The organism is Syntrophaceae bacterium, from assembly GCA_013177795.1.
Classification (GTDB): Bacteria; Desulfobacterota; Syntrophia; order Syntrophales; family UBA2192; genus UBA2192.
This window is the reverse complement of sequence record JABLXY010000002.1, coordinates 566406-793496: the sequence shown is the minus strand read 5'-3', so window position 1 is coordinate 793496 and position 227091 is coordinate 566406. Positions and strand designations below refer to the sequence as shown.

At 65.2% G+C, this 227091-nt stretch carries 215 protein-coding genes, 1 tRNA gene and 2 pseudogenes (1 of these 218 cut by a window edge); 94 read left to right on the top strand and 124 right to left on the bottom strand.

Annotated features, from left to right (window positions below; genetic code table 11):
- Nucleotides 1–62: 62 nt before the first annotated feature.
- The 3 genes from ychF to HPY67_08715 all read left to right on the top strand — a co-directional run bounded on the left by ychF (nucleotide 63) and on the right by HPY67_08715 (nucleotide 2665).
- Nucleotides 63–1157, top strand: coding sequence for a redox-regulated ATPase YchF (gene ychF, locus HPY67_08725; GenBank protein ID NPV04802.1), 1095 nt, complete (start codon nucleotides 63–65; stop codon nucleotides 1155–1157).
- Nucleotides 1158–1275: 118 nt separating this feature from the next.
- Entirely contained in the window at nucleotides 1276–1497 is a 222-nt protein-coding gene (locus HPY67_08720) for a hypothetical protein (GenBank protein NPV04801.1), read from the top strand.
- Between the two features lie 286 nt (nucleotides 1498–1783).
- Nucleotides 1784–2665: a patatin-like phospholipase family protein gene (locus tag HPY67_08715; GenBank protein ID NPV04800.1), complete on the top strand. Its 882-nt coding sequence runs from the start codon at nucleotides 1784–1786 to the stop codon at nucleotides 2663–2665.
- A gap of 583 nt (nucleotides 2666–3248) precedes the next feature.
- On the opposite strand, the gene HPY67_08710 is transcribed toward HPY67_08715, so the two are convergent.
- The 6 genes from HPY67_08710 to HPY67_08685 all read right to left on the bottom strand — a co-directional run bounded on the left by HPY67_08710 (nucleotide 3249) and on the right by HPY67_08685 (nucleotide 9991).
- A complete protein-coding gene (locus HPY67_08710) occupies nucleotides 3249–5402 on the bottom strand; it encodes a sigma 54-interacting transcriptional regulator (GenBank protein ID NPV04799.1) in 2154 nt (717 codons plus the stop codon).
- 281 nt (nucleotides 5403–5683) lie between these two features.
- Nucleotides 5684–7714, bottom strand: a complete 2031-nt coding sequence (fusA, locus tag HPY67_08705; GenBank protein NPV04798.1) for an elongation factor G — start codon at nucleotides 7712–7714, stop codon at nucleotides 5684–5686.
- A 63-nt stretch (nucleotides 7715–7777) separates the two neighbouring features.
- Nucleotides 7778–8395: a GerMN domain-containing protein gene (locus tag HPY67_08700; GenBank protein ID NPV04797.1), complete on the bottom strand. Its 618-nt coding sequence runs from the start codon at nucleotides 8393–8395 to the stop codon at nucleotides 7778–7780.
- 34 nt (nucleotides 8396–8429) lie between these two features.
- Nucleotides 8430–9188, bottom strand: coding sequence for a tetratricopeptide repeat protein (locus HPY67_08695; GenBank protein ID NPV04796.1), 759 nt, complete (start codon nucleotides 9186–9188; stop codon nucleotides 8430–8432).
- 16 nt (nucleotides 9189–9204) lie between these two features.
- Nucleotides 9205–9780: an HD domain-containing protein gene (locus HPY67_08690; protein ID NPV04795.1), complete on the bottom strand. Its 576-nt coding sequence runs from the start codon at nucleotides 9778–9780 to the stop codon at nucleotides 9205–9207.
- 1 nt (nucleotide 9781) lies between these two features.
- Nucleotides 9782–9991: a hypothetical protein gene (locus tag HPY67_08685; protein ID NPV04794.1), complete on the bottom strand. Its 210-nt coding sequence runs from the start codon at nucleotides 9989–9991 to the stop codon at nucleotides 9782–9784.
- A 286-nt stretch (nucleotides 9992–10277) separates the two neighbouring features.
- Between HPY67_08685 and HPY67_08680 the strand changes: the two genes are divergently transcribed.
- From HPY67_08680 to HPY67_08665, 4 genes are all read left to right on the top strand, one after another.
- Nucleotides 10278–10979 (top strand): TerC family protein, encoded by a 702-nt coding sequence (locus tag HPY67_08680; protein ID NPV04793.1) that lies wholly within the window; start codon nucleotides 10278–10280, stop codon nucleotides 10977–10979.
- A gap of 64 nt (nucleotides 10980–11043) precedes the next feature.
- Nucleotides 11044–11847 carry a cytidylate kinase-like family protein gene (locus tag HPY67_08675; GenBank protein NPV04792.1) on the top strand — a complete coding sequence of 268 codons (804 nt, stop codon included), beginning with the start codon at nucleotides 11044–11046 and terminating at the stop codon, nucleotides 11845–11847.
- 306 nt (nucleotides 11848–12153) lie between these two features.
- Nucleotides 12154–13509 carry a short-chain fatty acid transporter gene (locus HPY67_08670; GenBank protein NPV04791.1) on the top strand — a complete coding sequence of 452 codons (1356 nt, stop codon included), beginning with the start codon at nucleotides 12154–12156 and terminating at the stop codon, nucleotides 13507–13509.
- A gap of 960 nt (nucleotides 13510–14469) precedes the next feature.
- Nucleotides 14470–15654, top strand: a complete 1185-nt coding sequence (locus tag HPY67_08665) for an isovaleryl-CoA dehydrogenase (GenBank protein ID NPV04790.1) — start codon at nucleotides 14470–14472, stop codon at nucleotides 15652–15654.
- Nucleotides 15655–15729: 75 nt separating this feature from the next.
- On the opposite strand, the gene HPY67_08660 is transcribed toward HPY67_08665, so the two are convergent.
- Together HPY67_08660 and HPY67_08655 are read right to left on the bottom strand one after the other, a co-directional pair.
- The gene (locus tag HPY67_08660) at nucleotides 15730–16782 is read right to left on the bottom strand and encodes an IS256 family transposase (protein NPV04789.1); all 1053 of its coding nucleotides are present in this window, start codon (nucleotides 16780–16782) and stop codon (nucleotides 15730–15732) included.
- The gene (locus HPY67_08655; protein ID NPV04788.1) at nucleotides 16779–16919 is read right to left on the bottom strand and encodes a hypothetical protein; all 141 of its coding nucleotides are present in this window, start codon (nucleotides 16917–16919) and stop codon (nucleotides 16779–16781) included. The genes HPY67_08660 and HPY67_08655 overlap by 4 nt, the downstream gene beginning before the upstream one ends.
- Nucleotides 16920–17075: 156 nt before the next feature.
- On the opposite strand from HPY67_08655, the gene HPY67_08650 reads away from it, so the two are divergent.
- The gene (locus HPY67_08650; protein ID NPV04787.1) at nucleotides 17076–18722 is read left to right on the top strand and encodes a LysM peptidoglycan-binding domain-containing protein; all 1647 of its coding nucleotides are present in this window, start codon (nucleotides 17076–17078) and stop codon (nucleotides 18720–18722) included.
- A 116-nt stretch (nucleotides 18723–18838) separates the two neighbouring features.
- A complete protein-coding gene (locus HPY67_08645) occupies nucleotides 18839–19831 on the top strand; it encodes a tRNA 4-thiouridine(8) synthase ThiI (GenBank protein NPV04786.1) in 993 nt (330 codons plus the stop codon).
- A gap of 109 nt (nucleotides 19832–19940) precedes the next feature.
- On the opposite strand, the gene HPY67_08640 is transcribed toward HPY67_08645, so the two are convergent.
- The 10 genes from HPY67_08640 to HPY67_08595 all read right to left on the bottom strand — a co-directional run bounded on the left by HPY67_08640 (nucleotide 19941) and on the right by HPY67_08595 (nucleotide 29978).
- On the bottom strand, nucleotides 19941–21458 hold the full coding sequence (locus tag HPY67_08640; GenBank protein NPV04785.1) for a DUF4301 family protein: 1518 nt from the start codon (nucleotides 21456–21458) through the stop codon (nucleotides 19941–19943).
- Nucleotides 21459–21474: 16 nt separating this feature from the next.
- Nucleotides 21475–22626, bottom strand: a complete 1152-nt coding sequence (locus tag HPY67_08635; GenBank protein NPV04784.1) for a metallophosphoesterase — start codon at nucleotides 22624–22626, stop codon at nucleotides 21475–21477.
- Nucleotides 22627–22711: 85 nt separating this feature from the next.
- The gene (locus HPY67_08630) at nucleotides 22712–23716 is read right to left on the bottom strand and encodes a zinc dependent phospholipase C family protein (GenBank protein NPV04783.1); all 1005 of its coding nucleotides are present in this window, start codon (nucleotides 23714–23716) and stop codon (nucleotides 22712–22714) included.
- A gap of 32 nt (nucleotides 23717–23748) precedes the next feature.
- On the bottom strand, nucleotides 23749–24261 hold the full coding sequence (locus HPY67_08625; protein ID NPV04782.1) for a GNAT family N-acetyltransferase: 513 nt from the start codon (nucleotides 24259–24261) through the stop codon (nucleotides 23749–23751).
- 86 nt (nucleotides 24262–24347) lie between these two features.
- Nucleotides 24348–25379: an alcohol dehydrogenase catalytic domain-containing protein gene (locus HPY67_08620; GenBank protein NPV04781.1), complete on the bottom strand. Its 1032-nt coding sequence runs from the start codon at nucleotides 25377–25379 to the stop codon at nucleotides 24348–24350.
- 66 nt (nucleotides 25380–25445) lie between these two features.
- A complete protein-coding gene (lsrF, locus tag HPY67_08615; protein NPV04780.1) occupies nucleotides 25446–26255 on the bottom strand; it encodes a 3-hydroxy-5-phosphonooxypentane-2,4-dione thiolase in 810 nt (269 codons plus the stop codon).
- A 48-nt stretch (nucleotides 26256–26303) separates the two neighbouring features.
- Nucleotides 26304–27317, bottom strand: a complete 1014-nt coding sequence (locus HPY67_08610) for a hypothetical protein (protein NPV04779.1) — start codon at nucleotides 27315–27317, stop codon at nucleotides 26304–26306.
- Nucleotides 27295–27960, bottom strand: a complete 666-nt coding sequence (locus tag HPY67_08605) for a hypothetical protein (GenBank protein ID NPV04778.1) — start codon at nucleotides 27958–27960, stop codon at nucleotides 27295–27297. The genes HPY67_08610 and HPY67_08605 overlap by 23 nt, the downstream gene beginning before the upstream one ends.
- Nucleotides 27957–28901: a D-alanyl-D-alanine carboxypeptidase gene (locus tag HPY67_08600; GenBank protein NPV04777.1), complete on the bottom strand. Its 945-nt coding sequence runs from the start codon at nucleotides 28899–28901 to the stop codon at nucleotides 27957–27959. The genes HPY67_08605 and HPY67_08600 overlap by 4 nt, the downstream gene beginning before the upstream one ends.
- 180 nt (nucleotides 28902–29081) lie before the next feature.
- Nucleotides 29082–29978, bottom strand: coding sequence for an NAD(P)-dependent oxidoreductase (locus tag HPY67_08595; protein ID NPV04776.1), 897 nt, complete (start codon nucleotides 29976–29978; stop codon nucleotides 29082–29084).
- A 224-nt stretch (nucleotides 29979–30202) separates the two neighbouring features.
- On the opposite strand from HPY67_08595, the gene HPY67_08590 reads away from it, so the two are divergent.
- From HPY67_08590 to HPY67_08545, 10 genes are all read left to right on the top strand, one after another.
- Nucleotides 30203–30562, top strand: coding sequence for a DUF2845 domain-containing protein (locus tag HPY67_08590; protein NPV04775.1), 360 nt, complete (start codon nucleotides 30203–30205; stop codon nucleotides 30560–30562).
- Nucleotides 30563–30686: 124 nt separating this feature from the next.
- Entirely contained in the window at nucleotides 30687–32438 is a 1752-nt protein-coding gene (locus HPY67_08585) for a Na+:solute symporter (protein NPV04774.1), read from the top strand.
- Between the two features lie 25 nt (nucleotides 32439–32463).
- Nucleotides 32464–33180 (top strand): PIG-L family deacetylase, encoded by a 717-nt coding sequence (locus tag HPY67_08580; GenBank protein ID NPV04773.1) that lies wholly within the window; start codon nucleotides 32464–32466, stop codon nucleotides 33178–33180.
- A gap of 218 nt (nucleotides 33181–33398) precedes the next feature.
- Nucleotides 33399–34598, top strand: coding sequence for an alpha/beta fold hydrolase (locus HPY67_08575; GenBank protein ID NPV04772.1), 1200 nt, complete (start codon nucleotides 33399–33401; stop codon nucleotides 34596–34598).
- Complete coding sequence (locus HPY67_08570) at nucleotides 34595–35896, top strand: glycerate kinase (GenBank protein NPV04771.1); 1302 nt, start codon at nucleotides 34595–34597, stop codon at nucleotides 35894–35896. Before HPY67_08575 ends, HPY67_08570 begins: the two co-directional genes overlap by 4 nt.
- Nucleotides 35897–36091: 195 nt before the next feature.
- Nucleotides 36092–36832, top strand: a complete 741-nt coding sequence (locus HPY67_08565) for a GntR family transcriptional regulator (protein NPV04770.1) — start codon at nucleotides 36092–36094, stop codon at nucleotides 36830–36832.
- 8 nt (nucleotides 36833–36840) lie between these two features.
- The gene (locus HPY67_08560) at nucleotides 36841–37686 is read left to right on the top strand and encodes a transketolase (protein ID NPV04769.1); all 846 of its coding nucleotides are present in this window, start codon (nucleotides 36841–36843) and stop codon (nucleotides 37684–37686) included.
- Nucleotides 37683–38639, top strand: coding sequence for a transketolase family protein (locus HPY67_08555; GenBank protein NPV04768.1), 957 nt, complete (start codon nucleotides 37683–37685; stop codon nucleotides 38637–38639). Before HPY67_08560 ends, HPY67_08555 begins: the two co-directional genes overlap by 4 nt.
- A gap of 1 nt (nucleotide 38640) precedes the next feature.
- Nucleotides 38641–39606 (top strand): sugar phosphate isomerase/epimerase, encoded by a 966-nt coding sequence (locus tag HPY67_08550; GenBank protein NPV04767.1) that lies wholly within the window; start codon nucleotides 38641–38643, stop codon nucleotides 39604–39606.
- A 207-nt stretch (nucleotides 39607–39813) separates the two neighbouring features.
- A complete protein-coding gene (locus HPY67_08545) occupies nucleotides 39814–40788 on the top strand; it encodes a D-glycerate dehydrogenase (protein NPV04766.1) in 975 nt (324 codons plus the stop codon).
- A 106-nt stretch (nucleotides 40789–40894) separates the two neighbouring features.
- Here HPY67_08545 and HPY67_08540 read toward each other — a convergent pair whose 3' ends face one another.
- The 7 genes from HPY67_08540 to HPY67_08510 all read right to left on the bottom strand — a co-directional run bounded on the left by HPY67_08540 (nucleotide 40895) and on the right by HPY67_08510 (nucleotide 47528).
- Nucleotides 40895–42415: a tripartite tricarboxylate transporter permease gene (locus HPY67_08540; GenBank protein NPV04765.1), complete on the bottom strand. Its 1521-nt coding sequence runs from the start codon at nucleotides 42413–42415 to the stop codon at nucleotides 40895–40897.
- Nucleotides 42416–42425: 10 nt separating this feature from the next.
- Nucleotides 42426–43196, bottom strand: a complete 771-nt coding sequence (locus HPY67_08535; protein NPV04764.1) for a hypothetical protein — start codon at nucleotides 43194–43196, stop codon at nucleotides 42426–42428.
- 154 nt (nucleotides 43197–43350) lie between these two features.
- Nucleotides 43351–44358 (bottom strand): tripartite tricarboxylate transporter substrate binding protein, encoded by a 1008-nt coding sequence (locus tag HPY67_08530; GenBank protein ID NPV04763.1) that lies wholly within the window; start codon nucleotides 44356–44358, stop codon nucleotides 43351–43353.
- A 239-nt stretch (nucleotides 44359–44597) separates the two neighbouring features.
- The gene (locus tag HPY67_08525; protein NPV04762.1) at nucleotides 44598–45260 is read right to left on the bottom strand and encodes a M48 family metallopeptidase; all 663 of its coding nucleotides are present in this window, start codon (nucleotides 45258–45260) and stop codon (nucleotides 44598–44600) included.
- Between the two features lie 132 nt (nucleotides 45261–45392).
- Nucleotides 45393–46370, bottom strand: a complete 978-nt coding sequence (locus tag HPY67_08520) for a transglycosylase SLT domain-containing protein (GenBank protein NPV04761.1) — start codon at nucleotides 46368–46370, stop codon at nucleotides 45393–45395.
- 232 nt (nucleotides 46371–46602) lie between these two features.
- The gene (locus tag HPY67_08515; protein ID NPV04760.1) at nucleotides 46603–46995 is read right to left on the bottom strand and encodes a RidA family protein; all 393 of its coding nucleotides are present in this window, start codon (nucleotides 46993–46995) and stop codon (nucleotides 46603–46605) included.
- A 53-nt stretch (nucleotides 46996–47048) separates the two neighbouring features.
- A complete protein-coding gene (locus HPY67_08510; protein NPV04759.1) occupies nucleotides 47049–47528 on the bottom strand; it encodes a transcriptional regulator in 480 nt (159 codons plus the stop codon).
- Between the two features lie 247 nt (nucleotides 47529–47775).
- Between HPY67_08510 and HPY67_08505 the strand changes: the two genes are divergently transcribed.
- The 12 genes from HPY67_08505 to HPY67_08450 all read left to right on the top strand — a co-directional run bounded on the left by HPY67_08505 (nucleotide 47776) and on the right by HPY67_08450 (nucleotide 59653).
- Nucleotides 47776–48033: a hypothetical protein gene (locus tag HPY67_08505; protein ID NPV04758.1), complete on the top strand. Its 258-nt coding sequence runs from the start codon at nucleotides 47776–47778 to the stop codon at nucleotides 48031–48033.
- Nucleotides 48034–48096: 63 nt separating this feature from the next.
- Nucleotides 48097–49485, top strand: coding sequence for a hypothetical protein (locus HPY67_08500; protein NPV04757.1), 1389 nt, complete (start codon nucleotides 48097–48099; stop codon nucleotides 49483–49485).
- Nucleotides 49486–49885: 400 nt separating this feature from the next.
- Nucleotides 49886–50161 carry a hypothetical protein gene (locus HPY67_08495; GenBank protein ID NPV04756.1) on the top strand — a complete coding sequence of 92 codons (276 nt, stop codon included), beginning with the start codon at nucleotides 49886–49888 and terminating at the stop codon, nucleotides 50159–50161.
- Nucleotides 50162–50194: 33 nt separating this feature from the next.
- On the top strand, nucleotides 50195–50458 hold the full coding sequence (locus HPY67_08490; protein ID NPV04755.1) for a hypothetical protein: 264 nt from the start codon (nucleotides 50195–50197) through the stop codon (nucleotides 50456–50458).
- An 85-nt stretch (nucleotides 50459–50543) separates the two neighbouring features.
- Nucleotides 50544–52109, top strand: a complete 1566-nt coding sequence (locus HPY67_08485) for a metal transporter (GenBank protein NPV04754.1) — start codon at nucleotides 50544–50546, stop codon at nucleotides 52107–52109.
- A gap of 66 nt (nucleotides 52110–52175) precedes the next feature.
- Complete coding sequence (locus HPY67_08480) at nucleotides 52176–52706, top strand: hypothetical protein (protein ID NPV04753.1); 531 nt, start codon at nucleotides 52176–52178, stop codon at nucleotides 52704–52706.
- A 3-nt stretch (nucleotides 52707–52709) separates the two neighbouring features.
- Complete coding sequence (locus HPY67_08475; GenBank protein ID NPV04752.1) at nucleotides 52710–53612, top strand: hypothetical protein; 903 nt, start codon at nucleotides 52710–52712, stop codon at nucleotides 53610–53612.
- A 25-nt stretch (nucleotides 53613–53637) separates the two neighbouring features.
- Complete coding sequence (gene phaC, locus HPY67_08470; GenBank protein ID NPV04751.1) at nucleotides 53638–54795, top strand: class III poly(R)-hydroxyalkanoic acid synthase subunit PhaC; 1158 nt, start codon at nucleotides 53638–53640, stop codon at nucleotides 54793–54795.
- Between the two features lie 23 nt (nucleotides 54796–54818).
- Nucleotides 54819–55856, top strand: a complete 1038-nt coding sequence (locus HPY67_08465; GenBank protein NPV04750.1) for a GAF domain-containing protein — start codon at nucleotides 54819–54821, stop codon at nucleotides 55854–55856.
- 279 nt (nucleotides 55857–56135) lie between these two features.
- Nucleotides 56136–56564, top strand: a complete 429-nt coding sequence (locus HPY67_08460) for a MaoC family dehydratase (protein NPV04749.1) — start codon at nucleotides 56136–56138, stop codon at nucleotides 56562–56564.
- A gap of 297 nt (nucleotides 56565–56861) precedes the next feature.
- Nucleotides 56862–57701, top strand: a complete 840-nt coding sequence (locus HPY67_08455; GenBank protein NPV04748.1) for a class I SAM-dependent methyltransferase — start codon at nucleotides 56862–56864, stop codon at nucleotides 57699–57701.
- Nucleotides 57702–57871: 170 nt separating this feature from the next.
- The gene (locus HPY67_08450) at nucleotides 57872–59653 is read left to right on the top strand and encodes a hypothetical protein (protein ID NPV04747.1); all 1782 of its coding nucleotides are present in this window, start codon (nucleotides 57872–57874) and stop codon (nucleotides 59651–59653) included.
- A 97-nt stretch (nucleotides 59654–59750) separates the two neighbouring features.
- Here the strand turns inward: HPY67_08450 and HPY67_08445 are convergent, their stop codons facing one another.
- Complete coding sequence (locus HPY67_08445) at nucleotides 59751–59906, bottom strand: hypothetical protein (protein NPV04746.1); 156 nt, start codon at nucleotides 59904–59906, stop codon at nucleotides 59751–59753.
- Nucleotides 59907–60030: 124 nt separating this feature from the next.
- On the opposite strand from HPY67_08445, the gene HPY67_08440 reads away from it, so the two are divergent.
- The 4 genes from HPY67_08440 to HPY67_08425 all read left to right on the top strand — a co-directional run bounded on the left by HPY67_08440 (nucleotide 60031) and on the right by HPY67_08425 (nucleotide 63312).
- Nucleotides 60031–60663, top strand: coding sequence for a class II aldolase/adducin family protein (locus HPY67_08440; GenBank protein NPV04745.1), 633 nt, complete (start codon nucleotides 60031–60033; stop codon nucleotides 60661–60663).
- Nucleotides 60660–62708: an NAD(+) synthase gene (locus tag HPY67_08435; GenBank protein ID NPV04744.1), complete on the top strand. Its 2049-nt coding sequence runs from the start codon at nucleotides 60660–60662 to the stop codon at nucleotides 62706–62708. The genes HPY67_08440 and HPY67_08435 overlap by 4 nt, the downstream gene beginning before the upstream one ends.
- A gap of 71 nt (nucleotides 62709–62779) precedes the next feature.
- On the top strand, nucleotides 62780–62983 hold the full coding sequence (locus tag HPY67_08430) for a cytoplasmic protein (protein NPV04743.1): 204 nt from the start codon (nucleotides 62780–62782) through the stop codon (nucleotides 62981–62983).
- Between the two features lie 83 nt (nucleotides 62984–63066).
- The gene (locus HPY67_08425) at nucleotides 63067–63312 is read left to right on the top strand and encodes a hypothetical protein (protein ID NPV04742.1); all 246 of its coding nucleotides are present in this window, start codon (nucleotides 63067–63069) and stop codon (nucleotides 63310–63312) included.
- 179 nt (nucleotides 63313–63491) lie between these two features.
- On the opposite strand, the gene HPY67_08420 is transcribed toward HPY67_08425, so the two are convergent.
- From HPY67_08420 to HPY67_08405, 4 genes are all read right to left on the bottom strand, one after another.
- Nucleotides 63492–64262 carry a 3-oxoacid CoA-transferase gene (locus HPY67_08420; protein ID NPV04741.1) on the bottom strand — a complete coding sequence of 257 codons (771 nt, stop codon included), beginning with the start codon at nucleotides 64260–64262 and terminating at the stop codon, nucleotides 63492–63494.
- 19 nt (nucleotides 64263–64281) lie between these two features.
- Complete coding sequence (locus HPY67_08415; protein ID NPV04740.1) at nucleotides 64282–65253, bottom strand: CoA transferase subunit A; 972 nt, start codon at nucleotides 65251–65253, stop codon at nucleotides 64282–64284.
- A 235-nt stretch (nucleotides 65254–65488) separates the two neighbouring features.
- Nucleotides 65489–65962, bottom strand: a complete 474-nt coding sequence (locus HPY67_08410) for an HNH nuclease family protein (protein NPV04739.1) — start codon at nucleotides 65960–65962, stop codon at nucleotides 65489–65491.
- A gap of 233 nt (nucleotides 65963–66195) precedes the next feature.
- On the bottom strand, nucleotides 66196–67641 hold the full coding sequence (locus HPY67_08405; protein ID NPV04738.1) for an HD domain-containing protein: 1446 nt from the start codon (nucleotides 67639–67641) through the stop codon (nucleotides 66196–66198).
- Between the two features lie 215 nt (nucleotides 67642–67856).
- Between HPY67_08405 and HPY67_08400 the strand changes: the two genes are divergently transcribed.
- The 5 genes from HPY67_08400 (at nucleotide 67857) to HPY67_08380 (ending at nucleotide 73027) form a co-directional block, all read left to right on the top strand.
- Complete coding sequence (locus HPY67_08400; GenBank protein NPV04737.1) at nucleotides 67857–69536, top strand: hydantoinase/oxoprolinase family protein; 1680 nt, start codon at nucleotides 67857–67859, stop codon at nucleotides 69534–69536.
- On the top strand, nucleotides 69533–70846 hold the full coding sequence (locus tag HPY67_08395; protein NPV04736.1) for a histone deacetylase: 1314 nt from the start codon (nucleotides 69533–69535) through the stop codon (nucleotides 70844–70846). Before HPY67_08400 ends, HPY67_08395 begins: the two co-directional genes overlap by 4 nt.
- A gap of 261 nt (nucleotides 70847–71107) precedes the next feature.
- Nucleotides 71108–71434, top strand: coding sequence for a 4-carboxymuconolactone decarboxylase (locus tag HPY67_08390; GenBank protein NPV04735.1), 327 nt, complete (start codon nucleotides 71108–71110; stop codon nucleotides 71432–71434).
- A gap of 315 nt (nucleotides 71435–71749) precedes the next feature.
- Nucleotides 71750–72151, top strand: a complete 402-nt coding sequence (locus tag HPY67_08385) for a DUF2177 family protein (protein ID NPV04734.1) — start codon at nucleotides 71750–71752, stop codon at nucleotides 72149–72151.
- Between the two features lie 120 nt (nucleotides 72152–72271).
- The gene (locus tag HPY67_08380; protein NPV04733.1) at nucleotides 72272–73027 is read left to right on the top strand and encodes a DUF1295 domain-containing protein; all 756 of its coding nucleotides are present in this window, start codon (nucleotides 72272–72274) and stop codon (nucleotides 73025–73027) included.
- Between the two features lie 37 nt (nucleotides 73028–73064).
- Here the strand turns inward: HPY67_08380 and HPY67_08375 are convergent, their stop codons facing one another.
- The 7 genes from HPY67_08375 to HPY67_08345 all read right to left on the bottom strand — a co-directional run bounded on the left by HPY67_08375 (nucleotide 73065) and on the right by HPY67_08345 (nucleotide 86818).
- The gene (locus HPY67_08375; GenBank protein ID NPV04732.1) at nucleotides 73065–73493 is read right to left on the bottom strand and encodes a putative toxin-antitoxin system toxin component, PIN family; all 429 of its coding nucleotides are present in this window, start codon (nucleotides 73491–73493) and stop codon (nucleotides 73065–73067) included.
- On the bottom strand, nucleotides 73463–73708 hold the full coding sequence (locus tag HPY67_08370; GenBank protein ID NPV04731.1) for an AbrB/MazE/SpoVT family DNA-binding domain-containing protein: 246 nt from the start codon (nucleotides 73706–73708) through the stop codon (nucleotides 73463–73465). Before HPY67_08370 ends, HPY67_08375 begins: the two co-directional genes overlap by 31 nt.
- A gap of 228 nt (nucleotides 73709–73936) precedes the next feature.
- Nucleotides 73937–74578, bottom strand: a complete 642-nt coding sequence (locus HPY67_08365) for a hypothetical protein (protein NPV04730.1) — start codon at nucleotides 74576–74578, stop codon at nucleotides 73937–73939.
- Between the two features lie 50 nt (nucleotides 74579–74628).
- A complete protein-coding gene (locus HPY67_08360) occupies nucleotides 74629–75210 on the bottom strand; it encodes a hypothetical protein (protein NPV04729.1) in 582 nt (193 codons plus the stop codon).
- A 42-nt stretch (nucleotides 75211–75252) separates the two neighbouring features.
- Nucleotides 75253–83937, bottom strand: coding sequence for a hypothetical protein (locus tag HPY67_08355; GenBank protein NPV04728.1), 8685 nt, complete (start codon nucleotides 83935–83937; stop codon nucleotides 75253–75255).
- A 93-nt stretch (nucleotides 83938–84030) separates the two neighbouring features.
- Nucleotides 84031–85269: a hypothetical protein gene (locus HPY67_08350; GenBank protein NPV04727.1), complete on the bottom strand. Its 1239-nt coding sequence runs from the start codon at nucleotides 85267–85269 to the stop codon at nucleotides 84031–84033.
- A 25-nt stretch (nucleotides 85270–85294) separates the two neighbouring features.
- On the bottom strand, nucleotides 85295–86818 hold the full coding sequence (locus HPY67_08345; protein NPV04726.1) for a transglutaminase domain-containing protein: 1524 nt from the start codon (nucleotides 86816–86818) through the stop codon (nucleotides 85295–85297).
- Between the two features lie 256 nt (nucleotides 86819–87074).
- On the opposite strand from HPY67_08345, the gene HPY67_08340 reads away from it, so the two are divergent.
- From HPY67_08340 to HPY67_08330, 3 genes are all read left to right on the top strand, one after another.
- A complete protein-coding gene (locus HPY67_08340; protein NPV04725.1) occupies nucleotides 87075–88901 on the top strand; it encodes a carbamoyltransferase in 1827 nt (608 codons plus the stop codon).
- A gap of 158 nt (nucleotides 88902–89059) precedes the next feature.
- Nucleotides 89060–89479 (top strand): hypothetical protein, encoded by a 420-nt coding sequence (locus HPY67_08335; GenBank protein NPV04724.1) that lies wholly within the window; start codon nucleotides 89060–89062, stop codon nucleotides 89477–89479.
- Complete coding sequence (locus tag HPY67_08330) at nucleotides 89480–89638, top strand: hypothetical protein (protein NPV04723.1); 159 nt, start codon at nucleotides 89480–89482, stop codon at nucleotides 89636–89638.
- Here HPY67_08330 and HPY67_08325 read toward each other — a convergent pair.
- From HPY67_08325 to HPY67_08305, 5 genes are all read right to left on the bottom strand, one after another.
- Entirely contained in the window at nucleotides 89619–90542 is a 924-nt protein-coding gene (locus tag HPY67_08325; protein ID NPV04722.1) for a hydroxymethylglutaryl-CoA lyase, read from the bottom strand. The genes HPY67_08330 and HPY67_08325 overlap by 20 nt on opposite strands.
- Nucleotides 90543–90788: 246 nt before the next feature.
- Complete coding sequence (locus HPY67_08320) at nucleotides 90789–91001, bottom strand: acetyl-CoA carboxylase biotin carboxyl carrier protein subunit (GenBank protein NPV04721.1); 213 nt, start codon at nucleotides 90999–91001, stop codon at nucleotides 90789–90791.
- Between the two features lie 123 nt (nucleotides 91002–91124).
- Nucleotides 91125–92315: a pyruvate carboxyltransferase gene (locus HPY67_08315; protein NPV04720.1), complete on the bottom strand. Its 1191-nt coding sequence runs from the start codon at nucleotides 92313–92315 to the stop codon at nucleotides 91125–91127.
- Between the two features lie 213 nt (nucleotides 92316–92528).
- Nucleotides 92529–93329 carry an enoyl-CoA hydratase gene (locus HPY67_08310; protein ID NPV04719.1) on the bottom strand — a complete coding sequence of 267 codons (801 nt, stop codon included), beginning with the start codon at nucleotides 93327–93329 and terminating at the stop codon, nucleotides 92529–92531.
- A gap of 109 nt (nucleotides 93330–93438) precedes the next feature.
- Nucleotides 93439–95091: a propionyl-CoA carboxylase gene (locus tag HPY67_08305; GenBank protein NPV04718.1), complete on the bottom strand. Its 1653-nt coding sequence runs from the start codon at nucleotides 95089–95091 to the stop codon at nucleotides 93439–93441.
- A gap of 313 nt (nucleotides 95092–95404) precedes the next feature.
- Between HPY67_08305 and mazG the strand changes: the two genes are divergently transcribed.
- From mazG to HPY67_08245, 12 genes are all read left to right on the top strand, one after another.
- A complete protein-coding gene (gene mazG, locus HPY67_08300; protein NPV04717.1) occupies nucleotides 95405–96214 on the top strand; it encodes a nucleoside triphosphate pyrophosphohydrolase in 810 nt (269 codons plus the stop codon).
- A 47-nt stretch (nucleotides 96215–96261) separates the two neighbouring features.
- The gene (locus tag HPY67_08295; GenBank protein NPV04716.1) at nucleotides 96262–96462 is read left to right on the top strand and encodes a DUF2065 domain-containing protein; all 201 of its coding nucleotides are present in this window, start codon (nucleotides 96262–96264) and stop codon (nucleotides 96460–96462) included.
- Nucleotides 96463–96646: 184 nt separating this feature from the next.
- Nucleotides 96647–97681 (top strand): tRNA preQ1(34) S-adenosylmethionine ribosyltransferase-isomerase QueA, encoded by a 1035-nt coding sequence (queA, locus tag HPY67_08290; GenBank protein NPV04715.1) that lies wholly within the window; start codon nucleotides 96647–96649, stop codon nucleotides 97679–97681.
- A gap of 90 nt (nucleotides 97682–97771) precedes the next feature.
- Nucleotides 97772–98959 carry a tRNA guanosine(34) transglycosylase Tgt gene (tgt, locus tag HPY67_08285; GenBank protein NPV04714.1) on the top strand — a complete coding sequence of 396 codons (1188 nt, stop codon included), beginning with the start codon at nucleotides 97772–97774 and terminating at the stop codon, nucleotides 98957–98959.
- Nucleotides 98960–98976: 17 nt separating this feature from the next.
- Nucleotides 98977–99279, top strand: coding sequence for a preprotein translocase subunit YajC (yajC, locus tag HPY67_08280; GenBank protein NPV04713.1), 303 nt, complete (start codon nucleotides 98977–98979; stop codon nucleotides 99277–99279).
- 18 nt (nucleotides 99280–99297) lie between these two features.
- A complete protein-coding gene (gene secD / locus HPY67_08275; GenBank protein ID NPV04712.1) occupies nucleotides 99298–100902 on the top strand; it encodes a protein translocase subunit SecD in 1605 nt (534 codons plus the stop codon).
- Nucleotides 100903–101029: 127 nt separating this feature from the next.
- Nucleotides 101030–101947 carry a protein translocase subunit SecF gene (secF, locus tag HPY67_08270; protein ID NPV04711.1) on the top strand — a complete coding sequence of 306 codons (918 nt, stop codon included), beginning with the start codon at nucleotides 101030–101032 and terminating at the stop codon, nucleotides 101945–101947.
- 4 nt (nucleotides 101948–101951) lie between these two features.
- On the top strand, nucleotides 101952–102464 hold the full coding sequence (locus HPY67_08265; protein ID NPV04710.1) for a DUF456 domain-containing protein: 513 nt from the start codon (nucleotides 101952–101954) through the stop codon (nucleotides 102462–102464).
- 16 nt (nucleotides 102465–102480) lie between these two features.
- Complete coding sequence (lepB, locus tag HPY67_08260; GenBank protein ID NPV04709.1) at nucleotides 102481–103098, top strand: signal peptidase I; 618 nt, start codon at nucleotides 102481–102483, stop codon at nucleotides 103096–103098.
- 287 nt (nucleotides 103099–103385) lie between these two features.
- Complete coding sequence (locus HPY67_08255; protein NPV04708.1) at nucleotides 103386–105032, top strand: peptide-binding protein; 1647 nt, start codon at nucleotides 103386–103388, stop codon at nucleotides 105030–105032.
- Nucleotides 105033–105188: 156 nt separating this feature from the next.
- A complete protein-coding gene (locus HPY67_08250; GenBank protein ID NPV04707.1) occupies nucleotides 105189–105518 on the top strand; it encodes a hypothetical protein in 330 nt (109 codons plus the stop codon).
- Nucleotides 105496–106641 carry a hypothetical protein gene (locus HPY67_08245; protein ID NPV04706.1) on the top strand — a complete coding sequence of 382 codons (1146 nt, stop codon included), beginning with the start codon at nucleotides 105496–105498 and terminating at the stop codon, nucleotides 106639–106641. The genes HPY67_08250 and HPY67_08245 overlap by 23 nt, the downstream gene beginning before the upstream one ends.
- Nucleotides 106642–106675: 34 nt before the next feature.
- Here HPY67_08245 and HPY67_08240 read toward each other — a convergent pair whose 3' ends face one another.
- From HPY67_08240 to HPY67_08190, 11 genes are all read right to left on the bottom strand, one after another.
- Nucleotides 106676–107611 carry a radical SAM/Cys-rich domain protein gene (locus HPY67_08240; protein NPV04705.1) on the bottom strand — a complete coding sequence of 312 codons (936 nt, stop codon included), beginning with the start codon at nucleotides 107609–107611 and terminating at the stop codon, nucleotides 106676–106678.
- A gap of 126 nt (nucleotides 107612–107737) precedes the next feature.
- Nucleotides 107738–108070, bottom strand: coding sequence for a 4-carboxymuconolactone decarboxylase (locus HPY67_08235; GenBank protein NPV04704.1), 333 nt, complete (start codon nucleotides 108068–108070; stop codon nucleotides 107738–107740).
- 134 nt (nucleotides 108071–108204) lie between these two features.
- A complete protein-coding gene (locus tag HPY67_08230; protein NPV04703.1) occupies nucleotides 108205–109170 on the bottom strand; it encodes an ExsB family transcriptional regulator in 966 nt (321 codons plus the stop codon).
- 207 nt (nucleotides 109171–109377) lie between these two features.
- Entirely contained in the window at nucleotides 109378–110730 is a 1353-nt protein-coding gene (mgtE, locus tag HPY67_08225; protein NPV04702.1) for a magnesium transporter, read from the bottom strand.
- A 150-nt stretch (nucleotides 110731–110880) separates the two neighbouring features.
- Nucleotides 110881–111774 carry a protease HtpX gene (gene htpX, locus HPY67_08220; protein ID NPV04701.1) on the bottom strand — a complete coding sequence of 298 codons (894 nt, stop codon included), beginning with the start codon at nucleotides 111772–111774 and terminating at the stop codon, nucleotides 110881–110883.
- Between the two features lie 76 nt (nucleotides 111775–111850).
- On the bottom strand, nucleotides 111851–113608 hold the full coding sequence (locus HPY67_08215) for an alpha/beta fold hydrolase (protein NPV04700.1): 1758 nt from the start codon (nucleotides 113606–113608) through the stop codon (nucleotides 111851–111853).
- A gap of 59 nt (nucleotides 113609–113667) precedes the next feature.
- The gene (locus HPY67_08210) at nucleotides 113668–114369 is read right to left on the bottom strand and encodes a hypothetical protein (GenBank protein ID NPV04699.1); all 702 of its coding nucleotides are present in this window, start codon (nucleotides 114367–114369) and stop codon (nucleotides 113668–113670) included.
- 2 nt (nucleotides 114370–114371) lie between these two features.
- Complete coding sequence (locus tag HPY67_08205; protein NPV04698.1) at nucleotides 114372–117119, bottom strand: cation-transporting P-type ATPase; 2748 nt, start codon at nucleotides 117117–117119, stop codon at nucleotides 114372–114374.
- A gap of 345 nt (nucleotides 117120–117464) precedes the next feature.
- The gene (locus HPY67_08200; protein ID NPV04697.1) at nucleotides 117465–118673 is read right to left on the bottom strand and encodes a glycosyl transferase; all 1209 of its coding nucleotides are present in this window, start codon (nucleotides 118671–118673) and stop codon (nucleotides 117465–117467) included.
- Nucleotides 118666–119931, bottom strand: a complete 1266-nt coding sequence (locus tag HPY67_08195) for a glycosyltransferase (GenBank protein NPV04696.1) — start codon at nucleotides 119929–119931, stop codon at nucleotides 118666–118668. Before HPY67_08195 ends, HPY67_08200 begins: the two co-directional genes overlap by 8 nt.
- A gap of 29 nt (nucleotides 119932–119960) precedes the next feature.
- Nucleotides 119961–120779, bottom strand: a complete 819-nt coding sequence (locus HPY67_08190; GenBank protein NPV04695.1) for an HAD-IIB family hydrolase — start codon at nucleotides 120777–120779, stop codon at nucleotides 119961–119963.
- Nucleotides 120780–121024: 245 nt separating this feature from the next.
- On the opposite strand from HPY67_08190, the gene HPY67_08185 reads away from it, so the two are divergent.
- Nucleotides 121025–121465, top strand: coding sequence for an NfeD family protein (locus tag HPY67_08185; protein ID NPV04694.1), 441 nt, complete (start codon nucleotides 121025–121027; stop codon nucleotides 121463–121465).
- A gap of 112 nt (nucleotides 121466–121577) precedes the next feature.
- On the opposite strand, the gene HPY67_08180 is transcribed toward HPY67_08185, so the two are convergent.
- The 6 genes from HPY67_08180 to HPY67_08155 all read right to left on the bottom strand — a co-directional run bounded on the left by HPY67_08180 (nucleotide 121578) and on the right by HPY67_08155 (nucleotide 130601).
- Nucleotides 121578–124337 (bottom strand): TRAP transporter fused permease subunit, encoded by a 2760-nt coding sequence (locus tag HPY67_08180; protein ID NPV04693.1) that lies wholly within the window; start codon nucleotides 124335–124337, stop codon nucleotides 121578–121580.
- A gap of 109 nt (nucleotides 124338–124446) precedes the next feature.
- Nucleotides 124447–125748, bottom strand: a complete 1302-nt coding sequence (locus HPY67_08175) for a TRAP transporter large permease (protein NPV04692.1) — start codon at nucleotides 125746–125748, stop codon at nucleotides 124447–124449.
- 142 nt (nucleotides 125749–125890) lie between these two features.
- Nucleotides 125891–127738, bottom strand: a complete 1848-nt coding sequence (locus HPY67_08170) for a carbon starvation protein A (protein NPV04691.1) — start codon at nucleotides 127736–127738, stop codon at nucleotides 125891–125893.
- Nucleotides 127739–127815: 77 nt separating this feature from the next.
- Nucleotides 127816–128112: a hypothetical protein gene (locus tag HPY67_08165; protein NPV04690.1), complete on the bottom strand. Its 297-nt coding sequence runs from the start codon at nucleotides 128110–128112 to the stop codon at nucleotides 127816–127818.
- A 166-nt stretch (nucleotides 128113–128278) separates the two neighbouring features.
- On the bottom strand, nucleotides 128279–129673 hold the full coding sequence (thrC, locus tag HPY67_08160) for a threonine synthase (protein ID NPV04689.1): 1395 nt from the start codon (nucleotides 129671–129673) through the stop codon (nucleotides 128279–128281).
- A gap of 4 nt (nucleotides 129674–129677) precedes the next feature.
- Nucleotides 129678–130601: a LysR family transcriptional regulator gene (locus tag HPY67_08155; protein NPV04688.1), complete on the bottom strand. Its 924-nt coding sequence runs from the start codon at nucleotides 130599–130601 to the stop codon at nucleotides 129678–129680.
- A 143-nt stretch (nucleotides 130602–130744) separates the two neighbouring features.
- Between HPY67_08155 and HPY67_08150 the strand changes: the two genes are divergently transcribed.
- From HPY67_08150 to selD, 5 genes are all read left to right on the top strand, one after another.
- Nucleotides 130745–131818, top strand: coding sequence for a YedE-related selenium metabolism membrane protein (locus HPY67_08150; GenBank protein ID NPV04687.1), 1074 nt, complete (start codon nucleotides 130745–130747; stop codon nucleotides 131816–131818).
- Between the two features lie 49 nt (nucleotides 131819–131867).
- The gene (locus HPY67_08145) at nucleotides 131868–132080 is read left to right on the top strand and encodes a preprotein translocase subunit TatB (GenBank protein NPV04686.1); all 213 of its coding nucleotides are present in this window, start codon (nucleotides 131868–131870) and stop codon (nucleotides 132078–132080) included.
- Between the two features lie 73 nt (nucleotides 132081–132153).
- Nucleotides 132154–132687, top strand: a complete 534-nt coding sequence (locus HPY67_08140) for a DUF3343 domain-containing protein (GenBank protein NPV04685.1) — start codon at nucleotides 132154–132156, stop codon at nucleotides 132685–132687.
- A 4-nt stretch (nucleotides 132688–132691) separates the two neighbouring features.
- Complete coding sequence (locus HPY67_08135; protein ID NPV04684.1) at nucleotides 132692–133597, top strand: sugar kinase; 906 nt, start codon at nucleotides 132692–132694, stop codon at nucleotides 133595–133597.
- A gap of 59 nt (nucleotides 133598–133656) precedes the next feature.
- On the top strand, nucleotides 133657–134646 hold the full coding sequence (gene selD, locus HPY67_08130; GenBank protein ID NPV04683.1) for a selenide, water dikinase SelD: 990 nt from the start codon (nucleotides 133657–133659) through the stop codon (nucleotides 134644–134646).
- A gap of 12 nt (nucleotides 134647–134658) precedes the next feature.
- Here the strand turns inward: selD and HPY67_08125 are convergent, their stop codons facing one another.
- The 4 genes from HPY67_08125 to mnmA form a co-directional block, all read right to left on the bottom strand.
- Nucleotides 134659–135063: a DUF4124 domain-containing protein gene (locus HPY67_08125; protein ID NPV04682.1), complete on the bottom strand. Its 405-nt coding sequence runs from the start codon at nucleotides 135061–135063 to the stop codon at nucleotides 134659–134661.
- 53 nt (nucleotides 135064–135116) lie between these two features.
- Nucleotides 135117–135164, bottom strand: a complete 48-nt coding sequence (locus tag HPY67_08120; protein NPV04681.1) for a hypothetical protein — start codon at nucleotides 135162–135164, stop codon at nucleotides 135117–135119.
- 29 nt (nucleotides 135165–135193) lie between these two features.
- Nucleotides 135194–135736 (bottom strand): DUF4124 domain-containing protein, encoded by a 543-nt coding sequence (locus HPY67_08115; protein ID NPV04680.1) that lies wholly within the window; start codon nucleotides 135734–135736, stop codon nucleotides 135194–135196.
- A 109-nt stretch (nucleotides 135737–135845) separates the two neighbouring features.
- Entirely contained in the window at nucleotides 135846–136925 is a 1080-nt protein-coding gene (mnmA, locus tag HPY67_08110; GenBank protein NPV04679.1) for a tRNA 2-thiouridine(34) synthase MnmA, read from the bottom strand.
- A gap of 242 nt (nucleotides 136926–137167) precedes the next feature.
- On the opposite strand from mnmA, the gene HPY67_08105 reads away from it, so the two are divergent.
- Together HPY67_08105 and HPY67_08100 are read left to right on the top strand one after the other, a co-directional pair.
- Entirely contained in the window at nucleotides 137168–137986 is an 819-nt protein-coding gene (locus tag HPY67_08105; protein NPV04678.1) for an alpha/beta hydrolase, read from the top strand.
- 35 nt (nucleotides 137987–138021) lie between these two features.
- Entirely contained in the window at nucleotides 138022–139989 is a 1968-nt protein-coding gene (locus HPY67_08100) for a PAS domain S-box protein (protein NPV04677.1), read from the top strand.
- Between the two features lie 51 nt (nucleotides 139990–140040).
- On the opposite strand, the gene HPY67_08095 is transcribed toward HPY67_08100, so the two are convergent.
- The 5 genes from HPY67_08095 to alr all read right to left on the bottom strand — a co-directional run bounded on the left by HPY67_08095 (nucleotide 140041) and on the right by alr (nucleotide 145536).
- Nucleotides 140041–140331 carry a zinc ribbon domain-containing protein gene (locus HPY67_08095; GenBank protein ID NPV04676.1) on the bottom strand — a complete coding sequence of 97 codons (291 nt, stop codon included), beginning with the start codon at nucleotides 140329–140331 and terminating at the stop codon, nucleotides 140041–140043.
- Between the two features lie 42 nt (nucleotides 140332–140373).
- On the bottom strand, nucleotides 140374–140898 hold the full coding sequence (locus tag HPY67_08090) for a hypothetical protein (GenBank protein NPV04675.1): 525 nt from the start codon (nucleotides 140896–140898) through the stop codon (nucleotides 140374–140376).
- A gap of 192 nt (nucleotides 140899–141090) precedes the next feature.
- Nucleotides 141091–142155 carry a D-alanine--D-alanine ligase gene (locus tag HPY67_08085; protein ID NPV04674.1) on the bottom strand — a complete coding sequence of 355 codons (1065 nt, stop codon included), beginning with the start codon at nucleotides 142153–142155 and terminating at the stop codon, nucleotides 141091–141093.
- A 140-nt stretch (nucleotides 142156–142295) separates the two neighbouring features.
- Nucleotides 142296–143351, bottom strand: a complete 1056-nt coding sequence (locus tag HPY67_08080) for a D-alanine--D-alanine ligase (GenBank protein NPV04673.1) — start codon at nucleotides 143349–143351, stop codon at nucleotides 142296–142298.
- Nucleotides 143352–143565: 214 nt separating this feature from the next.
- Nucleotides 143566–145536: an alanine racemase gene (gene alr / locus HPY67_08075; GenBank protein NPV04672.1), complete on the bottom strand. Its 1971-nt coding sequence runs from the start codon at nucleotides 145534–145536 to the stop codon at nucleotides 143566–143568.
- Nucleotides 145537–145712: 176 nt separating this feature from the next.
- On the opposite strand from alr, the gene HPY67_08070 reads away from it, so the two are divergent.
- Nucleotides 145713–145788: transfer RNA gene (locus HPY67_08070), tRNA-Thr, on the top strand.
- A gap of 14 nt (nucleotides 145789–145802) precedes the next feature.
- On the opposite strand, the gene HPY67_08065 is transcribed toward HPY67_08070, so the two are convergent.
- Both HPY67_08065 and HPY67_08060 read right to left on the bottom strand, forming a co-directional pair.
- Nucleotides 145803–146240 carry a site-specific integrase gene (locus tag HPY67_08065; protein NPV04671.1) on the bottom strand — a complete coding sequence of 146 codons (438 nt, stop codon included), beginning with the start codon at nucleotides 146238–146240 and terminating at the stop codon, nucleotides 145803–145805.
- A gap of 36 nt (nucleotides 146241–146276) precedes the next feature.
- Nucleotides 146277–147062 carry a tyrosine-type recombinase/integrase gene (locus HPY67_08060; GenBank protein ID NPV04670.1) on the bottom strand — a complete coding sequence of 262 codons (786 nt, stop codon included), beginning with the start codon at nucleotides 147060–147062 and terminating at the stop codon, nucleotides 146277–146279.
- Nucleotides 147063–147176: 114 nt separating this feature from the next.
- Here HPY67_08060 and HPY67_08055 point away from each other — a divergent pair, with 114 nt between their 5' ends.
- From HPY67_08055 to HPY67_08025, 7 genes and pseudogenes are all read left to right on the top strand, one after another.
- Nucleotides 147177–147338, top strand: a complete 162-nt coding sequence (locus HPY67_08055) for a ribbon-helix-helix domain-containing protein (GenBank protein NPV04669.1) — start codon at nucleotides 147177–147179, stop codon at nucleotides 147336–147338.
- A gap of 555 nt (nucleotides 147339–147893) precedes the next feature.
- A complete protein-coding gene (locus HPY67_08050) occupies nucleotides 147894–148496 on the top strand; it encodes a hypothetical protein (protein ID NPV04668.1) in 603 nt (200 codons plus the stop codon).
- An 877-nt stretch (nucleotides 148497–149373) separates the two neighbouring features.
- A complete protein-coding gene (locus HPY67_08045; GenBank protein ID NPV04667.1) occupies nucleotides 149374–149682 on the top strand; it encodes a transposase in 309 nt (102 codons plus the stop codon).
- Nucleotides 149574–150497, top strand: a pseudogene (locus tag HPY67_08040) (IS3 family transposase). Before HPY67_08045 ends, HPY67_08040 begins: the two are co-directional and overlap by 109 nt.
- 727 nt (nucleotides 150498–151224) lie before the next feature.
- Nucleotides 151225–152766: an IS21 family transposase gene (locus HPY67_08035; protein NPV04666.1), complete on the top strand. Its 1542-nt coding sequence runs from the start codon at nucleotides 151225–151227 to the stop codon at nucleotides 152764–152766.
- Nucleotides 152767–152777: 11 nt separating this feature from the next.
- Nucleotides 152778–153497 carry an ATP-binding protein gene (locus HPY67_08030; protein NPV04665.1) on the top strand — a complete coding sequence of 240 codons (720 nt, stop codon included), beginning with the start codon at nucleotides 152778–152780 and terminating at the stop codon, nucleotides 153495–153497.
- Nucleotides 153498–153868: 371 nt separating this feature from the next.
- Nucleotides 153869–155323, top strand: coding sequence for an FAD-dependent oxidoreductase (locus HPY67_08025; protein ID NPV04664.1), 1455 nt, complete (start codon nucleotides 153869–153871; stop codon nucleotides 155321–155323).
- A 52-nt stretch (nucleotides 155324–155375) separates the two neighbouring features.
- Here HPY67_08025 and HPY67_08020 read toward each other — a convergent pair whose 3' ends face one another.
- From HPY67_08020 to HPY67_07995, 6 genes are all read right to left on the bottom strand, one after another.
- Nucleotides 155376–156317, bottom strand: a complete 942-nt coding sequence (locus HPY67_08020; GenBank protein ID NPV04663.1) for a VacJ family lipoprotein — start codon at nucleotides 156315–156317, stop codon at nucleotides 155376–155378.
- Between the two features lie 3 nt (nucleotides 156318–156320).
- Complete coding sequence (locus HPY67_08015; GenBank protein NPV04662.1) at nucleotides 156321–156929, bottom strand: ABC transporter substrate-binding protein; 609 nt, start codon at nucleotides 156927–156929, stop codon at nucleotides 156321–156323.
- Entirely contained in the window at nucleotides 156926–157396 is a 471-nt protein-coding gene (gene mlaD / locus HPY67_08010) for an outer membrane lipid asymmetry maintenance protein MlaD (protein NPV04661.1), read from the bottom strand. Before mlaD ends, HPY67_08015 begins: the two co-directional genes overlap by 4 nt.
- Complete coding sequence (locus HPY67_08005; protein NPV04660.1) at nucleotides 157393–158637, bottom strand: ATP-binding cassette domain-containing protein; 1245 nt, start codon at nucleotides 158635–158637, stop codon at nucleotides 157393–157395. Before HPY67_08005 ends, mlaD begins: the two co-directional genes overlap by 4 nt.
- 72 nt (nucleotides 158638–158709) lie before the next feature.
- Nucleotides 158710–159531 carry an ABC transporter permease gene (locus HPY67_08000; protein NPV04659.1) on the bottom strand — a complete coding sequence of 274 codons (822 nt, stop codon included), beginning with the start codon at nucleotides 159529–159531 and terminating at the stop codon, nucleotides 158710–158712.
- Nucleotides 159532–159681: 150 nt separating this feature from the next.
- A complete protein-coding gene (locus tag HPY67_07995) occupies nucleotides 159682–160245 on the bottom strand; it encodes a flavin reductase family protein (GenBank protein ID NPV04658.1) in 564 nt (187 codons plus the stop codon).
- 73 nt (nucleotides 160246–160318) lie between these two features.
- Here HPY67_07995 and HPY67_07990 point away from each other — a divergent pair, with 73 nt between their 5' ends.
- Together HPY67_07990 and HPY67_07985 are read left to right on the top strand one after the other, a co-directional pair.
- Nucleotides 160319–161326 carry a DUF3187 family protein gene (locus HPY67_07990; GenBank protein NPV04657.1) on the top strand — a complete coding sequence of 336 codons (1008 nt, stop codon included), beginning with the start codon at nucleotides 160319–160321 and terminating at the stop codon, nucleotides 161324–161326.
- Between the two features lie 84 nt (nucleotides 161327–161410).
- Nucleotides 161411–161620, top strand: coding sequence for a hypothetical protein (locus HPY67_07985; protein ID NPV04656.1), 210 nt, complete (start codon nucleotides 161411–161413; stop codon nucleotides 161618–161620).
- Between the two features lie 199 nt (nucleotides 161621–161819).
- On the opposite strand, the gene HPY67_07980 is transcribed toward HPY67_07985, so the two are convergent.
- The 6 genes from HPY67_07980 to HPY67_07955 all read right to left on the bottom strand — a co-directional run bounded on the left by HPY67_07980 (nucleotide 161820) and on the right by HPY67_07955 (nucleotide 166108).
- Nucleotides 161820–161972, bottom strand: coding sequence for a hypothetical protein (locus HPY67_07980; protein NPV04655.1), 153 nt, complete (start codon nucleotides 161970–161972; stop codon nucleotides 161820–161822).
- 28 nt (nucleotides 161973–162000) lie between these two features.
- On the bottom strand, nucleotides 162001–162621 hold the full coding sequence (locus HPY67_07975) for a hypothetical protein (GenBank protein NPV04654.1): 621 nt from the start codon (nucleotides 162619–162621) through the stop codon (nucleotides 162001–162003).
- Between the two features lie 69 nt (nucleotides 162622–162690).
- Nucleotides 162691–163359 carry a hypothetical protein gene (locus HPY67_07970; protein NPV04653.1) on the bottom strand — a complete coding sequence of 223 codons (669 nt, stop codon included), beginning with the start codon at nucleotides 163357–163359 and terminating at the stop codon, nucleotides 162691–162693.
- A 39-nt stretch (nucleotides 163360–163398) separates the two neighbouring features.
- The gene (locus tag HPY67_07965) at nucleotides 163399–164364 is read right to left on the bottom strand and encodes an MBL fold metallo-hydrolase (GenBank protein ID NPV04652.1); all 966 of its coding nucleotides are present in this window, start codon (nucleotides 164362–164364) and stop codon (nucleotides 163399–163401) included.
- A gap of 40 nt (nucleotides 164365–164404) precedes the next feature.
- Entirely contained in the window at nucleotides 164405–165574 is a 1170-nt protein-coding gene (locus tag HPY67_07960) for an MFS transporter (GenBank protein NPV04651.1), read from the bottom strand.
- A gap of 87 nt (nucleotides 165575–165661) precedes the next feature.
- Nucleotides 165662–166108: an HIT family protein gene (locus tag HPY67_07955; protein NPV04650.1), complete on the bottom strand. Its 447-nt coding sequence runs from the start codon at nucleotides 166106–166108 to the stop codon at nucleotides 165662–165664.
- Nucleotides 166109–166567: 459 nt separating this feature from the next.
- Here HPY67_07955 and HPY67_07950 point away from each other — a divergent pair, with 459 nt between their 5' ends.
- From HPY67_07950 to HPY67_07935, 4 genes and pseudogenes are all read left to right on the top strand, one after another.
- Entirely contained in the window at nucleotides 166568–168664 is a 2097-nt protein-coding gene (locus tag HPY67_07950; protein NPV04649.1) for a glutamine synthetase type III, read from the top strand.
- 478 nt (nucleotides 168665–169142) lie between these two features.
- Nucleotides 169143–170135 (top strand): DctP family TRAP transporter solute-binding subunit, encoded by a 993-nt coding sequence (locus tag HPY67_07945; GenBank protein NPV04648.1) that lies wholly within the window; start codon nucleotides 169143–169145, stop codon nucleotides 170133–170135.
- Nucleotides 170135–170617 (top strand): TRAP transporter small permease, encoded by a 483-nt coding sequence (locus HPY67_07940; protein NPV04647.1) that lies wholly within the window; start codon nucleotides 170135–170137, stop codon nucleotides 170615–170617. The genes HPY67_07945 and HPY67_07940 overlap by 1 nt, the downstream gene beginning before the upstream one ends.
- A pseudogene (locus tag HPY67_07935) lies at nucleotides 170614–171905 on the top strand (TRAP transporter large permease). Before HPY67_07940 ends, HPY67_07935 begins: the two are co-directional and overlap by 4 nt.
- A 40-nt stretch (nucleotides 171906–171945) precedes the next feature.
- Here the strand turns inward: HPY67_07935 and HPY67_07930 are convergent.
- From HPY67_07930 to HPY67_07840, 19 genes are all read right to left on the bottom strand, one after another.
- Nucleotides 171946–172416, bottom strand: a complete 471-nt coding sequence (locus tag HPY67_07930) for an ATPase P (protein ID NPV04646.1) — start codon at nucleotides 172414–172416, stop codon at nucleotides 171946–171948.
- A gap of 86 nt (nucleotides 172417–172502) precedes the next feature.
- Complete coding sequence (locus HPY67_07925; protein ID NPV04645.1) at nucleotides 172503–173120, bottom strand: hypothetical protein; 618 nt, start codon at nucleotides 173118–173120, stop codon at nucleotides 172503–172505.
- A 107-nt stretch (nucleotides 173121–173227) separates the two neighbouring features.
- Nucleotides 173228–174079: a hypothetical protein gene (locus HPY67_07920; protein ID NPV04644.1), complete on the bottom strand. Its 852-nt coding sequence runs from the start codon at nucleotides 174077–174079 to the stop codon at nucleotides 173228–173230.
- Between the two features lie 86 nt (nucleotides 174080–174165).
- Nucleotides 174166–175350 carry an MFS transporter gene (locus HPY67_07915; GenBank protein ID NPV04643.1) on the bottom strand — a complete coding sequence of 395 codons (1185 nt, stop codon included), beginning with the start codon at nucleotides 175348–175350 and terminating at the stop codon, nucleotides 174166–174168.
- Nucleotides 175347–176912 (bottom strand): DNA mismatch repair protein MutS, encoded by a 1566-nt coding sequence (locus tag HPY67_07910; GenBank protein NPV04642.1) that lies wholly within the window; start codon nucleotides 176910–176912, stop codon nucleotides 175347–175349. The genes HPY67_07915 and HPY67_07910 overlap by 4 nt, the downstream gene beginning before the upstream one ends.
- On the bottom strand, nucleotides 176909–178444 hold the full coding sequence (locus HPY67_07905) for a DNA mismatch repair protein MutS (protein ID NPV04641.1): 1536 nt from the start codon (nucleotides 178442–178444) through the stop codon (nucleotides 176909–176911). The genes HPY67_07910 and HPY67_07905 overlap by 4 nt, the downstream gene beginning before the upstream one ends.
- Nucleotides 178445–178658: 214 nt before the next feature.
- Nucleotides 178659–180806, bottom strand: coding sequence for a hypothetical protein (locus HPY67_07900; protein NPV04640.1), 2148 nt, complete (start codon nucleotides 180804–180806; stop codon nucleotides 178659–178661).
- Nucleotides 180799–181557, bottom strand: coding sequence for an NADH-quinone oxidoreductase subunit NuoB (gene nuoB / locus HPY67_07895; GenBank protein NPV04639.1), 759 nt, complete (start codon nucleotides 181555–181557; stop codon nucleotides 180799–180801). Before nuoB ends, HPY67_07900 begins: the two co-directional genes overlap by 8 nt.
- A 9-nt stretch (nucleotides 181558–181566) precedes the next feature.
- The gene (locus HPY67_07890) at nucleotides 181567–183171 is read right to left on the bottom strand and encodes a hypothetical protein (GenBank protein ID NPV04638.1); all 1605 of its coding nucleotides are present in this window, start codon (nucleotides 183169–183171) and stop codon (nucleotides 181567–181569) included.
- Between the two features lie 6 nt (nucleotides 183172–183177).
- The gene (locus HPY67_07885; GenBank protein ID NPV04637.1) at nucleotides 183178–184620 is read right to left on the bottom strand and encodes a hypothetical protein; all 1443 of its coding nucleotides are present in this window, start codon (nucleotides 184618–184620) and stop codon (nucleotides 183178–183180) included.
- A 6-nt stretch (nucleotides 184621–184626) separates the two neighbouring features.
- A complete protein-coding gene (locus HPY67_07880; protein ID NPV04636.1) occupies nucleotides 184627–185310 on the bottom strand; it encodes a hypothetical protein in 684 nt (227 codons plus the stop codon).
- Between the two features lie 11 nt (nucleotides 185311–185321).
- Entirely contained in the window at nucleotides 185322–186272 is a 951-nt protein-coding gene (locus HPY67_07875; GenBank protein NPV04635.1) for a formate hydrogenlyase subunit 4, read from the bottom strand.
- Between the two features lie 450 nt (nucleotides 186273–186722).
- Nucleotides 186723–187004, bottom strand: a complete 282-nt coding sequence (locus HPY67_07870; protein NPV04634.1) for a HEAT repeat domain-containing protein — start codon at nucleotides 187002–187004, stop codon at nucleotides 186723–186725.
- 119 nt (nucleotides 187005–187123) lie between these two features.
- Nucleotides 187124–187984: a hypothetical protein gene (locus HPY67_07865; protein ID NPV04633.1), complete on the bottom strand. Its 861-nt coding sequence runs from the start codon at nucleotides 187982–187984 to the stop codon at nucleotides 187124–187126.
- Nucleotides 187985–188003: 19 nt separating this feature from the next.
- Nucleotides 188004–188462, bottom strand: coding sequence for a hypothetical protein (locus HPY67_07860; GenBank protein NPV04632.1), 459 nt, complete (start codon nucleotides 188460–188462; stop codon nucleotides 188004–188006).
- A 15-nt stretch (nucleotides 188463–188477) separates the two neighbouring features.
- Nucleotides 188478–189149: a hypothetical protein gene (locus tag HPY67_07855; GenBank protein ID NPV04631.1), complete on the bottom strand. Its 672-nt coding sequence runs from the start codon at nucleotides 189147–189149 to the stop codon at nucleotides 188478–188480.
- Entirely contained in the window at nucleotides 189142–189843 is a 702-nt protein-coding gene (locus tag HPY67_07850) for an AAA family ATPase (protein NPV04630.1), read from the bottom strand. Before HPY67_07850 ends, HPY67_07855 begins: the two co-directional genes overlap by 8 nt.
- Before the next feature lie 415 nt (nucleotides 189844–190258).
- Nucleotides 190259–191536, bottom strand: a complete 1278-nt coding sequence (gene eno / locus HPY67_07845) for a phosphopyruvate hydratase (protein ID NPV04629.1) — start codon at nucleotides 191534–191536, stop codon at nucleotides 190259–190261.
- A gap of 34 nt (nucleotides 191537–191570) precedes the next feature.
- Entirely contained in the window at nucleotides 191571–193253 is a 1683-nt protein-coding gene (locus HPY67_07840; protein ID NPV04628.1) for a hypothetical protein, read from the bottom strand.
- Nucleotides 193254–193470: 217 nt separating this feature from the next.
- Here HPY67_07840 and HPY67_07835 point away from each other — a divergent pair, with 217 nt between their 5' ends.
- Nucleotides 193471–193959 (top strand): hypothetical protein, encoded by a 489-nt coding sequence (locus HPY67_07835; GenBank protein ID NPV04627.1) that lies wholly within the window; start codon nucleotides 193471–193473, stop codon nucleotides 193957–193959.
- Between the two features lie 99 nt (nucleotides 193960–194058).
- Here the strand turns inward: HPY67_07835 and HPY67_07830 are convergent, their stop codons facing one another.
- Both HPY67_07830 and HPY67_07825 read right to left on the bottom strand, forming a co-directional pair.
- Nucleotides 194059–194697 (bottom strand): hypothetical protein, encoded by a 639-nt coding sequence (locus HPY67_07830; protein ID NPV04626.1) that lies wholly within the window; start codon nucleotides 194695–194697, stop codon nucleotides 194059–194061.
- A 64-nt stretch (nucleotides 194698–194761) separates the two neighbouring features.
- Entirely contained in the window at nucleotides 194762–195031 is a 270-nt protein-coding gene (locus HPY67_07825; protein ID NPV04625.1) for a hypothetical protein, read from the bottom strand.
- 154 nt (nucleotides 195032–195185) lie between these two features.
- On the opposite strand from HPY67_07825, the gene HPY67_07820 reads away from it, so the two are divergent.
- The 8 genes from HPY67_07820 (at nucleotide 195186) to HPY67_07785 (ending at nucleotide 200406) form a co-directional block, all read left to right on the top strand.
- Nucleotides 195186–195410: a hypothetical protein gene (locus HPY67_07820; protein ID NPV04624.1), complete on the top strand. Its 225-nt coding sequence runs from the start codon at nucleotides 195186–195188 to the stop codon at nucleotides 195408–195410.
- A gap of 63 nt (nucleotides 195411–195473) precedes the next feature.
- Nucleotides 195474–195824, top strand: a complete 351-nt coding sequence (locus tag HPY67_07815; protein NPV04623.1) for a hypothetical protein — start codon at nucleotides 195474–195476, stop codon at nucleotides 195822–195824.
- Between the two features lie 101 nt (nucleotides 195825–195925).
- On the top strand, nucleotides 195926–197569 hold the full coding sequence (locus HPY67_07810; protein NPV04622.1) for a hypothetical protein: 1644 nt from the start codon (nucleotides 195926–195928) through the stop codon (nucleotides 197567–197569).
- A gap of 104 nt (nucleotides 197570–197673) precedes the next feature.
- Nucleotides 197674–198132: a ferritin family protein gene (locus HPY67_07805; GenBank protein ID NPV04621.1), complete on the top strand. Its 459-nt coding sequence runs from the start codon at nucleotides 197674–197676 to the stop codon at nucleotides 198130–198132.
- Nucleotides 198133–198201: 69 nt separating this feature from the next.
- Complete coding sequence (locus HPY67_07800; protein NPV04620.1) at nucleotides 198202–198429, top strand: hypothetical protein; 228 nt, start codon at nucleotides 198202–198204, stop codon at nucleotides 198427–198429.
- A gap of 611 nt (nucleotides 198430–199040) precedes the next feature.
- Entirely contained in the window at nucleotides 199041–199433 is a 393-nt protein-coding gene (locus tag HPY67_07795) for a PA2779 family protein (GenBank protein NPV04619.1), read from the top strand.
- Between the two features lie 6 nt (nucleotides 199434–199439).
- Nucleotides 199440–199928, top strand: a complete 489-nt coding sequence (locus HPY67_07790; GenBank protein ID NPV04618.1) for a peptidase C39 — start codon at nucleotides 199440–199442, stop codon at nucleotides 199926–199928.
- A 34-nt stretch (nucleotides 199929–199962) separates the two neighbouring features.
- Entirely contained in the window at nucleotides 199963–200406 is a 444-nt protein-coding gene (locus tag HPY67_07785; protein ID NPV04617.1) for a tetratricopeptide repeat protein, read from the top strand.
- Nucleotides 200407–200411: 5 nt separating this feature from the next.
- Here HPY67_07785 and HPY67_07780 read toward each other — a convergent pair whose 3' ends face one another.
- Nucleotides 200412–201026 carry a hypothetical protein gene (locus HPY67_07780; protein NPV04616.1) on the bottom strand — a complete coding sequence of 205 codons (615 nt, stop codon included), beginning with the start codon at nucleotides 201024–201026 and terminating at the stop codon, nucleotides 200412–200414.
- Nucleotides 201027–201230: 204 nt separating this feature from the next.
- On the opposite strand from HPY67_07780, the gene HPY67_07775 reads away from it, so the two are divergent.
- Both HPY67_07775 and HPY67_07770 read left to right on the top strand, forming a co-directional pair.
- Nucleotides 201231–202343 (top strand): SPFH domain-containing protein, encoded by a 1113-nt coding sequence (locus tag HPY67_07775; protein NPV04615.1) that lies wholly within the window; start codon nucleotides 201231–201233, stop codon nucleotides 202341–202343.
- A gap of 46 nt (nucleotides 202344–202389) precedes the next feature.
- Nucleotides 202390–203580 carry a hypothetical protein gene (locus tag HPY67_07770; GenBank protein ID NPV04614.1) on the top strand — a complete coding sequence of 397 codons (1191 nt, stop codon included), beginning with the start codon at nucleotides 202390–202392 and terminating at the stop codon, nucleotides 203578–203580.
- Between the two features lie 565 nt (nucleotides 203581–204145).
- Here HPY67_07770 and HPY67_07765 read toward each other — a convergent pair.
- The 9 genes from HPY67_07765 to HPY67_07725 form a co-directional block, all read right to left on the bottom strand.
- Nucleotides 204146–206314, bottom strand: coding sequence for a PAS domain S-box protein (locus tag HPY67_07765; GenBank protein NPV04613.1), 2169 nt, complete (start codon nucleotides 206312–206314; stop codon nucleotides 204146–204148).
- Between the two features lie 10 nt (nucleotides 206315–206324).
- On the bottom strand, nucleotides 206325–206603 hold the full coding sequence (locus HPY67_07760) for a hypothetical protein (protein NPV04612.1): 279 nt from the start codon (nucleotides 206601–206603) through the stop codon (nucleotides 206325–206327).
- Between the two features lie 204 nt (nucleotides 206604–206807).
- Nucleotides 206808–207965, bottom strand: a complete 1158-nt coding sequence (locus HPY67_07755) for a cation:dicarboxylase symporter family transporter (protein NPV04611.1) — start codon at nucleotides 207963–207965, stop codon at nucleotides 206808–206810.
- Nucleotides 207966–208067: 102 nt separating this feature from the next.
- Nucleotides 208068–209108: a threonine aldolase gene (locus HPY67_07750; protein NPV04610.1), complete on the bottom strand. Its 1041-nt coding sequence runs from the start codon at nucleotides 209106–209108 to the stop codon at nucleotides 208068–208070.
- 221 nt (nucleotides 209109–209329) lie between these two features.
- Complete coding sequence (locus HPY67_07745; GenBank protein NPV04609.1) at nucleotides 209330–209941, bottom strand: hypothetical protein; 612 nt, start codon at nucleotides 209939–209941, stop codon at nucleotides 209330–209332.
- 75 nt (nucleotides 209942–210016) lie between these two features.
- Nucleotides 210017–210577: a DUF3106 domain-containing protein gene (locus HPY67_07740; GenBank protein NPV04608.1), complete on the bottom strand. Its 561-nt coding sequence runs from the start codon at nucleotides 210575–210577 to the stop codon at nucleotides 210017–210019.
- A gap of 63 nt (nucleotides 210578–210640) precedes the next feature.
- Complete coding sequence (locus HPY67_07735) at nucleotides 210641–211018, bottom strand: hypothetical protein (protein NPV04607.1); 378 nt, start codon at nucleotides 211016–211018, stop codon at nucleotides 210641–210643.
- Nucleotides 211015–211596 carry an RNA polymerase sigma factor gene (locus HPY67_07730; protein ID NPV04606.1) on the bottom strand — a complete coding sequence of 194 codons (582 nt, stop codon included), beginning with the start codon at nucleotides 211594–211596 and terminating at the stop codon, nucleotides 211015–211017. The genes HPY67_07735 and HPY67_07730 overlap by 4 nt, the downstream gene beginning before the upstream one ends.
- A 58-nt stretch (nucleotides 211597–211654) precedes the next feature.
- Nucleotides 211655–212680 carry a zinc-dependent alcohol dehydrogenase family protein gene (locus HPY67_07725; GenBank protein ID NPV04605.1) on the bottom strand — a complete coding sequence of 342 codons (1026 nt, stop codon included), beginning with the start codon at nucleotides 212678–212680 and terminating at the stop codon, nucleotides 211655–211657.
- A 169-nt stretch (nucleotides 212681–212849) separates the two neighbouring features.
- On the opposite strand from HPY67_07725, the gene HPY67_07720 reads away from it, so the two are divergent.
- From HPY67_07720 to HPY67_07710, 3 genes are all read left to right on the top strand, one after another.
- Nucleotides 212850–213101 carry a hypothetical protein gene (locus HPY67_07720; GenBank protein ID NPV04604.1) on the top strand — a complete coding sequence of 84 codons (252 nt, stop codon included), beginning with the start codon at nucleotides 212850–212852 and terminating at the stop codon, nucleotides 213099–213101.
- Between the two features lie 253 nt (nucleotides 213102–213354).
- Nucleotides 213355–213537, top strand: a complete 183-nt coding sequence (locus HPY67_07715; GenBank protein NPV04603.1) for a twin-arginine translocase TatA/TatE family subunit — start codon at nucleotides 213355–213357, stop codon at nucleotides 213535–213537.
- Nucleotides 213534–214478, top strand: a complete 945-nt coding sequence (locus tag HPY67_07710; protein NPV04602.1) for a DUF1385 domain-containing protein — start codon at nucleotides 213534–213536, stop codon at nucleotides 214476–214478. Before HPY67_07715 ends, HPY67_07710 begins: the two co-directional genes overlap by 4 nt.
- A gap of 94 nt (nucleotides 214479–214572) precedes the next feature.
- On the opposite strand, the gene HPY67_07705 is transcribed toward HPY67_07710, so the two are convergent.
- The 4 genes from HPY67_07705 to HPY67_07690 form a co-directional block, all read right to left on the bottom strand.
- Complete coding sequence (locus tag HPY67_07705) at nucleotides 214573–214812, bottom strand: hypothetical protein (protein ID NPV04601.1); 240 nt, start codon at nucleotides 214810–214812, stop codon at nucleotides 214573–214575.
- Nucleotides 214813–214913: 101 nt separating this feature from the next.
- Complete coding sequence (locus HPY67_07700; protein NPV04600.1) at nucleotides 214914–215513, bottom strand: glycerol acyltransferase; 600 nt, start codon at nucleotides 215511–215513, stop codon at nucleotides 214914–214916.
- 217 nt (nucleotides 215514–215730) lie between these two features.
- Nucleotides 215731–216996 (bottom strand): hypothetical protein, encoded by a 1266-nt coding sequence (locus tag HPY67_07695; GenBank protein ID NPV04599.1) that lies wholly within the window; start codon nucleotides 216994–216996, stop codon nucleotides 215731–215733.
- A 52-nt stretch (nucleotides 216997–217048) separates the two neighbouring features.
- Nucleotides 217049–217537 carry a hypothetical protein gene (locus HPY67_07690; GenBank protein NPV04598.1) on the bottom strand — a complete coding sequence of 163 codons (489 nt, stop codon included), beginning with the start codon at nucleotides 217535–217537 and terminating at the stop codon, nucleotides 217049–217051.
- Nucleotides 217538–217802: 265 nt separating this feature from the next.
- On the opposite strand from HPY67_07690, the gene lexA reads away from it, so the two are divergent.
- Together lexA and HPY67_07680 are read left to right on the top strand one after the other, a co-directional pair.
- Complete coding sequence (lexA, locus tag HPY67_07685; GenBank protein NPV04597.1) at nucleotides 217803–218390, top strand: repressor LexA; 588 nt, start codon at nucleotides 217803–217805, stop codon at nucleotides 218388–218390.
- A gap of 62 nt (nucleotides 218391–218452) precedes the next feature.
- Nucleotides 218453–218686 (top strand): hypothetical protein, encoded by a 234-nt coding sequence (locus tag HPY67_07680; protein NPV04596.1) that lies wholly within the window; start codon nucleotides 218453–218455, stop codon nucleotides 218684–218686.
- A gap of 34 nt (nucleotides 218687–218720) precedes the next feature.
- On the opposite strand, the gene HPY67_07675 is transcribed toward HPY67_07680, so the two are convergent.
- The gene (locus tag HPY67_07675) at nucleotides 218721–219569 is read right to left on the bottom strand and encodes a ChaN family lipoprotein (protein ID NPV04595.1); all 849 of its coding nucleotides are present in this window, start codon (nucleotides 219567–219569) and stop codon (nucleotides 218721–218723) included.
- Nucleotides 219570–219877: 308 nt separating this feature from the next.
- Between HPY67_07675 and HPY67_07670 the strand changes: the two genes are divergently transcribed.
- Entirely contained in the window at nucleotides 219878–220867 is a 990-nt protein-coding gene (locus HPY67_07670; GenBank protein ID NPV04594.1) for a hypothetical protein, read from the top strand.
- A gap of 79 nt (nucleotides 220868–220946) precedes the next feature.
- Here HPY67_07670 and HPY67_07665 read toward each other — a convergent pair whose 3' ends face one another.
- From HPY67_07665 to HPY67_07640, 6 genes are all read right to left on the bottom strand, one after another.
- Complete coding sequence (locus tag HPY67_07665) at nucleotides 220947–221402, bottom strand: hypothetical protein (GenBank protein NPV04593.1); 456 nt, start codon at nucleotides 221400–221402, stop codon at nucleotides 220947–220949.
- Between the two features lie 35 nt (nucleotides 221403–221437).
- Complete coding sequence (locus HPY67_07660; GenBank protein NPV04592.1) at nucleotides 221438–224113, bottom strand: PAS domain S-box protein; 2676 nt, start codon at nucleotides 224111–224113, stop codon at nucleotides 221438–221440.
- Nucleotides 224114–224344: 231 nt separating this feature from the next.
- Nucleotides 224345–225298, bottom strand: a complete 954-nt coding sequence (locus HPY67_07655; GenBank protein ID NPV04591.1) for a biotin-dependent carboxyltransferase family protein — start codon at nucleotides 225296–225298, stop codon at nucleotides 224345–224347.
- Nucleotides 225298–226002 (bottom strand): 5-oxoprolinase subunit PxpB, encoded by a 705-nt coding sequence (pxpB, locus tag HPY67_07650; protein NPV04590.1) that lies wholly within the window; start codon nucleotides 226000–226002, stop codon nucleotides 225298–225300. Before pxpB ends, HPY67_07655 begins: the two co-directional genes overlap by 1 nt.
- 33 nt (nucleotides 226003–226035) lie before the next feature.
- Nucleotides 226036–226815 (bottom strand): 5-oxoprolinase subunit PxpA, encoded by a 780-nt coding sequence (locus HPY67_07645; GenBank protein NPV04589.1) that lies wholly within the window; start codon nucleotides 226813–226815, stop codon nucleotides 226036–226038.
- Nucleotides 226816–226828: 13 nt separating this feature from the next.
- Nucleotides 226829–227091, bottom strand: partial view of a TRAP transporter large permease subunit gene (locus HPY67_07640; protein NPV04588.1) — the 3' end only. Its footprint extends 1042 nt past the window's final position; 263 of the gene's 1305 nt are visible here — the last part of the coding sequence; its start codon lies off the right edge, out of view; the stop codon is at nucleotides 226829–226831.

The window sequence follows — 227091 nt, the reverse complement described above, 5'->3', positions numbered from 1 at the left end:
CCTTCAGGGTGCCCCAAAACAGCCGGCAACGGCCTTCAGACCGACCCCTCAGGGCGCATCGCATGGGCTTCAACTGCGGCATCATCGGCCTTCCCAACGTCGGGAAATCGACCCTCTTCAACGCGCTGACCTGCGCCGGGGCGGAGGTCGCCAACTACCCCTTCTGCACGATCGACCCCAACGCGGGGATCGTCCAGGTGCCAGACGAGCGCCTCGAGCACATCGCCTCCGTCATCAAGCCCCCGAAGGTGACCCACACGACGATGGAGTTCATCGACATCGCGGGGCTCGTGCGGGGTGCCAGCAAGGGCGAGGGGCTCGGGAACCAGTTCCTGGGACACATCCGCGAGGTCGACGCCATCGTCCACATCGTGCGCTGCTTCGACAACCCCGATATCGCGCACATCTACGGCCCCATCGACCCCGTGCGCGACATCGAGATCGTCAACATGGAGCTCATCCTGGCCGACCTGGACACACTCGCGAGGCGGATCGCCAAGACGGACAAGACCGCCAAGGCGGGTGACAAGGCGGCACGCAAGGCCCTGGAGGTCTACCGGCGTTACGAGGACGCCCTCAAAAAGGGCATCCCCGCGCGCAACCTCGCCGCACACGAGGAGGAACGGGAGATCCTGGCCGAGGCGCACCTGCTGACCTCGAAGAAGGTCCTCTACGTGGCCAACGTGAGCGAGAAGGTTCTCAAGGAGGACGGGACTTACATCGCGCAGGTCCGCGAGGCGGCACAGAAGGAAGGTTCCCGCGTGGCGGTGATCTGCGGCGATCTCGAAATGGAAATCGCCAAGCTCGACCCGGCGGAACGCAAGGAGTTCCTGGCGGACCTCGGTTTGAAGGAATCCGGCCTGCAGCAGATCATCCGCGAGGGCTATGCCCTGCTCGACCTGATCACCTTCTACACCACCGTGGGCCCCGAGCTGCGGGCCTGGACGATCCGCAGGGGAACCCGTGCGCCCCAGGCCGCAGGCAAGATCCACACGGACATGGAAAAGGGCTTCATCCGGGCCGAGGTGCTGCACTACGAAGACTTCTTACGCGCCGGTTCCATCGCGGCGGCCAAGGAAAAGGGGCTCCTGCACTTCGAGGGAAAGGAGTACGAGATCGCCGACGGGGACATGGTCTATTTCAGGTTCAGCGTGTGATTTCGCACGCTTAACCCACAATATTTTTTATTGACAAGCCCCGCCCGATCAAGTATAAAGCGACCCTTGAGAACAACTGCCCGCAAGGGTAAAAAGGAAAAAGGAGGTGAAACAACTGATGAAGAAGGCATTCGCACTGGTACTCGCCCTTTTGCTCGCCGTTTCTTTCTCGTTCGTAGGGTGCGCCAAGCAAGAGGAGAAGAAGCCCGCGCCCGCGCCTGCACCGGCACCGGCCCCCGCTCCGGCTCCTGCTCCTGAGAAGGCTCCCGAGAAGGCAGCAGCTCCGGCCCCGGCCCCGGCAGCCCCGGCTCCGGCCCCGGCAGCTCCGGCGAAGAAGTAGTTCCACCCATCATCAGGCTGTCAGAAAAACCGGGCATTCGAGGAGAATGCCCGGTTTTTTTCTGCGGGCCCCCGACCCGTTTCCATCAGCTGCGTTTGCCTTGCCTTCGCCGCCTTCCGCACGCGCCGGCCCGCCCGCGCACCCTGGGCCGGCGGCTGTCTTGCATCCGAACGTGACTGGCAAACCGTTTGCAGCGCACCAAGGCAAGGGGCGGGTCGTGCGTGCCCCCCTCCCGCCGAGGGACATGTTCTTCGACCGGTCCGATCTCTACCCGAGGGGGTGAATGATGATTCGAGTGTTGCGAATCGGGATCATTCTTCTGTTGCTGGGCAGCGTCGCCGGCTGCATGTGGAAGCAGGCGCCCCCGCCGCCGGTAAAACCGCCCGCAAAGGTCGCCCTCGTGCTGGGCGCGGGCGCCTCGAGGGGGTTCGCACACATCGGCGTGCTCAAGATCCTGGAGGCCAACCGGGTGCCGATTCACCTCATCGTCGGCACGAGCGCCGGCAGCCTCGTCGGAAGCATGTATGCCTACGGGTTCAACGCCTTCCAGCTTCAAAGCCTCTCGTTCCCTGTGGAGAAGGCGGACATCATCGACCTGACCGTCCCGGACAACGGGTTCGTCAAGGGAGAGAAGCTCGAGGCCTTCGTCAACCACATGCTGAAGGACACGCCGATAGAAAAGCTCCGCATCCCGTTCTACGCCGTGGCGGCGGACATCCAGACAGGCGAGGAGGTCGTGTTCGCCTCGGGCAACACGGGCACGGCCGTGCGGGCCAGCTGCTCCATCCCCGGGGTCTTCCAGCCCGTCAGGATCGGCTCGAGGATCTACGTCGACGGGGGGATCGTGAGCCCCGTCGCCGTGGATTACGCCCGGCGGATGGGCGCCGACGTGGTCATCGCCGTGGACATCTCCGTGGGCGTCGAGAGCCCCCCGCCGAAGACGCTCATTGAAACGATCATGCAGTCCGTGGTCATCATGCACTCGAAGATCGCCCAGAACCAGCTCGCCCGCGCCGACATCGTCATCCGGCCGCGGGTGAGCCATATCGGCTCGGCGGACTTCTCCAAGCGCCACGAGGCGGTCCTGGAAGGCGAAAAGGCGGCACTGGAGGCGATGCCGCAGGTGAAGGCGGCGCTGGAGAAGCTGAAGGCGGAAGGCAGACTCTGAAAGAGAGAGAAGCTTTGAAGTTGAGAAGTTTGGATGAGCCTGCAATCATTCAAACACTTCGGCTTGTCCAAACTTCATAACTTCACAGCTTCATAGCTTCCAGGCCCGAATGCGGGCAAAAAAAAATTGGTGGATGACGGACGGCTCATCCACCAATTCTATGATAAAAGAGAGGCTGTTCCCCAACCCCCTCCCTTTTCTGTCAGGGGTCGGCGGATGGAAAGGAGGGAACCAAAAACCATCCGCCGATTCGCAAACCTAAAGCACGATCATGGTTGCCGGGTGTCTATTTTATGAGACCTTTGGAGAGGATCTACCTTTCCTATTCGATAAATTCTTTATCTCTCTGTATGTTAAAGGTCAGTCATCCAAAGGTCTCGCACTCTTAATTTAGCAATAAGAATGCCATCGAAAAAAACACAATAAAATACAGGTCATTGAAAAAAAAGGGCAGCGGCAACGACGCTGATTTGCGTGCTTAATCCGCACACCCGCGCAGGCAATTCCGAAACAAGTCCTGAAAATGGGAGCTTGCACAGTCGTTCTCATTTCGCACATGCCGTGCGAATATTGAACATCCTTCCTAAATGCCCGTTTCGGCATCCTTTCCCGCTTTCTTCAATTCCCGGATCAGCGCGTACCGTGAGATGTTCAGCAGCTGGGCAGCCTTGGTCTTGTTGCCCCCGCTCAGCTGCAGCGCCCGGGAGAGGATGCGCCCCTTGATCTTCCCGGTGAGCCTGTCGACGGCCTGCTTGTAGTCAATCCGGTCCGACGACGACGTCAGCGGGAGAAGCTCATCGACCTGGACGACGGGGTCCTGGGCCGCCGCCGCCTTGATCTCGGCGGGGATGTTCTCCGGCGTGATGTAGCGCCCCACGTCGCGCAGGATCATGATCCGCTCGATGATGTTCTTGAGTTCGCGGACGTTCCCCGGCCAGGAATACCGCCGGAGGATCTCCTCGGCCTCCTTGGTGAACCCCTTGACCTTCTTGTTGAACTTGCGGTTGAATTCCTCCAGGTAGTTGCGGGCCAGCAACAGCAGATCATCGCCCCGCTCCCTCAGCGGCGGCAGGATGATCGGCACCACGCTGATGCGGTAGAACAGGTCCTCCCGGAAAGAGCCCTCCGCGACCATCTTCGAGAGATCCCGGTTCGTCGCAAAGATGAACCGCACGTCGATGGGGATGGTCTCGTTGCCGCCGAGGCGGCGGATGTAGCCGTCCTCGAGCATCCGCAGGAATTTCGCCTGCAGGGGCAGGCTCATGTCCCCGATCTCGTCGAGAAACAGCGTCCCCCCGTTGGCGTATTCCAGCAGGCCGATCTTGCGCTTCCGCGCATCGGTGAACGCCCCGGCTTCGTAGCCGAACAGCTCGCTCTCCAGGAGGGTCCCGGGGATGGCCGCGCAGTTCACGTCGACGAAGCGCTTTTCGTGCCGCTGGCTCTGGCGGTGGATGGCGCGCGACACGAGCTCCTTGCCGGTGCCGCTCTCCCCCTGGATGAGGATGTTGGTGTCGTGCTTGGCCACTTCCTCGATCACGTGGAAGATCCCGACCATCTTCTTCGACTTTCCGAGGATGTTGTGGAACCCCAGCAGGAAGTCCTCCCGCTCCTTGAGCTTCTCCACCTCGGTCTTGAGCGACTTGGCCTCGATGGAGAGCATGGAGTGCATGATGGCGCTGTCGTAGGACGTGGCGGCGTTCTTGACGAGGATGTCGAGGACGTTGACCTGGTCCCGGGTGTACACGCCCGTCTTCATCCCCAGCAGCAGGACCCCCTTGAACCGGTCCTTCACCTTGAGCGGGATGGCCACCTCGCAGGGGTAGCCCTCGTAGAGCGGCTCGATGCCGTCCTCTTCCCTGCCCGGCTGCCGGACGGTGATTGCGCCGCTGTCCATCGCCCTGCGGATGATCGTCCTGCCGACCCGGTCGCCGTACTCGTTGCTGTCGTCGATAAAGCCCCGCTCGCCGTCATTGATGAAGACGCGGTTCTTCTCGATGTCGAGGAAATAGATCAGGGCCTTCTCGGCCTTGCCGATCCGCAGGGCGGCGCGTATCAGGATCTCGTGGATGCGCTCGATCGAGTAGGTGGAGTTCAGGCCCGAGACGGCCTCCTGCAGGATGAGCAGCTGATCGATCTTCTCCCGGTTGATCTCGAAGAGGCGCGTGATGTGGATGATGATGCTGACCTGGTTGGCGAAGGTGAGCAGGATCTCGATCTCGTCGGGTGAAAAACGGGATTTTTCCTTGGTCCAGACGGCGATGATGCCGATGACGTCCTCCTCGATCTTCAGGGGGGCGTAGAACGTGGAGCCGCGCTTGTAGAATGCGGAGATCTTCCGGTCCGTCTCCGTCGTGCGGGGGTCCGTCTCGGAATCCTCGAGGGCGATGTAATGCCCCGTCTTGGCCACGCGGGTCTCGAAGCTGTCGTGCTTCTTCAGGTTCAGGTGCACCGAGAAGGCCCTCCGGGCCTCCTCCTCGCTGTAGTTCTTCACCACCCGCGTGTAGAGGTTTTCCTTGGCTTCGTCGAGCAGCAGGATGATCCCGCGGTCAAACCCCATGGAGTCGACGACCTCGTCGAGGATCTTTCCCAGGATGTCCTCGACGCTGGAGGGGGCTGTCAGGAAGGTGCTGATCCGATAGATCCCCTTGATCAGCTTGTCCTTGTCGATGCTGAACGCGGACGATGTCCGAACGGGGGGCGCGGGAATCGTCCCGCCCTGTTCGATGATGCGTGACATGAACCGTCCTCCTCGGGGCTCAGAAACCCGAAAACTCCCTCGTCGGCTCTTGGCTCACCCCGTGCGGTCCGCCACACGGGGAAAGGGCGCATCGCGGTTTATAACAGGATGTTCCGGCTTTTTCAACACATTCTGTGCGAAACGTGCACATGGGGGGGGGCAATCGTGCGGCGGGTGGCGCGAGAGGGGATTCGTTTTAGGTTTTAGGTTTTAGGTTTTACGTTTTACGTTTCTCGAAAAAAGCATGCGTTTCTTGAAGGGGCGGAAACCGTAAAACGCGATCAGGCCTTGTCGTAGCGCAGGAACTGCATGGTGAAGACCGCCCTGCCCTGGGTGGCCGAGCGCAGATCCGTCGAGTACCCGAAGAGCGACCGGAGGGGGACATTCGCCCGGATCTCCGTGACGGGCCCCTTGGGGTTCACGGATTCGACCTCGCCCTTTCGCGCGTTGAGATCGCCGATGACCTCGCCCATGAAATCCCTCGGCGTCAGGACGTCCACCCGCATGATCGGCTCCAGGAGAACGGGATCGGCCTTGGCACAGCCGTCCCGGAAGGCCGTCGCGGCGGCTATCCGGTAGCCCACCGCGGACGCCTCGCCTTCCCTGTAGGACCCTCCCGTGATGCGGGCCCGGACATCCAGCACGGGGTAGCCCGCCACGGGTCCGCTCATCGCCGCCTCCCCGAGGGACTCCTCGATGACGGGATGGTATTCCGGCGGGATGGTCTCGGCAGGCAGCTCGTTGCGGATCTCGGTCCCCGAGCCCCTCGGGAGCGGCTCGAGGACGAGCTTCACATGGCCGAAGTGCCTCTTCTCGCCGAGTTCCCGATCGAAGCGGCCTTCGACCTCGACGGCCTTCTGGATCGTCTCGCGGTACACCACCCGCGGCTTGCCGGTGTTGACGTGGACGTTGTACTCCCGCTGCAGGCGGTCCACGACGATCTCGAGGTGCAGCTCACCCATCCCCGAGATGATCGTCTGCGCAGTCTCCTCGTCGTACTTGACCTTGAGGGTCGGGTCTTCCTCGCTGATCTTCGCGAGCACCTCCGGCAGCTTCTCCTGGTCTGCCGGGGTCTTGGCCTCGATGGCCTGGCTGATGACGGGATCGTAGAACTCGATGGACTCCAGAATCAGGGGCTTCGACTCGCTGCAGAGGGTGTCGCCCGTCTGGGCCTCCTTGAGGCCCGCCACGGCGATGATGTCGCCGGCCCCGGCCACGTCGATGCGCTCGCGCTTGTTGGCGTGCATCTTCAGCAGCCGGGCCACCTTTTCCTTCCTGCCCTTCGTGGCGTTGAAGACCTCGTCGCCCGCCTTGAGAAGCCCCGAGTAGATGCGCACGAAGGTGATCTTCCGCCCCTCCATCATGGACACCTTGAAGGCGAGCGCCGTGAAGGGCTCCTTGTCGCTTGCCGTGCGCGTCTCCTCGGCCTTCGTCACGGGGTTGACGCCCCTGACGGGGGGGATGTCCTCCGGGGACGGCAGGTAGTCGACGACGGCATCCAGGACGGGCTGGATCCCCTTGTTGCGCAGCGCAGCCCCGCACAGGACGGGGACGATCTTCAGGGACACGGTGGCCCTGCGGATCGCGCGGACGAGCTCGGCCTCCGTGAGGGGCACCTCGCCCAGATACTTCTCGGCGACCTCGTCGTCGGCCTCGGCGAGCGTCTCGAGCAGCTCTTCCCGCCGGGTCTCGGCCTCGGCCCGGAAGTCCGCGGGGATCTCCGAGACGTCGAAGGCCGCCCCCAGGGTGTCTTCCTGCCACGTGATGAGCCGCATGCGGATGAGATCGACGATCCCGCGGAAATGCTCGGCCTCCCCATACGGGACCTGGACGGGCAGCGGCACCGAGAGAAACCGCTCCTTCATCATCGCCACGGCGTTGAAGAAGTCCGCCCCGATGCGGTCCATCTTGTTGATGAAGGCGATCTTCGGGACGCCGTACTTGTCGGCCTGGTGCCAGACGGTCTCGGACTGGGGCTCGACCCCCTCCACGGCGGAGAAGACGACGACGGCGCCGTCGAGGACCCGGAGGCTGCGCTCCACCTCGATCGTGAAGTCGACGTGCCCCGGCGTGTCGATGATGTGGATCTCGTGGTTCCTCCAGTCACAGGTCGTCACGGCGGAGGTGATCGTGATCCCCCGCTCCTGCTCCTGCGGCATCCAGTCCATGACGGCTTCCCCGTCGTGCACCTCGCCCATCTTGTAAGATTTGCCCGTGTAGAAGAGAATCCGCTCCGTGACGGTCGTCTTCCCCGCGTCGATGTGGGCGACGACGCCGATGTTGCGGATTCTCGAGAGCTTGACTCTTGCCATGGGTTCGTCAACGCCTGCCGGGCGCAGGCCGTCCTGTGCCGCGGGACCCGACCGGGGAGCGGATCAGCCCCCGGCCCGGGGCTGCTTCACAAGATCCTGGCTCGGGGTGATGGGTTCGCGAAGGTCGATGTGCCCCTTGATCGTCGTGACGTCCTTGCCGTTCACCTGGATGCGGATCCGCTTGACCTCCGGAAGGTTCAGGGCCAGGGTGTTGGCCAGCGAGTAGACGGTGGCCGCCTCGCTCGCCGTCCCGCCGGGGTGCTGCTCGATGAAGGGGCTGTCGAAGTTCAGGACGGCCGTCCCGTCGGCGACGCGCACGGCCAGCAGCCGGACGCCCGCCGGGATCGTCCGGATGCTCCCCATCTTGGGCCCCTCCACGAGGGCACGAATGATCTCCTCGGCCTGGGCGGCCGTGTCCTTTCCCTTCGGGATCAGGCGCCTCTCCTGGACGAGGAACCGCTCGTTGGCATCGGAGAAGAGGAGCACCGCTTCCTTCCGTTCCCGCCTGGCCGCCGCCTCCTGGGCGTCGGGCGGGAAGAGGGTGTCCGAGAGGGCCCAGAACAGGAAGGCCAGAAAGCCGCCGCCGATGAGGACGACGGCGACAATGAAAAAGAGCCTGACGGTCTTCTTCTTTTTCCGCGTCTTGAATTCTTCGGTCCGTCGCTGTCTCTTGCTTGCCATGATCACTCGATTCCGCCGGCCCGGCCGTGCCGTTCTACAGCCTGCCCAGGTTCTCCCTGGATTTCGTCCCCCACTCCGAGTCGGGGGCAAGCTGGATGACCTTCCGGAAGGACTCGGCGGCCTCCTTGCGCTTGCGGAGCTGCATCTGGGTCATGCCGAGCCAGTAGTGCGCCTCGGCGAGATTGGGCGCTCTCTCGATGGATCGCTGCAGGTGCCTCTCCGCCTCCAGGTAGGAGCCTTTTTCATACGCAAGGGTTCCCAGGTTGAGCTCCAGCGCAAACCGCAGGGAGGTGTTCGGCTCCTTCTGGATCGCCTCGCTGAAGCTGGCATGCGCGGCCCGGGGGTCTCCCTTGGCCCTGTAGGCCCGCCCCATGTTGTACAGCGGCACCGCGGGCGTCTCGTAGAGCGGGTTGGCCAAGGCGCGGCTGAAGGACCCGATGGCCTCGTCGTAAAGGCCCCGGGACAGCTGGATCGTCCCGAGATAGTTGTGCGCCTCCGAGTAATCGGGCTTCAGGGCGATCGCCTTCTGGAGCGCCTTGACGGCGTCATCGACAAAGCCCCGCCGCTCGTAGGCGATCCCCATGTTGTAGTGCACGGCGGGGTCGTTCGGCGTGAGCTTCTCGGCCTCCATCAGCTCCTTGAGGGCCGGGGCGTACTGGCCCGCCTGGATGTGCGCCGTCCCGATCCGGAGGTGTCCCTTCGCCTTTTCCTTGAGCTCCGCGTCGGAGGCGCAGCCGGCGAGCGACACGGCGAGGGCCGTCACTGCCGAGATCCACAAACGGGTCCTGTTCATCACCTGTCCCCCTGTCCTATTTCCGGTTTCCGTTGACCCACCAGTCGCTCTTGTCCCTGAACCACCACTGCGTCCAGTCCGTCCGGAGAATGCTGTCCGCGAGCCTGCGGCCCTCGTCGGTGCAGAGCCGGCGGACGGCATAGTCCAGCCACTCCCGGCTGTACTTGTTGCCGAGGTCGCCGTACTCCTTGAGCAGCAGGATCAGGCCGAGCTGGTCCGCGTCGTGCGCCAGCAGGGACTCCCGGGTCTTCTTCTCGTTGAACTCCCTCAGGACGGCCTTGATCTCGTCGCCGAAGGGCAGGTTCTCCGTGAGTTCCCGCACGGCCTTCTCCTCGTCGACGGTGACGTATTTCTTGTACATGTAGTTCATGTCGCCCGTCCGGGCCTCGGGCAGATCGTGGACGAGGCACATCCGGAGCACCTTCAGTTCGTCGACGGACGGGTCGAGCTTGCAGAGCGAATAGCCGACGAACAGGGTCCGCAGGATGTGCTCCGCGACGGACTCCTTGCCGGAGCCGAGAAACTGAAACCCCGTGCGCGGGGTTTTGTTGAGCATGCCCACCTCGAAGAGGAAATTCGCGATCTCCTTCATCTCATCCCTTCTTCAGCGTCTTGACGCGGTTCGCCATGTTGTCCGAGAGTCTCCGGATCTCGAGCTGCAGCGGGGCGATCCCCTCGGGTTTCATGGCATAGATCCGGTCCAGGCGCTCCTTCCAGTACTCGATCACCTCGATCTCGCGCTCACGGAGCTTCTGCTCGAACTTGCGCTGCAGTTCTCTCAGGAACTCGGCGTCTCTGGACATGGCGTCTCCCGCTTGCCCGGAGGCCGCGTGCGATGGGCGGCCGGGCGCAAAGATTGAGTATTATAACAACAACCCCCCATCTTGCAAGCGGGAATCTGGGGTTGCGGGGCCATCGGGCGGCCCTTCCGGAAAGGGCACAACGGCCCCGCAGCGGGAGCTTCGGATCGCCCTGGCAGAAGATCATTTTGATTGACAAACAGAGGGGTTTGTGCGACTTTCGCGACTTAGCGCAAGGCCCCGGATCGCGCCCCGAAGGGGGAGAGAGAAAAACAGGAGAGACCCCGCAGTGACGCCGGATATCCTGGGACACATCAGCTTCAGCTGGGAATTCTTCGCCGCCCTTCTGAGCATCATCCTCATCGACCTCATCCTGGCCGGAGACAACGCCGTCATCATCGCCATGGCGGTGCGGTCCCTGCCCCGCAAACAGCGGCAGGCAGGAATCCTGCTCGGCTCCGGGGCCGCGGTTCTCCTGCGGGTCGCGCTTACCTTCTTCGCGGCCCAGCTCCTGCAGACCCCGTACCTGAAATTCGCCGGGGGCCTTATCATCCTCTGGATCGGCGTGAAGCTCTTCATCGAGGGCAACCCGGGCGAGGAGGTTCACCGGGAGTCGAAGACGATCTGGCAGGCGCTCTGGGTCATCGTGGTCGCCGACATCACCATGTCCTTGGACAACGTGCTGGCCGTGGCCGGGGCGTCGAAGGGGAACCTGTTTCTGCTCCTCTTCGGCCTCGGCCTGAGCATCCCCTTCGTCGTCTTCACGAGCAGCCTGCTGTCGATGCTGATGGACAAGTACCCGTGGATCATCTACATCGGGGCGGCCGTGCTCGGCAAGGTCGGGGCCGAGATGATCATCACCGACCCCGTCATCGTCGAGCGCTTTCCGGCCCCGGTGTGGGCGCAGTATGCGTTGGAGGCCTTTTTCGCCGTCGGCGTGATCGCAGCCGGCAAGCTGTGGGTCCGCTGGAAAATCGCCGGGAAAACATGACCGCCCGCCCCCGCGGCGGGCCCGTACCCCACGAGTCGCAGGAAGACCGCCTGGGGATGAAGCCATGGCCATTCTCACCATATCCCGTGAATACCGGAGCGGAGGGCAGGAGATCGGGACCGCCGTCGCGGAGCGGATGGGTTACGACTACGTAGGGAAGGAACGAATCCTGGCCGACCTGCGGTCGCGGGGGGAGCACTGGATCTCCCTGCTCCGCGAGGTCGACGAGGACCGCCCCACGATCTGGGAGCGCTTCGACTGGGAGTACCAGGGCCTCATGGCTCTCGTGGACTGCTATATCTACGAGCGCGCCATGGAAGACCGTGTCGTGCTCGTCGGGCGGGGCGCCAACTTCCTTCTCGAGGGTCTCCCCCACGTGCTTCGGGTGCGCCTGACGGCGCCCGTCGAACAGCGCATCGAGCGGGTGATGCGCAAGGACGGGGTGGACCGCAAGACGGCGGCCCGGCTCATCGAGAAGATGGACAGCGACCGCGCGGCGTTCGTCCGGGCCAACTTCCACCGCGACTGGTACGACGTCACCGCCTTCGACATGGTCTTCAACACCGCCGTGCAGTCCTTCCAGGAAATCACCGATGTCCTCTGCGGGGCCCTTCAGGAGAAGGCGGGGAAGCTCACCCTGGAAGCGTGGGAGCAGCTGCGGGGCCGGATGCTCGCGGCCCGGATCAAGGCCCACATCGCCACGAGCCCCCGAATCCGGATCCCGACGCTCAAGGTTTTCTTCGACGGCAAGGCCATCATCCTCCAGGGCACCGTGCGCCGGATGGCCGACCTGGAGGCCGTCGGCGAGATCGTCACCGTGTCCGCCCAGGGCACCCCCGTGCGCAACGAGCTCCGATACAGGCTCTGAACCCCGCCCCGTCGTAACGGCACGTCCCCCCACCCGGGGACAACAAAAATGCTGGAAAAAACCCTTTAAATTGGATATAGAACCGCTGGGTGCGTTGAGGCACCCTGGGGGTTCAAATCACAGCGGGTCCGGGGATTCCCGGACATCCTCGTCGTTCTGCCTGAGGTGTACAAGGAGGGGTTGCATCCTCACCGGCAGCGCCTCCCGACGTATAGATTCCGTTATTGTCCGTCTTATTCGACCCACAAGCGAAGGGCCCCGCACGGCTGCGGGGCCAAACAGGAGTTGTGGAAAGGAGGTTTCATCATGATTAGGAGATTGGCTGGTTTTTTCACCTATCTCATGCGGCACTATCTCCCCGACGCGTACCTGTTCGCCATCCTGCTGACCCTTCTGACGGCCGTCCTGGCCCTCGTCTTCACCCCGTCGGACATCATGAAGGTCATCACGACGTGGGGTGACGGCATCTACGGCATCATCGCCTTCGCCATGCAGATGATCCTGATCCTCGTGACGGGGTACTGCCTGGCGCTCACGCCGCCTGTCAGCCGGGTCCTCAACGGGATCGCCGCCCTGGCGACGACCCCTGTCAAGGGCGCCATGATCACGGCCTTCGTGGCCAGCCTGGCGGGATGGATCAACTGGGGCTTCGGCCTCATCGTGGGCGGCTTCCTGGCCCTCGAGATCGCCAACAGGCAGAGAAAGTCGGACTTCCCTCTCCTCATCGCCGCGGCCTACAGCTCACTGGGCATCTGGCACATGGGCTTCTCGGGGTCGGTCCCCCTGCTGCTTGCGACGCCCAAGTCCAACCTGAACCTGATCGAGAAGATCACCGGCCAGGTCGTGCCGATCTCCGATACGATCCTGGCCCCGTGGAACATAATCCCCGTCCTGATCATGCTGTTCACCATCCCGTTCCTCTTCTATTTCATGCATCCGAAAGAAGAGGATTCCGTCGGCCTGACGGCGGAACGGGCGAAGGAGCTGCTGGGCGAGACCGTCGAGGTCGAGAGGCCCGCAAACCCGACACTGGCCGAGCGGATCGACCACAGCTACATCATCAACTTCGTCTTCGCGGCCCTCGGCGTCGTTTACCTGGTCAACCACTTCATCAAGAAGGGCTTCGACCTCAACCTCAACATCGTCATCTTCCTCTTCTTCATCCTCGGGGTGATCCTGCACCGCAAGCCCATCAACTACGTCCGGGCCATGAACATTGCCATCAGGTCCGCCGGCGGCATCGCCCTGCAGTTCCCCCTCTACGGCGGGATCATGGGGGTGATGATCGGCACGGGGCTGGCCAAGGTCATCGCCGGGTGGTTCGTGGCCATCTCCACGAAGGAGACCTTCTACATGTTCCAGTTCTGGTCCGCCGGCGTGATCAACATGTTCGTCCCCTCCGGCGGCGGTCAGTGGGCCGTCCAGGGGCCGATCACCGTCGAGGCGGCCAAGATGATGAACATCGACATGGTGAAGTCCGCCATGATGGTGGCCTGGGGCGACCAGTGGACGAACATGATCCAACCCTTCTGGGCCCTGCCGCTGCTGGGTCTGGCGGGACTCTCGGCCAAGGACATCATGGGCTACACGACGATGATCCTCCTGTGGTGGGGCGCCATCCTCACGGTGTTTGCCCTGCTCCTCGGTTTCGGGGTGATGTAAGAAAAGCGCTTCAAGCTTGGCCGAACCCATCAGAAAAGCCGGCTCCTTGCGGGGCCGGCTTTTTACTGTCACGCCGGCGGCCTGCAACGACAGGTCGCGACATGCCGCCACGCATCACGAAAAGACGTGCTGCAGAGCCGGCGCCGGGACCCGTTGTCGAAAATTTCGTCTGAGGATGGGATTCGGGGCAGGTCCTTTTGAAAGGGCATCGGTGGATGGAAAGGAGGGACCAAAACCATCCACCGATCAGCCTCTTTCAAAGCAAGCGCCAGGAAACTTGGGGGTCTGTCAGGGTCTTGGGTATTTCCTGATGCGCTGTGCTGACAAGTTAGCAATAACGATGCCAATAGAAGAAACGGTGACGATGCATACCCCGTGAAGGAGTCATTGATGAAGGCTTCAATGATATCGTTGTGTTAGCCGATGTTCGGCCGCGACGGTCCGGAATCCGGCGCAGCAGCAACGAAGCGGAGAGGGGATGAATCGTGCGATATTCGCACTAGATATGTTCGTTCCCATGCAATTGCCCTAGGGAAGGCATTTACTCTCCGTGCGATATTAGAACTATATGTTCGCATATCGCACACCCGGTCCGGTTGGCGCAACGCAGGGGCCGTTCTCTCTCATCGGATGTACCCGGACCTGCCCGCTTCCCCGCGGCAAACGCCGCACCCGCCGAAGTGACGCGGTTGTCCCCGCCGGGAGGTGTTTTTACCTTGACAGACGGTCCGCAATTCGGTATATGTCACGCGTTTTATCGGGATGCCCGATAGCCGGTTGCAGGGCGCTCGCGCATCCCTGCCCCACCGTTCTTTCGCCACGCCTGAGAACAGACAGAGAGAGAGGATCACCCCGGGCGAGTTGCACCATGAGGCTCACGCTATTGCGCCGGCACAGGAAAGATCCGTAATTCGCGCTCAGGGGCCAAATTTTAAGAAAGGGAGGTAGTTGGTTATGGCGTTGAATTTCAATTTCACCGAAGAACAAAAGATGCTCGAGGACAGCGTGTACAAGTGGGCTGTGAGCTGGCTCGAGCCCCAGATGGAGCACGCGTACGAGGCGGACGTGATGCCCGAGGGCCTCTTCAGGGAGACCGGCAATCTCGGCATCAACGGCATCGTGTTCGAGGAGAAGTACGGCGGAGCCGGCATGGGGTATGTGGAGACCCTGCTGGCCTATGAGACCATCGCCCGCGTCAGCAACGCCCTCTCGATGACGGTCGGCGCCAGCCAGACGCTGTGCTTCGACAACTTCCGCCGCAATGCGACGGAAAAGCAGAAGATGGAAATCCTGCCCAAGTCCTGCACGGGCGAGTACATCGGCTGCCTCGGCATCACCGAGCCCAACGCCGGCTCCGACGCCATGAGCATGAAGACCCGCGCCATCAAGAAGGGCGACAAGTGGGTCATCAACGGCAGCAAGATCTTCATCACCAACGGCCCCGTCGCCGACTTCATGGTGTTCTACGCCAAGACGGACCCCGACAAGGGCCCCCACGGCATCTCCACCTTCTTCTGCTTCCCCAAGAAGACCAAGGGCTGGTCCTGCGAGAAGATCAAGAAGTGGGGCATGAGGACGTCGCCCACGGGTCTCGTGACCTTCGAGGACATGGAGCTCCCGGAAGAGAACCTCATCGGCGGCCTCAACAAGGGCGTGGCCGTCCTGACCTCCGGCCTCTGCACCGAGCGCATCACCCTGTCGGGCTGCGCCCTCGGGTCGATGCGCAGCTGCCTCGAGCTCTCCCTGAAGTACGCCCAGGAGCGCGTCCAGTTCGGCAAGCCCATCGCCTCCTTCCAGTCCATCCAGGAGAAGCTCGCGAACATGTACTGCGGCTACAAGGCCTCCCGCTGGATGGCGTACAGCGCCGCCGCCTACTGCGACTCGCTCGAGAACAAGTCCGGCGGCAAGGGAACGGACCTCGACCGCATGGCCGCGGCCTCCCTGCTGTTCTGCGGCGAGATGGGCACCAAGATCGGTCTCGACGCGATCCAGATCCACGGCGGCTACGGCTACTGCACCGAGTACGGCGTGACCCGCCACTTCCTGGATCAGAAGCTGTGGGAAATCGGCGCCGGCACCTCCGAAATCCGGCGCATGATCATCGCCCGCGAGCTCATGAGGGACAACTTCAAGAGCGGTCTGTAATCCTCAGCGTCCCTGCAACCCGCGAGAGCCGTGGCCCGAAAGAGCCACGGCTCTTTTTCGCCGTGCCGGGTAACGTCAAGTGTTATGTGTCATGACGAGGAAAGGGGTCATGGTTTTTTCTTTCAGGTTCTCATGGGTAAAGATGGCATAGAGGATTCTCTCCATGCTGGTTCGATCGGAGAAGACGCCCATGGGGCGGGTTCTCCTGCGGACCTCGCGGAATCTGCGTTCGATGAGGTTGGTGGTCCGGATCGTGGGCCAGAGCTTGGGATGGGGCAGCCGGAAGAACGCCAGGAGTTCTTCCTCGTGGCTCATGAGGCTCTTGACGGCCTTGGGATAGAGCGGGCGCCAGATGCGGCAGAAGCGCTGCAGGACGGCTTGGGCCTCGCGCAGAGAGGCGGCATGGCTGATGGCGTGCAGGTCCTTCTTCATGGCGGCCTGGTCGCTCTTGCGGGCGTAGTTGAGGACGTTGCGGGTTTTATGCACCCAGCAGCGCTGCAGGGGCACCTGCGGATAGACAAAGGGCAGGGCGGCCAGCAGGCCCCGGCCCCCGTCGGTGATGATCATCTCGAGCCCCTCGCCCGTGAGTCCCCGTCGATACAGATCCGTGAGGAAGACCTCCCAGGCGCTCTGTGACTCGGCGTGGGCGATCCGGAAGTCGATGATCTCCTTGCGGCCCTGGGCCGTCACCCCCAGGACCACCAGGACGACGCGCGTGGAGGCCCCGGCTCCGGTTCTGCGCTTGAGCACCACCCCGTCGAACAGCAGGAACCGGTAGGCTCGGCGCAGCGGCCGTCTGTGGAAGGCGCTCACGGCCGCATCGAGCCTCCGGGCCACCCGGCTCACCGTCGTGGCGCTGACGGGCTCGCCCAGAACCGGCATCAGGGCGTGGGCGATCTTGCGGGTGGAGATCCCGAGGACAAAGCACGCCAGGATCATCCGCTCCACGCAGCCGATGCGGCGGGCGTAGGCCCGGACCACCCCGATCATGCTGGTCTTGCGGCTCCGGGGCACCCGCAGCTCGATATCCCCCAGCTCGGTGAGCAGGTGACGGCAGTAGCTGCCGTTGCGCCGGTCCGCCAGCGAGCGGCCCACCTCGTCGAGATAGCGGTCCAGCCGGTCGTTCACTGGTCTTCCAAGATCCCGACCAGGGCCTGACGGGCCGCAGAGCGGTAATCCGCATCCCACTCCGGCGACAGGTTCATCTCCTTGATTATCCGGTGCGCTTGTGACAAACTCTTGATCGGCAAACCAACTGTCCTCATGGGGTACCTCCTTATGGGATGTCGCAATCTTGGGGGTACCCCTTTCCTGTCTCTGACACAAGATATGATACGCTACCCCGTGCCGCCGGCGTTTGACATTCCGGGGGGCGGCGGGTAAGATACCGCCCGACGCCGTTGCCGTCGGAGGTTTCGTGCATGAGCCCGCGGATGTTGCGCCTGACTCTCGTCTCCACCGCCCTGGCGGCATTCGGCCTCCTTTCGATCCCCTCCACTGTGCTTTCCCAGGAGGACACGGCCCACCTCGTCCTGCGGAAAAAGGCGGCGGCCAAGGACGGCCCGTCCGTCTACGTCGTGCAGAAGGGCGACAGCCTCTCGAGGATCATCCGGCGGAAGCTCGGCAGGCAGGCCGCGGGGTCCGCCTCGGTCCGCAGGCAGGTCATGAAGCTCAACCCCCAGATCCGCAACCCCGACCGGATCTATCCCGGCCAGAGGATCGCCCTGCCCCGCCTCGGCGATGCGCCGGGCGGGCCCACCCATGTCGTCAACAAGGGGGATACCCTCTCGCAGATTCTTCATGACCGGCTCGGGATCGCGGCAGGCGAGATGGCGGCGTGGATCAGGCTGGTCATGCAGCTCAACCCCGGGCTCTCCGACCCGGACCGGATCTACCCCGGGCAGGCCCTGCTGCTGCCCCGCAAGGACCGGGCGCCGGACGTGCCCGCCGTGCAGCCGGCGGCGCCGCAGGCCGAGGGAGCGGCCGTGCAGACCGCTGCGGCGGCCTTCCAGCCGACCGACCGCGAGCTGGCCGTCATCGCGGCGGTCGTGCGTCGCACCGGCGGAGACCTCCTGCGCAGCGGCAAATACTTCGTCCCGCTGACCGAGACGGAGCACCTGGTCGTCGACTGCGCGGACATCCCCATGGCGGAGCTCGGCGACGGGAGCCGGATCTTCCTGGATTTCGGCCGCCGGATCCCCGACGAGGCGGCCGCACTCCTGCGCGCCCGATGGGGAAACTTCACGGTGCTGCACGAACCGGGGACCGACGGGCTCTTCTCCGTGCTGGAAGGCATCTTCGGCGCATCCGCGCAGTACGCATTCCGCCGTCCCGCAGAGCCCCTGATGCTGGGGACGACGGCAGGCATCGGGCTTCGCCCGGACCGGGTCCTCGTGCGCCGGCCGGCCGACGGCGGGGAACAGGTCCTTGCCGTCATCTTCCGGGCGTCGGCTCAGACCCCGACGATCCCGGAGCCCGTCGCACGGTATGCCGAGGGCAAGGGAATCTCCCTGCTCGAGATCGACGGGGGGAGCGGCTCCCTGCGCGAGCGGCAGGCGGCCCCGGCCCCCGCCGGGCCCACCGTCCTGCAGGGCGGGGGCAACCGGGCGTTCGTCGGTTCGCTGCTCGAGGCCCTGGGGTACACGTACAAGACAGACCAGCCGATCCCCCTCCCGGAAGCCGCGCAGCAGAGGGACCCCCCTGTGCTGCGCGCGGATTACGTCGTGCGCATCGGCACCCGCACGGCCGTCATCCAATTCGGGGAGACGGCGACACCCGCTCAGGTCAAGCTCTGCGAGGGGGGAATGGATCTCATCCAGGTCGCGGGAAGCGACGAGAGGAAGACCGTCGTCGAGAAGGTGCTCCGGGGACTCGAGGTCCCGTATGCCGCGGAAATCGAGGAATTCCGGCCGCCGGGGGAGGGAGAGCCGCCCCGGTGGCTGCTCACGCTGAGCGCCTTCAGGGTCACCACGGCGGGCGGCACGCTCTACCTCGTTGCCGACGACGCGGACCGAGGGATCTGCGCGTACATCGGCGAGCGCTGGGCACGCAGGATCGCCCTGTACTGAACGATCCCATGGATCATAAGGCAAGACGGCGGGACGGCCGGATCCGGCTTTCGGAAGCCTCGCATCCCGCCTGCCGCCCATGTCACCACGGAAGGATTTGATTTCTCTTGTCTGGAATGGAAACGAAAAAACCCGTAAAGGCCATCGCCCTGTTTTCGGGCGGCCTCGACAGCATCGTGGCGGTCAAGCTGATCCAGGAACAGGGGATCGAGGTGCTGGGGATCACCTTCCGCACCCCGTTTTTCGGCGCCGGGAAAGCGCGCGCGGCAGCCGACGGGATCGGCCTGCCGCTCATGGTGCTCGACATCACCGACGAGCATCTGGCCGTGGTGCGGTCGCCGCGATACGGTTACGGGAAGAACATGAACCCCTGCATCGACTGTCACACCCTGATGCTGCGAATCGCCGGCCGGAAGATGGAGGAGATGGGGTACGATTTCCTCTTCACGGGCGAGGTGCTGGGCCAGCGCCCCATGTCGCAGAGCCGCCAGATGCTACACGTCGTGGCGAAAAACTCGGGCTACGCCGACCGGGTCCTGCGCCCCCTGTCGGCCCGCCTGCTCCCCGAGACCCTGCCGGAACGCGAGGGCCTGGTGGACCGGGAGCGGCTCCTCGACATTTCGGGCCGCGGCCGCAAGCGGCAGATGGAGATGGCCGAGCGGTACGGCATCACGTCGTATTCAAACCCGGCAGGCGGCTGTCTCCTGACGGACCCCATGTTCTCGAGGCGGCTCAGGGATCTCTTCGCCCACGGGGCCGATTTTTCGACGAGGGACCTCGAACTCCTGAGCGCGGGGCGTCACATCCGGATCGACGAGCGCCACAAGGTGATCGTCGGGCGGAACAAACATGACAACCGGGCCATCGAGTCCATGATCGACGACCGGGACGCGGTCTTCCAGATGCGGGATTTCCCGGGGCCGCTCTGCGTCCTGCCCGGCGACGGACCGGAGGAGATCCGCCGCATGGCGGCCTCCATCTGCGCCGCCTACGGCGATGCCCCGAAAGACGCGGGCGAGGTGATCGTGAGATGCCGGCGCGGCGGCGAGACGAGCTTTCTCCGGGTCATCCCGGCGGACAAGGGGGAATTACAGCACAGGATGATCTGAGCCGTTTTCTCCGATTGATCGAGGGCGAAAGACCTGACATGTCGCGTGCCAGGTAAGAAACTTCATTTCTTCACCCTGCAACCTGATACCTGCCACCTGTCACCTTTATTCACGGCCGGTGCGCCGGGCGCAGCAGGTCGTCGACGGTCTTCACGGGATTGAAGGTCTCGATCGGGACCTCGACGAAAACGGTGTGCCAGCGGGCCATGGACCCGTTCCACAGGCCGGGCAGCTCGAGGGCCTTGATGTCGCGGCCCTCGTGCGACTTCACCGAGATGAACACCTGGTCGGCGGCAACGAACCGTTCGAGATCGAACGGGCGGCCCCGGTAATCGCGCACCCCGCAGGCAAGGTCGACGGGGTTGAAGTGAGTGGACGAGGCCCAGATCTCGGCCTGCCCCGCCTGCCTCTTGTCCACCTGGACCTCCTCGACGATCTGCAGGGAGCAGCCGCCGTCGGGTTCCCTCACCCAGAAGGGCCCTCCCCCCGGTTCGCCCTCGTTTTTCACCATCCCGCAGACGCGCAGGGGCCTGTCGAGGGCCCGCATCAGGATCTCCCTGCGTTCTTTCACCGGCCTTCCCCCGAAATCGGGCGGCAGCAGGCACGCGAGGCGCCCCGAGGCGAACCGGGCGGCCTCGTCCAGCACGGCCTCGCCCGCGGAGGGGTCAGCGAGCGCCCGGAGGCGGCTGAACAGCTGCCCCTGCAGGTCAACGAGGAAGCCCCCGAGGATCTTCTTGTAGAGCACCGTCGTGTCCTTGAGGCGGTCGGGCACGACGTTGTCGATGTTCTTGACGAACACGATGTCCCCCTCGATCGCCTGGAGGTTGTAGAGCAGCGCACCGTGCCCCCCGGGCCGGAACAGGAGCCTGCCGTCGCGGGCCCGGAACGGCCGGTTGTCGAGATCGACGGCGATGGTGTCCGTCGATTCGCTCTGGACGGAGAACCCGATCTCGTAGCGCACGCCGAAGCGCCGCTCGTAGTCGCCGCGGACGCGCTCGACGAGCGCACGGACCGGGGCGAGGTGTTCCGAGGAGACCGTCACGTGCAGGCGGCAGAGACCGCTGCGGTCCCTCACGTACAGGGCCGCCTCCACGAGATGCTCCTCCAGGGCGGTCCGCGCTCCGTCTCCATACCTGTGGAATTTCAGCAATGCCTTGGGCTTGCAGGCGTAATGGAGACCTCTTTCGCCGAGGATGCAATCGAGGATCTCGCACTCCCCGCCTTCGGCGGTGGGCCTTGCCGGATCGCAGCCGGCTTTTGACAGCGCCTCGCACAGGTCCTCGTAAAAGGCATAGCTCGGCAGGCTCTCGATGAAGGCATCGCGCGCGGCGCGGCTCCCGAACCCGCCCGCGTTGAGGGCTGCGTGCCAGTCCCTGAACATCCTCGTGGCGGCTCCCGATGCGGGGACGAACTTGAGGCATCGCCCGGCCCCCGCCGCCTCGTCGTGCAGGGCGACGAGGCGGGGTTTCTCGTCATCGGCGACCCGCACGATCCCGTCACCGACCGTGGCCGGCCGGTCGAGGGTCAATGCCGTCGCCCCCCGCCGGAACCGTTCGATCTGCGAGACGATCTTCTCTTCCGTCATTCCCCTGGCACGGATGTATTCGATGTCGGACGCGCTGAACATGAACCGGTCACCTCCGTCAGTGCGTGGCATGCCTGCTGTTGACGATCTCGATCACGGTCACCTCCGGCGGGGCGAGAAGCCGGATCGGGGGGCCCCAGGTTCCCGAACCGCGGCTCACGTAGAGGTGCGAGTGGCCGAGGTCGTGCAGCCCGCTCGACCGCGGGAAATAGAGATCGACGATGTGGTTGAAGGGGAAGATCTGCCCCCGGTGCGTGTGACCGGAGAGCTGCAAGTCGAAGAGCCCGAGGGACTCCTCCTCGACGACGGGCCGATGCTTCAACAGCAGGACGAAACGGTCCCGGGACAGGCCGGCGAGCAGCTCGCGCTCCCCGTCGGCACGGCCCCTCAGGGAAAACCCGCGGCCCGCCGGATCGTCGACGCCGGCGAGGGTGAGGATGCCGCCCACATCACGGGCTTCCCCCCTCATCACGTCGAAGCCGGCATCCCGGGTGAAGGCAAGGGCCTGCTCGAGCCCGACGTAGAACTCGTGGTTCCCCGTCACGGCGTATTTGCCCAGGGCAGGCCGGATGTCCCGGAGTTGCTCGAGAAGCCCCGGGAGACGGGCCGGCGGCCCGTCGACGAGGTCGCCCGTGGAGACCAGCAGATCGGGATTCTCCTGCCTCACGACGTCGAGCATGCGCGCAAGCCTCTCCCCGCGGACGATCGGACCGAGGTGCACATCGGAGATCTGGCAGATCCGAAGGCGCTCCACGTGCGCCGGCAGCCGGTCCGTCTCGATCACGACACGCTCCGTCCGGATATCGAGCGCCTCGTGCACCCCCCAGGCGCTCGCCGCGACCGACAGGGCGAGCGGGACGAGGAAAGCGGCCTTCGCCCCCGGGATGACGGCGGTAAGATCCCGGCGCGAGGCAAGCCCCGCCAGAAACACCAGCCCGCGGTACAGATCGACCGCCAACAGCGCCACGACCAGGATGAACAGGAACCCCAGCCAGAGGTACCCGCCCCAGGCAACGGCCCTGGCGGTCTCCTCGGCACCCTGCCTCTCGAAGATGCGGCCCGCGAAGGGGGCCGCAACCATGCACAGCATAACCAGTGCGACGCAGACCGCCGCGCCGGGCCCGAAGGGGAAGGCGGCCCGGCCCCGGAGAAAGACATAGCCGTGCATCAGACCGAGGACCAGGAAAAAGCTGGCCAGAAAGAGCGTCATCGATTCTTGTCGCGCACGTTGAACAGGGAATCAGCGGCGCATCGCCTCCGCCGCGCTGTTATTGACAACATAGTCACGGCTGCCGTCAATGGCAAATGCCTTCCCGTGACTCCCGCTCGGCAAAAAACGGCCGCTCGGCGTAGCGGCACATCGGACCGTCCGGATCGAACCCCAGACCGGGGTCGACGGCGGGCAGCAGCAGCCGCGCCGTCCTTCTCGCCGCCGGGTCCAGCAGGGGCTCCAGCCCCCGGCAGAATGCGATGCTCTGCTCCACGGCCTCCCGGAACAGGGCGTCGATGCTGCGGGCCTCCTCGCGGCCCGTGCAGGGGTGCCGGTATTGCAGGACCCCCCGGATTCGCTGTTCGAACTGCGACAGCCGGGGCGCATACACGAGGGCCAGGATTTCCCTGGCGGATGCGGGAGCGGCCGGAAAGAGCGAAAACGAGAGGCGGCCCAGGAAGGGGTTCCGAAAGAGGCCCTGCATGAAGGCAAAGAGCCGAAAGGCCGAGGCGAGGCCCCCGGCAAAACCCTCCGCCCTCCCCGGTTCCAGCCACGCCGTCCCGGCGTGCGCGAAGACCGCCCGGGGCGGCACCTCCGCCGCGCCGAGGAAGGAGGCCAGGGAAAAGTCCCTCACCCGTTCGTAACCGCCGGCCAGGGAGATGTCGATGAGCGCCTCGAGCCGGCGGTGGTCCTGCCGGGCGATGGAACCCTCCCGGGAAGAGAGATGATGGTAGGGGCCCGTGAGGTAAAAGATCATGGGGTGAAAGAGCGCATCGGCGAACAGGTGCGTCACGAGCCCGACGAGAAAGGCCAGAAGAGGGCTACGCTCACCGGATGGTCTTTCCAGGGTGTAGCTCAACAGGGCACCGATCAGTCCGCAGGCGTCGGCGACGGTGCCGTGGAGCTTGCGCGGCAGATCCCCGAACCGGCGGTCCCGATCCCTGCCGAGATAGTAATACGGCGCGTCGTGGACAACGGCCCCGATCTTCAGGATGTTCCCGTACCGGTCGAGGGGCTCCCGGAACGCCGTTCCCTCGAGCCCGGAAGACACTGCCGATGCTATCAGCCAGTGGGTGATCTCTTTAGGCATTTGTCCCGCCGCCCATCAACGCAACGCGCGACTCAGATCCAGACGTTGTAGGGCGTGCAGTCGCCCCGGAGGTTGCGCATCCAGCGAGTCGCGGGCCCGCCCCGAAAGCGGCAGGGTCCCGCAGGGGTGAAGCCGGCTTTCTCGAATACCCGGGCGGCCCTGGCATCGCCCGTGACCACGGTGGCGCTGAGATGCAGGAACGGCTCCTCGCGCAGGACCCGGACCCCGGCCTGCAGCACCTCGTGCGCGAGGCCCCGGCCCCTGTCGCGCGGATCAAGCGACACGGCCGTCTCCCCGTCGGCGTCCGTCACGGTGCGTCCCACGGGAACCCAGCGCGTCCCGGCAAATCTCTCCACGACCAGGGCCCTGCTGCCCCCCGCCGCAAGGGTTTCGGCCACCCAGCGCCTGCGATCCGGGTCCTCGAACAGGACGGCGAAGCCCGGTATCTCTCCCGGGGCCGCCCTGCGCACGCGAAGGTGACCCGCAAAACCGCCGGTCAGCCTTTCTCCGCGGCCCGGGCCGCTCCCCTGCATTGTGCGGTTCATCGCTGCCCCCTGTGCGGATCAATCTAACCGGGGCGGCAAAGGAATGTCAATCGGCAAACACGGGCAGGAGGCCGAATGGAAGAAGGTCAGGGGTTGAGAGGGTGCGGGTAGAGGATGACCTTCAGGGCCTCGCCGGCTTCGGCGACGAGCCGGAAGCCGAGGCCCGCCTCGTCGAGGCCCAGGCGGTGGGTGATCATCCGATCCACGGGCACGCGGCCCGAGCGGATCATCTCGATCGCTACGACCGCATCCTGCGGGGCATTGCCGTAGGAGGGAAGGATGCGGATCTCGTTGCGCCAGAAATCGTTGACCGGCACGGGGAGGTCGACGCCGGGGTCGGTCGGCGCGAAACAGAGGATGGTGCCGCCCCGGTCGACGGCAAGCAGGGCCTGCCGGTAGGCCGAGAGGGCGCCCGTGCAGACGATGACGAGATCGGCGGGCCGGCCGTGCAGGGCCCTGAACCGTGAAGGGACGTCCTCCGAGGCGGGCAACGCCGCATCGGCCCCGAGTTCGACCGCCGCCCGCAGGCGGTGCGGGCTGATGTCGGTCGTGACGATCCTCCCGGCGCCGAGGGCCCTGGCCAGCATGAGGTGCAGCAGCCCCGAGATGCCGCTGCCGAGGATGAGCACGCTCTGGCCCGGCTGCAGGCCCGCAAGCCTCTGGCCCCGGATCACGCAGGCCAGCGGCTCGATGAACACACCCTGATCGAAGCTGACCCCGTCGGGCAGCAGGAACACGCCCCGGTCGACGTTGAGCGCCGGCACCCGCAGGTACTCACTGAACCCGCCGGGGTCGTAGTTGGTCGTGTGGAGGGTCTCGCAGGCCGTGTGGCTTCCCTTCAGGCAGTAATGACAGGTGTTGCACGGGATGTGATGGGAAACGAAGACCCGGTCCCCCGCGCCGTAGCGCTCGACGCCGGGCCCCCTCTCGACGATCAGCCCAGCAATCTCGTGCCCGAGGACGATGGGGGCCTTCTTGATCCGGTACCACTCCATGACGTCGCTGCCGCAGATGCCGCTCGCCATGACCTTGACGAGCAGCTCCCCCGGGCCGACCCGGGGAACGGGCCGCTCCTCGATCCGGACGTCACGGTTGCTGTAATAGACGGCCACTTTCATCGTCCCAGCCCCCCAAGCGGTTCTGCCTCTGCCCTCCTGACAGGCCGAGGGTGTTTCGCCTTTCGCCTACTTCTTCTTCCTTCCCTTCGCCATGTCCGTCTTCACCGCCTGGAAGAGATCATGGGCCTGCTTCACCGACGCCCCGTCGTGGATGATCGCGGCGAGGGCCCGGATCATCGGGACGGGGTGGGGACTCTGCCAGATGTTGCGTCCCAGGTTGACGCCGACGGCGCCCCTCTTCATCCCGTCGTGGACGAACGCCATCACCTCCAGCTCGGTGTCGCACTTGGGGCCCCCGGCCATGACGACGGGCACGGGGCAGCCCTCCGTCACCCTGTCGAAGTTCTTGCACCAGTAGGTCTTGACGACGCGGGCCCCCAGCTCGGCGGCGATCCGGCAGCACAGCGCCAGGTACCGGGCCTCCCGCTGCTCCAGCTCCTTGCCGACGGCCGTGACGGCCATGACGGGGATCCCGAAGGTCTCGCAGTCGTTGACCAGGTCGGCCAGGTTCATCAGGGACTCCCGCTCGTAGTCGCTGCCCACGAAGATCGACACCCCGACGGCGGTCGCGTTGAGCCGCAGGATCTCCTCGATGGAGGTCGTGAGCGCCTCGTTGGCCAGGTCCTTCCCGATGACGCTCGTGCCGCCCGACACCCGGAGGATGACGGGCTTGCTGCCCACGGGGTCGACGCAGTGCCTCAGGACGCCCCTCGTGACAAAGAGCGCATCGCACCACGGCAGCAGCGGCGCAATGGTCTCGCCCGGCTTTTCAAGACATGTCGTGGGCCCCTGGAAATACCCGTGGTCGATCGGGAGAAACAGGCATCTCCCGTCCCGGAAAAGCCGGGACATCCTGTTCTGCATACCCCAGTCCATGAGCGTGCCCTCCGTTCTCTTCTTGTTCCTGTTGCCCTTCCCGCCTTCTCACCCGCTTCCCTTGGCATCGCCCGTTTCGTCGAGCTGCCCGGCCAGGCCCGCAAACACAGCCTGCCCGTCCTCCCAGCCGAAGGGGATGAACCGGATGCCCAGTGCCGCAAGCCCCGCCGCGAGGGCCTCACCGGGCTCCCCCGGCGCGACGAGCCATTGGCGGGGCTTCCGCGGCAGGGATGCGCCCCGCAGCACGAGCCTCCCGACGGCCCGCTCGAGGAGCGGCGCGCCGGTTGCGGCCGCCACCTCGATCAGGGCCGCGACGCCGCCGGAGGCATCGCGCACGAGCAGCTCTCCCGAGGGGTCCTGCCCGACCCGCGCGCCCAGCGTTCTCAACTGCCACGCGAGGTCGGACACGCACAGGTCGCGGTCGCACTCCGCCGCGTGATCGCGCCCGCCCGGCACGTCGCGGCCCCCGATGCGCTCCTCGCGAAACCGGTCGTCCTCGAAGAAGATCCTGGACTGCGGATCGTCCTCGGCCTCCCGGCCCTTGACGGCCTCCACCTTGCGGACAAAGAGGGACAGCTGGCGGACGAACCGGGGCGAGTGCAGGTCGCCGATCACGACGACGGCGCTTCGCGCGTCGCCGTCCTCGACCTCGCTCCAGACCCCGCGGTAATGCGACTCGAACAGGGACTTCCCGACGCCGCGCCGGCCGCCGATCCTTCCGCGGTGGACGAGGAACACGCGGCCCCCGTCATCGCGGGCAAAGGCCCCGCCGATCTTCCGGTCCAGGCCACGCATGGGGATGTTGATCTCGATCGTGCTGGAAACGGCGCCGCCGTCGGGCGGCCGGCCGACCCCGAAGGCATGCAGGTAGCGCTCGCCTGCGACGACACCGGTGTGGAACCACAGCCCGGGCCCCTCGGCCCAGAAAACCCGGGCGCGGAGGCTCTCCCCGGGGTGACCGATCCGTACACCGATCCGGCCCGTCACATGGGGCCGCAGGGCCCGCAGCAATTGACGCCGGCAGCGGCGGATGACCGATTCATCGTCCAGGACCCTGAGCACCGGGCAGCCCCCTGATCGCGCCCGAGGCCGATCGCGGCTCCGCGACCTCGAGGCCCATGTCGGCTATGATCTGGCCGTAGGTGTCACGCCATCGCCGGAATTGTCCCTCCAGGTCGCCCATGGCCTTCATCATGGGGACAGCCTCCGGCTTCTCCCCCCTGACGTCGCGTTCGAATGCACCCATCCGCTCGGAGAGCTGGATCTGGATCGACATGATGTCCCGCAGCGCCTGCTCCCACCAGGACCTCTGCCCGTTGTTGAGCCCGAGGGCGAACTGCTCGTGCTTTTCCGACAGGAGCGCAACCCCCCGCTGCAGATCCTCGAACTGGCCGGCGACCTCCTTCCAGTTGACCGCGCCGTCGCCCATCATCTTCCGGATGTCCCTGGAATGCTGGATGAGCAACGCCGAGAGCCTGAAACAACCCGCCAGCTGCTCCTGCTGCCGCTCGTCGCCCTGGAGCCAGGCGCTGCGTTGACGCCGCTCCTCCTGCTGCGGCTGCTGCTCCGGCTGGCCTTTCGAGCCGTACCCCTGGGGACCGATGGGCTTGGCCGACCGGTCCCGGATGCCCATTTGGGCCTCGGCGGTCGCCAGGAATCCCCACAAAAGAAATGCCAGAGCCACGAACCCTGCTGCCCGTTTCATGAATCCCCGAATCCTCCGGTGGTTTTTTCAGCCGGCGCCTCAATCGCCGGCGCCCCGGCCACGCGCCGGACGGCGGGATGGGGCTGTATCTTCCTGAATGCATCCTCGAGCAGCATCCGCGCCTCGCGGAACCGGGCCCCCGAGCTGCGCGACCCCAGCACGACGACCACAACGCGCGTGCCGTCGCGCCTCGCCGTGAGGACCAGGTGATAGCCCGCCCCTGCGACGTGGCCCGTTTTCAGCCCGTCCACGCAGGGGGTCTTCTCGAGGAGGTGGTTCGTGTTGACGCCCGTTTTCCTGCCGTACTGAAAGGACGGGATGGAGTGCAGCTGCAGGGACTGCGGGAAGCGGCTGATGTACGCGCAGGACAGCCTCAGGATGTCCCGGGCCGTCGTCACCTGGCCGTCCTCCCGGAGGCCGCTGGGGTTTTCGAAGTGGCTCGCGGACATGCCCAGCTCGAGGGCCTTCACGTTCATCCGCCGGACAAACTCGCCCACGTCCCCCGCGACGTACTCGGCCGCCGCGACCGAGGCGTCGTTGGCCGACAGGACGGCCATCCCCTTCATCAGGTCGCCGAGGGCGATCTGCGTCCCGGGGCGGATCCGCATGCGCGACCCGTTCACCTGGGAGACGCCGGAGCCGATGGCCACGATGTCCGAGGTCCGGACCCTTCCCTCCTCGAGGGCCTCGTAGATCAGGTACAGGCTGAGAATCTTCGTCAGCGATGCCGGCGCGATCGGCGTGTCGGGGTTTTTCGCGTAGAGGATTTCGCCCGTCGTCATGTTCATGACCAGGACGGACTGTGCGGTGATTGCCGTCTTGGCCTTGGGCTTCGGTTTCGGTTTCGCCTTGCGGGCGGCGGCGGACAGGTCAACGGGCTGGAGAAGGTGGATCGCCAGGAGGGCCGCCAGCAGAAGAAGACATCGCTTGAGGTGCACCATTCGTTCGAGCGCTTCTCCCCGATCGGTTTTCGATTGGCCGTGCATGCCCCGGGACCGAAGCCCGACGCCGGATTCACGGGAACGATAATGGAAAAGGAAAGGCCCCGTCAAGCAATTTATCCTCCCCGTCCGGGAAGACCCGGATCGCGTGCTCTCGACGCGCGGGGGCAAGCGGGGTGATCAGGTCGCCGGCTCCTTTTTCGCCTTCGCGCTGTTGAGCTGCCTCAGGGCCAGCATCAGGGCCTGCGTGCCCGATTTGGCGTGACCCTGCGCCTTCACGGCCACGTAGAGCTGGTGCACCAGGGCAAGCCCGGGCATGGCGAGACCCATCTCCGCCGCCTCGCGGAGGGCGATGCCCATGTCCTTGATGAAATGCTCGACGGTGAACCCCGGCCGGTAGTCCCCCTGGAGGATGCGCGGCCCCAGCGTGTTGATGCTCCAGGATGCGGCGGCCCCCTTGCCGATGATGTCGATCACCGCCTGACCGTCGAGGCCCGCCCGTTCGGCGTAGAGCAGGGATTCGCAGACCCCGATGATCGTTCCCGCGATGAGGATCTGGTTGCACATCTTCGTGTGCTGGCCGGTGCCCGGTCCGCCCATCCAGGCGATGTTCTTCCCCATGTGCTGAAACAGCGGAAGGACCTCCTCGTAGATCTTCCGGTCCCCGCCGACCATGATCGCGAGGGTGGCGTTGCGGGCGCCCACGTCGCCTCCCGAAACAGGGGCATCGAGGCTGAAGACCCCCTTCTTTGCGGCTGCCTTGAAGATCCGCCTGGCCAGGGCCGGCTCGCTGGTCGTCATGTCCACGACGATGCGGCAGGGCCGCTCCACGGAGAGGATCCCCTGCGGCCCGAGGTAGGTCTCCTCCACATCGGCGGGGGTTCCGACCATGGTGAAGACGACCTCGGACTCGGCCGCCACGGCGGCCGGTGTGTCGCACCAGCGGCCTCCCCGGTCGATGAGCGGCTTCGCCCTGTCCCGGGTCCGGTTGAACAGAAACAGCTCGTGCCCCGCGAACTGGAGATGACCCGCCATCGAGGCCCCCATGATCCCTGTGCCGATCCATCCGATCTTCATTTGCGTCTCCCGTGCAGTGCATTTCCCGGCGGGCAAAGGCCGCACCGCGGCGCCGGGCGCGGCCCGCCGCCGTCTCTCTTAACTTCTCGGAAGATTTGTGGTTTTACTTTAAGAAATGCTGGGGTACCCTGTCAAGTTCGTCCTTCCCATGCCCCCCGTTTTATAGTAAGGATTGTGCGTCCGAGCCGCGCGGGCTCCAGTCATCCACGGTAAGGAGGGGATCCATGCTTCGTCTGATTGCCTTTGCTGCCCTGTGCGCCGTCACGTCTCTTGCCCTGCCCGTCGCGGCCGTCACGCCTGCCTGCGGCGAAGACACCGTCTTCCGCTGCGGCGGCGAGACGGTGTCCATCGGGGACTCCCGGTACACCGTGCAGAAAATCTGCGGCAAGCCCTCGAGAAGCGAGCCGGTCGCGAAAAGCGGCAAGGACAAGAGGCGGAAGCCCCCGAAGGGGACGACGTCCGGTGCCGCCGGGGGAAAGGGTCAGAAATGGTATTATGACCGGGGCTACGGCGATTACGTCTACGTGCTGACCTTCTCGGGCGATACGCTGAAGAAGATCGAAAAATCGGGCCGGGGACGGTGATCGAAAGGCGGAAGCTGAGAAGTTTGGAGGAACCTGCGGCGCATGGCCTGCCCTCGGGCCCGCCGAACTTCACAACTTCATAGCTTCACAACTTCCTATCTGACACCTCCGGAGACTGATCCCCATGCTGCAGACGATCGACTGGGTCATCATCGGTCTGTATTTCCTCCTGAGCGCCGGCATCGGCGTCTACTACACACGCCGGGCCGGCTCGAGCGTGCGGGAGTTCTTCCTGTCGGGACGGAACCTCCCGTGGTGGCTTGCCGGCACCTCCATGGTCGCCACGACCTTCGCGGCCGACACGCCGCTCGCGGTGACGGAACTGGTGGCGCAGCACGGCATCGCCGGCAACTGGCTCTGGTGGAACTTCGTCTTCGGCGGCGTGCTCACCGTCTTTTTCTTCGCCCGCCTGTGGCGCCGGGCGGGCATCCTCACCGACGTCGAGTTCGTCGAGCTCCGCTACGCGGGCCGGCCCGCTGCATTCCTGCGCGGCTTCCGCGCCCTGTACCTGGGGCTCTTCATCAACACGGTCATCATCGGCTGGGTCAACCTGGCCATGGCGTCCGTCCTCGAGGGCATGTTCGACATCCCCCGCGGCACGGTCGTGGTTTACGTGGCCCTGGCCCTGGCGCTCACGGCCCTCTACGCGGCCCTCTCGGGTCTCTGGGGCGTGGCCGTCACCGACGCCTTCCAGTTCGTGCTGGCCATGGCCGGGACGGTCGTCCTGGCCGTCGTGGTCCTCGACCTTCCCCAGATCGGGGGACTCGCGGGGCTCGTGCAGAAACTTCCGTCCTGGTCGCTGGAGATGGTCCCCGCGATATCCGGCGGCCCCGCGGGCGACGGGTCGGGAACCCTGACCCTGGGCGCCGCGGCCTTTTTCGCCTTCATCGGGATCCAGTGGTGGGCCTGCTGGTACCCGGGCGCGGAGCCGGGCGGCGGCGGGTACGTCGCCCAGCGCATGATGTCCGCGAAGGACGAGCGGCACGCGCAGGCCGCCACCCTGTGGTTCACGATCGCCCACTACTGCGTGAGGCCCTGGCCCTGGATCCTCGTCGGTCTTGCGACGCTCATCCTCTACCCCGACCTGGGCGCTGCGGACAAGAGGCTGGGATACGTCTACGCGATGCGCGATCATCTGCCGGCGGGCATCAAGGGGATGCTCGTGGCGGCCTTCTTCGCCGCCTACATGTCCACCATCGCCACCCAGCTCAACTGGGGCGCCTCCTACATCGTCAACGATTTCTACCGCCGCTTCGTCCGGCCCGACGCGCCGGAGCGGCACCTCGTCGCCGTCTCGCGGGCTGCCACGCTGGCGATGATGGCCCTGTCGCTCGGCGTCACCTTCGTCATGGACACGATCTCCGGCGCCTGGGCCTTCCTCATCGAGGCCGGCGCCGGCCTGGGCCTCGTCCTGATCCTGCGGTGGTACTGGTGGCGGATCAACGCCTGGAGCGAGATCGCGGCCATGGTGGCGCCCCTTGCCGTCTGCGGCTGGCTGCGACTCGCCACGCAGCTCCGTTTTCCCGAGACCCTCTATCCCATCGTGGCGTGCACGACCGCCGCGTGGCTCCTGGTGACGTACCTGACGAGGCCCGCCGATGCGGAAACACTCGGCCGCTTCTACCGCCGCGTGCATCCCGGGGGGCCCGGCTGGGCCGCTGTCGCCCGGTCCATGCCCGACGTGCGGGGGGACCGGGGCTACGGCAGGCTCCTGCGGGACTGGCTCTGCGGGGTGATCCTCGTCTATGCCGTCCTCTTCGGCGTGGGAAAGATCCTTCTTCTGCAGCCGCTCGAGGGGACGGCCTTTCTTGCCGCAGCGGCCGCGGCGGCGTGGGTCATCCGGCGGGACACGGAAAAACAGGGGACAGGGGACTGAGAATCGGCTATCGTACGGGGGAAGCATGAAGACGGATCAGAAACGGGCGATGGCGTTCGGGACGCATCCCGACGACATCGAGATCGGCTGCGGCGGCACGGTGGCGCTGCTGGCGCGCCGGGGCTTCGGGATCACCCACGTCGTGCTCACCTCCGGCGAGGCGGGCAGCGACCGGGTGCCCCCCTGGGAGATGGGGCCCGCGCGGGAGAAGGAGGCCCTCGAGGCGGCAAAGGTCCTCGGCTCGGCCGGCGTGGAATTCCTGCGATACCCCGACGGACTGACCGGGTTCACCCGCGAGATGAAGGTCGACATCATCCGACTCGTCCGGCGGCTTCGCCCGCACGTCGTCTTCGTCCACGAGCGCAACGAGACGTCCCTGGGTCACCGGGTGGCAAGCGAGCTCGTGCTCGAGTCCCTCCAGGCGGGCTCCGGCCCCTGGTTCCAGGAGGCTGGCGGCGAGCCCTGGTCGCCCGAGCTGATCCTCGGCTACGAGGTCTGGCACCCCCTGGGCCGCTGGGAGCTGGCCGTCGACATCTCGGAGACGCTGGAGACGAAGATCCGGGCCCTCGCGTGCCACCGCTCGCAGACGGCCGCCGTCCGCTACGACGAGGCGGTCAGGGGCCTTGCCCGCTGGAGGGGCGTGATGAGCCTTGCGGGCGGCGACGCGGAGGTGTTCGAGGTGATCAAGGCGTCGCAGGGCGCTTTTCATTGTTTCTCTCTAACCACAGATCGACAGGACTAAGGAGGCGCTCGACAGGAATTCTGGACGCAAAGTCAGACGCGTTTTGGGTAACCGCTCTTCGCGAAGCGGAACGGCCGCAGCGCAAACTGTTTGAGCCCGAAGGGCGAGTTTTTGCGTCTGCAGTGCAGCGAGCGTTAGAGCGGTCCAAAACCGTCTATTTGCGGTAAGAGTTTCGATCGAGTGCCTGTGGAATCCCATCCCATGAACAGGCGCAGACCATGAACCCAAACGATCAAAACCGCCGGCCCGTCACCGCCCTCTGCGGGGTGGAGGGCCTGGCGCATCTCAAGCGCTATTACGAAATCCCCGGTTTCCGGATCGGCGGCGCCTACGACCTCGACGACCCGGAGTCGTGGGCGTCGGGCGGCGCGGGCGGCGTGACCCTCGAGTCCCTGGGCGCCGGGCCCCTGCGCACGGCCTGCATCACCGTCGGGACCCCGCACCGTGACGCCGACGGCCGCATCGACAATGCGGTCCTCTTCAGCCCCTTCTACTCGGGCGACGCGTGCCTGATGTATTTCTACTGGCACAGCGGCCAGGGCGGAAACGACTTCTGCGAGGGACCCGCCGTGGGCCCCGGGGAGCTGATCGACACGGACCGCCACTACGTCATCTTCGCCGACGCCCTCGGCCTCTGGGGCGCGAGCAAGCCGAGCGACGGCCTCGGCCTGCGGTTCCCGCCCTACAGCCTGTTCGACTGCGTCCAGGCCAACTACCGCATGCTGCGGGACCACCTGCAGGTGAGCCGCGTGAAGCTGGCCACGGGGGCCTCCATGGGCGCCATCCAGAGCTACCTCTGGGCCCTCATGCACCCGGGCTTCGTCGATGCGATCATGCCCATGGGCGGCGTGACGGAGACGGACGCCCACCTGCGCTGGCTCTTCCGGCTCATGTCGGCGGCCATCGAGAGCGACCCGGCGTGGAGGGAGACGGGCGGCGCCTACTACCATCTGCCGAAGGAAAAGCATCCGTACCGGGGCGTCATGTTCGGCTGGTCCATCCTGTTCCACTCGGCCATGAGCTTCGACCACCGGATCGATACCGGCTGGGAGGTGGTCCAGCAGGAGGTCTTCTCCTGGGAGATGCGCGGCAGGGAGGGGGCCCTTCTCATCCCCTACGGCCGCAATTACGACGCCGTCGACCTCCTGTACCGCAACCGGGCGGGCGAAGGCCTCAACGTCACGGACCGGCTGCACCGCATCCGGGCGAAAACGCTCATCCTGCACGTGGCCAACGACCACTGGGTCCGGCTGGGCATGGCCCGCAGGGCCCGGGAGCGCATCCCCGGTGCTCAGCTGTGCGCCTTCGAGCACCCGCTGGGCCACTACGCCCTGTTCAGGGCCCCGAGCGTCTTCCGCGACACGATCCGCCCGTTCCTGGAAGAGACGGCGACGGCCGGGGAGGAAAAACGGACATGAACCAGGACGCCATCGATATTTTCCGGGAGGCCCTCCGCGCCGTCGACCCCGGAGCGGCCGTCGCCGCGCATGCGGGACGGCTCCGCACGATCTGCCGCGACGAGGGTCTGAAGGACATCGTCGTCGTCGGCCTCGGCAAGGCCGCCTGCCCCATGACCCGAGCCCTGCTCGACGAGCTTGGGGAAACCGTCCGGCGGGGCGTCGTCGTGACCAAGTACGGCCACTGCGGGGACGGGCCTCCCGCGGGGGCCGTCGAGGTGATCGAGGCGGGACACCCCGTGCCCGACGAACGAGGCGTGGCAGGCACCGTGAAGGCCGTCGATCTCGTCCGCGGGGCCGGCCGCGAGACCCTCGTCGTCTGCCTGATCTCGGGGGGAGGGTCGGCCCTCTTCGTCGCCCCGGCACAGGGCCTCTCGCTCGACGACAAGCAGACGGTGACCCGCATCCTCCTGCAGGGCGGCGCCGACATCATGGCGCTCAACACGGTGCGCAAGCACCTCTCCCGCGTCAAGGCCGGGAGGCTCGCCGAGGCGGCCCGGCCGGCCCGGGTGGTGTCGCTCATCCTCTCCGACGTGATCGGCGACCCCGTCGATTTCATCGCCTCCGGCCCGACGGCGCCCGACACGACGACCTGGGCCGAGGCGCTCGACATCGTGACCCGTTACGACCGGGCCGGCGAGATGCCGCAGCGAGTCCTTCGCATCCTCCGGGACGGCGCGGCGGGGAAGATTCCCGACACCCCGAAACCGGGTGACCCCCTGTTCGACCGCGTGGAGAACATCATCATCGGCAGCAACCGCATCGCCGCGGAGGCCGCCCGCCGGAAGGCCCTGGCGCTGGGGTACGAGACGGTCGTTCTCACCACGGAGCTGCAGGGGGAGGCGCGCGAGGCCGCCCGGCGGCTCTACCGGCAGGTCCTGGAGTCGCAGTCCTGCCTCGCCTCGGGGCGCAGAAGGGTCTGCCTCATTGCCGGGGGCGAGACCACGGTGACGGTCCGGGGCAAGGGTCTCGGGGGCCGCAACACGGAGATGGCCCTGGCCTTCGCCCTCTGCATCGAGGGGGCGCCGGGCATCACGTTCCTCTCGGCGGGCACTGACGGAACCGACGGCCCCACGGACGCCGCGGGCGCCGTCGTGGACGGGCAGACGGTCCCGGGGGCCCGCTCGCTCGGCCTCGACCCGCAGGCCTTCCTCGACGACAACGACTCCTACCGCTTCTTCGAGCAGGCCGGTGGCCTCTTCAAGACGGGCCCGACGGGCACCAACGTGATGGACCTCCAGATCATCCTGGTCGAGTGAACCGTCCGGACCCCGTTCCACGCGGTCCCGACATCCCGAAATTCCCGTGCGTGACGCGGCGAACGCGCTTCCCAACGTCCTCCGCGCCCTGCGGCAGGCCGGACAGTTTTCCCTTGACAAGACGCATGGGGGACATGTTATCTGTTTTGCATACAATATTCAATTCAGACCCGCTTGCGTTACGGGGGAGAGACCATGAGAAAACTGGGGACGCGGCACGAGAACCTCGACTTCAAGGTATACCGCGAGCTCAAGGCGATGATCGTCGACCGCCGGCTCAAGCCCGGGGACAAGATCCTCCAGGAGAAGATCGCCCGCGAATTCGGCGTGAGCCGCACCCCCCTGATGTGCGCCCTCAAGAAGCTCGAGCAGGAGAAACTCGTCCAGGCCGTCCCGCGCAGGGGCTTTTTCGTCCGCCGCTTCACCAAGGAGGAAGTCCTCGAGGCCTTCGAACTGCGCGAAATCCTCGAGGGCCTCGCGGCCCGGCGCGCGGCCGATGTCATCACGCCGGCGCAGGCCGAAAAGCTCCGCGGCTTCTTCCGCGACGCCGATCTCTCAGACAGCCCGCAGGGCATCAAGCGCTACGCCGAGGAAGACCGGCGCTTTCACCAGTTTCTCATCGAGCTGGGGGGGTTCGGCCTGCTCAACGACATCCTCGAGAACTACAACATCATCACCGTGAGCTACCGCATCGACGTCATGGAGGGTCTCGTCCGGCATCCGCGGGAGACGCTGCCCGAGCACCATGCCCTCATCGAGGCCATCGCGTCGGGCCGCCCGGAGCAGGCGGAAAAGCTGGCGCGCCAGCATTTCAACCGCTCGAGGCAGCAGCTCCTGAAGGAGATGCGGCAGGAAACCGCGATACGGGCCCTCGGCGGGCGGCCGGCGCGGGCGGCCTCCGGGGCGGCGACGACGAAGGCGGGAGATCACCCGTGACGGCAGACATGGACCATCGGAAGCGCACCCTCGACGGGCGGGCGGCCTTTCTCGCCGAAAAGGCCCGGGAAGTCCGCTCCCGCATCCTCGACATGATCTACAAGGCCAAGTCCGGTCACCCCGGCGGGGCCCTCTCGGCCGCCGACATCGTGACGGCCCTCTACTTCGACATCCTGCGGATCGACCCGGGCAACCCGCGATGGCCCGACCGGGACCGTTTTCTCCTGTCGAAGGGGCACGCCTGTCCCGTCCTCTACGCCTGCCTCGCCATGCGGGGCTACTTCGGGCTCGAGCACCTGGACACCCTGCGGCAGTTCGAGAGCATCCTCCAGGGACACCCGATCCGGAAAACCCCCGGCGTCGACATGACCACGGGGTCCCTCGGGCACGGGCTCAGCATCGGCCTCGGGATGGCCCTCGAGGGGCAGCTTCGCAACGGGGACTACCACGTCTTCGTGCTGCTGGGCGACGGCGAAATCAACGAGGGGCTCGTCTGGGAGGCCGCCATGGCGGCCGTGAAGTACAAGATGGACCGCCTGATCGCCATCGTCGACCGCAACCGCCTGCAGATGGACGGCTGCTGCGACGAGATCATGCCCATGGGCGACATCGCGGCGAAGTTCAAGGCCTTCGGCTGGAAGACATTCGAAATCGACGGCCACGACATGGCCCAGATTCTCCGGACCGTCGAAAGGGCCCGCAGGGTCCGCGGCAGGCCCACCTGCATCGTCGCCAACACGGTGAAGGGCAAGGGGGTGAGCTACATGGAGGACCGCTTCGAGTGGCACGGCAAGTGCCCGAACGCCGACGAGCTCGCCTGCGCCATGCGGGAGATCTGGGGGGAGGATTCATGAGACCCGACGCCCTGACACCGGCCGCCGTGCCCACCCGCCGGGCCTTCTCCGAGAGAATGGCCGAGTACGGCGCCATCGACGGCGACTTCGTCGTCTTCGAGGCCGACATCGGCTACTCGACGTTCTCCCACCTCTTCGGCGACCGCTACCCGCGGCGCTACTTCAACATGGGCATCGCCGAGGGCAACATGGTGAGCGCCGCGGCGGGCATGGCCGCCGACGGCCGCACCGTCGTCGCCTCGAGCTACGGCGTGTTCATCACGATGCGGGCCCTGGAATCGGTGCGGACCTTCGTCTGCTACCCCGGCCTCGACGTCAAGTTCCTCTCCTCGCACGGCGGGTTCACCCCGGCCATCGACGGGGTGACGCACCAGGCCACGGAAGACATCGCCAACATGACGACGCTGCCCAACATGAAGGTCCTCGTGCCCGCCGACACGTGGGCGGCGAAGAAGCTCTTCGATGTCGCCATGCAGACGCCCGGCCCCGTCTTCGTCCGGCTCATGCGCGACCCGATCCTCGACCTCTACGAGGAAAGCGATGTGTTCCGGATGGGCGGAAGCCACGTGGTCATCGAGGGATCGGACGTCACGATCGCAACCTACGGCGACATCGTCTTCGAGGCGATCGGGGCCTCGGCCATCCTCGCCAAGGAGGGCATCCGCGCCGAGGTGATCGACCTGTACTCGGTGAAGCCCTTCGACGCGGACACCCTGGTGAAGTCCCTCGACAAGACGGGCGCCCTCGTGGTCGCCGAGAACCACCAGAAGCGAAACGGCCTGGGCTACGAGCTGTCGAACTTCTGCCTCAAGCGCAAGGTGGTGCCCTTCGAGAACCTCGGCCTGGAAGACACCTTCGCCGAGAGCGGGAGCTACGCAAAGCTCCTCGAAAAATACGGGCTGTCGAGGGGACACATCGCCGCGGCGGCAAGGCGCCTGCTGGGGAGGGCATGAGATGGTCAAGATGGCGGTCATCACAGGCTTTCTCGGCCAGACGAAAGACCGGTTTCACCACTACAACGAGCCGAAGACCCTGGAGCAGAAATTCGCGCTCCTCTCCACCATCAGGGGCTACGACGGCGTCGAGATCGTCTACCCCTACGAGGCGAGCGACGCGGCCGCCACGCGTGCGCTGCTGAAGAAATACCGGCTGAAGGTCGCGGCGGTGAACGTGAACGTCAAGGCCGAGCCGGAGTTCCTCAACGGCGGCCTCACCTCGACGAAGAAGGCGGTGCGCGACAAGGCGGTCCGGTTCATCCGGGAGTCCAAGGACTTCGCCGCGGCGATCGGCGCCGACAAGGTGACCTGCTGCCCCCTGGGCGACGGCTTCGAGTTCGCCTTCCAGTGCGACTACCGGAAGATGTGGGGATACCTGGTCGACGCCTTCGGCGAGTGCGGCGCCCACCGCCCGGAGATCCCCCTCTATGTCGAGTACAAGCCGAGCGAGACGCGCGGGAAGTGCTTCATCGACTCGGCGGCCAAGACGCTGTGCCTGCTGCACGACATCGGCCTCGAGAGCATGGGGGTCACCCTCGATTTCGGCCATGCCCTCTACGGCGGGGAGCAGCCCGCCGAGGCCGCGGCCCTCGTGGCGTCGAGCCCCTACCGGCTCTACGTGCACATCAACGACAACGACGGCCGCTGGGACTGGGACTATTTCTGCGGCACGAGGCATTTCCTGGAGTACGTCGAGTTCCTGTACTGGCTCAGGAGGATCGGCTACGCGGACTACCTGACCTCCGACACGTCCCCCACGCGCTGGGACATCCGGGGGACCTTCGAGGCCAACAGCCGGATCACGAACCGCATCTGGTCGCTGCTCGACCGCATCGACGACAGGGCCTTCTCGAGGCTCATCGCGGGCGGCGACTATCTGAAGACCTGGCGGTTCATCGAGAGGGAGATTCTCTCCCTAAAATAGCGTCTCGACAACACTGTGGAAAAGAAACGGCATGCAAGGCAACGCCGGGTAATCACGAAGTAAGGAAGTTACGAAGCGAAGAAGCTCGGGAAAGCCATGACGTTCGGATACCTCATGAGCAACTCCACGTTTCACAACTTCTAAGCTTCACAACTTCTCTTCACCGCGGCGGCTCCGCCCGCCGCAGCCTCGCAGAAGGAGGAACCCATGGCCAAGTTCAACGTCTACGTCACGCGCCTGATCCCCGTGGAGGGCCTGACCCTCCTGCGGGAGGTCTGCAACGTGGAGATCAACCCCGAGGACCGCCCCCTCACCCGCGAGGAGCTTCTGCGGAACGTCAAGGGCCGCGACGGCGTGATCACCCTGCTGACAGACCGCATCGACGGGGAGGTCATGGACGCCGCGAAGGGGATCAAGGGCTTCGCCAACTACGCGGTCGGGTTCGACAACCTGGACGTCAAGGCCGCCACGGAGCGGAAGATCCCGCTGTCGAACACGCCCGGCGTGCTCACGCTCGCCACGGCGGAGATGGCCTGGGCGCTGCTGTTCGCCGTCGCCCGGCGGCTCATCGAGTCGGAAAAGGTCATGCGCTCGGGCACATGGCCCGGCTGGGGCCCCATGCAGTTCATCGGCGGCGACGTCACGGGGAAGACCCTCGGCATCGTCGGGGCGGGGAGGATCGGCACGGCCATGGCCCTCATGTCGAAGGGCTTCGCCATGAGGGTCCTCTACACCGACGAGGTTGCCAACCCCGTACTCGAAAAGGAATTGGGTGCACAAAAGGTCCCCTTCGAGGAGCTGCTGCGGGAATCGGATTTCGTGAGCGTCCACGTGCCCCTGATGCCCTCCACGCGGCACCTCTTCAACGCGAGGACCCTCGCCATGATGAAGCCTACGGCCTACCTGATCAACACGTCCCGCGGGGCCGTCATCAACGAGGCCGAGCTCGTGGAGGCGCTTCGCCGAAACGTCATCGCCGGGGCCGCCCTCGACGTCTACGAGTTCGAGCCGAAGATGGTGCCCGGCCTGGCGGAGCTCACGAACGTGGTCCTTGCCCCCCACACCGCCTCGGCCACGCGGTCGTCGCGCTCGGGCATGTCCGTCAAGGCTGCAACCAACCTGCTGGCGATGCTGAGAGGCGAGCGGCCCCCCGACTGCCTCAACCCCGAGATCTACGGCTGACGGGCCGACAAGGTAGCGCGAAAAAGAGGGCTTCCCGCCTCGGGCAGCCCTCTTCGTTTTCCCACCCGCCTTGCGAAGGGCCGCCGTCCCCCTGCCCCCGAAACCCCTACATGCCGGGGTTCTTCGCCCGGAGCCGCCCCTTGAGCCATCGGAAGAGACCCATCTGGCTCAGAATGGTCAGCAGGATGACCGTGAGCAGGATCAGGCAGACGGGCCGGGTGAACATGGGCAGAAAGCTGCCGTGCGAGATCATGAGCGCCCGCCGCAGGTTCTCGTCGGCCATGGGCCCGAGGATGTAGCCGATGACGAGCGGCGCGATGGGGTATTTCATCTCCGTCATGAAGTAGGCGACGATCCCGACGGGGAGCATGACGTAGAGGTTGAAGAGGTTGAGGCCGAGGCCGTAGGAGCCGATGATGCACAGCACGGCCACGACGGGCATGAAGACCTGCGGGGGGAAGCGCAGCACCTTGACCACCTGGCGGGCCAGGACGATCCCGATGACCCACATGGCGATGGAAGCCAGGAACAGGATGGCCGTCACCTGCAGGATGAAATTCGGGTGCTCGATGGAGAGCATGGGACCGGGGGTGACCCCGTGGAGCATGAGGGCCCCCAGCAGCATCGCCGCCGGCGGGCTGCCCGGGATCCCGAGGCTCAGCAGGGGGATGATGGCCCCGCCGATGCAGGAGTTGTTGGCCGTCTCCGTGGCGATCACGCCCTCGTAGACGCCGGTGCCGAATTTCCCGGGCTCCTTCGAGGCGTTCTTCGCCGCCCCGTAGGCCATCCACGCCGCCACGTCCTCGCCGATGCCGGGCACGGCCCCGATGCCCACGCCGATGAGGGCCGACCGGATGATGTTGCCCGTGTTCCTCGCCATCAGCCCGAAGGACGGCATGACCCGGGTCATCTGCCGGGCCTCGCCGGCGCGGAAGGTCCCGCCGAGCACCTGGATGATCTGGGGGATCCCGAAGGCGCCGATGATGACGGCGACCACGTCGAGCCCGCTCTCGAGCTGCGGGAAGCCGAAGGTGAACCGGGGGAAGGCCTGGAGGGGGTCGCGGCCCATGCAGGCCAGGAAGAGGCCGAGAAACCCGGAGATCCAACCCTTGATGGCGAGATCGGGGCTGGCCAGCGTCCCGCTGATGATGATCCCGAAGAAGGCCAGCAGGAAGAATTCGAAGGAGGTGAACTGCAGGGCGAAGGCCGACACGATGGGCGTCATGGTGACCATGAAGAGCATCCCGATCAGGGTGCCGATGCAGGAGGCCGTCGTCGTGGCGCCGATCGCCCGCCCGGCCTCCCCCTTGCAGGCAAGCGGGTAGCCCTCCAGGGCCGTGGCCGCCGCCGCAGGCGTGCCGGGGATGTTGATCAGGATCGAGGCGTAGGAGCCCCCGTAGACGCCGCCCACGTAGATCCCGAGCAGGGCCACCATGGCCGGGGCGGGCCCCATGCCGTAGGTGAGCGTCGTCAGCAGCGCGATGCCCAGCGTGGCCGTCAGGCCCGGCAGGGCCCCGAAGATGATCCCGAGGAGCGTCGCGCCGAAGAGAAGAAGCAGGTTCGCCGGCTGGGTGCCCATGCCGACGAGAATCGCGAAGAACGTGTCCAGCCTCTCGATGCCGATCATCCGGTGCCTCTCAGAACAGGCCGAAATAGACTGCATCCAACACGGCCACCACGAGACCCTCCCTGGGCAGCGGGACCAGGAGGAAGTACTTGAACATCCCCCCGATCAGAAGGGGGGCCGCGACGGCCATCGACAGGGCAAGCCGGAGTTTTCTCGTCCGCTCCCCGCTGCCGCGGGCTTGGCCCCATGCGCAGGCGGCCACGGCGGCCGTGAACAGGAGGGCCAGCCAGTCCGGCGCATGGGGCAGGCCGCCGCCGATCCGGCCGTCGAGCCCCAGGGCGAAGACGGCGATGAGCAGGGCGGAACCCGCGACATAGAACGCGAAGATCCGCCGTTGGGCCTGCGCCTCGTCCAGGTAAAAGACGGGGATGATGACGGCGAGAAAGAGGGTGCTGTTCAGGAAGAAGTCGATGCGGGACATGTACAGGTAGATGTAGAAGACGAGGATGACGACGACGGCCAGGAACCGGAAGACCGGCTCCGGGATGTCCCGTATTTCCGCCAGGGCGCTTACACGGGCGCGCGCGGCCTCGCGGATGGCGGCGCCGCCGAGATGCCTCGCGGCGATGCCGGTCAGGACGCAGCCGAACAGGAACAGCACGGACCCGATGAAGATCGGGAACAGCCCCGGCGAGACGTACCAGACGTTCATGACCCCGCCCCAGCTTCCCTTCATGGGCACCCGGGCAACCGTCTCGGTGACGACCCATGCCCCGAACAGCATCAGAACGATGCCGGAGGCGAAATCCTTTCTCCGCATCCGGTCTTTGTCGGTCGTCATAGGGTCGCCTCCTGCAGATGTGCGGCCGTCCTCGCGGCGGGCGGCACGCCGCGCTTCCCTTCGATCACGGGGCAAGGCTCCACCCCGCCCCTGCCCGTTACAAAAGGAAGGGAGTCCGGGCGGCCCGGGCTCCCTTCCCGCTGAACGCCCGTGGTCACGGCCTGGGGATGCCCAGCTTGGCCGGGTCGACCGTCGCGGCGTTGAGTTCCCACAGGGTCCAGGAGAAGAGCGACTCGAGGCGGTTGAACTCGTCCCTCGCCGCCTTGCCCGTCTTGCCGGACAGGACGTAGAAATTCTCCTTTGCCCACGTCTTGATCTTCTCGGACTGCATGGCCTTTTTGAAGGCCGCCTCGATGATCACCTTGCGATCCGCCGGCACGTCCGCCGCGACGGCGAAGCCGATGGCCTGGTAGATCGGCAGATGCTTGGAGAGCGCGGGGTAGGGCTTGAAGCCCGAGGGGATCGTCCCGAACCCGTCGATCGTGAAGGGCTCGGGGATCAGCATGGCCAACGGCCTGAGCTGCTTGGCGCGGATGAGCTGCTGCTGCTCCGCCACGGAGGTGACGACCACGTTGACCTCCCCCGTCATGGCCGCGGTCTGGCAGGGCGCCGACCCCTTGTAGGGGATGAACTGGAATTTCGCATCCGCGCCCTTCTCGAGCGCCAGCAGGTTGAGGTGATGGATGGAGCCGGCACCGCTGGCGCAGGCCTTGATCGTGCCGGGGCTCTTCCTGGCCGCCTCGACGAGTTCCTTGAGGTCCTTCCAGGGGGTCCCCGGGGTGACGGAAATCACGTCGGGCGAGCCGCCGACGATGAAGAAATCCCACACGTTCATCCGCTTGTCCCAGCCGCCCTGTACCGCCGCGGTGACGCAGGACTCGGAGACGCCGGCCAGCGTGTACCCGTCGTGGGGCTGCGCGAACGCGTAACTCATCCCGAGGGAGCCGGACACGCCTCCGGGCTTGTTGATCACGTTGATGTTGACGCCGAGAATCGGGGCCATCTCGGCCGAGATGACGCGGTTGCAGACGTCCGTCCCGCCGCCGGCGCCCCACACGACGACATTCGTGATGTCCCGCCGGGGGAAATCCCTCTTCTGCGCCATCGCAACGCCGCCCGTCACGAGGAGCAGAACCAGTGCCAGTGCCACGATCTTCTTCATGCCCTCTTCCTCCTTTCTCCTGCCGTGCATCTCCCGCTCGACCCTGTCTCCGGTTTGTCCGTCGAAGGCCGCCCGCCCCGCGGCGGGCGGCGCCTGCCGCCGCATGAATTGTATTTTGTATGCAAAACCACTTATCGCCATCGGCCACCGTTGTCAAGCAATTTCGGCCGGCCGCGGTCCCCCCCTTCCGCGGGGTTCGCCTGTCCCGGCGCATCCGACCCGCCGAAGGGGCCGCGGCTTCAAGCGTCGAAGAGGTGCTCGTGCTCCCGGAGCCAGCGCCGCCTCTCGCGGTGATCCGGGAGGATGCGGGCAACGCAGGCCCAGAAGCGCCGGGAGTGGTTCATCTCGGCGAGGTGTGCCAGCTCGTGGACGACGACGTAGTCGATGATGCCCGGCGGGGCCATGACGAGGCGCCACGAGAAATTCAGGGTCCCCGAGGCGCTGCAGGAGCCCCACCGCTCCTTCGCGTCGGTGATGCGCACCCCGCGCACCGCGAGCCCCATCCGCCGGGAGAGCTCGCCCACCCGTTCCTCGAGAACCTCCCGGGCCCTCGCCCGGTACCAGGTCCTGAACAGGACGTCCGCCCTGCGGGCCAGATCGGAACCCAGGAGAAACTCACCGTTTTCCCTTCGCAGGTACCCGCCGCCCCCGATGAACCGCAGTCGATGCGGCTCGCCCAGATAGTAGAAGGTCTCCCCCTGCACGAAGCGTCGGGGCCCCCGGCATCGCTCGCGCGCACCGGCCTGGGCGATCTTCCGGGCCGCCCAGTCGCGATGACGGTCCACGAAGGCGATCACCTCGCGGTGCGCAAGCCGAAGGGGCGCGCGGACGAGGACCTTCCCCTCCCTCGTGACCTCGATGGCGATCGTTTTCCTTCGCGAGCGGATGACGGTGTAGTCCATGGGTGCAACGCAGGGTACAGGGTTCAGGGTACAGGGTCCAGCGAAAAATCGAAAAAAAAGACCGGGGAACCGCTCCCCGGTCTTTTTCCTTGTCCTTGCCTGTGCCCTGAGCCGTCCTCGTGAAGCACGGCTTCACATTTTCTTCCTCGGACCGTTTTTCGGCGTTTCCTGCGCGAGGACTCTCTCGAAGTTCTCCCGGAAATCCTTCGCCGTCCCCCTGGGGACTTTCAGGCTGTAGCGGCCGGGAGGCAGGGACGAGTTGCGGATCTCGGGGTTGAGCTCGCGGATGGTCTTGTAGTTCGTCCCGCAGGCCCGGGCAATGACGTTGACGTGCACCTCGCGGTGGGAGTGCAGCTCGATGCGGTCCGTCTCGATGACGGGATAGACCCGGATTGCGGAGGTCCGGTAGCCGTAGCGCTCGGGGTTCGTCAGGATCACCTTCGCCGAGAGAATGCGGAAGATGTACCGCTCGGTCTCCAGGGGCAGGTCCAGGTCGTAGTAGCCTTCCGCCTGCTGCATCTCGAGGCTCTTCGCCACCCGGTCCTCGCCGCAGTTGTATGCCGCCAGGGCGAGCCCCCAGCTTCCGAACTGCCGGTAGAGAACCTCCAGGTAGTCGAGCGCCGCCTCGGTGGCCTTCTCGAAGTTGAGCCGCTCGTCGATCGCACCGTCCACGCGCAGCCCGTAGCGCTTGGCGGTTTTTTCCATGAACTGCCAGGGCCCCGTGGCCTTTGCCGACGAGACGGCATAGGTCCTCAAGGAGCTCTCGACGACAGCCACGTACTTGAGGTCGTCGGGCATCTTCCGCTCGCGCAGCCGCCGCTCGATGTGGGGGAAATACCGGTTGGCGCGCTTGATCCAGAGGATGACCTGATCGTGGTTGTAGACGGACAGGACGAAGGCCTGGTCCATCATCTCCCAGACGTCCTGCCTCTCGAGGGGGACCCTCTCCCCGCAGAGCAGAAGCGGCGAGGGGAACTCGTGGACGGGGACGGGCATGCTCGCCCGGGCAGGGGCCGCAGACAGGTGCTGGCCGAGGAACAACAGGCTGCCCGCCAGGAGGATGCTCCCAAGGGAAGAAAGAAACAGGCGGGTTGTCGCATTTCTCAGCAAGCGCAGACCCTCCGGGCTCAGGAGTCGGGGGCCTTGCCGATCCTGGGCCGCTTCACAACGCCATGGGACAAGACCTGTCCCGCTCAACGGACCGGTCAGCAACCGGCCAGGGCGAGACTGACCGACAGCAGGATCAGCCAGAGCAAGATACCGCGCACCATTGAACCCGTCTCCTCGCGGACATTCTCGACGGACACACCCTCACTTGGCAAGCAAAAAATGTTCCCTGCCCCTATTTTTCAATGATGGCAACGGCGTCGATCTCGATCAGCGCCTCCGGGTTCACCAGGGCCTTCACGACCACGCCCGTGGCGGCGGGATAGCCGTTTTTGAAATATTTTCTCCTGACGGCGGCCGTCTCGCGGTAGCGCTCGAGGCTCGTGATGTAGTCCGTGGTCTTCACGATGTCGTCGAAGGTGCCGCCCGCCGCCTCCAGGATCCTCCCCATCTGGCGGAAGATGACCTCGGCCTGCTCGACGATGTCGCCCCTGCCTGCAATCCTGCCCGTCTCGGGGTCGCGGGCGATCAGCCCGGAGATGAAGAGAAAGGGGCCCCTGCGGACCGCCGGGGAATACGTGGTGCGGCCTTCGAGATGCCAGGGGTCGATGACGTCGAACTTTCGCATGGGACTCCTCTCTTGCGCCCCGCATCGCCGGAAGCAGGCGGCCGCCCCGCCCGTCAGGTCTCCTTCTTCTTCGGCCCCCTGGGCTTTTCCGCCGGGGCCTTGGGAAACATGTCGAAGACGCCCAGGAAGGGATTGAAGGGGGGCGCCACCTGCGGGGCCTGCTGGGAGAGCTGCGCCCCGAGGTCCAGCCACTTGGCGAATTGCGCATCGACAGAGGTCTTGTAGGCCAGGTAGTTTCGGACGACCTGCTGCAGGTACTTCTCGAAGAACTCCGCCAGCACGGTCTCGCCGAACTGGATCATGAGGTGCAGCAGCGGGACGGGCAGCAGGAACTGCTTGCTCTTCGCCTCCTCCAGGATGATCTGCGTGAGGGTGAAGGCCGTCACGTCTTCCTTGGTCTGGGCGTCGATCACCTCGATCTGGCGGCCCTCCTTGATCATCTCCGCGAGCGAGGCCAGGGTCACGTAGGCGTTCCTCTCGGTGTCGTAGAGTCGCCGGTTGTTGTACTTCTTGATGACCACCCGATCGGCCATAGTCTCCATGTCCTCCCGCAATGCCGTAAAATGCGATGTAACGGTGCAACAAACAGGCGCAGCAGGGATGGGTCAACTGCCTTGTATCAGATAATTCGTTGAAAATCAAAAATTTAAAATGAGCCGGACCCAAATCACAGGTGTACGCCGATGTTGCACCGCAACACCGGACTTGACAAATTTCTGTGTACAGTTTACAACCGTCCCCCAAACAGCGATGATTCGCATAACCCTGGAGGCTCCCGACATGGAAAGAAACCCCGTAGCAAAGCAGACCCTGCAGTTCTATTACGCAGCCCTGACGCGGACGCTCGATGCGTCGCTTGCCGTCCAGTCGCAGTCGCAGAAAGCCCTGGAGATGCTGCTGGAAAGGTCCCCCGTCGTGCCCTACGAGGGCAGGCGGGCGATCGCCGACTGGTTCGAGGCCGTCCGCCAGCAGACGGCGGCCATGAAAGGCGTCGTTGACGAGGGGTTTCGGCCCTTCCGGGAATACTACGAGGAATAGACCCCTGCCGGTTCCCCCGAACCGGTGAGAAAGTAAGAATGTGAACCGAACCCAGGAGTGAACATGCCCAACTCCCTCAACACCCTCGCCCCCGCAGTCGCCGGGTCCCTGCGAACCGTCCGGTCGACGCTCGATCTGTCCGCCGAAATGGTCAGCCTCGGCAACCGATGGTCACTGCTCTGGCTCGACTCGCTCACCGCGGCAAGCAGCATCGGTCTCGAGATGTGGCGTTTTTTCATCACCGGCACGGTCGTGGAACAGCCCGCCGGTCTTTTGGCCGACAGCCTCGACGGCATGGAGCGGGAGATGGCCAAGGCGTTGGCGGACGTTCTCTCCATGCCCGCCCGCCGCTATGAACGGAAGCGACACGGCGAGGCCGAATTTCTGAAGCTCTTCTGCGAGGCGCCGCCCTGCCAGTGCTTCAGCGAATCGGGAACGGTGCTGCTCGACCTCCCGGGCATGCGGCTGATCGACGTCTCGAAAGAGCAGAGGCACGAAATCGGGAATTACACGGTCGTCTTCGCACCCCGGGCCGGTCACCACTCCAACATCGCCGAGCGTGTCGCGCTCTTCATGCGGGACGGCGGCCTGACGCGGATGGCGATCGTGGAGCAGAAATGCGCCCAGGAGATCCCCCTCTACGTGGAGGGAAAGAGGCATCACGAGGATTTCGAGGGCCAGGTGGAGCAGTACCGGGTCATCCTCGAGACCCTGAAGGAAAAGACGGGACACCCCGCGCACCTCGTGGCCGTCTGCCAGCCGGGACCGCTGCTGATGACGACCCTCATCCTCTTCCCGCATCTCGGGAAAACCTTCGGCTCGGCGGGTGCACCCATGAACACCGATGCCGAGAGAGGGTTCCTCTCCGATTTCGCGAGGGCGATGGGTGAACCCTACATCGACATCCTGACCACGGCCCTGGGCAGCCGTGTCCCGCCGGGTCTGCCCGGCGAGGGCCGCACGGTCTACGACGGCCGCCTGCAGGTGCTGGGGTTCTACATCCTGGGCATGCCGCAGCACTTCGAGAACCTGAAAAAGCTCCTCCGGGACCTCCGTGACGGCAATGAGGAAACGGCCAGCCGCCAGATGGCCTTCTACCAATGGTACAACTACAGCCACGACTTCCCGGCGAGCTTTCTCCGGGACACGTACAAAAAGGTCTTCGTCCGCAATGCGCTGATCCGCGGCACCCTCGACATCCGGGGACGGCGAATCGGCGTCAAGGACTACCCCCCGTCGGTGCCCATCTGGGCCCTGGGCGGCACGAAAGACAACATCGCCCCCTGCGGCCAGGCCGTGGGCCACGTGGATCACATCGAGGGGGTCGCCCCGTCGGACAGGCTCGTTCTTCGGTGCGACGCGGGCCACATGGGGCTTTTCCGCTCCCGCACGATTCTCGACCGTTACTACAGCCGGATCATCCGCTTCCTGCTCGAACGCAGCGACCGCTGAGGCCTTTTTTCCCGTTGCCAGGATACGATTCTTTCTAGTAGTATATTTCACAGGTTCATAGATGAGATGATGCACCGCACCTGCGTTCAGACCGATGCGTTGAGAATGCCCCCCGGCCGCCCCTCTCAACCGGGGCCGCCGCAAACGCGGCATCGCAGGCAGCGCGCGGCCGCGGAAGGCGGGGCAGTGCGGGCACCCTTGATGTTACGCTGCGACATGAAACCATGATAAAATTTCGCTTACAGGGGGACTTAATCATCATATCTATCTTGAAATAATAGGAAAATAAGCATATTGCACTGCAAAAACTTTTTGATGTTGCATTGCAACATTTTTCTTGACAAGCCGCCTCGGGCAGATTATATTTCCTCTACAAAAAACACCCGAGGAGGATTTATCCATGGACCCGAAGAAAGTCATCAAGCAGACCTTCGATTTCTACAAGTCGACCTTTGAGAACACCTACAACGCGATGATCATGCTCCAGGAACAGAGCCAGAAGATGTTCGAGATGTACCTGGACCAGACGCAGGGCTTCCCCGAAGAGGGCAAGAAGGCCGTCCAGGAGTGGATCAAGGCCTACAAGAAGGGCGGCGAGGACTTCAAGGCCGCCGTGGACGAGAGCTTCAAGAAGGTCGAGGACTTCTTCACCGAGGCGGCGAAGACCGCGAAGTAAAAACAAGCGACAGCATCAAGGAGGGATGATATGATGCAGCCCAAGGAACTGCTCAAGCAGATGATCGAATTCAACAAGTCGGCATACGAAAACGCATTCAAGAACCTCAACATGCTCCAGGAGCAAATGGAGAAGGTCTTCAACATCTACATCGACCAGGCCTCGGGCATGTCCGAGGAAGGCAAGAAGGCCGCCAAGGAGTGGGCTTCGATGTACAAGAAGGGCTACGAGGACTACAAGAAGCTCGTGGACGACAACTTCAAGAAGATTGAGGCCTTCTTCCAGGAGACGAAGTAGCAAACCGTTCCCGGGCACGAATCGACCGGGAGGAAGGCGTAGGTCAACGATGTATCCGTTTCTCCGCGTGCCGTCGAGGGACCTGATGGGAACCCTCCTCAACCTGCCGCTGAAACCCGCCGAGGTCGGCTTCAAGATGGTCCTGTCCTCGGCGGAGCTGCTCAAGGCCTCGCAGACGTATCTCAACGGGGTGACGAGCTACTATTTCGACTTCATGGCCCCGTACTGGGTGGCGCTCAACTCCTTCCAGCGGACCGAGAAGAAGAAAATCATCGAGCACCAGCCGCAGGAGACGGCCCGGGACTATCTCGAACTGCTGCACTTCAACATGGAGATCGCCAGGAAGGGCCTTCTCAGCTCGCTGCGGTCGATGAACCAGTTTCACGCCAGCGAAATGCGCAGACGGCACTCGGCCTGGCTCAACACGCTGTTTGACCGCGAGGGAGAGGACATCGCGCAGCACGCGGAGCGCCTCTCCCACCTGCTCAAACTCCTCACGAACGAATACCCCAAGGCCATCCGGGACATCGAGCCCCACTTCGGCTTCCACTTCGACGACGGCGGCTACGTGAAGGCGGCCGAGACGGACCGCTTCATCCTCTACCAGGTGCTGCCCTGGAAGGGCTGCGCCGAGGTCCGGCCGGGCGGAAAGCCCGTTCTCATCATCCCGCCCTACGTTCTGGGGGCCTCGATCCTCGCCTTCCTGCCGGGCGAGAACAAGAGCTACACGCACTGCTTTGCCAACCAGGGGATCCCGACCTACATCCGCATCATGAAGGACATCAACGCCACCCCGGCGGTACAGACGATGACCGGGGAGGACGACTGCCTCGACATGAAGCGCTTCTGCGAGGTCATCCGCGAGCGCCACGGCAAGCCGGTCACCCTCAACGGCTTCTGCCAGGGGGGGTTCGTCGCGGCCCTCAACCTGATGTCCGGTGAGCTCGACGGGCTCGTGGACGCCTTCATCACCTGTGTCGCCCCCATGGACGGCACGCGCAGCAAGGCCCTCGTGGAGTACCTCGAACACATCCCCCCCCGTTTCCGGGACTTGGGATACGCGGAAAAGACACTGCCGAACGGCAACCTGATCGTGGACGGCAAGGTCATGAGCTGGGTCTACAAGCTCAAGAGCATGGAGCGCGAGGCGCCGATCTTCACCTACTACCGGGACCTGTCCATGTTCAACCGCGAGAACCTCGAGCACATCCGCATCACCCCCACGGCCGCGGCCCTGAACTACTGGCTCATCTACGAGCGCAACGACCTCCCGATCGGGATCACCCAGTTGAGCTTCGACTCCTTCACCAAGCCGGTGTCGAAGGACGGCACCCTGCCGGTCAGGCTCTTCGGGCGGCCCCTGAACTTCAGGCGCCTGCAGGAAAAGGGCATCAAGTGGCTGCTCTGCTACGCCGAGGAAGACGATCTCGTCGACCGGGAGGCGGCGGTCGCACCGGCCGATTTCATTGACGTGGAGATCAGCGTGTTCCCCAAGGGGCACGGCGCCATCGCCACGTCGTGGTCCCTGCCCACCTCGGAGTGCGCCCTGCACCGGCGGTTCCGTGAGCGCTACCGCGGGCCGGTCCGCTACCAGCTCGACCTGGACGGCATCAGCGACGAGTTGCACTGCATCGGCGACTGCGCGTCGTAGCACCGGCCTCATCGCCGGCGCGGTCCCCACCGACCCGCCGCACACCGACCAAGGAGGGACAGTGCCGTGGACAGGAAATTCCTCGAATTCTGGGGCCACTTTCTGCTCAGCGCCGCCAAGGGGCAGGAACAGGTCGAAACCCTGGGCCGCCTGGCAAGCGAAGGGTTCAAGGCCTTCGAGCAGCAGCTTGCCCTCTTCCAGAAATTCTACGGCCTCGACCGGAAACCCGACCCCGCCACCCCCTATGCCGAGATGTGGACGAAGGCCGCCGCGGATTTCATGCATTCCTACCAGGAATTCATCGGTCTCATGGGCATGGTCCCCCGCGAGGACTACGAGGCGCTCGCCAGGGAAAACGAGAGCCTGAAGAAGAAGATCGAGGAGCTCGAGGAATCCCTGAAAAAGACGAAGAGACGGCCGGGCGGCAAGGAATCGGACCCCTCCGAGATCGTCAAGGGCTTCGAGGGGCTCATGAAGAAGCAGGCCGAGCAGTTCCAGGCCCTCATGGCCTCCTACGGGAAGCTCTACGAGGCGCAGAAGCCGGGCCGGAAAGCATCGGAACACCACACAGCCGAGGCGTCGAAAAAGAGAGGGTAGGCCATGACCGAGAAAGAAAAGGCAGCGGAGAGCGCACAGAGCGTCGTTTTCACGGACTGGATCAAGAGCCAGGCCGACGCCTGGGAAGAAGCCCTGAAGCGCACGGCCCAGGCCTGGCAGGCCCCTCTCGGCGCCGGGCCGGGAGCCGAGGAGGGAAAGGCGCCGGGCCCCGACGAGATCGCCAAAAGCCTGCTGGAGTTCTTCCAGGCGCTCGCCTCGGTTGCGGGGTTGCCCGAGCCCAGGGAGATCCAGACCGCGAAGTCCCTCCCGGACCTGATGCTGAAGGTGCTGCAGCCCTTCTGGATGTACGCCGTCAAGCTCGAAAAGCAGTGGGCGGAGATGACGGGCGCAACGGCCACGGGCGAGCCCGAAAACATGGCCGAGGTCATCAAGCAGATGACCAAGACCTTCTACGAGGCCCAGGCGGAGGATTTCCGGAAGATCCTCCACATCCCCCAGCTGGGCATCAACCGGTACTACCAGGAGCGGTTCAACAAGGCCGTCGAGAAGGCGTCGGACTACCAGTCGGCCCTGACGGAGTTCATCCAGCTGCTCATGATCCCCGTCGAGAAGGCCTACTACGCCGTCCAGGAAGAGATCGCCAAGATGGAGAAGGAGGGCAAGGCCGCGATCAAGGATTCCAAGGCCCTCTACCAGCTCTGGATCCAGAAGCTCGAGGACCACTACATGGCCCTGCTTCGCTCCGACGACTACATGAACACCCTGAGGGAGACCCTCAACTGCCTGCACGATTACCGCGCGGCCCGCGCGGAGTTTTTCATGGACCTGCTGCAGAACCTGCCCATCCCCACCAACCGCGACATGGACGAGCTGTACCGGGACCTGCACATCCTGAAGAAGAGGGTGAAAGAGCTCGAGAGGAAGGTGAAGCACAATGGGAAGTGAAAAAAAGGCCCGACTCTCCGACATGATGGCCCCCTACGCCATGGCGGCCGACCTGATCATGGCCCGGGTGGCCGGCGACACGGCGAAGTTCCACGAGCAGCTCCGGAAGGCCCGGGAGGTGCTCATGAGCCCGCTGGATACGGAAATCGCCCAGACCCCCTACGACGTCGTCTGGCAGGAGGACCGCGTCAAGCTGAAGCACTACCACGCCAGGAGGGAGCCCCTGCTCAAGACCCCGCTCTTCATCGTCTACGCCCAGGTCAACCGGGAGACGATGCTCGACCTGCAGCCCGGCCGCAGCGTCGTGGAGACCTTCCTCAACGCAGGCCTCGACATCTACATGCTCGACTGGGGCTACCCGACCCGCAAGGACCGCTTCCTCAACCTCGACGATCACATCAACGGCTACATCGACGGCGCCGTGGACTTCATCCTGGAGACGCACGGCCTGGATCAGCTCAACATCATGGCGATCTGCCAGGGCGGGACGATGAGCGTCATCTACGCCGCGCTGCACCCGGAGAAGGTCAAGAACCTGGTGCTCACGGTCACGCCGACGAACTTCGACCACGACGCGGGGCTGCTCAACGTGTGGGCCCGCTCGCTTGACCCGGACAAGCTGGTGGCCTCCTACGGCAACATCCCCGGCGACATCATGAACCTGGGGTTTCTCCTCCTGAACCCGGCGCGGCTCATGATCGACAAGTACGTGGGGTTCCTGGAGAACATCCACAACAAGGACTTCGTGGAGAACTTCGTCCGCATGGAACGCTGGATCTTCGACAGCCCCGATCTCCCGGGCGAGGCCTTCCGCGAGTTCATCCAGTGGATGTTCCGGGAGAACCGGCTCATCAAGAACGAGCTGGTTATCGGGGGGAAGAAGGTGGACCTGAAGAACATCACCATGCCCGTGCTCAACATCTACGGCAAGTACGACCACCTCGTGCCGCCTGCTGCATGCGATCAGCTCACGAGCAAGATCGGCAGCACGGACAAGGAGGATGTCTGCCTCGACACGGGCCACATCGGCATCTACGTGAGCTCCAAGACGCAGAGGCAGTTCGGCCCGAAGATCATCCACTGGCTGACGGAGCGAGACGAGGCACCCGGGCCGGCGGACGGCGAAACGAAGAAGTCCGCCTCCAGGAAGAAAAAGGCCGGGGCAACGGCCGAAGGGGAATAATTCCGGAAAGGAAGAGAGACACCATGGACTACATCAAGGCAATCAGCAAAGTCGGCCGCGCCCTCGGCACGACGATCGAACGGGACAAGCTCCTGGAGATGATCGTGCATTCCGCCGTCGACACGATGAAGGCCAAGGCGGCCTGCCTGTTCCTCGCCAGCGACGAGGCGCAAGACCAGTACATCGCCGTGGCCCAGACGGGGCTCTCCAAGGGCTACATGCACGCCGCCCCGAGCCGGATGGCGCCCACGATGAAACTGCTCGAGAAAGAGGGGTTCATCCACTACCGTGAGGCCCAGAAGGACGACCGGGTCCAGAACAGGGAATCCAAGGTCAAGGAGGGGATCGGATCCATCCTGGTCGTCCCCGTCCGGTCCGAGGATGCCCTGATCGGATGCCTGGCGCTCTACACGGCCGAGATCCGCGACTTCTCCGAGATGGAGATCGAGTTCCTCACGGTGCTCGCCGAGCAGGGCGGCATGGCCATCCAGAAGGCCTGCCTCATCGAGAAGCTGCGAAAGACCACGCGCATCTTCCTCGAGATGGCGTCCAGCATCGCGGCCAGCACGGACATCAAGACGATCCTCCAGACCCTCACGGAGGACGTGGCCAAGACCCTGAACGTCAAGGCGGCCTCGATCCGCCTCCTGGACGAGAACCGCGTGACCCTGCGGCTCGCGGCAAGCTACGGCCTTTCGGAGAAGTACCTCAAGAAGGGCCCCGTCTCGGCGGAGAAGAGCATCGCCCAGGCCCTGCAGGGAAAGCCCGTGGTCGTCAAGGATGCCGCCACCGATGCCGGCGTACAGTACCGCAAGGAGAAGAAGGAGGAAGGCATCGTCACGATCCTCAGCGTACCCATCAAGAGCCGCGAGGAGGTCATCGGCGTGCTGCGGCTCTACAGCGCCGTGCCCCGGGACTTCACGGAGGACGAGATCCAGTTCGTCAACGCCCTGGCCTACATGGGCGGCGTGGCGATCCAGAACATGCAGCTGATGGCAATGCTGAAGGACGACGTGAAGGATCTGCGCGAGAACGTCTGGATCTTCAAATCGTGGTTTTAGAAAGCGTCCCCGCGGGAAGCGGGTGTTCGGACGGGATTCTTCCCGCGGACAGACGGTTTTCGACCGCTCTGACGCTCGCGCCGCTGCAGACGCAAAAACTCGCCCTGCGGGCTCAAACCGTTTGCGCTGCGGGCGTGGAGTTTACCCCGAGCAAAGCGTGGGGGCCCCGCAGATCGGTTACCGAAAACGCGCCTGACTTCGCGGTCCCGAATCCCGTCCGAACGCGAACCGGAAGCGCGTTCGTTCAATCTTCAGGGAAACAAATTCAAGGGGGAACCAATGATCGGCAAGACGATTGACGAGATGAACGTCGGTGATGCGGCGGAGATGGCCAAGACCGTCACAGAGACGGATGTCTACCTCTTCGCGGGGATCACAGGGGACTTCAACCCGGCCCACGTCAACGAGGCCTACGCAAAGAACACCTTCTTCAAGGGCCGGATCGCCCACGGGATGCTTTCGGCGGGATTCATCTCGGCCGTGCTTGCCATGAAGCTGCCCGGCCCGGGATCCATTTACATCAGCCAGAGCCTGGAGTTCAAGGCCCCCGTCCGGATCGGCGACACCGTCACGGCGCGCGTGGAGGTCAAGGAAAAGGTGCCCGAGAAAAACCGCGTCACGTTCCGGACGACCTGCACGAACCAGGACGGCACCCTGCTGGTGGACGGGGAGGCCGTGATCATGGCACCGAAGCCGCCGAAGAAGTAATCTCTCCCGCGTTTCGTCTCACTGCCGCCCCAGCCGGCCCCCCGGGCCGTTCCCGGGGGGCCTCGCATCATGCGGAGCCCCGCAATACCTTGCCGAAAACAGAAAATCGTGTTACATAAAGAGCGGTTACTCGTCACTCTCCTGCAGACGTCTCTCTGGCCGGCTCTTCGACCTGCGGCGAAACGCAACGACACGGGGCCCATGCCCCGGGTGCGGCTGAGGCAAGTCCGACGATCGGACCCGTTCAACGGTCAACACCCCTGAAACCCGTCTCCGAGCACACCGGGACCGAACGCCATGAAGACGGCTGTCCTTCACCGGCTGTGGAAAGAGCCCGTGCGGCTCACCGGGGTCTGCGAGACCCTGCTGATCCCCCTCTGGGCCCGGGCCGTCGAGACCCGGCGTCCCGACGCGATCATCCGGGACCCGATCGCCCTGGAGATCTACGAGAATCTCGATTACGACTTCTCCAAGTTCGAGGGGGCCTGGATGACCCAGACGGGGATCGCCGTCCGCACGAAACTGCTCGACGAGGCGACGGCGGCCTTCATCGAGGACAGCCCCCGGGGCACGGTGATCAACCTCGGGGCCGGCCTCAGCACCCGGTTCTCGCGCCTCGACAACGGGAGAATCCGCTGGTACGAAGTCGACCTGCCGGAGGTCATCGCCCTGCGCCGGGCTTTCTTCCGGGAAACGAGGCGTTACCGCTGCATCGCCGGCTCGGTGACGGACCCCGCCACGTTCGATCGCATCGAGGCGGCCAGGCAGCCCGTCCTGATCCTCGCCGAGGGGCTCTTCATGTACTTTGCCGAGGAAGAGGTCCGGTCCGTCTTCGGGCATCTCTCGACCCGTTTCCCGGGGGCGCAGATGCTGCTCGAGATGCTCGCCCCCTGCGCCCTCGGCATGGGCCGGTACGACCCCTGCCTGTCCCGGATCGCGAAGGGCAGCCTCGAGTTCCGCTGGGCCCTGAGCGACTGCCGGGAGATGGAGTCCTGGGGCTGCGGCCTGCGGATCCTGGGTGAGAGCAACGTCCTGGAGCACCACCGGGAGCGCTGGGGATGGCTGAACTTCTTCCCCCCCCAGGCAATGTCCGTCCTGGGCAACAGGATCGTTCACCTCTGTTTTTCCCGGGAATGATCCGTGACGCCCGCTCCCTTCCGCCCGCCCGATCGCAAGGCCGCCGCCGTCGGCCCAGGTTGGTCGGGCGTTTGCATGACGAGGGTAAGGGCCGTCCGTCTTGCGTCCCGGATCCCGGGGCGAGTCCCGGCCCGTGCAAGGGCCCCCGCTGACCTGCAAGGAGCAGTCCCATGAAGAAAAAGAGCGCCGAGAGGATAACGTCCCGCGAGCTTCTGTCCCTGGTCGGCCGGACACCGGCAGACAACGTGGAGGGGTACAAGTCGGCCATGCCCTGGAAGAGCAAGCTCGCCGGGGGCCAGATCCGGTCCCTTTTCCTGTACCGGGAGCTGCTGAGGGCCATGGCGGGGCAGCCGCTCCTGTTCGGGCCCCTGGCCGCCGTGGCGGGCTGGCAGGCCAATCTCATCGAAGCCACCCTGACGGGCCCCATCAAGACGCAGGCCCGCATCGCCACGAGGGCGGGGCGCAACCCCGACGCCTTCGCCGAGATGAACAGCTGGATCTACCAGACCTACGCCAGGCTCCTGTACAACCTGTGCGGCTGCTTCATGCGCAACGGGAAATTCGATCGGCGCGTCGCGCTGGAGGTCTCCACATCGGAAGAGGGCAAGCAGCTCCTGCGCAACTGCATGAGGGAGTTTAGGTGGCTCGAGCTCTCCTACAACTCGATGGGGCTCACGCGCCTCAAGGCCATGAAGGACCTCCTGAAATCGCTCGTGGTGCTCATCACGGAGCAGCCCGTCGACGACATGCCCTTCATGAAGAAAAACCCCGACGGCAGCGACGGGATGTCCTTCGGGACCTGGCTCGAGGAGGGACGCGCCCGCATCGAGGCCCTGTGGAAGTACAACGCCTTCGACATCCGGGATTTCTCCGACCGCTTCATGGGCGGCAAGATCGGCTACATGCCCTACGAGGTGGTCAAGGGCTCCCGCCTGCACTCGGTGACGCTGCGCCATTACCCCCTGCCGAAGGGGACGGAACCGAACGGCAAGGTCGTCTACCTCGCCACCCCGATGATCAACAAGCCCGAGATCTTCGACCTGGCCCCGGGGAAATCCGTGGTCGAGGGGATGCTCCGGGAAGGCTACGAGGTCTACATGGTCGATCACGGCGACCCGGGCCCCGGGGAGGCGAACCTCGGTCTGGACTTCTACGGCAAGACCGTCCCCGACGCCTACCTCGACATCATCCAGAAGCGCCACCCCGGGGCCGCCGTCTACATCATGGCCTACTGCATGGCGGGCACCCTCATGCTGCCCTACCTCGCGCGGCGGGCCGAGGAGTGCATGGCCCGCGGCGAGCCCATGGACATCTGGAAGATCGCCGTCATGGCCACCCCCGTCAAATTCGACGACGGCGAAAGCGGGCATGCCGCCATGCGCAAGGTAATCCGGGAGGAGTACGACCCCCTGCTCATGGAGGAGCTCTACGGGGAAGTGAACATCCCGCCCCACGTCATCGAGGCGGGGATGAACGAGATCCAGCCCGGCGTCCAGTACACCGTTTCGATGGGCTTCTACGGGCGCGCCTACTGGCCCGGCGCCATCGAGGACTCGGCTCCCTTTCTCTACTGGCTCACCCACGGCACCAAGTTCCCCGCCCGGGCCCACCGGGAGTGGATCGGCCGGTTCTTCCTCGGCAACGCGCTCATCGAGGGCACCTACACCCTGCCCTCCTCGATCCCCTCGCTGGACGGAAAACCCGTCCGCATGGAAGCCCTGGACGAGGCCGGCGTCCTCATCTTCTGCTACCGCGGCACCCGGGACCCCATCGCGCCGCCGAATTCCTGCATCTCCTGCGAGCTCTGGGGCGAGGTGGGGAAGAACGTCGGCGTCTCCCGCGGGGGACTGAACCGCCTCATCGAGAAGAACGTGGGCCACATCTTCGTCGTGAGCAAGGTCCTGCTGGCGGAATACCTCGAGCTGGTGAACGACTTCTTCAAGTCGCACTGACGCGATTCGCGCCGCCTGCAGCCTTCAAGAAAAATCCCCCTCGGTCCCCCTTTTTATAAAGGGGGAAGGAAGGGGGATTTTTTGCCTCTTCACGCAGTTATTCCTTGAGGCGCCGGTGCGCCTCGTCCTTGGACTCGTAGAGGTGCGGCGCCACCTCGCGCTTGGCGAGCTCGTCGCCGAGCTTCATCCGCAGGAAGGTGCTCGTCGTGTAGCGGGTGACCTTCTCGTAGAACTGCATCACGTACTTGACCATCTCGGCTTCATGACGCGGCGTCGCCTGTGTCACGTGCGGTTGAATTGTCTTTTCCTTTGACAAACGCGGGCCGATTCATTACCTTGAAAGTGCCTGATTCTGCAAAGGAATAAGCGCGCATCCCATGGAGACACCGGCGAGGGAAATACACGGGGGTGTCAAGTTCAAGACGGAGTTTGTCTCCGCGGCAATCCCCACCGATACACGGCTGGAGGAACTCAAGGCCTGGTGCGCCGAGTTTCACCGGCGCAAGTTCGCCCCGCCCTACGGCGAGTTCCCCCAGGGGAACCTGAGCTTCCGTCTCCGGCCCGGCGAGGACGCCTTCATCATCACGGGCTCCCAGGTGGGCTGGAAGGATCTCCTTGCCGACGACCGGTTCGTCACCGTGCACGGCTGCGACATGGACAGGGGCATCGTCTACGCGAGCGGCAATCGGGACCCCTCCTCGGAGAGCATGCTCCATTTTGCCGTCTACCGGGCCCGGAAAGACGTGCAGGCGGTCTTCCACGGGCACAGCCGGGAGATTCTCCGGTGCGCCGACCGGCCGCCGGACATCCCGGAGACGAGGGAGCCACACCCTTACGGGAGCCTGGAACTGGCAAGAGGCGTTCTCGACGTGCTCGGCAACGCCGATTTCGTGATCATGAAGCGGCACGGGTTCATCTCCCTGGGCCGTTCGATGGACGAGGCGGGCAGGCGGGCCATTGACGTGCATCAGCGGTGCCTGCGGCAGGCGGAAGGGGGGAATGCGCCATGAAGGACTTCTTCAACCTCTACAGCCACGGCTTCATCCGGGCCGCCGTCTGCGTCCCCGAGGTCCGCGTCGCCGACGTGACGTTCAACACGGAACAGACGATCGCGCTGGCCAAGCAAGCCGCGGCCAAGAAGGCCCTCTTCGCCCTGTTCCCCGAACTCGGGCTCTCGGCCTACACCAACGAGGACCTCTTCCACCAGGAAGCCCTGCTGAAGCGGGTCCGGGAGGCCCTGGGCCTCCTCCTCGAGAGGACGAAGGGCCTCGGCACGATCCTCGTCGTGGGGGCGCCCCTGCGGGTCGACTCGTTCCTCTTCAATTGCGGCATCGTGATGCACCGGGGCCGGATCCTGGGTGCGGCTCTCAAATCCTACCTGCCCAACTACCGCGAGTTCTACGAGGGCCGCCAGTTCCGCCCCGCCGAGGACGCCCTGTCGAAGACGGTGAGCCTCTGCGGCCAGCGGGACGTCCCCTTCGGGGCGGATCTGATCTTCGAGGCGGAGAACGTCCCGGGGTTTGCCTTCCACATCGAGATCTGCGAGGACCTCTGGGTCCCCGTGCCGCCGTCGAGCTTCGCGGCGCTGGCGGGCGCCACGGTCCTGGCAAACCTGTCGGCCTCGAACATCACCATCGGCAAGTCGGAGTACCGGCACAGCCTGGCGGCCAACCAGTCGGCCCGCTGCGTGGCGGCTTACCTCTACGCGGCGGCGGGACCCGGCGAGTCGACGACGGACCTGGCCTGGGACGGCCAGGCCATGGCCTACGAGAACGGGACGCTGCTCTGCGAGTCGGAGCGCTTCTCCGGAAAGACGCAGATGATCCTCGCCGACATCGACCTGGACCGACTCGTCCAGGACCGGATGCGCCTGACGAGCTTCAGCCAGAATGCACGGCACCTCCGGGACCGGGCGGAGCGGTTCCGCAGGATTCCCTTCGCCGTGGAGATCCCGAGGGGCCGCATCCTGCTTTCCCGGCAGTACGCCCGGTTCCCCTACGTGCCGGCCGACCCCGCGAAGCGCGACGAGCGGTGCTACGAGGCCTACAACATCCAGGTCCAGGGTCTCGCCACGCGGCTGAAGGCCTCGGGGATTCCCAACGTCGTCATCGGGGTCTCCGGCGGCCTCGACTCCACCCACGCGCTCATCGTGGCGGCACGGGCGATGGACCTGCTGGGCCGGCCCCGGTCCTGCGTGAAGGCCTACACGATGCCGGGCTTTGCCACGTCGGACAAGACCTACCGTAACGCCAACCGCCTGATGAAGGCCCTGGGCGTGGAGGCCAACGAGATCGACATCCGCCCGAGCTGCATGCAGATGTTCCGCGACATCGGACACCCCTTCGCGAAGGGCAAAAAGGTCTACGACATCACCTTCGAGAACGTCCAGGCCGGCGAGCGGACGAGCCACCTTTTCCGCCTCGCCAACCTGCGAAACGCCATCGTCCTGGGGACGGGCGATCTCAGCGAGCTGGCCCTGGGCTGGTGCACCTACGGCGTGGGCGACCACATGTCGCACTACAACGTCAACGTGAGCGTCCCGAAGACCCTCATCCAGTACCTGATCCGCTGGGTCGCCTCGACGAACCAGTTCGACCGGACGACCTCGGAAACGCTGCTGGACATCCTGGCCACGGAGATCAGCCCCGAGCTGGTGCCCGGGGTGAGCGGCGGCCAGCCGGCGCAGCGGACGGAGGACACGATCGGGCCCTACGAGCTGCAGGATTTCAACAACTTCTACACGACCCGCTTCGGCTACCTGCCCACGAAGACCGCCTTCATCGCCTGGCACGCCTGGCGGGACAGGACGGCGGGCACATGGCCCGAGGTGCCCGAGGAGAGGCGCAACGAGTACACGATCGGCCAGATCAAGCGCTGGCTCACGGTCTACCTCGAGCGGTTCTTCCGGACGAGCCAGTTCAAGCGCTCCTGCATCCCCAACGGGCCGAAGGTGGGCTCCGGCGGATCGCTCTCGCCGCGGGGCGACTGGCGGGCGCCCAGCGACAGCGAGGCCGCCGCGTGGCTGGAGAACGCGAAGGAAATCCCGGACCGTTGAACCGCTTCAACCCAACCCTCCTCTCCCCCGGCGGGAGAGGATTGAGGCAAGGGAGGGGAAATGTGCGAGCCATGATGAAACGAGAATCGTACAGGGACTTCGACGCCACGGAACTCTACTGCCCCCGGTGCAGGCGCGCCGTGCGGGTGCGCAAGCGCCTCCTGCTCGTTCTGCCTCAGGGCGAGAAGTACGACTACTCCTGCTCCTTCTGCGGCACCTCGGTGGGCGACAAGCTCGTCACCAGCAGGGACAACGCCCGCATCATCCTGAAGTGATGCGGGGAAGGGTGTCCGAAAAAATGCTTGCCGGAACATGCCGGGAACGCTAGAATCGCCGAACCCCAACAGGAGGAGAGATCATGAAACGTGCTGCAGTCCTGACGGCGCTGATATTCGGCCTGACCCTCGTGCTGGCCTGCGGGGGCAGCGAGGCCCCCAAACCCGCCGCGAAGAAAGGGGACAAGACGGAGTCCGACTGGTCCGCCGCCTCGCAAGTGAAGGAAATCGAGGAGATGGGAAAGGCCGGTCAGAAGCCCGCCCCGACCCCCGAAAAGGGCGTGTCCGCGCCGGCCCCGGTTCCCGCCCCGGCGGCGCCCAAGAAATAGGAAAAACCGCTTTGGGTATCATCCGAAGCTCGACCCGTCGGGGTGAAGCACGGCCGCGCCGTCCTTCACCCTTTTCTTTTCCGGCACCGGGATGCGCCGCCTGATCACCGAGGATCAAAAAAGGGGCCGTGGCACTGAGGTGCCATGGCCCCTTCCGATGAGAACGCTTACCGCCGGCGCTATCTTCCTATAACGTAGCGGTAAGGATCAATCTGGTCACGCAGGATGCTGAGCTCCTGCTTCGTGGGCGGCTTGTTCTCGACGATTTTCTTCGCCTTCAGAAGCTCGAAGCCGCAGTTGTCCTGGACGTCCTTCTCCGAGTAGCCCGGGTTGATCGCGATGATCCGCATGCGCTTGCTCTCGGGCTCGAAGTCCATGACGGCCATGTTCGTGATGATCTTGTAGGGGCCCGCCCCGAGGGGAAGACCGCTCTTGGCCCGGGAGTCGCCGCCCTGGAGCCATCCCGGCGTCGTGATGTAGCTGACCTTCTCGACGAAGCGCTTGGGGTCCTGGGGCGTCATGACCATCATCCGCCAGCAGAAGGAGGCGAAGTCGTTGGCGCCGCCGCTGCCCGGGAAGCGGACCTTGGGCTTCTGGTGGTCCGGCCCGATGCGGGTCGAGTTGAGGTTGCCGTACATGTCGATCTGGGCCCCGCCGAGGAAGGTGTAGTCCAGCATGCCGCGGCAGGCCGTCTCCATGATCTCGCACATGCCGCTGGCCATGACGGCCTTCCAGGTGGTCCGGGAATCGCCGACGGAAATCGGCATCTCGGGGATCAGGGGGGCCGCGCCGCCCGCCTCGAACAGGATCACGAGGTTCGGGGAGTGGGCCTTCTGCGCGAGCATCGCCGCCGCGCAGGGGGCGCCGGTGCCCACGCCGACGCACGCGCCGTCTTCCAGTTCCCGTGCGGCGGTGCAGATCATCAGTTCCATCGTATTATAGTCAGCCATACGCTCGTTGCCCTCCTTTCTAGTCTCTCGCCTTCGAGAACATGAATTCCTTCTCCCGGAGCTTCAGGAGCTTGTGCATCCCGCCGTTCCGCTCGATGTAGTCGAAGTGGTCCTTGCAGCTGTAGATGTTCTTGTCGAGGAACTTCTTGAACTCCTCGGGGTTCTCCTCCACCTTGAGCCACTCCCTGAGGTGTTCCTCGTCGGAGAAGTACTCACCGTACATGTTGCCCGGGTAGCTGCCGTAGGGCACTTCGCAGACGGCATCGACGCACCAGTAGGGGATCGACGTGAAGCTGGGGTCCCTGCGGATCTCGTCGTTCTGGATCAGCCTTTCGCAGGTGATGATGAGATGCTTGGAGGCGCGGGCCACGTCGAGGTCGGAAACGGTGATGCCGCGGATGCGGCAGTTGCCGTAAATGTCCGCCTCGTGGACGTGAATGGCCGACACGTCGGGCCAGATGGCGGGCATGGCCGCGTACTTGGTCCCCGTGAAGGGGCACTGGATGATCTTCGCACCGCTGTAGTGGAAGGTGTCGGTGCCCATGATGTTGCGGGAGGGGTAGAAGGAGACGCCTGCGGCGGCGGCCTTGAACCGTACCGACAGGGAGTAGTTCGTCCACTCCGAGACCTTCACCTTCCCGCTTTCCATGTACCGGCGGGCATTGGGGGAAAGACCGCGGGCCTCGAGGCCGACGATGTAGGCCACGTCGAGCTTGTCGAACACCTCGCCCGCGCAGAGAATCTGGAAATCGTGGGTCGACGTGTGGCCGGCAAAGCCCATGTTCTTGCGGCCCTGCCTGACAATCTCGTGGCAGACCGCCGTGGGGATCCTGTTCGCGCCGAAACCGCCGATGCAGAGGTAATCGCCGTCATGAACGTACTTCTCGACCGCCTCCTTGACGGACATCACCTTGGGCTTCAGAGCGCGGCTCTTCTTCCTGAAAAACTCCCTTGCCTTGTCGGCATCCGGATCTGTAAAGATCGCGCCAATTCCCTGTGCTAAGACTTCCACTGAAATCTACCTCCTCTCTTTGTATTGAAACCCCTTGCGCCCTGTCGAAACGACTCGGGGGACTGCATCGAATCGGGATGCAGGGTGAAGGGGTCTGGCAACTGGCCTGCAACACGCCTTGAAAACCGGGCCGGTCTATATCACACGGATTCCTGAAAATCAAGGGATTTCAAAGCACTTTGCCCCGGCGGGATAAGTGTTCGACGGCCTTCAGCTATTTGCGTTTTTTTCCCTTCTCCTCGAGGGCCTTCTGCAGTTTCGCCCCCAGGCCCGAGAGACCGGCACCCGCGTCCCCCGGTGCGCCGCTCGAGTGGACGAGGTGCTTTTCCCGCTCCCCGCGGCCGCCGTAGTAGTCACCGAGAAGCCCGCGGCTGTGGACGTCATCGTGGCAGTACACGCAGAGGTTCTCCCAGTTGCTGCCGTCGGGGGGGTTGTTGTGGTGGTTTCCGTCCCTGTGATGGACCGTGAGCAGGTGACGGTTCGAGGCGTCGAACTCGCGGGCGCAGCGCGCGCAGATGAGGCCGTGGATGGCGAGCGAGCGCTCCCGGTAGTCCTCGCCGGGCGGGCGCTGCATGCCTTCCTTCATCTCCCGGACGACCTCTTCGACGGGCCGCTCGCCCGCCGGCCTGGGAACCGAGACGGTCGTGCGGACACGGTTCCCTTTCTTGCCGAATGACATCTTGGCCATGGTCTTCTCTCCCGGTGATCACATCCATGACCCCGACCGGAATTCTTCCCGCAAACAGACGGTTTCCGACCGCTCTACCGCTCGCTCCACTGCAGACGCAAAAACTCGCCCTTCGGGCTCAAACAGTTTGCGCTGCAGACGTTCCGCTTCGCGAAGAGCGGTTACCGGAAACGCGCCTGACTTTGCGGTCCAGAATCCCGCTCGAGGATCAACTGACATTCGAAAACGTGCAGTTACTGCTTGTCCTCCTTCAGCAGTACCGCCGCATACTCCAGGGCGCTTTCCCGGTCGTGAAGGCGCCCCTCCAGCCTCGCGTCCTCGACCTCGCGCAGGATGTCGCCGATCAGGGGCCCCTCGCGCAGGCCGAAGCGCTCCACCAGGTCCCGCCCGGTAACCAGCGGAGGCTCCCTGAAGCGCGGCTGCAGCTCCGTCTCGAAGACACGGAGCATCCCCGCCACGGCCTCCCGAATGCCGCGGAGCCTCCCGGGGGTCATCTTCGGGCCGACGGTTGCCCGCGTGTCGGCCGCAAACAGCATGAACAGGGCCCGGTAATCTTCGCCGTATTTCCTGAAAAAGTGCAAGACCGCCTTTTTCGTCCGCGCGGGCTGGGCCGTCAGGTGCACAAGGTGCATGTGGCTCGACACGAGAAGGCACAGGTAATCCCGCTCGGTCCTCGCAAGCCGCAGCCTCTGCGCCACGGCATCGGCCACGGTCCCGCCGGCCGCGGCATGGCCGTAGAAGTGCGTCTCGCCCCCTGCGCCGCGGCTCGCCTTCTGCGGCTTGCCGGCATCGTGCAGGAGGGCCGCCAGCTTCAAAAGAGCCCCCCGGCTGCGGCCCCGGACGAACCCGCCGGACAGGTAACCCGGGAAATCGGCCCCGGCATCGCCGAACTCCTCCCGGGGATTAGACATCACGGCCTCGAGTTCCCTGAGGCTGAGCATCGAATGGGACCACACGTCGAGGGCGTGGTAGCCGTTCTGCTCGACGCCCTTCATAGCCTCCGTTTCTGGAAAGACCACGCCGAGGAGGCCCACCCGGTCCATCGCCTCGATGAAGGGATGGCAGGGAGTGACCTCGAGGATGCGAAAGATCTCGTCTCGGACCCGCTCGCCCGCAACCCCGGCAAGGAGCGGCGCGTCATTCCGGATTCCCGCCAGGGTCGCCGCGTGGATGGTGAACCCCCGTTCGGCCGAGAGGCGGAAGGCCCGCAGGAGCCTCAGCGGATCCCTGCGGAAGGCCTCGCCGGAGACGGCCCGGATCACCCCGTCCCGGAGGTCCGACTGCCCCCCCAGCGGGTCGACGAGCCTCGAGAGATCCCCCGCCAGAAACGCGTCGAGGGGAAGGGCCATGGCCGTCACCGTGAAATCCCGCAGCGCGAGGTCCTCCTCGATGGAGGCGCCGCGCCGCACGGTGAAATCGAAGATCAGGGTGTCCTCCCCCGACGGGATTGCGACCCGCTCCGTCGTGCGGTCCGGATCGCCTTCCCGGAAGGCGATCCTAGTGCCCCCCGTCTGCCCGGCGAAACGGGAGGCAAGGCCGGCCGACCCGGGCGGGACGACGATGTCCACGTCGGCGACCGGAGTGCCCAGGAGGCAATCCAGCACGGCCCCGCCGGCCACGTGGAGGTCGGGTGCAAGGTCGAAAAGCGTCTGGAGGAAGGGCCGGTACCGCGAGAGCATGAACCCTTACGATTGCGTGTCGTTCGGCACCTTATATCGCAGAACGGACCCGTTGAAAAGGCGAAGGATGATTTGACGGGGTCACCCGGCATATGCTATGGGTTGGCAAAAGGCGCAAGGCAGAAGGCTAAGGGCACAAGGCCTTTGGCCTTTCCTTTTTTTATGTTCTTTCGCCTTGAGCCCGAAGCCATTCGCCCTGGGCCAAAGGAGATTCCATGATTCTCGGCATAGACGTCGGGGGCACCCACACGGACGCCGTCCTTCTCGACAACTTCCAGGTCAAGAAGAAAACCAAGGTCCCCACGAACCAGCGGCATCTCGTCTCGTCGCTCATCGGCGTGATGGACGATATCCTGCGCGACGAGGACCTCTCCGCGCTCGAGCGCGTCGTCTTCAGCACCACCCTCTCCACCAACGCCATCGTGCAGGGGAAGACCGACCGCGTCGGCATGATCGTCGCGAGCGGGCCGGGCCTCGCCCCGGAAGACCTGCGGATCAGCGAGGACATGCGCTTCGTCTCCGGCTACGTGAGCAACCGGGGCATCGAGGTCGCCCCGATCAAGAAAGGCGAGGTCGAGGAGGCGGCAGCGGGCCTGAAGGCATCGGGCATCGCGCACCTCGGCGTCGTGTGCAAGTTCAGCACGCGAAACCCCGCGCACGAAAACCAGATCGGCGAGCTGGTCCGGAGCGGCTTCCGTCACGTCTCCCTCGGCCACCGCATGTCGGGCAATCTCAATTTCCGCCGCCGCATCGCCACGACCTACCTGAACGCCTCGGTCCACGACCTCTACAGCCGATTCGTGGACGAGATCCTCGAGTTCGCGGCGCGCGCAGGCATCAAGGCCCCCCTGTACATCCTCAAGGCCGACGGCGGGACCTTCGAGATCCGCCGGTCCGCCGAGCAGCCTGTGCAGACGATTCTCTCGGGACCGGCGGCAAGTGTCATGGGCATCCTGAGCCTCGCGGACTGCGCCGGCGCCGACGCCGTCGCCGTCGACATGGGCGGCACGACGACGGACATCGCCCTGCTGGCCGACGGGGTGCCCCTGCTCGAACCGCTGGGCGTGACCATCGAGGGGCACCGGACGCTCATCCGCGGCCTCAAGACGCGGTCCCTCGGTCTCGGCGGCGACAGCCGGGTCCGCGTGGACGACGGCCGGCTGGTCATCGGGCCCCGGCGCGAGGGGCCCGCGGCGGCCTTCGGCGGCCCCTGGCCCACCCCGACGGACGCGATGATCGTCCTCGGGCTCACGCGGATCGGCGATGCGGCCAAGGCACAGACGGCCGTGGCGGAAATCGCCGGCAAGCTGAACCTTCCCGTGGCCGAGGCGGCCCGGGCGATCTTCGAGAAGACCTGCCGGGACATTGCCTCGGCGGTGGACGCCATGGTCGAGGAGGTCAACAACAAGCCCGTCTACACGATCCACGAGCTGCTGGAGGGGAAAACGCTCCGGCCGAAGCGGCTCTTCATCGTGGGCGGGCCCGCGGGCGCCGTGGCGTCAAGGCTGGGGGAACTGCTGGGCTGCGAGGCCGTGATCCCGCGCGACGCCGAGGTGGCCAACGCCTATGGGGCGGCCCTGGCGCGGACGACGGCGGAGATCACGCTGCTGGCCGAGACGGAGCGCGGCAGCCTCACCATCGCCGAGGAGGGGCTCGAGGTGAAGATCCCGGCCCACTTCACCCGCAGGGACATCCTCCGGATCGGCATGGAGAGGCTCCGGGAGCGGGCCCGCAGGCTCGGCGCCGTCGAGCCGGACATCGAGACGGAGATCGTCGAGGACCAGGAGTTCAACATGGTGCGGGGCTTCTACGCGACCGGCAAGAACATCCGCCTCAAGGCCCAGGTCAAGCCGGGCCTCATCGCGGGGTTCGGGAAGGGGGGGCCGAGATCATGACGCAACGCAGGAAAACGGGGCTCGTCTTCTTTCCCGCCTTCGACTGGGCCATCTCGCCCACGCACCCCGAGCGGGAGGAGCGCCTGCTCTACACGCAGGACCAGGTCTTCGAGGAAGGGCTGCTGGACTTCGAGAACATCGTGGAGTACAAGCCGGGCCTCGCCACGATCGAGGACATCAACCGCATCCACATCTGCGTCCCCGACGCGAGGAGCGTCATCACCGAGAGCCACCTCATCTCGGCGGGCGGCGCGATCACGGCGGCCGAAAAGGTGCTCGAGGGCGCCGTGGACAACGCCTTCGCCCTCGTGCGGCCCCCGGGGCACCACGCCATGCGCGTCGTGCACGGCGCCCGCGGCTTCTGCAACATCAACATCGAGGCCGTGATGATCGAGCACATCCGCCGCAAGTACGGCCACCGGCGCGTGGCCGTCATCGACACGGACTGCCACCACGGCGACGGCACCCAGGACATCTACTGGCACGACCCCGACACGCTCTGCATCTCGATCCACCAGGACGGCAGGACCCTCTACCCCGGCTCGGGCTTCCCCGACGAGTTCGGCGGGCCCAACGCCCTGGGGACGACGATCAACATCCCCCTGCCGCCGGAGACCTCCGACGAGGGCTTCCTCCACGTGCTGGAGGAGGTGATCCTGCCCATCGTGCAGGAGTTCAAGCCCGATCTCGTCATCAACTCGGCAGGCCAGGACAACCACTACACGGACCCCATCACGAACATGCGCTTCTCCGCGCAGGGATACGCCAGGCTCAACGAGCGGCTCAAGCCCGACATCGCCGTCCTCGAGGGCGGCTACTCCATCGAGGGCGCCCTGCCCTACGTCAACGTGGGCATCATCCTGGCCATGGCGGGGCTCGACTACAGCCACGTCCGCGAGCCGGACTACGACCCCGGCGCCCTCCGCCAGTCCGACGAGATCACCCGGTACATCCGGGAGATGTCGAAGGACGTCCTCGAGCTCTGGAAGAGGCGCCACACCTTCAAGGCCGAGATCGTCAAGGGCGCCAGGTACGCCCGCCGCAACCGCAACATCTACTACGACACCGACGGCATCCGGGAGCAGCAGGAGGAGACCGTGCGGATCTGCAACGACTGCGGGGGGTTCATCGCCGTCAACTCCATGGCGAGCACCGGCAACCGCGTCTACGCCGTCATCATCCCGAGCCGCAGCTGCGATCTGTGCCGCCTCGAGGGCGAGAGGCACTTCCACGGCGTCGACAAGGCCAAGCAGGGCGTGCACTACCTCGTGCTGCAGGACCGGGATCGGGACGTGTACGTCGTCAAATGACCGGACGGAATGGAGCATGGGAATACTGGGATCATGGAATGACGGGGGATACGGGAATGCTCCCTGTCCACAACCCCGTATCCCATCATTCCATCGCTCCATGATTCAGGCTTGACACCCTGCGCCGGTTCCATTAATAACGGCGCAGCGAAAGAGCCGAGGCGAACCGAAGAATCCAAAGGAGGAGGTAGGATCGTGAGCGACGACATCAACAAGAGGACACAGGAAACAGCAGCGAAACTCTTCGGGAAGGGCATCAAGATGGACCCGCCCTACCTGATGTGGCGCCAGTTCGACAAGGAGCTGGCCAACGACCTCTCCCGGCACATCACCGGCAACCTCTACTCCCGCACCGTGCTGACCCTGCAGGAGCGGCAGTATGCAGCCGTGGCCATGCTGGCGGCCCTGCGCGCCACGGAGGAGTTCAAGCTCCACGTCAACGCGGCCCTCAACGTGGGCTGCGACCCCCGGAAGATCGCCGAGATCATCTTCCAGCTCTCGACCTACGCCGGCATGCCCGCCGTGAACGACGCCCTGCACGTCTACCGCGAGGTGCTGAAGGAGCGCGGCGAGTGGCCCTTGAAATGACGCGAAGCAACCCTAATCGTCCTCTCCCCCGGAGGGAGAGGATAAGCGGTGAGGGGGAAGAATCCACTTTCTGATGCAGCAGGCAGCAATTGCAAAAAAAGGGGCGGCCGCGATGGCCGCCCTTTTTTTGCGGCCGGCGGGCCGCGTTCCGGTCAGGCCGTCAAGAATCCCTTGACAATGCGGCCGGGCACCCTTAGTGGATAGAAGAGATTTCACACAACCGATGACGCGGCCCGCCGGGCCGGAGCGCGATGTCCGCGGCAGCAGCGGTTGAAACATCGGGGACCCCCCTCCCCGGATCCCCGGAGGTGCCCCATGGACCTGGTCTACCTGTACCTGCTGACCGTGCCCGTGTTCTTCGCCATCGACATGGTCTGGCTGGGCTTCGCGGCCCGGGCATTCTACCGCAGCCGCCTGGGCCCGCTGCTGAGGCCGAGCGTCAACTGGCCTGCCGCGATCCTGTTCTACCTGCTCTACATCCTCGGGATCCTGATCTTCGCGACCCTGCCGGCCCTGGAGAGCGGCTCACTGGCCGGGGCGGCACTCCTCGGGGGTCTCTTCGGGTTCTTCGCCTATGCCACCTACGACCTCACGAACCTGGCGACGCTGCGGGACTGGCCGGTCTCCGTCGTCGTGGTGGACATTCTCTGGGGCATCGTCCTGACGGCAAGCGTCTCGGCCGCGAGCTTTCTGATCGGCCGGTGGCTGATGCCCTGAGGGCGGATGACCGATTGACCGCGGCAGCCCGGCAGGCCGGCCCGCCGAGGACGCAAGCGAGGTGATTCGATGGCGCTGTGGAACACCCTTTCCGCCGCCGCGGCAATCCTCTTCGTGTACATGACGGCCCTGTTCCTGCTCGCCCTCGGGCGCCGGGACAACAGCATCGCCGACGTGGCCTGGGGCCCGGGGTTCATCCTTGCGGCCTGGGCCACGTTTCTTCTGTACGGGTCCTTCTCCGCCCGGCAGTGGGTCGCCAACCTGCTGGTGCTGTGCTGGGGGCTGCGGCTCGCCGTCCGGATCTACCTGCGCAACCGGGGCAAGGGCGAGGACGAGAGGTACCGGAAGTGGCGGGAGGAGTGGGGGTCGTCCTTCGTCGTGCGGAGCTACCTGCAGGTCTTCCTGCTGCAGGGCGCCATCCTCCTGCTCAACGTCACCCCGGTGCTGTTCATCAACACCTTCGCGGCGGGACCCCTGGGTTGGCTGGATGTGCTGGGCGTGGCGATCTGGCTGGCGGGGTTTTCCTTCGAGTCCCTCGCGGACCTTCAGCTGGACCGGTTCGTGAAGGATCCGGCCAACCGGGGGAAGATCATGGACAGGGGCCTCTGGCGCTACTCGAGGCACCCCAACTACTTCGGCGAGGTCACGATGTGGTGGGGCCTCTATCTCGTGGCCCTGTCGGTGCCCTGGGGATGGGCCTCCGTCATCGGGCCGCTGACCATCACGTACATCATCCTCTTCGTCTCCGGCGTCCCCATGACGGAGCGGTTCATGGAGAAGAACCCCGCCTTCGCGGACTACAAGCGCCGCACGAGCGCCTTTGTCCCCTGGTTTCCCCGGAAAGGCGCAGAGCAGCGTGGCCGTTCGGAACCCTAAAGAGGAAGCCGTGCCCTTTGCATGCCGGCGTGCATGATCACGGCAAGAACCTCTCGAGAAGCTGTTTCGGCGTGATGACCCTCACGCTGCCGTGCCGCTTGATTGCAAGGATGTGACGGTCTCCACTCACCAGAAATTCACACCTGCCGGCCAGGGCGCAAGAGAAGAACTTGTCGTCCTCTGGGTCCGCGCTTAGGCCGGTTTGTGCTTCCCTTGGTTCGACGACCTCGAAATAAGGCAGAACCTCTTTCTCGACAATCGCCCGGATGTCTTCGTCGGTCATTTTGAAACGGGGGTAGCGGAGCACCCTTCCGAACTCCTCGAAGGTCTCTCTCGACAGGACGGGGATGATCGCCCCCGCTTTCCAGAGGTCCACGATTGCCGCGAGCCGGCCCCCGAGAATCAGCGCCGAGACGAGGACATTCGTATCGAGAACTACTCTCGTGCCTTTTTGCCCCTTGCCCATGACACCGCCCTTCGGACATCCTCCTCCGTGATTCCCAGCGCCTTCATTTTCCTCCGCACCGTCTCGAGCGTTCCATCGGCGGGCTCGAGCCGAACGGGGGTCAGGACGATCCTGCGCTTCTCCACGACGGCGTCGAAGTACTCGATGCCCGGGAATTCCCTCACGATGTCCTTCGGCAGCGTCAGCTGGTTCTTGGCGGTTTTCTTGGTCAGCATGATTTCTTACCTCACGGAAGTAATGATTCCTTACTTCCTTACAAATGTCAAGGCGAGAGAGGAATCAGGCGCCGGGGTCCGGGGACGTCGATGTGCGGGTTCCCGTCCCCAACACCGCCCCGGCCTGCTTCACGGCGTCGACGATCCGCCTGGGCGAGGCGCCGGATTTCGTCTCCGGAAACCGTGGATACGGTGCAGGGGCGGTCACGGCGGACCGGACGCTGCGGCTCATTTGCTTGTCCGTGTCCGGTACTCCTCGATGGGGATGACCCGGTCGGCCGCCTCGTCGTAGACGGACACCTTCCCGCTGTACGCATCGATGATCAGGGTCATGACGCGCACCGTGTGGGTGTCGTGCCGCTCGCCGACATAGACCTCGTAGAAGGCGCCGGGTTTGCCCGGCTCGGCCTCCGGGTTCGGGTATGCCGTGATCATCGAGAAGGGGGCGGCCTTCGTCCCCTGCATGCGCTTGATCATGCCCTGCAACTCGGGCAGGGCCCAGACGATCTCGTCGGCTTCATCGTCACTGATCTGCCGCGGGAGATCCTTCTTCGCCGGGGCCGCGCAGGGGCCCAGCACGCGCAGGGAGGCCGACTCGGCGTAGAACAGGTCCCCGGGCAGGAGATGGCCCGCCACGGCAATCCTCTTGCCCTCGTGGGCGGTGAGGTCAAGCATCTCGCCCTTCGGCGTGCGCGGCTTGATGCGATACTTCCCCTCGCTGACATGGGTGCCGAAGTCCGTCTTCTCCGACATCAGCACGCCCCCCGTGACGCATCCCGTGATGGTCACCCTCACCGGGGCCGACGCATCGAGTCCGACCGCCCAGAGCAGCGCGAGACCCAATGCGGAACCGACGACGAGACGTTTCATGACCACGCCCCTCCTTCTGTGTTCACGCGAAGCGATGAAACCGCTTCCGCTCATTTCTTGTCCGTGCAGCGGATGTACGTAAAACCGACGCAATAGGACGCATCGCAGATCTTTCCGTCGCCCACGACGTACGTCGGCCGATGGGCGGCCGTCTTCCACTCCGCCGCCCCGGCATACCCGTTTTTCCGGCAGAACCGGTCGGCGGCGGCCTTGTCGCACTCGGCGCCGTATCTCCAGCACCGGTCGACGCGATGATTCTTGTATGCGGGGTTGTGATAGACGGGGCCGGTCTTGCCCGGCAGCAGGGTCTCCGGCTCCTTGGAGTCACAGGGACCGAGGACCCACAGGGTGGCGGGCGCCGCGTGGAACCGGTCGCCCGGCGACAGGTGGCCGCTGAGGGTGACCCGCTTTCCCTCGTAAGCGGCCAGATCAAGCGGGGACCCGTCCGGGCCGAGGGCCCGGATGCGGTGCTTCCCCTCGCCGACGTGGGTGCCGAAATCGGTTCTCTCCGACACCAGCACGCCCCCGGTCACGCACCCGCGGATGGTCACGCTCACCGGTGCCGAGGCTCCCAGGGGGGCCGTCGAAAGCAGCCATGAAACGAAGGCAAGCAGGGCGATCCACCTTCTCATCGTGTCACCTCCCGGATCGTCATTGCAATATTGCCGTGCATTCTAACGAAGTCCCGTCGTCACCGTCAACTTGTCAAAGGGGTTCGTGTCGTCGAAGACCACGACGGGAACCCGCGACGTGTCGCCGGCAATCCCGCGCCAGGTCTTCGTGGCCAAGACCTGACCGTTGCGTCCCGCCTTGAAGGTCACCGAGCCGTCGGGCTTCATCGTCACCGCCACCCTTCGCTTCTCCCCCGGCGCCAGCCGGTTGCCCGGCCCGAAGGTCTCGCCGTCGGTGAAGACGTGGGCATAGTCCCGGGAGCGGTTCGTGATCTCCGCCGCGACGGACCGTGACACCGTTTGCCCGGAGCTGACAGAGCCCCCCGAAGACGCTGCGGAGCCGCTGCGGCGGACCGTGTAGGTGTCGCTCGTGTCCTCACCGCGGACCAGGGCCGTAAAGAGGTTTCCCGATTGGGCCATGGTGAACTCGAACGACCCGGCAGGCTTCGTATCGCTGGATTCCCGGAAGGTCCCCGTCACGCGGCCGCCGGACACGGTCCCCTCGAGAGTGCCCCGGATCGTCTCTTTCTGCCGTGCCCCGGAGGCCGCTGTGTAGGGAACATCCACCCGGAAGGTCCCCGTGATGCGGCTGCCGCTCTGGGACAGGTCGAAGGTCACCACCTCGCCGTCGGGCCCGGGGTCGCTTCTCCAGGCGCCCGTCCATGAGCCTGTCGATGTCGCCTCCGTACCGGCGGAGGCGGTGCCGACGGGCGAGCCGACAAGGGTGATGCCCCGCAGGCAGAAGCCCGGGGCGGCATCGCCGTGGTAGTATTTCTTGTCGGTGTCCCGGTGATCGAAGCGAAGCCCCGTGACGATGCTGCCCGCAGGCAGGCTGAACACGGCCATCCAGCGGCTCCCCCCGATGTTGGTCTCCTTCGGCCAGGCGTGGGTCGCGCCGCCCGTCTCGCCCCGGTTCCATTCCGAGGAGTGCACGCCGGCCTTGATCTCGAAGACCCGGTCCCCGGAGGTCGTCTGCACGGTCAGCACGGTGGTCGTCATCTTGTCGGGCACGTTGTGCGCGTTGTCGAGGTTGCTCACCACCGCCACGGCGCTGGCCGCCACCCGCTGGGGCAGCGGGATGTCGAGCCGGAGCCTCTTCTCGTGAGTCGCCTTGAGACGGATCCATGAGCCGTCGTCCACCTCGATGTTCTTGACCTTGCGCGGGGCGCCTTTCTTTCCGCCGTAGGGAGTCAAGTCCACGAGGTAGAAGCCGGTATCGGCCGGTGCCGTCGATGACGGACCGGCGGGGGATGTCGATGTGCCCGTGGGCGCAGTCGGAGCCGTGGCGATGATTGCCTCGAGCTGACGGATGTGCTTATCCAACTGCGGGTCGGGCCAATGGGTCAGGCTCTCCCTGTATTTCGCGATCGCCTGGGGGACGCGGTTCTGATTCTGCAGTTTCGAGCCTTCCTGACGCAGGGCGGCGGCCTTCGCCCTCCGGGCCTCCAGGTCCGCCACGTACTTCTGCCGCGCGGTGTCGGGCCACAGCCCCGCGCTCTCCTTGAACTTCGTGAGGGCCTCGCTGGGCCGCCCCTGGTTGAAGAGCGCCGTGCCCTCCTGCCAGAGTCGGTCGGCGGCGGCCTTCTTCTGGCCCGCCTCGGCCTGCTTGCCCTCGAGCATCCGAACGTGCTCCTCCAGGGCCGGGTCCGGCAGGAGCTTCAGGCTCTGGCGGTAGCTGGCGATTGCCTCGGGGATCTTGCCCGCGTTCTGCTTCGCCTCGCCGTCTGCCCGCCAGTTCTTCGCCCCCGCGATCCGGTTGCGCAGTTCCTGGGCGTGGACAATGATCCACATCCGGTCCTTTTGCTCCACCGTGGGATGGAAGGAGGCGATGGCCTTGTCATAGGCGGCCAGGGCCGCGACGTACTTGGCCTCCTTTTCCAGGGACTGCCCGTCGGCCCAGTACTTCCGGACCCAGCGGTCGTGCTTGCCGGTTTCGAGGTTCCAGATCTGCCGCTCGATCGACTCGGCGTTGAAGGGCCTGTACAGCGAGAGGCTTTTGCGGTACTTCTCGATGGCCTGGTCGTACAGGGGCGCTGCGGTCTGGATGTCCGGGTCTTTCGTCGCCTGCTGGACGAGTGCGTCCGCCTCGTTCTTGAGCGTGATGGACAGCCTGTAATTCTCAAGGTACTTCTTCCGGCCCCCGAGCGTTGTCTCGAGTTCCTTGATCTTTTTCTCCACGGCGGCGTCTGGGATGTACTTGAGACTCTCCCGATAATTCTGGATCGCCGTCGTGAGGTAGATCTGCTGCTGCTCCTCGAGCTTCTCGCCCCACTGGAGCTGCCGCGCCTGGATGGAGGATTCGTTCGTCAGATAGCTTCTCTCGGCGTTGCCTGCCGCATCAAGGAGCTTTCTCCCGGCCGCGATGCGCTCGTTGTCCGCCTTCGTCTTCTCCGCACGCGCGACGATCATCGCCCGCCATTGCTTCAGCTGCTCGTTGTTGGGCTGCAGCGCGATGGCCTCATCGGCCGTCTTCAGCGTGTTCTGCAGCGCATCGACCGTCAGGTATTCCTTGTCCTCGGCCGCCTTGCGCACCCAGGGGATGAGTTCCTGGAGGCGCTTGTTCTTCGTGTAGGCCTGGCTCCTGAGCTCCACGGCCTCCTTGTACTCGGGCTCCGTTCCGTTGTAGATGCTCTGCCCGTTGGCGAACCCCTCGTCGTAGAGCTTCAGGGCCCCCGCGTAGTCGTAGGCCCGCACCTTCTCCCCCGCGGCCTTCAGGATCCCGATCTGCCGGTCCTTCTGCGCCTTCCACTGCCGCGCCCAGTCCTCCTGCTGCTTCAACTCCTTGTCGGCATAGGCATCGAGCTTGGTGGACGCCCGCCACGCCGCCGCAATCTCGAGGGCCTTGCCGAAGTCCTTCCGCTCGTTGGCCGAGCGCACCTCGTAGACCTTGTCGCGCACCTCGCCGTTGTACTTGTTCCAGCGCGTGCCGAGCTCCTGGTTGGCCTGCTGCACCGCCGGGTAATAGCTGTTGAGGTTCGAGGCGACGATCAGCTCCTTCTGGGCGTCGGCAAACCGGTTCTCGTCCATCAGCTTCTTCGCCTTGGCGATCTGCTGGTGGATCGTCTCCTTCTCCTGCCTGAGCTTCCGGGCCGTGTCGGCCGCCTCCCGGTTGGCCGGGTCGAGCTTCGCCGCCTCTTCGGCGTCCCGGATCGCCCCGTCATAGTCGCCCTTGCGGGCCTTGTCTTTCGCCGATTGCACCTTCGCCTTCGCGTCGGCGGCATCCTTGGCTTTCTGCTGTCCTTTCTGAATCGCCTCGCGCGTCACGGTCGCGCTGAAGCTCCCCGCGCCGATGCCGAGCTCCACGTCGTTGCGGTCGCGAGCCACGACGGAGAGTTCGCAGGTCCCCGCCTCCCCGGCGGTGACGCGCGCTTCCCGGGCGATCGGGTTGCTCACCCGGCAGGGCCCGCTCTTGACGCGCCACTCATACTTTACGGGGCCCGCCTGCGGCTGCGGCTGCACGTCGGCCGCAAACTCCACGATCTGGTCCACGGCGATGGCGTTCTCCACATCCACAAGCCCCACGCCCTCCTTCCAAATCTTCGGCTTGGGTCCCATGGCCTTGGGTCCCGAGACGTTCACGGCGTACTTCTTCGCCTTCACGGTTCCCTTCGCCTCGCCGAGGTCCTCGCCGCTCTTGGGCACCCGGGCCAGGACGTGGATCTCGGCCGGTTTGTCGTCCTTCAGGGTGAAGGTGATCTCCCTGCCGTCCTTGGACTCCATGGACTGCTTGACGTTTCCTGGCACGGGCATCCACCGGAAGTCGATATCCTTCACCTCCGGCTTCACCGTGAGCTTCGCCTTCACCTCCTGGCCCACGTAAGGTTCCTTCGGGGTAAAGGCCAGCTCCAGCTGGGGCTTGATCACCTCGATCTCAAGCTGATCCGACTCGGCCACGGTGGCCTCGCGGCCCTCGCGCTTCTCCAGCACCTGGACCCAGACCTTCACCCTCCCCGGCTTCGGGAAGGCGGCCTGAACGTCGGGAGCACTGGAATCGAGCTTGTCGAAGGTGACCTCCGGGTGCGGCTGCCAGCGGTAGATGAACGTGCCGCTCGCGGGCTTGCCGTCCACGGTGAGGGTCGCCTTGAGGCCCGTCTTCACGCCCACGGGGACGGGCTTCGTGTCGGCGGGTGCCCGCTCGATCTTCACCCTGTAGTCGGCCACCTCGTACTGCAGGGAGGCCCCGCCCATGCCGAACCGCTTGCCGTCTACGGAAACGGAGAGGTCGTATTTCCCGGGTTTTTGCGGCTTGATCGTGATCGTGGCCTTCTTCTTCGAGTCTTCGGGCTTGTCGTCGAAGGTGCCGCCCCAGTTGTAGGTGAAGGGGCTGTCTTCGGGCTTGTCGTTGTGAACCTCGGCGGTCACCTGCACCGTGTCGCCCACCCGAAGCTTTTCCAGTTTCGGGGGCGACAGGGTCACCTTCGGCAGGTCCGAGCCGTCGTACTTGGGGCCCTTGTAGGGCTCCTGCTTGATCTCCCCGTCGGGACCGACGCGCAGGCTCGCCAGGATCGCCCGGGCCTCCTCCTGCGCGGCCACGCCCTGCGTGACGAGGTAGGCGCGGTCGCTGTTGTCCCAGCAGCCGCCGCCCCAGACGCCGTAGCCGAAACGGAGGAGCATGTTCCCTTTCACGGCGCTGCCGCTTCCATTGGCCCCGAAGTAGGAGCCCGTGTAACCGCTCCAGGGACTGCCGCTGCCGCGGCGCATCCAGAGGGCGAAGTCGGCCATGGCCCCCTGGAAATCGCCCAGGGAGAAGCCGTTTGCGCCCTCGACGCCTCCGGCCATGAAGAGACCGACGGCCATGTCGTTGGGGGTGTTTCCCTGCCGCCGGGCCTTGAAGGACTTTTCGGCCGCCGCCAGGCAGTCCGCGGCTGATTTCGGGTCATCCTTGCCGGAGGCTGCAACGGGGAACTCGGCCCAGAGCTTCGCCGTCACGGAGGATTCCCCGCAGGGGAATTTGTTTTTCGCCGGCTTGCGCTCCATGACGAGGCCCTTTTCATTGTAGCTGGCCGTCCAGTTGCCGGGGCTTGTGCCGGAGAACTTCCACTTGCCCGGGACGACGGGCGGCACGACGCCGTCTTTCCCGTCGTCCTTCTTGTCGTCTTTCTTGTCGTCCTTGGGCTTCCTGACGGTCAGCCGGTGGGTCGCGCTTCCGAGGACCACCTTCTTGCCTGCGATCTCCGTTGTGGCCGTGACCGTGATGTTCATCACCGTTTCTTCCAGGGGAGAAAAGCGCCAGGTGATGCCGCTGTTCTGGACTGCCTGTCCGACGGACCACTCGACCCGGGCGTTCTTCAGAGCGTCGTCCGCCGGCTTGCCCGCCTTCGTCGCGGAAACACGCAGGGAGACTTCCGATGCGGCTTCCGCCTCCGTCGGGCCGGTCACGGCCAGGACCACCGTGCCCCGGTAGTGCTCCCGGACCTCCTCGAGAACCTGCCCCACCTCCTTTTCGAGAGCGGCAAGCCTCGCCGGCGTCGTCTTCTGGAACTCCCCGAGGAACAGGCGCATCCGAAGGCTGAGAAGGCGCTTCCAGGCATCGGCATCAAAGGGGTCTTTCGGATCGGGGTTGCCGCCCTTCGCACCCCGGTATTCCTGGTAGGCCTTGTCGAAGGCGGTCTGAAAAGACTGGTACACCGCGTCGATCTTCGGTCTATCCGTCGACTCGACACCCGACAAACCGAAAAGATCCGCCGCCGTGGGGGGCGGAAGGTCCGCAGACTCGAAGATCTTCGTGACCCGCCCGTGGACGGCGAGCGCTTCCCTGTACGTCTTCAGGTATCGCTTCCAGATCCCCGAGATCTGCTCGAGACGCGTGACACTGCTGGTGGCAGCATCCCACAGCCAGCCGGTGAAGCTGTCCTGCTCGGCCTGGGCGTTGGGGACGATCTTCTTCTCCATGTCCAGCAACTTTTCGACGGCCTCGAGCTCCTTTTTCGATGCCTCGACGGTCTTGAGGGCCGTCTGCATCTCGAAGAGCCGCCCCCGGATGTGACGCAGGGCCGATTCCGTCAACAGGTCGCGGTGATTGATGTAGCGCCGCACCAAATGCGCCCCGACCCGGAACTCGTTCTTTTCCACCGTCGCCGCCTGTTCGGTCAGCTCGCCGAGATTCCAGGACTCAACCCGGTCGAGATCGATCGCGGGGAAATACTTCTTGACGGCCGCGGCCATGATCTTGAGATCCTCATTCGTGTCCCACACGTAGCGCTTCGCGAAGTCGCGGATGGCCACGTTGACCTTCCGGTCGTAGGGCTTGCGGCCCTCGCCCGTGTCGAGAAGGGCGTCGCCGCGCGCCGTGTAGAGATCCTGGAAGGCAGCGGAGTGAAGGATGTGCGGCAGTTTCGTGGTCGGATCGACGGAAACCTGCACCCCGGAGGTGTCGAAGCTCCGTGTGCCGCCCTTCACCTTCAGGGTGTTGCCGTCCAAGGCCCGGTAGAGGGCCGTGACAAACTGACGGTCCTCCTCGGCTTGGAGCACGAAGGAGCTCACCTGGTAGGTTGCATAGCCCGCCAGCAGGGCACCCGCCCAAACCGGATGGACGAGCCCCAGGATTTCGAGCCCGGCGAAGGCCACTCCCTCTCCAAGACTCTTGGCGTCGACCTCGCCGCCCTCGGTGTACTGGATATACGCCATGGGCAGGCCGTCGAGAACGAGACCGGCCGTGGGGAAGGCGGTGTAGATCGCCTCGCCGAAACGCTTGCGCTGTTCCTCTTCCGGGATGGAGGGATCCAGGGCCACCCGGTACACGCCCCACAGGGCAAAGGTTCCCTGGAAGGCCAGGGAGGAGGGAGCCGCCTTCTTCGCCTCCTCGACGAACCCCTTGAGGATCGTCCGGTAGTTCTTCGGGGCCGTCTTCTTCAGGGCCTCTCCGATGGCTGAAAGCCTCGCACCCTGGGCCCGGGCGGCATTCAATTCGCGCAACAGGGCGATCTCGCTGTTCTTGAAACCGAGCTGGAGCAGCTCGATATTGCTGAGCCTTGAAATCTCCTCGATCATGGCCTCGAGCTCCGGGGTCAGGGTGAGCTGGCCCTTGCTGAAGAGGGACGACGTCCGAAGGCAGTCGGCCAGGCTGTCCGTCGCCGGCGAAACGGCCCGGATGCTGGCCGCGTCGGCGAGGTCCTTGCGAAGCACGGCGAGGACGTCTTCCACGTCGGCAGGGACCCCTTTGCCCGCGCGGATGGCCTTGATGGCCTCCTCGGTCGCCTCCGCGGAGAGCCGCTTCTGCTGGTAGGCAAGCTTCACGAGCCTCTTGGCCATCGCCGCGGCGCTGCGGGCCCCCTTGTCGGAGCCCTCGGCCATGAACTCGAGAAGGGCGGCCATCTCCTCCCGGAAGGCCATGTCTGCAGGCAGTTCGTCCGCGAGTTTCAGCAGCTGCTCGGGTTTCAGCTTGCTGTAGCCCGCGAGCTGCTCGTTGCTCATCAGATAGTCTTTGATGCGCCGGTATTGGGCCTCGACCTGCTTGCCCGCCTTCGCGGCCTCAACCGCCGCCTTCTGGTTTTCGACGATGACGCGCATGGCCTCGTTGTTGCTGGCCTTGGTCAGGTTCCAGAGCATCTCCTCTCCGGCCTTCGAGAACGCCTGTTCCGTCGCGAACCCGTGGGCCCGGAGGGCCTGCCGGATGTAGGCCTGGTTCTCGCGGGGCGTTTTGGCCAGGATGCGCGCGGCCTCGAGGACCCTCTTCTCCTCCTCGGTCAGCAGTCCGAAATAGCCCCCCGGCCGGGCCTCGTAGGCCCGCACGAGTCCCTTGGCCTGCTCCCGTGCACCCAGCTTCGACCGCTCACCCCACTGCAACAACTCGTCGGCGATGACGGGAAACTTGAAGGCATGGGACATGCTGTCCACCGAGAGGCCGAGGTCCCGGATGAGGGTTTCGGTGAGCTGATCGGCGGTCAGCCCCGCATCCCACGAGGCATCCAAGGCGCCGTTGTCCCCCACCCTCCAGGTCCGCGACTTGCCCTGCTTGGCGAAGTAGTCCCGCACGAAATCCTGGCCCGAGGCGCCGGGGTAGTACTCCTTCTGCACGGCCGCAAACCGCTGGGCGCTGAGATTCCGCCGGATGATGGCGTCGGCCGCCTTGTTCAGGTGGGCGGCCCCGGCGGCCTGCCCCTCCCGGGCGGCGATCTCGAGGGCCTCGCGGAACGCCGTCCTGAGAGAGTCGTAGCCGAAGTCCTCCAGGGTGGAGACGAAGATCTCGAATGTCTCCACGGTGAACCGGGCCCCTTTCGAAAAGACCGCCCGGCAGACGTCGTCACCCTCCTGCTGCAGGATTTTCTCGATCTCCTCGTGCAGCAGCTGGTTGAGGCGCTTCGCCGCCTCCCGGCCGCCCCGGACGACGATGTCCATGTCCCCCGCGTTCAGTTCCGTCGCCCAGGACCCGAGGGCGATGACCGCCTGCACCGTACCGCCGCCCTCCCCGGCCGTGAGCCTCGCGAGCGCCCGCTGAAAGACGGTCCGCCGGATGGCCAGGGCCTGCTGCTCGAGCCCCGGCGCCGCGGCCTTCAAGGCCTGCTGGTAGCGCAGGAACTCCTTGGGCTGGGACATCAGCAGCAGAAGATCCCTCTCGCTGGCCGTTCCGGTGGCGAGATAGCGGTTTACCACCAGCTCCGCCACGGAAGGCTGCTGGGCCGGGGCTGGGGATGTGAATGCGATCAGGATCAGGACACTGGCGATGGTAGCCGAAAGGATACGACGCATGGAGAACCTCCGATAGCCTTTGCGCACTGCGGTTGCGCTTCTCTTTTCGATCCAATGATGAAAACGGCCCTGGCGGCCAATCGGTTTCGCATTTCACGGCTCCGGCAGCCGGACCATCTCCAGGCCCATGCTGCGCAATTCCCTGACCTCGTCCACTGCCCGGACGCCCGCCCCCTTCAGCGCCCCGACGATCCTGTCGGCGCCCAGCGTGTCCGTCCCGAGCTGGTCGGTGATGCTGAGAAACAGATCCTTGCCGTTCTTCAGGCGGACGGCGAGGCACCCCCACTGCGATGAGTTCAGGATCATCGCCCTCCCGGTGGCCCCGATCCGTGAGGAGCCCTTGCCGGAAAGCGCCGCGAGCCAGGACAGGGCGATGAGCCACTTCGGCGGCCGGACCACGACAGGCTGGTAGAAGTCCATGTCGGCGAAGGGGAAGTCCCGCTCGCCCCGGGGGCCCCAGATGCGCAGCCGGTCCGGCAGGGGAAGCAGGGCGAAGGAGGAATACCACACGGCCAGCCGCACGAGGAGAAGGCCGATGAAGGCGATGGGCCAGAAGAAGAAAAAGAGGGGCCAGCCCTCTGTGATGGCCTGCACGGTCCCCCCGGTGATCAGGAAGGGGAAGGCGAAAAAGGGAACGGTGAGGATCAGGGCCGCCACATCGCACAGCACGACGCGCCAGCGTTTGTAGGCAAGCGCCTCGGGGGGGCGTTTGGGCCAGGGAAGCACGATGTAGAGGACAAGCCCGGCCGCAGCGACCCAGGGGCTCCATTTCCGGCCGGGGAAGAGGAAATCCGTCGGGGGTGTGGGGGTGTTCGTGAACCCGCCGCCGAGGCGGAAATCCCCGTTGGAGTAGGTGCGGTACTCCGCCTTCAGGAAACGGGGCGTGCCGTTCATTTCGATGCGCAGGGTGACCGGCTCACGGGACCCGGCAAACAGCGAGGCGAGCCCGTCGACGGGCGGCTCGCCGGGCTTGAAGAAAAGCACGCCCATGGGGTACTTGTCGGAGGGAAGCCTCCTCTGCCAGTCCTTCGCAAGCGGCCTGTTCTTCATTGCCGCCAGGGCGTTCTCCGCCACCGCCGCCCAGGCCGGCCCCTCGACAATGAAGAGACGCCCCTTCGTCGCCTCGGCGATGTAGTCCTCAAGCGGCAGCGCGGCGAGGCGCTTGGTTCTCTCCGTCATGAGCCGCACGCCCAGGTAGGAGCCCTCGCCTTTCTGTTTTTCGGCAAAATCGACATGCCTTACGAGGACGAGGGGGGAGAGACTCGCAAAGAGCGCCACGAGGATGGCCGCAAAGGCGGAGCCCAGCAGGATGACCCGGCGCCACAATTCCATGGATGAGCGATTTCCTCCCCGTGGGTTACGGGCGGCCGCAGACCGCCTGGTAGTCGATGACCGTCGCCTTCAGGCGCCCCACGACGCGCCCCAGCGGCACGATGGACACCCAGCCGGGACCCTCGACGAGCTTGACATGCGTGGCGTCGACGCCGACCTGGCCGAAGGTCGGGTCCACGGAGACCCAGCCCCCCGCGTCGCTCTCCGCCCAGGCGTGGTACAGGAAGCCCACGCCCTCCATGTAGACGATCCCGCCCGCAATCCGGGTGGGGATCCCGGCGGCCCGGGCCAGCGCCGTGTAGAGCATGGTGTGGGCTTGGCACTCGCCCTTTTTCGTCTGCAGGACCTCGAGGGCGGAGAAGCTGTCCACGGTCTCGTCCTTCACCTCGTCGGCCACCCACTTCGCAAGCTTTCGCACCTTGGCCAGGGGGTCGGTGAGGCCCCTCGTCACCTCCCGCGCCGTGTTGACGATGGCCGGGTGATCGCTCTCGATCTGGCTTGCCGGAAGCACCCAGCGGTAGCCGTCGACGTCATAGTGGGGGCCCGAGATCTTCGCGGGGGCCGCGGGGTCGCGGCGTATGCGGTAGATCACGGACGAGGCGTCCCGGGGGTCCGGGAGCGCCTCCTGGCCGGGCCCCTGCAGCAGGGGCAGCTCACCCGCGATGCCCGCCAGGGAAATCTCCAGCAGCGTGGCCTCCCGGGGGCATGCCAGGGGCTTTTCGGTCCTGACGACGCTGAAGTCGAGGATGAGGTCCTTCTTGTTGAGGCTTGCCTCGGAGAGGTAGCGGCGGGCCTCGTTTTCCGTTTCCCGGTAGGTGATGAGAACACCCCGCATCCCCAACTCGAAAACGGGCTCGCCCCTGGGGTTGATCCAGGTCTCCACGTCCTGGCCCAGCATGGAGGTCTTCACCTTCCAGGAGGGTTCGATGCCGAGTTCCCGGCTTCGCTCGAAGGCGGCGACGGTCTGCGACACGGCCGTGATGCTCTGGGTCTGCGGGTCGTAGACATCGTACCGGTATTTCAGGCCGACGGCCAGGCCCCGGAGGACGGGATAGAGGTTGACCGCCGCGGCGGGGTAGAGGGGCTCCGTGCGCCTTGTTTCCACACGCTGGATTTCACCACCCGATTTCCGGACCGTGCGTAGGGAGCCGTCACGGACTTCGCCCTCGAGCAGCAGCACCTTGCCGTCCATGACCATCTCGTGCCGGAATGAGCGGGACGCGAGATCGCCGCCGACGAGGTCCTCGCTCTTCATGGCGATCCGCTTGTCGAGACCCAGGAACCGTATCCGCAGGTGCGCCTCCGACTCGAGGCGGAAGAGCCCCTCTGCGGGTACCGGGACGATCTTCAGGTGCGTGAAGCCGACCTTCTCGCCGTTGAAGACGATTCCCGCCCAGAACTCCCGCCAGGGAAGATCGTCGAGACTCCGGATGCGTGGGGGGTCCAGGGGGGTCTTGACGGGGTCGAAGTACGCGGGGGCGCAGGACCAAAAGGTAAAAAAACACAGGAAAAGCGAAAGGATAGGCCTGGTCCTCTGACGTGGATGCATGGTTTCTCCTGCCGGGTTCGCTCAGGCAAGTGGCATGCAAGCTTCGGTCCCGGCAGCCCTCTCTTGACGCCGGATTGTGAGACTGCGTCCAAACCGGACAGACTATAGGGAAGTCGGGGGTGGCTGTCAATCGGCAACAAGCATGAAAACGCGGTTCCCAAACCACGCAGTTCCTGCGGCGGACGAGGCGATGCTGGCATATTTCGTGGAAGTGCGGTAAGTAGGCAGACCAACACCGCAAAGAACCTGAGACCGGATGAAGCCGTTCCACATCCTCGGGATATCCGCATACTATCACGACAGTGCAGCCTGCCTCGTCCGCGACGGCGAGATCGTCGCGGCGGCCCAGGAGGAGCGCTTCACGCGCGTCAAGCACGATCCCTCCTTCCCTTCCCATGCCGTGGCCTACTGTCTTCGCGAAGGGGGCCTCGACGCCGGGGACCTCGACGCCGTGGCGTTCTACGAGAAGCCTTTCCTGAAGTTCGAGCGCCTGCTGCAGACCTACCTGGCCTTCGCCCCCAGGGGGCTTCGCTCCTTTGTCACGGCCATGCCCCTGTGGATCCGCCGCAAGCTCTGGATGCGGGACAACATCCGGAAGGAGCTCGGCTACGCGGGCAAGGTGGTCTTCCCCGAGCACCACGAGTCCCACGCCGCGTCGGCCTTCTTCCCCTCCCCGTTCCGCGAGGCGGCCTTCCTGACCATCGACGGCGTGGGCGAGTGGACGACCACGAGCTGGGGCACGGGCCGCGGCAACGGGCTGGAGATCCTCGCGGAGCTTCAGTTCCCGCACTCCCTGGGACTGCTCTACTCGGCCTTCACGTATTACACGGGGTTCAAGGTCAACTCGGGCGAGTACAAGGTCATGGGGCTTGCGCCCTACGGGGAGCCGAAGTACCGGGACCTGATCCTGTCGGAGCTCATGGACCTGAAGGAGGACGGCTCCTTCCGCCTCAACATGGCGTACTTCGACTACTGCACCGGCTTCACGATGACCAACGGCCGGTTCGAACGCCTCTTCGGCGGGCCGCCCCGCAAGCCCGAGTCCCCCCTGACGCAGCGGGACATGGACCTCGCCCGGTCCGTACAGGACGTCACGGAGGAGGTCATGCTCCGCATGGCCCGGACCATCCACCGGGAGACGGGGATGAAGAATCTCTGCCTGGCCGGAGGGGTGGCCCTGAACTGCGTGGGCAACGGCAGGATTTTGAGGGAGGGGCCCTTCGAGAACCTCTGGATCCAGCCCGCCGCGGGCGATGCCGGGGGCGCCGTGGGGGCGGCCCTCTTTGCATGGCACCAGGTCCTGGGCAACCCGCGGGAGGTGCAGGAGCCAGCGGACCGGATGCGGGGCGCATACCTCGGCCCCGCCTGGGACCGCGAAAGCCTCCTCGGGTATCTGCAGCGAAACGGGATCGCGTACACGGAGATGACGGAGGAGGAACTTCCCAGGGCCGTCGCCGACCTCATCGCATCGGGAAAGGTAATCGGCTGGTTCCAGGGCCGCATGGAGTTCGGCCCCCGGGCCCTAGGGAGCCGCTCGATCCTCGGTGACGCCCGCTCGCCGAGCATGCAGGAAGTGATGAATCTCAAGATCAAGTTCCGCGAGAGCTTCCGGCCCTTCGCCCCCACGGTTCTGCGGGAGAAGGTGTCGGAGTACTTCGAACTCGACCGGGAGAGCCCCTACATGCTTCTCGTGGCCCCCGTGCGGAGGGAGCTCTGCCGGGAGATGTCCGAAGAGGAACGCGCCCGTTTCGGCCTCGACAAGCTTCACGTGGTTCGCTCCTGCGTGCCGGCCGTCACCCACGTGGACTATTCGGCCCGTGTCCAGACGGTGGACCGGGACGTCAACCCCCTCTTTTACAGGACGATCGAGGCCCTGCACGAGCGGCACGGCTGTCCGCTGGTCATCAACACGTCCTTCAACGTCCGGGGCGAGCCCATCGTCTGCAGCCCCGATGACGCCTACCGGTGTTTCATGCGGACGGACATGGACTACCTCGTCATGGGGCCGTTCCTGCTGGACAAGGAAAAGCAGAAGCCGCTTGCGGATGACATCGACTGGAGAAAGCGATTCGAGTTGGACTGACAGACGGGCTGAAGCCCGTTCATTTCCTTGAAATGAGGAAGTTGCGAAGTTGAGAAGCTGAGAGGTTTGGACATGCCGGCGGCTCATCGCAGGCTTGCGGTGTCACCGAACTTCAAAACTTCCCAGCTTCTTCACTTCCGTTTTCACCGGTGCAACGGATGCTGCTCAAAGACGACATGAAAAAAATCCCCACGGACCGCCGGGCCCTGCGCAACTTCGGCCTCCTGATGGCCTGCGTCCTGCTTCTCGCCGGGGGCTGGCTGTGGTGGCAGGGGGCTGCATTCTGGCCTTGGACGGCGGGCGCATCAGCCCTGCTTGCCGTCATCGGCCTCGCCGCCCCGGCGGCCCTCAAGCCGTTCTACAAGGGCTGGATGATCCTCGCCCTGATTTTGGGCTGGATCATGACGCGGGTGATCCTCACGCTGGTTTACTACCTGGTCCTGACGCCGATTGCACTGCTGGGACGGGCCTTCGGGGAGCAGTTCCTGCCGTTGAAAACGTCGACAGGGGCAACGAGTTACTGGGTCAGGAGGGCCGGGCCGCCCCGGCCGAAAAGCGATTACGAAAGGCAGTTCTGAATGAGCATCTTTTCCACCCTCGCCGAGATCTGGGCGTTCCTCCGCGTCCGCAAGAAATGGTGGCTTGCGCCGATCATCCTGGTCCTCATGCTTCTCGGCGCCCTCATCGTCCTCACCGAGGGCTCGGCCATCGCCCCGTTCATCTACACGCTTTTTTGACGGTGTCGGGCGGCAGGTGCGTGAGCGACGCCGGAAACGTCTGGCCCATGACCGCCTCGAACCGGCGGCTCGAGTCGGCGAGCCGGTCGAGTTCAATGCCGGTCCGGATGCCCATCCCGTGCAGCATCCCGACGGTGTCCTCCGTGGCGATGTTGCCCCGGGCACCCGGTATGAAGGGACAGCCGCCCAGGCCCCCCAGGGACGTGTCGAAGATCGACACGCCCTGCCTGAGCGCCGCGTAGACGTTCGCAAGGCCCAGGCCGCGCGTGTTGTGCAGGTGAAGCGAGAGCCCCGGCGGGCTGACCTCTCCCCGCACACGAATCAGCGCCTTTTCCACCTGCTGCGGGTTTGCCATCCCCGAGGAATCGGCCAGGCAGATCTCGTCCGGACCGGTTCTCATGTACGCCCGCACAATCCTCAGCACCCTTCCCAGGGGCACGGCGCCCTCGTAGGCGCAGCCGAAGGCATTCATGACGCCGGCCCTGACTTTCATCCCCGCGTCCTGCGCCCTGCCGACGAGGCGGACGGCCTCCCGGAGGGCCTCGGCGACGGGCCTGTTGCTGTTCTTCCGGCTGTGGGTCTCGCTGGCCGAGATGAAAATGCCGACGTGGGGCACCCTGCAGCGGACAGCCCTCTCGAGGCCGCCCTTGCTGAGAATGAGCGCCGAGTAGAGGACGCCCCGCTTTCGGTCAATCCTCTCCCAGAGTTCTTCGGCATCGGCCATCTGCGGGACGAGTTTCGGGTTCACGAAGGACGACACCTCGATGCGCCGGATGCCGCAGGCGACGAGGTCGCCGATCAGCCTCAGTTTCTCTTCCGTCGGGACAATCCTGGTCTCGTTCTGAATGCCGTCGCGCAGGACGACCTCGTGGATCTCGACTTTTTTCGGCATCCCCTGACTCATGTTCCGTCCCATAAAAAATGGCGTTTCAGTCCGCCCGTTCATCAGTTGACAAGTCGAAGATTACAGTCAACTGAAGAATAATGAAAGGGAAATGTAGTAACATGTAACGCCTGTCCGTTTCATGTAACGGGGGTTTCCTCCGCTCCCATACCCTAAAGCTCTGAAAGGGTATTGAATTGACATAAAAAAATGCCGAACCGACCCGGCAAGTCAGTCCGGCATTTTTTCCCGGCTTCGGGCCGTTTTCTAGCCGAGAACCAAGAGAACCTGGTTCGTGTTGACCTTGTCGCCTTCGGCTACCTTGATCTCCTTCACGGTGCCGTTCGAGGGGGCCACGATGGGGTTTTCCATCTTCATGGCCTCGAGGATGATGAGCTCCTCGTCTTCCTTCACGGCATCGCCCACCTTCACGATGATCTCCTTGATCGTCCCGGGCATGGGGGCTACGACATCTGCCATTTCACAATCCTCCTCTTGTCTCTGTGGTAAAAAGTCGTCACGGTTCCGTGGAACCGTGAGGGGTTCTAGCAAAAAACGGGCGGCAGGGGAAGAGAAAATCTTCCCCTGCCGCGGACGTTCAGTCTACTTCTTCCAAACGGGCGCCGACGGGCCCCACTTCTCGGGCAGCTGCGCCTTCTCGGGCCAATCGGGCGGAACCCGCTGGCCGGGCTTCTCGCCTTCCTTCTCGATGAGCTTCTTCAGGCCCGGGCGCGCAAAGCGCGGATGCCCCGCCTTCTCCGTCCGGCCGTTGATCACCGCCTCGCTGCGCAGCCTGCGGCCGATCGTCTTCTCCATCTTCTGGCCCAGCCACAGCATCCGGTCCACGTCGTAGCCGTGCTCGATCCCCAGCTCGTCGATCTGCACCAGAAGATCCTCCAGGCAGATCAGACCCACGTAGCGCGGATCCTTGTAATAGTATTCGCCGGTGCCGCGGACCGGGCAGTCGTCCAGGAAGTTCGCCGGCTGGCCCCCCAGCCCTCCGAACGTCCCCTCGAACCGGCATATCCCCGCCTGCAGCGCCGCCAAAATCGACGACGAGGCGATCCGCTTCGTCTCGTGCAGGTGGCACAGGTGCGCCTCCGGGTTCGGCATCGCATCCAGGATCATCGAAAAATACCGGTACACGTCCGCCGCGTTGGCCGACCCGTCATGGTCTGCGTGCTCGATGTCAAAGGCCCCGATCGAGAACCACCGCTTCGTGAACTCCACCGCGTCCTCCAGCTTCGTCGCCCCGCTGATCGGGCTGCCCCATATCGTCGACACCGTGCCGCACATCTTGATCCCCGCATCCGTCGCCTTCTTGATGCAGCGCTCCGCCTCACGCCAGTACTGCGTCAGCGTCGTGCCCGAGTTGGCAAAGTGATGCTCCGGGTCCGTCGACACCATCATCAAAATCCGGTCCGGACCGTAGCCCTTCTTCTTCATCTCGATGGCCCGGTCCACCGCCGGCTCGCGGATCGTCACGCACGTCAAGGTCACGTCCTTGTCAATGTCGATCTTCGCACGGGCGCAGCGCTTCCTGAACCCGTCACTGCGCATGGCCTGCATCACCTGTTCGGCGTCGCGGAACTGGGGAATCCCCTCGGGGCTGCCCAGGTTCGTCACCTCCAGCTCCCGGCAGCCCGCCAGAATGCTCTCCTGGCCGTAGAAAATCTTGGCCGCCGTGGAGATGAACTTCTCCTCGTGCTGGAACCCGTCGCGGATCGTGATGTCGCCGATCATGACTTTCTTCGGCATCCGGGGAAAAATCTTCCAGAAATCGTATTCTGTCATAAAACTCCTACCTCCTCGAAAATTAGACTCTGCAACACAATGTTGTTTTGCACACCCTCAGGGGCGGCTTCACCTCTCGGGGCAAGCCGAACGGCTCGGCGACTCCCGCGCTGCCTCCCGGCGGTGCGGGCACGTCGGGCCGATTGCAGTCCGTCTCACTCTCCCGTTAAGCTCGGTTCGAGCTCTTCCGCGATGGCGGCCGAGCGGAACTCCCTACTCACCGATAAAGTTCGGTTTTCTCTTCTCCGCGAAGGCGGCCAGGGCCTCCAGGCGGTCCTTCGTGGGGATCGTCACCTCGTAGGCCTTCGACTCGAGGGGCAGCGCCACCCCGAGGCTCGCCTCGGTGCCGTAGTTGATGGCGAACTTCGCCTGCGCCACGCCGACGGGGCCGTTCTTCGCGATCTCGCGGGCCAGCTCCAGGGCCGCGTCCATCAGCTTGTCGGGCTCCACGACCTTGCTCACCAGGCCGATCTCGAGGGCCGTCTTCGCGTCGATCCGGCGGGCCGTGTAGATGAGCTCCTTGGCCTTGGCCACGCCCACGATCCGGGGCAGCCGCTGCGTGCCGCCCGCGCCGGGGATGATGGCGAGGCTCGTCTCGGTCAGTCCCATCAGGACGTTGGACGAGCAGATGCGGATGTCGCAGGCCAGCGCCAGCTCCGTGCCGCCGCCGAAGGCGAAGCCGTTGATCGCGGCGATGACGGGCACGCGGACGTTCTCGACGGCCGTGAAGGTGTTGCGGATCGTGAAGATGAAGCGGCGGACCTGGTCCTGCGTCAGCGTGCGCCTCTCCTTCAGGTCGGCGCCCGTGGAGAAGGACCACTTCTTGGGGTCGTCGCCGGCCTTGGCGCCCGTGATGATGATGCACCGCAGGCTCAGGTCGAAGTTGGCCTCGCGGATGACATCGGCCAGGGCGGCCAGCAGGTCGAAGTTGAAGCAGTTCATGGCATCCGGACGGTTCAGGGTCAGAATCAGGATGCCGTCGTCGGTTTTTTCTTGCAGCAGAATGTTGGACATGACTACCTCCCTCTCTATCTCGTTCCCTTTTCTTCGATTGCACAAACCGGGAAGGGGCCCCGGCCCGTCGGGCCGGGGCTTTCCTTCCGGACAAGTCGGATCGCGTGAATTAGACCTTCAGATCGCCCCAATCGGTCTTGCCGGCGGGCACGCGGTAGCAGAGCTCCAGGGCACGGGCCAGCTTGTCGCGGACCTCGCTGAAGGCGATGACGCCGTCGTGGAACAGCAGCGCGCCGGTGAGGAAGGGGTGGCCTTCCGCGTCGTAGCGCTCGCGCATCATCTGGCGGAACTTGGCCATCTCCTCCTCGTTGACCTGCTGCCCGCGGTCGATGATGTTCTTGCGGCGCACGGACTCGACGATGAAGCCCGCCGTCTCGCCGGACATGACCGTCGTGCGTCCCCGCATGTTCGTGAAGCAGAAGACCGGCCGGAAGGCGCGGCCGCACATGCCGTAGTTGGCGGCGCCGTGGTCGGGGCCGATGACGTACTGGATCTTCGGGACGTTGAGCACGGAGCAGGTGCGGACCATGTCGGAGCCGTACTTGCCGATGCCGCCCCACTCCTCGGCCTTGCCGACCATGTAGCCCGGCGAGCCCTGCAGGAACAGGACCGGCAGGCCCTGGTTGCCGCAGCGGATCATCCACTCCGTGGCCTTGCGGGCCGCCTCGATGTAGATGACGCCGTTGGCGTTGGAGGCGATGAAGCCCACGGGCAAGCCCTTGAGCCACATCTTGCCTGCCACGATCGTGTCACCGCGGTTCAGTCCGTAGGTGGGCTTGTACTCGTGGATGTAGCTGTCGTCGGCCAGGCACTTCAGGGTCTTGCGGATGTCGATGAAATGATACGTGTTGATGGGCGTGTCGCGCATCATCTCCTTGAAGTCGAACCTGGGCTCGACGGTCTTGCGGCGCTCCACGTAGAGGGTCTGCGGGGGCTCGAAGTCGATGATGTCGCGCAGCTTCTTGATGCCCTCGTCCTGGCTCCTCACGAAGTGGTCGCAGCCGCCGGAGTGCTGGGTATGGACGTAGGCGCCGCCGAGGTCCTCGGCCGAGACCGTCTCGCCGATCGCCGACTTCACCATGGGCGGACCGGCCAGGAACGCGAAGGCCAGCTTCTCGATCATGATGGACTCGGAGGCCAGGTAGACGATGTAGGCGCCGCCCGCCGTGTTGCCGCCCGTGGAGAGCGTGTACTGGCGGATGCCCATGGCGGACATGCGGCACATGTTGTAGAACATGCTGCCGAAGTGGCCGTCGTCGGCGAAGCAGCCCAGCTGCAGAGGCAGGTTGATGCCGCCGGAGTCGGCGATGTAGACGCAGGGCAGGCGCAGGCGCTCTGCTATCGCCTGGGCCCTCATGTGCTTCTTCAGGGTGATGGGGAAATAGGTCCCCGCGGCGTAGCGGTTCTCGTTTGCGAAGATCATGCAGTCGCGGCCCTGGATCGTGCCGACACCCGTCACCAGGCCGCCGCCGGGGATGTGGCCGCGCTTTTCGGACTCGTAGATCTCGCCGCCGTAGAGCTTGATCTTGCCGATGTTGTAGCCCGCATCGATCCCGACCTCGAAAAACTCCGTCCCGGGGTCGATGAGCTGTTTGATGAGGTCGCGCATGGGCTTCTTGCCCTGCTTGGCCAGTCGGGCAACCTGCTCCTCGCCGCCGATGTTGTAGGCCTCCTCACGGTGCTTCATGAGGATCGCATCCTGCTCTTCCCAGTGCTTCAGGTTGCTCTCACGCTCCGCTGCAAGCCTCTCGGCCCTCGTCATTTTCTTCTCTTCTGCCATGTGACTCCTCCTCTCTCCTTGAATAGAACGACAGACGTCGAATGTCTGTAGTCGGCAAAAGATGTGAAAGAACGGATGGTTGGGTGATTCTCGGCATGGTCCCCGCGGCGGGTTCTGCGGGCCCGCCCGGGCGTGTTCTGAAAACCGCGATTGCTTAACATTGAACGTCGCAAAAATCAAGAGAAATCGAAGGACCGGCGACGTAATTTTCTGCCCGGGGGCTGTTCGTTTTTTGACACGGGGCGGCAATTGTGATAACCAGACTCATCCCGAACCGGAAAGGACGAAGAATCGCATGCCGGGCGGTCCCTTCCCCGAAGCCGAGGTGCGCTTCGGAAAGCTGCTGGCCCTCATCGAGACGCTGCGCGACCCCGTCAGAGGATGCCCCTGGGACATCCGCCAGACAAAGGCCGATGTGGGCCGCTACCTGCTGGAGGAAACCTGCGAGGTCCTCGATGCCGTCGACCGGAATTCGCCTGCCGCGATGCGGGAAGAGCTGGGGGACCTGCTCTTCATGGTCCTCTTCCTGGCCCGGATCGCCGAGGAGGAAAAGATCTTTGGAATCGATGGGATCCTGGACGAGATCACGGCCAAGATGATCCGCCGGCACCCCCACGTATTCGGCGATGCGCAGGTCGAGGACGCCGCCGAGGTCAAGCGAAACTGGGACCGGATCAAGCGGGACGTGGAGAAGCGGGGCGAAGGGGATGCCTCGATCCTCGCCAGGGTGCCCCGGTCGATGCCGGCGCTGCCGAGGGCGCAGAAGCTCACCGCCGAGGCAGCGAAGGTGGGGTTTGACTGGGACTCCGCCGAGAGCGTCATCGAAAAAATCAGGGAGGAATTGGCGGAATTGAGGGAGGCCCTCTCCGGGCCGGACCCGGACCGCGTCCGCGACGAGGTCGGGGACCTCCTTTTTTCGATCGTCAACCTGAGCCGCCACGTGAAGGTCAATGCCGAGGAGGCCCTGCGAGCGGCGAACCGGAAATTCGAGGAACGCTTCCTTTATATAGAGCAGAGGCTCAGGGAACGCGGGAAGGACCCCGCATCGTCCAGCCTGGAAGAAATGGACGCCCTGTGGGAGGAAGCAAAAAAAGAGAAGCTGTGAAGGTGAGAAGTTGAGAAGTTGAGAAAAGACAGGAAATCAGACCGACCATGGAAAACGTCAATCTCAAATTTTTCCTGTGCGTGATCGGGATGGTCCTCGTCCTGGAGGGGCTGCCCTATTTCGCCTTCCCTGAAAAGCTCAAGTCCCTCTACCTGAAGATGCAGGAAGCCTCGGACACGTCCCTGCGGATCATGGGGTTTCTGGCCATGATCATCGGCCTGCTGCTCGTCTACTTCGGCACGAGCTGACATGCGACCCGTCCCGACGAAAACACCGAACAATTTTCTTGACTTTCCTCTTCATTTGCAGTTATTTGCATTGTCGCGGAGTAATGAAAGAACGGAATGATTGATAATGGGATTCCGGTCATCGGAATCTTTTTTTTATTCAATCCCCCATCATTCCGTCAGTCCCCATTGCCGCTTTTTTATGATGAGACTGCAAGATTTCGACTACACGCTCCCCGAGGAGCTCATCGCCCAACGGCCCGCACCGGACCGGGAGAGTTCCCGGATGATGGTGGTCGACAGGGGGACGGGCGGCCTGCAGGACCGGGTTTTTCGCGATTTCCCGGAGATGCTCCGAAAGGGCGACGTCCTCGTCATCAACGACTCGAAGGTGATCCCGGCGAGGCTCTTTGCCCGCAAGACGACGGGCGCCGCGGTCGAAATCCTCCTGCTGCGAAGCCGCGAGGGGGCGTCCTCGGCACGGTGGGAGGCGCTGCTGAGGCCCGCCAAGCGGATCCGGGCGGGCACGACGATGGAACTCGGCGGCGGGGACGCCGTCCGGGTTCTCGAGCGGATCGATGACCGGAAATGGGTGGTCGAGTTCCAGACCGACGAGCCCTTCGAGCGCTTCCTGCAGCGCCGGGGCCATGCGCCCCTGCCCCCCTACATCCGGCGCCCGAGGGACGGGGCCGTGTCGCCTGACGATCTCGAGCGCTACCAGACCGTGTACGCGAAGCGCCCGGGCTCGGTGGCGGCGCCGACGGCGGGCCTGCATTTCACGGAGGCCATCCTCGACGAGATCCGCGGCAGGGGAATCCCCGTGGCGACCGTCACGCTCCACGTGGGCTACGGGACCTTCACGCCGGTCGAAGTCGAGCAGATCGAGGACCACACCATGGACGAGGAGGTCTTCGAGATCAGCGCCGAGACGGCCGAGACGGTCAACGCCGCAATGCGCGTCGTCGCCGTGGGGACGACCTCCACGAGGGTCCTCGAATCCGCCGCCGACGGGCAGGGACGCATCCACGCGACCTCGGGCTCCACGGGGCTCTACATCTACCCCGGCTACCGGTTCCGGCGCGTCGGGGCGCTGCTGACGAACTTCCACCTGCCGAAATCGTCCCTGTTCCTGCTCGTCTGCGCCTTCGCCGGACGGGAGCTGATGTTTTCGGCCTATCAACGGGCCATCGCGGAGCGGTACCGGTTCTACAGCTACGGGGATTGCATGTTCATCACATGAAAGGCGAAATATTGGAGCAATGGAATACTGGAATCATGGGTTCGCACATTCTGAACGCAACATTCCAACATTCCATTATTCCATCACTCCATGGCATTTATGGCATTCAGCTTTGAACTAGTAAAAACCGACCCGGACACCGGGGCGCGCCTCGGGCGGATGACGACCGCCCACGGCGAGGTGCGCACGCCCGTCTTCATGCCCGTGGGGACGCAGGGGACCGTGAAGGCCATGACGCCGGACGGGCTCAAGGAGGCGGGGGCCGAGATCATCCTCGGCAACACCTACCACCTCTACCTGCGGCCGGGCCACGAGCTGATCCGGGACCACGGCGGCCTTCACCGGTTCATGCGCTGGGACCGCCCCATCCTCACCGACAGCGGCGGGTTCCAGATCTTCAGTCTCGGCCCCCTCCGGAAGATCACCGAGGAGGGCGTGCATTTCCAGTCCCACATCGACGGCTCGCGGCATTTCCTGAGCCCCGAGCGGGCGATCGAGATCCAGCAGGCCCTGGGGTCGGACATCATGATGTGCCTCGACGACTGCACGCCCTACCCCGCCGAGCGGGCTTACGCGGAGAGATCCATGGCGCTCACGCACCGCTGGGCGAAACGGTGCCGGGAGGCGAAGGGCGGCTCGGACCAGGCCCTCTTCGGCATCGTCCAGGGCGGTGTTTATCAGGATCTGAGGAAGGCGTCCGTCGAGGCGCTCTCGGCGATCGGCTTCGACGGGTACGCCATTGGGGGCCTCAGCGTCGGGGAGCCCAAGGCGCTCATGATGGAGACCTGCGCGGCGACGGCGCCCCTGCTGCCGGCGGGTCAGGCCCGCTATCTCATGGGCGTGGGGACCCCGGAGGACATCGTCGAGTGCGTGGGCCACGGGATCGACCTCTTCGACTGCGTCATGCCGACCCGGTGCGCACGGAACGGATTGCTATTTACAAATCGGGGAAAGGTTGTTATAAAAAACGCCCGTTACCGGACCGATCAGGCCCCGCTCGACGAGACCTGCGACTGCTACACGTGCCGCAACTTCTCGCGGGCCTATCTCCGGCATCTATTCACAGCCAGGGAAATCCTGGCTTTACTGTTGAACACGATCCACAACGTCCGGTTCTACCTCGCGCTCATGGAGCGCATCCGGGCGGCCATCGCCGGGGGTTCCTTCGCGGACTTCCGGCGCTCGTTCAGGGACGGGCGCGAGGAGGGCGACGCGGGCCCGGTCCCGGCGGGACGGGCGGACGAGATCATGAAAACCAACGAGGAGGACGAACCTTGACCAGCATCGCATACGCCATGGGAGGCACAGGGGGCCAGGGAGCACCGGGCGGGGATTTCGGATTCATCCTGATGATGACGGCGATCTTCTGCATCTTCTACTTCCTGCTCATCCGGCCGGCCCAGAAGAAGCAGAAAGAGACGAAGGAGATGATCGCGAACCTCAAGCACGGCGACATGGTCGAGACGACCGGCGGCATCCAGGGCAAGGTCGCCGCGCTCACCGAGGCCGTGGTGACGATCGAGGTCGCGCCCAACGTGAAGATCAAGGTCAACCGGGCGCACATCGCGGGCCTTGTCCAGAAGGCGGCGGAGGAATAAGGGCGAAGGGGGATCCGCATGTTCCAGAGCATCAAGCTGAGAGTCCTGATCGCGGCGGCGGTGGTCCTCGCCTCGGCGTATTTTCTCCTGCCCTCCGTCGTCCCGGAGCTGCCGGCATCGGTGAAGAACCTCTTCCCGAAGAACCGGATTCACCTCGGCCTCGACCTGCAGGGCGGGATGCACCTCGTCCTCGAGGTCGACACGGCGAAGGCCCTCGAGGGGACCGTCGAGCGGCTCGCCAACAGCGTCAAGGACGGCCTCATGGAGAAGCGGGTGCGCTTCCGCGGCGTGGAGCGCCGGCCGGACAACACCATCGGCATCGAGCTGCCGAGCCGGGAGGCCCGGGCGGACCTCGAAAAGCTCCTCGCCGAGCAGTTCCCCGACCTGGAGATCCAGTCCGCCGACCTCGCCGACGGGCGCGAGAAGGTCGTGCTGCGGCTCAGGGAGAAGCGCGTCGCCGAGATGAAGAAATCGATCGTCGACCAGAGCCTCGAGACGATCCGCAACCGCGTGGACCAGTTCGGCGTGACCGAGCCCGAGATCATCCCCCAGGGCGAGGACCGGATCCTGATCCAGCTGCCCGGCGTGAAGGACCCCAAGCGGGCCGTCGATCTCATCGGCAAGACGGCCCTGCTGGAGTTCAAGCTCGTCGACGAGGAGCACAGCCTCGAGGAGGCCCTGAGGGGCAACGTGCCGGCCGGCTCGATCCTCATGAAGGGCGCCCGCGAGAGCGGCGAGCGCAGCGGCGCCCGGCGCGACACGTGGTACCTCCTGAAGGAGCGGACCCTGCTGACCGGCCAGTCGCTCGAAAACGCCCAGGTGAAGATCAGCGACCGCTTCGGGGAGCCCTATGTGGCCATCAAGTTCAACGCCCAGGGGGCCCGGGACTTCGACCGGATCACCGGGGAGAATGTCAACCGCCGTCTCGCCATCATCCTCGACGGCGTCGTCTACTCGGCGCCCGTCATCAAGGAGAGGATCTCCGGCGGCGACGCGCAGATCACGGGGGCCTTCACCACGGAAGAGGCCCGCGACCTGGCCATCGTGCTCCGGGCCGGCTCTCTTCCCGCGCCGGTCAAGATTCTGGAGCAGCGCACCGTGGGGCCCTCCCTCGGGCAGGACTCCATCGACAAGGGGATCCGGTCCGTGATCATCGGCATGATCCTCGTCGGGCTCTTCATGGTGTTCTACTACCGGCTCTCGGGCCTCGTGGCGATCCTGGCGCTCGTTCTCAACATCGTCATCCTGCTGGGGGCCATGGCGCTCTTCGACGCCACGCTGACCCTGCCGGGCATCGCCGGCATCGTGCTGACCATCGGCATGGCCGTGGACGCCAACGTGCTGATCTTCGAGCGGGCCCGGGAAGAGCTGCGCCTCGGCAAGACGCCCCGGGCCGCTATCGAGGCGGGCTACGCACGGGCGTTCCTGACGATCCTCGACACGAACGTGACGACGCTGCTCGCGGCCGTGTTCCTCTTCCAGTTCGGCACGGGGCCCGTCAAGGGGTTTGCCGTCACCCTGAGCATCGGCATCATCGTCAGCATGTTTACGGCCATCTTCGTGACGCGGATCATCTTCGACCACGTGACCTGGAACCGGAAGATCAAAGCGCTGAGCATATGAAAGGCTTTAGGCATGAGGCTGTAGGCATCAGGGCACAGGGCCCGGTTTCGATACCCGCAACAAGGGAATCCCTCTTCCGTCCCGACGCCTGATACCCGACGCCTCGAGCCCGGAGATTGGAGATCACATGGAACTCATCAAGCCCGGAATCAATTTCGACTTCGTGGGAAAGATGCGGATCGCCGCCCTGGTTTCCGCCGCGGCCATCCTGATCAGCATCGTCTCGCTCATCGCGCACGGCGGTCCCAACTGGGGAATCGATTTCGCCGGCGGAACGGTCATCCAGGTCAAGTTCCAGAAGGACGTCCCGATCGACGGGATCCGCCGCTCGCTCGACGCCGTCAACCTCAGCGAGGTCACCATCCAGCAGTTCGGCGCCCGGGACGAGCACGAGTACCTGATCCGGACGGCCGAGTCGACGGAAGACCTCAAGGGGCTCTCGGGCCGCATCGAGGACAGCCTCGCGGCGGCCTTCGGCAGGGACGGCTTCGAGGTCCGCCGCGTGGAGGTGGTCGGCCCGAAGGTCGGCAGGGACCTCACGCAGAAGGGGATCATGGCCGTTGTCTTCTCCTGGATCGCGATGCTCGTCTACATCGCCTGGCGCTTCGAGTTCCGCTTCGCCGTGGGGGGCATTCTCGCCCTGGTGCACGACACGATCATCACCGTCGGCGTCCTTTCCCTGCTCCGGATGGAGTTCAGCCTGGTCATCGTCGCGGCGCTGCTCACCATCATCGGCTACTCCATCAACGACACGATCGTCATCTACGACCGCATCCGGGAAAACATGCGCAAGAACGTCCGGCAGGAACTGGCGCAGGTCATCAACGCCAGCATCAACCAGACCCTGAGCCGCACGATCCTGACGGTCCTCACCGTCGTGCTCGTGCTCGTCTCGATCCTCCTGTTCGGAGGGGCTGTGATCTTCGACTTCGCCTTTGCGATCCTCGTCGGCGTGATCGTGGGCACCTACTCCTCCATCTTCATCGCCAGCCCCCTCGTGCTGGCCTGGGAGCGGGCGAGACCCTCGAAACGAAAGAGGAAGTGAGACCTTGACCCCCCTGGAGGCCGCGGGCCTGACGATCTTCATCCTGGTGCTGCTCATCGGGTTCTTCGCGACCCTGCTGGGGCTGCCGGGGACACTCGTCATCCTCTTGGACGCCTTCGTCTTCGCCCTGGTCACGGGATTCGAGCGGATCGGCTTCGGGATCCTGCTGGCGCTCGTCGCGATCTCGGCCCTCGCCGAATCCCTCGAGTTCCTCTTCGGCGTCACCTGGGCGAGACGCTACGGGACCTCGAAGAGGGCGATCGCGGCATCGGTGGTGGGCGGGATCGCCGGCGCCGTCCTCCTGACGCCTGTCCTCCTGGGGCTCGGGGCCCTCATCGGGTCCTTCCTCGGGGCGCTTGCGGGGGCCTTCGCCGTCGAGCTCCTCGCCCAGCAGGAGCTCAAGCCGGCGGCCAGGGCCGGCTTCGGGGCCCTGGCGGGCCGCCTGGCGGGGCTCTTCGCCAAGGGGGCCTGCGGGCTTGCCATGGTGATCATCACGCTCATGGCCATCTACTCGTGAGAGAGACGAACGCATCATGACCTCGAACCCGAAAACCGCAAAGATCCGGGAGTACGCCGAGGCGATCATCATCGCCATCCTGATCGCCGCCTTCATCCGCACCTTCGTCGTCCAGGCCTTCAAGATCCCCTCGGGATCCATGAAGCCGACCCTCGAGATCGGCGATCACATCCTGGTCAACAAGTTCAGCTACGGGGTCAAGCTGCCCTACCTGCGCACCACGATCATCCCCGTCGGCCAGCCGCAGCGGGGCGACATCGCCGTCTTCATCTACCCCGAGGACAAGTCGAAGGACTTCATCAAGCGGGTCATCGCGGTGGGAGGCGACACGGTGGAGATCCGGGACAAGAAGCTCTACGTCAACGGCGAGGCCGTCGACGACCCCCACGGGGTTCACGTGGAGGACGTCATCTACCCGAGGTCGATCCAGCGCAGGGACAACCTGGGTCCCCTCAAGGTCCCCGAGGGGACCCTGTTCGTCATGGGCGACAACCGCGACCAGAGCTACGACAGCCGGTTCTGGGGGTTCGTCAAGCTCGAGGACGTGATCGGCAAGGCCTTCATCATCTACTTCTCGTGGGACAGCGAGAACAGCGGCGTGCGCTGGAGCCGCATCGGGAAGCTCTTGCACTGACGGCGCGGCGCGCCTGTCAGATCCGCCTGTTTCGCCGGATGCCCCCAACCCGGGGGGTTCCCGTGTGCCGACCCGCCTTCCCCATGGAGCGCGATCATGAACGGGTTGCTCTCTCGGCTGCGCCGCCTTCTCCGGAGCGTGATCGACGACAGCCGGAATTACAGCTGCTGGCCCATAGACACAGGGGATCCCCGCACGCCGGACGAAGCCGTGCAGCACGCCCCCAATCACCCCGAACCCGCCAATTCCGTTGAAAAAGACGGCTCTTTGCGATAGAGTCCCTCTCCATGAACGGTCGTTCCTTCAGGGCGATGGCGGCCATCCTGGGGCTCCTGCTGACGATCCTCGCCTGTGCGGGCTCCGACAGGGACGAGGCACCCGTCGCCGCGCGCGAGGGCCGGAGCGTCCCCGCAACCGGCGACATCCTCGTCGAGGGCTCCATCGGGGACGCGAGCAACCTCATCCCCCTGCTGGCCACGGACAGCGCCTCGCACAGCATCTCGGGGCTCATCTTCAACGGTCTGGTGAAGTACGACCGGGACCTCAACATCGTCGGCGACCTGGCCGAGTCCTGGGACATCTCGAAGGACGGCCTCGTCATCACCTTCCGGCTGCGCAAGGGGGTCCGCTGGCACGACGGGCAGCCCTTCACGGCCGAAGACGTCCTGTTCACCTACCGGCTCACGGTCGACCCGAAGACGCCGACCGCCTACGCCGGCGACTTCCTGAAGGTGAAGAAGGCCGAGGTCCTCGACCCCTACACGTTCCGCGTCACCTATGACAAGCCCTTCGCCCCCGCGCTCACGAGCTGGAGCGCCGCCGTGATGCCCCGGCACCTCCTGGAGGGAACCGACGTGACACGCAGCCCGCTGGCGCGCCACCCCGTCGGCACGGGCCCCTACCGGTTCAAGGAGTGGAAGACGGGGCAGAAGATCGTCCTCGTCGCCAACCCGGATTACTTCGAGGGCCGGCCTTACCTCGACGGGCGCATCATGCGGGTCATCCCCGACATGGCCACCCTGTTCCTCGAGCTCCGGGCGCGGGGCATCGACCACATGGGGCTCACGCCCCTGCAGTACACGCGCCAGACGGAAACCCGGTACTTCCGGACCCACTTCCGGAAGTACCGCTACCTCGCCTTCGCCTACACGTACATGGGGTTCAACCTCCAGAACCCGATGTTCGCCGACCGGCGGGTCCGGCAGGCCCTGGCGCACGCCGTCGACAAGGGTGAGCTCATCGACGGCATCCTCCTGGGCCTCGGCAAGGAGGCCACGGGCCCCTTCAAGCCGGGCACCTGGCAGTACAACCCGAACGTGAGGCGCTACCCCTACGACCCGAAGAAGGCCCTCGAGCTTCTCGCGGAGGCGGGGTGGCGGGACACGGACGGCGACGGCATCCTCGACAAGGACGGCCGGCGCTTCGAGTTCGAGCTTCTCACCAACCAGGGCAACGAGGTCCGCGCCAAGACGGCCGAGATCGTGCAGCGCCGGCTCGCCGAGGTGGGCATCTCCGTGAAGATCCGCATCATCGAGTGGGCGGCCTTCATCAAGGAGTTCATCAACAAGCGCCGATTCGACGCCGTCATCCTCGGCTGGACGATCCCCATGGACCCCGACCTCTACGACGTCTGGCACTCGAGCAAGACGGGCCCCAGCGAGCTGAACTTCGTCTCCTACAGCAACCCCGAGGTCGATGCCCTGCTGGAGAAGGGCCGCGGCACTTTCGACCGCGCCGAGCGCAAGCGCTGCTACGACCGGATCCAGGAGATCCTCGCCGAGGACCAGCCCTACATCTTCCTCTACGTGCCCGATGCGCTGCCCATCTTCCACGCGAGGATCCGCGGGATCGACCCGGCCCCCATCGGCATCGGCCACAACGTGATCCGGTGGTACGTGCCGAAGGAGGAGCAGAAGTACGTGATGACGCAGTGACCGGACGGAAGTTAGGAAGCGAAGAAGCGGTGAAGTTAGGAAGCTGAGAAGTACAGAAAGAGAATGAAGGGAACACAGGAAAGCCGTGGAGTGCCACCGGACCTTCCGCGCTTCTCAATTTCTCGACTTCCCAGCTTCTGAGTGTAAGAGGGACCGATGCTCTACATGATTCTCCTGATCCTGTTCTTGCTTTGCCTCGGGGTGGTCACGTCGAGTTTCCTGGCGGGATTCACGCCGATGGAGAAGCGCCCGCCCTTTTACCGGGACGAAGCGTTTCGCCGGCGGATGGAATGGTCCTTTCTGCCGGCCGTTGCCCTGGTCATCGGCCTGATCAACATCAGCCTGACCTACACGCTCGCGATCGGCGGGGTTGCGGTCCTCCTGTCCAATTGGGTGCTCAGGCCGCCGGCCGAGGCCTTGATCGTCGAGCCGCTCTTCCGCCTGTACGCGAGGGGACACGGGGATGGAAACGCACAAAACGCGTAAGACCCTCCGCACGCCGAGGCGCAAGAGCGCCCCGCGGGCCGTCAAGGCCCCCGAGGCGCCGAAGCCCGTCCTCGACCGGGAGCCGCGGGAGCTTCCCGTGCTTCTGCTCTACAACATCGACCCCGCCTGGGAACCGGCGGAGCAGGAAGAGGCCGTCACGGCGACCGTGGAACTCATCGATGCCCTGCGCCGGGTCGGCCATCCCGTCACGCCCGTCCGGGTCGACGACATGGACCTGCGGCGATTCCTCTCCCCCTACGACCCCGGCCGTTTCATCGTCTTGAACTGGTGCGAGGCCATCCCCGGCATCGCCCACAGCGACGCCCTGGCCGCCGAGATCCTCGAGGAGATGGGCTTCGCCTACTCGGGGTCGCCGCCGGCGGTGCTGCGGCTCAGCGGCAGCAAGGAGAAGGTCAAGGACGTCCTGCTGCGGGCCGGTGTTCCGACCCCGGCGGGCTGCGTCTGCTCGCCGGGGCAGCACGCCTCGTGGGACTGCTTCCCCGCCATCGTGAAGCCCCTGCGCGAGCACTGCAGCATCGGGATCACGCCCGAGTCCGTCGTCCTGGACCGGCCGGCCCTGCTGGAGCGCATCCGGTTCGTGGCGGAGACCTACGGGCAGCCCGCGCTGGTGGAGGAGTTCATCGACGGCCGCGAGTTCCGGGTGACGCTCTGGGGCAACGAGGACGTGGAGGTCCTTCCGCCCGTCGAGATGGAGTTCTCCGCCTTCGACGACCTGCGCGAGCGGCTCTGCTCGTGGGACGCGAAGTTCAACCCGGGCTCGCGCCCCTACACCGAGATCCGCACGATCGCCCCTGCCCCGCTGACCGCGGACGAGCTTCGCCTGCTGGAGGAGATCTCCCGGAGGGCCTACCGGGCCATGGGCATCCGGGACTACGCCCGGTTCGACTTCCGCCTGCGCGACGGGATCTTCTACTTGCTCGACCCGAACCCCAACCCCGACATCAGCGCCGACGCGAGCCTGGCACTCACGGCGGAGCTTGCCGGCCTGTCCTACGGGCAAATGGGCAGCCGCCTGGTGAGCCTGGCCGCGAGGCGCCACCCGGTGTACGGTGCGGGCGCGGAGGGCGTGCCCATCGGGGATCGGAAGTTCGGCGGGAGATGACCGGGCGCCCGGCCCGTCAGGCGATCGCGCCCATTCAGCTCGTGCCCGCGCCGGCGGTGCAGACGAAGCAATGCTCGTCCGTCACGATGCGCCGCCGGGCGAGCCTCCCGGGGTCGAAGGCGGTGATGTGCCGCGGGCAGGCCTCGTCGACGGGCAGCCCCGGGACCTGGTTGAAGTCGCAGTCGAACAGGGTCCCGTCCCACCGCACGCTGACCAGGTGCCGGCACATGAGCCCCTCGAGGGTTGCCGCGTTGAAGGCCCTGCGGACCTGGGCGAGGTAGCTTTCGAGTCCCCGGGAGCGGACGAGGAACTCCCGGAAACGGCCCAGGGCCATGTTGGCGAACGCGAAGAGGCCGTCGAAGACGATCCCCCGGGCTGCGAGCTCCCTGCGATACCGGTCTTCGAGTTCCCTCTGCGGGCCCGGCAGAATCGCCCCCGGCGGGTTGTAGACGAGGTTCAGGACGAGCCCCGTTCCCTCTTTTCCATACCCCAGGCTGTTCAACCGCCGGAGCACGGACAGGCTTTTCTCGAAGGTTCCCCCGCCCCGGACCCGGTCCACGCTCGCCCCGACAACGTGCGGCAGCGACGCCACCACCTCCACGCCCTGGTCACGGTAGAACTCCGGCAGATCCGCCATCGCCGGCTCCAGGAGAACCGTCAGGTTGGTCCGCACGATGACGTGGGAGCCGGCCGCACGGGCCCCGGCGACGAGGTGCCGCAGATAGGGGTTGAGCTCGGGCGCCCCGCCGGTGATGTCGACGGTCCGGATGCCGTAGCGGCTGACGGCGCGCAGGGCTTCGTCCATGACCTCGAGGCTCATGCGTTCCCCGCGGTCCGGCCCGGCGGAGAGATGACAGTGCTTGCAGCGCAGGTTGCAGACGTAGCCGATGTTGAGCTGCAGGATCGCGACATCGGCCGCCGTCAGGGGACCGCCGAGCGCCTCTCTGACCGTGTCGTCGAAGGAACGCATCTCTTGGCCTGTTCCGTCAAATCCCCCCTTCCCCCCTTTAAAGGGGGGAACTTGTGGTCTCCCCTTTTGAAAATGGGAGCATGATCCTTTTCCCCTTTGCGAAAGGGGGATGCCGGGGGGATGTAATCAGAGAAGGATCTTCTCCGCCGTGTTGCCCGCCTGCAGGCCGTGGATGAGCGCCGCACCGCCCCGTACGGCGGAGGCCGTGTGGACGGCTTCGGTGATGTGCTCCATGTCCATCCCCTCGGCGATGCACTCGCGCGTGAAGGCGTCGATACAGTACGGGCACTGGATCGCGTGGGCAACGCCCAGCCCGATCAGGGCCTTCTCGCGCTTCGTGAGGGCCCCGGCCTCGAGAGAGGCCTGGTACCAGTCCATGAATTTCCTGAAGAGCTCGGGCTTGTGTTTCCCGACCTCGCCGAAGCGCTCCAGATCGTCGCTGTTGTAATAGTCCGCCATGTCCAGCCTCCCGTGTCGTGGCCTTGTGCTTCATGGTACCGCCGGCCGGCCCGAAAAAAAAGGGCGAAATGCCGCCGGGGCCGCATTTCGCCCTTTTCCCCTTCGTCCCGTTCCGCCGTCGGCGCCCGTGCCCCTCAGATGGCCTCGATCGTGGAGGGGGGCTTCGTCGCCAGGTTGTACGTCACGCTCACCACGCCGGGCACGCCGTCGAGGATCCTGCCGGCGATCCGCTCGAGCTTCGGCCAGGGCAGCCGCGTGGGGGTGGCCTTGCGGGCATCGACGCTGTCCCAGCAGCGGACCTCGATCTGCAGGCCGAAGTCGCGCTTGCCGGCGCGCATCCCCGTGACCCGGTCCTCGTGGAGGATCGCCAAGTACTGGAACGCCTTGACCTTCGCGAGCTCCTCCTCGACGATGACCGTCGCCTTGCGCACCAGGGCGATCTTCATGGGCGTCACCTCGCCGATGACGCGGGCCGCCAGGGCCGGCCCCGGGAAGGGGATGCGGTCGAAGAGCGACTTGGGCAGGCCCAGGGCCATGCCCACCTTGCGCACGCCGTCCTTGCGCAGCTCGATGAGGGGCTCGCTGATCCTGTAGCCGAAGGCCTTCTTCGGGTCGATGCCGATCTGCTCGAAGACGTTGTGCTGGCGCTTGATCCCGGCCGCCGTCTCCTCGATGTCCGTGAGGATCGTCCCCTGCAGGAGCACCGTGGCCTTGCTCTTGAGCACGAGCTCCCGGAACACCTTCTTGTAGAACGTCTGGGTGATGGCCTCCCGCTTGAGCTCGGGGTCCGTGATTCCCTTCAGGGCGTCGAAGAAGGCGCGGCGGGCATTGACGACCGTCACGGGGATGCCGAGCTCCGCGAACAGGGCCTTGACGCGTTTCGGCTCCCCTTCCCGCATGATGCCGTTGTCGATGAAGTACGTCTTGAGCTTCCGGCCCAGCGCCCTGTGGGCCAGGGCCGTCACGACCGACGAGTCCACCCCGCCCGACAGGGCGCTGATGGCGATGCCGTCACCCGTGATCTCCCGGATCTCCCGCACCTTCTCGTCGATGAATGTCTTCGGTTTCAGATCCTTCGCCTTGATCTCCCTGTAGGCCATGTCCCCCTCCTCGAATGATGTTCCTGACGCCGGGCCCAGACCCTGCTGAAAGGTTACGGCTTTGTAACACACCCTCCCCTCATCTTCCAGCTTTTTGACGCCTGCGACGGACCGCCACCCCGCCGGGTCCCTCGGGCTGCGGCGCCGCCGCGTCCCTGGCCATGCGTTTGTCTCCGGCATGCCGGTGCAGGCCGGCCCATCCCGCCCTCAGGCCATGGAGAGGACGGCCTGCGCGATGGAAAAATAGATGAGCAGCCCCAGGATGTCCATGACGGATGCGATGAGGGGGTTGCTCGCCACGGCCGGGTCAACGCGCAGCCGCTGCAGGATGACGGGCAGGATCACGCCGAGGATGCTGGAGGTCAAGACGATGCTGACCATGGCCAGGGAGACGATCAGGGCGATGCGGGCATCGCCCTTGAAAAACCCGAGGACCCAGCTCGCCAGGCCCATGGTCGCGCCGAGAAGGATCCCGATTCCGACCTCCCGCAGCAGCGCCCCGAGCCACTGGCCCTCCCGGATGTCCCCCGTCGCCAGCGCGCGGATCATGAGCGTCGCCGACTGGTTTCCCGTGTTGCCGCCCGTCCCGATGAGCAGCGGGATGAAGAAGGCCAGGGCGATGGCCGAGTTGAGCGTGTCGGCCTGCGCCGAGAGGATCCCCGTCGTGACGACGCTGATCCCGAGCAGTGAGGCGAGCCAGGTCACGCGCTTCGTGTAGAGCGACAGCACCGACGACTCGCGGTAGCTCGCCTTCAGGGGATGCACGGCGGCCGATTTCTGGAAGTCCTCCGTCGCCTCCGCCTCGGCGACGTCGATGAGGTCGTCGACGGTGACGATGCCCAGGAGGATGCCGTTGGCGTCCACCACGGGCAGGACCGTGATGTCGTAGCGCGAGATCAGTTTCACCGCCTTCTCGCGGTCCTCGAAGGCGCCGATCCGGATGACCGACGCCTCCATGATGTCGGCGATCCGTTCGGCCGGCTTCGCGAGGATGAGCCGCCGCAGCCCCAGGACGCCCACGAGCTTCCACCGGGCGTCGGTGACGTAGACGACGTTGATCGTCTCGCTGTCCTTGCCCTTGAGGCGGATGTGGTCCAGGGCCTCGCCGACCGTCCACTCGGGCCGAACGGCCACGTAGTCGGGCGTCATGAGCCGGCCGACACTCTCCTCGGGATACCCGAGGATCTGCAGTGTCTCCTTCCGGTCCTCGGGGGTGAGCAGGTTGAGCAGCTTCTGGATCGCCTGGCCGGGCAACGCCTGCAGGAACTCCACTCGGTCGTCGGGGCTGAGGCCGGCGAGGATCGCCCGGGTCTCCTCCGCCGTCAGGGCTTGGAGGAGATTCGTCTGCGTCCTGTCGGACAGGTAGGAAAAGACCTCCGGGAGAATTTCCCGCGGGAGCAGTCGCAGCAGGACGATGCGGTCCCGCTCGCCCAGCCGCTCGAGGATGTCGGAGATGTCCGGCTCGGGGATCTCCTCGAGCAGTTCCCGCAGCTCCTCCCATTTGCGGTCGGCAAGGAGTTCCTCGATTTCCGGTTTCAGCAGTTCAAACGTCTTGGACATGGGGGGGCCGCCTTCGAGCAGGGACGATCGCATTCGGTGCGGGCGGTCCCCCGGCGGGACCGTCCCGCTCGCATCATAGGTGCCGAAAGGCATCCGGTCAAGGAATTTGCGGCCGCCGGCCGCGTACGGTGCAGGCGGCGGGACCGGTTCTCATCCCCGCTGGGCTCGCGCGGCGAGCGCCGCGATGCGCTCCTCCAGGGGCGGGTGGGTCATGAAGAGCCTCCGGAGGCCGGAGCCGGGGGACCCCGAGATCCCGAAGGCGGCCATCTGGTCGGGCAGGTGGGGCTGCTGCACCGTCTTCTGCAGGCGCTTCAGGGCTGCGATCATCTTGTCGCTCCCCTCGAGATCCGCACTGCCCGCGTCGGCACGGAACTCCCGCTGCCGGCTGAACCACATGACCACGAGGCTCGCCAGGATCCCGAAGACGAGTTGAGCAATGATCGTGGTGACAAAAAAGGCGGGCCCGTGGCCCCTCTCGGTCTTGAAGACCACCCGGTCCACGAAATGTCCCACGACGCGGGAGAAGAACATGACGAAGGTGTTGACGACGCCCTGGATCAGGGCAAGGGTGACCATGTCCCCGTTGGCCACGTGGCTGACCTCGTGGCCCAGGACGGCCTCCACTTCGCCGCGGGTCATCGAGCGCAGCAGCCCCGTGCTGACGGCGACCAGGGCGCTGTTTCGGCGCATGCCCGTGGCGAAGGCGTTCGGGTCGGGCGCATCGTAGATCGCCACATCGGGCATGCCGATCCCCGCGGCCGTCGCCTGGCGCTTCACGGTGTTGACCAGCCAGGCCTCGGTCTCGTCGGCCGGCTGCGTGATCACGCGGGCCCCCGTCATGCGCAGGGCGGTCCACTTCGACAGGGCCAGGGACACGAAGGCCCCCCCGAAGCCGAAGACGGCGGCGAAGACCAGCAGGTTCGTCATCTCGAGGGCGATGCCCTGCTCGTCGAGGATGCGCTCGACCCCAAGCAGGCGAAGCACGATGCTCAGGATCAGAACGACGGCCAAGTTGGTGATGATGAAGAGCACGACACGTTTCATGGAAACTCCTCCTGATTCTTAGGGGGGTCGCGTTTGCCCCGTTCTTTCTTGCAGAGCCGAAGCACGCCCCGCGGGCCTATTCCCCGCGGACGTAGGTTCCCGGCGCGTCGCCGAGCGGAGGGTACCCCGCGTCCTTTGCGCCCGTCGGCGGGGGTGGCACGGGCTCCCCGGAGAGCGCCGCCAGCCAGGAGACCCAGGACGGCCACCACGAGCCTTTCTGCGGCGGGTTCTGCTCCACCCAGCGGTCGGGGTCGACGTGGCGGTCCGATTCCCGCTTCGTGGCGATGCGGAAATAGGCCCGGTCGTTTCCGGGCGGGTTGACGACGCCCACGTTGTGGCCGCCGCTGGTCAGCACGAAGGTGATGTCCGTGTCCGCCAGGAGGTGGATCTTGTAGACCGAGCGCCAGGGGGAGACGTGGTCCGTCTCGGTTCCGACGACGAACAGGGGGATGCGGATGTCCCCCAGGGCGACCGGCTGCCCGCCCGCCTCGAAGCGCCCCTGGGCCAGGTCGTTCTGCAGGTAGAGGCGCCTGAGGTACTCGGTGTGCATGCGGTAGGGCATTCGGGTCGCGTCGGCGTTCCAGGCCATCAGGTCGTTCATGGGGCGGCGCTCGCCCATGAGGTAGTCACGGACGACGCGGGACCAGACCAGGTCGTTTGTCCGCAGCATCTGGAAGGCGCCCGCCATCTGGCGGGAATCCAGGTATCCCTGGTCCCACATCATGTTCTCCAGGAAGGTGACCTGGCTCTCGTCGATGAAGAGCGTGAGCTCGCCGGGCTCCGAGAAATCGGTCTGGGATGTCAGCAGGGTCAGGCTCCGGAGCCGCTCGTCGCCGTCGCGGGCCATCGCGGCCGCCGCGATCGCCAGGAGCGTGCCCCCGAGGCAGTACCCCGCGGCGTGGATCTTCGGCCCGGGGACGATCGCCGAGACGGCCTCCAGGGCGGCCATGACGCCGAGGGTCCTGTAGTCCTCCAGCCCCAGGTCCCGGTCCTCGGGGCCGGGGTTCTTCCAGGAGATCACGAACACGGTGTGGCCCTTCTCCACGAGGTGGCGCACCAGGGAGTTGTGCGGGGAAAGATCCAGGATGTAGTACTTCATGATCCAGGCCGGCACGATGAGGACCGGCTCCGGCCGGACCGTCTCCGTGGCGGGCGCGTACTGGATCAGCTCGATGAGCCGGTTGCGCAGGACGACCTTGCCGGGCGTCACGGCCAGGTTGCGCCCCACCTCGAAGGCCTCGGCCCCCGCGGGCTTGCGGCCCAGCACGGCCCGCCCCCAGTCGTCGAAGACGTGCTGGGCCCCCCGGACGAGGTTCCTGCCGCCCTGCTCGATCGTGGCGCCCAGGATCTCGGGGTTCGACCAGAGGTAGTTCGAGGGCGAGAAGACGTCGAGCCACTGCCGCGCCGCGAAGGACACGAAATCCTCGTGGCGGCGCGAGACGCCCTGGACGCCGCTCGTCGCGTTGTGCCACCACTGCTGGGCGAGCAGGAAGGACTGCCAGTACAGCTTGTATGGCCAGCGCTGCCAGGCCTCCCCGGTGAAACGCCGGTCCTGCGGCAGCGGCTCGATGCAGGGGGCGCCGTCGCCCTCGCAGGCGCATTGCTGCAGATACAGGGCGAGCCGCAGCGCCTTGCGCAAGGCCTTCTCGACGAGTTGGGCCTGCTTGGCCGGCGAATAGGCCAGGTGCATCAGCCAGTCCAGGTACGCCAGCGTCATGGAGGCCGGCGAGAGGCCGCCCGTCAGGCGCCCCAGCCAGGCGTGCACGAGGCGGTCGAGGTTGCTGCCCAGAAACGGCGTCGCAGGTGCCTGTGGCTTCGTGTTGCTCGTGTCCATCCTGTCTCTCCTTCGCTGAGGGTTTCCGAACAGAGGGCCGCAGCCGCTCTCGGCGAGGTTCAGCCCCCACGGGGCCGGCGGCTGCGCTCATACTCGTCGCGTATGGCCTGGAACTCGCGGTCGGCGATCTCCAGCAGACCCGCCACGGCGGCCAGACGGCGCCGGACGGCGGGCGGGATCGCCCGGGCGGACTTGTACTGGATGTCGTGCTCGATCTCCGCCCACGCGTGCTGGAGGATCGTCCGGACCTGGATCTCGGCGACCAGGCCCTCGTACCACCGCACGCCCTGAGGTTCCAGCTGCTCCGGGGCCAGCTCCACGAGGTAGTGGACGCTCCGGTACCCGAACCCGCCCGGCTCATCCCGCCACCCGGTCTTGTCGTCCCGCTCGATCACCCGGAAATTCTCCCGTATGACCGCATCGAGGTCAAGGACGGTCTTCGGGAAAAAGGTGATCACCCGCACGCCGGCCATGTCCGTCACCGTCTTGAGCAGTTCCGGGGCGCTCAGCGGGGCTTTGTGCGAGCCGAGGAGCCGCCGGAGCTTTCTCTCGAAACTCTCCACCGACTTGGTCCGCGCCTCGATCGAGTGGATCTTGATCGAGCGCCGCGTGATCGCCGCCGCGATCAGATGGCGGACGTGGACGCAGAAAGCACCGTAGAGCGGGCGCAGTTCCTCGTAGCGCCTGACGGTCTCCCGGAGGAGTGCCGACGCGTCGCCCCGCGTCGCCCCCGGGGCCCTCTTCGCGGCTTTCCGCACCACTCTCAGTCATTCCCTCCCTTCCCGGCGGGCACCCGGACCGAAGAGCGCGCCCTCACCCACTTCTCCGCGCCGACAACGAGGGAGACGGCAAGGGAGACCGCGACGATGACGGCCCAGTCGGCAAGCGGAAGGGGCGCGCTGTGGAACAGGGTGTTCATCCAGGGATGATAGGTGTAGAAAATCTGCAGCAGGACCATGACGGCCGAACCGCCGAGCACCCAGGGATTCGAGAAGAACCCCAGGCTCAGCATCGAGTGCCGCAGGGAGCGGCAGTTGAAGAGGTAGAACAGCTCGATCATCACGATGAGGTTGACCGCAACGGTCCGCGCCTCGGCAAGCCCGGCGCCCCCCTTCTTCTTCAGCAGGAAGAGGGCGAAGACGCCGATGAGCATGAGCACGCTCACCAGGATGATCCGAAGGATCAGGACGTTCGTCAGGATCGGGCTGTCGGGCTCCCGGGGCGGCCGCATCATCACGTCGGACTCCTTGGCCTCGAAGGCGAGCATGAGCCCCAGAAGGACCGCCGTGGTCATGTTGATCCAGAGGATCTGCACGGGCAGCACGGGCAGGGCCACACCCGTCCCTGCGACGACGGAGGCCATGATGACAAGGGCCTCGCCCCCGTTGGTGGGCAGCGTCCAGACGAAGAACTTCGTCAGGTTGTCGAAAATGCGGCGGCCCTCCTCGACGGCGGCCTCGATGGTGGCGAAGTTGTCGTCGGTGAGGACCATGTCGGCGGCCTCCTTGGCGACCTCCGTCCCCGTGATGCCCATGGCGACGCCGATGTCGGCCTGCTTCAGGGCGGGCGCGTCGTTGACGCCGTCGCCCGTCATGGCGACGACATGCCCCTTGGCCTGCAGGGCCTCGACGAGCCGCAGCTTCTGCTCCGGGGCGACGCGGGCAAAGACCTTGGCCCGCTCCGCCACCTCGATGAGCTCCGCGTCGGAGAGATCCTGCAGCTCCCGGCCGGTCACCGTGACGCGGCGATCGCCGTCGGCCCCCGGGTCTGTCAGGCCCAGCTGTCCGGCGATGGCCGTGGCCGTCACGGCGTGGTCGCCGGTGATCATCTTGACCGCGACGCCCGCCGTCTTGCATGTCTGGATTGCCCTCATCGCCTCCTGCCGGGGCGGGTCGATCATGCCCTGCAGCCCCAGGAAGGTCAGGCCCGCAAGGCCCTGGACCGATTCGAAGGCCCTCTGCGCCGCCGGCAGCTCTTTCCGGGCGAAGGCGAGCACCCGAAGGCCCTCTGCCGCCATGGCCTCGGCCGCCTTCAGGACCGAATCCCGGTCGAGATCACCTGCAGAGCCGTCGCGGGAGAGGGCCTGCGTGCACTGCTCGAGGACCTTCTCCACGGCCCCCTTGACGTAGGCGACGGGCGCCTTGCCCTCGCCCGGGTCGTGCAGCGTGGCCATGTAGGCCCTCTCCGACTCGAAGGGGATGACGTCGATGCGCGCCCAGGCGCCGCCCGTGCCGGGCTTCAAGCCCGCCTTGGCGGCGGAGACAAGGAGGGCCCCTTCCGTGGGGTCGCCCTCGATCCCCCAGCGCTCCTCCTTTTGAACCAGCCGGGAATCGTTGCACAGCAGCCCGGCCCGCAGGCACTCCAAAAGGGCCGCGGACGAGGCCGGGTCGGCCGGGGCGCCGCCCGCGCGGATCTCCCCTTCCGGCGTGTAGCCGCTCCCGGTGATCTCGTAGAGTTCCCCGCCGGCGCTGATCTTCTGCACCGTCATCTGGTTCTCCGTCAGGGTGCCCGTCTTGTCGGAGCAGATGACCGTCGTGCTCCCCAGCGTCTCGACGGCGGGGAGCTTTCGGATGATGGCGTGGACGTCGGCCATCCGCTTCACCCCGATCGCCAGGGTGATCGTCACGGCGGCGGGCAGGCCCTCGGGGATGGCGCTCACCGCCAGGGCGACGGCCGCCATGAACATCTCGAGGGCGGTGTGCCCCATGAACCATCCCGCGAAAAACATGGCAGCCGAAACGACGAGGATGACGACGAGGAGCAGCCGGCTGAAGTGGGCGATCTTCCTCGTCAGGGGCGTCGAGATCTCGACGGCCTCGGCGATGAGGCCCGAGATGCGGCCCGTCTCCGTCCGGTCGCCCGTGGCGATGACGATGCCGCGGCCCTGGCCGAAGGTCACCAGCGTCCCGGCGTAGGCCATGTTGCCGCGGTCCGCAAGGACCGTGTCCGTGGGCATCACGTCGACGTGCTTGGCGACCGGGACGGACTCGCCCGTCAGGGCCGACTCGTCGACCTGGAGCTCCCGGGAGACGAAGAGGCGGAGGTCGGCGGGGACCTTGTCGCCCGACTGCAGCAGGACGATGTCGCCCGGGACGAGATCGGCGGACGGCACCGTGTGCGGGGTGCCGTCGCGCAGGACGACGGCCTGGGTCGTCATCATCGTCATGAGGGACTCGATCGCGCTCTCCGCCCGTGATTCCTGGATGAACCCGACGATGGCGTTGACGAGGACCACGCCGAAGATGACCGAGGAGTCGACCCACTCGCCGAGGGCCGCCGTGACGGCCCCCGCGGCGATCAGGATGTAGATCAGCGGCTGGTGGAACTGCAGCAGGAACCGCATCAGCGGACCGGTCCTTTTCCTCGGCGTCACCCGGTTGGGACCGAAGCGGGCAAGCCGGTCGGCGGCATTGGCGGACGTCAGACCCCGCTCGAGATCCGTGACGAACTCTGCCGCCGTTTCCTCGACGGGGCAGCCGTGGCAGGGCTGTTCCGGCAGCTGCTTCAACATGGGGGACCTCTTCTCCTCGAAGGTAGACGGCTAGCGGATACGGGGTTGCCGGCCTCGAATGACGGGCCCGGACGCGTCAGGGATTTCCCGGTAACGGATGCCGGGGTCACGGGGGCGTTGGAGAGCCCGGGCCCGGATACAGGTCAGGCCGCAATCCGACGTGTGTCTGATGGCGGCCCGACCATCGGCAGAAAACCTCCGGAATCACCCTTCCGGACCCGTTCCCGTTCACTCGTTTTTACTACAGTAAAAAATAGAGAGGCCCCCTGTCAATGCTTTTCGGAATTGCATCGGGATTCCGGCGTCATGCTCCCCCGGGCCGGGACCCCGAGACCGCGGGGGCCCTCAGGCATTGTCCATCTCGACGGCCTCGCTGATCCGGTCCTCGAAGTCATGGATCGCGGCGTTGACGCGGGCCCAGGCGGCGAGCATCGGGACGCCCACCGGGTCCTCCACGAAATCGGCGATGGCCTTCCGGATCGAGCCGACAAAGGCCTCGACGGCCTCGATCTCGGCATGGCGGTCATAGGTCAGCCCGTTGATGAGCGACAGGGCGTGATACTTCTCGATGGTGACCCTTGCCTCCTGGATGTAGGAGGTGAGCATGGTCCGGAAGAACGCCTCGCTCATGACGATCCCGTCCTGGGTGAGGACCCGGAAGAGGGCCCGGGCGATGTCCCCCGCCATCCGCAGCAGGCCCTCGTTGGGCTTCTGCTTCCGCAGCACCTGGTGCTTGTGCTCGTAGGTCTCCGCCAGGTCCACCTGGCAGATCCGGTTGATCGACGCCCTCTGGTAGACCTCGCTCAGCAGCGACACCTCGAGGCCCCAGGTCGGCGAGATCCGGATTCCGCGCGCCAGGCTCGAAATCAGGGCGAACTCCCCCGACAGGGCGTAGCGGAAGTTGTCCAGGAAGGACAGGAAGGGGTTGAACCCCAGGATGCGGCGCAGCGTCCGGATCAGGGGGGTGTAGAAGAGACGGGTGACGCGGCCGTAGAGCTGGTCCGTCACGCGCGCGTAGTAGCCCTTGCTGAACTCGAAATCCAGGGCCGGGTGCGCCACGGGGAAGAGAAGCCGCGCCAGCATTTCCCGTCGGTAGTTGACGATGTCGCAGTCGTGCAGGGCGATGGCGTAGACGTCCCGCTCCGCGAGGATGGAGCCGAGGGTCATCCACACGGAGCGTCCCTTGCCGGGGTGATCCATGGAGAAGTCGTTCCGCACCAGCTCCCGGTAGAGCTTCCGCATCCGCGGGCCGTCGTGCCAGACGATGCGCACCGGGCACTTCAGCGCGGACATATACTCCCTGGCCTTTTCGAACTCCCTCGGCCCGGCCCGGTCCAGGGAGAGAACCACCTTGTGGAGATACTCCACGCCCTTCAATTCCTCGATGATCTTCGGCATGGAGGGGGTCTCGAATTCCGAGTACAGGGCGGGCAGCAGCAAAACGAGCTTCCGGCGGCGCGCGATCGCCTTGAGCTCGGCCTCGAGCTCCCCGACGGGCCGCTCCCGAAGCTTCTGCAGGGTCGTGATCATGCCGTGCTGCCAGAAATCAGCCATCGTCCACCTCCTCGTCCCAGATCCGGACCAGGTAGTCTTTCATCTTCTCGAACGCCAGGGCGTGCGCCTCGAAGATGCGCTCCGCCTCCTCGGGGTTCTTGTCCCGCACCTCGTTGATGAGGCTTGCCACCCGGGCGTTGTACAGCGGGACCATCGTGTCGAGGACCTTGAAGCGCTGCCGCGGGGTCGCGTGGAAATAGCGGGCGTAGCGGTAGACGACGCGGACCCACGACTCGACGGGCAGGACGAAGTCCTGCGTGCGCTCGACGGCGGCAAGGCCCCGGATCACCTCGAGATCCTTCGGCTCGACGATCCGCTGCCAGACGCCCGAGAAGTTCGCCCAGCCCGTCCGGAAATAGTCGATGAGGCCTTCCTGGTCGATCTCGAAGGGGGCCGGCTCCTGTTCCAGTTCCTCGCCGACCACGGGGACGTCGCGGGATCGCCGGACCCTCTGCCAGTGCCCGGCGTTGGTTTCCATGAGCTGGAAGATCGTGCCCACGACCTGGCGGAACATCGGGCCCAGGTCGGCCCCCGGGTCCTTTTCGCCGTGCACCTTGACTCCCAGCCGCGCCTGGCAGAGCTTGAAGCCGCCCACGACGGCCGTCGTGGTCATCCAGACGTCGATGCCGAAGCGGGCCACGTCCGTCTCCCAGACATCCTGGTCGAAGTAGTGCTTGGCGAGCCGCTGGGAGATCCCGAAGTCGCCCCCGATGGGCTGCCGCACGCGCTGCCCGTAGAGCGCCCGCGTGAGGTTGTAGGCGATCGTGTTGGTGATGGTGCCGTCGAGCTTGTAGCGCCGGTACAGGGGCGCGACGAAGTCGTAGCCCTTGAACACGGGGTCGAGCACGTTGCGGACCCACTCGGGTTTGATCGAGACGAGGTCGGAGTCGAAAACGGCGACCGCCCGGGCCCGGAGGAAATTCGCCACCTCGAAGGCGGCACGGAGGCCCGACCCCTTTCCCGGCACGCCCCGGTAGATCGTCACGATCTTCTTGATCTGGTAGGAATGGATCTGCACGAGGTTGGCGGTCTCACGCGTGTCGTCCGTCGACCCCCCGTCGGCGACAAAGATGACGCTCTTGGCCTCGGGGTAGAACCGCTCGAGCCCCTCGGCGACCGTCTGGATCACGTGGACGATGGACGAGCCGCTGAAGTAGGAGGGGATGCCGATCACGATATCGGCATAGCGGAGCTTCTCGATGGTCTTGCGCGCGTGATCCCTAAGGGTCGTTGAAAACCGGGGCAACGTTGTCGTCATGAACCGCTCCTCTCCCTGACCGCCCCTTCTCACCCGCTGTCGAACCGGTGGAGAAGGCTCAGGACCGCCTCGTTCCAGCCGAGGCTCCCCGGATGCCCCGCCCGGAGCAGGTACGGCAGCGCAAGGCCCTCGTACTGCCCGTCGGGATGCGGGATGAGCACGGGGATATCCACGGCGGCAAGCATGGGGGCATCGTTGGGCCTGTCGCCGATCCCGACGGTCAGGAGCTCCCCCGCCGCGTTCTCCCGGAAGATCTGCGTCACGCGCCTCACGGCCTCCCCCTTGTCCTGCCCGGCCCCGGCCAGGTGATGGAAGCGCCCGCCCCGCGTGATCTGCAGCCCCGCCGCCAGGGCTTCCTCCCGCAGGGCCTCGAGCTGCCCGCCGTCCTCCAGCAGGAACGGCTCCGAGAACTCCCTCTGCTTCGCCAGGAGGGCCTGCTCGGGGGTGAGGCCCGTGAGGGCCACCAGTTCCTCGAGGCTCAGGTCCGCCGCCCCGCGCAGGGCGTAGCGCGTTTTCCGCTCCTCGACGAATCGGCGGATCTCGGCGTAGGGCCTGCCGAGCGGAATCAGGAGATGCGATCCCCTCTCGATCGCACCGGGAATGCGGAAGCCCCGGTAGCCGGCGGGGAAGAAAATCCCCCCTCCGTTCTCCGCGGCGAAGGGCTCCCGGATGTCCAGATCCGCCTGCAGGCGCTCGATCTCCGCCCGGGTCTTGCTTGTGACGAAGACCAGGGGAATGCGCCGCGCCCGGATGATCCTGAGCGCGGGGGCGGCCCCTGCATGGGAATACCCGTCGTGGTCCAGGAGACTGCCGTCGAGGTCCGTGAAGATCAAAAGCAATCGGTTCATGGCACGCTCCGCGTTCCGGCACGGGTGCCCGGGCCGGCTTCGGCCGCAAAAAAAGCCGCCATCTGATTCTCATCAGATGGCGGCCCGACCATCGGCAAACCCTCCGGGATCGACGCCCCGGACCCGTTATCCATTATTCATCCTGATTTACCTTAGCGGATGGGATGCGGCCCTGTCAACCTTTTTGACGCCCCGGTGCGCGGCGTGGTAATCATGGATGCATACGCAAAAGGGATCCCTGCGACATGAGCCGTCTCAGACACTTCCGGACGCTCCCGGGCAAGACAAAGCGATCCATCCTTCTCAAGTACACCCTCTACCAGGTACCGGACACGGCCCTCGCATTCGTCGTGCTCTGGGCCCTCGTCGAGTGGGCGGGCGTCCCGCCCTGGCTCGCGGGCTGTCTCGCGATCCTCTGGATCCTGAAAGACATCCTCATGTTCCCCGTGCTCTGGCACTCCTTCGCCGGGACCGATTCCGCAACCCTTCACAGCCTTGTCGGGGCAGAGGGCGTGGTCACGAAGACCTGCGATCCCCACGGCTACGTGCAAATCCGCGGCGAGACCTGGAAGGCGGAACCGGCGGAACCGGCACGTCCCATTCAGAAAGGCACGCGCGTCGTGGTTGCCGGAGGGAGGGGTCTCACCCTCCAGATCACGCCGAGGGACGACCGCCGGCCGGAGTGACCCCTGCCGCCCGTCCCGCGCCGGCTCAGTCTCTCCCCTTCAGGGTGTCGAGCAGGAAGGCGCGCAGCGTACCGTAGTCGGCGGGCAGCTCGACGGCCCCGCCTGAAAATCGTCAGGCTTCCGCAGGCGGCCCCTGCGTCGTCTGTTTGCCTGCACGCCGGTATTTCAGAATCTGCCAGGCGGTGAGCGCAGCGTAGAGAACGGCTCCAATGACGTCCGTTGCCGTACCGGGAATGATGAGCAGGAGAGCGGAGAGTCCCATGAGCAGCCTCTGGAACCGGTTCAACGGTCCCCCTCCGATGTATCCGACCACGGTGGCCCCCAGTGCAGAGACGCCCAACACGAGGGTGACGGCGCACTGGACGAACCACAACCAGTCGAATTCAACGGTCTGGTCGAGCAGCCAGGGCATGAGCAGCACCGCGGGTGCGTAGATAAAGGCAAACGGCACGCAGGCCTTGGCGCTGGAGAGGCTGAAGGCACGGAAACCCGTCTTGAAGGGGTCGCTCCCGGCCACCCCTGCCGCCGCGTAGGCTGCAAGCGCCACGGGCGGCGTCACGTCGGCGAGAATGGCGTAGAAAAAGACAAACATGTGCGAAAGCAGCGGATGGATACCCCACTGCAGCAGGGCCGGGGCGGCGATCATGGCGGCGATAATGTACTGGGCCGTTGTGGGGATGCCCATGCCGAGGATGAAGCAGGCCAGGGCGGTATTGACGAGCGTGAAAAAGAGCGTGATGTCGCTGACCGTCGTCATTCCGAAAAACATGGGGTTGAGGATCTCGGCAATGTTATGGGCCACCGCGATGACGGCCGTGGCAAATTTCAGGCCGATGCCGGTGAGGGTCGTCGCCCCGACGATGAACCCCACGCAGGCGCAGGCCGCCCCGATGGCGATTGCGTTTTTCGTTCCTTCCTCCAGGCTCGTGAGGATTTCGCGGATGCGCATTTTGCTTTCCTTGTAGAAGACCCCCGCGCCGACGATGAGCATGTCGGTCCAGAAGGCGGCCAGTCCCGGATCGACCTCGAGGTAGAGCAGGGCCGTGAGGAAAGCCGAGATGCCGACGGCGATTGTCGTCGAGAGCCGCTCCGAGGTGCCCCCGAAATGATAGAGAGAGGCAGCGATAAAGCCAAACCAGCCGATGGCGAGTTTCACGTCCGTGAACGGGTTCACGCCAAAGAGCACGGGGGGCACGCAGAGGAAGAGCGGCAGCAGGAATGGCTTCGTCCTCTCGTGGACCTGTCCCGTGGCGGTGGCAAAGATGATGCCCCAGAAGGCAGCGAGGAACGGACTGGAACCGGTGATCAGCAGGTAGACGATGATGATGAGAGGCCCCACAAGAAGCCAGCGTTCTTTGAGCACGAGCCGGAGGTTGGGCAGCATTTCCCGGGGAAGACCCAGCAGGCCTGTCTTCTTGGCCTCGAGGTGGACCATCCAGCCCACGGCGAAAAAGTGCACGAACGCCGGCAGGACGGCGCATAGGGCGATCTTGATATAGGGGATCCCCAGAAACTCGGCCATGATGAAGGCGGCGGCGCCCATGACCGGAGGCATAATCTGGCCTCCTGTGCCTGCTGCCGCTTCGACCCCCGCCGCGAATGTGGGTTTGTACCCGACCCGCTTCATGAGCGGGATCGTGAAAGACCCCACCGTCACCGCATTGGCCACCGAGCTGCCGCTGATCGACCCCATGAACCCGCTGGCGATGACGGCCACCTTGGCAGGCCCCCCGGAGGACCAGCCGGCCAGAGCCATCGCGATGTCCATAAAGAGCTGCGCAAGGCCCGTCCGGGCGATGAAGAGCCCGAAGAGAACAAAATGGAAGACGAAGGTCGCGACGACACCGAGCGGGATGCCGTAGATCCCTTCCGTCCCGAGAAACATGTAATCGACAATCCGGGAGATCGAGTACCCCCGGTGGGCGAAGATGTCGAGCCCCGGGATGTCGAGGAAGTACGGGCCCAGGTAGCAGTTGATCAGGACCAGCATGGCGATGATCGGGAGCGGTGCGCCGATGCTCCGGCGGGCGGCTTCGAGGATGAGAAGGAATGAGAAGCTTCCCACGACGAGCTCGGCAAAATCGGGGCTCCCCGCCCGCATGCCGATGTTGTTGAACTCGAGAAACACGTAGACCGAGATCATGCAGGACATCAGCGCCAGGAAGAGATCGAAATACGGGACGTTGTCGGATTTATAATCGATCCTTCCGTGCCGGATCAGACCGTAGAGAGATAGGCCCCACTGCAGGAAAAACAGGGCCGTGATGGCGATAAAGACGCCCAGAAGGAAGACCCCCCAGAAAATCAGAGACGGGTTGAGGTCTACGAACCAGGAGCGCACATCCAGGTGCGTCCACCCAAAACCCGCCCCGCAGAGGATGAACGCGATCATGGCGGTGTGGATGGGAAAATCGACCCGGCCCGAGAGCGAATCGGGCAGGTTCTCACGCTGTTTGAAATAGAGGGAGAACCCGAAGGTGCCTATGGCGACGGCGGCGGCCGGGGCGAAAGACAGGCCGAATATCTCGCGGAAGACGGCGGTGTTGAGCATGGCCGCGCATCCCGCGTAGAGGACATCGTAGAGGAGGTGCTTGCCCCCCTTTCGATGGACCTCCTTTTTCATGCTGTAGACAAAGAACACCAGGGGAAGCACGAACGCCAGGTGAAACGCGCGGTGGCGCCATTCCTGGAGCACACCGAAGCCGGCCGTGTAGATGTGAAAGATCGAAAGAACGATGGTCATGACGAAAACGAGCTTCGCCGTGACGCCCGTGAGCCTGCGGAACCGCATCTCGGGGTCATACTTGGCCAGCGTGTCGATATCGTCCTGGAGTTCCGGCGACGAGATCACCTTCTTCAGCTCTTCTGCCATACGGATGTCCTCTTCAGCGTTCTGTATCCGGTGTCTGTGTTGTTGAACGGCCGTTCTTCCCTTCGTGTTGAAACGGGATGTGGCACTCCTCCCCTGCGGAATGACGGGTTCACTGCATGGCGTTCGGCAACCACAGGGCGATCTGGGGAAACAGAATGAGCAAGACCGCCGTGATGATCTGGGCGATGAGCATATGGAGCGCACCCCGAAAGATCACCTCGAGCGGCACGTCCCGGGCCACGCCGCCCACGACATATACATTGATCCCCACGGGCGGCGTGATGACTCCCATCTCGGTGACGACGACGATGATGACCCCGAACCAGACGGGGTCGAATCCCAGGGACGTGATGACGGGAAAGATGATGGGGATCGTCAGCGTGATCATGGCCAGCGAGTCCATGACACAGCCCATGAGGATGTAGATGATAATGACGACCGCCATGATCATGTTCGGCGAAAGCGGCAGCTCGCGCACCCAGTTTCCGACGTCGAAGGGGATCCGGGTGACAGCGAGGAAATGGCCGAAGACCGTTGCGCCCGCCACGATGACGAGGATCATGCAGGAGACCCGCGTGGTTTCGCTCAGTGCCCTGATGAATCCCTTCCATGTCAGGTTCCGACCGGCCAGCGCGATGAGAATCGTCCCGCAAGCACCCACGGCAGCGGCCTCCGTGGGGGTGAAGATCCCCATGAACAGCCCGCCCATCACGGCGGCAAAGAGGACGAATGTCTCTACGACACCGGCAAGCGACGCAAGCCTTTCCCGGACGGTACATTTCGGGGCCGGCGTGACCAATTCGGGTTTGAACCACGTCCAGACGAAGATCACGGCGATGAACAGCAGGGCCATCAGGACTCCCGGCAGAACCCCGGCCAGGAAGAGCTTGCCGACGGACTGCTCCGTCATGATCCCATAGACGATGAAGATTGTGCTGGGCGGGATCAGGATCCCGAGACTGCCGCCGGCGGCGACAACCCCCGTCGCCAGGGCTGGATCGTAATTGTACTTCTTCATCTCCGGAAGGGCGACCGCGGCCATCGTGGCTGCCGTGGCGCTGGTGGAACCGCAAATTGCCGAAAACCCTGCACAGGCCCCGATCGTGGCCACGGCCAGCCCCCCTCTCAGGTGCCCGAGAAACCGGTTTGCCGCGTTGAAGAGCCTGCCGCTGATCCCCGCGTGATGGGCAACCTGCCCCATGAGAACGAACAGCGGGATCACCGTGAGGGCATAAGAGCTGAACACGTTGAAGAAGTCATGCGCCACGAGCTGTTGCGCCGCTTCCCAGGAGACCAGATAGGCAAAGCCCAGCATGCCCACGAGGGACATGGCAAACCCCACGGGAATCTTGAGAAACATGAGGGCAATGAGGACAACGAGTCCGTAGAGACCGGCATCCGTGGGCGTCATGGCGTGGGCTCCCCGTCACAATCCGCTGCATGGTGCACCCATGCAGCATCAACGTATTGTCCAATCCCCCGCCCCCTGCGATTTCGGGGGCAGCGGGGTTGGCCGGGCAAACATGGCCGATGCGCGGCGTAAACGGTGCCGTTCACGCCAGGGGCTTGTCATCGGGAGGGCGATCGGCGGGTACGATCGGGCAGTACACGAATTCCCTCCCGTCGTTCATCCCCAGGGGTTTCTCGGTCCGGAGCAGCTCCAGCCAAATCCGGACGTTGTCCACGATGATGACCGTCACGAGCACAAGGATGACAATGCTGAGAACGGCGTTGAGCAGCATGTTTCGGGCCATGTAGGTCTGGACATTCATGATGCCGGCCACAAAGGTCGTCATCGACACGAAGGCGCAGGGAACGGCCGTGACCAGGGCGTAGACCTTCCTTTCGGAAATCCGGAGGATGATCGTCGTGCCGATGGCCAGGGCCAGCCCTGCGAGTGTCTGGTTCGTCACGCCGAACATGGGCCAAATCGTGGAGATGTCGCCGGTGTAAAGGATGTGCCCCCAGGCAAACGAAACGGCGGCGCTCGTCACGATCACCCCGGGCATCCAGTCGGTCCTCTTGATGGGCTCCCAGGCGTAGCCGATGAGGTCCTGGAGCAGGTAGCGGGCCACACGGGTCCCCGCGTCGATGGTCGTCAGGATGAAGAGGGCCTCGAACATGATGATGAACTGGAACCAGTACTTCATCGTGTGCCGCAGCCCCTCGCCGATGCTGGCGAACACGTGGGCCATGCCGACGGCCAGCGAAATCGCGCCGCCCGGCCGATGGGAGACGTCGAGACCGACCAGTTTGCTGAGTTCGGGCAGATCGACGACGGGCATGTTGAGCTTCGCGAAAACCGGCGCCGCCGTGTTGATCGCGAAGTAGTCGTTGGGGACGAGCGTCACCGCGGCCAGCAGGGCCATCAGGGCGACGAAGCCTTCGGTCAGCATGGCGCCGTACCCGACCATGGGGATCTGGCTTTCCTTCTCGAGCAGCTTCGGTGTCGTGCCCGAACCGATGAGGGCGTGGAACCCGGAGATCGCGCCGCAGGCGATGGTGATGAACACATAGGGCCAGACCGGACCGGGGATGATGGGTCCCCCGCCGTCGATAAACGGGGTCGTGAAGGGCATCTGCACCGCTGGGTTGACGAAAAAAAGCCCGATGGCCAGGGCCACGACGACGCCGATCTTCATGTACGTGCTGAGGTAGTCGCGAGGCGCCAGGAGCAGCCACACGGGCAGGGCCGCCGCGCAGAATCCATAGAGGGGCAGGAGCACCGAGAGGGTCTTCTTGTCGAAGGTAAACCATCCGGCGACGCCGGATTCAGCCACCGGCGCACCGAGGAAGACGGCGGCGCAAACGGCGATAACGCCAACCAACGAACCCGACAGAATGGCACCGGGTCGGATCTTGAACATGTAAACGCCGACGACCATGGCGATGGGAATCGTCATGGCGATCGTGAAGACGCCCCAGGGATTGTTGTAGAGGGCATTGACGACTGCCACGGCCAGGCCTGCCAGGGCGACGATGATGATGAAGAGGATGACGAAAGCGGTCGTCAGGCCGGTGATCTTGCCGACGTCCTTCCTGGCGATGACCGCCAGGGACTGACCCTTGTGACGAACCGAAGCGAACAGAATGATCATGTCGTGGACGCAGCCGGCGAAGACCGAGCCCAGCAGGATCCAGAAGAAGCCGGGCCCCCAGCCGTACTGGGCTGCCAGGGTGGGTCCGATGAGAGGCCCCGCGCCCGCGATGGCCGCGAAGTGGTGGCCGAAGACGACCCACTTGTTGGTCGGGACGTAGTCCCGCCCGTCGTTGCAGGATACAGACGGGGTCACGTTCCGATCGTCGAGCATCAAGACCTTGGCGCCGATGAACGCAGCGTAGTACCGATAGGCAAGCACAAACACGAGTATCGCGATGAGCATCAAATACAGTGCACTCATGCACTCCTCCATCCTTGAAAGGCTCTGAGAGTTTCGGGTTAGGGGTCAAGATGAATGTTCGGGAAAAGACTGGAATTCTAACAGCGAAGGATGGAGTAGCTTTGGCTGGGCACTGCAGGGTTCAGATCGTTTGAAAAGAAGGGATTGACACCGCGGGCGATGTACAGGGGCTGAACTGAAAGAACGACTGCGACCGAGGTCCTGAGTTCCGCCCTCTGGAGATTCGGCGAATTGGATTTATCCGCCGTCGAAATCTGCCTGTGGAGGACGAGATCACGATCCGTCAGGAGATCGTAGTGGAGAAACGCCAAGCCCACCGGCAGCGTTAGGGCAATGAACAGCAGAAAATGAGGGTGTTTTCTCAGTCGCTTCATCGTCGGATCTTCCGATGGGACTGTTAATCATGGTTTGAAATATTTGTCAAGCAATGGCCAATGAAGATGTTGTCTAACAATCTCCGCAGGCTTGATCCGGCCGAACCGCAGGCACGCTCCTCTATCCTTTTCAAGCCATCGCCTGTTTTCCTTCCTGCAGACATTCTCAGTCTCTCCCCTTCAGGGTGTCGAGCAGGAAGGCGCGCAGCGTACCGTAGTCGGCGGGCAGCTCGACGGGCTCCCCCGTTCGTTTCTCGAGGTCCCTCATGCTCTGCGGCACCTCGGGGGTGATGCCGAGCAGTTCGATAATCTCGCCGGGGAACTTTGCGGGGTGTGCCGTCTCGAGGCAGACGCAGGGCTCGGCGACGGGCCCGCCGCAGGCCTCGAGGTACAGCTCCAGGCCCCTCCATCCCACGGCCCCGTGGGGCTCCAGCAGGACGCGGTGCCGCTCCCAGACGCGCCGGATGGTCTCTTTCGTCTCCCCGTCGGAGACGCTCACGGAGAAGATGCGCCGGCGCATCTCCGCCAGATCGGGGTAGACGTGCACGACGCCCGTGCGGTCCACCGTGCCCCCGTAGAGCTCGAAGAACCGGGCGAGGTTGCTCGGGTGCCCCACATTCATCGCGTTGGAGAGGCAGGCCCGGGAGGGCGAGACCTTCTGGTATACCCCCGTCCGGAGGTAGTTGGGGAACTCGTCGTTCTCGTTGGTGGGCATGACGAGCATCCGCACGGGAAGCCCCATGCGCCGGGCGTACTCGCAGCCCAGGGCGTTGCCGAAGTTCCCGGAGGGGACGGAAAAGACGATCTCCTCGCCCGGGTCCGCCAGCTGGGCGTAGGCGTGGACGTAGTAGATGCTCTGCGGCAGGATCCGGCCGAAGTTGATGGAGTTGGCCGAGGTCAGGTTCAGGTGCGCGAGCCCCGGGTCGGAGAAGGCCTGCTTGACGAGGTTCTGGCAGTCGTCGAACTTGCCGTCCACCGAGAGGGCGAGGACGTTCTCCCCGATCGTGTCGAGCTGCTTTTTCTGCATCCCGCTCACCTCGTTGCGCGGGTAGAGGATGTAGACACCGATCCCCTCGACGCCCCTGAAGGCCTCGCCCACGGCGCTGCCCGTGTCGCCCGAGGTGGCGACGAGCACGTTGAGCCTGTTGCCGCGGTCACGCAGGCGGCTCATGAGCCTCGCCATCATGCGGGCGGCGAAGTCCTTGAAGGAGGCCGTCGGGCCCCGGTCGAGGCGCATGATGGTGACGCGGCCGTGGACCGGCTCGAGGGGGACGTCGAAGGTATAGGAATCCTCCACGACCTGCCGGATCACCTCCCTCGGCAGCTCGTCCCTCAGGAAGGCCTCGGCCACGAGAAAGGCCGTTTCCACGTAGGGCTTGCCCTTGCGCGCCAGGATGTCCCGGACGTCGAGCGCCGGGATGGGGTCGGGCATGAAGAGACCCTCGTCGGGCGCCTGCCCCTGGATCAGGGCCTCGCGGAACGAGACCAGCCCCTTGAACGGCGTGAGGCCGGGCACCCCCTCGAGGCGGCGGTTCGTGCTGTAGTAGCGGATTTTCGTCATGCGTTTACCTCTTTGCGGGCGGTTCCGGGCGGTAGGCCCGGATGAAGTCGAGAAAGATCCGGTGGTGCGCCATCAGGTCGAAGTGCCTGCGGTGAATGACGTGGAAAAACCGCTCGACGGGACAGCCTTCGATCGCAAGCGCGGCGAGGACACCCGCGGCGACCTCCCTGCGGATGGCATAGAAGGAAATCACGGAGATGCCGACGCCGGCAATCACGGCCTCCTTGACGGCCTCGGAGCTTCCCATCTCGGCGGCGACGGAAAAGCGGGACAGGTCCGTTTTGCCCGCCTCGGCGAGGCACCGCTCGAAGGTTTCTCGGGTGCCCGAGCCCCGCTCGCGGATCACGAAGGGCTCCTTCTCGAGCTCGCGGAGGCGGATGGATTTCCGCTTCGCCCAGGGATGGGACGCGGGGACGGCGAGCACCATCCGGTCGCGCCAGAGCGGCTCGGCCGCCAGCTTCGCGTTGGCCGATTCCTTGCCGATGAAGCCGATCTCGGCCCCGTTTGCCAGGACCGCCTCGATGACGTCGTTGCTGTCGGCGGCCCGCACGGCCGCCCGGATGCCGGGGTACCTTGTGCGGAACCCCCCCAATGCGTAGGGCAGGATGTAGGTGGCCGGGATGGTGCTGGCGGCGATCCGGATGTCCCCCTCCTCGGCGGCGCGCACCCGCATCACCCGGTCCACGGCCTCCTCGCGCAGCTTTAAAATCCGGCGTGCGTAATCGTAGACGACGCGCCCCTCGGGCGTCAGCGTGAAGGCCCGGCTGGCTCGGTTGACCACCTTCGCCCCCAGGGCGTCCTCCAGGTTGCGGATGTGCTTCGTGAGCGACGGCTGGGAGAGGTACATCCTCCTGGCCGCCCGGCTGAAGCTGCGCTCCTCGACGAGGTGCACCAACGCGTCGAGCTGCTGCATGCTGACGTTTCTCATCTCGGCCTGCATGGCCTGTCCCTACCATGACTCTTTTCGATAATCAAGGTGCAATTATGAATAATTGGAATTGGAATTATTCATAAAAGAGAGGTAATGGTAATGCGCTTTCTAACCCAATAGACGTGAGGGAGGCCCTCCGCATGGGTAACCCGTTTGCATCCCGCGCGGGAATCATCGCCGTCGGGGCCGTCATCGGGGTGACGGCAACGCTTCTGCAGTACTTCGGAAACCCGCCCAACATGGGTGTCTGCGTCGCCTGCTTCGAGAGGGACATCGCGGGAGGGCTCGGCCTGCACCGGGCCGCCGCCGTGCAGTACATCCGTCCCGAGATCACGGGCTTCGTGACCGGGGCCTTTCTCGCCGCGCTGCTCGCCAAGGAATACAGGCCCCGCGGCGGTTCCGCCCCGCTCATCCGCTTTTTCCTGGGCGTCTTCGCCATGATCGGCGCCCTCGTGTTCCTGGGCTGCCCCTGGCGGGCGCTGCTGCGGCTCGCGGGGGGCGATTGGAACGCCCTCACGGGCCTCGCGGGCCTGGCGGCGGGCATCGGCGCGGGAGTCGCATTCCTGAAATCAGGCTACAGCCTGGGCCGCGCGCAGGCGCAGAAGACGGCGTCGGGGTATCTCTTCCCCGTGTTCATGGCGGGGCTCTTCCTGCTTGCCGCCTTTCAGGTTACCTTTGCCGAGGGCGGCCCCATCTTTTTCAGCCAGAAGGGGCCCGGCTCGCAGCACGCGCCGCTGCTCGTCAGCCTGGGCGCCGGGCTCCTGGTCGGCGCCATCGCGCAGCGCAGCCGCTTCTGCACCATGGGGGCCCTGCGGGATGTAATCCTGCTGAGGGATTTTCACCTGATGAGCGGCGTGGCGGGCCTGCTCGTCGCCGCCTTCGCCATGAATCTCATCCTGGGTCAGTTCAAGCCCGGATTCGCGGGTCAGCCCATCGCCCACACGGACCATCTCTGGAACTTCCTCGGCATGGCGCTCGCGGGCCTGGCCTTTGCGCTGGCCGGGGGCTGCCCGGGCCGGCAGCTGTTCCTCTCCGGCGAGGGTGACCTCGACGCCGGCATCTTCGCCCTGGGCATGATCATCGGCGCCGGCGTGTCGCACAACTTCACCATGGCCAGCTCGCCCGCAGGCGCGGCCGCCTTCGGGCCGGCCGGCGTCATCACGGGCCTCGTGTTCTGCCTGGCCGTGGGGTTCACGATGCGGGAGAGGGCCTGATGCGCAGACCCGGGGCAACGGAGGGACATTTCGCCGAAAGGAGACCGTCATGAGCGCAACGCGAATCGATGCCCGCGGCCTTTCCTGCCCCCAGCCCGTCGTGCTGACGAGCAAGGCCATCGAGGCAGGCGCGGAGAGCCTGGAGGTCCTCGTCGACAACGAGGTGTCCAAGGAAAACGTCCTTCGCCTGGCAAAGCGGCACAGGATGCAGGCCGCGGTCCGCGAGGAAGGGCCCGATATTGTCATCGAAATCAAAACGTAGTATAAGCAGGAGCCAACCGGGGCCTTCCCTGCGGGACAGGCTCCGATTTATTTGGGAAGGAAGTCGACGATCCATGTTTTTCAAGTCCGGCAAAAAGAACGGTTTCGAGGGCGGCGGGCTCGTCCTGTTCGAGAGCGTGGAAGAGGCCATGGGCGGCGAGCGGGCCCTGAAGGCGGCCGAAATCGAAAACCGTCTCGTGGCGCCCCCGCCCGAGCTGCGCCGGGGCTGTGACCTGGCACTCGAGATCAATCTCGTGGAAAAGCCGGCCGTCGAGCGGGCGCTGCAGGAGCGCAAGGCCTCCTTCCTGGACATTTTGCCCATGCGGGGCGACGCGGAGCTGCTGCAGGTCGTCAAGGTGACCGACTTCGGCGAGGCCGTCATGGTCAAGGCGGGCAACATGAAGCTGACCTTCGACAAGGCATCGGGCGTCGTGCTGAACATCTCGGGCGGCGGATGCCCCGACATCCCCTACCTGCACGCCGAGATGCTGGGCTTGCCGCTGGAGCAGGCCCCGCGGCCGAAAGCGCTGGGCCGCACGCTCTGCGCCCTCATGCTGGACCGCGCCTACGAGCAGTCGCTCGAAATCCGGAAGAACGGCAACGGGTGAGGCCATGCTGCTCGTCTGCGGGACCGCCCCGCTCAAGACGCTGCCCCTGACCGAGGGTGATGCGAGGCTCGACGGGGACCTCCTGCGCATCGGCAGCGCCGAAGTCCCCTGCACGCAGGGCACGGCGGCCCTGGTGAGCGCCGCCTGCAAGACGCTGGAATACCTGGATCAGCCCCCGCCCCGGGTGCTGCTCGCGGGCGACGACGGGTCCGGCAAGGGCAGCCGGCAGCTCTACGAGCGCCTGATTGCCGATCTGCCCCGCCTGGCCCCCCGGGTTCTCCTGCTGCATTACATGCTGCCCATCATGGGGCTCATGCGCAGGGTCAGCGAGTCGGCCTCGAAGGCGCCGCGGCGTCCCTTCATGATCGCCGACGCGGCGGCCATGTACGCCGCCAAGGCGGCGGGGATCGCCCGCGAGTTCGACCTCTTCACGCCGGACCTCTCGGAGCTGGCCTTCCTGGCGGACCCGCAGGCCACCCACCCCGCCTACGTGAGCCGGCACCTCTTCGAGTGGGACAGCTCGCGCATCCCCGAGATGGTCGCGGCCGCCTACGCCAGCGGGAGCGCCGCCCGGACACTCGTCGTCAAGGGCGCGACGGACCACATCGCGCAGGACGGCAGGATCCTCGACACCCTGTCCGAGCCGGACGTGCCGGCCCTCGAGGCCATCGGGGGAACGGGGGACACGATCAGCGGGATGGTGGGGGCCCTCGTCCACGCCGGGTACGGCGAGGTCACGGCGGCCCGCATCGCCGTCCGGGCGAACCGCACGGCCGGGCTCTACGCCGGGGCCACGCCGGCGACGCGGATCCGGCAGGTCATCGAGGCCCTGCCCCGGGTCTTTGCCGATCACCTCGACGAGTGGGCGCGGCAGGCGCAAGTCGAAAGAGCGGAAAGGAGCGCATCGTGACGACGGAGAAGAAGATCCGCCTGACGGAGATGGTCCACGGGGCCGGCTGAGCGTGCAAGATCGGTCCGGAGGACCTGAGCAGAGCCCTGGAGGGGCTCCCCGTCATCAAGGATCCCAACCTGATCGTCGGCCTCGAGGGCAACGAGGACGCGGGCGTCTACCGACTGCGCGACGACCTGGCCATCATCCAGACGGTCGACTTCTTCACGCCCATCGTCGACGACCCCTACACCTTCGGGCAGATCGCCGCGACGAACTCCCTCTCCGACGTCTATGCCATGGGCGGCAGGCCGATCACGGCCCTGAACATCATCTGCTTCCCCCCGAAGAAGCTCGACATGTCGGTCCTGCAGGCCATCCTGCGCGGCGGGCTGGACAAGATGACCGAGGCGGGCGTCGTGCTCGTCGGGGGCCACAGCGTGGAGGACGACGAGCCGAAATACGGCCTCTCCGTGACGGGCGTCATCCACCCCGACCGGGTCCTGCGCAACCGCGGGGGCCGGCCGGGAGACAAACTGATCCTGACCAAGGCGCTCGGCACGGGCATCGTCAGCACGGCAATCAAGGGGGAGGAGGCCGCCCCGGCCCTCGTCGAACAGGCCGTCCGGGCCATGACGACCCTGAACCGCACGGCCGCCGAGCTGATGACGCAGATGCCCGTCATCCACGCCTGCACGGACGTGACGGGGTTCGGCATGCTGGGGCATGCCTGCGAGATGATCGAGGGAAGCGACGTGGGGCTGAAGATCAACGCCTCGGCCGTCCCCTACTTCGAGGGGGTGCGGGAACTCGTGGAAAGCGGCTACGTGCCGGGCGGGCTCTACCGCAACAAGAACTTCCGGATGCCGATGATCGACGTCGAACCGTCTTGCCCGGATTGGCTGCTGGAGATCCTCTTCGACCCGCAGACCGCGGGCGGCCTTCTCATCGCCCTGCCGGCAGGGGATGCGGAAACGCTTGTCCGGCGCATGCGCGAGGCCGGGATCCGGGATGCGGCCGTGGTGGGTGAAGTGATCGCGTCGCCGAAGGGGAAAATCATCGTCCGGTGATGCCCTGAACGGTCAATCCCCCTGCCTGAGCCTCTGGGCCTCCTGGAGGAGCTCGAACTGGCGCTGGCGGTTCTCCCTCGTCGCGGGCATGGGCTCGCGGGCCTGGGCCTCGAGGCGCTCCGCTTCCTGGAGCCGCCGCTGCCTCTCGAGTTCCCTCTCCCGGTCCCGCTCCTTCACCGTCCTGACCACCTCGTCGAGCTGCCGGTCCCTCTGCCGGATGGCCTCCTCGGCCGTCACGGCACCGGGAGGGAGCTGCGGTCCCGCCTGTTCCACGGCTTCCGGCGCAGGCGCGGCGGCCGGTTTCCCCGACACGACGGGCTGGGCCTGCACCCCCTTCGGGGGCCTGTCCGTGAGCACAACGGTCCCGTCCCGGTCGGTGTACTTGTAGATCGTCTGCGCGTCGGCCGCTTTGTGCACGAGGACACTCAACAGGGAAATGCAAAGCACCCACAAACACGACAAACAAACTCTCAACGCGGGCCTGGCAACTGCCACCTGTCCCCTCTCCTGCGCTTGATTCCCCTTGCCTCGTGCCTTTAGCCTGCCCCTACGGCATCTGCCTGAGCCGCTCGGCCTCCTCCATCAGCTTGCGCTGCCGGTTGATGTTCTCCTGGGTCGGGATGATGGGCTTCCTGGCCTCCCGTTCCAGCCGGTCGGCCTCTTCGAGGCGGCGCTGCCTTTCCTGCTGCTGCTCCCGCAGCTTCCGCTGCGCCTCCTCCTGCTGTTTGCGGATTTCATCGTCGGCGGCCTTTTTCATCTCCGCGTCGCCTGCCCCTTCGGGCTGCGCGGCCTGGTCGCGGACGCCCGGCCGGGGCATGGGGGCCGCCTGGTCACGGCTTCCCGGCACAGGCATCGGTGCTGCGCCTTGCGCCTCGGGAGCGGGCCTCGTGGTCCTCTCGGAAGGGGCGAGGTCCGATTCGTCGATGGTCTCGCCGCGCACGCCCGGAGGCGGGTTGTCGGTGATGACAATCCTGCCGTCCTTGTCGGTGTAGCGGTAGAGCTGGGCCGGGGTGTCGCCAGGCATCAACAGGACCAGGGCCCATGCCGAAACGAGGACGGCAGCCAACAGTCTCGCGGGGTGCTTTCTCATGGTTGTCTCTCCCTGTGGGTCAAGAGTAAGGCCTCAATGGGGGTTATCGAACGAATCCCTCATTTTCTTTAATGGTTTTGCCTCAATGTACCCCCAAGGCGCAAAAGAATCAATACGGCGGTTCGCACCCCTCAAGGGCCCTGCGGATCGTCGCGCCGCCGAGGACGGTCCCGCCGCTGTACAGGACAACCGACTGGCCCGGCGTCACGGCCTCCTGCGGCTCGTCGAAGACGACCGCAAGGGTGCCGGGGCCCGATTCGACCCGGCACGGCGCCGGCCTGTGCGCATAGCGGATCTTGGCATGCGCCGCGGCCGGCAGGGCATCGGCCAGGAGGTTCGGCTCATCCGCCTCGAGCCCCCCCGAGCGCAGGCGCTCCCTCGGGCCCACCACGACGAGGTTTTCCGACGGCTCGATGGCCAGGACGTAGAGAAGCTCCCCCCGCCCGGCCGACAGCCGCGCCCGCTGGCCGACCGTGTAGTGAGCGATGCCCCGGTGCGTGCCCACGACACGACCCCCGCTGTCCACGATCCGGCCGGGACCCATGCCGTGAAGGCGGGCCTCGAGGAACGTCCCGATCCCCCCCCGGGGGATGAAGCAGATGTCCTGGCTTTCCTCCCGATGCGAGACGGGCAGCCGTGCACGCCCGGCCAGTTCCCGGACCTCCTGCTTCGTGAATTCCCCGAGAGGGAAATGGATGCGCCCGAGGGCCTCCCGCCTGACCCGCCAGAGAAAGTAGGTCTGGTCCTTCCTGCGGTCCTTCGGCACGGCCAGGGCCGGCTTTCCATCCCGCGTGACGACCCGTGCGTAGTGACCCGTCGCCAGGCTGCCGTAACCGAGCTGCCGGGCCTTCTCGAGCACCAGCCCGAACTTGATGTCCCGGTTGCACAGCACGCAGGGATTCGGGGTCCTCCCCCGCCGGTACTCCGCCAGGAAGGGCTCGATGACGAGCCGCTCCAGGTCTTTGCCGAAATCAACCGCGTGGTGGGGAATGCCGAGCACGCGGCAGACCCTTGCCGCATCCTCCACTGCCCTCGGGCCGTAGCCCGCCTGCCCCTCGTCCTGCCTGAAAAGCGTGAGTCCCGCGATGTCAAGGCCCCGCTCGGCCAGGAGAAGGGCCGCCACGGAACTGTCCACCCCGCCGCTCATGGCCACGAGGATCTTCCCGGCTCTCTTCTGCTCGGTTGGCATCATGATCACCGACCCGGATCTTCTGAACCCATCGCCCGGTTCCCCGATGGCGTCCCGTTCCGCTGCCCCTCCCCCGTCACTTCTGTGGGAGTCTAGCGGCGGGCCGATGACGCGTCAAGGACGATAAAAAGGGCCTTGACCCCATGACCAGGAAATGTAAGATGGAGGGCGCTTGCAACCCGTCGCCGGGCGGGCGGCGTGCCGTTTCCGGATGCGTATCCTGTTGACAGGAGCCTCGAATCATGGGCGTCTCCAGGAAGTCCTTCCCGATCGACGCTGCCGGGCACCGGCTCCACGCCGAATGGATCGAGCCCCGGCCCGTCGACCCGGGCGCAGACGGGACGACCCTCGTCTTCCTGCACGAGGGGTTGGGCAGCATCGGCCAGTGGCGTGACTTCCCGTCACTCCTGAGCGAGAGAACGGGCCTGCCGGCCCTGGTCTACGACCGCTGGGGGTACGGCCGGTCGGAGCCCTTCACCCTGCCCCGCGGTACGGGATACCTCCACGACGAGGCGCTCGTTGCATTGCCGGCCGTCCTCGAGGCGTGCCGCGTGGGCGAGGCGATCCACGTGGGCCACAGCGACGGGGGGTCGATCGCGCTGATCCACGCGTCGAGGCATCCCGGCCGGGTTCGCGCCGTCATCACCGAGGCGGCCCACGTGTTCGTGGAGGAGGTCACCCTGGCGGGGATCCGCGAGGCCGTCGAGGCCTACGCGAAAACGGACCTCGGCAGGCGGCTCGCGCGCTACCACGGGGACAAGACGGACCTCGTCTTTCACGGCTGGGCCGACACGTGGCTTTCGCCGGCTTTCCGGGACTGGAACATCGAGGAGTGCCTGCCCGGCGTGCGCTGCCCCGTCCTGATCATCCAGGGCATCGATGACCCGTACGGCACGCCGGCCCAGGTCCAGGCCATCGAGCGGCAGGTCTCCGGGCGGGCGGAACCGATGATCGTCCGCTGCGGTCACACCCCCCACGCCGAGGCGCGGGATGAGGTGCTCGAGGCGATGGCGGCGTTCGTTCGGAAGTGCTTGAAAGAAGGCGGGAGGGTGAGAGGGTAAGAAGGCCGGAGAAGCAGCGGGGGGAGAGGAGAGGCATGGTCAAGGACAAGCAAAAGGACGAACCCGCCCAGGACCTGGCGGCCCTGAAGAAGCGCATCGCCGAACTGGAGCGGACGCTGCAGAACGAGCGGGAAACCTTCGGGACCATCATCCAGAAATCGCCCTACGGTGTCCTGCTGCTTGACGACAAGGGGAAGTTCCTCTACGTCAACCCCGAGTTCGTCCGGGTGACGGGTTACGCCCTCGAGGACATCCCCACGGGGAAGGACTGGCTGAGGAAGGCTTTCCCCGACGCGGAATACCGCCGGAAGGTCATCGAGACCTGGAAGTCCGACATGGCCGCCAACGTCAGGGGCAGCGCCCGGGTCTTCCGCGTCACCTGCCGGGACGGTGCAGTCAAGGTCCTCGAGTTCCGGGCTGCGCGCATCGACGAGCGCCGGGCCATGGTCATGCTCACCGACATCACGGACCGCAAGCGCATCGAGTACGCCCTCATCGAGAGCGAGGAGCGCTTCCGCATCCTCTCGGACAACTCCCCCGTGGGCATCGCCCTGTCGAGGCCCGACGGGGTGTTCGAGTACCTCAACCCCCGCTTCACGGAGATCTTCGGCTACACCATCGAGGACATCCCCGACAGCGAGACGTTCTTGAAGCGGGTCTTCCCGAACCCCTCCTACCGCGACCTGGTGCGGTACTTCTACCGCGAGGACCTCGAGAATTTCACGAAGAGCGGCAAGGTGGGCGAGCGCGTCGTGACGGTCCGCGTCCGGGGGGGCTCGGACCGGATCATCCACTCCCGGATGGTGGTCCTCGGCAACGGCAGGCAGCTCATGACCTACGAGGACATCACGGACCTCAAGAAGATGGAGGCCGAGCTGTTCCACGCGCAGAACATGGAGGCCGTGGCCACCCTCGCGGGCGGGATCGCGCACGCCTTCAACAACATCCTCATGGGCATCCAGGGCTACACGGCCCTGATGCTCTCGGAGACCAAGGCCGATCACCCGGCCTACAGCCGGCTCAAGCGGATCGAAAAACAGGTCAAGAGCGGCTCCGAGCTGACGAACCAGCTGCTGGCCTTTTCCAGCGGCGGGCGCTACGAGGTCAAGCCCTGCAACCTCAACGACATCATCGAGAAGACCTCGACCGCCTTCGGGCAGACCCGCAAGGACATCACCATCCGCAAGTCCCTCGAGAGCGACCTCTGGGCCGTCGAGATCGACCAGGTGCAGATCGAGCAGGTCCTCGTGAACCTCTACGTCAACGCCCAGCAGGCCATGCCGCAGGGCGGCGAATTGACCATCAAGACGCGCAACGTCACCCTCGACGAGGCCTACGTCCGCAACTACAAGGTCAAGCCCGGCAACTACGTCATGGTTTCCGTGACGGACACGGGGATGGGGATCGACGAGCGGACCAAGGAGCGGATCTTCGAGCCCTTCTTCACCACCCGGGAGATGGGGCGGGGGCGCGGCTTGGGGCTGGCCTCGGCCTACGGCATCATCCGCGGCCACCAGGGGATCATCAACATCTACAGCGAGGAGGGCGAGGGGACGACCTTCAACATCTTTTTGCCGGCCACGGACAAGGCGGCCGTCAAGGAGACGGTGCCGCCCAAGGGGCTCCTGGAAGGCAGCGAGACGATCCTCTTCGTGGACGACGAGGACGTGATCATCGACGTCAACCGGGAGATCCTCGAGTCGCTGGGCTACAAGGTCGTGGCCGCCAGGAGCGGCCAGGAGGCAATCGAGATCTACCGCAAGCTCCAGGGCAAGATCGGCCTCGTCATCCTGGACATGATCATGCCCGGGATGGACGGCGAGGCCACCTACGACAGCCTGCGAAAGATCAACGACGACGTCCGGGTGATCCTCTCGAGCGGCTACAGCAAGAACGAGCAGGCGAAGGCCATCCTCGAGAAGGGCTGCCAGGCCTTCATCCAGAAGCCGTTCAGCATCAGCGACCTGTCCATGACGATCCGGCAGGTGCTGGACAAAAAATAAGGCGGCCCCCCTTCCGGGAGGCCGCCTCGCTGCCGCGGGGTGCGGGTTGGGTCAGGACTTATCGCCCGCCGCCGGCGTGCCCGCCGAGGAGGACCCCTCCGACGCGGCGTCGCTCTTCGCGGCCGTCTCGCTCTTGTGGGCCGTCTCGCTCGACGGCGCCTTCCGCCCGCCGTAATCCGTCACGTACCACCCGCTTCCCTTCAGGTGGAACGAGGAAACCGACATCAGCTTCGTCACGGGACCCTTGCAGAACTTGCAGCTCTTCAGCTCGGGGGCCGTGATCGACTGCACCTCCTCGAACTCCCGGTTACATTTCCTGCAGCGGTATTCGTAGATCGGCATGATGAAACCCTCCTGAAAAAACTCGGCCGGCTCGAAACGGCGTCAGTTATAGGATTCCAGCAGGCTGTAGCGGCTGCTGAAGCAATCGAGCACGAGACTCATGTCCTTGTCGGCGACGGGGTCGAGCACCGTCCGCGTGATCTTGTCGACTTTCCTCTCCTCCTGCAGCCTCTCGGCGTGCGGGGCCTCGAAGTCGGCCAGGCCGCTCGCAAACCGGATCACGTGCACCAGTTCGTGCACGGCGATGTAGAGCATGAGCGACTCGAGACGGATGAAGGAGTGGGCCCTCTCGATGGCGCTCAGGATCCGGTTGTCCTGCAGGCAGATCCGGTACAGGTCGTACGTCCTGGGCTTTTCGGCCTGCTCCTCTTTACGGATCGAATATTTGCAGAGATGCGCGAAGGCCTTATCGTCGACCTCGTGCGACTCCAGATGGGCAAGCGTCTTCAGGTCGTAGCGCTGGGCTCTCATCTGCTCGTCGGTCAGGTGAAAATAGCGGCCGGCAAGCCGCTCCGCCTGACCGAACACCCCTTTGATCCTGGAAACCTGGAGGGGGCTGAAGTACATGACAGACAGACGCCTCCCATGCAAACTTCAAGAGTTCGACCGTAATATAAAAATTTTCCTCTCTTTGTCAAGCCTGTGGTGCCGTCGAGACAACCCGTCGAAACCGTGAGGTTTTTTCTTTATCGCGCCCGCTGGATTTCGCACACGAAGTCAGGATGTTCGACGTCACGAAGCACGGGGAAAGGTGCCCGTTTACAGCGGCCCCTTCTTGCTGCGGTGCGCCTCGAGGGACAACTCGATGACCCGCGTGATGAGATCCGTCTGGCTCAGCCCCTCGGCGGCGGCCTGGTGAAACAGGACCGTCGACGGCGTCATGCCGGGAAGGGTGTTGGGCTCCAGCACGATGACCCGCCCGTCACAGACGAACATGTCGATGCGCGAGTAGGCCCGGAGCCCGAGGGCCTTGTAGGCCCGGACGGCCGTTTCCTGGATCTTCCGCAGCATGTCGGCGGGCACTCTCGCGGGGGTCTTGTTCTCCCCCTGGCCATAGAGGAACTTGTCCTCGAGCGAGAGGATCTCCTGCGTGGGGATCGTCTCCGAGGGCGTCAGCGCCCGCGGCTCTTCGTTGCCGAGGACCCCGCAGGTCACCTCCATGCCGCTGAGGAACTCCTCCACCACGGCCACGTTGTCCCACTCGAAGGCCGACGCCAGCGCGTCGGGGATGCCGGCCGGGGAGACCACCTTCTTCACCGCAGTGCTGCACCCCTCACGGGTGGGCTTCACGACGCAGGGGAAGCCGAGTTCCGTCTCGATGCGCTTCAGGAGTTCGCCCCGCTCGGCACCCTCCCATGCGCGCCGGTCGACCGCCACCGACTTCGGGACGTCAATCCCGCTCATGGCGAGGACCTTGCGGGCCGTGAACTTGTCCATCCCGAGTGCCGATCCCAGGACACCGGAGCCGCTGTACGGAATCCCGAGCAGCTCCAGGAGCCCCTGGAGCGTGCCGTCCTCGCCGTACTTGCCGTGCAGGCCGATGTAGACGAAATCAACCCGGCTTTTCAGCGCCTCGTAGGGGAAAGGCCGGGCCTCCTCGGCGAGGTCGATCTCGATGTCGGCGGTGCTGTTCCGCATCAGGAGCTTCAGCGGGATCTCCCACAGGGCGCAGCGGCTGTCCATGAACAGGGGCACGGGGTCGAACCTCTTGCGGTCCATCTTGCTGAAGATGTTTCGGCCACTTTCGAGGGAGACCTCCTTCTCCGAGGACACGCCCCCCATGATGACCCCGACCCTGAGCTTTGCCGTGTTCTCTGCCGTCATTCGCCGTCCCCCGTCTTGGTTTAATGGCCGGAACTATATTTACAAATCGAAGTTCTGTCGAGCGTTTGTTTCTTTCTGAAAAATACCCCCTGCCACCCTTTCGAAAAGGGGGACGGGCGGGGTATCCCTCTGTGGTCTGCTCACAAGGGTCCCTTCTTCTCCCGGTGGATCCGCAGCCCGATCTCGATGAGCTTCGAGATGATCATGCCCGGCAGCATCCCCTGCTCGGCGGCCTGCTCGAAGAAGAAGGACGAGGGCGCCATGCCCGACGAGGAGTTCGGGTCGGTGATCAGGACGCGGCCGTCCTTGAGGACGAAGCCGTCGATGCGCCCGTAGCAGCGGAAGCCCAGCGCCTTGTAGGCCCGCACGACGTCCGCCTTGATCGTCTCCGCGATGTCCCTCGGGATCGTCTTGGGCGGCGTGAACTTCCGGCAGCGGCCGGGCATGTACTTGTCGTCGTAGGTGAAGAACTCGCTCTGCGGGTGGATCTCCGTGAGCGAAAGCGGCCGGGGCTCCCCCTCGTCCTCGAGCACGATGCACGAGAACTCGGTGCCGTCGAGAAACTCCTCCACGAGGACCGTCCGGTCCCACTGCAGGGCCGTGGCCATGGCCGCGTCGAGGTCTTCGGGCTTGCGCACCACGGTGACCCCGATGCTCGAGCCCTCGCGGACGGGCTTGGTCACCAGCGGCAGGCCGAATTCCCCGACGAGGCGCTGCCGGACGGCCTCGGGGTCCTCCTGCCAGTGCCGCTGCTCCACGGTCGTGCTCCGCGGCACCCCGAGCCCCTCTGCGCGCAGGATCTTCTGCTGGATGTCCTTGTCCATCCCGATGGCCGATGCCAGGATGCCCGGTCCCGTGTAGGGGATGCGCTGCAGCTCCAGGAGGCCCTGGATGCAGCCGTCGTCGCCGTACTTGCCGTGCAGGGCGATGAAGGCGAAGTCGATCCGATGTTTCAGGTCCTCGTAGGCGATCGGTTGGGCCTCCGCCGCGAGGCGCTCCGTGATGTCCGTCGTCGTGTTCTGCGAGATGAGCTGCCAGGGCAGGACCCACAGGCGGCCGCCCGGGTCCATGAAGACCGGGACCGGGTCGAACAGCTCCCGGTCCATGTTGTCGTAGACGTTTCGCCCGCTGTTGAGGGAGACCTCCCGCTCGGAGGACATCCCGCCGAAGATGATGCCGACGCGTAATTTCTCCATTCCGTCTGTCCGGTCTGTTCAGTCTTTTCGATCTGTCCCGTCAAATCCCCGCTACGTCATCCTCTCCCCGCGCAGGGGAGGATGGAGGTGAGGGGGGCTATTCTGCGCACCTTTTCACTCTCACACGCAGGCTCTACCGTCGAGGGAGAGGACGCTCGCTGATGAGATTGCGCCTCATGCCTTTTGCCCTTCGCCGTGCGCCTTATGCCTCTGTTCACAGATCCCACAGAAACGTCACGCCGCTGTTGGGGAAGATCCACTCGTCGTCGCTGATCCTCAACCGGATCCGCTTTCCCGCTTCCTTCGTCACCTCGGGGTAGGGGTGCTTGCCCGCGAAGAAGCTGATCTCGCGGACGTTCTTCAGGTTCATCCCCTCGTAGTTGAAGTCGATGTCCAGGCCCCGCGTCGGGTAGACGAGGTAGACGGAGAAGAGGTTGTTGCTCCGAAACTTCTTCGTCTCGATCTCGATCTTCATCCGGACCTGGCGGTTGAGCTTGCCGCGCAGCGAATCCCCGCCCCCGCACCAGATCTCGTAGCCGCGCTCCGTGGTCTCGGAGCGGATGATGGGGACGGCCTCGTTGTCCACGCAGACGCGGACCACCCGGAAGTCGCTCTCCCGGAACGTCTCGTCGCGCGTCGTGAGCAGCCAGCGGTACTCGCAGCGCGGGTCCTCGAACAGCATCGAGAGCTGCCGGTTGTTGAGCGCGCAGCCGATGAGAAAGATGGAGTTGCGCAGGCTCTTCGTGTACTCGATGTGCGTCGAGACCTTGAAGAAGTTCTCCGCCTGGGCGTCCTTCGCCCTCTCCGCCGCCGTGAAGTCGGAGACCTTGATGTCGTAGCGGAAGTGCGTCCGCAGCTCCAGCTGCCGGTCCTCCTTGCCGAAGAGCGTCTCGAACATCTCGTAGTAGATCGCGTCGCCCAGCTCGGTGCTTCGGGCCCGCGTCTGGAAGCAGCGGCGGATCACGCTGTCGATCCGGGAGATCGACTTGACCTCGTCCGGGATGAAGATGCGCCGCAGCCGCGGCTCGACGGCGTCCGCCCGGCCCTTCTGGATGAAGACGCGCGGGGCCCGCTTGCCCAGCGCGCAGAGCACCTCGTAGCTGATCGTCCGGGCCTTGGCGGCGATGTCGTTGGCCGGGATGTACTCGTCGCCCTGCCGGCCCAGCAGCACGACCTCGTCGCCCACCTCGCACTCGGGCAGGCGGCTCACGTCGAGGGTGCACATGTCCATGGAAACGCGGCCGACGAGGGGAACCCGCTTGCCGCGGATGAGGGCCTCGCCCTGGTTGGACATGATGACCCCGTAGCCGTCGCCGTAGCCCACGGGGATCGTGGCGATCCGGGTGGGCTTCTTTGTGACGTAGGTGCGGTTGTAGCCGATCCCGTAGCCCTTGGGGAACTCCTTGAGGAGAAGCACCTTCGTCTTGAAGCTCATCACGGGCAGCAGGTCGGCCTTCACCTTGAGGCTCTCGGCGGGGTAGATCCCGTAGGACATGATGCCGGGCCGCACCATGTCCAGGTGGAAGGGCTTGAAGTTCAGCAGGCCGCCGCTGTTGGCCAGGTGCTTGAGGGGGATGTAGATCCGGTTCTCCTCGAGCTTCTTCAGCAGCGCCTTGAAGAGCCCCCACTGCCTTTCGTTGTAGTCGTCCCCCTCGACCTCGCTCGAGGAGAGGTGCGTGAAGATGCCCTCGACGGCGAGATTGGGCAGTTCGAGGATCTCCTCGATCACCCGGAAGGCCTCGCTGTGGATCGTGCCGCCGCGGCCCATCCCCGTGTCCACCTCGACGTGGATGGGTCTCTTGGCATGGGCTTTCCTCAGCTTCTTCTGGAGCTCGCGGGCAAAGCCGACGTCCGAGACGGACGGGGTGAGGTTGTACTTGATGATCTCGTCGATCTCGAGGCCCATGGAAGGGCTCAGGATCAGGATCGGCGCGTCGATGCCGCCCACGCGCAGCTGGACGCCCTCGTCGGCGTTGGCGACCCCCAGGTACGTTGCGCCGTTCTTCAGGGCCACGTTGGAGATCTCGATGGCCCCGTGGCCGTAGGCGTCGGCCTTCACCACCGAGAGAATCTTCACATCGGGCCCCACGAGCTTGCGGATCTCGTGCCAGTTGTGGGTGAAGTTGTCCAGGTCGACCTCGACCCAGCTTCTGTAGTTGAGCCCGTTGCCCTTCTGTGCGCCCATGGCAAGCCCGCCCCGCCTCGCGTCGGTTCACATCCCGGAAATGACGGATGAATCCCCCGGGTGATGCGCCCGAAACGTTATCAGAAAATGCGGGGATTGCAAAGGGTCAAGATCGTTTCGGCCTTGACAAAGACGGGGGGATGGGTCTATAAGTTTCCCTCCGAAATCGACGGCATGCCGATGTAGCTCAGCCGGTAGAGCAGCTGATTCGTAATCAGCAGGTCTGGGGTTCGAATCCCCACATCGGCTCCAGGGAAATCAAGGGGTTAGCTAAGCATGGCTAATCCCTTTTGTTTTTCTGTGACCAAATTGTGACCGGTTTGCCCAAAAATGGTGCTTTCAAGCTGACTGATCGCTTGGGGATTGTTCTTTTGAAGAAGGTGAGAATAGACCTTTAAGGTAATGGAAGGGTCGGCATGTCCCAACCTGTGCTGGATGTAAGTAATGCTCTCGCCTTGTTCAATCAGATAAGATGCGTGAAGATGCCTGAGGTCATGGAATCGTATGCCCGATAACCCCGCCCTGCGAAGGGCCACCTTGAAATGCCGGTGAATCATATTCTGGGCATCAAGGGGCGTTCCCATGTCACTGGGAAATACAAGGTTCAGGTCGTTCGGAGGACAAGCCAGCTTCCATTTCCTCAGTTCCCGTATGACATTTGGGGGCAGATCGATTATGCGGATTGATCCTTTTGTCTTGGGCAAAAAGAAATGCCCGTGATGATATTAGTCAGTCCATAATTATATGGACATCTGTCGCGTAGAGGGCAACGCCAGTATCAGAGACTCAGCATGGCTGAAGATGCAATCAACGAACGAAATGCTTTTTCTATTATGGACTGCCTTATAAGTTCTGCGGATATGCAATTCCTGCCTGTCAAAGTCTACATCATCCCATTTCAGGCCTATTATTTCGCCCTGCCTCGCACCGGTCATAACCGCTAATAGCAGCAGGACACGATATTTGGGGTCTTCTTCTGCATCCACAAAGGACCGGATTTGTTCGGGAGAAAGGGATATGAAATTGACTCCCCCGCATGCCTGTCCGTTTTGCTTCTTGGGCCTTTCGGCATCTCTGACAGGGTTGCTCTCAATGAATCTGTGCCTGACCGCATAGGCCATGATCTGGTTTAGAGTGCAGATGATTCGCCTCAATGTGTTGAGGTTCATCCCCTCTGCTTGTCGCTTGGTGATGAACTTCTCGATGGTCGCCACAGATATGGTGCTAATGCGTAAATTCATCAGGTCATGGAAATGCAGTTTGAAAAGCCCCCTGTACATGTTCCAGGTCGTGATCCTTATTTGAGGCTTCTTGTATTCAAGCCAATCTTCTGCCACTTTAGAAAAGGCGGGGGTTTTCTTGTCATGCATGAATGACCGGCGGGCAATCCTGTCTTCGATCTCCCGCAGCTCCTTCCTCGCCACACTCTTGGTTGTCCCCGCCTTCAGTGTCTTCCGGTAACGCTTCCCGTGTTGGTCATAGCAGTCTATGACATACCGGCCTCGCCGTTTGGCTATGCAAGCCATTTTCAGTCCTCCTTTCTGATGGAATGATTGCTATATTTATATCTATCATGTTAGATATTGCTATGTCAATTTTTATATTGATTCTACCCCGCCGCTTTGTTAATGGAGTTATCTATGGAAGAAAAGAAGATGTTCGCCACCCGCATCAACAAAGACCTTCTCAAGAAGCTGAAGATTCTCAGCGTCCACCAGGAAAAGCCTATCAACTCCCTTTTAGAAGAAGCCATCCAAGAATTGCTCAGGAAATACCAAAAGACATCAAAAGAATCACCATAAAATCGCCCAGTTTTTTACATGACGGAGCAAGGGCATGATTTTGCGTATTGCGATCTTCTTTTCTTTGTGCGTTCTCCTCTTGGTTTATTCCTCCATTGCATTTAGTGCTGAATGGAAGTTAGTGGACGTTTATATAACCCGTGACCCTACCAAATTCGACAATTATCATTTTATCGATTTGAAGGGCGCAAAACGGATCGGTAACAAAGTAAGATATTGGCGTGCTCTTAAATCAGTTCCACATGGCTCATCTCTACCCAGCAATGATGAAGTGTCAAAGAACGCCTATATGGAATATTTTGAAATGGATTGTTCCAGAAAACGTTATAGGGACGTAACAACGGAACAGGAAGACCGGCCCGGTTATGTTACTGTATATCCCACTATTAGATGGGATAATATTAGACCTGATTCGACGGAAGAAAAAATCTTCAACGTGCTCTGCAAAAGAAAATAGCAGGGGCACCTAACCAGAATCACCTGTGAGTAGGTCGGTTGTGATTACCTTAGTCTATTGTCAAAGAGCACATATTAGGTACATAAGGTGTTCCCATCATGACAAAAAATAGACGCGGTAAAAATAGGCAATCACAAACACACACGCCCAAGATAAAATCCCAAAAATCAAGCCAGAAACAGCTCCCAGAAAAACAACTTTTTTTAACTGGTTTTTACCCCACTTGGAATAGGGTATGGGGATTCTTTGGACCCATCCTAACCATAGTAGGGTTGTATTTTTCTTTTTTCCCATCGATCGCTGTTATTCCTGGTAGTCAGATGGACCCATCAAATCCATTCTCTATACCATTCGAGATCCAAAATCCGAATCAATATGCAATAACAAACGTCAGGGTGGCCTTTGAGGCGACGCACTTTGAAGCAGAAAACGAACAAGGTGGAAAAATTATACTATTTAATTCGATATTTCTGGACACCCCCTTAATTCCGAAAATTCTCTCGAAGGGTAGAGTCCAGTGCTTCTTTAATAATAGCAGTATTCTCATTATGAAACCCAAGGTTCTAATGGGTACAATTAAAATCAAAATAAAATATGACCCTCCTTGGTTCTATTTCGGTGAAAAGTCTTTAGAGCAAAAATATGATGCATACATAACGCAAGAAGGTCGCCTGTATTGGATTGAGAGCATAAGCCATTGAATATGCCCACCAGTTCCTATGGGGAGACAAGGGCCATTATCTACCCCTACCCCCGATATGACAATTTGCTTTGCTAATATACATTTCACAAAAGGACCCTCCCATTGCCAGTGCCTTATAGGGGTACCCAGGGAGGGACCACCGGCATAGGAATATGTCATAATCGCCCCTAATGAGCCGAAAAACAAAAAGAGCATAACGACCCATCAAACCCATCAACAAAAACACAAACAAATGGATCAAGAATTCAAAAGTATTTCTGCGATTGTCCTCATTGTCGAAATGGTGAATAGCCGTAACAATCTAATATCCATATCAAGCACCAAAGATAAATTTAATTATTGAGTTATCTCAATAAGTTATGTATAAATGCATCACCCGCTGCTTACCCAAAACGAGACAAAAAAGGTTGACACTGCAATACAAAAAAAGAGTCCATTTCGTAGCGCGACCCCCTTGTAACGCAACAACCGGAAACATAAAAAAGGAGCCTTGTGCATCTGGGAATCTCCCCGGCAGGAAGTCATTGGAGGGGCCTCCTGCCAGGGAGCGTTGACGGATAACTCTCATGTTTGAAATCCGTCAAGATCGTTGAAGCACTTTTGACAAGCCGCGCCCGCAAATCCTTTTCCCGCTTCATTCTCCCCATGGGATAGTTGGGGATGGGGTAAGAGTCTGGGATGGGATTGGGGTAAGAACCGGGATAAGGGTAAGTAACAGGGTCTGTGCAAGTGAAAGGGACTGTTCCTGGACTGCACCCCTTGAGTTGGACAAAATGTGTTAGAGTACCGGGCAGGACCCCCGATCCCCACGAGGGGGAGAAAGGATCTTGCCATGAAGCCACGCAGAACCTTCAGCAACGAGTTTCAAGCGTCAGGTGATCGAAGAGTACCTGAGCGGGGTCAGCACGGCGGCGCAGCTGATGCGCCGTCACGAGATCTCGTCGGGGCTGCTGTATCACTGGAAGGATCAGTACACCAAGGGGCGCTTTGACAATCCTCCCAGTCACGAAGCGGCCCTGGAGGAGCGCGTCCGTCAGCTCGAGCAGCTGGTGGGCCGGCTCACCCTGGAGAACGAGTTTTTAAAAAAAGCCGTGCAGCGAAGCCTCGCACCGTCGAAGAGAAGCGGCGGTTCATCGCTGAGCATCGTGGCCTCGTCGAAAGCATCGAAAGGGGGTGCGAGCTGATGAACCTGCCCCGCAGCACGTACTACCATCAGTCAAAGAGCCAACCCGACGGGGAGAAAGCGCTCATCGCCCGCATCGAGGCCGTGATCGGGGAGTTCCCCGGCTACGGGTATCGCCGGGTGACCAAGGAGATGCATCGTCGAGGGTTCCGGGACAACCACAAGAAGGTGCTTCGCGTCATGCGCGAGCAGGGATTGACGCGCAAGCCCAGGCGCCGCTGGGTCCGCACCACCAACAGCGAGCATGCCCATCGGGTCTATCCCAACCTCGCGCAGAACCTGCTGGTCACGGGTCCCAACCAGCTCTGGGTGGCCGACATCACCTACATTGCCATCCTGAGCGGCTTTGTGTATCTGGCGGTCATCCTGGATCTCTTTGCCCGCAGGGTCGTGGGCTATGCGCTCTCGCGCAATATCGACACGGCTCTGTGCCTGGAGGCCCTCCGGATGGCCCTGACGCGTCGCAGACCCCCGGCAGGGGTCGTCCACCACTCGGATCGCGGGGTCCAGTATGCCTCCCGAGACTACGTGGAGGAGTTGCTTGCCAACGGCTTCCGGATCAGCATGGCCCGAAGAGGCAACCCCTACGACAATGCGGCAGCCGAGAGCTTCATCAAGACCCTGAAGGCCGAGGAGGTCTACCTCTGGGAGTACCGGACGATGGCCGATGTCCAGAATCGTCTTCCCACGTTCATCGAGGACGTTTATAATCGCAAGCGGCTGCACTCCTCGCTCGGGTATGTGCCGCCTGTGGATTTCGAGGAAATGTTCAACAACGCCAAGTCCTGTCCGGTTACCCTAACCGCAGCTGTCTAACCGGAGGGGGGCACTCCAGTTAGCACAAATTTGCATCGTGGTTTTTTCCAATGTTAGATAACGTGTGTTCGGTAAACTTCGCCGCTTTTCTGTTTTCTTTATTCCTATCAATGGTTTGCCTCGATTTTTGCTCTCTCAGAAAAATTATGCAGAGCCCGATTTTCACCCCAAACACAATATGTAGTGTCAAGGTCCATCACCCTCTTGCAATCTTGTGCCTCAATTCCTCGATGGTCAGCGGCCTGCCGCTCTGGTGCACCATGTCCGCCATCCCGATTGACCCCTTCTTCCAAAGATCCCACCTCGTTCTGCCGAGCACCTCTTTCTGTTTTTCCTCGTCCTGGTCCCGAAGTTAATCTTGGCATTTGACCTTTGCCGGAGCCTGTCCATTCATCGACGCCCGGATCCCGGCGTCTATCTTCTCCAGGGTGCTCCGCTTCTCCGGTGACAGATCCTCGACCCCGGCGAGCTCAGCGTGGGACTTGAACAAGGGAATTAAAGTGGACCGACAATCCCAATGAAACGGAGGCCCTGGAGGCGCAGGAGGCCCAGTGCGTATTCCGACGCAATCCGCCACCTGATTCCGATTGATTCCGCCACCCCATTCCGACGGAAGCCGCCACCCGATTCCGGTCGATTCCGCCACCCCCTGTCCGGAGCGCTGTGACGCTGGATAAATCTCCGTAAAGCCGGTACATCCTCCCGCAAAAACCCCGAGGAGGCGTCGATGCCGGCAGAGAGGTTGTCCATGCGCACCATTCGAGAAGTCCTGAGACTCAAACGGCAGGAGCACCTGCCCAATCAGCAAATCGCCGCGAGCTGCCGGATCGCCCGCAGCACCGTCCGGGAGTATCTGGAGCGAGCCGCTTTGGCGGGCCTCACCTGGCCCCTGTCGCCGGAGCTGGACGATGCGGCGCTTGATCGGCTGCTGTTCCCCCCGCAACCGCCGGTTGCTTCGGCGACACGCCCCCTTCCCGACATGGAGCAGATCCACCGGGAGCTGAGCCGCAAGGGCGTCACCCTGAGGCTGTTGTGGCTGGAGTACAAGGCGGACCATCCCGAGGGCTACCAGTACAGCCAGTTCTGTTTGCTGTATCACCAGTGGGCGGGCCATCTGGACGTCTGCCTTCGCCAGAGCTACCGGGCCGGGGAGAAGCTCCTCGTGGACTACGCGGGCCTGACGATGTCGATCGTCGACCCGCAAACGGGGCAGGAGAGCCCGGCCGAGCTCTTCGTGGCCGTCCTGGGGGCCAGCAACTACACCTTCTGCCGGGCCTCGATGAGCCAGAGCCTGCCGGACTGGATCGAGGCGCACAGGTACGCCTTCGCCTTCTTCGGCGGCGTGGCCGAGATCACCGTGCCCGACAATCTCAAGTCGGCCGTCACGAAGCCCTGCCGCTACGAGCCCGACCTCAACCCCACCTACCGCGACATGGCCAGGCACTACGGCACGGTCATCATCCCCGCCCGGGCCGGAAACCCCCGGGACAAGGCCAAGGTGGAAGAAGCCGTCCAGATGGTGGAGCGCTGGATCGTGGCCCCGCTTCGCCATCGCCGCTTCTTCAGCCTCCATGAGCTCAATGCCGCCATCGCCGAAAAGCTCGCCGCGCTCAACGAGAAGCCCTTCCAGAAGCTCGAAGGCACCCGCCGAAGCCTCTTCGAGGACCTCGACCGTCCCGCCCTCAAGCCCCTGCCGCAGGCGCCCTACGAGTACGCCGAATGGAAGAAGGCCCGGGTCAACATCGATTACCACGTCGAGTTCGAGCGCCACTACTACAGCGTGCCCTATCAACTGGTCAAAGAGCCGGTGGAGCTCCGGATCACGGCCAACACCGTGGAGGTCCTCTTCAAGGGCCGCCGCGTGGCCTCGCACCCGCGAAACGCCGCGCGGGGCGCCCACACCACCGAGCCTTCGCACATGCCCGAGGCCCATCGGCGATATCTCGAGTGGTCGCCTTCACGGATCATGACCTGGGCCGCCCGGACCGGGCCGATGACCGAGGCGCTCGTCACGGCCGTCCTGGAGTCCCGCCGGCACCCCGAGCAGGGCTTCCGCAGCTGCCTGGGCATCCTGAGGCTGGGAAAACGATACTCGCCCGAGCGGCTCGAGGCGGCCTGCGCCCGTGCCCTTGCCTGCCGCGCCCTGAGTTATCGCAGTGTCGAGAGCATCCTGAAGACCGGGCTGGATCGTCAGGCGATCCCTGAAACGCCGCCGTCGCCGCCGGCCGTCATCCACCCCAACATCCGCGGAAAGCAATACTACAACTGAAAGGACGGCGCATGCTCCACAACCAGACCCTCGACAAACTCCACGCCCTGAAACTCCACGGCATGGCCGATGCCTTCCGGGAGCAGCTCCAGAGCCCCGCCTGCGATCCCCTGAGCTTCGCCGAGCGCTTCGGCCTGCTCGTCGATCGCCAGTGGGACTGGAAGGAAAACGCCCGGATGCAGCGATACCTCCGTGCCGCCAGGCTCAAGCTGCCGGCCTGCATCGAGGACATCGACTTCCGGACGCCGCGCGGCATCGACCGCGCCGTGCTCATGGGGCTGGCCTCCTGCGACTGGGTCCGCCATCACCGAAACGTCCTGGTCACCGGCCCCACGGGCGTGGGCAAGACCTTCATCGCCTGCGCCCTGGCCCACAAGGCCTGCCGCGAAGGCTACCGCGCCCTCTACATCCGCTGCCCGAGGCTCTTCCAGCAACTCGCCCTGGCCCGCGCCGACGGCAGCTACGGCAAGCTCCTTGCCCGGATCGCCAAGGTCCATGTCCTGCTCGTCGATGACCTGGGGCTTGCTCCCATGAGCGACAGCGATCGTCGGGATCTCCTGGAGATCCTCGAGGACCGCCATGGCGGCGCCTCCACCATCGTCACCAGCCAGCTTCCCCTCGAGCTCTGGCACGACAACGTGGGCGATCCCACGCTGGCCGACGCCATCCTCGACCGGCTCGTACACAATGCACACCGAATCGAACTGAAAGGAGCTTCCATGCGAAAATAGAAGCAGGCTTGACCAAACCGGCTCGTTATGAGAAACACCAAACACCAGCGTCGCTTCGCTCCGAGCAGATGGCGGCTTCACCCGGAACAAGGTGGCGGCTTCGCTCGGAATCGCATGGCGGAATCAGCGGAATAGGCACCAGCGTCAATCGGTTGCCGGTCCAGGCCGAAGCACCTTTCTTTTTCCCTCGATGCGCGACTTTCCCATCTCCGGCGCCATCGGGGCTCTTCATTCTCTTCTTTCATCCGCGAGATTGTGATAGAGATCCGTAAGAAAGACGGACGGGATGCGGAACCGAGGGGGCGCGCTGCGGATTCGCCGCAAGCCCGCCTTCACGCGCGGCCCCGGACACGGGGCAAGGGGATGACGGCATGTCCCGGTATGATTTCGACATCGGCGTGATCGGCGGGGGGTCGGGCGGCCTGACCGTGGCGGCCGGGGCGGCGCGCTTCGGCGCAAAGACCCTGCTCATCGAAAAGGAGAACGCGCTCGGCGGCGACTGCCTCCACTACGGTTGCGTCCCGAGCAAGACCCTCATCCGGACGGCCCACGTCCGCCACCTCATGCGCCATGCGGCCCGGTACGGGCTTCCCGCCGTTGACCTGCCCCCCGTCGATTTCAGGGACGTCACCCGGCGGATCCGGTCGGTCATCGCCGCGATCCAGAGGCACGACTCCGAGGAACGGTTCTGCGCGCTGGGCGCGAGGGTTGCATTCGGGGAGGCGCGCTTCGTCGACGAGCACACCATCCGCCTCAACGGGCAAGTCCATTCGGCGAAGCACTGGGTGATCGCCACGGGATCCTCGGCGGCATCCGCACCCATCCCCGGGCTCGACAGGACGCCCGTCCTCACCAACCGGGAAATCTTCTATCTCGACAGGCTTCCACGGTCCATGATCGTCCTCGGCGCAGGCCCCGTCGGCGTCGAGATGGGACAGGCCTTCCGCCGCCTGGGGACGGACATCGACATCGTCGATGCGGCCCCTCAGATCCTCACCCGAGAGGACAGGGACATGGCCGAGACGGTCATGCAGGTCATGGAAGCGGAGGGCGTCCGGTTCCGCCTCGGCGCCTCGATCCTGGAGGTCCGCGACCTCGGCGATGAGAGGGAGGTCGTGATCCGGACGGGCGGGCAGACGGAGCGCCTGCGGGCCGAGGCCGTCCTCGTCGCCCTGGGGCGGAAGGCCAACCTGGAAGGGCTCGGCCTCGAGGCGATCGGCGTCGAATTCGACGGCAGGGGCCTCAGGCTCGACAGCAGGCTCCGGACGACGGCCCACAGCCACATCTACGGGGCGGGCGATGTGACGGGCGCCTACCCGTTCACCCACGCCGCGGGCTACGAGGGGGGGATCGTCATCACCAACGCCATCTTCCGCCTGCCGAGAAAGGCGGACTACACCTACATCCCCTGGTGCACCTACACGGACCCCGAGCTGGCCTCCATCGGCATGAACGAAAAGACCGCCCGGGAGGCCGGCATCAAGTACTCCCTGTGGACGGAGAACTTCCGGGACAACGACCGCAGCCTCGCCGAGGGGGAGCAGGAGGGGAAAATCAAGCTGCTGCTCGACGAGAAGGAGAAACCCATCGGAATCCAGATTCTCGGCCCCTCGGCCGGGAACCTCATCAGCGAGTGGGTGGCGGCCCTCAACGGCGGCGTCTCGCTCGCCACCCTGGCCGCCTCGGTCCACCCCTACCCGACCCTGGGCGAGATCAACAAGCGGGTGGCCGGCAACTTCATGGCCACCAAGCTCTTCTCCGACACGGTCAAGAGGGGGCTCAGGTTCTTCTTCAGCCTCAGGGGCAGGGCCTGCGAGAGCCCTTGAGCGGGCGGGCAAGCACACGGTCAGAGGGGAACCGGGCCGCGGGCGAGGCGGGTCAGGGCCTCACCCGGCGCGCCGGGCTGCCCGCGCCGGGGATGTCCGGTTCGGTCGTGCCGATCGTCCCCCGTTCCTGGACCTTCATGTGGCGGTACTGGATGTAGGCGTTGCGCACCGCGACGTAGGGGTCCAGGGCCGCTCCCTTGATCGCCTCGTAGTCGCCGATCGTGAGCGAGGTGTCGTTGATCGCCTGGTACCCGCGGACGGCCGTCCAGACGTACCAGGGATCGAGGTAGGACACCGGGTAGGCGAAGAAATCCCCCACCATCCCCACGGTGTCCCGGGGGCTCGAGGGGCCCAGGAACGGCCAGACGAGGTAGAATCCGTGGCCGATGCCGTAGACGCCGAGGGTCTGGCCGAAGTCCTCGTCCTGCCTCAGGAGGCCGACCTCCTCGCTGCCGGCCGGGTCAAAGAGGCCCGCCAGACCGATCGTGCTGTTGATCATGAAGCGGAACAGCTCCGTGGCCGCGCCGATGAAGTGGGCCTGCAGCAGGCAGTTGACGAAGCGGATGGGCGACCGCAGGTTTGAGAAGAAATTGCCCACGCTCACCCGCGCGGGCTCGGGCACGACGGCGCTGTACCCTTCCGCCACCGGCTTCAGGACCCAGAAGTACAGGCGGTCGTTGAAGGTGAACATCGCCCGGTTGAAGGGCTCCAGCGGGTCCGCGATCGTGACGGCGGCCGTGGACGGGGGCTCCGCCTCGTAGTCGAAGTCGTCCTCTTCCCCCTCGGCCGCCTCGGCCGGTTCGGCCTGCGGCGGCGCCGCGCCCGCCCCGTCGGAGACCGGGCGGACCTCTTCGGGGGCCGACCCCGGGGCGGCCGGTGCCGGGGCGCCTGACGCCAGCCCCGCGGCAAGCGTGTCGGGGGCAGGCTGCGGCCCGTGGGCACAGCCCGAGGCGATGATGACCACCAGTGCGAGGACGAGCGGGATGCGCCTCATGGCTCAGGATTTCTGCTCTTTGGCTCTCTTGCGCAGGATCTCGATGAGATCGGCCGGCGTGTTCTTGGCCAGGATTTCGTTGAACTGGGAGCGGTAGTTCATCACGAGGCTCACGTTCTCGACGACGACGTCGTAGACCCTCCACCGGCCGTCCTTCTCCTGCACGAGCCGGTAGTTCACGGGGATTTCCCTCGACTTCGCGACCACCCGCGTCTGGACCTCGACCCGTCTCTGGGCGATCGGGAGTTCCCGGTCGAACAGGACCTTCTCGTTGTCGTAGGCGAGGATCCGGTCGGCGTAGGTGTTCTCCAGGACCTGCTGGAACAGGGGCGAGAACTCCTTGCGCTGCGCCTCGGTCAGGGAGTTCCAGTGGCGCCCGAGGGACCAGCGCGACAGCTCTTCCTGGTTGAACATCCGGTTGTAGATGACCCGCAGCTTCTCCCGCTTCACGTCCTCCTTGAGCGTCTTGTCGCGGAGCACGTCGATCACCTGCGTGACCTCGGTGCGCAGCATCTCCATGGCCGTCGCGGCCTGCGCCGGCACCGTGCCGGCCGTCAGCAGGATCAGGCTCAGCGCGGCCGCGCAGATTCCCATCGTCTTCGTTTTCGTCATGGCTTCGCCGGTTCCTCCTTCTTCACGTCTCCAAAGGCATACTTGCTGATCAGGTCGGCCACATCCACGGCCGACTGGGTCTGGATGATCCAGTCGCCCGGCTTGAGGGGCTCGCCCAGTCCGCCGGGGTCGATGCTGACGTACTTGTCACCGATGAGCCCCTCCGTCCGGATCGACGCGATGGCGTCTTCGAAAATCTGGACGTCCTTCCGGATGAGCATCTCCACAATGGCCTGCTGGCTCTTCTGGTCCATGGCGAGCCGGTCCACCCGCCCGATCTCGATGCCGAACATGGTGACCGGGCCGCCGACCCGGAGGCCCGAAACCGAGGTGAAGCGAGCCGAGATGCGGTACTGGTCACCCTCGAAGAAGGCGACGTTGCCGAGCTTCACCGTCAGGTAGCCGACGCAGAGCAGCCCTATTGCAACGAAAATGCCCACGGTGGTCTCCATGGCATACTTTTTCATTTCCCATCCCCCTCGTTGATGCATCGAATGCGGGACACGACCTGCTGGGCCTGCCTTGCCCGGGATATCACGGAGTCGAGGTCCTCGTCGGGCCGGCCCTGGGCCAGGCCGGCAAGCAGGGTCAGCTCCACGCACGTGTCGGACTTCGAACGTTTCTGCGCCGCGGCCCAGATGTCCAGGATCGCCTGCTCCTGGGCCTGCAGGTCGTGCACGTACTCCGCCACGATCCCCTCCGCCTCCGCCCGGTCCGTCGAGGGCAGCACGGTGACGTACTCGTTGATGCTGTGGCGGGTGGAGAAGCCGCCGATCGCCGCGAAATGCCTGCCCAGGAACACGCCGAGGCTCCGGAGGGCCTCCTGCGATGCATCGTGGCCCAGGTGCGCCGCCACGTTGTCGAGCCCCTCCAGCGTGAACACGGCCACCGCGTAGGCATCCCCGAGGGCGCCCCCGCGCAGCTGCCCCTGGTAGCGGAGCTTGAACTGCCGCCGGGAGTGCAGGCCCGTGAGCTCCTTCTGCAGCCCCTCGAGGCTGTGCACCACCTCCTCCTTGAAGGGGTGCTCGAATTCCTCGAACTCCTCCGGCGTCCCCTGGAACACGATCCGCTTTCCGTAGAGGGCGAGGATCCGGTTCGAGATGAAGTACACGTCCGGGATCTCGTGGCTCACCAGGACGGCCGTGAATCCCAAGGTGCGCTGGTACTGGGCGATCATGCCCAGGATCGCGTTCTTGCGGACGGGGTCCTGGCCGGTGGTCGGCTCGTCGAAGAGCACGATCTGGGGGTCCGTCACCAGGGCCCTCGCCAGGGCCACGCGCTTCTGCATGCCCCCGGAGATCTCCGAGGGGTACTTGTCGACCGCGTCGGCGAGCTCCATCTGCTCGAGCCGGGCCATCACCCTCCGCCGGATCTCGGCGCGGCCCAGGTTCGTCGTCTCCTCCAAGGGCAGGGCCACGTTCTCGTAGACCGTCATGGAGTCGAACAGCGCGTTGCCCTGGAACATGTAGCTCATGGGCAAATCGCGCCTGCGGATCTTCTCCAGGGGGGTTCCCCGGAACAGGATCGTCCCCTCGTCGGGCTTGAGCAGCCCGATGATGTGCTTGAGCAGAACGGTCTTGCCCGTGCCGCTCAGCCCGATGATCGTCGTGACCTCCCCCTCGTAGATCTGCAGGTTGACGCGCTCGAGCACCGTCTTGTCGTTGAAGCGCTTCGAGACGTCCTTGAATTCGATCAGCGGGGTCGCCATGCCCAACCTGGTTTTCCTCTTTCACATCCCCCTGCCCTGCCCCTTTGCAAAAGGGGGACGCAGGGGGGTTTTCTAGATCAGCAGCGACGTCACCACGTAGTCGGCAATCAGGATCAGCACGCAGGAGATCACGACCGCCGCGGTCGTGGCCCGGCCGATGGCCCGGGCGCCGTAGCTGTCCGTGCGCATGTGCGCGAAGTATCCCTGGTAGCAGCACACGGTCGTGACGATGACGGCGAACACGATGGCCTTGACGAAGCCGTCGGTGACGTCCTTGAGGTCCACGCTCGCCTCGATGCGGTACAGGTAGGTGCCGGCGTTGACGCCCAGCAGCATCACCCCCGAGATGTACCCGCCGATGATCCCGACGACGTCGAAGATGGCCGTGAGCAGGGGGAAGCTGATGATCGAGGCCGCGACCCGCGGGCTGATCAGGTACCGCAGCGGGTCGATGCGCATCGTCCCCAGGGCGTCGATCTGCTCCGAGATCCGCTGGCTGCCGATCTCGGCCGTGATGGCCGACCCCGCCCGGGCCGTGATCATGATGGCCGTGAGCACCGGGCCCAGCTCCCGGATGAGAGACAGGGCCACCAGGGTGCCGAGGGCGCCCTGGGAGCCGAACTTGACCAGCGCGTGGTAGGACTGCAGGCCCAGGACCATGCCCGTGAAGAGCCCGACGAGCATGATGATCGGGACGGAGCCCGCGCCGATCAGCCACAGCTGCTCGAGAATCTTCATGAGCTGCCGGGGCCGGAAGATCTTCACGACGGCCAGGGAGACGAAGATGGTCGAGGCGCCGAGGTTGTTGACCCAGCTGATCGCCTTGCGGCCCAGGGCCGCAAAGGGGTCCGTCAGCCACCGGACCGGGTGACGGCCGGCTTCATTCCCGGCCATTGGTTCTGGCGTCATGGTTCGTTTCCCTCTTCCGGAGCGGCATGTCGGTCGGAAGCGCTTCGCCCCCGGACGTAAAACGGCTGCAAGCTTACCACAAAAGGCCTTGCTTGATAAAGCCCTTTGCGATGACGCACGGCGCCCCCGGGCCGGCTAGTCACCGACGGCCTTCCCGGCCTCCCATGCCCGGCCCGCGAACTCCCCCACCGTCCAGTAGCGGTTGTCGGGCATGGTGAGAAGGAGGGGGTCGAGCTTCCTGACGTCGAGCTTGCCCTCCGAGAGGCAGCGCTCGTCGGCGAAGGAGGCGACGATCTCGCCGATGTAGAGGTTGTTGGTGGGCAGCGCCACCGTCTGCACGAGCCGGCACTCGAGGTTCAGGGGACACTCCCGGATCATGGGGGCCGTCTTCGTCTCGCTGTAGAACACGTCGAAGACCTTCGACTTGTCGACCCTGCGGCCCGAGACGAGCCCGCAGTAGTCGGTCTTCCCGACGAGGCGCCTGTCGGGGACGCAGACGCTGAAGGTCCCGTTCTCCCGGATGCCCTCGTTGGTGTAGTGCTTGTTAAAAATGCCGACGGCCAGCATGGGCGGCGCCGCATTGACGCGGCTCACCCACCCCACGGCCATGAAATTCGCCCTGCCGCCCACATCCGTTCCCACGAGCACGACGGGCATGGGGTAGAGGAACACGTTCGTGCCGACGGAGATCTTCTGCATGGATTGACCCCTCCTTTCCCGATTTGACGTTTTTTGTACCATTTTCTCCGCGGCAGTGCTACGTTTCCACGTCATGAAGCGCCTGCCCGCAATCCTCACGGCGGCCCTGCTGGGGCTGCTTTTCGCACCGTCGACCGGCATGCCCGCCGACATGGCGCCGTTTCACGTCTCGAACCGCAGCCCTCTCGTGCAGATCTTCGGCCTGCCCGCCGCCGGCGATGCGCGGGTCCTGCCGGAGGGGCAACGGGAGCTGGCCCTCGCCCTCGATCTGGCCAATCACTTCATCGACGTGAGCGCCCGCCGCGAACAGCTCGTCCTCGACGGCGAGACGGTCCGCCTGAGCCTGGCGGGCCGCATGGGAATCGGGGCCCGCACGGAAATCGGGTTCGAACTGCCCTGGATCCGCCAGGGCGGGGGCTTCCTGGACGGGTTCATCGAGTCCTACCATCGGACCTTCGGCTTTCCGCAGGGCGGCCGCGACAAGGCGCCCGGGGGCCGCATCCTTTTTCAGTATCAACGCAACGGGGTCAACCGGGTTTACGTCGGCCGCTCGGGTTCCGGCATCGGGGACGTCCGCCTCGGGGGCGGGGTGCAGCTGATCGCCGACGGGGGCGAAAACCCGCGGGCCCTGGCCCTGCGCGCGAGCCTGAAGCTCCCCACCGGCAACAGCGGCGACCTGCACGGCAGCGGCAGCACCGACCTCGCGCTCTGGCTCGCGGCAAGCCGGGGGTGGAAGGCGGGCGGCGGTCACTGGGGACTCTTCGGCGGTGCCGGGGTCATGGGGATGACGGACGGCGATGTTCTGCCCGATCAGCAGAAAAACGCCGTTGCCCTCGGAAGCCTCGGGGCGGGCTGGCAGCCGCTTGCGTGGCTCACCCTGAAGGTCCAGCTGGACGGGCACACGGCGTTTTACCGGGACAGCGATCTCGCCGAGCTGGGTTCGGCCTCCGTGCAGGCCGTCCTGGGCGGCACGCTGCACGTCTCGGAGCGCACCGCGCTGGACATCGGCGTGGCGGAGGACCTGGCCGTCAAGACCGCCCCCGACGTGGTCTTCCACTTCGCCCTTCGTCACCGCTTCTGAGAAGGCCCCGGCTTGACAGGGGGGCCGCCTGCCGCTAGCCTGTCAGCAGCGGGATTCGGAATTTCCGCCGCCGGGAGCAAGGACATGCGCATCACAGACGGAAAGGAAATCTGCGGAGTCTGCGGGAAGGTGCCCTCGATCATCTACTGCGACGGCTGCGACAAGCCCCTGTGCCGGGCCTGCCGCCGGTTCGATATGTGGCAGCAGGGCTGCGGCTCCATCCCCACGAAGGTCTTCTGTCTGGCCTGCGCGGCCAACCCGTGGGTGAATCCCTGGGGCAGCGCCATGGATTAACAGGCAGGTGAAAAAGATTCATCTGCTGCGTTGCCCTCCGACCTCGTCGCTCAACGTACGCTCAAGTACGCCTCGCTCCTCGGCCTGTCAGGCGCCTTGCATCTGAACCTTTTTGACCAGCCTGAAGAAAACCTCATCCGGCAGGGGTCAGGGGCTCTTTTGAAGAAAATTTTTCTTGCCCCATAACCGAGACGCGGTCTTACTCGTCCCGCTCGAAGATCTGGTCCACGAAATGCTGGAAGGGCCCGGGGACCTTCGACTTGGCAAAGGCGACGACCTCGTCGATGACCTTCCGGGCCGCCTCGTCGCCGGCACCCGTGATCTCCCTGATCTTCTTCAGCAGCTCGTCCATGCCGTTCTCCTTGTGCACGATTTGCAGACTATCGGCCCGCGATCGCGGCGCACCGCTTGAAATCGAAGGCCATGAACGCGGCCTTCGCCTCTGCGGTGCGCGGGTCCCGGGGGCCCCGTTCCCTCATCAGCCTTTCCACGGCCCGCGCGGCCTCGAGTGCTTCGGCGCCCCGCTCCGGCGCGGTCACGAGGACCCCGAGCCTGTCGCCGTCCCCCCACAGGGGCACAACGGCGACTTCGCCGTCCCTGAAGAGATCCCTGCCCGCGGCATCAAGCCGATAGGTCGCCTGCCTGAAATGGGGGGCCGAAGGGTTTGCGTCCATGACCTTCACGGTGCCGTAGCCTTCGGCGGCGTCGGGGTTGACCTTCAGCACGAGGATCCCCGCGTCGGGCAGGGCCCGGTCGAAGCCCACGGGCTGGCGGTTCTCAATCAGGTAGTAATGGCCCCGGGCCAGGGGGATCTTGACGGCCAGGGTCTCTCCCCCTGCACTCAGGGGCGAGAGGAACGCCACAGCCGTCCCGCCCGGCTTCACGAAGCGGACCTGCTCCTTGGCGATCCACCCGAGGCGGATCTTCGTGAAGGAGCTGATCCCCGGAGGCGGGCTGCCCCGCTCCACGAAATGCTGGGACATGATGTCCCAGGGCCCCATGTAAACCGCGTTGTGATCGAAGGAGGGAAGACCTGCGGAAGCGTCAGACTGACGCTCGAAATCGTACAGTCAGGGGACCCGCCGCTTCCCGGCATCGATGCCGCCCAGGGCGTGGAAGAAATCGTGGGCAAACATGCCCAGGTGCGCGTTTTCGCACCCTACGAAGATGCCGCCGCGAAACGCCGCGCCGCCCCTCGACTGCACCGTTGCGTAGGCCAGGTTGCCCCTGACCCCCGTGAGCATCCCCGGGTTGGCACAGTAGCAGAGCATCCCGTATCCCTGCCCCGGCATGGTGCGGACGCCGGGGATGATGAGGATATGCTGATACCGGCCGAAGTCCACGTCCGCTTCCACGCCCGTCATGGCGTCCTCGATGAGCTTCCGCACCCGCCGGCGGTCCACCTGGAAGTTATACGGGCTCACCTTGTACAACGACAGCGGATCGGGCAGGTCCACCCAGCCCCGGAAGTCGGCCTTGACCCAGGCCTTCCCGTAGGACTGCTCCCGCACGTACCGGTCGAGATCCCCGACGGCCCGTCTCCGGATGTTGTCCAGATCGAACGAGGGCCTCGCATCCGGAAACCGCACGGCGACGGCCAGGACCCGCAGCCCCCCCGTCGCTTGGTCCGACTGCATTCCCAGCCCGTCATCACCCCCGGCGAAGGCCTTTGTCCCCGGCGCCGCCGAGAAAAGAAGCGCCAGGACGACCCATGCCGCGGCAACAGCGATTCTCTTCATGACCCCTCCTTTCCCCCGGGGCTCCGCCGCCCGCAACGTCTAGATGTCGAACGCCTCGCCCATGACGGGGACGCGCACCGTGCCGGGCAGGCCGTCTTCCGCCCACAGCCTCTGCGCCTCGCGTCCCCACATCTCGTCCGTCCAGCCCCAGCCGGGGTTTCCCTCGCCCTCCTCGTGGCCGCCCATGTGGACGAGCAGCGTTTCCTTCGGCCGGAGCACGCGTGCGACTTCACGGGCCGTGGCAAAGGACAGGTGCCCCGTGCTGAACCCCGCGTGCTCCTCGACGGTCCAGGAAAAGCAGTCCAGGAAGAGGTGGTCCGCCCCCGTCAGGAGCTCCGCGGCCTCCCTCTGCGGCCCCGTTTCGGGGTTGGTGATCCAGGTGTTGCTGCTGTCGAGATCCCAGAGGAGCACCGTTTTCCCCCTTTCGGTCTGCACGACGAAGCAGGCGCAGTTGTACATCCGGTCCTTGAAGTTCTCCGGGTTGATGTCGGCGCCGGCGTGGGAGACGCAGACGGGGGTGATCGAGATGCCGTCCGTCCCGAGGTCAATGGGGTCGAGGAGCGTCCCCGGCGGTTCGGCTTCCTTCGACGGCCGGCCGTCGAGGCAGCGGTACCACTCGTAGGAGAAGTTCTTCGCCAGCCACCTGCCGGTGCCTTCCCGGCACCACGCGGGGATCCTCGAGAACTTCCCGCCCCGGCGCCGGGCCGTGCGCCGCATCGTCTCGCCGAGGCGGTTGAGCTCGAGGCTGTGGTCCGGGTGCCAGTGCGTGAAGAGCAGCCAGTCCACGCGCGCCTCGTCGGCACGGAAGGTCTCGCGGAGGCTGTCCACCACACCCAGGCCCACATCGACGAGGGCGTGCCAGCCGATGCGGCCCCCGCCGTCACGGCCGACGAGGGAAACGGAAACGTTCGCCACGCGGTCCCTGCGCGCACAGCGCGGGCAGGGGCAGCCGAACTCCTGCAGAAAGGCGTTGCCGAACCCGTTGACGACCAGGGAATAGTTCATGGGCAGCTCCGCAGCCGGGGAATGATGGTTCGTTCCGTGTTTAACACGTTTTGCCCGGTTCGGGAAGGCGCGAGACGAAAACGAGGAGCGCCAGCGGGATGACGGCCACGGCGGCGAGCACCGGCCGGATGGAGAAGGCATCGGCAAACGCCCCCGCGATGGGCGTCATGGTGCCCCCCAGGCCGAAGGCGAATCCCATCATGAGGCTCGAGACCATCGACCGGCCCTTGGGGGCGAGCGTCTGCGCCAGGGTGACGCCCAGCGGGAGGGTCGCCATGATGAAAAACCCGGACAGGAAGATGAGCGGGTAGACCCAGGGGCCCTCGGCCCACACGAGCAGCAGCAGGCAGGGCGAGGCCAGGAGGAAGCTCGCGGCGAAGAGCCCGCGGAAGCCGATCCGGTCCGAGAGGTAGCCGAAGAGCATCCCGCTTGCCGTCCCGGCCAGCGTGAAGAGCGTGATCATGGCCCCCACGGCGACGAGGCTGTAGCCCTCCTGGACGTAGAGCACGGGCAGGTACGTGCGGAAGACGTGGGCGACGAAGGCGCGGAAGACCATGAGGAGCCAGATCAGGGCGATCCACTTCCAGACATGCCCGAAGGCCTCCCGCAGGGTGCCGAGGAACGTGTCGCTCTCCATCTTCTCCCCCTCCGGCACGGGCACCGCGAGGAACAGGTAGGCGAGGACCGCGAGCCCCGGGACCATGAGCCAGGGCATCGCCCCGAGTCCCAGGCCGCTCACGTACCACGTGATGAACAGGGGACCGACGGCAAAGGCGAAGGTGCCGCCCATGTTGAAGACCGAGTAGGCGAACCCGGGGCGCGTGCCCGCGTAGGAGTAGACCATCCCCGCCACGGAGGGGTGAAACAGGGCCGACCCGATGGAACCCAGGGCCGTGAGGCACAAAAGGACGGCATACGACGGGGCCGCGCCCGTGAGGGGGATGGCGGTCACCGAGAGGAGAATGCCGCCGAGGATGAAGAGTCGCGTGCGGTGCCGGTCGGCGAAGTACCCCACGTTGGGCTGGACGACAAAGGACAGGAAACGGCCCAGGCCGCTGATGATGCCGACCTCGGTGAGCGACAGCGCGAAGGCGCCGGCAAAGACGGGCAGCAGCGGCGTCGTGAAGGCGTTGAAGAAGTCGCCCGTGAAGTGAACGAGGGTCAGCGCGAAGAGGACCCGGACGTTGGCTTTGCGTGGCGGTTCGGTCATGGGCGCTGCTTTCGCTTGACGCGGCCCGACGATCTTACGGGTTCACGCCGGAACTGTCAAGAAAGGGCGTCCTGCCGGACCGGGCGGCTACTCGGCCTCATTCAGCTCCCGTGCCGCCTGCGCCATGAGCGCGGGGTCCCTCAGCGCCGCGAGCTGGGCGGGCGACTCCTGGAAATTCTCCAGGGCGTTGAAGAAGCGGTCCAGGACGTCCCCGCCGTAGGTGGGGATCAGGAAGATGTGCGTGTGGGGGATCCGCCTGCCTCGGGCGTACAGGAAGACGAAGTCCGGCTTGTAGGTCTTCATCATCCGGTTGGCGACGGTGTTGGCGGCCTGGAAGAGGTCGGCCGTCTCCTCCCCCGAGAGCTGGTGCCACCAGGGGACGTGTTTCTTCGTCAGCACCAGGCAGTGGCCCTTCGTGTAGGGGTGGATGTCGAGAATGACCAGCGCGTGCTCGGTCTCGTGGACGCGGTACGCCGGGGCCTTGCCGCTCACGATGTCGCAGAAGATGCAGCTCCCTTCCTTGCCGCCCGACATGGGATGCGCCTCCTTTCACCCGGCCCGACGGAACGATCCTGGCACGGGACTGACGCCTCTTTACACGGAACCATTCGATTCGGCAAGATCATTTTGCGCCGCCCCGCGCGAGTCGGCACAGAAGCAGCCGGCCCTGGGCGGACGGAGCCGCCCATGAACGCAAGGCCCGGCAGGCGGTCCCCGGTGCGGTGAGGCCGCGACCGAGTGTATCAATTTTGTTATTCGTCCGAATATCTGCACATAAATGTATCCAATTTTACCCCGCCTCCCTGCGCGCATAATCATTACATTCAATGATTTTGCATAATTACATTTATGTCATCCCGTGGCACCCTTATTGCCTGATGCGGGTTGTGCGGCAGGCCCGTGCGGGCCCTCCCCGGCAACACCACGGCATCGATGCCACGCCATAGCCCCGAACCACGTGGAGAAAACAAATCACGATAGAAGGAGAGAAACATGGAGATCACGGCAGTGTTTGGTTCGAACGTTTTCAGCGACAAGGTCATGAAGGAGCGGCTCCCCCGGGACGCGTACAAGGCCCTGAAGGAGTCCATCGAAAAGGACATGCCGCTTCGGCCCGAGATTGCCGAAGTCGTCGCCAATGCCATGAAGGACTGGGCCGTTGAAAAAGGGGCGACCCACTACACGCACTGGTTTCAGCCGCTGACCGGGATCACCGCGGAAAAGCACGACTCGTTCATCTCCCCGAGCACCAACGGCAGCGGGCACCTCGAATTCTCCGGCAAGCAGCTGATCCAGGGCGAGCCGGACGCGTCGTCGTTCCCGAGCGGAGGCCTGCGCAGCACCTTCGAGGCCAGGGGATACACGGCCTGGGACTGCACCTCCCCCGCCTTCCTCAAGGAGGATGCGAGCGGCAACGTGACCCTCACCATCCCGACCGCCTTCTACTCGTACAACGGCGAAGCCCTGGACAAGAAGACGCCCCTGCTGCGCTCCATGAAAGCCGTGTCGAAGCAGGCCATGCGCGTGCTCAGGGCCCTGGGCAACACGACGTCCAGCCGGGTTTCCTCCACCGTCGGCCCCGAGCAGGAATACTTCCTCGTGGACAGGAAATTCTACACGGAGCGGATCGACCTGATGCTGACGGGCCGGACGATCTTCGGCGCACCCGCCCCCAAGGGCCAGGAGCTGGAGGACCAGTATTTCGGCTTCATCAAGGACAGGGTCTCCGCGTACATGCACGATCTCAACCGGGAGCTGTGGAAAATGGGCATCACCGCCAAGACCCAGCACAACGAGGTCGCGCCCGCCCAGTACGAACTGGCCCCCCTGTTCTCGACGACGAACATCGCAACCGACCACAACCAGCTCGTCATGGAGACCATGCAGAAGGTCGCCCTGCGCCACGACCTGGTCTGCCTGCTCCACGAGAAGCCCTATGCCGGCATCAACGGCTCCGGCAAGCACAACAACTGGTCCCTGTCGACCGATGACGGGATCAACCTGCTCGACCCGGGCCACACGCCCGGCGAAAACAAGCAGTTCCTGCTGTTCCTGAGCGCCCTGATCAAGGCCGTCGACACCCACGCCGACATCCTCCGGGCGACCTGCGCCTGCGCCGGAAACGATCACCGCCTCGGCGCCAACGAGGCGCCCCCGGCCGTCATCTCGATCTTCCTGGGCGACGAGCTGACGGCGGTCCTGGAGAAGCTCTCGAAGGACGAGCCGGTCACCACGAAAGGCGCCCAGTACCTGAAGGTCGGCGTGGACACGCTGCCCGCGATCCCCAAGGACAACACGGACCGCAACCGGACCTCCCCCTTCGCCTTCACGGGCAACAAGTTCGAATTCCGGATGGTGGGGTCCTCCCAGTCCATCGCCGGTCCGAACGTGGCCCTGAACACCATCGCCGCAGAGGCCCTCGACGAGATCGCCACCCGCCTCGAAAACGCGAAGGACAAGAACGCCGAGGCTGCGGCGATCATCAAGGAAACGTACAGGAAGCACGGCCGGATCCTCTTCAACGGCAACAACTACAGCGAAGAGTGGCTGCAGGAGGCGGAGAAGCGGGGCCTGCCCAACGTGCGGAACTCCGTGGACGCGCTGAAGGCGCTGATCACCGACAAGGCGCAGAACCTCTTCGAGAAATACGGGGTCCTGTCCCGCAAGGAGCTGCATTCCCGCTACGAGATCTACATCGAGACCTACGCGAAGCAGATCAACATCGAGGCCCTGGCGGCCATCGACATGGCCAAGAAGCAGCTCATCCCCGCGGCCGTCGAGTATGCGACGTTCCTGGCCGACTCGGTCTCCAGCTTCAAGGCCGCATCGGTCGGTGCCTCCGTCCAGGAGGATCTCCTGAAGAAACTCGGTGCCCTGCTGGCGTCGTCCTACAAGTCCCTCGGCCGGCTCGAGGCCGCCGTGGCGGAAGCGAAGAAGACCGAAGACTGCGTCAAGAAGGCTGAGATGTACCGGGACGAGGTCGTCGGCGCGATGCAGGCCCTGCGGACGGACATCGATGCCATGGAGATGCTGGTCCCCAGGGACATGTGGCCCGTGCCCACGTACGCCGATCTGCTCTTCAAGCTGTAATCTCCGGCCGAAGCGGGGATCTCCGGTCTCTCCGGGCCGGAGATCCCCGCCCGGCTGGCGGCACACCCGCTCCCCGTCCCCCCGTCCCTTCCGGCAGCCGCTGCTGCGCAGGCCATCCCCCCGCTTACCATCGCACAAGTCTTTGGCACGCACGTTCGGGGCTTCCCGTGACGGTCATGGAACGCGCCGCGTCCATGGGGAAACGGCGGCGCCGCCGGCATCGTGCACCACCCGACGGCCGCCGCGTGCGAAGCCGGCGGACGCGCAGGCCGCTGTCAAAACACGGGAGATCCGCGGCAGGCCGCGGGGGCGGCTTCCGGTGTCCCGGGACCGGGCTGTCCGGGAGGCGGCCGCACCGCAAGGCGGCGACACACGTCAGCCTCGCCCGGAATCCGCTGTTTCTCCTTGACAAGGGCCGCGCGGATTCACTAAGGACAAAAGAGCACTCGACACCATTTCCCAAGGAGGGGGTAGCCCGATGAGGAACCATCGATGGATCATGACCTTCGCGTTTGTCGGCGCCTTTGTGCTCGCCCTGATGCCTGCTGCGGTCCAGGCGAAGACGACGATCAAGCTGGCCCACGTCTGCACCGAGGAAGACATCTTCCACATCCAGTCCGTGAAATTCAAGGAGCTGGTGGAGAAGCGCACCAATGGCGAAGTGGAGATCCGGATCTTCCCCAACAAGCAGCTCGGCGGCAAGGAGGAGGACCTCATCACCATGGTCCAGACGGGGACCATCGGCCTGGCCACCATCACCTGCGGGCCCATCACCACCTTCGACCCGCTGTTCGGCGTGCTGGACATGCCCTTCCTCTTCCGGGACGAAAAGCATGCCTACAAGGTGCTCGACGGCCCCATCGGGCAGCGGTTCCTCGATTCGCTCTCGAAAATCGGCATCAAGGGCCTCGCCTTCGGCGAGCGCGGCTTCCGCAACGTCTCCAACAACAAGCGCCCCATCCACAAGCCCGAGGACCTGAGCGGCATCAAGATCCGCGTCATGCAGAGCCCCATTTACATTGCCACCTTCAAGGCCCTCGGCGCGAACCCCATCCCCATGGGCTGGGGGGAAGTCTACACGGCGCTACAGCAGGGCACCATCGACGCGCAGGAGAACCCTCCCTGGGTCATCTGGGCGTTCAAGATCTACGAGGTGCAGAAATACTACTCGCTCACGGGCCATTCCTACTCGGGCAACGTGATCATGATGAACAACGAGCTGTTCAAGAAGTTCGACCCCAAGACCCAGAAGATCCTGGTCGACTCGGCCCGCGAGGCCTCGGCCTACGAGCGCAAGGTGAACAACGACGGTGAGGCGGACGTCCTCAAGAAGCTCCGGGAGAAGGGGATGCAGGTCAACAGCGTCGACCGGACCCTCTTCCAGAAAGCCAGCAAGAGCATCTACGAGGACGAGTACAAGAAGCACCCCGAATGGAGGAAGATCATCGCCGACATCCAGAAGGTCAAGTGATGATCCGCCTGCTCAAGACCCTCAGCCGCGGGCTTGACCGCCTGGTGGGGTGCGCCGTCGTGGTCCTGCTCGTCGTGATGACCGCCGTCACGTCGGCGGGGGTCTTCTGGCGCTACGTCATGAACGACGCCCTGAGCTGGGCGGAAGAGCTGGGCTGCTACATGCTGGTCTGGGTCTCCTTTCTCGGTGCGGCCCTGGCCACCTACCGCGGGGCCCACATCGGGATCGATGTCGTCTACGACCGGATCCCGCGCCCGGCGCAGCGCCTCCTCGACGTCGCCGTGAACGGCGCAATCGTCGTCTTCATGGGGGCCATCCTCCTGAGCTCGCTCAGGATCCTGCCCGTGGTGAAGACCCGCATCTCGCCGACGCTGTCCGTTTCCATGGACATCCCCTACCTCGTCCTGCCCGTTTCGGCCGGGATCATCATCTTCCAGACCCTTGTGCGGATGCTCCCGGAGCCGGGGGAGGGGAAGCCGTGAAATACGCGATCTTCGCGATTCTCATCGGCCTCATGCTGCTGCGGATGCCCATCGCCTTCTCGATGGGCATCGCGGCGGCGGCCGCCATGGTGTTTCTTTTCGACGTGGAACTGACCGTGGCGGTCCAGCAGATGTTCACCTCCAACGACTCGTTTCAGCTCCTGGCCGTCCCCTTCTTCATGCTGGCCGGAGCCCTGATGGAATCCGGCGGCATCAGCCGCCGGATCGTCAATTTCGCCAGCGCCCTGGTCGGGTTCGTTCACGGGGGCCTCGCCCACGTCACGGTCCTGGCCTCCATGTTCTTCGCCGGGATCTCCGGCTCCGCCGCGGCGGACACGGCGGCCATCGGAACCCTGATGATCCCCGAGATGAAGAAGCGGGGCTACGACGTGGGGTTCGCCTCGGCCCTGCAGGCCTCGGCCGGGGCCATCGGCGTCATCATCCCGCCGTCCATCCCCATGGTCATCTACGGCGTCATGGCTTCCACCTCCATCGGCGCCCTGTTCCTGGGCGGCGTCGGGGTCGGGCTCCTGGTCGGCCTGTCCCTGATGGCCGTCTCCTATTTCCATGCAAAAAAAATGGGGTACCGGTCGGAGGGGGCTTCGACGCGGCAACCGTCTGGACCACCTTCAAGGACGCCCTCTGGGCCCTGGGCATGCCGGGCATCATCGTGGGGGGGATCATGTCGGGGATTTTCACGGCCACGGAGAGCGCCGTCGTCGCGACGGACTACGCTCTGCTGGTCGGGCTCTTCGTGTACCGGGAGATCACGTTCCGGGACCTGCCGGGCATCTTCATCAGGGCCGCCGTCACGAGCGCCCTGGTCATGTTCATCATCGCCAACGCATCCCTCTTCGGCTGGGTGCTCGCCTTCGAGCAAATCCCGCAGGCGATCACGCAGCTCTTCCTCTCCCTCTCGAAGGACCCCGTGGTGCTCCTTCTCATCGTGAACGTGCTGCTGCTGTTCGTGGGGACGCTGATCGAGACGGCAAGCGCCCTGATCATTTTCGTGCCCCTTCTCGTGCCGCTGGTGCCCTATCTGAACATCGACCCGGTCACCTTCGGCGTCGTCGTGGTGACGAATCTTGCCATCGGGATGCTGACGCCGCCCATGGGGATTTGCCTCTTCGTGTCCTGCTCGATCGCCGGCATCTCCCTGGAGCGGATCAGCCGCGCCGTCGTGCCCTTCCTCCTGGTGATGATCGCCGACCTGCTGATCGTCACCTTCGTGCCGGTCTTCACGACGCTGCTGCCGAAGCTGTTTCTGGGGTCACTTGCAGTCAGATGAGCGAGGCGCTGCCTTGCCGCCGGGACGGCCCGTTCGGGCCTCACGAGCGCAAGGTGGCGACGAGCCGCTTCGGATGGAGAAGAAGTTCGAGGGCGGTCCGTATGTCCCCGCAGACGACAGGGGCCGCCGACGCCGTTTCCGCCGAGGCCCCCTCCCCCCCGATCACGCAGAGGCCGACGGCGGCCTCCCGGACCATGAGCCGGTCGTTGCGGCCGTTGCCGATGCAGACCGTCCGTGCCGCGCCCAGTTCCCGCACGTAGTCCCGCTTTGCAACGTCCTGGTTCCCTTCGGGCAGAACGACCAGGCGGCAGGGCAGGCCCTCGCATGCCGCGGCCGCGCTGCCGTGGGTGTCCGCCGTCACGACGTGGATCTCCAGGTCCCGCGAGAGCCGCCCGAGCAGCTCCCGCACCCCCTCGGCGAGGATCCCGTCGCAGGCCAGCGTGCCGTTGAAATCGAGCACCAGGTGCTCCAGGACAACCTGCCCGAACCCGGGTATGCGGATGTCGATCATGGTGGCCTCCCCTGTGCCGCGATGCCGTGCCTCAGCGCGGACGTACCGTTTATCGGGCCCTTTGTAAAGCCCCGCGGCCCCGGCACTCAGCGTCCCCCCTGCCGCCGCTTCAGTTCCGCGAGCAGCCGCAGCGCGCACGTCCTGCGCAGGGTGTCCGTCGGCGTCTCCGCCGTGCGGGAGCCCCTGACGCGGCGCGACGCCCTGCGGAGGGCCGGTATCGCCGCAGGCCCCAGCTGCCGCAGGGCCTGCTCTGCGGGGGCACGGCACAGGTCATCCCCGAGCGCCGCGACGAACAGGGGGGCCGTCTCGGGGCGGCGGAAGGACCCGAGGGCCTCGATGACGCCGGGCAGGAAGCGCCGGCCGGCAAGCCGCAGCAGCACCCGGTACACCTCTTCCGTCTGCCGGGCGGCCAGGGCCCGGGCCGCCGTGTTCTCGACGGCCTCCTCCCCGAACCGGGTCACCGGGTCGGGGATGCTCCTGGGCATCTCGAGATATTCCAGCAGGACAGGCCACGCGCCGAGCCGGGCAAGGGCCTGGACGGCCCACTGCCGGGGCTGAAAGATGTGCGAGGGCGGGCCGTTGAGGAGGTAGTCGCGAAGAGGCCCCACGGCGCTCTCCCCGCAGGCCGCGAGCTCGTCCACGGCCCGGCCGCCGCGGTGGAGATCTTCCAGTTCCCGAACCAGCTGTTCGATCCCCGTGCGCATCTGCCTCCCGCTTCCCCCTGGGGCGGGCTCGCTCACGACCCCGCGGCTTGCCGCCCGGACACTCCGGTGCCGGCGGCTATACGCCCCGCAGCGGTTGCCCTCTTGCCTCAGGGTCCCACCTTCAGGATGGGGCTTCCGCCCCTGAACAGCATGATCATCCCCGTCTTTTCCGACACCGTGATGGCGATCGCGCCGGTCCGGTGGGTGATCGCCGCAGCGACGGCATGACGCGTCCCCTCGATGAGGACGTCGACATCCCGCATGTCTGCGTTGATGTGCACGCCCGCGGCCCGCACGAAACCTTTCTCGTCGATGATCACCGCCCCGTCGAGGCGCGCATACTCTTTCAGCGTGTCCCTGACCCGGCCCTCCATCACATTCCTTCTGTCCCCGGGCTGGCCTTCAAAGGGATTCATGAAGAGCGGGGTGCTGTGTTGCAGGACACGGTCCGTGTCCCCGATCACGTAGAGCGCCCCGGCAGGCTGTCTCCTCATCCGTCCCAGCTCCAGCGCTATCGTGAGGACAGCCTTGACGACGGACGGGTCGGGCATGGACGGGTCGGTGACGACACGATAGAACTCGCTGAAGGAGAACTCGTCGTTCCGGAGCAGCACCAGCAGGCTTGCCCGGTCCTCGAGACCGGCTCCGATGACGACGACGCGGTCACCGCGCGAGAGGGCCCCGCTTGCCGTTGCCATGAAGACGGAGAGGTTCAGGAGATCTTCGATGCCGCTGACTTCGCACGGCAGGGTGATCACCGAATCCCCGGGGCGGATCGCTGACGGGATTTCGTTTGCCGTGCAGCCCTTCTGCGTGATGACGATCACCGGGATCTCGACCCGCGGGGCCAGCAGGGGATACAAGGCCTCGGCGGGTGTCAGGAGAACGAGCTTGTCCCACGGGCCCGTCCGAAGCAAGGCGTCAACGGCATGCAGGATGTTCTGATCCAGGTCTTTCAAGGCGATCACCCCCCTTGCGCTCGGCCGCGGGGCCGCGTTCTGCAAGACGCGGCGGTCCGTGTCCCGTCGTCCCCGGGCCGGGCGGGCTACGCCGGCCGATTCGCCCACTGACGCTTGACGCTCCAGAGCAGGGGCACGGACAGAAGCTGCGCAGAGACGGAGAACAGGACCAGCGCCGGAATGGAGATGTCATACAGATACCCCATGAGGGCGCTCCCCGCAAACCAGGAAATCCCGAAGCCGGTGTTGAACACCCCGTAGGCCGTGCCCCGCCTGTCGGCCGGGACCATCTCGGCGACCGCCGCGCGCACGATCGACTCCTGGGCGCCCATCCCGATCCCCCAGAGGACGACACCGCCCAGGGCAAGCCAGAAGCCCCCGAGGAACACCAGCGGGGCAAAGGCCGCCGAGACGAGGGCCGACACGATGAGGATCCCGAATCCCCGGCGGTCGAAGAGATACCCGAAAACGAGGGCCGCCAGGGCATCCACGCCCATCGCCACGGAATAGAAGACCGGGATCCAGTCCCTCGGGACGGAGGAGACCCTGCCGAAATGATAGGCCGCCAGGGGGTAGTCGGCGTAGCCGGCGGCGACGAGGGACACCGCGCCCAGGTAGATCCAGAAACAGCGCGGGAAGCCCGCTCGGGCCCCCGCGCCCCCGGGTTCCAGGTCCCGCGGCGACGGGTACAGGGCCCTTGCCGCCAGGAGGATGACCACGGCCAGCAGCGCAGGGACGAGCAGCGCGGCAAAACCGGCCTGATAGGTGCCTCGCATCACGAGCACGGCGGCGACGATCAGGGGGCCGAGCATGGCGCCCGCCTGATCCAGGGCCTCGTGCAGACCGAACCCCCAGCCCCTGCCGACCTGCCGGGTGGCATAGGACAGAAGGGTGTCGCGGGGGGGCGTGCGGATCGCCTTGCCGAGGCGCTCCACGATGACGAGCGCCGCCGCCAGATCCCAGCGGTCGGCCAGGGCGAGGCAGGGAACGGCGAAGAGGTTGACCCCGTAGCCCGTGATCGTCATCGCCCAGTAGCGCCGGGTCCGGTCGCTCAGATACCCCGACACCAGGCGCAGGCTGTAACCGACGAGCTCGCCGAGGCCGGACACCACGCCGACCACCGTCCCGCTCGCGCCCAGGCTGCCGAGAAACGGGCCCGTGATGCTGCGCGCGCCTTCGTACGTCATGTCCGCGAATAGGCTCACGGCGCCCATCAGCACGACGAACCGCAGGGCCTTGCTCTTCGGCGCATCGCCGGCGGGAACGTTCATGCACCCCCCTCCGTCTTCTCCCCCGCGATCGCCGGCCCATCCGCGGGTTGTGCAGGCCCGGCGGAACGACGCCCGAAAATCGCGTCATAGAGATCCTTCCCGTAGCTCGTCTGCAGGGGCTCGCCTTCGACGATCCGGAACGTCCGCCCCCCGTCGGGCAGCCTCTCCGCGCGCAGGAAAAGGGTGTCGCCCGCCCTGTCCTCGAGCAGCCCGCGGGCGAATGCGTAGAGATGGGTGACGTAATAGACCCGGACGCCCCTGTCCACCAGCGCGCAGGTGATCTGCCTCGCAATCTCCGAGCCTTCCCGTTCGTTCGTCGCGGCGAAGGACTCGTTGAACAGCACCATGGCATTCGCCGTGAGCCTCTCCGCGATGGCGCTCATCCGCGCGAGTTCCTCGTCGAGCTTGCCGCTTTTCATGGTGGGGTCCTCTTCCCGCTTGAAGTGCGTGAACAGGCCGTCGCAGATGCCCGCACGGAAGGATTCCGCCGGCACGAACATCCCGGACTGCATCATCAGCTGGGACAGGCCGATGCTCCGCAGGAAGACCGTCTTGCCGCCCTGGTTGGCCCCCGTGATGATCACCAGGGGCCTGCCGCCGGCGTCCATCCCGTTGCTCACGACGCCCCGCCCCAGGGTCAGCGCCAGGCAGGCATCGTAGAGCCCCCGGAAGGCGTGCCCCTTCCCGCCCGGCGCCCCGGCGAGGGGGAACGCGGTCGGCCCGCCCAGCTGCGAGAGCCGGTCGTGCAGGTTCAGGCAGCCGACGTAAAAGGCCAATTCCGCCCTGAGCAGGCTGAAAAAACTCAGGATGTGATCCGCGGACCGGGCGAGCGCATCGGCCACGTGGTGGATCCCCCTGTCTCTCAACTCCGACAGGGCCCTGGCTCCGCTTTCGTCGCGCTCGTGGATCGTCACGGTGTACTGGGGGGGCTTCCGGGAGAAAACCCGCCTCAGCCAGCTTTCCTGTTTCCCGTGCGGCTTGCGCAGGACGTAGTTCGTCCCCCTGTTGCCCCTGTCCAGCCCGGCGCTGATCAGCAGCCCGTCGCGGAATTTCAGCTCGTCGAGGTGTTGCCGGACGCGGGCGAAGTAGTCCTCCCCGAGTTCCCTGCGGATCATGGCGAAGAAGGCCCGGAACCCCTCCGACTCGAACCGGTCCCCGTGCGTATCCTGGATCGCCTTGAGCCTCCGGAGCATCCCCACGTAAATCTCCATCACCTCGAGGGCGCGGTACAGGACCGAGCTGGGGAAACGGCTGAAGATGCCCCAGTAGCTCTTCTTTTCCCGCTCGAGGGTTTCCTCCGCGACGGCGTAGAGCTCCCGGATCACGGACGGGTGGCGCAGGCAGTCCCTGAGGACGTCCTGGCGGTAGCGGATCGTCTCCGCGTCGTTGCCCACGGCGGTCAGGACGGCCTTTCGGGCCACCTCCCGCACGAAGGGGTCGCCCGCCGCCATGGCATCGAACAGCGTGTCCAGCCCCAGGTCCCGGACCAGGTCCTCCCCGAAGGGCGGCAGGTCGCGCCGCAGGTCGAAATCCCGGTCCCTGTGCAGGAGAAACGCCTTCATGACCGGATCCGCTCCTTCAGGCGTTCGTAGGTGAGGCCGTGCCGTTCGGCAATGGAGATCGCATAGGAAAGCCCGGCGGGGGGGCGCCGCTCGATCCGGTAGGTCCTCACCGCCGGGTTATCGGGGACGACCGTGCTGACCATGCTGACCGTCTTTTCGCTCAGCGTGGCCAGCTCGTCGATGAACGTGACGCAGACGCACAGCAGGTCGAGTCCCAGGACGGCCTCCAGCACCCTCCGGCTCAAAAACACCGCGTCCTGCAGCGTGGTGGACGTGAAGATCTCGTTGATGATGACGATGCTGTTCGGCGTGCACTGCCCCAGGATCCGGTGGATCCGCATCAGGTCGTCCTCGAGCTTGCCGCGGAGACTCCGGGTGTCCTCCTCCTTCTCGAAGTGCGTGAACATCCGGTCGAACAGCAAGAGCCGGGCCTCCCGGCCCGGGACGGGGCAGCCGATGCAGGCCAGGTGATGCAGCTGCCCGAAGGTCCGCGCGAAGGTGGTCTTGCCGCCCTGGTTGGGGCCGGTCACGACGATGACGCGCTCCGGCCCCGAGAGGCGGAAATCGTTGCAGACGACGGCCTTGCCCTCGCCGGCGAGCCGGTGCGCCAGGGCCATGTCGAAGGCGTCCCGGGCATGCACGTCCTTCCCGGCGCCGCCCACCTGCGGGGTGCAGAAGAGCAGCCCCTGCCGTTTCAATGCCGCGAGATGCTCCAGCCAGGCGAGGTAAAACTGGACTTCCCGGTCGAAACGGCCGATCGTGCCGTCGAGGTAGTCGGCGTTTTTCGCGCAGTACGCGTCCAGCGCCGAGAACACGCGCGGGTGGAGGCGGGCGACGAAGTCGAGGATCTGCGCCTCCACGTGGTTCATCTCGGGCCCGTCGGTAAAGGTCACGCGGGAATCCCCGGCCGCCCCCTGCCTGAACTTTTCGAACGTGCTCTCCACCTCGGCGCTGTAGTCCGTCTCGGACTCGTAGCCGCGGACCTGGATCCGGTTGCCCTTGATGTGCAGGCAGTAGCGGACCGCCGCCAGATCGGCGATCAGCGTTTTCGTCTCCGCCCGCAGCGACGCAAACCGGCCGGCGTTCGCGTAGCCCCGCACGTAGTCCCGGAAAGCCAGCAACCCGCGGGATTGCAGTGCCGCGGGGTCCAGTCCCTGCGCCAGACCGTCCACGGCGTCGCAGTAGATGTCCACCGCCTCGAGGAACCATCGCTTCCTCTGGTAGGGGACGTGCAGCGTGTCCGCCCGGGCGAGGTGTGCGCGCATGGCGCGCATCCGCTGCGCAAAAGCGCCGAGCTGCGTGAAGACCGCCTCGCTCTCCAAATCCCGGAAGATCTCCTGGCGGTACCGGATCCCGTCGGCATCGCGGAGGGGGGTGTAAAAAAACGGCTTGAGGTCGTAGTCCTGCCTGCCCTCCGTGACGGCGTCCACGACCTGGTCGAGGTTGAGATCGCCGAAATACTCCGGGGGTTCCTGCGGAAGGGCTGGCCTGTCGTCCCCGGCATCGTGATAGAGTATGCTCCGGAACGTCATCGGACGGGACCTCACGGGTATTGACGCACGGCCGCCGGCTGCCGTCACCGCTCTGCCGCGGAAGCGGCTCTCCGCGGGCGCCGGCGACCCGGTCCGCGGTTGCGCCGCGCGCGAAGCAGGGCCCGGCCGCCGGGCACGCCGCTGCCGTGCGGCACGGGCGAAGGCGCCCGCATCATCGCATCGGGCACGCGCGGGTTCGCGCAGGCCGCCTGCTTCAGAAAACCCGCATGCACGCGAGCACGAGGATCAGGCTGATGAACACGTAGGCCGCGTAGACGTTGACGCTGCCCGAGTGCATGCGGCCCAGGAGCGACGCGACGGCCTGCAGGCCCTTGATGAGGGGCTGCAGGACCACGCGGTCCATGACATGGACTTCCTTCCGCCCGTTGCGGATCGCCGTGCGGAAATGCTCGGCGATCGTTTCCTTCCTCTCGTCGAAGGTCATGGGGCGGAAGACGGCGGCGAAGATCACCCGGACCGGGTTCGAGAACCCGGTGGCCGTGTAGGTCATCTCGGGGATGAGCCGGCGCAGCCCGCCGTCCCAGGCGGGTTTCACGCTGACCGTCCGGGCCCGGGTCAGGGCGCGGATCACCAGGACGCTGCCGATGAGCAGCAGGCTCAGCACGACGACGGTGTACGATGTGGACATGGCGAAGACGACGGGGTTGCGCTCCGCGCCCTGGTGCAGGACAACCCACCCCCGGCCCGGCAGGATGCCTTTGCCGGTCTGCGCGCCCAGGTCGTGGAATTCGGCGACGAAGGCCGGGCTGAACTTCGCGCTGCCGCCGGCATCGAGGGCGAAGAAGGGCGGCACCAGGTCGTCGGCGATCCGCTGGTTCGTCATCGGGGCGATCGCCTGGTCCATCACCGGGATGACGTAGGTCGGCAGGATCCCGAAGAGGAAACAGCAGACCGCCAGCATCCCCATGGGCAGGGTCATCGAGCGCCGCACCTCGACGGCCTTGAGCGCCTTGCCGGACCGGGCATGGCCCAGGAAGCTCATGGCGAACGCCTTCACGAAGCAGGTCACGGCCAGGGCCGCCGTCAGCGCGAGGGCCGCCCCGCAGAGGGCGAAGACGATCTTCACGGCCGTCGACGGCAGCTCGGCGCTCCGGAGCATCGTCTGCAGCGTCAGCCACTCGCTGACAAACCCGTTGAAGGGCGGCAGGGCCGCGATGGACAGGGACCCGACGAGGAAGAAGAGCCCCGTCCAGGGCATGACCCGGATCAGGCCGCCGAGGCGGTCCATGTCCCTCTCGCCCGCGCTGACGTCCACGGCGCCGGCACCGAGAAACAGCAGGGCCTTGTAGAGGGAGTGGTTGACCATGTGGTAGAACGCGGCCGTGAAGGCGATCCCCGCCAGAACGGGGTACCCCGACGCGATGAAGACGAGACCCGCGCCGAGACCGGCCGTGATGATGCCCATGTTCTCGATCGAACTGTGGGCCAGCATTTTCTTCATCTCGTTTTCCGTCGTCGCGTACAGGATCCCCACGAGGGCGGAAATCGTCCCGATGACCAGCACAATGAGTCCCGGGCCCGCCTGTGCGGCCGGCAGAATGTCCACGTTGACGCGGACGATCCCGTAGATGCCCAGGTTGAGAATCACGCCCGACAGGATGGCCGACATGTTCGCCGGTGCGGCGGGGTGCGCCCGGGGGAGCCAGGCGTTGGTCGGGACGAGGCCCGCCTTGACGCCGAAGCCGAAGAACGTGAGAAGGAACACGGCCCAGCGCCCCGCATCCCCAAGCCCCGCCGCCGCGGCTTTCAGGGACACGAAGTCCAGACGTCCCGCCACCGCGAGCAGGACCAGGAAGCCGAGCGCGGCCGCGATCGTCCCGGCCTCCCCCAGGGCCAGCATGAGGTAGCCCGCCCACGTGTTCTCCTCCTTGCCGTGCTCATAGTTCACGAGCAGGTAGGAAACGATGGACATGACCTCCCAGGTCAGGAAAAAGGACAGGACATCCCCCGCCGACAGCAGCAGCACGATGGACGCGAACAGGAGGTGATAGAACAGGCCGAACGTCCGGAGGCTGTGCCGCCCCAGGTACCGCCCCATGTATCCCGCCGTGTAGATCGAGACGGGAAGGAACACGAGCCCCGTCACGAAGACGAAGAGCGCCGAGAGGCGGTCCATGCTCAGCCGCATGGGGCCGAACCCCGGGAGCGTCCAGAGCGCCGCTTCGAAGGGGCGTCCCGACAGGAGCACGTCGCCGCTCATCACGATCGCCACCAGCGACGCCGGCACGGCAACCATCGCGAGAACGCCCGGGTTCCGGCGGTCCGGCGTCACGGCGGCCAGCGCCATGCCGGCGGCACAGAGGAACAGGAACAGGGTGAAAATGGTTCCGGTCTCAACCATCACGGCGACCTCCTGCCTGGGATTTCAGGGATGTGACCGCAGGCGTCCCGCTCCTCGAGACCATCAGGAGCAGGCCGTGCAGCATGGCTAGGGGCGGCGGGGGGCAGCCGGGGATCACGACGTCGACGGGGATGACGTCCCGGACGCCCGCGCCCGAGGCGAAACTGGGACCGAAGACCCCTCCCGAGAGCGCGCAGGCCCCGACGGCGATGACCCCCTTCGGCGTCGGCATGGCCTCATAGGCTTTCCGGAGGGCCGTCTTCATGTGCTCGGTCACCGGGCCCGCCACGAGGAGCACGTCGGCCTCCCTCGGCGTCGGGGTGAGGAAGAACCCCAGGCGATGCATGTTGTAGTGGGGCTTGTTGAGCTGCTCGATCTCGCTCAGGCACGCCCCGCAGGCCCCGGCGTCGACGACCCGGATGTGGAGGGACCGGCCGAACTGGCTCCCCGGGACCCAGCCCGCCGTCCGGTCGCCGGCCGCACGGGCGGCCCACTCGTAGCCGGGCTGCCAATCGGCCGGGCTCTCCGTCCCCCGGATGCAGCGGAAGCAGTGGACGCACCGCGCCCGGTCCACCTGCAGCTCTGCCCCGCCGAGGCGCAGGGCCCCGGTCAGGCAGCGCCCGGCGGCCGGGCCCGCCGGTTGCTGCCCCGCAGGCAGCCCCGGCGAGACACCCGGGGCAGTTTCCTCCCGGTCGGGATAGCCCGTCGAGACGATGCCCGTTTTCAGACCCTTCAACACCCAGTTCAGCATGTCGTCCTCCTATCGGTCGCTCTCGGCGTTGGACAACCCGAACGTGGCCATGATGATCGGAAAGTCCTGGAAAGCAAAGTCCTCCGCGGCCAGGTGAAACCCATGCCAGTTCGTGAAGGACGGCGTCGTGAGGCGATACCGGGCCACCCGCCCGCCCTCCCCGATCCGGACCCAGTGGAAGGCGGCGCCCCTCGGGGCCTCCACCCGGCCGAGGGATGCGCCCGGACGGATTGCAACAGGGCCGGCCGAGACGGGGCCGGCCGGCAGGGATGCGGCCGCCTGCCTGAGAATGCCCGCCGATTGCTCCGCCTCGCTGAAGAGAACCCGGAGGCGGGCATAGCCGTCCCCTTCCTCTTCGCAGGGGATGTCGAAGGCGTAGCGCTCGTAGTCCGCGTACGGCAGCACCTTCCGGATGTCGCGGGCGATCCCCGACGCGCGGGCGATGGGCCCGACCAGGCCGTAGTCGACGGCCTGTTTCCGGGTGACGATTCCCACCTCCTCGATCCGGTCCAGAAAGCTGCTGGAATACCGGAGCATGCCTTTCAGGTCGCAGAGTCTGGCCAGGAGGCCCTCAACCCCCTCGGAGAGCGACCGGCAGTGCGCGTCGCTGAAATCGCGGGACAGGCCGCCGGGGATGTTCAGGCCGAACAGGTACCGGTGCCCCGTGACGGCGGCCGTCAGCCGGAGGGCCTCCTCTTCGAGGATCGAGGCCTGGCTGGTCGCGACGGCCAGCGCCGTGGAGCCGCAGATCGCCGCAATCGCCCCGACGTGGTGGCGGAACCGTTCCAGCTCCGCGAGTAGGACCCGCAGCGCCCCGGCCCTCCGCGGAATCTCGATCCCGGCGATCTCCTCGACGGCCTGGCAGAACGCCAGGGAATGGGCGAAGGCCGATGTGCCGGAAAACCGCTCGGAGAGCAGCAGAACCCGGTCCACGGGGGCCCCCTCGGCGATCTTCTCGACGCCGCGATACTTGTAGAAGAAGCGGGGAATGGTCCGGATCACGTCCTCCCCCACCGTTTCCAGGAGGAAGTGGGCCGACTCGGCGGCATCGGAGTACACCGGGCCGATCGGCATCATGAAGGCGCCGGGTGCCTGCACGATGCCCGGGGGATGCCATTCGGGGCCGATCTCCCTGGGCACGAAAGGCGCCGTGGCGTCGAATCCGGCCCGCATGGGGTTGACGCCCTCGGGCCACTGCTCGTGCAGGACGAAGTCGCCCAGCCGCGGGTGACCCTCGAAGGTGAGGCCGAAAAGATCCTCCGTCTCCCGTTCGTGCCAGTCGGCGGCATGGACGAACCGGCTGATGCTGGGCACCTGCATCTCGGGCTTCGCCAGGGCGAGCCGCACGTGAACCTGGCCTCCCCCGGGGGAGCCATAGAAGATGTAGCGGAGAAGCCACTCGGACGATCCCTCCTCGACGACCATCGTCGCGAAGGTGTAGCCCAGCTCGGCAAAGAGCCAGCGGCAGACATCCGCCGCCAGGCGCTTTCCGCAGGTCATCTCGCAGAGCAGCCTGTCGGGATCGAGCCGGGCCTTGACGCCGTCGGCCCACCGCCGCTCGGCCGCCCCGGGAAGATCCTCCGGCCTGATGGTGTTGTGCAACGGAAGACTCATGTCCGATCACCTCCCGAGGGAAGAGGCTGCAAGGTGCAGGAGCGTCTGCAGCGGTTCGGGAATGTAGAAGCCCAGCAGCACGGCCGGCAGGGCCGCCAGCGACAGGGTCGCGATGCAGGCGGCCGGCAGGCTGACCCGGTCGGGCACCGGGGGCTTGCCGAACACCATGCGGTTGACCTGGTACATGATGCCGAAGAAGGCCACCACGATGAAGACGGCCAGAAACGCCGTCAGGACGTAGTGCTCCTGGTCGATCCCCGCCTTCAGGATGGCGAATTTGCTCAGGAAGACGGCGAACGGCGGGGCCCCGGCGATCCCCAGCCCGCCGATCATGAGGAAAACGCCGGCCGCAGGCGAGGTCCGGATGAGCCCGCGGACCGACGCAATGTCCCGGCTGCCCGTCGACAGCAGCGTTGCGCCGGCGGAGAAGAAGCAGAGGGACTTGGTGACGGCATGGCTGACCATCTGCAGGGCCGCCCCGAAGAATGCGCCGTATCCGCCGAACCCGGCGGCAACCAGGATGATCCCCATGTGCTCCACCGTCGAAAAGGCGAACAGCCGCTTGTAATCCCTCGCCTGGATCAGCAGGAAGGCCGCCGTGCCGACGGACAGCATGCCGAGGATGATGAACCAGAGCGATGCGGTGCCGGCCTGTGCCCCCTGGAACAGCGGGGTCATGCGCATGATGGCGTACAGGACCGTCGTGGTCTCCACGCCGGACAGCAGCGCGCAGACAGGCGACGGGGCCTGGCTGTGGGCATCGGGGAGCCACGTGTGCAGCGGGACGAGCCCCACCTTGGTGCCGTACCCGACGAGGATGAAGAAGAACGCCGTGCTCAGGATGACCGGCGGCATCCGGGGGGCCGCGGCGATCAGGCCGGCCCACGTGAAGGGTTCCCGGGAGACGGCGCTCATGCCCCAGTAGAGGATGAGGACGCCGAGCAGGGCGATGGCCGCCCCCATGCAGGTCAGGACGACGTACTTCCAGGCCGCCTCGAGCGCCTCCGGCGTCGACTCGAAGCTGACGAGAAAGACCGACAGCAGGGTGGTCAGCTCAATGGCGATCCAGACGAGGGCCACCTGCGAGAAGACCGGCACGGCGAGCATGGACAGCAGGAAGAGGTTGAACCGGGAATAGTAGCGCTGGATCCGCCCCTCCTCGCGGGGGCCGACCGTCTTCTCCATGTATCCCCAGGAGAACACGGCGGCCGAAAAGCCCACGAATGCGACCAGCAGCAGGATCAATGCCCCGAAGCTGTCGCAGGAGACCCAGTCGGGGACGGCCGTGACGTCCTGCCCGGAGAGGGTCAGGAACGCCGTCCGGACGGACAGGACGAGGATCGCCAGCGAGCCGAGGACCGTGACGGCCGGGGCCAGCTTCCTGCCGGCGGGAAACAGCGAGAGGACCGATGCCGCGGCGGCGATGACGAGAATGCTCAGGAGCTCCATGACCGATTATTCCTCCCTCAGGGCCGTCATGTCCCCCACGGCCGTGGTTCCGACCCGTTCGTGAATCTTCCGCGTCAGCAGCCCCATGACCAGGGCGATGATGAGGACGTCGAACGCCGCGGCCAGCTCGGCGATGAGCGGCAGCCCCGGGGCGATGGAGATGCCGGCGAAGAAGGCGCCGTTTTCCATCGCGAGGATCCCGATGAGCTGCGGGACGGCTTCCCGGCGGACCGTGATGGTGTAGGCGCCGAGGAAGAGGCCGGCCATCCCGATGGGCAGGTTGATCCGTTCCACGGTCCCGTCGATGGCCCCGAGAAGCGGTGTCGCGATGAAGTAGGAAAAGATGGCGATGGCGACGGCGATCAGCAGCGACGCGGGGATGTTCACGACCTGCGAGATTTCCCGGCGCGCGTAGATCTCGTGGCTCACCGTGCGGCGCAAAAGCCAGGGGATCAGCAGGGACTTGATCGCCAGGGTGATGGCCGCGACGACCAGCAGGTGGACCGAGGCGTATTGGCAGCCGAGCAGCAGGGCCGACAGGGCCAGAAGGACGGACTGGAAGACGTAGACCCTCAGGCACGTCAGGACCTGGCGGATGGCGACCAGGCTGAAGGCCGTCAGCAGGAACAGCCCGCCCGCCAGGGCATTCAGCATGGCGACCGTCGACAGGATCGAGTGGGGATCCGGCATGCGCACCTCCTCTACAGCATCAGCAACCGGGTGATCATCGCGGCGATCGACGTGGCGAAAGCGGCACCCAGGAATTCCGTGATCCGGAAGAGTCTGAGCTTCGCCAGCGAGGACTCGATGACCACGAGGACGACCACCAGGGCGAGGATCTTCACCAGCACCAGGGGAATGGAAAGCAGGACCTCCCCGATCCCCCGGCCCGCCGCCAGCCCCCACGGGGTGACCACGACATTCAGGAAGATGCAGCACAGGACGAAGAACTTCATCGACCCGCCCCACTTCATGAGGGCGGCCCCCCGGCCCGAGTATTCGAGCCCCCGGGACTCGTCCACCATGGCCAGTTCGAAATGGCCCGACGGGTTGTCGACCGGGATCCGCCCCGCCTCGGCGAGGATGAGCATCAGGAAGGCGATCATGAGCAGCACGTGGGCGGGCTCGAAGAAGTTGGCCAGGGGCGTCACCCAGTGCTTGTGGACGATGTAGGGGATGGTCGAGCCCGCGATGAAGGAGACGGTGAAGAAGACGATCATGAAAACCGGCTCGGCCAGGAAACCGACCATCCGGGTCCGGCTTGCCCCCATCGCCCCGTAGGGGTTTCCGGCGTCGATCGCGGCCAGCGTCGCAAAGAAACCGCCGAGGGCCAGGATGAACCCCCCGCCCAGCATGTCCCCCATGAACGCGAAGAACAGGGGGTAGCCCGTCAGGACGGGGATCAGGAGCGCCACGAAGATGGGGGTCACGAAGACGATGTACGGCGTGAACCGGAAAATCCAGGAGCTCTGCTCCGAGACGACCTCATCCTTGTGGAACAGTTTCCAGATGTCCCGGTACGGCTGGAAGATGCTCGGCCCGCGCTTGGACTGGACGTTCTCCTTGAGACGGCTGAGAACCCCCTTGACGAGGGGCGCGAAGGCCATGACGACCAGCACCTGGATCACATTGAAGACGATCAAGTCGACCACGGATGCACCTCCCACGCATTCGGCAGCGGCCGGCAGACAGGGACCCTCGCTGCAGGCCGGCACGAATCGCCGGTCTTCCGGCCTGTCGCGCAATCTGTTTCGGGATTGATCGAAGCGGAGGAATGCGGACCCTTCAGGGCCGCGGATGGCACACGCAACACCCTGACCGTGATGGCGTCAGTCCCCGCCCCTTCGCTCACCGCAACGCGCATGGCTGCCGAATCGATCCCTGCTCCAGAAATCCGTCTTCTTTTGCAGGAGTCATCAGCCTGCTGCGGCGTTTTCGGCGGACTCCATCACCGGTGCGTGGCTGATTAGCAGATGCACGGGAGGATTTCAAGGAAAATTTTTCCGGCGACGGCGGCGGAGCAGACGGGGCATCCTTTCCGATGAAAGGCGTCCCACAGTTCGAGCTGGAGCCTGTCCCATTCTCCCCGGCCGCCCATGCACTCAGCCCCTGGCGCTCTCCCCGTTTCCCCCGTTTCCCAGGGCCGCACGGGAGAGCCTGCGGACCATCCGGGAGGGGTGCCTCTGCAGGCTCCGGATCCTGCGGAGCGACTGCGGCCCGCCGATCTTGCGGAGCGCGACGACCGCCTCGCGGATCACGTAATAATCCCGTTCCCCGTCGAGCAGGCCCCCGAGGGCGGGGACCGCCGCCTGCGACTTCAGATCCCCCAGGATGCGGATGGCCATCATGCGGTTTTCCCGGACGGGGTGGCCGAGGGCCCGCATCAGCTTTTGCTCATAGGAAAGACGTTGATACGCCTCGAGGGCATACCCGCAGTGCGGGCACCGACCCTCCCCCTCCGCGATTTCCCGCCAGCATCCGGGACAAAAAAAGCGCGCGGCCATCATTCCATCCAGGTCGAAAGCATCGTCAGCGCATGGACCCCGTGCCAGGTGTTCTCCAGGGTGGCGATCCCGCCCTGCGGGGTCCGCGAGAAGCCCCCGTTGAGGGTCTGGCAGTTGCGGACGTAGGCCGCGCAGGGTCCCAGGTACGTCGGTCTCCTGCAGAGCAGGTACGACGCCAGCACGCCCGCATGGACGTACTCCAGGTACGACAGGGTCGTGTGGGGGATGTCGGTGAACCCGTAGAAGGGGACCTCGCATTGCCGGAGGAACGCGCCCGCCCCGAGATCCGCCAGGGGGTGACCCAGGCTCCTGAGCATGGCCAGCGCCCGGGCGGTGTCGAGGAGCGTGGAACCCAGGTGCCCGAAGCCGCCGTCGTCGTTCTGGAACCCCAGGATGAACTCGACCATGTTCTCCCGCAGGGGCCCGTTGGCATCCATCCCGAGCAAGCCGTAAAGATCGACGAGGCAGGAGGTCCGCTTGAACATCGAGATCACTTCCGCCGGCAGCCTCTCCGCGTCGAACCGGTAGTGATCGAGGTTGGCCGCCACGTAGGGCCTCGGGTCGAGGGCGGGGGTTTCGCCGAGCAGGGCGAGGCTCTTGACCGCGTAGTACGCCGCATAGATGCTGTCGTAGGAGCCGTCGGGGCGCTGCATCGCCCGGAGATAGTCGACCGTGGCCCGGTCTTCGAACCGCTCGCCCAGGAGGGTGAGGGTGGAGAGGGCGTGCCACGTGTCGGACCCGTTGGGCTCCTCCAGCTTGTAGAAGCAGAACCCCCCGGAGTGGCATTTCCGGTCCAGGACATACCGGACCACACGCTGCCTCAGCGCATCGTCCTGCGGCAACAGTGCTTTGGCGCTCATGCGGGTGAACCCCGGCGGTTCAATCCTGTCGGCTTCCATGGGCGTTCAACAGGGGTCTCAGGGCGGCTGAGAGCGTTTCGATGATTTCCAGGAGTTCCTCCCGGCCGGCCGGGGTCAGCGCCCCATAGCCCCTCATCCGTTCCGGACGGAGATCGTCGAGGGCGATCTCGAGCAGGTGCAGCCGCACCCGCACCGCGTGGGCGGCGTGGATACGCTGCGTTTCGACCGGGATCCGCCTGTCCGCGAGAATCTGCCGTAGGCGCTGCCGGAGGCTCTCCACGCGCTGCTGCAGCTCGGCCCGGCTCGCTTCCGGCAGGTCCTGCACGATCTCCTCGAACGGGGAGCCGGTGGGCCTCGCCTCGCAGAGCATGAGCATCTCGGTGCAGAGCTCATCCATATGCCTGAATTCGCTCAGCAGGCGCCTGAGATGGTTGCCGCCGAGCGGGTTCGACGGGCGATGGGACATGTCCGTCTCCATGGAAACCGCCTCCCCCTAACGCCCCTTCAGGAAGGGGCTGACGACGCTCCGCTCGCCGGACAGCATGACGAGGCCCCGCCGGTACGCGTCCTTCTCGTCGGGCGTGAGGCGCTCGCGCTGCAGCTGCCCGAGCTTGAGGTCGTACTGCCGCATGCTCTCGCCGATCTCCCGGAGCCGCTCCGCCGCCGCGCGGATGAGCCAGGCCCGTCTCGCCCCGTCATCCGTTCCGGCCAGGACGGCGCGGAGGTGTCCCAGGCAGAGCCCGTTGGCGCGTCTGTAGTGCTCCAGGTTCTCGTTGCGCCCCACGAAACGGCAGAACGCCTCCACATACGACGCTTCGCGCTCCGCAAGGAAACGGCAGGCCCGGCAGCCGTCGGCCGATTGCCGGGGAAGCGTCACGGGCTGCCCCGCGGCACAGTCGTCACCCAGATGCTCCAGGCGCTCGGCCAGCTTCCGGCTGAGGGCCTCGTGCCCCCTCGCGATCCCCCGCGGAGACGAGAACTGCGCCAGCTGCCAGGTGTGCAGCGGGCACAGGCCGCCGTCATCCGCGAAGTCTCCGCGGGCCGCCTCGCTGCGCGAAAGCAGGCCCTGGAGCTCGGCAAAATAGTCCTCCATCCCCCGTTCGAGATGGTGGCACACGGGACAGTTCCGGACCTGGAGGTCGCGGATCAGGTCCTCTTCACGCATCGGACGGCCCCTCCCCGACCGCGGTGTCGCGCCGGGCGGTGCGCCGCAGGGTGCCCGCCGCGCCCGGCATCGGCATCAACTCGACGATGCCGAGCGGATAGCCGCGCGCGGCCGACGCCACGGCCTTCAGCGCCTCCTCGGAGAGCGGAGGGCACCGGCCCGCGGCACGCGCCCGGATCATTTCCATGGCCTCCTGCATGGGCAGACGCCCGATCCGCATCATGTCCGCCGGCAGGAGCGCGAGCCGAAGCGCCCGCAGCTCATCCTCGGCCAGGAATGCCTCCGTGACGGCGACGAACTGAAAGGCCCCCGCGGAAACCCAGAACCGGACGAGGTTGAGCTTCTGCGCCGTCAGCTTCGCGATGTTGTCCAGCACCAGCACGTGCGGCTCGCCGCTGTTCGCAGCGGTTGCCGCCAGCCGGCGGCGCCTCGACTTGTAGTGGACGGCCGCGGCCTTTTTCCGGTAGAGCGTCCCCGCGGTCAACCGCCGTTCGACCTCGCGGCAGACGCGGTCGGGTGTGTCCGAGAAATCCGCGAAGAGGAATGTCCTCCGCCCCTGCATCACCCGGGCAACGTGCCGCACGAGGCTCGTCCGGCCTATCCCGTAGGTCCCGGAAAGGATCACGTTCCGGCCCGCGGACAGGGATTCGACGAGCCGCCTCGTCTCCTTTTCTCTGCCGAAAAATGCCGTCATGGCCGCCTCCGTCGTATCGCTCCCCGCCCCGTGCGGCCCCGAACCCTGCGGGCCTTCATGGCGGCCTGCTCCGGGGCCGGTGCATCGCCGTCGGGTCGGGTGGAGGATCGGGGTGTGAAACCCGGGAGGGGCGTTTGGGCTTTCGGGCCCTCGGCAAGCCTGGCGCCGCGCTCGCGGGCGCGAGCGCGGAAGTCGGATGTGAATCCCCCGCGCCGCATCGACGCACCCTGATTCTGCATTCCGTCCCGTGCGCTCCGGCGGCCGCCGGCATGGCCGTCCTGCGGCCGGACGGAACGGTCCCGCTTCCCAGGAGTCATCAGCTCGACGAGCGATTGCGGTGGACTCCATCACCGGTTCAGGAGTCATCAGGTCCTGACGGGCCCCTTCAGGCGGACTCCATCGCCGGGTCGGTCTCTCATGTTCGTTTCAACGGGTTCTCGAAGATCGCCGCCTTCCCCAGCTCGTGTTCGATCTCCAGCAGACGGTTGTATTTGCAGATGCGCTCGCTGCGGCAGGCCGAGCCGGTCTTGATCTGCCCCCCGCCCATGGCGACGGCGAAGTCGGCCAGGAACGTGTCCTCCGTCTCCCCGGAGCGGTGCGAGATCACGTAACCCCATCCCGCCCTGCGGCACAGGTTGATCGCCTCGATGGTCTCGGTGACCGTGCCGATCTGGTTGAGCTTGATCAGCACGGCATTGGCCGTATTCTCCCGGATGCCCCGGGCGATGTATTTCGTGTTGGTCACGAAGATGTCGTCTCCCACGATCTGAATGCGGCCCCCCTGCTTCGCCGTCTGTTCGCGGAAGCCGTCCCAGTCGTTTTCCGCCAGGCCGTCTTCGATCGAAACGATGGGATACTTGTCAAGCCATGAGCCGTACCAGTCGATCATCTCGGAGCTGCTCTTCTTTCCCTGCCCCGACTTGGCCAGGTTGTAGACCCCGTTCTCGCAGAAGGAGCTCGCGGCCGGGTCGAGGGCCAGCGCGATGTCCCGGCCGGGTGCGTAACCGGCCCGTTCAATGGCCGCCAGGATCAGCTCGCAGGCCTCGTCGTTGCTCTTCAGGTTCGGCGCGAACCCCCCCTCGTCGCCCACGCCGGCCGAGTAGCCTTTCTCGCCGAGGATGGTCTTGAGCGCGTGGAAGGTCTCCGCACCGTAGCGCAGGGCCTCGGCGAAGGACGAGGCGCCGACGGGCATGACCATGAACTCCTGCAGATCCACGCTGTTCGCGGCGTGCTTGCCGCCGTTGAGGATGTTCATCATGGGCACGGGGAGACGCAGGGCGTTGAACCCCCCCATGTAGGCATAGAGCGGAAGCCCTGCCGCCATGGCCGCCGCCCGGGCCACGGCCATGGACACGCTGACGATGGCGTTTGCGCCGAGACGGCTCTTGTTCGGCGTCCCGTCGAGATGGATCATCAGGCGGTCGATCTCCGCCTGCCGGCTCGGGTCCATGTCGATGAGCACGGGGGCGATGATCTCGCTGACGTTGGCCGCCGCCCTCATGACGCCCTTGCCGAGGTAGCGGCTCTTGCCGTCCCTGAGTTCCACGGCCTCGTTCTCGCCGGTCGATGCCCCCGACGGGCAGGAGGCGGAAGCCGTCATGCCGTTGTCGAGCGTCACGTAGGCCTTGACTGTGGGGTTTCCCCGGGAATCGAGGATTTCCATGGCGCGGATCGACTTGATTTTCGTGCCCATTGCGCATCTCCTGTCCCTGCCGGCTGCGGTTCCGTCAACCCGCCGACAGCTCATCCGAGTGTCTCTTCAGCTCGGCGATCATCCCCCGGATCTCGTCCGTCCGCCCCCGGGCGGCGGACAGCAGCGATTCGATGGTCGCCGTCTCGTCCTTGACGTACTGCGCCGCCTGTTTGTGCATCCCGTCGATGGCCGCGTTGATCCGGTCCTCCCACTGGGCCGCCAGGCGGTTGATGTTGGTCTCCACCTCCCAGGGGATCTTTTCGAGGAACCGTTTCTCGAAGGCCCGCCGGAACAGGAACATGGGGATGAGGAACCAGATGAGGTCCAGGTTGTAGTTGGACGCCCGGAACGTCCGGATGTCGGGCTGCTCGGGCTCCGCGATCCGGATGTCCCACTCCGCCTCGGCGAGGCTCACGCCCAGCACCTTCTGCACGTTGCCGTTGAGGATCACGCGGAAGGCCTCCAGGGAGCGGGCGAGGCCCGCGTGGGCCTTCTTGAGCGTCCCGTAGAAGTTGCGGTGCTGCTTTTTCGAGAGGCGCCGCATCTCCTCGGTCATCGTGTCGGCCACCCACTGCTCGTAGCGGCGCGTGAGCTGCCAGAGGTTTCCCCGCCAGGACTTCATCTCCGTCTCGAGCCGCCCCATGACCTCGGTCCAGAGGGGCTTCATGAACCCCTGCAGGACGTTCATGATGAAGACACGCGTCTGCTTCTGGTTCTCCCGGCAGATGAAGAAGAGCTGCTCCCGCATGGACTCGAAGCTCACCTTCTCGTCGAGGATCTGCCGGCGGAGGCTCTCGCGGTCCTCGTCGGCCTGCAGGGACGTCTTCAGGGCGATCTCCAGGTAGCCGAGGCACGCCCGGATGATCGAATTGGCCTTGTGCTGGAGTATCTTGCGGAACTCGAAGTCCCGGTTCAGGGCCAGCTTGAAGAAGAGCTCGGCCTCGAGCCGTTGCCGGAACTTCACCGTGTCCGTCTTCGTCGAGTAGAGGAAGATGGGGAACTCCCGGTTCAGCTCCCTCTTCAGGGTGTCCTCGAAGAACCGGACCACTTCCTCCTGCTGGGACGGCGTGAGCAGGTCCGCCTTCGTGAGCAGCAGGATGATCCTCGGGGTGTACTGCGTGAGCTCGCGGATGAGCTGCACGTCGTTTTCCGACAGGGGCCGGTCTGCGCTCACGGCCAGGACGGCCGCGCCCACCTCGGGAAGCCAGTTGGCCGACACCTCCATGTGGGCCTTGAAGACGCTCCCCAGGCCGGGCGTGTCGACGAGGCGCAGCCCCGCGTAATCGGCCAGGCTCGGCAGCTCGATGTCGACGGTCTCGACGTTCTTCTCGTTCGAGGGGTTCTTCGCCTCGGAGGTGTACTCGTCGAGGGCGCCCACGGGGATCTCCTTCGTCGAGCCGTCGTAGAAGGAGATGACGGCGCGCTCGCGCTCGCCGTACCGCAGGCGGGTGATGACCGTCGTGACGGGGATGACGCCCACGGGCAGCACGTCCCGCCCGATCAGGTTGTTGACGAAGGAACTCTTGCCGGCCTTGAACTGGCCGAGGATGGCCACGTCGATGGGGGGGTTCTCGACGAAGAGCCCCTCGCAGGCCTCCAGCTGGCGGTTGAGCGAGAGGATCTGCATCCGGTCGCAAACGGACCGGACCTGCTGCAGGCCCTTCTGTGCGACGTGCTGGATAGAAGACGGCGTCATGGTTTCCGCTGGTGGGGCCATAAAAAAACTCCTCCGGGGCATTCACCGCAGAGGAGTTATCAGCCTGGTTGGCGGTTAAGGGCGAACTCCATCACCGCGTTCCGGATACCCCAGCGGACGTTCCTTTGTCAAGCACTTTGTGCGCCCCGGCTTGCAATCGAATGGGCTCAAGAACGGGGGGGATGCAACCGATAGAGATGGAAAGTCCAAACCCTTTTCACGGGACCGGGAGGACACGATGCAGCACCCCGTTTTGGATCGGACCCTCGAAACCCTTGACCTGATGGCCCGGGCCGAGGAAACCGTTCAACGTCTCTACGCGACCTGCGCCGTCCTCTGGAAGGAGGACGAGGAATTCTGGCGGGGGCTCGCCGCGGAGGAAAGGCGCCATGCGAGGCACATCCGGTCGATGATCGCGGGCATCACGGCCAATCCCGGCCGGTTCCAGCCCGGGCGGCCTTTCAGCGCGCCGGCGCTCAGGACGTTCATCGACGGCATCGAGCGGGACATCGCCGGCGTGCAGCAGGCCGGCGTCCCGCAGATGAAAGCCCTGCGCCTCGCCCTCGACATCGAGCAGGCCGTCATCGAGGCACGGTTCACGGACATCGTGCAGACGGATGACCCCGGGTTCCGGTCTCTCGTCGATGAAATCGTGAACGACACGGTCTCCCATCGCCGGCTGCTGGAGCGGAAGATCGCCGAGCGGCGGCCGGCCGCCGGGCGATGATCAGCCGCCGCAGGGCAGTCACGCGAAAGGCCGGAGGGGCATGCCCCCCGGCCTCCTGTCTCTGCGTTCCCCTCTTTCCCCGGCCCCTGCGCCGCCGGTTCAGCCCCCCGTCACGACGATGAGATTGAAGACGGACTTCCAGGTCAGGGGCTTCACGATGGTGTCCTTGCCGAGCCTGCCGGCGAGGGCCCTGGCCTCCTTCTTGTACTTCTCAGCAAAGTAGACCGTGTTGGCGGGGTAATCGGAGCTCTCGGCCATCCCGACGTTCTCCACCTTGTACCCCAGGGCCGTGAGACGTTTCGCCATCCGGCGGGCGGAGTCGATTTTCCCGTCGCCGGAGAGCACCTTGAGGCGGATGGATTTGAGCCCCGCCGGGCGGGCCGCGGCGGGGGCGTCACGAGGCCCGCCGTCGCCGGATCTCGCAAGCTGGGCCTTCATGCGGCCGACCTCCTCGACCATCGCGGCCTGCCTGGCATCCTGCTTCGCGATCTCCTCGGATTTGAGCCGCAGCATGTCGTCCCTGGCGGCGACCTGCCTTTTCAGGTCCTCGTTTTCCGCCTGCAGCGCCTCGTTCCTCGCGGCCAGATCCTTGTTCCTGCGCTCGAGGTCGGAGACGGACTTGGCGAGCTGGCTCGCCTCCTCCTCCTTCTGGTCGTATGCGCTCTTCGTGACCATGCAGCCCGAAAGGACCGTCATCAGAACAAGCAGTGAAACCAGGCATGCCAAGCGGCTGAGCATGGGACCTCCTTCCCCTCCGGACCGGTCCGCGTCGGGCACCCGGGGGGCGCCCGGCGACGGCACGCTATCCCTTGCAGCTGTATGGGTAGAAGTGATGGTAACAGTATCCGCCGGGATCGCTCTGCTGCATCTCCACATCGATCATGCACTGGCCGATCATCTTCTTGGCCGCCGCCTCGTAATCCGGCCTCTTCTCCTCGACCGCCTTGCAGGCCATGCAGATGACGGCATCGTCATAGACGGAGAGAATCCGCAGATCCCCGGGGCCCATTCCCTTTTTGCACCTCGGGCACTCCGTGGCGCAACTGACCTTTTTTTCCCACTCCGTGCTCATCGAACCCTCCTCCCCTTGCCGGAAATGTCAGCACCCGACCCTTTTACTCAAAAACGGGCCTCCCTGTCAATGCGTCACCGCGCAGGACATGGAAAATCCGGGACGGATGTGCTACAAGAGGCGCTCAACGAATCCGCGTACGGGGGAACACGGCATGAGCTACATCCTGCGGACGCCGGCGGGCACCTTCACGATCGAACCCGACGAGGCGGATTGGACGATGGTCAAGCTCTGCATCGGGGGCATCTGGCTCGCCTCGTTCGAGACCGCCGAGGAGGCGGCCTTCGCCGTGACGAAGCGCGAGACGGGGTGGCCGGACTGGGACCGGGCGACAGGGGGCGAATGCCCCTCGTGCCTCGCCGATTGGGAAGAGTGCTGAGCCCCTCAAGTTCGCCCTGGCGCTGCCGATAGGCAGTGAGAAGGACGACACGGGGGTTTCGGCATGTCGGAAGCGATCAACACGGCCCTCTCGGCCCTGAGGGCAAACCTCAGGAAGCTCGACGTCACGGCGAACAACATCGCCAACGCCGGCACGCACGACTTCAAGAAAAGCAAAGCTTCCCTCGAGGAGACGGCTCCGGCCGGGGTGAAGGTCACCCTCACCCGCATCGAGACGCCCGGCGCCCCGCTGCCTCCCGACGAGACCCTCGGGGAGGGACACGAGATGTCCAACGTCTCCCTGGAGGAGGAACTCGTCGACCTGATCACGGTGCGGCACGCCTTCGCCGCCGGCGTCAGGACGATCCGGGCGGAAGACGAGATGCAGGGCACGCTTCTCGACATCCTGGTCTGAGCCGGTCCCGGGCCTTGCCCGCCGAACTTCTTTTCTCACCGCGCCCGCCTGTGCTATAAGAGACCGTGCACAGTTTCCACCGTCCCGGGAGCGGCGGCCTCATGACATCCCTGCGGGAGTCCATCATCGACTTCATCTACCGGTCGGCCACGGCACCCGCCCCCGTCCGCAAACGGCTCGCCCCCCTTGGCGGCGCCTTCTTCCTCGGCCTGATCCTGCTCGGGATCGCCGCGTCGCTTGCCGCCGACCGCTTCCTCGCGCTTCCGCCGCTCGGGTCATGGCCCGGCTCACTTTTTCTCGCTCTGCCCCTGCTGGGCGCGGGAGCGGCCCTGTGGCTCTGGTCCGTCGTGCAGTTCGTGCGGGCCAAGGGGACCCCCGTCCCCCTCGACCCGCCGCCCCGGCTGATCCGGGAGGGACCGTACCGGTACGTCCGCAACCCCATGCTGGCGGGCGTCTTTCTGATGCTCCTGGGTCTCGGGGTGCTGATGCGGTCCTGGTCGCTTACCGCCGTCTTCACCCCGCTGTTCATCGTCGCGTCACTGATCGAGTTCAAGCTCATCGAGGAGCCGGAACTGGAACGGAGGCTGGGAGACCCCTACCGGGAGTACCGGGCGCGGACGCCCATGCTGATCCCGCGGCTGCGGTCATCGCGGCTGCTGCTCTGGGCCCTGCCCGTCTTGCCCGTGGTGATGCCGACCCTGAAGTCGCCCGGTCCCGCGCTCGAGACGATCAAGCTGCCGCCGGGGTTCCGGATCGAGATCTACGCCTCGGGGATCAACGGCGCCCGCTCCATGGCGCTCGGCCCCCCGGGCGTGCTGTTCGTCGGGACGAAAAGCGAGGGGAAGGTCTACGCCGTCATCGACCGGGACGGCGACCAGAAGGCCGACGAGGTGCTCACGATCGCCCGCGGCCTCAACATGCCCAACGGGGTGGCGTACCGGGACGGGTCCCTGTACGTGGCCGAGGTGAGCCGCATCCTGCGGTTTGACGGCATCCCCGAGCGGCTCCGCAACCCGCCCAAGCCCGTGGTCGTGAGCAGGGCCTTCCCCAAGGACCGGCACCACGGCTGGAAGTACATCGCCTTCGGGCCCGACGGGCTGCTCTACGTCCCCGTGGGTGCCCCCTGCAACGTCTGCGAGAAGAGGGACAAGCGCTACGCCTCGATCATGCGGATGAAGCCGGACGGCAGGGACCTGGAAATCTTCGCCTCGGGCGTGCGCAACACCGTGGGGTTCGACTGGCACCCGGAAACCGGCGAGCTGTGGTTCACCGACAACGGGCGGGACTGGATGGGCGACGACCGGCCGCCCGACGAGCTGAACCGCGCCCCGCGCAAGGGTCTGCATTTCGGGTTCCCCTACTGCCACGGCGACATCCTGGATGCCTCCTACGGGAGGAACCGGGACTGCAGCCAGTTCACGGCCCCGGCGATCCACCTCGGGCCCCACGTCGCCGCACTGGGCATGAAGTTCTACACGGGGACCATGTTCCCCGCCGAATACCGCAACCAGGTGTTCATCGCCGAGCACGGCTCGTGGAACCGAAGCACGCCGATCGGGTACCGGATCACCCTGGTGCGGCTCGAGGGCAACCGGGCCGTCAGCTACGAGACCTTCGCCGAGGGCTGGCTCGAGGGGATCTCGGCCTGGGGACGCCCCGTGGACGTGCTGGTGATGCCCGACGGCGCACTGCTCGTCTCCGACGACCGGGCCGGGGCGATCTACAGGATTTATTACAAAGAATAGGCATCAGGCTCGAGGCATCAGGAAAAGGAAGACCCCATCATCCGGTTTTTCTCCTGCCTGGCGCCTCGTGCCTGAAGCCTCATGCCTGTCTTCAAGGAGGACCCATGAACTTTGCGACATTGCAGGACGCACTCACGTTCGCCATGGAAAAGGAGAAAAGGGCAAACGAGCTCTATCTTCTCTTCCGCGGCAAGGTGAAGGACGAGGGAGCCAGGACGCTGCTGCAGGAACTCGCGGACCAGGAGATGGGGCACTGGAGGATGATCCGCGAGGCGCTCGAAAGCGGCTCCGTCGAGGGAATCGCCGCGAAGGCGAAGGGACGCGACATCCAGCTGTCGGACACCATGGTCGAGATCGAGCTCACCCCGGACAGCACCCCGCAGGACATCATGGTCTTCGCCATGCAGATGGAAAAGAAGGCCCTCGACTTCTACGCGGGGCTGCGCGACCGCTACAGGGGCACGGACCTCGAGGCCCTGTTCGACCGGCTGGCCCGGGAGGAGATGCGGCACAAGGAGATCCTGGAAAAGGAGTACGAGCAGCACTTCGCGCAGTGGATGTAAACGGGACAGGCAAAAGGCTCAAGGCATAAGGCAAAGGGCTCAAAGCAAAGAAAAGAGAACGGGGAATTTATGAAGTTCAGGAAATACGTCGAGAACCTGGTCGGCACGGTGGGCGAGCTTTCGGCCGATGACGTCACGTACGTGTTCACCGTGCGCCCGGGGGCGGAGCCGAAAAGCCCGGCGAAGCTGGTCAAGGCGGACGAGGATTTCGTCACCGTCGAGGTGACGTTCCGGCGGGTGAAGGTCCACCGGGTCATCCCGCTCGCGGTCTTTTCGCTGTGCATCGCTGAGGAATAAAAAAACGCGCCGCGCGCTCACCGGCTCCCCCCGGTGAACCACGGCACGTCAGGCAGGAGAGATTGAGAAATCGAAGCTACTCGATGATGGCGTAGAGCCAAGCACCGACAATCGAAAAGCTGACCGTTATGACGAAGAGGTACTCGTACACGCCTGCGCCTCCGGTTGTTGACTAAGGCTAACCAGGGTACCGTGCCTGACGAATACCCCAGTCAGCTCATGAGCTCCCGGTCGATAGCTTCCTCTGTCAATGGTAACCGCTTTGACCCCTCCCGGGGTGCTGTCCGGGTTCATCATGAGATGCTGAAGCTAGCGGGAGCGTCATTTTCTCTTCAACCCTGTTATCGGCAGGTTTGGACCCGGCCTTTAGGGTTTCGCGAAAACGCGTCTTTCGGGACCATGTTTTTTGCTAAAATCGTGCCATCTGTCTTTCGTCGGCTCACTTGACAGACAGGTCCGGGTGCTTTATTCTTCGCCCGTCGAAAGAGTCTTACGGAAGCTCTCTACGGGTCACAGCAGACCAAGACCGTCGAGGAACATCCCGTTCGATACCGGCGGGAAGCGGGCCATCCGTGTTTCGATCGGGAAAAACGTAAAAAGGAGAAGAACCCATGGTATCCAGACTTCGCAACCCCCTCCTTGCACTGGGCGTCGCCCTCTACCTGTCCTGCCTCATGGTCTCCCCCGCCGTCGCCGGCATGGTGGGATCGGTGACCTCCCAGGGTGCAGCCACCGAGACCCGACAGGACGAGTTGAGCCGGATCCAGCGGGCGCTGGAGACGGAGATCGTCAAGGAAAAGCTCAAGGCCTACGGTCTGACCCCCGGCGAGATCGAGCAGAAGCTCCAGGGACTCTCGGATGAGCAGATTCACATGCTCGCCCAGGCCTCGGACCGGGTGCTGGCCGGCGGCGATGCGCTCGGCGTCGTCATCGCCATCCTGGTGATCATCCTGCTGGTGATCCTGATCCTGAAGCTGACAGACAAGAGCATCGTGATCAAGTAAGGCGCCTTGAAGAGAATCGCCCTTCTGCTGCTTCTCACGGCTTCGAACGCCCTCGCTCTCGAGATCGAGGGCGTTCCTTTCGTGAAACAGGACTCGCAGTTCTGCGGCCCGGCGGCGCTTGCCTCCGTGATGACCTACCACGGGGTCCAGACGGACCAGAAAACGGTCGGGGCCGCCGTGCACAGCGAAAAGCTCCAGGGGGCCCTCATCACCGACCTGGAGCGCTTCGCCCGGGAAGCGGGCCTCGAGGCGAAATCGGGCCGGGGGACCCCGGAGGGGCTCAAGGCGGCAATCGACCGGGGACGGCCCGTCATCGTGCTCGTGGACCTCGGCCTCTGGGTGGTCTCGAGGCCCCACTACTTGGTGGTCTTCGGATACGACGGCGAGGGGTTCATCGCGCACGACGGCGCCACTCCGGGCAACCGCTACCCCTACGCCCGCTTCGCCGAGATCTGGGGGAAGATGGGGAATGCCTACCTGCTCGTGCACAAGTAACGGCGAAAGGCAAAGGACGCAAGGCAAGGGGCTGATGCAGAGGCTTCTTCTGCTGTTTGCCGTCCTCGTCCTGGCGGGCTGCGCGATGCCGAAGATCATCATCCTCGACGACCCGCTGACGGCCCAGCAGCACAACGACCTCGGCGTGGCCTACGAGGAGAAGGGCGACTTCGCCCTGGCCGAGAAGGAATACGAGAAGGCCCTGAAGAAGAACCGGGAGTGGGTGATCCCCTACCTGAACCTCGGGCACCTCTACTACCGGCAGAACAGGCTCGACCGGGCGGAGCACATCCTGCGCGAGGGCCTGCGGGCCAGGGGCGACCACCCCGACCTGCTCAACAACCTCGCCTGGGTCCTCATGGAAAAGGGACGGCTCGAGCACGCGCAGTACCTCGTCGACAAGGCCATCGCCATCGAGGACAAGGAGGAATACCGCGACACCCGCCGGGAGATCCTCGAGCGCATGAAAGAGAAGTAGGGCGCTTACTCCGCAAACACCTCCATCACCGCCTCGGCCATGAGGCGGTAGCCCTCCACCGTCGGGTGCACCCCGTCGAACTGGACGAGCTCCTGGAAGTCGACGGCGCCGGAGAGCACCTGCCTGCGCCAGCGCTCGTGGACGCGGGCGATGGGCAGGCCGAATTTCTCCGCCATCTCCTCGAGCTTGCCGTAGAAGAACTTCTCGACGAAGTCGTAGGACTGCGGGTCGTCGAGCCAGACAGCCGTGACGAGGACGACCTCGGCCTTCGTGTTCTTCCGGATCCCGGCGATCATCTCCTGGATGTTGCGGCCGAAGAGCTCCGACGAGAAGCCGCAGAAGGCGTCGTTGAGGGCGAACTCAATGAGGACGCAGTCCGGGCCGTAGAAATAGACGTCTGATTCGATCCGGTCGAGGCCCCCCGAGGCCGTGTCGCCGGGGATCCCCTTGTTGACGATCTGGAAGGAGGCCTTCGGGTAGCGCTTCCGGAGCATCTCCCGGAGGAAATCGAGATAGCCCTTGCTGACCATCCAGCCGTAGGTAAGGGAGTCGCCGATGGCGACGATCTTCACGTCCTCGCCCGCCTTGAGCTTCGCGATCGTCTTCTCTGCCCGGACCATGCCCGCCTCCCGTGGAAAAAGGTCTACGGGAAAATACCCGATCTGCCGATAGGTGTCGAGAGAAAAGGGCGGCCCGGCCCGCTGCATGCTTATTGCATGATGCAGAATCGGGCGTGCAGAGAAGAATCCCGGTTCTTCTCCATTGCTTAGCTTCCTAACTTCCCAGCTTCACAACTTCTTCATTCAGGCGGAGGGACGCAGACGATGGGGACCGACAATCTCGTATTCCTGGAAGTGCTGGAGTGGTTCGACGAGACGGGGCAGGAGCTCGTGCACCGCATCCCCGAGAAGGGCTCGGGGGAGATCAAGTACGGCGCCCAGCTCACCGTGCGGGAGAGCCAGTCGGCCGTGTTCTTCTACCAGGGCAAGGCCTACGACGCCTTCGGCCCGGGGCGGCACACGCTCACGACGCTCAACATCCCCATCCTCACCAAGGTCCTGAGCCTCCCCTGGGGCATGACGAGCCCCCTGCGGGCCGAGGTTTACTTCGTCAACATGAAGCTCTTCCCCAACCTCAAGTGGGGGACGCGCGACCCCGTCGCCTTCCGGGACTCCGAGCTGGGCCTCATCCGCCTGCGCGCCCATGGCGTCTACAGCATCCAGGTGCTGCAGCCCGCCCTGCTGGTCAACCGCCTCGTCGGCACGCAGGGCATGTACGGCACCCCGGAGATCGAGGACTACCTGAGCCAGGCCATCGTCTCGCGGTTCAACGATCTGATGGGCGAGACGATCGATACCGTCTTCAAGCTCCCGGGCCGCTACGAGGAGCTCTCCGCGGGGCTCGTGAAGCGGCTCCAGGAGGACTTCAGCCACTTCGGCCTGGGGCTGCAGGCCCTCTACATCAACTCCATCACGCCGCCCGCGGAGGTGCAGAAGGCCATCGACGACAAGAGCCGGCTTGCCGTCTTCGACGACGTGAACAAGCTGCTCAAGGTCAAGGCCGCCATGGCCCTCGAGAAGGCCGCCGAGACGAAGACCGAGGCGGGCGCGGCGCTCGGGATGGGCCTGGGGCTCATGATGCCCGCCTTCTTCACGGAGTACATGCGGCAGGGCGGCCGCGCCGAGGCCATGACATGCCCGGAGTGCAGGGGGCCCGTCACGGCCGACGCGAAGTTCTGCCCGGGCTGCGGCCACCAGCTCGTCGTCTTCAACCGCTGCCCCCGGTGCGGCAAGAACCTCACGCCCCATGCGAAGTTCTGCTCGCGCTGCGGCGCACCCGCCGGCGAGGCCCCGGGCCCGAAAACCTGCCCGCAGTGCCGGGCCGAAAACCTGCCCGACTCGGTGTACTGCAATCACTGTGGAAACAAGATCGGATAGCCCGCGCTGGCAGATTGATCTCCAGTGCCCCCGCTGCGCAGGCCCCGTGAGCCTCGAGGAGACGGACCGGATCTTCACCTGCGCCTGGTGCCGGGTCAAGCTCTGCCTCGGCAGCCGCGGGCCGCTGGCATGCTTCATCCCGGCACCGGCAGAGGCGGGCGATGACCTCCTGTTCGTGCCCTACTGGAGGCTCAAGGGCATGGCCTTCTCCTGCATGCCCGGGGGCTCGATCGAGGCGGGCGCCGTCGATGTGAGCCACGTCGCGCTGGCCGCCCCTTCCCTTCCCTGGTCTCTCGGCATCCTGCCTCGGCTCGCGAGGCTCCGCTTCGTCTCACCCGACGTCCAGGGAACGTTTCTGGCGTCTTCCATCACGATCGGTCAGGCCCTCGACGGCTACGAGGCGAACATGAGGCAGCTGGGCGTCCCGCCCTGGACGGCCAAGGCCCATCACCGGGCCTGGATCGGCGAGCAGGTGAGCCTCCTGTACTATCCCCTGGTCCGCAGGGACGGGCAGATCGTCGACGCGCTCAGGGGAGGGCCCCTCATGCCCGCAGACCGGTGGGTGGCAATGTCGGCGGCGGTGAAACAACCCGAATCGACGGTCCGGTTCTTCGCGGCCACCTGTCCCGACTGCGGCTGGGACCTCGAAGGCGACAGGGACACCCTCGTTCTGGCCTGCCGCCATTGCGAGCGCGCCTGGAGGCGAAACGAGGAAGGCCTCGAGGACATCCCCTTCGCCGTGATGCCGGACGAGACGAAAGAGGAGAGGACCGGGCTTCCCTTCTGGCGCATCCGCGCCGCCGTGGAGGGGATCCCCCTCGAGACCGCTGCGGACCTCGTGCGCTTCTGCAATCTCCCCAGGGCCGCGGCCATGGAGAGCGCACCGCTGTACTTCTGGGTGCCCGCTTTCAAGTGCAACGCGGAGCTGTACCTGAGGCTGATCCGCCGGGTCACTCTGTTTCAGTGGGAGGGGGAATTCGGACAGCAGCTGGGCTCCCTGGCATGCCACCCCGTGACCCTGCCTGCCGACGAAGGCGTAGAAAGCCTGAAAACGGCCCTGGCCGATCTTGCCGCCGACAAGAGGACCGTATGGCCCAGGCTGGAGGAAATCAACATTACGGTGAGGGAGGCCCTGCTGGTCTACGTGCCCTTCCGGGTCAGGGGCGGGGAGCTGATCCAGCCGCAGATCCCGTTGGGGATCCAGAGGAAGGCGCTTCAGTACGGGTTGAATATCTGAGACCCTCAAAAAAGGGTGCCCCCCGCCTCCACTCTCTCCTTGCGCTACCTGTCTCCCTGGTTATCCTCTCTCCTGCAACAGGTGTTTATGAGGCGGGGGGCACACTATTCTGATGAGGAGAACAGAGGATCAGGGTTTCCCAAAGACCCCCGGATAAAGTCCGTAACCCGCGACGGCAAGCAGCAGGGTCACTTGGTCAGGAAGAAGCGGGCGCTCGGGCTCAGCGGCCGGGGCTCATCCCCGTCTTCCTCCCCCCTGTTCCCTTCCGGCTCAACGGCTTCTTCGACCCTGATCCGCTTGAATTCGTCCAAAAATCGAAGCCTCTTCTCCAAACCGGAGGAGGCCTGATCGTGATTCTTCATAAAGAAAGACTCCGACTGAACCGGCAATCCCGAACCCTCGTGCTGGCGGAGAGGGAAGCCGCGGCACACCTTCGTGCCGTCGATGCCTGTAATCCAAATCGGCCGAAAAGGCAATATCAGATTACACACGGCAAATTATCAGGGAATACCTGATATCCGCTATTCGTTTTGACTTGGAGGGGTTTAGAGCATTTGGGGGCGCTTCAGAATGTGGACAGGAGAAAAGACCGCAGGTTGGCCTTCTTGTTCTTGAGGCCCAGCTTGATCCGGATGTTGTCCCTGTGGAAGTCGACGGCCCTGGCCGAAACACCCAGGACCTCCGCGATTTCCTTGCTGGTCCTGCCCTCGCGGATCAGGCTCGCCACCTGGATCTCCTTCGGCGTGAGGTTCAGGTGCCGCGTCCCGAGGTTGCGCAGGAAGGGGGACAGGATGTCCTGCAAGTGGTCCTCGAGGATCTTCACGTAGGACGCCTGCTCCTCGGTCAGCCGGCTCTTCCGGAGTTTCTCCACGTAGGGCACCACGAGCTTTTTCACGTTGGAGAGGATCTTCTCCTCCAGTTCGCTCTTGTCCTCCTCGCGGTGCTTGAGCAGGACGCGGAGCGCCGTGTTCATCTCCTCGAGGTTGTGTGATTTCTGCTCCAGCTCCTCTTCGCGCGCCCTCAGGGCCTCCTCCATCCTGCGCCTCTCGGTGATGTCGCGGATCGACTCGATCGCCCCGATGACCCGTCCGGCCGAGTCCCGCAGGATGCTCGCGGTGCCGTGCAGGTACCGCTGCCCGCCCTTGAGGGCCGGCATGTAGGCCTCCCCCACGAGCCCCGTGTCGTGGCGCTCGGTCGAGACGTACATCCCCTCGTAGCGGCTGTCGGGGTTCAGGGCCAGGTCGATGAGGATGGGCCTGCGCTCGCCGTAGAACGGCAGCGCGTACTCGTAATCGCCCTTGCCGATCATCTCCGCGGCCGGGACCCCCGTCATCTCCTCGATGGCCCGGTTCCAGGCGATCACCCTGCCGCCCGCGTCGATGACGAAGGTGGCGTCGGGCAGGAAATTGATCACGTCGGCAAGGAACCGCTCCGACTCCCTGAGCCTCTCCTCGGCCTCCTTGCGCACGGTGATGTCCATGAGGGAGGCCACGCTCTTCTTCGTTCCCGGGATGAGCGAGACCGTCGCGGAGACGTTCCGCACGCGGCCGTCGCGGTCCCGGACCCGGATTTCGTAGTTGCGGGGCGCGAGGTCCGGGTCGACGCGGCGCTGCTGGTGGTACACCTTCATCTGCTCCACGTCGTCCTCGTGCATGAACTCGGTCCACCGCATGCGGCCTTCCACCTCGGCCTTCGAGTAGCCCGACTCCCGCGCGAACTGGTCGTTGACCATCGAGATGGTCATGTCCTCCTCGATGATCATCGTGGCGGTGCCCGTCGTCTGGAAGATCGCCCGGTAATGGGCCTCCGATTCCATGACGTCCCGCTGGGCCCGGAGACGGTCCGTGATGTCGTCGACCATTTCGATGGCCGCCGTGACGCGGCCGTCGCGGTCCAGGACGGGCGACGAGACGATGCGGTAATGCCGCACCCCGCCGGCCGCGGGCGTCTCGGTGACCGACTCGTGCACCTGCCCGTCCTGCAGCGTCTTAACCGTCGGGCACCAGGGACAGACCGAGTCGCGGGGCGGGTCGTTGAAGGCACGGTGGCACACGGGCCTCTGCGCGATGTCGATGCCGGGGAACCAGGTCCGCATCTGGCGGTTCAGGGCGAGGATCTCCATGTCGGGGCTGATCAGGGAAATGCCGATGCCCACGTTGTCGATGACGCTGCGGTACCGCTCCTCGGAGGCCGCAAGGGCCTCTTCGGCCCGCCTGCGTTCGACGATCTCCTCCTCGAGCTGGCGGTTCTTTGCCATGAGCTCCGCCGTCCGGATCTCCACCTCGTGCTCGAGACGGTCCAGGGCGTGCTTGAGATCGCTCTCGGTGCGCTTGGCATCGGTGATGTCCCGGATGAGGGCCTGCTTGGAGAGAGTGCCGTCGGGGTTTGTGACGGGCGTGTTCACGATGGCGTACCACCGCCTGTCCTTCGGGCTCTGGATCTCCCAGTGCACGGTCTCGCCGGCGAAGACGCGCTCGTTGATGCACCAGGGGCAGACCTCGTCGCGGCCGTGCAGCACCCGGTAGCAGGGCTGACCCGTGCCGTCGTACCCCGTTCGCTCGATGAGCCGCTCGCTCATGTACTCGATGCGGTAATCCCGGGAGCAGATGTAAATGAACCCGTCGAAGGCTTCGATCATGGCGCGCAGACGTGACTCGGCCACGGCAGGGCTCAGGCCGGGGACGGTTGCGCCGCGGCCGGTCCTCTTCGTGCGACTCCCCTCGCCTCTCGCCATCCCCTCCCCCCTAGTTCAACGGCCCGCGGGAGGCCTTGTCCGCCGTCGCATCCTCGGCGCCCTCCGCCCCGGCGGCACGGTACTGGGTCAGCTCCCAGCCGCCCTCACTGCGGCCGCATCGCAGCACGTAGACCCCGCCGTCATCGGCAAGCACCTTGAAATAATCGTGGTCCTCGCCGAACCAGCGGTCGAGGATCTCCACAACCTCGCGGCGCTTCTCGCCGAGGCGGAACCGCAGGGGCCGCTCGCCGGCCCGGTACCCGTCGTAGGTCTCCACACGGATCTTCATGTCGGAAAACCCCTCATGGCGGCAGCCGTTTTCACGCCTCGTCGCCGAAGAAGAAGAAGAAAAGCAGACATCCTTGTCCGACGGCCGGTGTCGTTTTTCGATCGTATCAGCCTGAAAGAAAATGTCAAGCCGCCCCGCTTCCGGGGCCGGATACGAAAAAAGCCGCCCGCTCGATTGAGGGGCGGCCCGTTTCGAAACGAGAAGTCACGATGCCTTCACGTCCTCGCCGTGCATCGCCTTGTCGACGATCATCGTCAGCGCTCCGTCGCCTGTCACATTGGCGGCCGTCCCGAAGGAATCCTGGATCATGAAGAGGGCCACCATGAGGCCCAGGCCCGACTGGTCCAGCCCGAGGGTGCTCTCCAGTATGCCCAGCGCCGCCGTGACCGATCCCCCCGGCACGCCGACCGCCGCGACCTCGATGAAGCCGAGCAGGATGATGAAGGGAAGGAACGTCTCCAGCGAGGGCGTCTGCCCCTTGGTCAGGATGGTCACGACCATGGCGGACATCGTGATCGCCGTCGCGGCCCCCGACAGGTGGACGACGTTGAACAGGGGGATGCAGAAGTTGACCGATTCCTTCCGAAGGAAGGGAACCTTGTGGGCGCACTCCAGGGCCACCGGGAGGGTGGCCGCGCTCGACATCGTCCCCATCGCCGTGAAGTAGGCAGGGAGCATCGCTTTCAGGACCGAAAAGGCGTTCTTGCGAGTGTAGATCGCGGCCAGGGTGTAGAGGACGGCGAGCCAGACCAGCTGCGTCGGGATGATGAGCAGCAGGACCATGAAAAACGCCTTGATCGTGGGGATGAGCTGCCCCTTGGCCGTGATGTCCATGAACACGGCGGCCACGAAGTAGGGGAACACGGGGATGAGGCCGTGCCGGATCAGGTCGCCGATGATGCCGTTGAATTCCTGGATGAAGCCCGAAATGGTCGGGCTCTGGATCCGGGTGACCCCCAAGCCCAGGATGATGGCGAAAACGAGGGCCCCCATGATGGAGATGGCCGCAGGGATCTCGATCCGCAGGTAGGGCGTGATCTTCACGGCCGAGACGACCGATTGCGGGACGATCCCCATGCTGGGGAGAAACGCCGAGGCCACGGAGAAGCCCAGAAGCTCGGCACAGATGGTCGAGACATAGGCCAGGACGAGCCCCAGCAGCAGGGCCTTGCCGGCCTGCTTGCCGAACTCGGCAACGCCCTTGGCCACGAAAGCGATGATGAGAAGAGGAATCACGAAGCGGATGTACTGTCCCAGGACGAACCCGACGCTGGAGAGGGTCTTGATCACCGGCATGGGCGCAAACAGCCCCAGCAGAATTCCCGCGACGATCCCGGCGAAGATTTTAAGAATGAGCCCCATAGCCTGTCTCCTTATAAAGTAATCGGACCGATCCGCCGGGTCCCGGTCATCGGGCCTTTGCCCGGCGTTTCCGGCCGCGAATAACGTTGCGCCCCGCCGTTCCTAGGTTCGGCTCCGGAGCAAATTCCCGATACGGTCCAGGACGAAAGAAACCTCCCGGTCGCCGATGTCGTTGTGGGTCACCATCCGCAGCGTGTGCTCTGTGCAGACCTTGGCCTTGATCCCGTAACCCAGGAGCCGCTCCGCAAAGAGCGGCGCCTTCCAGCCAACGGGACTCACGTCGAGGTTGACGATGTTGGTCAGGATCCCTCCCCGGTCCACCCGGATTCCCATGGCTTCGAGACCCCGTCTCATCGTCTCGGCACGGGCGTGATCCTCGGGAAGCCGCTCGACCATCTTCGTCAGGGCCAGGATGCCGGGAGCCGCAATGACGCCCGCCTGCCTCATACCGCCTCCGATCCGCTGCCGGATCCGCCGCGCCTCGTCGATGAAATCCCTCGACCCCATCAGCATCGAGCCGAGGGGGGCGGCGAGACCCTTGCAAAGGCAGACATCGACGGCGTCACAAAAGCTCGTCAGGTCGCGTACGGTCGTGTTGGTCGCCAGGGCCGCGTTGAAGATGCGAGCGCCGTCCATGAAGACGGGGATTCCGTGCCTGCGCGCAATCTCGATGGTCTCGGCATACCGGCTCTTCTCCACGGCGAGTCCCCGATCGAGATGAAAGGTGTTTTCCAGGCAGATCAGGCGGGTCCTCGCCCGCTGGACGCCGGGGGGCATGATCGCGCGGCTGAGTTCCTGCGGGTCGTAGACTCCCGTGTCGCTCTTCAGGGGCCGCGGCTGCGATCCGGACAGTGCGGAGATGCCTCCCGTCTCGAGATTGTAGATGTGGGAATCGGCCAGGACGACGATTTCGTCGCCGGGCTTCGTGTAGACCATCACGGCGATCTCGTTGCTCATCGTCCCGGAGATTGTCAGCAGGGCCGCTTCCTTCCCGAAGATTCCCGCTGCCAGCTCTTCGAGCTCGATGACCGTGGGATCGTCCCGCAGGATGTCGTCGCCGACGACGGCGTTTTTCATCGCCTCCCGCATCTCGGCGGTGGGTTTCGTGACCGTGTCGCTTCTCAAATCGATGATGGGTTCCATGATCGTCCTCCAGGAATCTGCGCTGCGGGTCTCTCGCCGCCTCGCCGACCGGCGCATTCCAGCTTCAGGCCGCGCGACAATCGGTCTGCCGCGGCAGGCGCTCCTGTTTTTCACCGGCCGGGACCGTGCTTTTACCACACTCGGCGGGAAACTTCCGCAAACAAAAAGGGCCTCTCGTGCGAGAGGCCCGGAGGGGAGAAAAGGGGAGAGAGAGGCCGGGGTTATCGGGTATTGACCTTCTGCCGGTCGTGTTTCTGCCTGTAGATGTGGTCGCTTGCCCGGTCCTGCATGTTGTGCAGCCGCCTGCGTTCCTGCGGGGAGAGATCCCCGTCGGATTTCATCCTGCTTTCGGCCTGCCGGATCCTTGCCTGCTCGGCCTCGAGCTTTCCTGCCTCTTTCGGGGTGAGCTCACCGCTCTGCACTCCCTGATCGATGCGCCGCTCCTGGTTCTCCATCCGTTTTTGGATGCCGGGGTCGTTCGTGCCGCCTGCACCGACGGTCTGTGCGTCATGCTTTTGTCTGTAGATGTGCCGGCTCGAGCGGTCCTGCATCTTGCGAAGCCTCTCCCGCTCCCCGGGGGTCAGCTGTCCATCGGCTTTCATCCGCTGCTCGGCCTGACGGATCCTTGCCTGCTCGGCCTCGAGCTTTCCTGCCTCTTTCGGGGTGAGCGCACCGCTTTGCACCCCCTGGTCGATGCGCCGCTCCTGGTTCTCCATCCGTTTTTGGATGCCGGGGTCGTTCGTGCCGTAGGTTTGGGTCTGGCCGTAGGCCACCTCCGCCGCGATGAGAAAGCCGAGTCCCGCGATGAATGCGAACTTGATGAATGCGTGCATGGGGTCCTCCTGGTGAATGGACTGTTCGTCTTGTCCCGTAAAAACGAAGGGCCCCGCCGGAGGTTGACGGCGGCCTCAATAATTTCGCTTGTCCCGGCCTTCGCCGCGCGGTGCGGGCCGGCCCCCCTGCCCCGGGGCCTGATAGGTGTCCCTGCGGGCATCGGGCCGCGGTTCCACGGACCGCTGCCGATACCTCTCGCGCAGCGAGTCCCGCTGTTCCGGTGGGAGCTGACGGTACTTTTCACGGAGCGACTCCCGTTGCTCCGGGGGAAGCTGACGGTACCACTGCGAGCGTTCGCGGAGCCGCTGCTGCTCGTCCGGGGGCAGTCTCCTGAAGTCCTCGTAGCCCCGCCGGATCGTCTCCCTGCGCTCGGGCGGGAGCTCGCGCCAGTTCTGGTATCGCCGGTTCGCCTGCTCCCGCTCGGCCGGGGTCATGCGCTGCCACCGCTGGGCCCCCTGCCGGAGCCGCTCCTGCCGCTCCGGGCTCATGCTGTTCCAGCGATCCTGGAAGGGCTTGAGCGTCTTCTGCTCCTCGGGGGTCAGGCGGTCCCACGCGGTGCCGCCTGCCTGCGCCCAGGCGCCGCCCGCGAGAAGCAATACGAACGCCGCTGCCAGTGTCGCGATCCTTCTGCTCATGTCCTGCATCCCGGCGACCGGTTCCTCACGGCGCGGAACCGGTTCGCATATGTTCCCGGTTCGCTACGTGGTGCTGCCGCCGTTGCCGGCCTCCGCGAGCCACTCGTAGAACTCCATGTCTTCGTAGAGATCGAAGTTGTCCGCGTTCAGGACGATCTCGAATTCGTCCGGGCTCTTCACGGGCAGTTCCTGCCTCGTCGGGTCCACCCAGACCGCGAAGACCAGCACCGCGGCGGCGGCCGTGGCAACGGCCCCGACGCGCATCCAGTTCGGGATCCGGAAGAACCCCCGGGCGCGGCCCTCGGCCGCCTCGACGGCCTTCGCGCGGGCATCGCGCAGACGCGCCAGGGTCGCGGCATCGAGACGCTCCTCGGAGGCCAGAAGGGCCTGCCTGGCCTTCTCGAGGAAGCGGGATTCCTTTTCGCTTTGTTGGCCGTTCATGGCTGGAATTCCTCCAGTTGGACCTGAAGGGCATGCACCGCCCGGGAGTAATGGGTCTTGACGCTGCCTTCCGAGCACCCCATGGCCTGGGCGGTCTGGGCCGTGTCGAGGCCCTCCCAGGCGCGAAGGACGAAGGCCTGCTGCTGCCGCAGGGGCAGTTTCATCAGGGCCGACTGCAGCGCCTCGGTGAACTCCTGCCTCGCAACCCCTTCGGCCGGGTCGGGCGACGTCGTGTCGGCCACCCGGGCCATCGGGTCCTCTTCGTCGTCCTCTCCGTCACGGGGCTTGCCGAACCAGTCGTGGAACCGCCGCCGGACGGCCGTTCGCCGGTACCAGTCGGTGATCCGGCTGTGCAGGATCTTGTAGAACAGGACGTTCCACTCCCCCTCGGGCCGGCCTGCGTAGAGCCGGACGAAGTTGAGCATCGTGTCCTGCACGATGTCAAGGGCGTCGTCGGGACTGCCGCAAGACAGCCGGGCCATCCCGAAGGCCCGTCGCTCCACCTGGGCCAGGAACCGGTTCAGTGCCGTGCTGTGGTCCAGACTCTTTCTCTCCCCGCCCCCCCCGGCGACAGGCAGCCGCGGGGGGCATCTGGTTGTAGTAACGCTCACCCGACCGAACGGTTGACAAAACGCTTTACATTCTCAGGACCTTGGCGCCCCGGATCTTTCTCGCCCTAAGTTCCGCCAGGGCGCGGTTCGCCTCGCCGAGCGGGTATTCCTGGAGCTCGGGCAGGATCGGGATCCCGGCGGCCAGATCCAGGAACTCCCGCACATCGGCCCGGGTCACGTTGGCCACGCTCTTGATCTCCTTCTCGAGCCAGAGGTGGGCCGGGTAGTCCAGATGCAAGAGCCGGTCCCGGTCGCCGTCTTCCTTCCGGATCGCGTTGATCACGAGCCGGCCCCCGGGCTTCAGGCTCGCAAGCGCCTCCACGACAGGCCCCCAGGCGGGGGTCGTGTCGATGACGGCATCGCAGGGCTCCGGCGGCCGCCGGGCCGTGTCACCCGCCCACGCGGCGCCCAGCTCGAGGGCAAACGCCCTCTCGGCCTCGCTCCGGGCGAAGACGAAGACCTTCGACCGGGGGAACCTGTGGCACACGGCCTTGAGGACGAGGTGGCCCGATGCCCCAAAGCCCGTGAGCCCCAGGACCTGGCCGTCGCGAAGGCCCGTGAGCCGGAGGGACCGGTATCCGACGGCCCCCGCGCACAGAAGCGGCGCGGCCTGGCTGTCGGAAAAGACCTCGGGGACGGGATGGGCGAAGGCCTCAGGGACGGCCATGTACTCGGCATACCCGCCGTCGGCGTCGCGCCCCGTGGCCCGAAACCCGGGGCAGAGGTTTTCGTTGCCGCCGAGACAATGGGGACAGGCCCCGCAGGCCGAATGGATCCAGGCGACCCCCACGCGGGCCCCGACGTCGAATCGTTTCGCCCCGGGGCCGTTCTCCACGACGCGGCCCACGACCTGGTGACCCGGGACGACGGGCAGACGGGGCGGGGGGGTCCTGCCCTCGATCTCGTCGAGTTCCGTGTGGCAGACCCCGCAGGCGCTCACCCGGATGAGGGTCTCCCCCGCCCCCGGGCGGGGCTCGGGAAGATCGACGAGCCGCAGGGGCTCTTCCTCCCGGGTCATGTCCACGATCCTCTCCAGGACCATCGCTTTCACGGCAGCGTCCCTCCGCAGATGCCGGCCGGCGCACGGTTTTTGGATTATAGCCCCAAAGGGCCTGCATTGCATCCAAAAGATGCCGGGTTGAAAGGCACGCATCTTGCTTCTGCCTTACCCTGTAGCTTCCGATCTTGATCACAATACGGCAGGCCTAAGGAGAAACGCGATGCAGAGGGGGATTCTCACGAGGGACGACGTGGAAAGATTCGAAGGCGAACTGGGAAAGCTCATCGTGGTGAAGAAGGCCCTGGAGCTGGCCCTCATCAACCCCGCAATCCGGGACGAGCAGAAACGGGCCTACAACAGGGCCCTCGTGCAGTGCGAACGGACGCTGCGCAAATTCCGGCGGACGCTGATCGCCATGAAGGTCGGCCTCACCCGCTGGGCCCCGGGAAGAAGGATCGATCAGGCGGCCTGATCGGAATCGGAAATCCCGCCTGTACGCCGGAGCGGGCCACCCTCCCGTTCTCTAGGCGGGACACGCCTGCAGGAGGCGCCGGATTGCCGCTGCCGCAGCTGTGAAAGATTGGAGAAGACAACGAACAAGGCAGAGCCCTGCGCTCTGCTTTTTTTGTCTTCACGGTGCCGGTCGCCACGCCTGCGCAGGGAGGGTTGCAATCTGGCCGATTTGTGATATCGTGTCCCCTCGTCATTTTGGAGGTCACAAGCCCATGCCCAATATCGGATTGCCCGAACTGCTCATCATCGTCGTCATCGCGCTGGTCTTCTTCGGACCCGGGAAGCTCCCCGAACTCGGGAGCGCCATGGGGAAGGCCATCCGCGGCTTCAAGAAAGCCGTGAACGACCCCGCCGAGAAGGGTGAAAAGGAGCCCGCCAAGACGGGTAAGCCATGACGATCCTTCACCTGACGCGGGCCATCTTCTGCCGGATCGTGCACGTCTTCAGCGGGGAAGCGCCCTGCGGGCACTCGAAACCCACCGGCCCCGACGACATCGCCGGCGGCCAGGCCGTCATCGAGGGCGTCATGATGCGCCACGGCAACCGCATCGCCGTGGCCGTCCGGACCCCCGCGAAGGACATCGTCATCCGGGAGCAGGACTACGTCCCCCTCACGAAGCGCTACCGCCTCCTGGGGCTGCGCATCATCCGGGGCGCCGTGACGCTCGTGGAGATGATGGTCCTCGGCATCAAGACCCTGCTCTACTCCGCCGAGATCGCCCTGCCCGAGGGAGAGAAGAAGCCCCGGGGCTGGGAGATCGCCCTGTCGCTGTGCCTGAGCTTCGGCCTGGCGCTCACGCTCTTCGTCCTGATCCCGGCTTACTGCTTCGCCTTCCTGCGGGACTTCATCGCCAACACGGTTCTCCTGAACATCGTCGAGGGCCTGATCCGGCTCGGGATCTTCCTCGCCTTCCTGCTCACCACGCTGCTCATGCAGGACATGCGGCGGGTCTTCATGTACCATGGCGCCGAGCACAAGACCGTTTTCGCCTGGGAGCACGGCCAGGAGCTCACCGTGGAGAACATCAAGCGGTTCTCGACGCGCCACCCCCGCTGCGGGACGAGCTTCATCCTCGTGGTGTTCGTGATCTCGATCCTCGTGTTCTCGCTGCTCGGCAGGCCGGACTTCCTGACGCGGGTCGTCTACAAGCTCTCCCTCTTTCCGCTGATCGCGGGGCTTGCCTACGAGGTCATCCGCTTCAGCGGGAAGCACAAGGACAAGGCCTGGGTGAAGATGATCAGCTGGCCCGGGCTCATGCTGCAGAAGATCACCACGCGCGAGCCCACGGACGACCAGATCGAGGTGGCCGTGGCGGCCATGAAGAAGGTGATCTAGGAGGAACCCGGCAGCAGGGAAAGGGATCCCCCTCCATCCCCCTTTGCCGATGGGGGAAAGAGGGGGATTTTTTCGTCCCAAGCCCTGCCGCGGCCTAGGTTTGCCTTGCCGCCCGGTCCCTGCCGTCCGGGACCGGATGCATGCGGCAGCCGACCCCGACGACCAGCATGCGCCCCGAGGGCGTCTCCGCCGCCGTGACCGTGTAGCCGCAGGCGTAGAAGGCGCGCATGACGGGCACCGCCGCGGGCCCGAACGAACCGGCGCTTCCGCTCGCGGGGCTCCCGCAGACGGGGCACCTCTTTGCCGCCCTGTACCCGGTTTGTCTTTCTGCCATGGGGCTGCCGACCTCCCTCGACGTGCTGTTGCAGTCTACAGGATAGATCGGCGCGGTTGCCCCTTACCTTGAACGGCCCGCCCCAAGGGGCCGCCTCCGGCTCAGCCCTGCGGGGCCTCCATGATGCCCATCCGCTCGGGGCGCCTGCCGGTGACCGTGGAGTAGAATTGCAGGATGGCCTTCATGTCGGCCTCGAAGTCGCCGGTGGGGTGGAAGACGGGCCCCAGCCCCCCCTCCTTGCGGGCATAGTCGAGGAACGCCAGCACGATGGGGACGCCGGCCCCGCGGGCGATGTGGTAGAACCCCGTCTTCCAGCGCGCAACCTTTTTCCGGGTCCCCTCGGGCGCCAGCAGAAGGACGAGCTCCGCGCGCTTTTTCATCTCCTCGATCATCTGGGAAACCACGTCGGCCGACTTCGTGCGGTCGATGGGGATGCCCCCCAGCCATTTCAGGAGCCCGCCGAAGGGCCACCGGAAGGCGGTGTGCTTGCCGAGCCAGTATGCCTTGAGACGGAAGGCGAACACCAGGGCGATCGCGATCGGCGCGTCCCAGTTTGAGGTGTGATGGGCACCGATGATGACGTACTTCCGCAGGTCGGGGACCCGGCCGACCCTGCGCCAGCCGGCCAGCCTCAGGAAGAGGAGGGACAGGACGCGGAACAGGCCGCTGAAGAAGGGGCTCTCGAAGATGGTCTTGTGCATGCGCGCTCCGGGGCGGGCCGAGAAAACGGGTCCTGACAGCCACTTCCAACGAAACGCTGTATTTGTCAAGCGTGATTCCCCGGGCATCCGCTTGCGCCCGGGGAGCGCGGTCCTGCGGGCCTGCCCCCCGTGAGCCTCAATCGTCTGTGGCGGGGGCGCCTCGGGGACGGCTGGCTGAAGGTCGAGAAAGCAGCCGCGGTGGGGCGGACCCCGTTTCTCAGTCCGCGATCGTCTTCCGGATGAGGGCAAACAGGTAGGCCGTCTCCGCCTCGTCGAGACCGGCGGCGAACTCGACGGCGGCTTTGTCGCTCCGGGCCGTGATGCCCCGGGAGCCCGCCATCTTCAGGATCGACTGCAGGAGCCGGGGCATGGGCCGACCGTCGGGCAACCGGGGGGTCCCCGTGTCTCCCAGGGCGACCTTCTTCATCCGGGGCACCTCGACCGAGTCCATCAGCGACTTCGCCGTGGGCGCCGCCAGGTCCTCCAGCTCGTCGACGGGGATCTCGACGGCCGACCGCTTTCCCTGCTTCAGGGCCTCGACGCGCAGGCAGGTCTTCGTGACGGTGACGCGCTCGAACTGGTTCCTGAGGCGCATCAGGTGCAGCAGCGCCGACAGGACGGGGCCAGCGATGAAGAAAAGGCCGATGAACCCCAGGGCGAAATAGCGCACCCAGTCGGGCATGGGAAGGGTGAGCAGGGCGGGCAGGAAGAACCACGCCACGGCCGCGGCAAATCCGACGGGGAAGAGCACCGGGAGGTAGTGCAACCACGTCAGCGCCGGCCCCGGGATGTGGAACACGTACCCCTCGGCCGTCCGCTCGACGCGGGTGCGCATCCCCGGGGGCTCGGGCGGCACGGGGGCCTTCGCTTGCCCCGTCCGGCGTACCCGGTCCCGCCAGGACTCGTCGAGATGCTCCGGGTCGCGGGTGACCCTCTCGCCCGTCGAGCTGTCGACCAGGGGCTTCTGCAGGAACCGCGCGAGTTCCTCGGCGATCCGCTTCGCCTCGGCAAACACCGTCGGCTGCGCGACGGTGATGGGCTTCGGGATCCCCTCGCCGGCAAGCCGCACGGGCCATGAGTCGGCGGAATCGCTGTCACCCCGGGAGAAGTCCATCTCCACCTGCCGGATCGCATCCAGGGTGTGCTCCACGCGCCTCATGGGCACGATCAGCCCCTGCCACTCCGTCACCCTCCCCCGCCCCCGGTCCAGGATGATCCCGCTGCGCCCGAAGACGAGAGCCGCACCGATGGCGGTGAACACGAACCCGAAGAGGAAGATGAAGACAAGCGCGAGGGGCCCCTCGAGCCGATTCTCGAAGGGGATGATCCCGAGGGGGACCAGCAGGACGAAGAGGCCCGCCAGCAGGAAGGGCATGCCGAAGAGCGACAGGCACCCGCCCCCGCTGCGGATCTCGAGAGTCCCCGCATCCCTGTAGACAAGGGGGCTCTTGCCGCTCCCCGCCGCCTGCCTGCGTATGCCCATCCCACGGCCTCCCGGTTCAGGATGCAGCGGACCGGAGCGGCCCGCTGCGCGGTCAGTAGGCCTTGACCACCATGGCCTGCGCAAACTCCGCGGCCTCCTTGAGGTCCGCCGCGTCGGGGCTTCCATCGGCCCCCCGGGCCTCCTCGGCCCAGGCCCTGTGCTCGGGCTTCTTCAGGAGGGCCTCGATGACCTGCGGGTCCACCTTGCCCCGGCAGCCGAACTGGCCCAGGACCTTCAGGCCGGCGGCGAGCCCCGCCGCGCTCTCGAAGGCCTGCCTCGGGAGCTGGCCGCCGCGCAGGGAGCCGTGGGTTGCGAAAAAGGCCACTTTCTGCCCCTTGGGCAGCCCCTTGATGAATTCCGCCATCTTTCCCGGGACGCTGTGGGCGTGGACGGGAAACCCGCAGAAGATGAGATCGTACCCGGCCGGGTTGGCCTGTGCCAAGGGGAGGATGTCCTTCTGTGCCGCCACGGCATCGTAGATGGCCTTGGCGACCTTCTCCGTGTTCCCCGTCTGCGTGTAGTACGTGACCAGAACCTTCATGTCCCCTCCTCTCTCCTTCGTGGCGCCGATGATGAATCCGGGATGTGCGGGGCTGTACCCCGCGCCGCCGATTTCTTACCGTTGATCCCCGGTCCTGTCAACGAAAAACGGCCCGCGGGCGCCGCCGGGACCTTCCCCCCGCGGGCCTGCCCGGGCCGACGGTGAATCATTGCACCGCGCCCCACTTTTTCCTTGACAAATAGAACGATCGTTCTATATAAAGCAGGCATAAGGCTGAAGGCTTCAAGCTCAGGGCATGAGTGCAATGAGAGGACAGAGAACCCTGAAGATGGTGGAGAGGGAGATCGCCGGGTTTTACCGGGACCGCAGGCGGATGCCCACCTACTCGGAGATGATGGCCGTCCTGGGGGTGCGCTCCAAGGCCGTCGTCCACTTCTGGGTCCGCAAGCTCCTTGCCGCGGGCGTGCTCGAAAAGGACGCCCGGGGGTTCTTGTCCCCCGCGAGGCGGGCCTTCGGCCTCCCCATGGTGGGCGACGTGGCGGCGGGCTTCCCCTCCCCTGCCGAGGAGGAACTGCGGGACATCATCTCCTTCGACGAGTATCTTATCACGAAACCCGGCACGTCCTTTCTTCTCCGGGTCTCGGGGGACTCCATGATCGACGAGGGGATCCACCCGGGTGACCTGGTCGTCATCGAGAGGGGCCGCGAGCCGAAATCGGGCGACATCGTGATCGCCGAGGTCGACGGCGAGTGGACGCTGAAGTTTTTCCGCCGGAAGGGAAAGGACGTCTTCCTCGAGGCGGCCAACGCGAAGTACCCGCCCATCCGCGCCCGCTCAGAGCTGCGCGTGGGCGGCGTGGTGAGCGCCGTCATCCGGAAGTACCCGGGATGACAACGCGCCTGCCGCACGGGCCTGAAGCCGGGACACGGGAATGAACCGATAAGGAGTCCGACATGAACACAACCGTCATCGATCAGCCGGGAAGCACCGCAGACATAAGAAGGCTTCGGGTCCGCTCCGGGCCCCGCCGGGTCTCCCCCATCCGCCGTTTCCGGAATTTCATCGAGCTGAGCGACTGGGACGAGGATATCCTGCGGCACAGCCGCGAGATCGACGCCTTCTGCTGGATGCTCGCCGTCGGAACGGCGGCGCTGCTCATCCCCGTGTCGTTCCTCGTCACGAAGTGAGGCCCTGCAGGGTCAGGCCTGTCCCCGATTTTCGCTAGTTCAGGACCATGAAGTCCGCATCCTCCGACGTCAGCGCCGCCCGGCTCTCCGCACCGTCCGGGGCCGGCAGGATGACCGTGACCGTCACGTCGGGCCGCATCGTCGCGATTTGCCGGGGAATCGCCCTTTTCCAGGCATGCACCGACCCGGTCAGGATCACCATCCGGCTCCCCGGGTGCCTGTCGAGGTATTCGAGGGCATAAATCGCCATGGCCGTGTCCCACACCATCTGGGCCTCGCAGAAGTTCTCGAAGGATCGCCCCGACCCGTGCGCGTGCGCCGCGAACGTTTTCCTGATGAAGCTCCGGTACGCCTCGTCCACGGTGCAGGTCAGGCCCGGCGGCAGCTGCTTCCTCTCCTGCTCCGTCAGCGACCCGTAGCCCTCGCGGGCCACCTTGGCGATGATCTGCCGGGACACGTTGAGGCCGACAAGAGGGATCCTCTGCTGCCTCGAATACAGGAATATGTCCCTGTAGAGAACCCAGGGCATCCCCCAGTTTTCCCGGTAAAGGGCCTCAAACCGATCTATCGGCATCTCACCGCGCCACCACTTGTCAAGGTGTTCCTGGCTGTCGGCCCTGAACATCTCGAGTCCGACGGCCAGCGGCAAGCCCCGTTCGTGGAGCCGGCGGATGACCCTGAGCTGCAGCTCGTGATGGGCCGGGTTGTCGTGGGTTTCGCCCACGATGATGACCCGGCTGGTCGAGACCTCCTCGATCATCCGGTCGAATGGGATCCGGGCCCGGTCCGCGAGACGAACGGCGCTGCCCTCCCTGCACCCCGCGTGGGACAGCATCATCACGATTGTCAAGGATACCGACAGGATCCGGGCGGTTCGGTTCATCGGCGAACACTCTGCACGTGATGGCCCTATATGGGCCCCGACGGGCACTCCTGTCAAGCTCAGGGTCAACCGCCGCTTTTCTTTACAGCACCCCTGCCGTGGCCGCCGTTCATATGGCAAATCATTACGCAAATTTAACTTGACAAGATTTATCAACATTATTAATCAACGTACGTTGCGCGGGTAATCCAGGATAATTCTATTGCGCAGGATGCAATGAGAATTCAGGCCTGATACAGGACTGCTGCCGTCGGCATCTCCAGTTCGCCCCGATTTCAATAAGGGGCATGGAGCATTGTGAAGGGGGGGTGGTTGCCATCTACGCCAGAAGATTGTCCAGGCAAATCCTAGGCCTCATCACGATCCTCTTCCGCGGGCCCATGATCGCCCTGCTGGCTCTTTGCCGGTTTCTCAAGTTCAACTGTATTTTTACAGTCTATCCGGGCTCCGAAAAGGACATCGAGGGGTATCTGCCGCCCGGCTTCAAGTGGGCAAGGCATCTCGTGTCGGGCAAGCCGTTTGTCGCCGGGGTCATCACCACCGGCAACGGCCTGGGCCGCGGGCTGATCCTGGCGGTACCGAACACGGTCGACCAGTTCAAGAAAGACAAGGAACTGGTCGGCAACATCATGAGCAACCTCAAGCGCACCAAGACCCTGACGGGGGCCAAGACGATCGCCATCGCGGGGCAGGGGCCGCGGTTCTTCAGGTCCCACTTCCCCTACGAGCAGCCCTTTGTCTACGGGCTGAAGGGGCGGGTTTTTTCCGTGGTGGAGACGGTCGAGCGGGTGGCGGAGAAGCACGGCCTGATCAAGAACGAAACGACCGTTGCCATCCTGGGCGTGGGGGAGATCGGCGCGGCGATCATCGAAAACCTGAAGGAGAAAGGCTACCGGGCCGTCGGCATCGACATCCACATCGTCGACGGGCGCCTGGAGATCGGCCGCGAGGGGGTGGAGACGCTCCGGCGTGCCGACCTTGTCGTCGTTCAGACGCCCCGCGGCGACGACGTGGTGCCCTATTACGAGAATCTCAAGAAGACGGCCATCCTCATCGACGACGCCCACCCCCGCATCACGGTCAGGCCCAACGAGGTGAAATTCTACAAGGTGGCCATCGGCCGGCCCGGCGTGCAGTTCTGGCCCCCCCTCCCCGGCTACGAACATTACTGGATCCCCGGCTGCGTGCAGGAATCCATGGTCGTTGCCGAGACGAACAACCACGACATGACCCAGGAGGAATTCAACAAGCGGGCGAAGGAGCTGGGTTTCTTTGCTCACCTCATCGACGACCGCTGACGGCACGCGGGACGCAGACAGCGTGAAAAAAGGCGAAGAGCCGATCTTCGCCTTTTCTTTTTCCCCGGTCCGAGCCCCTTCAGACCCGGCCCTCTTTTCCCCCGTCGGGCCGGCCGTTGCCGTTCGCGGCGCCCATGCGGTCGAGGGTCGTCATGACCTTCAGCCCGTCGAAGTCCACGTAGAAGCCGGCGTCCCGGACGGGCATGCCCATCGCGGCCTCATCCCCCGCGTCGGCGGCCGCCGCGTTGCAGATCCCGATCCCGGCAAAGTAGCACACCGCCTGGTTGCGCTCGGCATGCTCGAGGTTGTAGAGAAGCTCCCGGTCGTCGGCAAGCTTTCCCCTGTTGGGGTAGACGTCGGTCCGGACGACGACGAAGCAGAGACGCCCGTTCTTCCTGGCGACGATCTGCGGGGTCACGGCCGGCGACGGGTTGGCGCCGATGATCTCGTAGCCCTCCTTGAGCATCTCCTCGCAGACGATCTGGACCCCGAAATCGTGAATCTCCTCCCTGGTCATGACGTTCTTCGTTTCCACAAATCGAACTCCTGCGTGATATGGGTCCGGCCTGCCTAGGCCGCCTTGTCCAGTTCCCGGCGCACGGCGATGGCGATCTTCTCCAGCGTGTAGGGCTTCTTCAGGTAGGGGCCGGCGCCGAGCCTCTGCGCCTCCTTGACCCGGTCCGTCTCGGCGAACCCGCTCACGATGATCGCCTTCTGCCCGGGGCGGTGCTCCCGGATCTTCCGGTAGGTCTCGAGGCCGTCGATGCCGGGCTCCATGATCATGTCCAGGATGACGAGGCTCGCCGGCTTCTGCTTGAGGTACTCCACGGCCTCCTCGCCGCTCGCGAGCGTCTCGGTGACGTAGCCCAGTTTCCGCAGCATCGCCGAGGCCAGCTCCCGCTGTTCGGCCACGTCGTCGACGACCAGGATGGTCTCGCCCTTCGAGAGATAGTTCTCGATGGTGATTTTCCGCTCTTCCTGCTTCACCGCCGTGCGGTTGACGGGGAAGTACAGGAAGAAGGTCGTCCCCTTGCCTTCCACGCTGTCGATGTCGATGTAGCCCTTGTGATCCTTGACCGTCCCCCAGACGACGGCCATGCCCAGGCCCGTGCCGCTGCGGCCCATGATCTTCTTCGTGTAGAAGGGCTCGAAGATCTTCTTGATGTCCTTCGGGGCGATCCCGACGCCCGTGTCCGAGACCTTCAGGACGATATATTCGCCCTCGGCCACCTGGTCGTAGCCGCGGATCACCTTGTCGACGTACTGGTTGGCGGTCTCGATGCGGATCACCCCGCCGCAGGGCATGGCCTCGGCGGCGTTGGAGACGAGATTCATCACGACCTTGGAGAGATGCAGGGACGAGCCCTGGATGGGGAGGAGATCGTCGGCCAGGTCGGTCTCGATGCGGATGCCGGGATGGAACGAGCGGAGCCTCTCGAACTCGGGGCTCTGCAGGTATTCCGTGACGATGCGGTTGAGGCCCACGGGCTCCATCACGGGCACGCCGCGCCGCGCGAGGGTCAGCAGGTCCTGGACGATGGCCGCCGCCCGCTCGCCCGATTGCTTGATCGTGAGGATGCCGCGGCGCAGGGGGCTGTCGTCCGGAAGCTCCATGAGGAGCAGGTCGGGGTAGCCGACCATGCCGCCGAGAATGTTGTTGAGGTCATGGGCCACGCCGCCGGCGAGGGTCCCGAGGGCCTCCATCTTCTCCGAGCGGGCGAGCCTCTCCTCGAGTGCCTTCCGCTCCCTCTCGCTGCGTTTCTTTTCCGTCACGTCCCGCAGGGTGGTGAGGATCGCCTCCTGGCCCGTGAGCGCGATGCGGCTGGCGCAGACCTCGATGTCGACGATGTCCCCGTCCCGCCGGATGTCGCGGATCTGGTAGGATCGCAGGTCGTGGTTCGGCCACGCCTCGCGGCGCCGTGCCAGGATGTGCCGGTCCTCGGGGTGGATGAATTCCATCACGTCCCGGCCGAGCACCTCCGCCTTGTCCCTGTAGCCGTGCAGGGCGAGCCAGGCCGGGTTGACGTCGATCATCCTGCCCTCGCGCGAGACGCTCATCGCCTCCACGGAGTCCTCGAAGAGGGTCCTGTATTTCCTCTCGGACTCCGCCAGCGCGTTCTCGGCCCGCTTGCGGTCCGTGATGTCCCGCAGGATCGTCAGGACCGCCGTCGGGGCCCCGTTGGCGTCCCGCAGGGCCACGTTGGCCACGCAGTGGAAGGAGGCCTCCTGCCCCTGGCGCGTCGTGAGCGTCGCGTCGCTGCTGTGGATCTCGCCGTCGCGGAACGTCCGGAGGGCGTAGCAGGGATAGGGCTCGCAGGGCCACGGCTTTCCGCACAGCACCTCGTGGCACTTGCTGCCCTCGCAGCCCACGGCGAAGAACTCCTTGGCCTTCTCGTTGTACCAGATCACGTTGAGGTCCCGGTCGATCATGATCATGCTGTCGCCGATGGACCGCAGTATGGCATTGAGCTTGCCCTCGCTTTCCCGCAGGGCCGCTTCGGAGCGCCTGCGCTCCTCCATCTCGGCCGCCAGCTGCAGGTTCGCCTGGTAGAGCTGGGCGGTCCGCTCCTGGACCCGGCCCTCGAGTTCCTCGCCCGCCTTTCGCAGCTTCTCCTGCGTGTCCTGCAGGACCAGGACGGTGCTCTTGAGTTCCGCGTTGACACCCTCGAGCTGCATCGTGGCCTTTTCCCGCGTCCTCTCGAAGAAGTACGCGAAGGCGGTCACGACGAGGAAGGAGGGGATGAAGCGCAGCTTGAAATCGAGGGTGTACGTCGTGAAGGGGCTCGGCGGGTTCTCCCACATGAAGAACGCGATCGCCGGGACGAGAAGCAGGAGCGTGGCGGCGAGGCCCGGCCGCGACCCGAGGATGAACGAGGCGATCAGGGGAAACGTGAAGTACCAGACGTGGGCCGTGTTGTTGACCCCGCCCGTGAAGAGCAGGTAGTAGTAGAGCATGCCGACGACGCCGACGCCGCAGTAGAACGCGGTCCTGTAATCCTTGGTCCGCCGCAGGTAGACGATCAGGACTGCGAGGGCGGCGGCGGCGCAGAAATCCAGCACGGCGAGCCAGGGGTTCTGCTGGAGATAGGCAAGGATGCCCAGCAGGATGAGATTGAGGATGCCGATCAGGGAAAAGGCGTTGAAGACGATGATCTTGCGGTTGAGGTCGCGCCCGAGATCGCCGCGCATGCCCCCGCTGACCAGATCGAAGGAGATCCTCTTGAGTTCCTGCACGTTCAGGGTCATGGCCTCGTTCCGGCCCCCGGGAGGAATCGCAGGTGGGGGTGCTGGGGAATACCCTGGAACTAGCAGGACCCATGCCATTTTCCGCTGCCGAGCGGAAAAGCGTATCAATTCAACGAATTGATTTTAAAGGGTTTTTTCGGATGTCGGATTGTTGACAGGCGGGGACGGGGACGGGCAACCGTGACACCCTGCCGGCTTCTTGACGCAGGGGCACGCGACCGGGGCCGGCCGCTATCGGCCGGCTGTCAGAAGGGCCTCGAGCTCGCGCGTCACGAGGGCCTCCTCGCGGACGGCGCGGTGCGCCTCCTCGAGCGTCACCCGCTGGAACCGCACGCGGTTGCCGGGGACGGCCTGGGCGATGTTCGGGATGTCGGGGGAGATGACCGTGGCGATCTTCGTGTATCCCCCCGTCGTCTGCTCCACGAGCAGGATGATGGGCTGGCCGTCGGCCGGCAGCTGCACGTTTCCCGGCACAGTGGGCTCCGAGATGATGCTCTGCGGGAACCCCTCGCCGTGGTGGACGGGCGGGCCCTGGAGCCGGTACCCCATGCGGTCCGCCTCGGGCGTGATCTCGTAGGGGGCGCTGAAGAAAACGTCGAGCCCGCTGCCGAAAGCCTCCTCCTGGGGGCCGGGGATGGCCCGCAGCACGATCTCGGGGCGATAGACGGGGATGCGCCCCGGCGGGAGCGCCCGGGGCTGAGGGAGGGTCTCCCCCTCGAATCGCCGGAGGATGTCGCCCTTGCGGAGCATCCGGCCCTCGACGCCCCCGATGCCAGCCTTCAGGCAGGTGGACCGGCTGCCCATGATGACGGGCACGTCGATGCCGCCGGTGACGGCCAGGTAGGCCCGGCAGCCGCTTCTCGCCTGGCCGATCCGGACGAGGTCCCCCTTGCGCACGCGCACGGTTTGCCACATCGGGGCGGCCTGCCGGTTCACCGTCAGCTCCATGTCGGCCCCCGCCAGGGCGATGTCGGCCGAATCGCAGAGAACTTCCAGCGACGGGCCCATCACGGTGATCTCGAGCACCGCGGCTCCCCCGGGGCTGCCCGCGAGAAGGTTGGCCATGCGGTACGCGAAGGGGTCCAGGGCGCCCGATGGGGGGACCCCGCGGTCGATGAAGCCGAAGCGGCCGCGGTCCTGGACCGTCGTGAGGGAGCCCGGGGACAGCACGCGGAAGGCGTCCATCAGGCACCCTCCCTTGCCCGGATGCGCTCGTACTGGGCAGCCGTGATCGGCACGAATCGGATGCGGTCCCCCGGATCGTACAGGAAGGGGTTCTCCCGTTCGGGTGCAAAGAGGCGAAGGGGCGTGCGGCCGATGATCTGCCAGCCGCCGGGGCTGTCGACGGGGTACATGCCCGTCTGGGCCTCGGCGATGCCCACGGAGCCGCCGGGCAGAAGGGTCCGGGGCGTCTTGCGCCGCGGCGTGTGGATCCGCCTGTCGAGGCCCCCCAGGTAGCAGAAGCCCGGCGTGAAGCCGATCATGTAGATGGGATAGACCTTCCCCGCGTGGATGGCGATGACCTCGTCGACGCTCAGCCCGTTGTGTTCCGCCACGACGCCGATGTCCGGGCCGTGCTCCCCGCCGTACAGGACGGGGATCTCCACGACGCGGGGCCTTGGGATCTCGATCTCGCCGAGCCGCGCCTCCAGCCCCAGCAGGTGCGCGAGGATCCGATCGGGGGATGTGACCAGGGGGTCATAGAGGATCGACAGGTTTCGGTACGCCGGGATCACGCCCTCGACGCCCTCGGGGAGTCCCCGCTTGAGCAGCGCCGTCATGGCCCGCACCTTCTCGTTGACGGCGGGATCGATCGCATCGCCGTACTCGACGAGGATGGCACGATCGCCGCTCAGGCGGATTTGCGGTTTGTCGTAGAGGTGAGACAAAGGAGGATTCTCCTTTGACTGCTTGCAGCGTTCCTACTTGATAAATGTTCCCATGGGGACGACGGAGATCCCCTCCGCTTCGATGGCCGTGCGGATGCTCTTCACCAGCTCCACCGCCGAGGGGTTGTCGCCGTGGACGCAGATCGTGTCGATCCGCATCTCGAGGATGCTGCCGTCGGTGGTGACGATTTTCCCTTCCTTCGCCATGCGGAGGGCCCGTTCGGAGGCCGTTTTGGGGTCCTTGATGACGGCCCCCGGTAGGCTCCGCGGCGCGAGTCTCCCCTCGGGCGTGTAGGCCCGGTCGGGGAAGGCCTCGAAGGCGACCCGGATGCCCGCCTCCTGTGCGATCTTCGTCACGAGGGGGGCCTGGGCCCCGCCGAGGGCGAGGTAGATGACGCTTCGGTCCACACCGGCGATGGCCTCCACGATGGCGCGGATCATCGCCTCGTTTCCGACGCTCATGTTGTAGAGGCTGCCGTGGGGCTTGACGTGCTGCAGCGCGACCCCGTGCATCGCGCAGAAGGCCTTCATGGCCCCGATCTGGTAGGCCACATAGTCGCGGACCTCCTCGGGCGTGCAGTCCAGGTTGCGCCGCCCGAAGCCCACGAGGTCCGGGTAGCCCGGGTGGGCACCCACGCCCACGCCGTGGTCCCTCGCGAGCCTCACCGTTTCGTACATGACCCGGGGGTCCCCGGCGTGAAAGCCGCAGGCGATGTTGGCCGAGGTGACGTGCCTGATCACCTCGCCGTCCATCCCCATCGACCAGGCGCCGAAGCTCTCCCCCATGTCGCAGTTGAGATCGATCTTCCTCATCGGCTCTCTCCTCTCACTTCATCTTGCCGGGCAGGTACAGGGCGATCCCGGGGAACACCGTCAGCAGCACCGTCGCCAGCAGCATGAGCAGGAAGAACGGGAAGGCCGCCCTGGCGATGGTGAACAGGTCGTCGTTGTTGAGGCTGCTGATGACGAAGAGGTTGAAGCCCACCGGGGGCGTGACCTGTGCCAGCTCGATCATGACCACGAGGTAGATGCCGAACCACACGAGGTCGAACCCGGCCGCCTCGATCAGGGGAAGGACGAGCGGCGCCG

What these genes read in the sequence shown, in the direction of transcription:
- ychF (NPV04802.1), top strand. Translation starts at nt 63, where the DNA reads ATGGGCTTCAACTGCGGCATCATCGGCCTTCCCAACGTCGGGAAATCG.
- HPY67_08720 (NPV04801.1), top strand. Translation starts at nt 1,276, where the DNA reads ATGAAGAAGGCATTCGCACTGGTACTCGCCCTTTTGCTCGCCGTTTCT.
- HPY67_08715 (NPV04800.1), top strand. Translation starts at nt 1,784, where the DNA reads ATGATTCGAGTGTTGCGAATCGGGATCATTCTTCTGTTGCTGGGCAGC.
- HPY67_08710 (NPV04799.1), bottom strand. Translation starts at nt 5,402, where the DNA reads ATGTCACGCATCATCGAACAGGGCGGGACGATTCCCGCGCCCCCCGTT.
- fusA (NPV04798.1), bottom strand. Translation starts at nt 7,714, where the DNA reads ATGGCAAGAGTCAAGCTCTCGAGAATCCGCAACATCGGCGTCGTCGCC.
- HPY67_08700 (NPV04797.1), bottom strand. Translation starts at nt 8,395, where the DNA reads ATGGCAAGCAAGAGACAGCGACGGACCGAAGAATTCAAGACGCGGAAA.
- HPY67_08695 (NPV04796.1), bottom strand. Translation starts at nt 9,188, where the DNA reads ATGAACAGGACCCGTTTGTGGATCTCGGCAGTGACGGCCCTCGCCGTG.
- HPY67_08690 (NPV04795.1), bottom strand. Translation starts at nt 9,780, where the DNA reads ATGAAGGAGATCGCGAATTTCCTCTTCGAGGTGGGCATGCTCAACAAA.
- HPY67_08685 (NPV04794.1), bottom strand. Translation starts at nt 9,991, where the DNA reads ATGTCCAGAGACGCCGAGTTCCTGAGAGAACTGCAGCGCAAGTTCGAG.
- HPY67_08675 (NPV04792.1), top strand. Translation starts at nt 11,044, where the DNA reads ATGGCCATTCTCACCATATCCCGTGAATACCGGAGCGGAGGGCAGGAG.
- HPY67_08670 (NPV04791.1), top strand. Translation starts at nt 12,154, where the DNA reads ATGATTAGGAGATTGGCTGGTTTTTTCACCTATCTCATGCGGCACTAT.
- HPY67_08655 (NPV04788.1), bottom strand. Translation starts at nt 16,919, where the DNA reads ATGAGGACAGTTGGTTTGCCGATCAAGAGTTTGTCACAAGCGCACCGG.
- HPY67_08650 (NPV04787.1), top strand. Translation starts at nt 17,076, where the DNA reads ATGAGCCCGCGGATGTTGCGCCTGACTCTCGTCTCCACCGCCCTGGCG.
- HPY67_08645 (NPV04786.1), top strand. Translation starts at nt 18,839, where the DNA reads ATGGAAACGAAAAAACCCGTAAAGGCCATCGCCCTGTTTTCGGGCGGC.
- HPY67_08640 (NPV04785.1), bottom strand. Translation starts at nt 21,458, where the DNA reads ATGTTCAGCGCGTCCGACATCGAATACATCCGTGCCAGGGGAATGACG.
- HPY67_08635 (NPV04784.1), bottom strand. Translation starts at nt 22,626, where the DNA reads ATGACGCTCTTTCTGGCCAGCTTTTTCCTGGTCCTCGGTCTGATGCAC.
- HPY67_08630 (NPV04783.1), bottom strand. Translation starts at nt 23,716, where the DNA reads ATGCCTAAAGAGATCACCCACTGGCTGATAGCATCGGCAGTGTCTTCC.
- HPY67_08625 (NPV04782.1), bottom strand. Translation starts at nt 24,261, where the DNA reads ATGAACCGCACAATGCAGGGGAGCGGCCCGGGCCGCGGAGAAAGGCTG.
- HPY67_08620 (NPV04781.1), bottom strand. Translation starts at nt 25,379, where the DNA reads ATGAAAGTGGCCGTCTATTACAGCAACCGTGACGTCCGGATCGAGGAG.
- lsrF (NPV04780.1), bottom strand. Translation starts at nt 26,255, where the DNA reads ATGGACTGGGGTATGCAGAACAGGATGTCCCGGCTTTTCCGGGACGGG.
- HPY67_08605 (NPV04778.1), bottom strand. Translation starts at nt 27,960, where the DNA reads ATGAAACGGGCAGCAGGGTTCGTGGCTCTGGCATTTCTTTTGTGGGGA.
- HPY67_08600 (NPV04777.1), bottom strand. Translation starts at nt 28,901, where the DNA reads ATGGTGCACCTCAAGCGATGTCTTCTTCTGCTGGCGGCCCTCCTGGCG.
- HPY67_08595 (NPV04776.1), bottom strand. Translation starts at nt 29,978, where the DNA reads ATGAAGATCGGATGGATCGGCACAGGGATCATGGGGGCCTCGATGGCG.
- HPY67_08590 (NPV04775.1), top strand. Translation starts at nt 30,203, where the DNA reads ATGCTTCGTCTGATTGCCTTTGCTGCCCTGTGCGCCGTCACGTCTCTT.
- HPY67_08585 (NPV04774.1), top strand. Translation starts at nt 30,687, where the DNA reads ATGCTGCAGACGATCGACTGGGTCATCATCGGTCTGTATTTCCTCCTG.
- HPY67_08580 (NPV04773.1), top strand. Translation starts at nt 32,464, where the DNA reads ATGAAGACGGATCAGAAACGGGCGATGGCGTTCGGGACGCATCCCGAC.
- HPY67_08575 (NPV04772.1), top strand. Translation starts at nt 33,399, where the DNA reads ATGAACCCAAACGATCAAAACCGCCGGCCCGTCACCGCCCTCTGCGGG.
- HPY67_08570 (NPV04771.1), top strand. Translation starts at nt 34,595, where the DNA reads ATGAACCAGGACGCCATCGATATTTTCCGGGAGGCCCTCCGCGCCGTC.
- HPY67_08565 (NPV04770.1), top strand. Translation starts at nt 36,092, where the DNA reads ATGAGAAAACTGGGGACGCGGCACGAGAACCTCGACTTCAAGGTATAC.
- HPY67_08560 (NPV04769.1), top strand. Translation starts at nt 36,841, where the DNA reads ATGGACCATCGGAAGCGCACCCTCGACGGGCGGGCGGCCTTTCTCGCC.
- HPY67_08555 (NPV04768.1), top strand. Translation starts at nt 37,683, where the DNA reads ATGAGACCCGACGCCCTGACACCGGCCGCCGTGCCCACCCGCCGGGCC.
- HPY67_08550 (NPV04767.1), top strand. Translation starts at nt 38,641, where the DNA reads ATGGTCAAGATGGCGGTCATCACAGGCTTTCTCGGCCAGACGAAAGAC.
- HPY67_08545 (NPV04766.1), top strand. Translation starts at nt 39,814, where the DNA reads ATGGCCAAGTTCAACGTCTACGTCACGCGCCTGATCCCCGTGGAGGGC.
- HPY67_08540 (NPV04765.1), bottom strand. Translation starts at nt 42,415, where the DNA reads ATGATCGGCATCGAGAGGCTGGACACGTTCTTCGCGATTCTCGTCGGC.
- HPY67_08535 (NPV04764.1), bottom strand. Translation starts at nt 43,196, where the DNA reads ATGACGACCGACAAAGACCGGATGCGGAGAAAGGATTTCGCCTCCGGC.
- HPY67_08530 (NPV04763.1), bottom strand. Translation starts at nt 44,358, where the DNA reads ATGAAGAAGATCGTGGCACTGGCACTGGTTCTGCTCCTCGTGACGGGC.
- HPY67_08525 (NPV04762.1), bottom strand. Translation starts at nt 45,260, where the DNA reads ATGGACTACACCGTCATCCGCTCGCGAAGGAAAACGATCGCCATCGAG.
- HPY67_08515 (NPV04760.1), bottom strand. Translation starts at nt 46,995, where the DNA reads ATGCGAAAGTTCGACGTCATCGACCCCTGGCATCTCGAAGGCCGCACC.
- HPY67_08510 (NPV04759.1), bottom strand. Translation starts at nt 47,528, where the DNA reads ATGGCCGATCGGGTGGTCATCAAGAAGTACAACAACCGGCGACTCTAC.
- HPY67_08505 (NPV04758.1), top strand. Translation starts at nt 47,776, where the DNA reads ATGGAAAGAAACCCCGTAGCAAAGCAGACCCTGCAGTTCTATTACGCA.
- HPY67_08500 (NPV04757.1), top strand. Translation starts at nt 48,097, where the DNA reads ATGCCCAACTCCCTCAACACCCTCGCCCCCGCAGTCGCCGGGTCCCTG.
- HPY67_08495 (NPV04756.1), top strand. Translation starts at nt 49,886, where the DNA reads ATGGACCCGAAGAAAGTCATCAAGCAGACCTTCGATTTCTACAAGTCG.
- HPY67_08490 (NPV04755.1), top strand. Translation starts at nt 50,195, where the DNA reads ATGCAGCCCAAGGAACTGCTCAAGCAGATGATCGAATTCAACAAGTCG.
- HPY67_08485 (NPV04754.1), top strand. Translation starts at nt 50,544, where the DNA reads ATGGGAACCCTCCTCAACCTGCCGCTGAAACCCGCCGAGGTCGGCTTC.
- HPY67_08475 (NPV04752.1), top strand. Translation starts at nt 52,710, where the DNA reads ATGACCGAGAAAGAAAAGGCAGCGGAGAGCGCACAGAGCGTCGTTTTC.
- phaC (NPV04751.1), top strand. Translation starts at nt 53,638, where the DNA reads ATGGCCCCCTACGCCATGGCGGCCGACCTGATCATGGCCCGGGTGGCC.
- HPY67_08465 (NPV04750.1), top strand. Translation starts at nt 54,819, where the DNA reads ATGGACTACATCAAGGCAATCAGCAAAGTCGGCCGCGCCCTCGGCACG.
- HPY67_08460 (NPV04749.1), top strand. Translation starts at nt 56,136, where the DNA reads ATGATCGGCAAGACGATTGACGAGATGAACGTCGGTGATGCGGCGGAG.
- HPY67_08455 (NPV04748.1), top strand. Translation starts at nt 56,862, where the DNA reads ATGAAGACGGCTGTCCTTCACCGGCTGTGGAAAGAGCCCGTGCGGCTC.
- HPY67_08450 (NPV04747.1), top strand. Translation starts at nt 57,872, where the DNA reads ATGAAGAAAAAGAGCGCCGAGAGGATAACGTCCCGCGAGCTTCTGTCC.
- HPY67_08445 (NPV04746.1), bottom strand. Translation starts at nt 59,906, where the DNA reads ATGGTCAAGTACGTGATGCAGTTCTACGAGAAGGTCACCCGCTACACG.
- HPY67_08440 (NPV04745.1), top strand. Translation starts at nt 60,031, where the DNA reads ATGGAGACACCGGCGAGGGAAATACACGGGGGTGTCAAGTTCAAGACG.
- HPY67_08435 (NPV04744.1), top strand. Translation starts at nt 60,660, where the DNA reads ATGAAGGACTTCTTCAACCTCTACAGCCACGGCTTCATCCGGGCCGCC.
- HPY67_08430 (NPV04743.1), top strand. Translation starts at nt 62,780, where the DNA reads ATGATGAAACGAGAATCGTACAGGGACTTCGACGCCACGGAACTCTAC.
- HPY67_08425 (NPV04742.1), top strand. Translation starts at nt 63,067, where the DNA reads ATGAAACGTGCTGCAGTCCTGACGGCGCTGATATTCGGCCTGACCCTC.
- HPY67_08420 (NPV04741.1), bottom strand. Translation starts at nt 64,262, where the DNA reads ATGGCTGACTATAATACGATGGAACTGATGATCTGCACCGCCGCACGG.
- HPY67_08410 (NPV04739.1), bottom strand. Translation starts at nt 65,962, where the DNA reads ATGGCCAAGATGTCATTCGGCAAGAAAGGGAACCGTGTCCGCACGACC.
- HPY67_08405 (NPV04738.1), bottom strand. Translation starts at nt 67,641, where the DNA reads ATGCTCTCGCGGTACCGGCCCTTCCTCCAGACGCTTTTCGACCTTGCA.
- HPY67_08400 (NPV04737.1), top strand. Translation starts at nt 67,857, where the DNA reads ATGATTCTCGGCATAGACGTCGGGGGCACCCACACGGACGCCGTCCTT.
- HPY67_08395 (NPV04736.1), top strand. Translation starts at nt 69,533, where the DNA reads ATGACGCAACGCAGGAAAACGGGGCTCGTCTTCTTTCCCGCCTTCGAC.
- HPY67_08390 (NPV04735.1), top strand. Translation starts at nt 71,108, where the DNA reads ATGGACCCGCCCTACCTGATGTGGCGCCAGTTCGACAAGGAGCTGGCC.
- HPY67_08385 (NPV04734.1), top strand. Translation starts at nt 71,750, where the DNA reads ATGGACCTGGTCTACCTGTACCTGCTGACCGTGCCCGTGTTCTTCGCC.
- HPY67_08380 (NPV04733.1), top strand. Translation starts at nt 72,272, where the DNA reads ATGACGGCCCTGTTCCTGCTCGCCCTCGGGCGCCGGGACAACAGCATC.
- HPY67_08375 (NPV04732.1), bottom strand. Translation starts at nt 73,493, where the DNA reads ATGGGCAAGGGGCAAAAAGGCACGAGAGTAGTTCTCGATACGAATGTC.
- HPY67_08370 (NPV04731.1), bottom strand. Translation starts at nt 73,708, where the DNA reads ATGCTGACCAAGAAAACCGCCAAGAACCAGCTGACGCTGCCGAAGGAC.
- HPY67_08365 (NPV04730.1), bottom strand. Translation starts at nt 74,578, where the DNA reads ATGAAACGTCTCGTCGTCGGTTCCGCATTGGGTCTCGCGCTGCTCTGG.
- HPY67_08360 (NPV04729.1), bottom strand. Translation starts at nt 75,210, where the DNA reads ATGAGAAGGTGGATCGCCCTGCTTGCCTTCGTTTCATGGCTGCTTTCG.
- HPY67_08355 (NPV04728.1), bottom strand. Translation starts at nt 83,937, where the DNA reads ATGCGTCGTATCCTTTCGGCTACCATCGCCAGTGTCCTGATCCTGATC.
- HPY67_08350 (NPV04727.1), bottom strand. Translation starts at nt 85,269, where the DNA reads ATGGAATTGTGGCGCCGGGTCATCCTGCTGGGCTCCGCCTTTGCGGCC.
- HPY67_08345 (NPV04726.1), bottom strand. Translation starts at nt 86,818, where the DNA reads ATGCATCCACGTCAGAGGACCAGGCCTATCCTTTCGCTTTTCCTGTGT.
- HPY67_08340 (NPV04725.1), top strand. Translation starts at nt 87,075, where the DNA reads ATGAAGCCGTTCCACATCCTCGGGATATCCGCATACTATCACGACAGT.
- HPY67_08335 (NPV04724.1), top strand. Translation starts at nt 89,060, where the DNA reads ATGCTGCTCAAAGACGACATGAAAAAAATCCCCACGGACCGCCGGGCC.
- HPY67_08330 (NPV04723.1), top strand. Translation starts at nt 89,480, where the DNA reads ATGAGCATCTTTTCCACCCTCGCCGAGATCTGGGCGTTCCTCCGCGTC.
- HPY67_08325 (NPV04722.1), bottom strand. Translation starts at nt 90,542, where the DNA reads ATGAGTCAGGGGATGCCGAAAAAAGTCGAGATCCACGAGGTCGTCCTG.
- HPY67_08320 (NPV04721.1), bottom strand. Translation starts at nt 91,001, where the DNA reads ATGGCAGATGTCGTAGCCCCCATGCCCGGGACGATCAAGGAGATCATC.
- HPY67_08315 (NPV04720.1), bottom strand. Translation starts at nt 92,315, where the DNA reads ATGACAGAATACGATTTCTGGAAGATTTTTCCCCGGATGCCGAAGAAA.
- HPY67_08310 (NPV04719.1), bottom strand. Translation starts at nt 93,329, where the DNA reads ATGTCCAACATTCTGCTGCAAGAAAAAACCGACGACGGCATCCTGATT.
- HPY67_08305 (NPV04718.1), bottom strand. Translation starts at nt 95,091, where the DNA reads ATGACGAGGGCCGAGAGGCTTGCAGCGGAGCGTGAGAGCAACCTGAAG.
- mazG (NPV04717.1), top strand. Translation starts at nt 95,405, where the DNA reads ATGCCGGGCGGTCCCTTCCCCGAAGCCGAGGTGCGCTTCGGAAAGCTG.
- HPY67_08295 (NPV04716.1), top strand. Translation starts at nt 96,262, where the DNA reads ATGGAAAACGTCAATCTCAAATTTTTCCTGTGCGTGATCGGGATGGTC.
- queA (NPV04715.1), top strand. Translation starts at nt 96,647, where the DNA reads ATGAGACTGCAAGATTTCGACTACACGCTCCCCGAGGAGCTCATCGCC.
- tgt (NPV04714.1), top strand. Translation starts at nt 97,772, where the DNA reads ATGGCATTTATGGCATTCAGCTTTGAACTAGTAAAAACCGACCCGGAC.
- yajC (NPV04713.1), top strand. Translation starts at nt 98,977, where the DNA reads ATGGGAGGCACAGGGGGCCAGGGAGCACCGGGCGGGGATTTCGGATTC.
- secD (NPV04712.1), top strand. Translation starts at nt 99,298, where the DNA reads ATGTTCCAGAGCATCAAGCTGAGAGTCCTGATCGCGGCGGCGGTGGTC.
- secF (NPV04711.1), top strand. Translation starts at nt 101,030, where the DNA reads ATGGAACTCATCAAGCCCGGAATCAATTTCGACTTCGTGGGAAAGATG.
- lepB (NPV04709.1), top strand. Translation starts at nt 102,481, where the DNA reads ATGACCTCGAACCCGAAAACCGCAAAGATCCGGGAGTACGCCGAGGCG.
- HPY67_08255 (NPV04708.1), top strand. Translation starts at nt 103,386, where the DNA reads ATGAACGGTCGTTCCTTCAGGGCGATGGCGGCCATCCTGGGGCTCCTG.
- HPY67_08250 (NPV04707.1), top strand. Translation starts at nt 105,189, where the DNA reads ATGCTCTACATGATTCTCCTGATCCTGTTCTTGCTTTGCCTCGGGGTG.
- HPY67_08245 (NPV04706.1), top strand. Translation starts at nt 105,496, where the DNA reads ATGGAAACGCACAAAACGCGTAAGACCCTCCGCACGCCGAGGCGCAAG.
- HPY67_08240 (NPV04705.1), bottom strand. Translation starts at nt 107,611, where the DNA reads ATGCGTTCCTTCGACGACACGGTCAGAGAGGCGCTCGGCGGTCCCCTG.
- HPY67_08235 (NPV04704.1), bottom strand. Translation starts at nt 108,070, where the DNA reads ATGGCGGACTATTACAACAGCGACGATCTGGAGCGCTTCGGCGAGGTC.
- HPY67_08230 (NPV04703.1), bottom strand. Translation starts at nt 109,170, where the DNA reads ATGGCCTACAGGGAGATCAAGGCGAAGGATCTGAAACCGAAGACATTC.
- mgtE (NPV04702.1), bottom strand. Translation starts at nt 110,730, where the DNA reads ATGTCCAAGACGTTTGAACTGCTGAAACCGGAAATCGAGGAACTCCTT.
- htpX (NPV04701.1), bottom strand. Translation starts at nt 111,774, where the DNA reads ATGAAACGTGTCGTGCTCTTCATCATCACCAACTTGGCCGTCGTTCTG.
- HPY67_08215 (NPV04700.1), bottom strand. Translation starts at nt 113,608, where the DNA reads ATGGACACGAGCAACACGAAGCCACAGGCACCTGCGACGCCGTTTCTG.
- HPY67_08205 (NPV04698.1), bottom strand. Translation starts at nt 117,119, where the DNA reads ATGTTGAAGCAGCTGCCGGAACAGCCCTGCCACGGCTGCCCCGTCGAG.
- HPY67_08200 (NPV04697.1), bottom strand. Translation starts at nt 118,673, where the DNA reads ATGGCTGATTTCTGGCAGCACGGCATGATCACGACCCTGCAGAAGCTT.
- HPY67_08195 (NPV04696.1), bottom strand. Translation starts at nt 119,931, where the DNA reads ATGACGACAACGTTGCCCCGGTTTTCAACGACCCTTAGGGATCACGCG.
- HPY67_08190 (NPV04695.1), bottom strand. Translation starts at nt 120,779, where the DNA reads ATGAACCGATTGCTTTTGATCTTCACGGACCTCGACGGCAGTCTCCTG.
- HPY67_08185 (NPV04694.1), top strand. Translation starts at nt 121,025, where the DNA reads ATGAGCCGTCTCAGACACTTCCGGACGCTCCCGGGCAAGACAAAGCGA.
- HPY67_08180 (NPV04693.1), bottom strand. Translation starts at nt 124,337, where the DNA reads ATGGCAGAAGAGCTGAAGAAGGTGATCTCGTCGCCGGAACTCCAGGAC.
- HPY67_08175 (NPV04692.1), bottom strand. Translation starts at nt 125,748, where the DNA reads ATGACGCCCACGGATGCCGGTCTCTACGGACTCGTTGTCCTCATTGCC.
- HPY67_08170 (NPV04691.1), bottom strand. Translation starts at nt 127,738, where the DNA reads ATGAGTGCACTGTATTTGATGCTCATCGCGATACTCGTGTTTGTGCTT.
- HPY67_08165 (NPV04690.1), bottom strand. Translation starts at nt 128,112, where the DNA reads ATGAAGCGACTGAGAAAACACCCTCATTTTCTGCTGTTCATTGCCCTA.
- thrC (NPV04689.1), bottom strand. Translation starts at nt 129,673, where the DNA reads ATGACGAAAATCCGCTACTACAGCACGAACCGCCGCCTCGAGGGGGTG.
- HPY67_08155 (NPV04688.1), bottom strand. Translation starts at nt 130,601, where the DNA reads ATGAGAAACGTCAGCATGCAGCAGCTCGACGCGTTGGTGCACCTCGTC.
- HPY67_08150 (NPV04687.1), top strand. Translation starts at nt 130,745, where the DNA reads ATGGGTAACCCGTTTGCATCCCGCGCGGGAATCATCGCCGTCGGGGCC.
- HPY67_08145 (NPV04686.1), top strand. Translation starts at nt 131,868, where the DNA reads ATGAGCGCAACGCGAATCGATGCCCGCGGCCTTTCCTGCCCCCAGCCC.
- HPY67_08140 (NPV04685.1), top strand. Translation starts at nt 132,154, where the DNA reads ATGTTTTTCAAGTCCGGCAAAAAGAACGGTTTCGAGGGCGGCGGGCTC.
- HPY67_08135 (NPV04684.1), top strand. Translation starts at nt 132,692, where the DNA reads ATGCTGCTCGTCTGCGGGACCGCCCCGCTCAAGACGCTGCCCCTGACC.
- HPY67_08115 (NPV04680.1), bottom strand. Translation starts at nt 135,736, where the DNA reads ATGAGAAAGCACCCCGCGAGACTGTTGGCTGCCGTCCTCGTTTCGGCA.
- mnmA (NPV04679.1), bottom strand. Translation starts at nt 136,925, where the DNA reads ATGCCAACCGAGCAGAAGAGAGCCGGGAAGATCCTCGTGGCCATGAGC.
- HPY67_08105 (NPV04678.1), top strand. Translation starts at nt 137,168, where the DNA reads ATGGGCGTCTCCAGGAAGTCCTTCCCGATCGACGCTGCCGGGCACCGG.
- HPY67_08100 (NPV04677.1), top strand. Translation starts at nt 138,022, where the DNA reads ATGGTCAAGGACAAGCAAAAGGACGAACCCGCCCAGGACCTGGCGGCC.
- HPY67_08095 (NPV04676.1), bottom strand. Translation starts at nt 140,331, where the DNA reads ATGCCGATCTACGAATACCGCTGCAGGAAATGTAACCGGGAGTTCGAG.
- HPY67_08090 (NPV04675.1), bottom strand. Translation starts at nt 140,898, where the DNA reads ATGTACTTCAGCCCCCTCCAGGTTTCCAGGATCAAAGGGGTGTTCGGT.
- HPY67_08085 (NPV04674.1), bottom strand. Translation starts at nt 142,155, where the DNA reads ATGACGGCAGAGAACACGGCAAAGCTCAGGGTCGGGGTCATCATGGGG.
- HPY67_08080 (NPV04673.1), bottom strand. Translation starts at nt 143,351, where the DNA reads ATGGAGAAATTACGCGTCGGCATCATCTTCGGCGGGATGTCCTCCGAG.
- alr (NPV04672.1), bottom strand. Translation starts at nt 145,536, where the DNA reads ATGGGCGCACAGAAGGGCAACGGGCTCAACTACAGAAGCTGGGTCGAG.
- HPY67_08060 (NPV04670.1), bottom strand. Translation starts at nt 147,062, where the DNA reads ATGGCTTGCATAGCCAAACGGCGAGGCCGGTATGTCATAGACTGCTAT.
- HPY67_08055 (NPV04669.1), top strand. Translation starts at nt 147,177, where the DNA reads ATGGAAGAAAAGAAGATGTTCGCCACCCGCATCAACAAAGACCTTCTC.
- HPY67_08050 (NPV04668.1), top strand. Translation starts at nt 147,894, where the DNA reads ATGACAAAAAATAGACGCGGTAAAAATAGGCAATCACAAACACACACG.
- HPY67_08035 (NPV04666.1), top strand. Translation starts at nt 151,225, where the DNA reads ATGCCGGCAGAGAGGTTGTCCATGCGCACCATTCGAGAAGTCCTGAGA.
- HPY67_08030 (NPV04665.1), top strand. Translation starts at nt 152,778, where the DNA reads ATGCTCCACAACCAGACCCTCGACAAACTCCACGCCCTGAAACTCCAC.
- HPY67_08025 (NPV04664.1), top strand. Translation starts at nt 153,869, where the DNA reads ATGTCCCGGTATGATTTCGACATCGGCGTGATCGGCGGGGGGTCGGGC.
- HPY67_08020 (NPV04663.1), bottom strand. Translation starts at nt 156,317, where the DNA reads ATGAGGCGCATCCCGCTCGTCCTCGCACTGGTGGTCATCATCGCCTCG.
- HPY67_08015 (NPV04662.1), bottom strand. Translation starts at nt 156,929, where the DNA reads ATGACGAAAACGAAGACGATGGGAATCTGCGCGGCCGCGCTGAGCCTG.
- mlaD (NPV04661.1), bottom strand. Translation starts at nt 157,396, where the DNA reads ATGAAAAAGTATGCCATGGAGACCACCGTGGGCATTTTCGTTGCAATA.
- HPY67_08005 (NPV04660.1), bottom strand. Translation starts at nt 158,637, where the DNA reads ATGGCGACCCCGCTGATCGAATTCAAGGACGTCTCGAAGCGCTTCAAC.
- HPY67_08000 (NPV04659.1), bottom strand. Translation starts at nt 159,531, where the DNA reads ATGGCCGGGAATGAAGCCGGCCGTCACCCGGTCCGGTGGCTGACGGAC.
- HPY67_07995 (NPV04658.1), bottom strand. Translation starts at nt 160,245, where the DNA reads ATGCAGAAGATCTCCGTCGGCACGAACGTGTTCCTCTACCCCATGCCC.
- HPY67_07990 (NPV04657.1), top strand. Translation starts at nt 160,319, where the DNA reads ATGAAGCGCCTGCCCGCAATCCTCACGGCGGCCCTGCTGGGGCTGCTT.
- HPY67_07985 (NPV04656.1), top strand. Translation starts at nt 161,411, where the DNA reads ATGCGCATCACAGACGGAAAGGAAATCTGCGGAGTCTGCGGGAAGGTG.
- HPY67_07980 (NPV04655.1), bottom strand. Translation starts at nt 161,972, where the DNA reads ATGGACGAGCTGCTGAAGAAGATCAGGGAGATCACGGGTGCCGGCGAC.
- HPY67_07975 (NPV04654.1), bottom strand. Translation starts at nt 162,621, where the DNA reads ATGGGGCCCTGGGACATCATGTCCCAGCATTTCGTGGAGCGGGGCAGC.
- HPY67_07970 (NPV04653.1), bottom strand. Translation starts at nt 163,359, where the DNA reads ATGAAGAGAATCGCTGTTGCCGCGGCATGGGTCGTCCTGGCGCTTCTT.
- HPY67_07965 (NPV04652.1), bottom strand. Translation starts at nt 164,364, where the DNA reads ATGAACTATTCCCTGGTCGTCAACGGGTTCGGCAACGCCTTTCTGCAG.
- HPY67_07960 (NPV04651.1), bottom strand. Translation starts at nt 165,574, where the DNA reads ATGACCGAACCGCCACGCAAAGCCAACGTCCGGGTCCTCTTCGCGCTG.
- HPY67_07955 (NPV04650.1), bottom strand. Translation starts at nt 166,108, where the DNA reads ATGTCGGGCGGCAAGGAAGGGAGCTGCATCTTCTGCGACATCGTGAGC.
- HPY67_07950 (NPV04649.1), top strand. Translation starts at nt 166,568, where the DNA reads ATGGAGATCACGGCAGTGTTTGGTTCGAACGTTTTCAGCGACAAGGTC.
- HPY67_07945 (NPV04648.1), top strand. Translation starts at nt 169,143, where the DNA reads ATGAGGAACCATCGATGGATCATGACCTTCGCGTTTGTCGGCGCCTTT.
- HPY67_07940 (NPV04647.1), top strand. Translation starts at nt 170,135, where the DNA reads ATGATCCGCCTGCTCAAGACCCTCAGCCGCGGGCTTGACCGCCTGGTG.
- HPY67_07930 (NPV04646.1), bottom strand. Translation starts at nt 172,416, where the DNA reads ATGATCGACATCCGCATACCCGGGTTCGGGCAGGTTGTCCTGGAGCAC.
- HPY67_07925 (NPV04645.1), bottom strand. Translation starts at nt 173,120, where the DNA reads ATGCGCACGGGGATCGAACAGCTGGTTCGGGAACTGGAAGATCTCCAC.
- HPY67_07915 (NPV04643.1), bottom strand. Translation starts at nt 175,350, where the DNA reads ATGAACGTTCCCGCCGGCGATGCGCCGAAGAGCAAGGCCCTGCGGTTC.
- HPY67_07910 (NPV04642.1), bottom strand. Translation starts at nt 176,912, where the DNA reads ATGAAGGCGTTTCTCCTGCACAGGGACCGGGATTTCGACCTGCGGCGC.
- HPY67_07905 (NPV04641.1), bottom strand. Translation starts at nt 178,444, where the DNA reads ATGACGTTCCGGAGCATACTCTATCACGATGCCGGGGACGACAGGCCA.
- HPY67_07900 (NPV04640.1), bottom strand. Translation starts at nt 180,806, where the DNA reads ATGGTTGAGACCGGAACCATTTTCACCCTGTTCCTGTTCCTCTGTGCC.
- nuoB (NPV04639.1), bottom strand. Translation starts at nt 181,557, where the DNA reads ATGCTGAACTGGGTGTTGAAGGGTCTGAAAACGGGCATCGTCTCGACG.
- HPY67_07890 (NPV04638.1), bottom strand. Translation starts at nt 183,171, where the DNA reads ATGAGTCTTCCGTTGCACAACACCATCAGGCCGGAGGATCTTCCCGGG.
- HPY67_07885 (NPV04637.1), bottom strand. Translation starts at nt 184,620, where the DNA reads ATGGAGCTCCTGAGCATTCTCGTCATCGCCGCCGCGGCATCGGTCCTC.
- HPY67_07880 (NPV04636.1), bottom strand. Translation starts at nt 185,310, where the DNA reads ATGCCGGATCCCCACTCGATCCTGTCGACGGTCGCCATGCTGAATGCC.
- HPY67_07870 (NPV04634.1), bottom strand. Translation starts at nt 187,004, where the DNA reads ATGCGGGCCCTCGGCCACCCCGTCCGGGAAAACCGCATGATGGCCATC.
- HPY67_07865 (NPV04633.1), bottom strand. Translation starts at nt 187,984, where the DNA reads ATGAGCGCCAAAGCACTGTTGCCGCAGGACGATGCGCTGAGGCAGCGT.
- HPY67_07860 (NPV04632.1), bottom strand. Translation starts at nt 188,462, where the DNA reads ATGGAGACGGACATGTCCCATCGCCCGTCGAACCCGCTCGGCGGCAAC.
- HPY67_07855 (NPV04631.1), bottom strand. Translation starts at nt 189,149, where the DNA reads ATGCGTGAAGAGGACCTGATCCGCGACCTCCAGGTCCGGAACTGTCCC.
- HPY67_07850 (NPV04630.1), bottom strand. Translation starts at nt 189,843, where the DNA reads ATGACGGCATTTTTCGGCAGAGAAAAGGAGACGAGGCGGCTCGTCGAA.
- eno (NPV04629.1), bottom strand. Translation starts at nt 191,536, where the DNA reads ATGGGCACGAAAATCAAGTCGATCCGCGCCATGGAAATCCTCGATTCC.
- HPY67_07840 (NPV04628.1), bottom strand. Translation starts at nt 193,253, where the DNA reads ATGGCCCCACCAGCGGAAACCATGACGCCGTCTTCTATCCAGCACGTC.
- HPY67_07835 (NPV04627.1), top strand. Translation starts at nt 193,471, where the DNA reads ATGCAGCACCCCGTTTTGGATCGGACCCTCGAAACCCTTGACCTGATG.
- HPY67_07830 (NPV04626.1), bottom strand. Translation starts at nt 194,697, where the DNA reads ATGCTCAGCCGCTTGGCATGCCTGGTTTCACTGCTTGTTCTGATGACG.
- HPY67_07825 (NPV04625.1), bottom strand. Translation starts at nt 195,031, where the DNA reads ATGAGCACGGAGTGGGAAAAAAAGGTCAGTTGCGCCACGGAGTGCCCG.
- HPY67_07820 (NPV04624.1), top strand. Translation starts at nt 195,186, where the DNA reads ATGAGCTACATCCTGCGGACGCCGGCGGGCACCTTCACGATCGAACCC.
- HPY67_07815 (NPV04623.1), top strand. Translation starts at nt 195,474, where the DNA reads ATGTCGGAAGCGATCAACACGGCCCTCTCGGCCCTGAGGGCAAACCTC.
- HPY67_07810 (NPV04622.1), top strand. Translation starts at nt 195,926, where the DNA reads ATGACATCCCTGCGGGAGTCCATCATCGACTTCATCTACCGGTCGGCC.
- HPY67_07805 (NPV04621.1), top strand. Translation starts at nt 197,674, where the DNA reads ATGAACTTTGCGACATTGCAGGACGCACTCACGTTCGCCATGGAAAAG.
- HPY67_07800 (NPV04620.1), top strand. Translation starts at nt 198,202, where the DNA reads ATGAAGTTCAGGAAATACGTCGAGAACCTGGTCGGCACGGTGGGCGAG.
- HPY67_07795 (NPV04619.1), top strand. Translation starts at nt 199,041, where the DNA reads ATGGTATCCAGACTTCGCAACCCCCTCCTTGCACTGGGCGTCGCCCTC.
- HPY67_07785 (NPV04617.1), top strand. Translation starts at nt 199,963, where the DNA reads ATGCAGAGGCTTCTTCTGCTGTTTGCCGTCCTCGTCCTGGCGGGCTGC.
- HPY67_07780 (NPV04616.1), bottom strand. Translation starts at nt 201,026, where the DNA reads ATGGTCCGGGCAGAGAAGACGATCGCGAAGCTCAAGGCGGGCGAGGAC.
- HPY67_07775 (NPV04615.1), top strand. Translation starts at nt 201,231, where the DNA reads ATGGGGACCGACAATCTCGTATTCCTGGAAGTGCTGGAGTGGTTCGAC.
- HPY67_07765 (NPV04613.1), bottom strand. Translation starts at nt 206,314, where the DNA reads ATGGCGAGAGGCGAGGGGAGTCGCACGAAGAGGACCGGCCGCGGCGCA.
- HPY67_07760 (NPV04612.1), bottom strand. Translation starts at nt 206,603, where the DNA reads ATGAAGATCCGTGTGGAGACCTACGACGGGTACCGGGCCGGCGAGCGG.
- HPY67_07755 (NPV04611.1), bottom strand. Translation starts at nt 207,965, where the DNA reads ATGGGGCTCATTCTTAAAATCTTCGCCGGGATCGTCGCGGGAATTCTG.
- HPY67_07750 (NPV04610.1), bottom strand. Translation starts at nt 209,108, where the DNA reads ATGGAACCCATCATCGATTTGAGAAGCGACACGGTCACGAAACCCACC.
- HPY67_07745 (NPV04609.1), bottom strand. Translation starts at nt 209,941, where the DNA reads ATGCACGCATTCATCAAGTTCGCATTCATCGCGGGACTCGGCTTTCTC.
- HPY67_07740 (NPV04608.1), bottom strand. Translation starts at nt 210,577, where the DNA reads ATGAGCAGAAGGATCGCGACACTGGCAGCGGCGTTCGTATTGCTTCTC.
- HPY67_07735 (NPV04607.1), bottom strand. Translation starts at nt 211,018, where the DNA reads ATGAACGGCCAACAAAGCGAAAAGGAATCCCGCTTCCTCGAGAAGGCC.
- HPY67_07720 (NPV04604.1), top strand. Translation starts at nt 212,850, where the DNA reads ATGCAGAGGGGGATTCTCACGAGGGACGACGTGGAAAGATTCGAAGGC.
- HPY67_07715 (NPV04603.1), top strand. Translation starts at nt 213,355, where the DNA reads ATGCCCAATATCGGATTGCCCGAACTGCTCATCATCGTCGTCATCGCG.
- HPY67_07710 (NPV04602.1), top strand. Translation starts at nt 213,534, where the DNA reads ATGACGATCCTTCACCTGACGCGGGCCATCTTCTGCCGGATCGTGCAC.
- HPY67_07705 (NPV04601.1), bottom strand. Translation starts at nt 214,812, where the DNA reads ATGGCAGAAAGACAAACCGGGTACAGGGCGGCAAAGAGGTGCCCCGTC.
- HPY67_07700 (NPV04600.1), bottom strand. Translation starts at nt 215,513, where the DNA reads ATGCACAAGACCATCTTCGAGAGCCCCTTCTTCAGCGGCCTGTTCCGC.
- HPY67_07695 (NPV04599.1), bottom strand. Translation starts at nt 216,996, where the DNA reads ATGGGCATACGCAGGCAGGCGGCGGGGAGCGGCAAGAGCCCCCTTGTC.
- HPY67_07690 (NPV04598.1), bottom strand. Translation starts at nt 217,537, where the DNA reads ATGAAGGTTCTGGTCACGTACTACACGCAGACGGGGAACACGGAGAAG.
- lexA (NPV04597.1), top strand. Translation starts at nt 217,803, where the DNA reads ATGAGAGGACAGAGAACCCTGAAGATGGTGGAGAGGGAGATCGCCGGG.
- HPY67_07680 (NPV04596.1), top strand. Translation starts at nt 218,453, where the DNA reads ATGAACACAACCGTCATCGATCAGCCGGGAAGCACCGCAGACATAAGA.
- HPY67_07675 (NPV04595.1), bottom strand. Translation starts at nt 219,569, where the DNA reads ATGAACCGAACCGCCCGGATCCTGTCGGTATCCTTGACAATCGTGATG.
- HPY67_07660 (NPV04592.1), bottom strand. Translation starts at nt 224,113, where the DNA reads ATGACCCTGAACGTGCAGGAACTCAAGAGGATCTCCTTCGATCTGGTC.
- HPY67_07655 (NPV04591.1), bottom strand. Translation starts at nt 225,298, where the DNA reads ATGGACGCCTTCCGCGTGCTGTCCCCGGGCTCCCTCACGACGGTCCAG.
- HPY67_07645 (NPV04589.1), bottom strand. Translation starts at nt 226,815, where the DNA reads ATGAGGAAGATCGATCTCAACTGCGACATGGGGGAGAGCTTCGGCGCC.